Source organism: Streptomyces sp. NPDC090499, assembly GCF_044769305.1.
Taxonomy (GTDB): Bacteria; Actinomycetota; Actinomycetes; order Streptomycetales; family Streptomycetaceae; genus Streptomyces.
On record NZ_JBIVXP010000012.1, the window covers coordinates 110,967 to 297,197 of the forward strand.

The 186,231-nt window shown below is 71.6% G+C and carries 162 protein-coding genes and 2 tRNA genes (1 of these 164 cut by a window edge); 55 read left to right on the top strand and 109 right to left on the bottom strand.

Going from position 1 to position 186,231, the window contains the following annotated elements:
* On the top strand, positions 1–390 hold the final stretch of the coding sequence (locus tag ACIQVL_RS35365; RefSeq protein ID WP_403477364.1) for a ribonucleotide-diphosphate reductase subunit beta. The gene continues 618 nt to the left of window position 1, outside the view; only the last 390 of its 1,008 coding nucleotides appear in the window; its start codon lies beyond the left edge, outside the window; its stop codon occupies positions 388–390.
* Here ACIQVL_RS35365 and ACIQVL_RS35370 read toward each other — a convergent pair.
* Entirely contained in the window at positions 303–554 is a 252-nt protein-coding gene (locus ACIQVL_RS35370) for a hypothetical protein (protein WP_403439065.1), read from the bottom strand. The genes ACIQVL_RS35365 and ACIQVL_RS35370 overlap by 88 nt on opposite strands.
* Before the next feature lie 93 nt (positions 555–647).
* On the opposite strand from ACIQVL_RS35370, the gene ACIQVL_RS35375 reads away from it, so the two are divergent.
* Positions 648–1,613, top strand: coding sequence for a helix-turn-helix domain-containing protein (locus ACIQVL_RS35375; protein ID WP_403477365.1), 966 nt, complete (start codon positions 648–650; stop codon positions 1,611–1,613).
* Positions 1,614–1,652: 39 nt separating this feature from the next.
* Here the strand turns inward: ACIQVL_RS35375 and ACIQVL_RS35380 are convergent, their stop codons facing one another.
* From ACIQVL_RS35380 to ACIQVL_RS35425, 10 genes are all read right to left on the bottom strand, one after another.
* A complete protein-coding gene (locus ACIQVL_RS35380; protein ID WP_403477366.1) occupies positions 1,653–3,032 on the bottom strand; it encodes a cytochrome P450 in 1,380 nt (459 codons plus the stop codon).
* Positions 3,029–4,114 (bottom strand): epi-isozizaene synthase, encoded by a 1,086-nt coding sequence (cyc1, locus tag ACIQVL_RS35385; RefSeq protein ID WP_403439071.1) that lies wholly within the window; start codon positions 4,112–4,114, stop codon positions 3,029–3,031. The genes ACIQVL_RS35380 and cyc1 overlap by 4 nt, the downstream gene beginning before the upstream one ends.
* 295 nt (positions 4,115–4,409) lie before the next feature.
* A complete protein-coding gene (def, locus tag ACIQVL_RS35390) occupies positions 4,410–5,060 on the bottom strand; it encodes a peptide deformylase (RefSeq protein WP_093499178.1) in 651 nt (216 codons plus the stop codon).
* 142 nt (positions 5,061–5,202) lie between these two features.
* The gene (locus ACIQVL_RS35395; protein WP_361290439.1) at positions 5,203–6,183 is read right to left on the bottom strand and encodes a hypothetical protein; all 981 of its coding nucleotides are present in this window, start codon (positions 6,181–6,183) and stop codon (positions 5,203–5,205) included.
* A gap of 114 nt (positions 6,184–6,297) precedes the next feature.
* Positions 6,298–7,509, bottom strand: a complete 1,212-nt coding sequence (locus ACIQVL_RS35400; protein ID WP_403439209.1) for an HD-GYP domain-containing protein — start codon at positions 7,507–7,509, stop codon at positions 6,298–6,300.
* Positions 7,510–7,619: 110 nt separating this feature from the next.
* Positions 7,620–8,966: an HD-GYP domain-containing protein gene (locus ACIQVL_RS35405; protein ID WP_403477367.1), complete on the bottom strand. Its 1,347-nt coding sequence runs from the start codon at positions 8,964–8,966 to the stop codon at positions 7,620–7,622.
* Positions 8,967–9,130: 164 nt separating this feature from the next.
* Positions 9,131–9,457 (bottom strand): mycothiol system anti-sigma-R factor, encoded by a 327-nt coding sequence (gene rsrA, locus ACIQVL_RS35410; protein WP_403439075.1) that lies wholly within the window; start codon positions 9,455–9,457, stop codon positions 9,131–9,133.
* Positions 9,454–10,137, bottom strand: a complete 684-nt coding sequence (gene sigR, locus ACIQVL_RS35415; protein ID WP_189267612.1) for an RNA polymerase sigma factor SigR — start codon at positions 10,135–10,137, stop codon at positions 9,454–9,456. The genes rsrA and sigR overlap by 4 nt, the downstream gene beginning before the upstream one ends.
* Positions 10,138–10,393: 256 nt before the next feature.
* Positions 10,394–11,026 carry an alpha/beta family hydrolase gene (locus tag ACIQVL_RS35420; protein WP_403477368.1) on the bottom strand — a complete coding sequence of 211 codons (633 nt, stop codon included), beginning with the start codon at positions 11,024–11,026 and terminating at the stop codon, positions 10,394–10,396.
* Between the two features lie 59 nt (positions 11,027–11,085).
* Positions 11,086–11,901, bottom strand: coding sequence for an SOS response-associated peptidase (locus ACIQVL_RS35425; protein ID WP_403477369.1), 816 nt, complete (start codon positions 11,899–11,901; stop codon positions 11,086–11,088).
* A 51-nt stretch (positions 11,902–11,952) separates the two neighbouring features.
* Here ACIQVL_RS35425 and ACIQVL_RS35430 point away from each other — a divergent pair, with 51 nt between their 5' ends.
* The 4 genes from ACIQVL_RS35430 (at position 11,953) to ACIQVL_RS35445 (ending at position 15,597) form a co-directional block, all read left to right on the top strand.
* The gene (locus ACIQVL_RS35430; protein WP_403439081.1) at positions 11,953–12,675 is read left to right on the top strand and encodes a M50 family metallopeptidase; all 723 of its coding nucleotides are present in this window, start codon (positions 11,953–11,955) and stop codon (positions 12,673–12,675) included.
* Between the two features lie 171 nt (positions 12,676–12,846).
* Entirely contained in the window at positions 12,847–14,175 is a 1,329-nt protein-coding gene (gene aroA / locus ACIQVL_RS35435; RefSeq protein ID WP_403439083.1) for a 3-phosphoshikimate 1-carboxyvinyltransferase, read from the top strand.
* 11 nt (positions 14,176–14,186) lie between these two features.
* Positions 14,187–15,197 (top strand): ribosome small subunit-dependent GTPase A, encoded by a 1,011-nt coding sequence (gene rsgA, locus ACIQVL_RS35440; RefSeq protein ID WP_403439084.1) that lies wholly within the window; start codon positions 14,187–14,189, stop codon positions 15,195–15,197.
* A gap of 76 nt (positions 15,198–15,273) precedes the next feature.
* Positions 15,274–15,597 (top strand): multidrug efflux SMR transporter, encoded by a 324-nt coding sequence (locus tag ACIQVL_RS35445; RefSeq protein ID WP_093499187.1) that lies wholly within the window; start codon positions 15,274–15,276, stop codon positions 15,595–15,597.
* Between the two features lie 240 nt (positions 15,598–15,837).
* On the opposite strand, the gene ACIQVL_RS35450 is transcribed toward ACIQVL_RS35445, so the two are convergent.
* On the bottom strand, positions 15,838–16,449 hold the full coding sequence (locus tag ACIQVL_RS35450) for a TetR/AcrR family transcriptional regulator (protein WP_403439086.1): 612 nt from the start codon (positions 16,447–16,449) through the stop codon (positions 15,838–15,840).
* A 217-nt stretch (positions 16,450–16,666) separates the two neighbouring features.
* On the opposite strand from ACIQVL_RS35450, the gene hisN reads away from it, so the two are divergent.
* Together hisN and ACIQVL_RS35460 are read left to right on the top strand one after the other, a co-directional pair.
* Positions 16,667–17,467 carry a histidinol-phosphatase gene (gene hisN / locus ACIQVL_RS35455; protein WP_403439088.1) on the top strand — a complete coding sequence of 267 codons (801 nt, stop codon included), beginning with the start codon at positions 16,667–16,669 and terminating at the stop codon, positions 17,465–17,467.
* A 192-nt stretch (positions 17,468–17,659) separates the two neighbouring features.
* A complete protein-coding gene (locus ACIQVL_RS35460) occupies positions 17,660–18,052 on the top strand; it encodes a cyclic nucleotide-binding/CBS domain-containing protein (protein WP_093499189.1) in 393 nt (130 codons plus the stop codon).
* A 109-nt stretch (positions 18,053–18,161) separates the two neighbouring features.
* Here the strand turns inward: ACIQVL_RS35460 and ACIQVL_RS35465 are convergent, their stop codons facing one another.
* Complete coding sequence (locus tag ACIQVL_RS35465; protein ID WP_403477370.1) at positions 18,162–19,652, bottom strand: catalase; 1,491 nt, start codon at positions 19,650–19,652, stop codon at positions 18,162–18,164.
* Between the two features lie 126 nt (positions 19,653–19,778).
* Between ACIQVL_RS35465 and ACIQVL_RS35470 the strand changes: the two genes are divergently transcribed.
* Entirely contained in the window at positions 19,779–20,198 is a 420-nt protein-coding gene (locus ACIQVL_RS35470; RefSeq protein WP_403439092.1) for a Fur family transcriptional regulator, read from the top strand.
* Between the two features lie 135 nt (positions 20,199–20,333).
* Here the strand turns inward: ACIQVL_RS35470 and ACIQVL_RS35475 are convergent.
* The 4 genes from ACIQVL_RS35475 to ACIQVL_RS35490 form a co-directional block, all read right to left on the bottom strand.
* A tRNA-Met gene (locus tag ACIQVL_RS35475) sits at positions 20,334–20,407 on the bottom strand.
* An 84-nt stretch (positions 20,408–20,491) separates the two neighbouring features.
* On the bottom strand, positions 20,492–22,330 hold the full coding sequence (locus tag ACIQVL_RS35480; protein WP_403477371.1) for a sel1 repeat family protein: 1,839 nt from the start codon (positions 22,328–22,330) through the stop codon (positions 20,492–20,494).
* A gap of 270 nt (positions 22,331–22,600) precedes the next feature.
* A tRNA-Met gene (locus ACIQVL_RS35485) sits at positions 22,601–22,674 on the bottom strand.
* Between the two features lie 70 nt (positions 22,675–22,744).
* Positions 22,745–25,714 carry a UPF0182 family protein gene (locus ACIQVL_RS35490; protein WP_403477444.1) on the bottom strand — a complete coding sequence of 990 codons (2,970 nt, stop codon included), beginning with the start codon at positions 25,712–25,714 and terminating at the stop codon, positions 22,745–22,747.
* A gap of 187 nt (positions 25,715–25,901) precedes the next feature.
* On the opposite strand from ACIQVL_RS35490, the gene ACIQVL_RS35495 reads away from it, so the two are divergent.
* Positions 25,902–26,444 carry a PPA1309 family protein gene (locus tag ACIQVL_RS35495; protein WP_403439095.1) on the top strand — a complete coding sequence of 181 codons (543 nt, stop codon included), beginning with the start codon at positions 25,902–25,904 and terminating at the stop codon, positions 26,442–26,444.
* Between the two features lie 93 nt (positions 26,445–26,537).
* On the opposite strand, the gene ACIQVL_RS35500 is transcribed toward ACIQVL_RS35495, so the two are convergent.
* The 4 genes from ACIQVL_RS35500 to ACIQVL_RS35515 form a co-directional block, all read right to left on the bottom strand.
* On the bottom strand, positions 26,538–27,635 hold the full coding sequence (locus ACIQVL_RS35500) for a PDZ domain-containing protein (RefSeq protein WP_403477372.1): 1,098 nt from the start codon (positions 27,633–27,635) through the stop codon (positions 26,538–26,540).
* A 90-nt stretch (positions 27,636–27,725) separates the two neighbouring features.
* A complete protein-coding gene (locus ACIQVL_RS35505) occupies positions 27,726–27,890 on the bottom strand; it encodes a hypothetical protein (RefSeq protein ID WP_177232951.1) in 165 nt (54 codons plus the stop codon).
* Positions 27,891–28,006: 116 nt separating this feature from the next.
* Positions 28,007–28,468, bottom strand: coding sequence for a molybdenum cofactor biosynthesis protein MoaE (locus tag ACIQVL_RS35510; RefSeq protein ID WP_403477373.1), 462 nt, complete (start codon positions 28,466–28,468; stop codon positions 28,007–28,009).
* Between the two features lie 321 nt (positions 28,469–28,789).
* Complete coding sequence (locus ACIQVL_RS35515; protein WP_403477374.1) at positions 28,790–29,902, bottom strand: SDR family oxidoreductase; 1,113 nt, start codon at positions 29,900–29,902, stop codon at positions 28,790–28,792.
* A gap of 192 nt (positions 29,903–30,094) precedes the next feature.
* On the opposite strand from ACIQVL_RS35515, the gene ACIQVL_RS35520 reads away from it, so the two are divergent.
* Together ACIQVL_RS35520 and ACIQVL_RS35525 are read left to right on the top strand one after the other, a co-directional pair.
* The gene (locus ACIQVL_RS35520; RefSeq protein ID WP_403439100.1) at positions 30,095–31,537 is read left to right on the top strand and encodes a zinc-dependent metalloprotease; all 1,443 of its coding nucleotides are present in this window, start codon (positions 30,095–30,097) and stop codon (positions 31,535–31,537) included.
* Positions 31,534–32,055 (top strand): NUDIX hydrolase, encoded by a 522-nt coding sequence (locus ACIQVL_RS35525; protein ID WP_403477375.1) that lies wholly within the window; start codon positions 31,534–31,536, stop codon positions 32,053–32,055. Before ACIQVL_RS35520 ends, ACIQVL_RS35525 begins: the two co-directional genes overlap by 4 nt.
* 55 nt (positions 32,056–32,110) lie before the next feature.
* Here the strand turns inward: ACIQVL_RS35525 and ACIQVL_RS35530 are convergent, their stop codons facing one another.
* The 4 genes from ACIQVL_RS35530 to ACIQVL_RS35545 form a co-directional block, all read right to left on the bottom strand.
* The gene (locus ACIQVL_RS35530) at positions 32,111–32,866 is read right to left on the bottom strand and encodes an AIM24 family protein (protein WP_403439103.1); all 756 of its coding nucleotides are present in this window, start codon (positions 32,864–32,866) and stop codon (positions 32,111–32,113) included.
* Between the two features lie 17 nt (positions 32,867–32,883).
* Positions 32,884–33,564: an AIM24 family protein gene (locus tag ACIQVL_RS35535; protein WP_350784597.1), complete on the bottom strand. Its 681-nt coding sequence runs from the start codon at positions 33,562–33,564 to the stop codon at positions 32,884–32,886.
* Between the two features lie 11 nt (positions 33,565–33,575).
* Positions 33,576–35,222 carry a TerD family protein gene (locus ACIQVL_RS35540; RefSeq protein WP_403477376.1) on the bottom strand — a complete coding sequence of 549 codons (1,647 nt, stop codon included), beginning with the start codon at positions 35,220–35,222 and terminating at the stop codon, positions 33,576–33,578.
* Between the two features lie 137 nt (positions 35,223–35,359).
* Entirely contained in the window at positions 35,360–35,956 is a 597-nt protein-coding gene (locus ACIQVL_RS35545; protein ID WP_403439107.1) for a M48 family metallopeptidase, read from the bottom strand.
* A gap of 226 nt (positions 35,957–36,182) precedes the next feature.
* Between ACIQVL_RS35545 and ACIQVL_RS35550 the strand changes: the two genes are divergently transcribed.
* Positions 36,183–37,388: a TOMM precursor leader peptide-binding protein gene (locus ACIQVL_RS35550; protein ID WP_403439109.1), complete on the top strand. Its 1,206-nt coding sequence runs from the start codon at positions 36,183–36,185 to the stop codon at positions 37,386–37,388.
* The gene (locus tag ACIQVL_RS35555; RefSeq protein ID WP_403477377.1) at positions 37,381–38,811 is read left to right on the top strand and encodes an ABC1 kinase family protein; all 1,431 of its coding nucleotides are present in this window, start codon (positions 37,381–37,383) and stop codon (positions 38,809–38,811) included. The genes ACIQVL_RS35550 and ACIQVL_RS35555 overlap by 8 nt, the downstream gene beginning before the upstream one ends.
* 10 nt (positions 38,812–38,821) lie before the next feature.
* On the opposite strand, the gene ACIQVL_RS35560 is transcribed toward ACIQVL_RS35555, so the two are convergent.
* From ACIQVL_RS35560 to ACIQVL_RS35580, 5 genes are all read right to left on the bottom strand, one after another.
* On the bottom strand, positions 38,822–39,034 hold the full coding sequence (locus tag ACIQVL_RS35560) for a hypothetical protein (RefSeq protein ID WP_403439113.1): 213 nt from the start codon (positions 39,032–39,034) through the stop codon (positions 38,822–38,824).
* A gap of 136 nt (positions 39,035–39,170) precedes the next feature.
* Entirely contained in the window at positions 39,171–39,497 is a 327-nt protein-coding gene (locus tag ACIQVL_RS35565; RefSeq protein WP_393809782.1) for a hypothetical protein, read from the bottom strand.
* Entirely contained in the window at positions 39,494–39,862 is a 369-nt protein-coding gene (locus ACIQVL_RS35570) for a WhiB family transcriptional regulator (RefSeq protein ID WP_010984500.1), read from the bottom strand. The genes ACIQVL_RS35565 and ACIQVL_RS35570 overlap by 4 nt, the downstream gene beginning before the upstream one ends.
* 172 nt (positions 39,863–40,034) lie before the next feature.
* Entirely contained in the window at positions 40,035–40,352 is a 318-nt protein-coding gene (locus ACIQVL_RS35575) for a hypothetical protein (RefSeq protein ID WP_403439115.1), read from the bottom strand.
* A 164-nt stretch (positions 40,353–40,516) separates the two neighbouring features.
* Positions 40,517–42,712, bottom strand: coding sequence for an ATP-dependent DNA helicase UvrD2 (locus tag ACIQVL_RS35580; protein WP_403439117.1), 2,196 nt, complete (start codon positions 42,710–42,712; stop codon positions 40,517–40,519).
* A 238-nt stretch (positions 42,713–42,950) separates the two neighbouring features.
* Here ACIQVL_RS35580 and ACIQVL_RS35585 point away from each other — a divergent pair, with 238 nt between their 5' ends.
* The gene (locus tag ACIQVL_RS35585; RefSeq protein WP_403477378.1) at positions 42,951–43,208 is read left to right on the top strand and encodes a mycoredoxin; all 258 of its coding nucleotides are present in this window, start codon (positions 42,951–42,953) and stop codon (positions 43,206–43,208) included.
* Positions 43,209–43,331: 123 nt separating this feature from the next.
* On the opposite strand, the gene ACIQVL_RS35590 is transcribed toward ACIQVL_RS35585, so the two are convergent.
* From ACIQVL_RS35590 to ACIQVL_RS35615, 6 genes are all read right to left on the bottom strand, one after another.
* Positions 43,332–43,955: a class I SAM-dependent methyltransferase gene (locus tag ACIQVL_RS35590; protein ID WP_403439120.1), complete on the bottom strand. Its 624-nt coding sequence runs from the start codon at positions 43,953–43,955 to the stop codon at positions 43,332–43,334.
* A 10-nt stretch (positions 43,956–43,965) separates the two neighbouring features.
* On the bottom strand, positions 43,966–44,910 hold the full coding sequence (gene nudC, locus ACIQVL_RS35595; protein ID WP_393809786.1) for an NAD(+) diphosphatase: 945 nt from the start codon (positions 44,908–44,910) through the stop codon (positions 43,966–43,968).
* Positions 44,911–45,059: 149 nt separating this feature from the next.
* Positions 45,060–46,463: a dipeptidase gene (locus ACIQVL_RS35600; RefSeq protein ID WP_403477379.1), complete on the bottom strand. Its 1,404-nt coding sequence runs from the start codon at positions 46,461–46,463 to the stop codon at positions 45,060–45,062.
* A 10-nt stretch (positions 46,464–46,473) separates the two neighbouring features.
* Entirely contained in the window at positions 46,474–50,091 is a 3,618-nt protein-coding gene (locus ACIQVL_RS35605) for a UvrD-helicase domain-containing protein (RefSeq protein WP_403477380.1), read from the bottom strand.
* Positions 50,092–50,157: 66 nt separating this feature from the next.
* Positions 50,158–53,463 (bottom strand): ATP-dependent helicase, encoded by a 3,306-nt coding sequence (locus ACIQVL_RS35610; RefSeq protein ID WP_403477381.1) that lies wholly within the window; start codon positions 53,461–53,463, stop codon positions 50,158–50,160.
* A 258-nt stretch (positions 53,464–53,721) separates the two neighbouring features.
* Positions 53,722–54,162 carry an MGMT family protein gene (locus tag ACIQVL_RS35615; RefSeq protein ID WP_403477382.1) on the bottom strand — a complete coding sequence of 147 codons (441 nt, stop codon included), beginning with the start codon at positions 54,160–54,162 and terminating at the stop codon, positions 53,722–53,724.
* A 161-nt stretch (positions 54,163–54,323) separates the two neighbouring features.
* On the opposite strand from ACIQVL_RS35615, the gene ACIQVL_RS35620 reads away from it, so the two are divergent.
* The 3 genes from ACIQVL_RS35620 (at position 54,324) to ACIQVL_RS35630 (ending at position 60,468) form a co-directional block, all read left to right on the top strand.
* Positions 54,324–57,086: a lysylphosphatidylglycerol synthase domain-containing protein gene (locus ACIQVL_RS35620; protein ID WP_403477383.1), complete on the top strand. Its 2,763-nt coding sequence runs from the start codon at positions 54,324–54,326 to the stop codon at positions 57,084–57,086.
* Between the two features lie 97 nt (positions 57,087–57,183).
* Positions 57,184–58,725, top strand: coding sequence for an alpha/beta hydrolase (locus ACIQVL_RS35625; RefSeq protein ID WP_403477384.1), 1,542 nt, complete (start codon positions 57,184–57,186; stop codon positions 58,723–58,725).
* A 177-nt stretch (positions 58,726–58,902) separates the two neighbouring features.
* On the top strand, positions 58,903–60,468 hold the full coding sequence (locus tag ACIQVL_RS35630; RefSeq protein WP_403477385.1) for an alpha/beta hydrolase: 1,566 nt from the start codon (positions 58,903–58,905) through the stop codon (positions 60,466–60,468).
* 77 nt (positions 60,469–60,545) lie between these two features.
* Here ACIQVL_RS35630 and moeZ read toward each other — a convergent pair whose 3' ends face one another.
* The 12 genes from moeZ to ACIQVL_RS35690 form a co-directional block, all read right to left on the bottom strand.
* Entirely contained in the window at positions 60,546–61,724 is a 1,179-nt protein-coding gene (moeZ, locus tag ACIQVL_RS35635) for an adenylyltransferase/sulfurtransferase MoeZ (RefSeq protein ID WP_403477386.1), read from the bottom strand.
* A gap of 63 nt (positions 61,725–61,787) precedes the next feature.
* The gene (locus ACIQVL_RS35640; protein WP_403439138.1) at positions 61,788–62,537 is read right to left on the bottom strand and encodes a spherulation-specific family 4 protein; all 750 of its coding nucleotides are present in this window, start codon (positions 62,535–62,537) and stop codon (positions 61,788–61,790) included.
* Entirely contained in the window at positions 62,525–63,484 is a 960-nt protein-coding gene (locus ACIQVL_RS35645) for an NAD-dependent epimerase/dehydratase family protein (RefSeq protein ID WP_403439140.1), read from the bottom strand. The genes ACIQVL_RS35640 and ACIQVL_RS35645 overlap by 13 nt, the downstream gene beginning before the upstream one ends.
* Before the next feature lie 199 nt (positions 63,485–63,683).
* Positions 63,684–64,757, bottom strand: coding sequence for a hypothetical protein (locus ACIQVL_RS35650; RefSeq protein WP_403477445.1), 1,074 nt, complete (start codon positions 64,755–64,757; stop codon positions 63,684–63,686).
* Positions 64,758–65,008: 251 nt separating this feature from the next.
* Positions 65,009–66,781 carry a glycosyltransferase gene (locus ACIQVL_RS35655; protein ID WP_403477387.1) on the bottom strand — a complete coding sequence of 591 codons (1,773 nt, stop codon included), beginning with the start codon at positions 66,779–66,781 and terminating at the stop codon, positions 65,009–65,011.
* A 291-nt stretch (positions 66,782–67,072) separates the two neighbouring features.
* A complete protein-coding gene (locus tag ACIQVL_RS35660; protein ID WP_403477388.1) occupies positions 67,073–68,665 on the bottom strand; it encodes a dipeptide ABC transporter ATP-binding protein in 1,593 nt (530 codons plus the stop codon).
* Positions 68,662–69,660, bottom strand: a complete 999-nt coding sequence (locus ACIQVL_RS35665) for an ABC transporter permease (RefSeq protein WP_403477389.1) — start codon at positions 69,658–69,660, stop codon at positions 68,662–68,664. Before ACIQVL_RS35665 ends, ACIQVL_RS35660 begins: the two co-directional genes overlap by 4 nt.
* Positions 69,657–70,709 carry an ABC transporter permease gene (locus tag ACIQVL_RS35670; protein WP_403477390.1) on the bottom strand — a complete coding sequence of 351 codons (1,053 nt, stop codon included), beginning with the start codon at positions 70,707–70,709 and terminating at the stop codon, positions 69,657–69,659. The genes ACIQVL_RS35665 and ACIQVL_RS35670 overlap by 4 nt, the downstream gene beginning before the upstream one ends.
* 4 nt (positions 70,710–70,713) lie before the next feature.
* Positions 70,714–72,432, bottom strand: coding sequence for an ABC transporter substrate-binding protein (locus tag ACIQVL_RS35675; RefSeq protein WP_403477391.1), 1,719 nt, complete (start codon positions 72,430–72,432; stop codon positions 70,714–70,716).
* 165 nt (positions 72,433–72,597) lie between these two features.
* A complete protein-coding gene (locus ACIQVL_RS35680) occupies positions 72,598–72,690 on the bottom strand; it encodes an Ms4533A family Cys-rich leader peptide (RefSeq protein ID WP_351321593.1) in 93 nt (30 codons plus the stop codon).
* Positions 72,691–72,746: 56 nt separating this feature from the next.
* Positions 72,747–74,342, bottom strand: a complete 1,596-nt coding sequence (locus ACIQVL_RS35685; RefSeq protein WP_403477392.1) for a DUF3152 domain-containing protein — start codon at positions 74,340–74,342, stop codon at positions 72,747–72,749.
* 7 nt (positions 74,343–74,349) lie between these two features.
* On the bottom strand, positions 74,350–75,369 hold the full coding sequence (locus ACIQVL_RS35690; protein WP_403477393.1) for an alpha/beta fold hydrolase: 1,020 nt from the start codon (positions 75,367–75,369) through the stop codon (positions 74,350–74,352).
* A 245-nt stretch (positions 75,370–75,614) separates the two neighbouring features.
* Between ACIQVL_RS35690 and ACIQVL_RS35695 the strand changes: the two genes are divergently transcribed.
* The 4 genes from ACIQVL_RS35695 (at position 75,615) to ACIQVL_RS35710 (ending at position 77,504) form a co-directional block, all read left to right on the top strand.
* On the top strand, positions 75,615–75,839 hold the full coding sequence (locus ACIQVL_RS35695; protein ID WP_403439156.1) for a hypothetical protein: 225 nt from the start codon (positions 75,615–75,617) through the stop codon (positions 75,837–75,839).
* A gap of 191 nt (positions 75,840–76,030) precedes the next feature.
* On the top strand, positions 76,031–76,675 hold the full coding sequence (locus ACIQVL_RS35700; protein ID WP_403439158.1) for a TetR/AcrR family transcriptional regulator: 645 nt from the start codon (positions 76,031–76,033) through the stop codon (positions 76,673–76,675).
* Between the two features lie 154 nt (positions 76,676–76,829).
* The gene (locus ACIQVL_RS35705; protein WP_352367019.1) at positions 76,830–77,057 is read left to right on the top strand and encodes a DUF3107 domain-containing protein; all 228 of its coding nucleotides are present in this window, start codon (positions 76,830–76,832) and stop codon (positions 77,055–77,057) included.
* Positions 77,058–77,231: 174 nt separating this feature from the next.
* The gene (locus ACIQVL_RS35710) at positions 77,232–77,504 is read left to right on the top strand and encodes a hypothetical protein (protein ID WP_403477394.1); all 273 of its coding nucleotides are present in this window, start codon (positions 77,232–77,234) and stop codon (positions 77,502–77,504) included.
* A 131-nt stretch (positions 77,505–77,635) separates the two neighbouring features.
* Here the strand turns inward: ACIQVL_RS35710 and ACIQVL_RS35715 are convergent, their stop codons facing one another.
* Positions 77,636–78,382, bottom strand: a complete 747-nt coding sequence (locus ACIQVL_RS35715) for a ferritin-like fold-containing protein (RefSeq protein WP_403439162.1) — start codon at positions 78,380–78,382, stop codon at positions 77,636–77,638.
* Between the two features lie 563 nt (positions 78,383–78,945).
* Between ACIQVL_RS35715 and ACIQVL_RS35720 the strand changes: the two genes are divergently transcribed.
* Together ACIQVL_RS35720 and ACIQVL_RS35725 are read left to right on the top strand one after the other, a co-directional pair.
* A complete protein-coding gene (locus tag ACIQVL_RS35720; RefSeq protein ID WP_403477395.1) occupies positions 78,946–81,579 on the top strand; it encodes a DEAD/DEAH box helicase in 2,634 nt (877 codons plus the stop codon).
* A gap of 137 nt (positions 81,580–81,716) precedes the next feature.
* Complete coding sequence (locus ACIQVL_RS35725; RefSeq protein WP_403477396.1) at positions 81,717–82,619, top strand: alpha/beta fold hydrolase; 903 nt, start codon at positions 81,717–81,719, stop codon at positions 82,617–82,619.
* Here ACIQVL_RS35725 and ACIQVL_RS35730 read toward each other — a convergent pair.
* Positions 82,616–83,518, bottom strand: a complete 903-nt coding sequence (locus tag ACIQVL_RS35730; RefSeq protein WP_403477446.1) for an NYN domain-containing protein — start codon at positions 83,516–83,518, stop codon at positions 82,616–82,618. The two genes, ACIQVL_RS35725 and ACIQVL_RS35730, sit on opposite strands and share 4 nt — an antisense overlap.
* A 161-nt stretch (positions 83,519–83,679) precedes the next feature.
* On the opposite strand from ACIQVL_RS35730, the gene ACIQVL_RS35735 reads away from it, so the two are divergent.
* Positions 83,680–83,832, top strand: a complete 153-nt coding sequence (locus tag ACIQVL_RS35735) for a hypothetical protein (RefSeq protein ID WP_089098921.1) — start codon at positions 83,680–83,682, stop codon at positions 83,830–83,832.
* Positions 83,833–83,968: 136 nt separating this feature from the next.
* On the opposite strand, the gene ACIQVL_RS35740 is transcribed toward ACIQVL_RS35735, so the two are convergent.
* From ACIQVL_RS35740 to ACIQVL_RS35755, 4 genes are all read right to left on the bottom strand, one after another.
* Positions 83,969–84,574 carry a MarC family protein gene (locus tag ACIQVL_RS35740; protein WP_403477397.1) on the bottom strand — a complete coding sequence of 202 codons (606 nt, stop codon included), beginning with the start codon at positions 84,572–84,574 and terminating at the stop codon, positions 83,969–83,971.
* 54 nt (positions 84,575–84,628) lie between these two features.
* Complete coding sequence (locus ACIQVL_RS35745) at positions 84,629–85,486, bottom strand: PHP domain-containing protein (protein WP_403477398.1); 858 nt, start codon at positions 85,484–85,486, stop codon at positions 84,629–84,631.
* A 205-nt stretch (positions 85,487–85,691) separates the two neighbouring features.
* The gene (locus ACIQVL_RS35750; RefSeq protein ID WP_403439174.1) at positions 85,692–86,333 is read right to left on the bottom strand and encodes a DUF6758 family protein; all 642 of its coding nucleotides are present in this window, start codon (positions 86,331–86,333) and stop codon (positions 85,692–85,694) included.
* Positions 86,334–86,519: 186 nt separating this feature from the next.
* On the bottom strand, positions 86,520–87,116 hold the full coding sequence (locus ACIQVL_RS35755) for a suppressor of fused domain protein (RefSeq protein ID WP_403439176.1): 597 nt from the start codon (positions 87,114–87,116) through the stop codon (positions 86,520–86,522).
* 487 nt (positions 87,117–87,603) lie between these two features.
* On the opposite strand from ACIQVL_RS35755, the gene ACIQVL_RS35760 reads away from it, so the two are divergent.
* Both ACIQVL_RS35760 and ACIQVL_RS35765 read left to right on the top strand, forming a co-directional pair.
* Positions 87,604–88,734 carry a magnesium and cobalt transport protein CorA gene (locus ACIQVL_RS35760; RefSeq protein ID WP_403375005.1) on the top strand — a complete coding sequence of 377 codons (1,131 nt, stop codon included), beginning with the start codon at positions 87,604–87,606 and terminating at the stop codon, positions 88,732–88,734.
* Between the two features lie 24 nt (positions 88,735–88,758).
* Positions 88,759–89,271 carry a hypothetical protein gene (locus ACIQVL_RS35765; protein WP_403477399.1) on the top strand — a complete coding sequence of 171 codons (513 nt, stop codon included), beginning with the start codon at positions 88,759–88,761 and terminating at the stop codon, positions 89,269–89,271.
* Between the two features lie 61 nt (positions 89,272–89,332).
* Here the strand turns inward: ACIQVL_RS35765 and ACIQVL_RS35770 are convergent, their stop codons facing one another.
* Positions 89,333–90,058 (bottom strand): hypothetical protein, encoded by a 726-nt coding sequence (locus ACIQVL_RS35770; protein WP_403439179.1) that lies wholly within the window; start codon positions 90,056–90,058, stop codon positions 89,333–89,335.
* Between the two features lie 199 nt (positions 90,059–90,257).
* Between ACIQVL_RS35770 and ACIQVL_RS35775 the strand changes: the two genes are divergently transcribed.
* The 3 genes from ACIQVL_RS35775 to ACIQVL_RS35785 are packed head-to-tail and all read left to right on the top strand — an operon-like array spanning position 90,258 to position 93,349.
* Positions 90,258–91,586 (top strand): magnesium transporter MgtE N-terminal domain-containing protein, encoded by a 1,329-nt coding sequence (locus tag ACIQVL_RS35775; protein ID WP_403477400.1) that lies wholly within the window; start codon positions 90,258–90,260, stop codon positions 91,584–91,586.
* Positions 91,576–92,172, top strand: coding sequence for a DUF1003 domain-containing protein (locus ACIQVL_RS35780; protein WP_403439187.1), 597 nt, complete (start codon positions 91,576–91,578; stop codon positions 92,170–92,172). The genes ACIQVL_RS35775 and ACIQVL_RS35780 overlap by 11 nt, the downstream gene beginning before the upstream one ends.
* Before the next feature lie 43 nt (positions 92,173–92,215).
* Positions 92,216–93,349, top strand: a complete 1,134-nt coding sequence (locus tag ACIQVL_RS35785) for an Mrp/NBP35 family ATP-binding protein (RefSeq protein WP_403477401.1) — start codon at positions 92,216–92,218, stop codon at positions 93,347–93,349.
* Positions 93,350–93,477: 128 nt separating this feature from the next.
* On the opposite strand, the gene ACIQVL_RS35790 is transcribed toward ACIQVL_RS35785, so the two are convergent.
* From ACIQVL_RS35790 to sigE, 5 genes are all read right to left on the bottom strand, one after another.
* Positions 93,478–94,149: a hypothetical protein gene (locus tag ACIQVL_RS35790; protein WP_403439191.1), complete on the bottom strand. Its 672-nt coding sequence runs from the start codon at positions 94,147–94,149 to the stop codon at positions 93,478–93,480.
* A 238-nt stretch (positions 94,150–94,387) separates the two neighbouring features.
* On the bottom strand, positions 94,388–94,834 hold the full coding sequence (locus ACIQVL_RS35795; protein WP_403439193.1) for a sec-independent translocase: 447 nt from the start codon (positions 94,832–94,834) through the stop codon (positions 94,388–94,390).
* A gap of 199 nt (positions 94,835–95,033) precedes the next feature.
* Positions 95,034–95,591 (bottom strand): trypsin-like peptidase domain-containing protein, encoded by a 558-nt coding sequence (locus ACIQVL_RS35800; protein WP_403439195.1) that lies wholly within the window; start codon positions 95,589–95,591, stop codon positions 95,034–95,036.
* Between the two features lie 130 nt (positions 95,592–95,721).
* Positions 95,722–96,693 (bottom strand): zf-HC2 domain-containing protein, encoded by a 972-nt coding sequence (locus ACIQVL_RS35805; protein ID WP_403439197.1) that lies wholly within the window; start codon positions 96,691–96,693, stop codon positions 95,722–95,724.
* The gene (gene sigE, locus ACIQVL_RS35810; protein WP_089098938.1) at positions 96,690–97,406 is read right to left on the bottom strand and encodes an RNA polymerase sigma factor SigE; all 717 of its coding nucleotides are present in this window, start codon (positions 97,404–97,406) and stop codon (positions 96,690–96,692) included. The genes ACIQVL_RS35805 and sigE overlap by 4 nt, the downstream gene beginning before the upstream one ends.
* A 235-nt stretch (positions 97,407–97,641) precedes the next feature.
* Here sigE and ACIQVL_RS35815 point away from each other — a divergent pair, with 235 nt between their 5' ends.
* Complete coding sequence (locus tag ACIQVL_RS35815) at positions 97,642–98,340, top strand: O-methyltransferase (protein ID WP_403439215.1); 699 nt, start codon at positions 97,642–97,644, stop codon at positions 98,338–98,340.
* A gap of 112 nt (positions 98,341–98,452) precedes the next feature.
* Here ACIQVL_RS35815 and ACIQVL_RS35820 read toward each other — a convergent pair whose 3' ends face one another.
* On the bottom strand, positions 98,453–98,620 hold the full coding sequence (locus ACIQVL_RS35820; protein ID WP_004950282.1) for a DUF3117 domain-containing protein: 168 nt from the start codon (positions 98,618–98,620) through the stop codon (positions 98,453–98,455).
* Between the two features lie 430 nt (positions 98,621–99,050).
* Here ACIQVL_RS35820 and ACIQVL_RS35825 point away from each other — a divergent pair, with 430 nt between their 5' ends.
* Entirely contained in the window at positions 99,051–99,854 is an 804-nt protein-coding gene (locus ACIQVL_RS35825) for an enoyl-CoA hydratase/isomerase family protein (protein ID WP_403439199.1), read from the top strand.
* 82 nt (positions 99,855–99,936) lie between these two features.
* On the opposite strand, the gene ACIQVL_RS35830 is transcribed toward ACIQVL_RS35825, so the two are convergent.
* The gene (locus ACIQVL_RS35830; protein ID WP_403441212.1) at positions 99,937–100,524 is read right to left on the bottom strand and encodes a DNA-3-methyladenine glycosylase I; all 588 of its coding nucleotides are present in this window, start codon (positions 100,522–100,524) and stop codon (positions 99,937–99,939) included.
* A gap of 14 nt (positions 100,525–100,538) precedes the next feature.
* A complete protein-coding gene (locus ACIQVL_RS35835; protein WP_403440910.1) occupies positions 100,539–100,907 on the bottom strand; it encodes a DivIVA domain-containing protein in 369 nt (122 codons plus the stop codon).
* Between the two features lie 170 nt (positions 100,908–101,077).
* Between ACIQVL_RS35835 and folP the strand changes: the two genes are divergently transcribed.
* Positions 101,078–101,938, top strand: coding sequence for a dihydropteroate synthase (folP, locus tag ACIQVL_RS35840; RefSeq protein ID WP_403477402.1), 861 nt, complete (start codon positions 101,078–101,080; stop codon positions 101,936–101,938).
* A 147-nt stretch (positions 101,939–102,085) separates the two neighbouring features.
* Here the strand turns inward: folP and ACIQVL_RS35845 are convergent, their stop codons facing one another.
* The gene (locus ACIQVL_RS35845; protein ID WP_403440915.1) at positions 102,086–102,844 is read right to left on the bottom strand and encodes a TIGR00730 family Rossman fold protein; all 759 of its coding nucleotides are present in this window, start codon (positions 102,842–102,844) and stop codon (positions 102,086–102,088) included.
* A gap of 104 nt (positions 102,845–102,948) precedes the next feature.
* Positions 102,949–104,028: a succinyl-diaminopimelate desuccinylase gene (dapE, locus tag ACIQVL_RS35850; RefSeq protein WP_403440918.1), complete on the bottom strand. Its 1,080-nt coding sequence runs from the start codon at positions 104,026–104,028 to the stop codon at positions 102,949–102,951.
* 93 nt (positions 104,029–104,121) lie between these two features.
* On the opposite strand from dapE, the gene ACIQVL_RS35855 reads away from it, so the two are divergent.
* Both ACIQVL_RS35855 and ACIQVL_RS35860 read left to right on the top strand, forming a co-directional pair.
* Positions 104,122–105,123 (top strand): heavy metal transporter, encoded by a 1,002-nt coding sequence (locus ACIQVL_RS35855; protein ID WP_403440920.1) that lies wholly within the window; start codon positions 104,122–104,124, stop codon positions 105,121–105,123.
* A 271-nt stretch (positions 105,124–105,394) separates the two neighbouring features.
* Complete coding sequence (locus tag ACIQVL_RS35860) at positions 105,395–105,814, top strand: ATP-binding protein (RefSeq protein ID WP_403440923.1); 420 nt, start codon at positions 105,395–105,397, stop codon at positions 105,812–105,814.
* 182 nt (positions 105,815–105,996) lie between these two features.
* On the opposite strand, the gene ACIQVL_RS35865 is transcribed toward ACIQVL_RS35860, so the two are convergent.
* Together ACIQVL_RS35865 and fdxA are read right to left on the bottom strand one after the other, a co-directional pair.
* Positions 105,997–107,091 (bottom strand): bifunctional succinyldiaminopimelate transaminase/glutamate-prephenate aminotransferase, encoded by a 1,095-nt coding sequence (locus ACIQVL_RS35865; RefSeq protein ID WP_403477403.1) that lies wholly within the window; start codon positions 107,089–107,091, stop codon positions 105,997–105,999.
* A 157-nt stretch (positions 107,092–107,248) separates the two neighbouring features.
* Complete coding sequence (gene fdxA / locus ACIQVL_RS35870) at positions 107,249–107,569, bottom strand: ferredoxin (protein WP_089098949.1); 321 nt, start codon at positions 107,567–107,569, stop codon at positions 107,249–107,251.
* 140 nt (positions 107,570–107,709) lie between these two features.
* On the opposite strand from fdxA, the gene ACIQVL_RS35875 reads away from it, so the two are divergent.
* Both ACIQVL_RS35875 and ACIQVL_RS35880 read left to right on the top strand, forming a co-directional pair.
* Positions 107,710–108,720, top strand: a complete 1,011-nt coding sequence (locus tag ACIQVL_RS35875) for a GNAT family N-acetyltransferase (RefSeq protein ID WP_403477404.1) — start codon at positions 107,710–107,712, stop codon at positions 108,718–108,720.
* A 50-nt stretch (positions 108,721–108,770) separates the two neighbouring features.
* A complete protein-coding gene (locus ACIQVL_RS35880; RefSeq protein WP_403440929.1) occupies positions 108,771–109,634 on the top strand; it encodes a transglutaminase-like domain-containing protein in 864 nt (287 codons plus the stop codon).
* Between the two features lie 274 nt (positions 109,635–109,908).
* On the opposite strand, the gene ACIQVL_RS35885 is transcribed toward ACIQVL_RS35880, so the two are convergent.
* The 8 genes from ACIQVL_RS35885 to ACIQVL_RS35920 all read right to left on the bottom strand — a co-directional run bounded on the left by ACIQVL_RS35885 (position 109,909) and on the right by ACIQVL_RS35920 (position 117,589).
* Positions 109,909–110,523: a response regulator transcription factor gene (locus ACIQVL_RS35885; RefSeq protein ID WP_403477405.1), complete on the bottom strand. Its 615-nt coding sequence runs from the start codon at positions 110,521–110,523 to the stop codon at positions 109,909–109,911.
* Positions 110,520–111,719 (bottom strand): sensor histidine kinase, encoded by a 1,200-nt coding sequence (locus ACIQVL_RS35890; protein WP_403441214.1) that lies wholly within the window; start codon positions 111,717–111,719, stop codon positions 110,520–110,522. Before ACIQVL_RS35890 ends, ACIQVL_RS35885 begins: the two co-directional genes overlap by 4 nt.
* A gap of 5 nt (positions 111,720–111,724) precedes the next feature.
* Entirely contained in the window at positions 111,725–112,465 is a 741-nt protein-coding gene (locus ACIQVL_RS35895; protein WP_403440935.1) for an ABC transporter permease, read from the bottom strand.
* A complete protein-coding gene (locus ACIQVL_RS35900; RefSeq protein ID WP_403440938.1) occupies positions 112,462–113,406 on the bottom strand; it encodes an ABC transporter ATP-binding protein in 945 nt (314 codons plus the stop codon). The genes ACIQVL_RS35895 and ACIQVL_RS35900 overlap by 4 nt, the downstream gene beginning before the upstream one ends.
* Before the next feature lie 135 nt (positions 113,407–113,541).
* A complete protein-coding gene (locus ACIQVL_RS35905) occupies positions 113,542–115,887 on the bottom strand; it encodes a hypothetical protein (RefSeq protein ID WP_403477406.1) in 2,346 nt (781 codons plus the stop codon).
* A gap of 156 nt (positions 115,888–116,043) precedes the next feature.
* The gene (locus ACIQVL_RS35910) at positions 116,044–116,460 is read right to left on the bottom strand and encodes a DUF6113 family protein (RefSeq protein WP_403440944.1); all 417 of its coding nucleotides are present in this window, start codon (positions 116,458–116,460) and stop codon (positions 116,044–116,046) included.
* The gene (mshB, locus tag ACIQVL_RS35915) at positions 116,457–117,323 is read right to left on the bottom strand and encodes an N-acetyl-1-D-myo-inositol-2-amino-2-deoxy-alpha-D-glucopyranoside deacetylase (protein WP_403477407.1); all 867 of its coding nucleotides are present in this window, start codon (positions 117,321–117,323) and stop codon (positions 116,457–116,459) included. The genes ACIQVL_RS35910 and mshB overlap by 4 nt, the downstream gene beginning before the upstream one ends.
* A 71-nt stretch (positions 117,324–117,394) precedes the next feature.
* Positions 117,395–117,589, bottom strand: a complete 195-nt coding sequence (locus ACIQVL_RS35920) for a hypothetical protein (protein ID WP_089098958.1) — start codon at positions 117,587–117,589, stop codon at positions 117,395–117,397.
* Between the two features lie 190 nt (positions 117,590–117,779).
* Here ACIQVL_RS35920 and ACIQVL_RS35925 point away from each other — a divergent pair, with 190 nt between their 5' ends.
* On the top strand, positions 117,780–119,900 hold the full coding sequence (locus ACIQVL_RS35925; RefSeq protein ID WP_403477408.1) for a prolyl oligopeptidase family serine peptidase: 2,121 nt from the start codon (positions 117,780–117,782) through the stop codon (positions 119,898–119,900).
* A 201-nt stretch (positions 119,901–120,101) separates the two neighbouring features.
* Here ACIQVL_RS35925 and ACIQVL_RS35930 read toward each other — a convergent pair whose 3' ends face one another.
* The 5 genes from ACIQVL_RS35930 to ACIQVL_RS35950 are packed head-to-tail and all read right to left on the bottom strand — an operon-like array spanning position 120,102 to position 125,673.
* Entirely contained in the window at positions 120,102–121,163 is a 1,062-nt protein-coding gene (locus ACIQVL_RS35930) for an ABC transporter ATP-binding protein (protein WP_403477409.1), read from the bottom strand.
* Entirely contained in the window at positions 121,156–122,130 is a 975-nt protein-coding gene (locus tag ACIQVL_RS35935) for an ABC transporter ATP-binding protein (protein ID WP_403440955.1), read from the bottom strand. Before ACIQVL_RS35935 ends, ACIQVL_RS35930 begins: the two co-directional genes overlap by 8 nt.
* An 8-nt stretch (positions 122,131–122,138) precedes the next feature.
* Complete coding sequence (locus tag ACIQVL_RS35940; RefSeq protein WP_403477410.1) at positions 122,139–123,119, bottom strand: ABC transporter permease; 981 nt, start codon at positions 123,117–123,119, stop codon at positions 122,139–122,141.
* On the bottom strand, positions 123,112–124,035 hold the full coding sequence (locus tag ACIQVL_RS35945) for an ABC transporter permease (protein WP_362595550.1): 924 nt from the start codon (positions 124,033–124,035) through the stop codon (positions 123,112–123,114). The genes ACIQVL_RS35940 and ACIQVL_RS35945 overlap by 8 nt, the downstream gene beginning before the upstream one ends.
* Positions 124,036–124,041: 6 nt before the next feature.
* Entirely contained in the window at positions 124,042–125,673 is a 1,632-nt protein-coding gene (locus ACIQVL_RS35950) for an ABC transporter substrate-binding protein (RefSeq protein WP_403477411.1), read from the bottom strand.
* Positions 125,674–126,196: 523 nt separating this feature from the next.
* Here ACIQVL_RS35950 and ACIQVL_RS35955 point away from each other — a divergent pair.
* The 5 genes from ACIQVL_RS35955 to ACIQVL_RS35975 all read left to right on the top strand — a co-directional run bounded on the left by ACIQVL_RS35955 (position 126,197) and on the right by ACIQVL_RS35975 (position 132,300).
* Positions 126,197–127,225, top strand: coding sequence for an ABC transporter permease (locus tag ACIQVL_RS35955; protein ID WP_403440966.1), 1,029 nt, complete (start codon positions 126,197–126,199; stop codon positions 127,223–127,225).
* Between the two features lie 84 nt (positions 127,226–127,309).
* Positions 127,310–129,067 (top strand): ABC transporter substrate-binding protein, encoded by a 1,758-nt coding sequence (locus tag ACIQVL_RS35960; protein WP_403477412.1) that lies wholly within the window; start codon positions 127,310–127,312, stop codon positions 129,065–129,067.
* 95 nt (positions 129,068–129,162) lie between these two features.
* Positions 129,163–130,143, top strand: a complete 981-nt coding sequence (locus ACIQVL_RS35965) for an ABC transporter permease (RefSeq protein WP_403477413.1) — start codon at positions 129,163–129,165, stop codon at positions 130,141–130,143.
* Between the two features lie 46 nt (positions 130,144–130,189).
* The gene (locus ACIQVL_RS35970; protein ID WP_403477414.1) at positions 130,190–131,230 is read left to right on the top strand and encodes an ABC transporter ATP-binding protein; all 1,041 of its coding nucleotides are present in this window, start codon (positions 130,190–130,192) and stop codon (positions 131,228–131,230) included.
* 26 nt (positions 131,231–131,256) lie between these two features.
* The gene (locus ACIQVL_RS35975) at positions 131,257–132,300 is read left to right on the top strand and encodes an ABC transporter ATP-binding protein (protein WP_403477415.1); all 1,044 of its coding nucleotides are present in this window, start codon (positions 131,257–131,259) and stop codon (positions 132,298–132,300) included.
* 140 nt (positions 132,301–132,440) lie between these two features.
* Here the strand turns inward: ACIQVL_RS35975 and ACIQVL_RS35980 are convergent, their stop codons facing one another.
* The 3 genes from ACIQVL_RS35980 to ACIQVL_RS35990 form a co-directional block, all read right to left on the bottom strand.
* Positions 132,441–133,697, bottom strand: a complete 1,257-nt coding sequence (locus tag ACIQVL_RS35980; RefSeq protein ID WP_403477416.1) for an MFS transporter — start codon at positions 133,695–133,697, stop codon at positions 132,441–132,443.
* A gap of 99 nt (positions 133,698–133,796) precedes the next feature.
* Positions 133,797–134,705: a hypothetical protein gene (locus tag ACIQVL_RS35985; protein ID WP_403477417.1), complete on the bottom strand. Its 909-nt coding sequence runs from the start codon at positions 134,703–134,705 to the stop codon at positions 133,797–133,799.
* Complete coding sequence (locus ACIQVL_RS35990; protein WP_403477418.1) at positions 134,705–135,112, bottom strand: ATP-binding protein; 408 nt, start codon at positions 135,110–135,112, stop codon at positions 134,705–134,707. The genes ACIQVL_RS35985 and ACIQVL_RS35990 overlap by 1 nt, the downstream gene beginning before the upstream one ends.
* Before the next feature lie 198 nt (positions 135,113–135,310).
* Between ACIQVL_RS35990 and ACIQVL_RS35995 the strand changes: the two genes are divergently transcribed.
* Both ACIQVL_RS35995 and ACIQVL_RS36000 read left to right on the top strand, forming a co-directional pair.
* On the top strand, positions 135,311–136,162 hold the full coding sequence (locus tag ACIQVL_RS35995) for a helix-turn-helix domain-containing protein (RefSeq protein ID WP_403477419.1): 852 nt from the start codon (positions 135,311–135,313) through the stop codon (positions 136,160–136,162).
* A gap of 8 nt (positions 136,163–136,170) precedes the next feature.
* Positions 136,171–136,410 (top strand): DUF397 domain-containing protein, encoded by a 240-nt coding sequence (locus ACIQVL_RS36000; RefSeq protein ID WP_403477420.1) that lies wholly within the window; start codon positions 136,171–136,173, stop codon positions 136,408–136,410.
* On the opposite strand, the gene ACIQVL_RS36005 is transcribed toward ACIQVL_RS36000, so the two are convergent.
* Positions 136,350–136,739 (bottom strand): VOC family protein, encoded by a 390-nt coding sequence (locus tag ACIQVL_RS36005; RefSeq protein ID WP_403477421.1) that lies wholly within the window; start codon positions 136,737–136,739, stop codon positions 136,350–136,352. The genes ACIQVL_RS36000 and ACIQVL_RS36005 overlap by 61 nt on opposite strands.
* A gap of 84 nt (positions 136,740–136,823) precedes the next feature.
* On the opposite strand from ACIQVL_RS36005, the gene ACIQVL_RS36010 reads away from it, so the two are divergent.
* Complete coding sequence (locus ACIQVL_RS36010; RefSeq protein ID WP_403477422.1) at positions 136,824–137,564, top strand: class I SAM-dependent methyltransferase; 741 nt, start codon at positions 136,824–136,826, stop codon at positions 137,562–137,564.
* Between the two features lie 221 nt (positions 137,565–137,785).
* Here ACIQVL_RS36010 and ACIQVL_RS36015 read toward each other — a convergent pair whose 3' ends face one another.
* From ACIQVL_RS36015 to ACIQVL_RS36045, 7 genes are all read right to left on the bottom strand, one after another.
* Entirely contained in the window at positions 137,786–138,892 is a 1,107-nt protein-coding gene (locus ACIQVL_RS36015; RefSeq protein ID WP_403477423.1) for an ABC transporter ATP-binding protein, read from the bottom strand.
* 13 nt (positions 138,893–138,905) lie between these two features.
* Positions 138,906–139,967, bottom strand: a complete 1,062-nt coding sequence (locus tag ACIQVL_RS36020) for an ABC transporter ATP-binding protein (RefSeq protein WP_403441009.1) — start codon at positions 139,965–139,967, stop codon at positions 138,906–138,908.
* 22 nt (positions 139,968–139,989) lie between these two features.
* Complete coding sequence (locus ACIQVL_RS36025) at positions 139,990–140,970, bottom strand: ABC transporter permease (protein WP_403441012.1); 981 nt, start codon at positions 140,968–140,970, stop codon at positions 139,990–139,992.
* Positions 140,971–141,069: 99 nt separating this feature from the next.
* Complete coding sequence (locus ACIQVL_RS36030; RefSeq protein ID WP_403441015.1) at positions 141,070–142,881, bottom strand: ABC transporter substrate-binding protein; 1,812 nt, start codon at positions 142,879–142,881, stop codon at positions 141,070–141,072.
* An 87-nt stretch (positions 142,882–142,968) separates the two neighbouring features.
* Entirely contained in the window at positions 142,969–144,003 is a 1,035-nt protein-coding gene (locus tag ACIQVL_RS36035; protein WP_403441018.1) for an ABC transporter permease, read from the bottom strand.
* Between the two features lie 689 nt (positions 144,004–144,692).
* Positions 144,693–146,600, bottom strand: coding sequence for a translational GTPase TypA (gene typA, locus ACIQVL_RS36040; RefSeq protein ID WP_393809867.1), 1,908 nt, complete (start codon positions 146,598–146,600; stop codon positions 144,693–144,695).
* Positions 146,601–146,823: 223 nt separating this feature from the next.
* A complete protein-coding gene (locus tag ACIQVL_RS36045; RefSeq protein ID WP_403477424.1) occupies positions 146,824–149,061 on the bottom strand; it encodes an ABC transporter family substrate-binding protein in 2,238 nt (745 codons plus the stop codon).
* A 331-nt stretch (positions 149,062–149,392) separates the two neighbouring features.
* Between ACIQVL_RS36045 and ACIQVL_RS36050 the strand changes: the two genes are divergently transcribed.
* From ACIQVL_RS36050 to ACIQVL_RS36065, 4 genes are read left to right on the top strand one after another with little or no spacing between them, the layout of a single operon-like run.
* A complete protein-coding gene (locus tag ACIQVL_RS36050; protein ID WP_093499289.1) occupies positions 149,393–149,683 on the top strand; it encodes a hypothetical protein in 291 nt (96 codons plus the stop codon).
* Positions 149,684–149,732: 49 nt separating this feature from the next.
* Positions 149,733–150,554 carry a hypothetical protein gene (locus tag ACIQVL_RS36055; RefSeq protein ID WP_403441023.1) on the top strand — a complete coding sequence of 274 codons (822 nt, stop codon included), beginning with the start codon at positions 149,733–149,735 and terminating at the stop codon, positions 150,552–150,554.
* 15 nt (positions 150,555–150,569) lie between these two features.
* A complete protein-coding gene (locus ACIQVL_RS36060) occupies positions 150,570–152,501 on the top strand; it encodes a fumarate reductase/succinate dehydrogenase flavoprotein subunit (RefSeq protein WP_403441026.1) in 1,932 nt (643 codons plus the stop codon).
* Positions 152,498–153,274, top strand: a complete 777-nt coding sequence (locus tag ACIQVL_RS36065; RefSeq protein WP_403441029.1) for a succinate dehydrogenase/fumarate reductase iron-sulfur subunit — start codon at positions 152,498–152,500, stop codon at positions 153,272–153,274. The genes ACIQVL_RS36060 and ACIQVL_RS36065 overlap by 4 nt, the downstream gene beginning before the upstream one ends.
* Here the strand turns inward: ACIQVL_RS36065 and ACIQVL_RS36070 are convergent.
* Together ACIQVL_RS36070 and ACIQVL_RS36075 are read right to left on the bottom strand one after the other, a co-directional pair.
* Positions 153,249–154,238 carry a phosphotransferase family protein gene (locus ACIQVL_RS36070; RefSeq protein ID WP_403441032.1) on the bottom strand — a complete coding sequence of 330 codons (990 nt, stop codon included), beginning with the start codon at positions 154,236–154,238 and terminating at the stop codon, positions 153,249–153,251. The two genes, ACIQVL_RS36065 and ACIQVL_RS36070, sit on opposite strands and share 26 nt — an antisense overlap.
* Positions 154,235–155,401, bottom strand: a complete 1,167-nt coding sequence (locus ACIQVL_RS36075; protein ID WP_403477425.1) for a hypothetical protein — start codon at positions 155,399–155,401, stop codon at positions 154,235–154,237. Before ACIQVL_RS36075 ends, ACIQVL_RS36070 begins: the two co-directional genes overlap by 4 nt.
* An 82-nt stretch (positions 155,402–155,483) precedes the next feature.
* Between ACIQVL_RS36075 and ACIQVL_RS36080 the strand changes: the two genes are divergently transcribed.
* Positions 155,484–156,965: a hypothetical protein gene (locus ACIQVL_RS36080; protein WP_403477426.1), complete on the top strand. Its 1,482-nt coding sequence runs from the start codon at positions 155,484–155,486 to the stop codon at positions 156,963–156,965.
* Between the two features lie 212 nt (positions 156,966–157,177).
* Here ACIQVL_RS36080 and ACIQVL_RS36085 read toward each other — a convergent pair whose 3' ends face one another.
* The 6 genes from ACIQVL_RS36085 to ACIQVL_RS36110 form a co-directional block, all read right to left on the bottom strand.
* Positions 157,178–159,772: a SpoIIE family protein phosphatase gene (locus tag ACIQVL_RS36085; RefSeq protein WP_403477427.1), complete on the bottom strand. Its 2,595-nt coding sequence runs from the start codon at positions 159,770–159,772 to the stop codon at positions 157,178–157,180.
* A 259-nt stretch (positions 159,773–160,031) separates the two neighbouring features.
* Complete coding sequence (locus ACIQVL_RS36090) at positions 160,032–160,445, bottom strand: ATP-binding protein (RefSeq protein WP_403477428.1); 414 nt, start codon at positions 160,443–160,445, stop codon at positions 160,032–160,034.
* A 214-nt stretch (positions 160,446–160,659) separates the two neighbouring features.
* Positions 160,660–161,091: a (deoxy)nucleoside triphosphate pyrophosphohydrolase gene (locus ACIQVL_RS36095; RefSeq protein WP_403477429.1), complete on the bottom strand. Its 432-nt coding sequence runs from the start codon at positions 161,089–161,091 to the stop codon at positions 160,660–160,662.
* Between the two features lie 21 nt (positions 161,092–161,112).
* Entirely contained in the window at positions 161,113–161,310 is a 198-nt protein-coding gene (locus tag ACIQVL_RS36100) for an SPOR domain-containing protein (RefSeq protein ID WP_403441047.1), read from the bottom strand.
* Positions 161,311–161,637: 327 nt separating this feature from the next.
* Positions 161,638–162,390 carry a GntR family transcriptional regulator gene (locus tag ACIQVL_RS36105; RefSeq protein ID WP_403441050.1) on the bottom strand — a complete coding sequence of 251 codons (753 nt, stop codon included), beginning with the start codon at positions 162,388–162,390 and terminating at the stop codon, positions 161,638–161,640.
* A gap of 147 nt (positions 162,391–162,537) precedes the next feature.
* Positions 162,538–163,746 carry a DUF4190 domain-containing protein gene (locus tag ACIQVL_RS36110; protein WP_403477430.1) on the bottom strand — a complete coding sequence of 403 codons (1,209 nt, stop codon included), beginning with the start codon at positions 163,744–163,746 and terminating at the stop codon, positions 162,538–162,540.
* A gap of 100 nt (positions 163,747–163,846) precedes the next feature.
* Between ACIQVL_RS36110 and ACIQVL_RS36115 the strand changes: the two genes are divergently transcribed.
* Positions 163,847–165,052 (top strand): serpin family protein, encoded by a 1,206-nt coding sequence (locus tag ACIQVL_RS36115; protein WP_403477431.1) that lies wholly within the window; start codon positions 163,847–163,849, stop codon positions 165,050–165,052.
* Positions 165,049–166,221, top strand: a complete 1,173-nt coding sequence (locus tag ACIQVL_RS36120; RefSeq protein WP_403477432.1) for a serpin family protein — start codon at positions 165,049–165,051, stop codon at positions 166,219–166,221. The genes ACIQVL_RS36115 and ACIQVL_RS36120 overlap by 4 nt, the downstream gene beginning before the upstream one ends.
* Before the next feature lie 106 nt (positions 166,222–166,327).
* Here ACIQVL_RS36120 and ACIQVL_RS36125 read toward each other — a convergent pair whose 3' ends face one another.
* From ACIQVL_RS36125 to ACIQVL_RS36160, 8 genes are all read right to left on the bottom strand, one after another.
* The gene (locus ACIQVL_RS36125) at positions 166,328–167,155 is read right to left on the bottom strand and encodes an oxidoreductase (RefSeq protein WP_403441061.1); all 828 of its coding nucleotides are present in this window, start codon (positions 167,153–167,155) and stop codon (positions 166,328–166,330) included.
* 56 nt (positions 167,156–167,211) lie between these two features.
* Positions 167,212–168,687, bottom strand: coding sequence for a sensor histidine kinase (locus ACIQVL_RS36130; protein ID WP_403477433.1), 1,476 nt, complete (start codon positions 168,685–168,687; stop codon positions 167,212–167,214).
* Positions 168,688–168,725: 38 nt separating this feature from the next.
* Positions 168,726–169,433, bottom strand: a complete 708-nt coding sequence (locus ACIQVL_RS36135) for a response regulator transcription factor (protein ID WP_403441066.1) — start codon at positions 169,431–169,433, stop codon at positions 168,726–168,728.
* A gap of 74 nt (positions 169,434–169,507) precedes the next feature.
* Positions 169,508–172,486: a glycoside hydrolase family 2 TIM barrel-domain containing protein gene (locus ACIQVL_RS36140; protein WP_403477434.1), complete on the bottom strand. Its 2,979-nt coding sequence runs from the start codon at positions 172,484–172,486 to the stop codon at positions 169,508–169,510.
* Positions 172,487–172,639: 153 nt separating this feature from the next.
* Complete coding sequence (locus tag ACIQVL_RS36145) at positions 172,640–175,363, bottom strand: alpha-mannosidase (RefSeq protein WP_403477435.1); 2,724 nt, start codon at positions 175,361–175,363, stop codon at positions 172,640–172,642.
* 29 nt (positions 175,364–175,392) lie between these two features.
* Entirely contained in the window at positions 175,393–176,250 is an 858-nt protein-coding gene (locus ACIQVL_RS36150) for a carbohydrate ABC transporter permease (protein WP_403441073.1), read from the bottom strand.
* Positions 176,247–177,194, bottom strand: a complete 948-nt coding sequence (locus ACIQVL_RS36155; protein WP_403477436.1) for a carbohydrate ABC transporter permease — start codon at positions 177,192–177,194, stop codon at positions 176,247–176,249. Before ACIQVL_RS36155 ends, ACIQVL_RS36150 begins: the two co-directional genes overlap by 4 nt.
* A 7-nt stretch (positions 177,195–177,201) precedes the next feature.
* Positions 177,202–178,536: an ABC transporter substrate-binding protein gene (locus tag ACIQVL_RS36160; protein WP_403477437.1), complete on the bottom strand. Its 1,335-nt coding sequence runs from the start codon at positions 178,534–178,536 to the stop codon at positions 177,202–177,204.
* Between the two features lie 243 nt (positions 178,537–178,779).
* On the opposite strand from ACIQVL_RS36160, the gene ACIQVL_RS36165 reads away from it, so the two are divergent.
* A complete protein-coding gene (locus ACIQVL_RS36165) occupies positions 178,780–179,781 on the top strand; it encodes a LacI family DNA-binding transcriptional regulator (RefSeq protein WP_403441081.1) in 1,002 nt (333 codons plus the stop codon).
* Between the two features lie 5 nt (positions 179,782–179,786).
* On the opposite strand, the gene ACIQVL_RS36170 is transcribed toward ACIQVL_RS36165, so the two are convergent.
* Positions 179,787–180,239 (bottom strand): hypothetical protein, encoded by a 453-nt coding sequence (locus ACIQVL_RS36170; protein WP_403477438.1) that lies wholly within the window; start codon positions 180,237–180,239, stop codon positions 179,787–179,789.
* A 3-nt stretch (positions 180,240–180,242) separates the two neighbouring features.
* Positions 180,243–182,417: a DEAD/DEAH box helicase gene (locus ACIQVL_RS36175; RefSeq protein ID WP_403477439.1), complete on the bottom strand. Its 2,175-nt coding sequence runs from the start codon at positions 182,415–182,417 to the stop codon at positions 180,243–180,245.
* Positions 182,418–182,762: 345 nt separating this feature from the next.
* Between ACIQVL_RS36175 and ACIQVL_RS36180 the strand changes: the two genes are divergently transcribed.
* Positions 182,763–186,080, top strand: coding sequence for a choice-of-anchor D domain-containing protein (locus ACIQVL_RS36180; protein WP_403477440.1), 3,318 nt, complete (start codon positions 182,763–182,765; stop codon positions 186,078–186,080).
* The last annotated feature ends 151 nt before the right edge of the window (positions 186,081–186,231 follow it).

Consider the following 186,231-nt stretch of genomic DNA (forward strand, 5'->3'; position numbering starts at 1 on the left):
GTGTTCCGGGACGAGACGATGCACATGAGCTTCGCGTTCGACGTGGTCGACACGGTCCGCAAGGAGGAGCCGGAGCTCTTCGACGACGAGCTCCGGCAGCAGGTCACCGACATGCTCCGGGAGGCCGTCGAGGCGGAGCTGCAGTTCGCCCGTGACCTGTGCGGTGACGGCCTGCCCGGCATGAACACCGACTCGATGCGCCAGTACCTGGAGTGCGTCGCCGACCAGCGGCTCGGCCGCCTGGGCTTCGCCCCGGTGTACGGCTCGGAGAACCCGTTCTCCTTCATGGAGCTGCAGGGCGTTCAGGAGCTGACGAACTTCTTCGAGCGGCGCCCGTCCGCGTACCAGGTGGCGGTGGAGGGCACCGTCGACCTGGACGAGGACTTCTGAGCCTGCTGGGTCTCCCGCTCCCCGCGGTCCTCGTGGGCCTCCCTGATCTGCCGGTCGATGCGCCTGTCGCGCAGGACGCCGAGCACGGACGGGAGGGCCATGAGGACCAGGATGCCGAGGACCAGGACCATTCCGACGAGACCTTCGATCTGGTTTCCGTTCATGGACACCACTCTCGCGCCGGATGCTCCTTACCGTCAGTGGCAGCACTGCCACACACCCTCGAATTACTGCCGCCGACGAGGCACACTGGCAGCATGCTGAAGAACGTGGCGACGGTGCTCCTCGACGGTGTGCACCCCTTCGAGCTCGGGGTGGTCTGCGAGGTCTTCGGACTCGACCGCTCCGACGAGGGGCTGCCGGTGTACGACTTCGCGGTGGTCTCCGCGGAGGGACCCGCGCTCGGCACCCACGTGCCCGGGCTCACCGTCTCCACCCCCTACGGCCTCGACCGCCTCGACGAGGCCGACCTGATCGCGGTGCCGGCCTCGGACTCCAACGTCGCCCGGGACTACCCGCCCGAGCTGCTGGACGCGCTGCGCCGGGCGGTGGACCGGGGGGCCAGGGTGCTCAGCGTCTGCTCCGGCGTGTTCGTGCTCGGCGCGGCCGGGCTGCTGGACGGGCGCCGGTGTGCCGTGCACTGGCGGCACGCGGAGCTGCTCGCCCGCCGGTTCCCGCGCACCCGGGTCGAGCCGGACGTGCTGTACGTGGACGAGGATCCGGTGTTCACCTCGGCGGGCACCGCGGCCGGGATCGACGCCTGTCTGCACATCGTGCGCAAGGAGCAGGGCCCGGAGGTCGCCAGGAAGATCGCCCGGCGGATGGTGGTGCCCCCGCACCGGGACGGCGGCCAGGCCCAGTACATCGAGCGCCCGCTGCCGGAGGGCCCCTGCGACACGGTCGGCGAGGTGCTGGCCTGGATGACGGAGCACCTCGACGAGGAGGTCACCGTCGAGCAGCTGGCCGCCCGCGCCCTGATGGCACCGCGCACCTTCGCCCGCCGCTTCCAGCAGGAGACCGGGACCACGCCGTACCGCTGGATCCTGCGGCAACGGGTGCTGCTGGCACAGGAGTTGCTGGAGGGGACGGACGAGACGATGGACGCGATCGCGGGCCGGACCGGGTTCGGGACGGCGGCCGCGCTGCGGCACCAGTTCGTGAAGTCGCTGGGCACCACGCCGAACGCCTACCGGCGCGCGTTCCGGGGCCCGCAGGCCGCCTGAGCGCGCGCCGGTATCAGGCGTGATCCGCCGGTCGGCAGGTCACCAGGGCACGGGTGCGAGCAGCAGCCGGTGCGGGCGCAGGGTGATGCCCACCCGGGTGGTGTCGTTCGACCCGGCGACCTGTTCGAAGCGGTACCTGGCGCACAGCGCCGCCGTGATCAGGCTGAGCTGGGTCATGGAGAAGTGGTCGCTGGGGCACTTGCGGTTGCCGACGCTGAAGGGGCTCATGGCGTACTTGGGCACGTCCCCCGCCCGCTCCGGCAGCCAGCGGTCCGGGTCGAAGTCGAGGTGCCCGGGGTACGAGTGCGGGTCGCGCTGGACGGCGTACGGGCTGTAGACGATGTCGGCCCCGGCCGGAATGCGATAGCCGCCCAGCTCGGAGTCGGCCTTGGCCCGCCGCGTCAATATCCATACGGCCGGCCGCAAACGCATCGCCTCGACGACGACATTGTTGGTGTGCGTGAGCCGGCGCACGTGCTCAAAACCGACCGGCTGGCCGCCCGTCACGGATTCGACCTCGGTCCGTACCTTCTCGGCGTGTTCCGGGTGTTCGGCGAGGACCTGGAGCAGCCACATGATCGTGGAGGCGACTGTTTCGCTTCCGGGGGTGAGTATCGCGACCACCTGGTCGTGGATCTCCTGTTCCCCGATGGGATCGCCATTCTCGTCCTTCGCCGCGAGCAATGCCGTCAGCAAATCGTCCGGCTTTTGACCAGATGCCCGGCGCTCGGCGACGATCTCGTCGACGAGGAGATGCAAATCGGCCAGCGCCCGGTTGAATTCGCGGTTGGCCGGCAACGGCAGCTTGTACAGCGGGCCGAGTGGTACGACCATCCGCCGGTACATACCGCGGAAGACGCTCGCGAGGTCGACGCTGAGCCGCTCGGCGCGCTCGTCCATGTACTCGCCGCGCAGCAGGCAGCGGGCGGCGATGCGGACGGCGACCCGGAAGGACTCCGAGGTGCAGTCGACGGTGGCGCCGGGCTGCCAGCGTTCGGTCAGCGCGTGCGCCTCCTCCTCCATGACCGGCCCGTAGGAGGGGATCGCGGAGAGGTTGAACGCGGGCTGGATGGTGCGGCGCTGGCGCCGGTGGCGCGGGCCGTTGGCGGTGGCGACGCCCTCCTTGCCGAGCAGTCCCTCCAGGGACTCCCACAGCGGCCCCGCGATGATGAAGTCGGGGTTCAGGGCGAGGGCGCCGGTGAGTTCGGGGGTGGTGACGGCGTAGACCTCCTTGGGTCCGAGCCTGAGGCGCACCATGTCGCCGTGGGCGCGCAGCCGGGTCATGAAGGCCAGCGGGTCGCGGACCAGCCGCCAGCCGTGCCCGAGTACCGGCACACCGCCGCCGGCCAGGGGCGGTTCGCGCAGTTCAGTGTGTTCGGAAGCCTCCGCGGGCGCGGGCTTCACGGACTCGACGGTCATTTCTCACCTGCCGCTTCGTTGTTGACGTACGGGGGCGTGGACCGGTCGTCCCAGCTGTCGACCATGTATCGGCCGGATTCGTGGTGGAACCAGTAGACGGAACTGAACCAGTTGCGCATGTTGCCGACGCAGGCGGTGACGGCGGCGCCGGTTTCCTTTCCGTGCACCGTGCCGTCGTCGAGTTCCTCGGCGAACCGCAGTGCGGCCTGCTCGGCCACCAGGAATTCGCTAATGCATTCCTCGACGCGTCGCCTGATTTCCTCCACCGCCTGTTCCAGGCTCATCCCCTCATGGGTGACGAGGCTGATTCCGAGATTGTGCACCTCGTCGCCCGCTATTTCCTTCGGCAGCGAGCAGAGGTCGTTGTACCAGGCGGCGAATTCCTGGCTGAGCAGCGCAGGCCGCCGGTACGCGGGGTTTTTCCGTACGGCGTCCGGGAGTTCGGTCCCGGCGCTCGGCTCCAGCAGGTCCGTCCATATCCAGTGGGCGAAGGTGAGGCGCCGCAGGGCCAGGTATTCCTCGACCCCGGGGACGTATCCCGAGGTGCGGTTGCGGAACTCGCGGTCGTACGCCTCGATCACCTCGTGGAAGTGCCGGGCGAACCGCTGGTTCCAGGTCCCGGGCAGGAACGTGTACAACCGCGCGATGCTGTCGGCGAACCCGGCGACCAGGGTGTCCGGGTGGTGCAGATGGTGCAGGGGCGCGTCGAGTGCCGCGTGCAGTCGGAACCGCAGCCGCCGCCAGTCGGCCGACCTGCCGTGCACGACGTCGCGGTCGTGCCGGTCGTCCCAGACGAAGAACCAGGCGCTGTAGTCGCATATCGCCTGGACGACCTCGTCGGACGCGCCCAGGTAGTACCCCGCCATGAGGTCGGTGTAGCAAAGACCGTCGGCATATTCCCGCACCTTGTCGGCCGGCATCAGCCGCTTTTCCAGCAGCCAGAGGCGGGTCTTCTCCTGTAGCTGTGGCCAATACGGATGCAGTTGCCGGGGAAACTCGGCCTCGATCACCGGGAGGGCGAGTTGCGGTGGAACCGCGACCGCCGTCGGCGTCGATGTGGTGCTGTGTGAGAAAGCATGCACGAACAAACCCCTCTCAGCCGAGCCAGGTGCGCACGCCCCTCCCGCTGTGCCGGGCGTGCGCCGTTGCGTATCCCCGCAGTTACTATTCAGCACCACAACTGACCGGTCTGGGAACGGATTTGCTTCACTCACTACCCCACAGTGCCGAGAATCTCCCCTTGTGTGACTGATTAGGGTTCGCTAGGGGTGTACAAAGGATCGAATGTACGACGCACAGGCGAGCGAGTCTGACCGAACATGACGAACGCCTGGTCGGAACGGGTCCGACCAGGCGTCACAACTGTCCTTCTGGGTCTCAGTCGTTGGCGACCACGGGGTAGCGGGGCTCGTTCTCGGCCATCTGCCGCAGCGCGTCCTTGCGCTCGCGCTTGGAGAGCCGGTCGATGTACAGGTAGCCGTACAGGTGGTCGGTCTCGTGCTGCAAACACCGAGCGAAGTAGCCGGTGCCGCGCACCTTGATCGGGTTGCCCTTCTCGTCCTGCCCGGTGACCTCGGCGTAGTCGGGCCGGGCGAGCGGGGCGTAGGCGGTGGGCACCGACAGGCACCCCTCGTTGCTGTCGTCCAGCCGCCGCTTGTCGGCGGGCAGGTCGACCAGCTTCGGGTTGCACACCACACCGACGTGCCGGGCGCCCTCGTCGTCCTGGCAGTCGTAGACGAAGACCTTCAGGTCGACGCCGATCTGGTTGGCGGCGAGGCCGACGCCCTCGGCGGTCCGCTGGCTGGCGAACATGTCGGCGACGAGCTGGTCCAGCTCCGCACCGAACTCGGTGACGTCCTTGCACTCCTTGTGCAGCACCGGGTTCCCGACGACGGTGATGGGCCGCGACGTCCCCCGCTCACGCCAGGCGTTCTCGCGCTCCTCGGTCCCCTCGGTGTCGACGACGAACCCCTCGTCATCCACGGGGAGCACGCCCGCGTGCTGCTGATCGGTGTCCTGCTGGGCCATGACCGACGATGCCTTCCTCAAACAAACCGGGGGTGATATTGCGAATACAGGGTACGTGGCAGCCTGCGCCCAGGGACGCGCCCCAAAGGGGCGCGGGGAACTGCGCGACCAGCCACAACGAGGCGGCGGCTGAACGACGGCCTCAGCAAACCTCTTCCAAATCCCGCCAATCCCTGGAATCGGGGCTGTCCGCAACCCACCCGTCCAGCAACCCCCGCACCAGCGAGGCCGGCGCAGCCACCCCGCACTCCCGCTCCGGCACCCACAGCTGCCCGTCCGTCCGGTGCCCCAGCGGCCCCGGATGCCCCGGCTCACTGTGGTCGTGGGGATCGAGATGCACCCCGTCCCCCTCGTCCGACGGCATCCGTGACTCCGAGCACATCCGGCACAGCAGCCGCACCGAGGAGGACCAGTCCTCCGCCGCGAACCCGGCGTCCCCCGCCAGCTGCTCCAGCGCGTCCCGGTCCGCCTCGGTCGCCGCCTCCAGCAGCACCACCCAGGTCGGCACCGGCGACGGCGCCCACAGCTCGATCTCGTCGAAGACGGGGTACGCGTGCCCGGTCGCCGTGGTCCGCTCGCCGTGCGGCACCCCGTCGTGCAGGACCACCTCGCCCCAGCGCCGCCCGGACGAGGGCAGCGGAATGGACTGCACCTCGATACGGGCGGGGTCCAGCCGCCGCCCCCACACCACCTCGGCCTCCCCTTCCGGGGACAGCCGCACGGCGGCACTGCCCAGGTCCATGCCGTCCGGCTCACCGGAGGCGGTGGCGCCTCCCGGCACCCGCAGCCCGTACGCCTGCCAGGCCCGCCGGGCCAGCGGCCAGTCCTGCAGCGCGGTCGCCGCGATGCCCACGTTCCACCAGTCGGGCGCCCCGGTCTCCCGGTCGAGCAGGGCCACCGCCCGCAGCCCGGCGGCCCGCGCCTGCTCCCAGTCGTGCCGGAACTTGTGCAGCAGGGCGAGGTTGAACCAGGACTCCGACAGCCAGGGTTCCAGGTCGGCAGCGCGTGTCAGCAGCTCGCCCGCGTCCTCGTACCGGCCGTCGCCGATCAGCGTGAACGCGCGGTCGGTGGCCTGCCGCCAGGAGGCGGAGGGCCGGTGCCGTCCCTTGCCGAAGATCCTCACGATTCCCGCCTGCCAGTTCCAGTTCCGCACAGTGGGCTGGCTTGTGCCCCCGGACATCACCCTCTCCCTCGCATCCAACCACGTACGACGGGAGGGCCGCTCATTACCCATGGGTTACCCAGCCGCGCGCAAGGTCAGACAGTCTCTGGAGAGCACGCGGGCCAGGGACTCCACAACCTCCGGAGCGTAGTCCCCGGCGGTCGCCAGCCGTAACTCCTCCAGTGCCGTCAGCGGGCCGCCGGGCCCGGAGTCCCGCGCCTTCTCCTCGTACGCGTTGACGGCCCGCACGATCCGCGCGGCGACCGGCTGCTCCCGGTACGGGTCGGCCTGCCGCTCCACCACCACGGCGACCGCCGCGGCCACCCCGGTCTGCCGGACGACGGCCCCGCCGAGCAGGGCTATCCGCCGCTGTTCCGCCGCCGGCAGCCCGGCGGTGGCCCCCGCGGGCACCGGGTCGACGAGACTGAGCTGGCCGATGTCGTGCATGAGCGCCGCGTATTCCAGCACGGTGAGCTCCGCTCCGGACAGCCCCAGGTCCCGCCCGACGGCCTGGCTCAGCGTGGCGACCCGGCGGGCGTGCCCGGCCGGGGTGTACCCCGCTATCTCGGTGGCGCGGGCAAGAGAGGCGATGGTCTGCCGGTAGGTGGCCCGGACGGCCGCGTACCGGCGCAGGGAGAGCTGGGTCAGGAGCAGGGGCAGGCAGAACACGGGCAGTGCCCACAGCCCGACGACGGCGACGGCCAGCGCGATCACGGCCCCGGTGGCACAGACGGCGGACCCGATGCCGAGCAGCCCGCGCAGCTCGTCCCGCAGCAGCGGCCCGAACGGCCACCCCGTCCGCGCGTGGGCCTGCGCGGCGGCGAGCACGGCGTCGCACAGCGCGGTGAGCACCAGGAGCGCGACGAGCAGGAGGGCGTACGCCGGTCCGCCCCAGTGCTCCAACGCGCCCCTGCTGTAAAGGGGTTGGAAGCAGACGGCGGCAAAGCCGACGGTGAGGACGCGGCGGGTGAGGTGGTCGAGGGTGGGGCGCCGCCCGTCGGCTATGTGCGGGACGTTGCCGAGCAGCGAGGCCGCGCAGACGACGGTGACGACCTGGAAGGCCCCGTCGTGCGTGGCGGCCCCGGCGTCGGCGCCGAGCAGGGCGTAGGCGAGCCCGCCGGCGGCGCCGAGCGGCGCGGCCTCCCGTACCTCGGCGCCCGTCCAGCGGGCCCACTCTCCGATGCCGACGAGAAGGCCGAAGGCGAGGGCGATGCCCCGGTCGTCGAGGCCTTCCCAGAGGGTGCCGGCGAGACAGCCGAGGGCGAGGAGCAGGGCGGCGAGCCGGATGCCCCCGAGCGCGGCGGGCCGGCCGGAGCGAAGGGCCGCGGCCGGCCCGGCGAGACCGCTGCCGCTGCCGCCGCCCGCCGGTCCCGCAGCGAACGCCGGGGCCCCGGACGTCACGGGGCACCTCGCCCGACGCCCGCACGGTCGCCGCCCGGCGGACCGGAGAGGGCCGGGCCGGGCGGGTCCGCCGGGTCTGCCTGGTCCGGTGGCTGTACGTCGGCGGTGACCGCCGGGTGCCAGCCGTGTCTGGCCAGCGCTCGCGCCAGGGCGTCGACGATCCCGGCGTCGAAGTGCCGTCCCGCGCACCGCCGTAACTCCGCCACGGCGGCCGCCACCGGCCGGGCCCGGCTGTAGGAGCGGGTCGACGTCATCGCGTCGAAGGCGTCGGCGACGGCCACCACACGGGCGGACTCCGGGATCTGGCCGCCCGCGAGTCCGTAGGGGTAGCCGCTGCCGTCGATGCGCTCGTGGTGGTGGAGGATCGCCGCGCGTGCCTCGCCGAGGAAGGAGATCCCGCGCACCATCTCGTGGCCGTACTCGGGGTGCAGTTCGATGATCCGGCGCTCCTCCGGGGTGAGCGGCCCGTTCTTGCGGAGCAGCCGGGTGGGGACGCCCAGCTTCCCCACGTCGTGGAGGATGCCGGCGAAGCGGAGCACCTCCACCCGGTCGTCGGCCATGCCCAGTTCGCGCGCGATCATCACGGAGGCCTGTCCGACTCGCTCGCTGTGCCCGCGGGTGTACCCGTCCTTGATGTCGACGGCCTGGACGAGTGCGCGGATGGTGGCCTGGTGGGCGGCGCGCTCCCGGTGGTACTGGGCGAACACCCACCAGGACACGCACATCGGCAGCAGGACCAGCAGCGCGGCGACGGGACCGTAGGGGCTGCGCCAGAGCACGGCCATCATCAGCCCGGCCAGCCCGTGTACCCCGACCGGGGCGAGCGAGCGGGAGAGCAGACCGCGCCAGGCCCGGCGGACCGGGACTCTCTCGGCGACCGCGAGGATCCCGCCGTCCAGGAGCGCGAGAACGGCGCAGAAGGCCAGTACGGCCGCGGCGCAGGGCAGCAGCGCGTACGGGAAGTCGCAGCCCACCACCGAGTCCCGGCCGCCGAGCGCCCAGTGCACGCGCCCCGCGCCCCACACGGCGAGCGCCAGCTCGGCGGCCCGCCAGATCCGGCGCAGCGCCTGCGGCCGCTGCTCGGCACGGGAGAGCAGCGCGCCCGGCAGCGGCACGAGGGCGGCGGCCGGCGGTGGCAGCAGGAAGGCACCGGCGAGCAGCACCGGGTAGAAGGTGCCGCCGAGGCGGCGCCGTACGGCGTGCTCGCAGGACGCGTAGAGCGCGGCGAGGAGGGCGACGGCCCACCAGGGCGTACGCAGGCCGGGCAGCGGCAGCAGACAGAGCAGGGCGGCGAGGGCGACGGAGGTCACGTACGCGCGTACCCGTACCGGGACCGCCTCCATCTCGCCCCTCCCCGACCATGCCCGTCCAGGCTCCGGAGCCTAGGCCGGGAGTCGGCGGGTCCGGGGGCTTATGACCGGAGGATTAGCACGTTCGGGTGATGGGACACCGGGGCGGGAACCGCCCGGCGCCGCCTGCGGGCGGCGCGGCCGCGGTCGGCGTCCGGTCAGCTCTCCGGTGTGACCGGTGCGGGCTCGGCGGTACGGGCAGCCGTGACGTCGTGGTCCGGGACGGTCTGGCCGGAGCGGATCAGGTCCAGCCGCCCCAGCACCTTGGCCCGCAGGTCGGTGGGCACGTCGTCATGCCCGCAGCACCGCTTGACCAGCTTCTTCACGGCCTCCTCCAGCCCGTACTTCTCCAGGCAGGGGGAGCACTCGTCGAAGTGCTGCTTGAACTTGACGCGATCGATGTCCGGCATCTCACTGTCGAGGAACTCGTAGAGATGATCGAGTACCTCACTGCAGTCCGTCTCGTGCGGCTCTCCGCAGCTCATGAGCCCGAGCCTTTCGCTTCGTTCGACTCTCCGGCGCCCGCCGGGACGAGCCCGCGCTCACGCGCGTAGTCCTCCAGCATGCCGCGCAGTTGGCGGCGGCCCCGGTGCAGCCGGGACATCACCGTACCGATGGGTGTCCCCATGATGTCCGCGATCTCCTTGTAGGCAAAGCCCTCTACGTCGGCAAGGTAGACGGCGATGCGGAATTCCTCGGGGATCGCCTGCAGCGCTTCCTTCACATCCGAGTCCGGCAGGTGGTCGAGCGCCTGCGACTCCGCGGAGCGCAAGCCCGTCGACATGTGCGACTCGGCTCGGGCGAGCTGCCAGTCCTCGATCTCCTCGGCCGCGGAGCGCTGGGGTTCGCGCTGCTTCTTGCGGTACGAGTTGATGAAGGTGTTGGTGAGAATGCGGTACAGCCAGGCCTTGAGGTTGGTGCCCTCACGGAACTGGTGGAAGGACGCGTACGCCTTGGCGTAGGTCTCCTGCACCAGGTCCTCGGCGTCGGCCGGGTTGCGCGTCATGCGGAGCGCGGCCGAGTACATCTGGTCGAGGAATTCGAGCGCGTCCCGCTCGAAGCGCGCGGTGCGCTCCGACGTCGACTCCGCGCTGACGCCCTGGCCCTCGGGCAGCTCCGCCTGGCCGTTGTCGGTCCCTGCGTCGGTACCGGTGACCGGACCCACCTCCTCAAGATCCCGGGCAGGACCAAAACCGATCCCACTCGTCTCGGAGGATAGAACACGACCCGTGCCTGCCGCCGCTCGAATAGGAGCGGTCTTGGCCGCATGCAGCACCGTCCAGTCCAGGTCAGCGCTGCTGCTACGGCTCGGGCAGATGGTCGAACCCATGCGGCGGACTTCCTCTCGTTCGGCGTCGGCGCTGGTGTCCCAGCACTTCTGTCCGCCTCAACAGTGGTCCGTCGCGCAACATTCCCGGGCGTCACCCGAGGGACGCGGTCCATGCGACGACCGCGTCCGTGATGACGGTCACTGCCTGTTCCGGCCCGATATCCGCCCTTTTGGGCACCGCGAACCCGTGATCCCCGTACGGCACCTCGACGAGTTCGTACTCCCCCTCCGGGAACTCGGCCGGCTTCCCGAACGGGTCGTTGCCGCCCTGCACGACGAGCGTGGGCACCCCGGCCCCGAGCAGCTCTCCGGCCCGCGACTTCTCCGGCTTCCCCGGCGGGTGCAGCGGAAAGCTGAGGGCGAGGACGGCGGCCGCCCCCAGCTCGGTCGCGGTACGGCAGGCGACCCGGGCCCCTGCGCTGCGCCCGCCGGACACCACCGGCAGCCCCGGCGCCGCGAGCGCGGGCCACAGCCCCCGCCAGCCGGCGTCGAGCGTCTTCGGGGCGGGCGCCAGCTTCTTCCCGGCGACCCGCCAGGGCTGCTCGACGAGTGCGACGGTCACGCCGTGCTCCGGCAGGACCGCGGCGATCGCCTGGAGGTCCCGCGCCCCGATGCCCCCGCCCGCCCCGTGGCCGACGGCGAGCACCAGCCGCGCCCGCGCCGCCTCGTGCCAGGTGATGCGGGCGTCGCCCGCCTCGGTACCGACGATCTTCGCTGTGGTCACGCGAGAAGGCTAGATGGCAGCGCCCCGAAGGCGGCGCGGGGAGCGCGGGGAGGGAGCGCTCAGAAGAGCGTGCCCTCCTCCGGCCCCTCCAGCTCCTTCAGCAGCTCCGGGCTGTTGTTGCGGACGTTGCTGACCGCCGTGGAGACCGGGTAGGCACGCATCAGGCCCTCCGGTGGCGGGGCGAGCAGCGCGCGCAGGTCCTCGACGTCGGTGCGCGCCGGGTCGAGCCAGGCGTCCCAGCGGTCCGGGGTCAGCATCAGCGGCATCCGGGGGTGGATGTCGTGCAGCGACCGCGGCCCCTCGGCGGGCGCCACGGCCAGCGGCGAGGTCTCCGCCTCCGTGGTGATCACCGAGCAGGTCACCCACCAGGCCAGCGGGTGCTCGTCGGGCAGCGTCCGGTCCCGCCAGAACTCGTACAGCCCTGCCATCGCGAACACCGAGCCGTCGGCGGGGAGCACGAAGTACGGCTGCTTGCGCGGCCGCTTCTTCTTCCCCTCGACCTCCAGGTCCCGCTCCTCCGGGGCGGTGACCCACTCGTAGTAGCCGTCGGCGGGCAGGATGCAGCGGCGGGTGGCGAAGGCGCGGCGGTACGACGGCTTCTCGTGCACGGTCTCGGCGCGCGCGTTGATCATCCGGGCGCCGCCCTCGGGCGTCTTGGCCCAGGACGGCACGAGCCCCCACTTCAGCTTGCGCAGCTGGCGAACCGGACGGGAGTCGCCGGCGTCTTTCACCGGACGGTCGAGGACGGCGTAGACCTCCTTGGTCGGCGCCACGTTGTAGTCGGGCTCCAGGGTCTCCTCGGGCTCCCACTTCTCTATTTCAAAGACTCCTGCGAGATCCTCGGGCCCACGACTGGATGCATACCGTCCGCACATACGTGCAACACTGCCAGACTCCACATGCCCGTAGGGAGCAACCACCGGACCATGGACAGCACCGCCGCCCTCGCGCTGCCCGACCTCTGGGACCGTCTGACGGGGACCCAGACCGATCCCGACCTCTGGGTGGTCCTCGCGACCCTGGCCGCCGCGCTCGCGGTGGTCGTCCCGCACAACCTGTGGCGGATATCCCGCAACGCCATCACCATCGCCCACGAGGGCGGCCACGGCCTGACCGCCCTGCTCACCGGCCGCCAGCTGACCGGCATCCGGCTGCACTCGGACACCAGCGGCCTCACGCTCAGCCGGGGCAAGCCGCACGGCATCGGCATGATCCTCACGGCGGCGGCCGGCTACACCGCTCCCCCGCTGCTCGGCCTCGGCGGCGCGGCCCTCCTCGGCGCCGGCCGCATCACCCTGCTGCTCTGGCTCGCCACGGCCCTGCTGGTCGTGATGCTGGTGATGATCCGCAACGCGTACGGCGTCCTGACGGTCTTCCTCACGGGCGGCACCTTCCTGCTGGTGTCCTGGCTGGCCGGACCGCAGGTGCAGGCGGCGTTCGCGTACGCCGTGGTCTGGTTCCTGCTGCTGGGCGGAGTCCGCCCGGCCTTCGAACTCCAGGCGAAGCGCTCCCGCGGCGGCGCGGGCGACTCGGACGCGGACCAGCTGTCGAGGCTGACCCATCTCCCGGCCGGCGTATGGCTGTTCCTCTTCCACACGGTGTCCCTGTGCTCGCTGATCGGCGGAGGGCGCTGGCTTCTGGGCATGTGACAGGCCCCGAAGGGGCGATGCCACAGGGGCGCGGGGCAGTATCCGATATGCGGCTCCGCCGCGCGGGCGCGACCAGCCCCCACGGCGCCGTACCCGCCCACCGGCCTCCCCGCGAAGCGGCGCCGCACCCGCCCACCGGCTGACGGCTCCCCCTGGCACTAAAGTGACCCCATGGCCGCAAACCCCACCGCACCAACCGCCCTCTGGCCCGCCCCGCACGCACGCGGAGCCGTCGACGCCACGGTTCACGTGCCGGGGTCCAAGTCGGTCACCAACCGCGCCCTCGTCCTCGCCGCCCTCGCCTCCGAACCCGGCTGGCTGCGCCGCCCCCTCCGCTCCCGCGACACCCTGCTGATGGCCGGCGCCCTGCGCGCGATGGGCGTCGGCATCGACGAGGGCGTCGGCCCCGACGGCTCCGGCGAGGCCTGGCGGGTGCTCCCCGCGGGTCTCCGCGGTCCCGCCACCGTCGACGTCGGCAACGCCGGCACGGTGATGCGCTTCCTGCCCCCGGTCGCCACCCTCGCCGCAGGCGACATCCGTTTCGACGGCGACCCCCGTTCGTACGAGCGTCCCCTGCACGGCGTGATCGACGCCCTGCGCTCCCTCGGCGCCCGGATCGACGACGACGGCCGCGGCGCGCTCCCCCTCACCGTCCACGGCAGCGGCGCCCTGGACGGCGGCCCGGTCGCCATCGACGCCTCGTCCTCCTCCCAGTTCGTGTCGGCCCTGCTGCTCTCCGGCCCGCGCTTCAACCAGGGGGTCGAGGTCCGCCACACCGGCCGCAGCCTCCCCTCCCTCCCGCACATCCGGATGACCGTCGACATGCTGCGCGCGGTCGGCGCCCAGGTGGACACCCCCGAGTCGGGCGGCGAGCCGAACGTCTGGCGGGTCACGCCGGGCGCCCTGCTGGGCCGCGACCTGACCGTCGAGCCGGACCTGTCGAACGCCCAGCCCTTCCTCGCCGCGGCCCTGGTGACGGGCGGCCGGGTCGTGATCCCGGACTGGCCGTCCCGGACCACCCAGCCGGGCGACCGGCTGCGCGAGATCTTCACCGAGATGGGCGGTTCCTGCGAACTGACCGAGTACGGCCTGGAGTTCACCGGCTCGGGCCGGATCCACGGCATCGACGTCGACCTGGGCGACGTCGGCGAGCTGACCCCCGGCATCGCGGCGGTCGCCGCCCTCGCGGACACCCCTTCCACCCTGCGCGGGGTCGCCCACCTGCGGCTGCACGAGACGGACCGGCTGGCCGCGCTCACCAAGGAGATCAACGAACTCGGCGGCGACGTCACCGAGACCGCCGACGGCCTGCGCATCCGCCCGCGCCGCATGCACGGCGGCGTCTTCCACACCTACGAGGACCACCGCATGGCGACGGCCGGTGCGATCATCGGCCTGGCCGTGGCCGACGTACAGATCGAGAACGTGGCGACGACGGCGAAGACCCTGCCGGACTTCCCCGACCTGTGGACCGGGATGCTCGGGAGCGACGGGGCTTAGGGGCGTACGACATGCGCCGCTACGGCAAGCACACCGACGAGGACGACATCCGCGCCCGTCCCAACCGCAAGGGCAACCGGCCGCGGACCAACATCCGCCCCAAGCACGAGGACGCGGCCGAGGGGATGGTCCTCACCGTCGACCGGGGCCGTCTGACCTGCCTGGTCGAGGACCGGACGATCCTCGCGATGAAGGCCCGCGAGCTGGGCCGCAAGGCCGCGGTGGTGGGCGACCGGGTGGCCCTGGTCGGCGACCTGTCCGGCAAGAAGGACACCCTCGCCCGGATCGTGCGCATCGAGGACCGCTCGTCCGTGCTGCGGCGGACCGCCGACGACGACGACCCGTTCGAGCGGGTGGTCGTCGCCAACGCCGACCAGCTGGCGATCGTCACCGCCCTGGCCGACCCCGAGCCCCGCCCCCGCCTGATCGACCGCTGCCTGGTGGCGGCCTTCGACGGCGGCCTCACCCCCCTGCTGGTGATGACCAAGTCGGACCTGGCCCCGCCGGACAAGCTCCTGGAGCTGTACGGCGACCTGGAGATCCCCTACGTGGTCACGAGCCGCGAGGAGCTGGCGGCGGGGGAGGCCGCCCGCCGGGTCCAGGACCATCTCGACGGCAAGATCACGGCGTTCGTCGGCCACTCGGGCGTCGGCAAGACCACGCTGGTGAACGCGCTGGTCCCGAAGGACCGCCGCCGTTCGACCGGTCATGTCAACGCGGTGACCGGCCGGGGCCGCCACACCACGACGTCGGCGCTGGCCCTCCCCCTGCCCGACGACGAGGGCTGGGTCATCGACACCCCGGGCGTCCGTTCCTTCGGCCTGGCCCACGTCGACCCGTCCCGCGTGATCCACGCGTTCCCCGACCTGGAGCCCGGCACCGCGAACTGCCCGCGCGCGTGCAGTCACGACGAGCCGGACTGCGCGCTGGACGAGTGGGTCGCGGAAGGTCACGCGGACCCGGCCCGCCTCTACTCGCTGCGGCGGCTGCTGGCGACCCGGGACCGCAAGGAAGGCGACTGACCACCGGGGTGTTTGTCATGACCGGAGTTCGGTAAGTGCATAATCGCACCGAGCTGGACATACGGGAGGACAGCACATGGCGTGGCTGCTGGTGATCGTGGCCGGGATCCTGGAGACCGGCTTCGCCGTGTGCCTCAAACTCTCCCACGGCTTCACCCGACTATGGCCGACGATAGCCTTCGCCTCCTTCGCCCTGGGCAGCTTCGGCCTCCTGACCCTGTCCCTGAAGAAACTCGACGTGGGCCCGGCCTACGCGGTCTGGACCGGCATCGGCGCGGCGGGCACCGCCATCTACGGCATGGTCTTCCTGGGCGACCTCGTCTCCACCCTCAAGATCATCTCCATCAGCCTGGTGATCGCGGGAGTGATCGGCCTCCAGCTCTCGGGCTCCGCCCACTGAAACACGCCCCGACCGGCCTCCGGCTCTGGGGCCCGGCCCACTGAAACACGCCCCGAAGGGGCGCGGGGCCGTATCTGATGTGCGGCTCCGCCGCGCGGGCGCGACCAGCACTTCACAGCCCACAGCACAACAGCCCACCTGAGGGGCGCTGGGGGTCCCCCCAGCCGAAGGCTGGGGGAGGAACTGCGCGACAAGCCCCCACCGGCCCGCAGCCGACCCACAACCCGCACCGCCCCTCGATCACACCGGTTGCCGGTAGAGCGCCCCGCGCACCAGCTCCGCCACCCCACCCGCCCCCTCCCCCGGCGGCGCCGCGACACACGACAGCGCGAGCCGCACCACCAGCTCGCACGACCGGGCCAGCTCCCCGTTCCCCTTCCCGGCCCCCGCAACGGACAGCACCGCCACCGCCCGGTCCCGCACGATCTGCACGAAGTCCCCGGGAGAGGGCAACGGCCCGTCCGCCCTCCGCTGCGCCGGCACCGCCGACGACGACGGCACCGCGGACAGCGTCGGCGACGGCAGCCGCTCGCTCCAGCACCCCGTGAGCATCGCCCGTACCAGCACGTTCTCCCGAGCCGCCACCGCCATCCACTCGGCGGTCGCCGTCAGCCGCTCCCGCGCCTCGGCGTGGCTCCCCAACGCCCGTTCCACCCCGGCGAGATACCCGTCGGCCTCCCTGCGCACCAGCGCCCGCGCCAGGCCCTCCTTGCTGCCGAACTCGTTGTACAGCGTCTGCCGGGACACCCCGGCCGCCGCCGCCACGTCGACCATCCGCACGGCAGCCCACGGCCGGCGCGTGAGCGCCGCGTACGCGGCGTCCAGAAGGGATTCCCGGGCTGCAGGCATCATCGCCTCCCTGGGGCGAGCGGCTCTGCGCCCAGATTTGACGCGCACGAATCGACTGTCAAGGGTTCGCGACGGCACCGGGGGGCGCCCTTCGGCCAACACGCGCGGGCGCGCCGCAGGCGTACCGGAGGCCAACAGAGGTCACCGCCCGATCACTTGCCCGCATCACCGGGCCTCCCCTGGTAGCCCCGCGCCCACCCCGGCAGATACCGTTCGTCACATGCCGGACTACCTCGATGACCTGCGTCTCGCCCACGTGCTCGCGGACGCGGCCGACGCCGTGACCATGGACCGCTTCAAGGCGCTCGACCTCAAGGTCGAGACCAAGCCGGACATGACCCCGGTGAGCGAGGCGGACAAGGCCGCCGAGGAACTGATCCGCGGCCAGTTGCAGCGCGCCCGGCCACGGGACGCGATCCTCGGCGAGGAGTACGGCATCGAGGGCACCGGGCCGCGCCGCTGGGTGGTCGACCCGATCGACGGCACCAAGAACTACGTGCGCGGCGTCCCGGTCTGGGCGACCCTGATCTCCCTGACGGAGGCGGCCGAGGGCGGCTACCAGCCGGTCGTCGGCCTGGTCTCCGCCCCCGCGCTGGGCCGCCGCTGGTGGGCCGCGAAGGGCCACGGCGCGTTCTCGGGTCGCAGTCTGTCCTCGGCGACCCGTCTGCACGTCTCCAAGGTCGCGAAGCTGGCCGACGCCTCCTTCGCGTACTCCTCGCTCGGCGGCTGGGAGGAGCGCGGGCAGCTGAACGGCTTCCTGGACCTCACCCGCGACGTGTGGCGCACGCGCGCGTACGGCGACTTCTGGCCCTACATGATGGTCGCCGAGGGGTCCCTGGACATCTGTGCCGAGCCGGAGCTGTCCCTGTGGGACATGGCGGCCAACGCGATCGTGGTGACGGAGGCCGGGGGCACCTTCACCGGCCTCGACGGCCGGCCGGGCCCGCACAGCGGCAACGCGGCGGCGTCCAACGGTCTGCTCCACGACGAGCTGCTGTCGTACCTCACCCAGCGTTACTGAAACGGCCTTCTGGGGCACAACGGGCCCAATCGGGCTCACTGCCCACCTCACATATGAGCGCGTGCGCCCTCAATTGGCTGCACGCACCCCCTTGTTGACCCGCGCTTTACCTGCCACCCTGAGAGAACCCTCACTTGTGCATTTGTGAATCGCTGCACTATCCCGGCGATTTCTCCAGGAGGTGGCACTTTCATGCTCGTCCGTGACGCCATGAGCACGGTGGTCCTCACCGTCGGCCCCGCCCACACCCTCCGCCAGGCAGCCGCCCTGATGTCCGCGCGCCGCGTGGGCGCGGCGATCGTCCACGACCCGGACGCCGGCGGCATCGGGATTCTCACCGAACGCGACATCCTCAACTCCGTGGGCCTCGGCCAGAACCCCGACACGGAGCCCATCCACGCCCACACCACGAACGACGTCGTGTTCGCCACCCCGACCTGGACGCTGGAGGAGGCGGCTCGGGCGATGGCCCACGGCGGCTTCCGCCATCTGATCGTCCTGGACGGCGGCGAACCGGCCGGCATCGTCTCGGTCCGCGACATCATCCGCTGCTGGGCCCCGGCCCGGCAGCCCGTCTCCGCATGATCAAGGCGGCACCTCACGGGCGACGCCCGCACAGGTGCCGCCCCGAACCGCGACCATCGATCGCGGAACCCGCACGGCGGGCAACCGCGTCCGCGCGAGCGGCGCCGGTTCAGTCGCGAGGGGGGCGCAGGGCCCGGACCGCGGCGTCCAGCCGCTTGCCGAAGTCCTCGTCGGCCCGGCGGAAGTTGCCGATGGCGCGCTCGGCGATGTCGTCGCGCGACACCTTGGCGATGAAGCCGGCCAGGTTCTCGATCAGCCGCTCCTGCTCGTCCGCCGACATCAGGCGGTAGAGGTTGCCTGCCTGCACGAAGTCGTCGTCCTCGGCGTGGACGGCGGCGGGGTGGTTGCCGGTGCCGCCGGCGAAGCCGTCGTACGCCGGCCACAGCGGGCGGTCCGTCTGCGCCGGTCCGCCGAAGCTGTTCGGCTCGTAGTTCTTGGCGCCGCCGTGCCGGCCGTCGTACAGGGAGCCGTCGCGGGAGTAGGTGCGCGCCTCGGCTGCGTGCGGGCGGTTGACCGGCAGGTGGTCGGCGTTGCTGCCGACGCGGTAGCGGTGCGCGTCGCCGTAGGCGAAGAGGCGGCCCTGGAGCATCTTGTCGGGGGACGGGCCGATGCCGGGCACGAAGTGCGCCGGGGAGAAGATCGACTGCTCGACCTCGGCGAAGACGTTGCGCGGGTTGCGGTTCAGCTCCAGCCGGCCGATCTCGACCGGCGGGTAGTCCGCGTGCGGCCACACCTTGGTGAGGTCGAACGGGTTGAACCGGTAGGCCGCCGCGTCCGCCGCCGGCATGATCTGCACCTGCACGGTCCAGGTCGGGAAGTCCCCGCGCTCGACGGCCTCGCGCAGGTCACGCTGGTGCGAGTCCGGGTCCGCGCCGGCGAGCACGTCCGCCTCCGCCTGCGTGAGGTTCCTGATCCCCTGGTCGGTCTTGAAGTGGTACTTGACCCAGAAGACCTCACCGGCCGCGTTGTTCCACTGGTAGGTGTGCGAGCCGTAGCCGTTCATGTGGCGGTACGACGCCGGGATGCCGCGGTCCCCGAAGAGCCAGGTCACCTGGTGCGTGGCCTCGGGGCTGAGCCCCCAGAAGTCCCAGACGTTGTCCGCCTCCTGGCTGCCCGTGTAGGGGTCGCGCTTCTGGGTGTGGATGAAGTCGGGGAACTTGATGGCGTCCTTGATGAAGAACACCGGGGTGTTGTTGCCGACGAGGTCGTAGTTGCCCTCCTCGGTGTAGAACTTCAGCGCCCAGCCGCGCGGGTCGCGCACGGCGTCGGCGGACCCGAGGTTGCCGGCCACGGTCGAGAAGCGCAGGAAGGTCTCGGTCTCCTTGCCGACCTCGGAGAGGAAGGCGGCGCGCGTGTACGGCGTGACGTCCGCGGTCACCGTGAAGGTGCCGTAGGCGCCCGCACCGCGCGCGTGCACCACGCGCTCCGGGATGCGCTCGCGGTTGAAGTGGGCGAGCTTCTCCAGCAGCAGCTGGTCCTGGACCAGGACGGGGCCTCCGATGCCCGCGGTCTCGCTGTTCTGGTTGTCGGCCACCGGCGCCCCGGCCTCCGTGGTCAGCGGCCCCTGCGTCACACCTGTGCCCTGCACGTCCTGCGCCATTTCACACCGTTCCTGTCGCTTTGCCAGCCCTGAAATCGATCCTACATTGGACTGAGTCCAAGTCAAGTAAGGTTCCAAAGTCACACCTGTTCGGAAAAAGGAGGCCCTGCTGTTAGGCTGAATGCCATGAGTGACCTTCTGGAACGGCTGCGTGGACGCGGATGGCGGATGACCGCGCAGCGACGCGTCGTGGCCGAGGTACTCGACGGCGAGCACGTCCATCTGACGGCCGACGAGGTCCACGCCAGGGCCGTGACCAAGCTCCCCGAGATCTCCCGGGCGACCGTCTACAACACGCTGGGTGAGCTGGTCTCGCTCGGCGAGGTCATCGAGGTCTCCACGGACAAGCGCGCCAAGCGGTACGACCCGAACGCGCACCGGCCGCACCACCACCTGGTCTGCGCCCGCTGCGGCTCGATCCGCGACGTCCACCCGACCGGCAACCCGATGGCCGACCTTCCCGCCTCGGAGCGGTTCGGCTTCACGGTCTCCGACGTCGAGGTGACGTACCGCGGCCTGTGCCCGGACTGCGCGACGGCCGTCTGACGGACGAACGCCCCCGAAGGCCCCGGTGCTCATGACGAGCGCCGGGGCCTTCGTCGCGCTCCGGCCCGGCAAACAGCGGTCCGGCAAACACCGAGGGCCGGAATCCGTTTCCGGACTCCGGCCCTCGGCCTTCAGTAGCGGGGACAGGATTTGAACCTGCGACCTCTGGGTTATGAGCCCAGCGAGCTACCGAGCTGCTCCACCCCGCGTCGATGAACAGAACACTACGTGAGGGACACGGCCAGAAGCAAATCAATACCCGTGACCCCGCCTGACCTGCGGGAGCGACCTGCCTACGCCGACAGCTCCTCCCGCAGGGCGTCCCGGAGCCGCCCCGCCCGCTCGGTCACCTCCGCCGGACCCAGCGCCACCGCCCGGTCGGCCCACTGCTGCCCGACCGCGAGCTCGCCACGACGCGCGTAGACCAGGGCGAGCCGCAACGCCGCCCGTCCGTGCCCCGCGTCGGCGGCCCGCTCCCACCACACGGCCGCCTCCGGCTCGCTGCCCTCCCGGGCCAGCAGCAGCCCGAGGTTGAACGCGCCGTTGCGCGACCCGGCCTCGGCCGCCGTCCGGTACCAGCGCGCCGCCTCCACCACGTCCCCGCGCGCGGCGGCCAGCATCCCGACCCGCACCTGGGCCCGCCGGTGCCCCTGTGTGGCGGCCCGCTCGTACCACTCCTCGCACTCGGTCTTCACGTTCAGGGACGACTCCCCGAGCTCGTGCTCGGACACCGCCGGCCGGCGTGCGTCGAGGACGGCGGCGAGCCGGTAGGCGGCCTCGGCGCTGCCGCCGCCCGCCGCGCACCGCAGATGGCGCTCGGCGGCCGCCTCGTCGCCCTCGCGGAGCCGGGCGATGCCGACCTGCAGGGCCGCCTCCGTGTGCCCGGCGGCGGCCGCCCGCTCGTAGCAGTGCAACGCGACCCGGTCCTCGCCGCGCCCGGCGTAGAGGATCCCGAGATTGAAGGCGGCGTCCACGCTCCCCGCCTCCGCGGCCTTGGAGAACCACGGCTCGGCGCCGCTCGTGTCGCCGACCTGGAGCAGCAGGACGGCGAGCGCGTTGGCGGCCTCGCGGTGCCCGGCGTACGCGGCCCGCCGGTACCACTGCTCGGCCTGCGCGGTCCGCCCCTGTTCGGCGCAGAGCAGGGCGAGGTTGTACGCCCCGTTGTCGTCGCCGGCGTCCATCGCCGCCCGGTACCAGCGCTCGGCGGTCTGCGTCTCGCCGCGCTCGGCGTGCAGCGCGCCGAGCGCGTTCGCCGCGTTGCCGTCGCCGTCCTGGGCGGCCCGCAGCCACCACACGGCGGCGCTCTCGGTGTCCCCGGCGTCGCGCAGCAGGAAGCCGAGCGCACAGGCGGCCCTGGCCTCGCCGTCCTTGGCGGAGGTCAGGTACCAGCGACCGGCCTCCTTGAGCGCGCCGCGCCTCTCCAGGATCGCGCCGAGGTGCAGCGCGGCCCGCCGGTGGCCGCGGGCGGCGGCCTGCCGGTACCACTGCTCGGCCTCGGCTGCCTCTGCGGTCGCGGCGGCGTCCGCGCCGGGACCGTCGCCGGCCCCGGTCCCGTCCTCGCCCGCGGCCGCCCTGCGGTCGAGCGCGCGCGCCAGCCGGTAGGCCGCCTCCCGGTGCCCCCGCTCCGCGGCGGCCCGCATCCACTGGCCGGCGTCCGTGTCCCCCCGGTGCTCCAGCAGGTCGGCCAGCGCGTAGGCGCCGAGCGCGTGGCCCTGTTCGGCGGACTGGCGCAGCCAGTACTCGGCGGCGGGTTCGTCGCCGCGTTCGCGGTGGTGGCGGCCCAGCGCGTGGGCGGCGGCCGCGGATCCGGCGACGGCCGCGATCCGCCACCAGCCGGCGGCCTCCTCCGGGTAGCCGCGCTGATGCAGCAGGACACCGAGGTTGTTGGCGGCGGCCCGGTCTCCGGCGGCGGTGGCCGCGCGCAGCCGCGGCTCGGCTCCGTCGAGGTCGCCACGGCGCAGCAGCATGGCGCCGAGCACACTCATCGACTCGACGTCACCGGCCTCGGCCTGGAGCCGGTGACGTGCCTCTTCAGCGGCCTCGGCGGCCTCGTCGCGGGTCGGCTCCTCGCCCGAAGACTGCACAAATCGCCCTGTCTCGAACAGAGTTGCCTTGTCCCCCATAACGTTCATCGTCGCACCACCTGCAACCTGGGTACACCACGTATACCGCAGACCGTGAGGTCACTTCAGCGTTTTGTCGACATGCCCACAGAACGACAAGTCAAACACATCTCCCTCAACTCCCCACAGCGGCGCGGCGACCCGGGACGTCGGTACATGCGTTCGCCGCCCGTCCGGACACCGGACGCCGTACGGCCGGGCACCGCGGGCGGTCCGGCGGCCGGCCGCGCGCACGCACGAAGGCCCGGATCCCAAGAGGATCCGGGCCTTCGACTTGAGTAGCGGGGACAGGATTTGAACCTGCGACCTCTGGGTTATGAGCCCAGCGAGCTACCGAGCTGCTCCACCCCGCGCCGTTGTGGTGAAACCGTACCACGGCGCGGGCGGGCTTGATCACCAGCCCGGGGCCACCCCCGCCCGGGATCATCCGCTCGGGCTGGAACTCCCGCTGGGACTCGGGCTGCTGCCGGCGCTCGGACTCGCGCTTGCGCCCGGACTCGGGCTGCTGCTCGCCGTCGCACCGCCACCGGCCTTGTCGGCCTTCGACTGCGCCTCCTCGGCCCGCTTCAGCGCGCCCTGCAGCTCGTCCTGCGCCTTGCCGTACGCCGTCCAGTCGCCCTTCTTCAGGGCCTCCTGGCCCGCCGCGAAGGCCTTCTGGGCGTCGTCCAGCGCGGCCTGGACCGTGGGGTTGCCGGACGACGTCGGCGGCGAGGTCGTCCCGGTGTCCGAGGACCCCGTATCGGAACCGTCCGTGCCGAACACCTTGTTGAGCGCCTCGTCGAGGGTGTTCTCGAAGACGGTCTTGCCCTCGTAGGTGACCAACACCTTGCGCAGCAGTGGGTACTTGACCCCGGCACCGCGGACGTAGACCGGCTCCGCGTACAGCAGGCCGCCGTCCAGTGGCACGGTCAGCAGATTGCCGTACTCGACCTCGGAGTCGCCGCCCTTGAGGAGTTTGATGGCGGCGGCGATCTCCTGTTCGGAGTTGAACTTGCTCTGGACCTGTTTGGGTCCGTCGACGGTCGTACTGGTCGGCAGTTTCAGGATTCTGATCTTGCCGTAGTCCTTCGAACCGGCCTCGGAGTCGACCGACATGAACGCGCTGAGGTTGTCCCGGCCGTTGGGCGTGAAGGTCGTCGACAGCGAGAACGTCTGCGCGCTCTGGTCCGGCATCTTCATGCTCAGGTAGTACGGCGGCACCGCGTCGCCCGACTTGTTGGTCGGGTCGTCGGGCACCTGCCACACCTCGCTGCCGGTCAGGAACGTCTGGGCGTCCGTCACGTGGTAGCGGGTGAGCAGTTCGCGCTGCACCTTGAACAGGTCCTGCGGGTACCGGAGATGGTCCATCAGGTCCTGCGAGATGGCGCTCTTGGGCTGCACCGTGCCCGGGAAGGCCTTCATCCAGGTCTTCAGCACCGGGTCCTCGGTGTCCCACTGGTAGAGCTTGACCTCGCCGGTGTACGCGTCGACGGTCGCCTTCACCGAGTTGCGGATGTAGTTGACCTGGTTCTGCTGGGCCACCACCGCGCGCGAGTTGTTGGTCGCGGTCAGCGAGTCGGCGGTGGTGTCGCCGAGGGTCGTACGGGAGGCGTAGGGATAGCCGTTCGACGTCGTGTAGGCGTCGACGATCCATTGGATGCGGTGGTCCACGATCGCCGGGTACGCGTCGCCGTCGATGGTCAGCCAGGGGGCGACCGCCTCGACGCGCTCCTTGGGCGTGCGGTTGTAGAGGATCCGCGAGCCCTTGCCGATCGCGCCCGAGTACAGGATCTGCGGCTCGTTGAACGCCACCGCGTACGCGGCACGGTTGATCGGGCTGGAGAGACTGACCCCGCTCTTGCCCGCGTAGCTGGTGAGCTTCTCACCGTCGTCGTCGGAGTAGTCGATCTCCTTCTGGGGACCGCCGACGATCGAGTACGTGTTGGTCTTCTCGCCGTAGTAGACGCGCTGCTGGTACGTGCCCAGGTCGCCCGTGGACGGCAGGTCGGACTCGGTGAAGACGGGCTGGCCCTGGTTGTCGGCCTCGGTGCCCTTGGCGGCGACCACGCCGTAGCCGTGGGTGTAGCGGAAGTGGTCGTTGATCCAGTTGTTCTTCGGGATGCCGGCCAGGTTCAGCTCACGCAGCCCGATGACGGTGTCCTGGATCTTGCCGTCCTTGGTGTACCGGTCCACGTCCAGGTTGGTCGGGAACGCGTAGTAGTTCCGCATCTGCTGGAGCTGCTGGAACGTGGGCGAGACGATGTTCGGGTCCATGATCCGGATGCTCGCCGTGGCGTCGACGTCGTCCCGGAGCTTGGTCTTGTCCGTGGTCGTGCTCGTGCCCTTGTACTCGGTGACCTTGGTGTCGTCGATGCCGTACGCCTCGCGGGTCGCCTTGAGGTTCTTCTGGACGTACGGGGCTTCCTTGGCCTGCTCGTTGGGCTGGACCTGGAACTTCTGGACGATCGCCGGGTAGAGGCCGCCGATGAGGATCGCCGAGAGGACCATCAGGCCGAAGCCGATGACGGGCAGTTGCCAGGTGCGCCGCCACAGGGTGGCGAAGAACAGCAGCGCGCAGATGACGGCGATGCAGAACAGGATCGTCTTGGCGGGCAGATAGGCGTTCGCGTCGACGTATCTCAGGCCCGTCCAGTTGCCGGTGGCCTTGAAGTCGCTGGACTTGACGGCCAGTCCGTAGCGGTCGAGCCAGTAGGCGACCGCCTTGAGAGCGACGAAGAGGCCGAGCAGCACGGACAGGTGGCCGGTCGCGGCACCGGTGGCGCGCGCGCCGGGGCTGGTGACGCGCAGCCCGCCGTAGAGGTAGTGCGTGAGCGCGGCGGCGATCAGGGAGAGGATCGCGGTGGCGAAGCCGAAGCCCAGCAGGAAGCGGTACCAGGGCAGGTCGAAGGCGTAGAAGGAGACGTCGAGGTGGAACTGCGGGTCCTTCTGGTGGAAGGGCACGCCGTTGACCCACATCAGCCAGGTACGCCACTGGCCGGCCGCGGACGCGCCGGCGATCAGCCCGACCAGCGCGGTGACCGCGAGCAGCAGCCACTTCTTGTACGGCGCGATGCCCATCCGGTAGCGGTCGAGGCTCTGCTGCTCCATGGACATGGCGCTCAGCGGGGGACGCAGCCGGTGCGCCAGCCAGATGTTGAAGCCCACCGCCGCCGCCATCAGCAGACCGAAGACGGAGAACAGCCCGATCTTGGTCCACAGGGTGGTGGTGAACACCGAGGAGTAGTGCACCGACCGGTACCAGAGCCAGTCCGTCCAGAAGCCCGCGAACATGGTGAACGCCATGCCCAGCGCGGCAAGGACGCCCAGTGTCAGGAGCAGGCTCCGCACCCGCCGGGACGGACGTCCGGTCGCTCTGATCCGTGGCCCCGTCGGGCCTCCGCCGCGGTCCGGCATCTGGAAAGCCAAGGTGCGCACCTCGAAGTTCGCTGTTTGATCCGCTGTTGATCGGTTGTTGTTGCGTCAGGCCCTCTTGTTCGCGGGCCGGACGTGTCCCCCCGTGATCGCGGGGCCACACCTATGCAACTTACTCAGGGCTTACTCGGTTCCCGATTCCGGCCATGAACGAGGCAGGATTGTGACCATGTCCAACACTCCCATGGCGGCGAACCCGCTCACCCGGGCCGTCCTAGAGATCGACGAGTACGCCTCCGGCCTCGGCTGGGACCAGCCCGCTCGTCTCTTCGCCCTCGTCGACACCGCGCGACTGCGCACCCAGGAACCGGCCCTCGCCGCCCAGCTCGGTCTGGAGGACGAGTCCGCGACCACCGGCCTCACCCCGATCGAGCAGGACGAAGTGCCAACGGACAAGGCGCTGGACGAGTTCCTCGGCACCATCGCCTGGCCGGACGCGGTGGTCGGCTGCGCGCTCACGGTGGAGCGGCTGATGCTGCCGCCGTCCGCCGAGTCCCAGGTCCCCGAGGGGCTGAGCGAGGCGAAGCTGGCCAAGTGGGTGGCGAGCCACCCCGAGCGCCAGGAGGTCCGGATGACGGTCGCGGTGCTGCGCGACGGCGGCCGCGACTCGGCGGTACGGCTGCGCGAGAAGGACTCGCCGACGGAGGTGCTCACCGGTCCCGACCTGGTTCCGGGTCTGGCGGACGCGCTGCGGGCGACCTTCGAGGACTGAGCCGGCCGCCGGACGGCAGCCGGGGACGCCCCTCGTCAGGAAGGGCGCCCCCGGCTGCGCGTACGGCTGCGTGTACGGCTTGTGCAGCCCGGCTCAGCCCTTGGCGGTGCACTTGGGCAGGGCGCCGGTGTCGCCGCTGCGGATGTCCTTGAGGGCACCGAGGGCGTCGCCGATGGTCTTCACCTTGACGAGGGTGAGCCCGCTCGGGGTGTCCTTGGCGGCCTCGGCGCAGTTGTCGGCCGGGGTCAGGAAGTACTGGGCGCCCTTGCTGCGCGCGCCGATGGTCTTCATCGAGATGCCGCCGATCGGGCCGACCGTGCCGTCGTCGTCGATCGTGCCGGTGCCGGCGACGAACTTTCCGCCGGTGAGGCTGCCCGGGGTGAGCTTGTCGTAGATCCCGAGCGAGAACATCAGCCCCGCGCTGGGTCCGCCGACGTCGGCGAGCTTGATGTCGACGGAGAACGGGAACGTGTGATCGGTCCCGGCGGAGATCCCGACGATGGCGCGCTTCGCGCCGGTGTCGTCGGAGGTGGTCGTGGTGACCGTGACCTTCTCGGTCTCGGTGGCCGTCTTGTTCGCCTTCTCGGCGGCGGCCTGCGCCTTGACCGGCACGACGGTGAAGACCACGTCCTGGCCGGGCTTGTGCTTGGTCACCAGGGTGGCGACGTCGGCCGGCTGCTTGACCACGGTGCCGTCGACGGCCTTGATCACGTCACCGGCGTGCAGCTTGCCCTCGGCCGGCGAGCCCTTGAGGACCGTGGAGACGATCACCCAGGACTTCACCGGGACGCCCAGCTCCTTGAGCGCGGCGACCTTGGCGCTCTCCTGGGACTCGCTGAATTCCTCGGCGTTCTCCTGGGTGGACTGCTGCTCCGTCTTGCCGTCCGGGTAGAGCGTGTCGTGCGGCACGACCTTGTTGTCGTGCGAGAGCCACCCGTAGACGGCCTCGACGAGGTTCATCTTGTAGTCGGCGCTGGTGACCCGCACCGTGGTCATGTTCAGATGCCCGGAGGTCGCGTAGGTCTTGTGGCCGGAGATCTGCAGCACCGGCTCGCCGTCGTGGTCCCCGAGCGTGTTCACGGTCGGGCCGGGAGACATCTCCGAGTACGGCACGTTGATGAGCACTCCGGCGCACAGGAGCGCGATCAGCATCAGAGTGGAGGCGAGCATCGTCGCGGTGCGGCGTGGCATGCGAAGACAGTACGGGACGGGTCTGTCAGCGCACCGTCAGGGCCACCCGTCACACGCGTCCCGGCCGCCCTCGGCCACGCTCAGCCACTCTCAGCCGCCGGAGCGGGACTTCTCCATGGCCTCGCGGAACCGCGCGTACCCGTCGAGCTCCGGCCCGTCGCTGCGCGCCCTCCTGGTCCGGTTGGCCCAGCTGCCCCACACACCGGCACCGACCGCCGCCACCAGCGGAATCAGCAACCAGACGAGCGCCGCCATGCCGACCTCCCAACCCCATGAGCGTCCGCGACCGACTGATCAGCAGATTAATCACCAGCACTGACAACGCTCACGCGAGGGGTACGGTTACGCAAGCGGAGGCCGGACAGAGCCCTTCAGCAGGCCCCGACCCATTCCTCCGTCCCATCCGAGAACTTCTGGTGCTTCCAGATGGGCACCTCGTGCTTGAGGTCGTCGATCAGCTTTCGACAAGCTTCGAAGGCGTCCCCCCGATGCGGACACGACACACCGACGACCACGGCGAGATCACCCACCCGCAGGTCCCCCACCCGATGCACGGCGGCCAGCGCCCGCACCGGGTACTCGGCGACGACCTTCTCGGCGATCCGCCGCATCTCGTCCTCGGCACTGGGGTGACACGAATACCCGAGCGCGTCCACGTCGGCGCCCCCGTCATGGTTCCGCACCGTCCCGACGAACAGCGCGATCCCACCGGCCGCGTGGTCCCCCACGGCCGCGAAGACCTCGTCCACGGAGAGCGCACTCTCCCGAATCCCGATCAGCTTCACGGGATCGTCGGCACCGCGCTCCCCAGGATGATCACTCACACCAGTCATACCCCCATCGTGCCGCAAGCCCACGACCACACGGAATACGACCAACACCAGGCACACGCGCGTGCGGCTTTGGAGACTTCTACAGCCCTGCCCCGCACACTGCTTTCGACAGCCCTCCGCATCCCCTCCAGCCCGTCCGGCGCTTGAGGACGAAAGCCGGTCCGCACTCCCACCAGCCCGTCCGGCGTTTGAGGACGAGGCCGAAGGCCGAAGCGGGGGTCCGGGGGCGGCAGCCCCCGAACCGGGCGGTCAGAGGGGGCCCACCCCCTGGAAGGACGGGACGGGTAGGGGCGGCGGGGGCGAGAAAACCCACGCCCGCCCTCAGATCCGCCGCCGAGCCTTCCGCGCCCGCCGCACCACAGCCGCCGCCCCCAGCAACGCGACCGTCGCTCCCGCCGCCCCCGCCGCCGTCGCGTCCTTCCGCCCCAGCCGCCGCCCCACCACCGTGTGCCGCCCGGCCACCTCCTCCAGCAACTCGGCCAGCACCTCCTCGTTCGTCCACCCCGGCCGCCACCCGGCGTCGTGCAGCCGGCTCCCGCTCACCACCCACGGATACATCGTGTACGCGAGGTCCCCGGCCGGCGACGGCGTGAGACCGATCCGGTGCAGCCGGGCCGCCGCCCCCAGCGCCACCGCCGACGGCAGCTCCATCCGCCTGGTCCCGCTGAGCTCCTCGACCTCCTCCTGCTCCAGCCACCCGTCGCACCCGACGGCGAGTTCCCCTTCGACCTTCTCCAGGACGGCGTACTCCAGCGCACTGCACAGGTCCTCGACGTGGCAGAACTGCCACGCGGGCCGCGACCCCGCGACGACGAGCAGGCGGGGCGACTCGAAGTACCGGGTCAGAGCGGTGTCGGTGCCCCCGACCAGCACCGCGGGGCGCACGACGGTGACGTTGAGCCCCGGATGCGCGCGGGGCGCCCGGCGCGCGAGCCGCTCGATCTCCAGCAGGTCGCCCACCCCGGTGGCCTCGGCCGTGGCACGCAGCTCCGCGTCCTCCGACAGCGGCAGCTCGTTGTCCGGCAGCGCGCCGTACACCATCGCGGAGGTGCACAGCACCACGCGGTGCACCCCGGCCGCGGCCGCCGCGGTCAGCACGGTCTGCGTCCCGCGCACGTTGTAGGCCGTACGAGCGGCCGGGTCGGTCTCCAGGTCCAGGTCGAGCGCGAGGTGCACCACCACGTCGGCCCCGCGCAGCTTGTCCGCGATGGCCGGATCCCGTACGTCGAGGATGTGCCACTGGGCGTCCGCGCACTCCCCGCGCCGCTCGTCGATGGCGATGACCTGCCTGATCTCCCCGGACGCGGCCAGCCGCTCGGTGAGCAGCGCGCCGACCCCGGTCGCGGCGCCGGTGACGGCGACTACGGGCCCGCGCACTGCGGGAGGGGTTGCGTGGTTTCGCGCTGCGCGAACCTGTGGATCTGGGGAACTCACCGGGCGTCTCCAGCGGTTGTCTTCAGTACGAGCGTGAGTGACGCGTACGTACCAGGTGGCATCCATCCTGCCGCAGGCCGACTGTCGGCGAAGCACCGAGGCCCGATCGGGTCGGGGTGTCTACGCTGGGTGGTGTTGTCGGGCAGCCGCGCCGCCGGAGAGAACCGGTGGCCTTACCAGCCGAGGATTCCCGTGAGTGACACCCCATTCGGTTTCGGCCTTCCGCCGGAGGAGCCGGAAGACGGCGACGAGGGCAAGAAGAGGGACCAGCAGAGCGGTGGTGGGCAGGGACCGGCCAACCCGTTCGGTTTCGGCACACCCGGAGCCGGCGGCTTCGGCGGCCCCGGCGCCGACAATCCGTTCGCTGCCATGTTCGGTTCGCTGAACCCCACCGACCTGGGCGCGGCCTTCCAGCAGCTGGGCCAGATGCTCTCGTACGAGGGCGGCCCGGTGAACTGGGACATGGCCAAGCAGATCGCCCGCCAGACGGTCTCCCAGGGCACCTCGGACGGCGTCAAGGACGCGAGCGTCGGTCCCGCCGAGCGCACCGCGGTCCAGGAGGCCGTCCGGCTGGCCGACCTGTGGCTGGACGACGCGACGTCGCTGCCGTCGGGTTCCGGTTCGGCCGTGGCGTGGTCGCGCGCGGAGTGGGTCGAGGCGACGCTGCCCGCCTGGCAGGAGCTGGTCGACCCGGTCGCCGAGCGGGTCGGCGCCGCGATGGGCGACGTCCTGCCGGAGGAGATGCAGGCCATGGCGGGCCCGCTGATCGGGATGATGCGCTCGATGGGCGGCGCCATGTTCGGCACCCAGATCGGGCAGGCCGTGGGCGTACTCGCGGGCGAGGTCGTCGGTTCGACCGACATCGGCCTGCCGCTCACCCCGGCCGGCAAGGCCGCGCTGCTCCCGGGGAACATCGAGGCGTTCGGCAAGGACCTCGGTGTGCCCAAGGAGGAGGTGCGGCTGTACCTCGCGCTGCGCGAGGCGGCCCACCAGCGCCTGTTCGCGCACGTGCCGTGGCTGCGCTCGCACCTGTTCGGCGCAGTCGACGGGTACGCGCGCGGCATCAAGGTCGACACCGCCAAGCTGGAGGACGTGGTCGGCCAGTTCGACCCGCAGAACCCCGAGCAGCTCCAGGACGCGCTCCAGCAGGGCATGTTCCAGCCGGAGGACACCCCCGAGCAGAAGGCCGCCCTGGCCCGTCTGGAGACGGCTCTGGCCCTCGTCGAGGGCTGGGTCGACGCGGTGGTCCACGCGGCCGCGAAGCCGCGTCTGTCGTCCGCCGACGCGCTGCGCGAGACCCTGCGCCGCCGCCGTGCCACGGGCGGCCCCGCGGAGCAGACCTTCGCCACCCTGATCGGCCTGGAGCTGCGCCCGCGCCGGCTGCGCGACGCCTCCCGCCTGTGGGCCTCGCTCACCGACGCGCGCGGTGTCGACGGCCGGGACGCCCTGTGGGCGCACCCGGACATGCTGCCGACGGCGTCCGACCTGGACGACCCGGACGGCTTCGTGCACCGCGAGCAGCTGGACTTCTCCGAGCTGGACAAGATGCTCGGCGAGGCCGCGCAGAAGCCCGACCTGCGCAAGAAGGACGCCCAGGACGAGGGCGAGCAGGACAAGGGCGACGACACCGAGTGAGCCTGTACGACGACGCGGTCCTCGTTCTCAAGGGGTACGAGGGCCAGGACGAGCTGCGCCAGGCCTACCTCGACCATCTCGCGGCACACCAGGACGGCATGTGGAAGGCCTGTCACGCCGGCCATGTCACGGCGAGTGCGCTGGTCGTCGACCCCGAGGACGGGCGGGTGCTGCTGACCCTGCACAGGAAACTGCGGATGTGGCTGCAGATGGGCGGCCACTGCGAGCCGGGCGACGCCACGCTGGCGGCCGCGGCGCTGCGGGAGGCGACCGAGGAGTCCGGCATCCCCGGACTGACACTGCTGCCGGGCGGCCCGGTGCGCCTGGACCGGCACCCGATCCCGGCGCCCTGCCACTGGCACTTCGACGTCCAGTACGCGGCCCTCGCCCCGCGGGGCGCCGCCCACGCGATCAGCGACGAGTCCCTCGACCTGCGCTGGTTCGCCTACGACGAGGTGCCGGAGGTCGCCGACGACTCGGTCGTCCGGCTGCTGGAGGCGACCCGCGCACGGCTCTGAGCCGAACGCAGGTAAGGGGCGCCGGCCAGTGCGGGCGCCCCTTACCTTTTGCCGGTCAGCTCCAGACGTTGCCCTGGTTCATCCCGCGCGCGCCCTGCTGGCCCATGCCGAACTGGGCGGCGACGCCCTGGCCGATCTGGGCGTGCTGCGGCGGCAGCAGTTCACTCGGCTGGACCAACGCGAAGCCACTTCCCATGAAGCTCAGCTCCCAGCCCTCCCCGGTGCTGCCGCGGCGTCGCCACACACCCGAGGAATGCGTCTGGGCCTGCATCTGGACGCGCAGCCCGGTGGACCAGGCGACGATCGCGTCGGCGTCGCAGTTCACGTACTTGTCGGGCGTGACCTGCATCAGCAGCGGCGCGCCCGAGGTCATCAGGGCGACCTGGCCGCGTCCGGTGATGTTGAGCTGGTACTTCCCGGACCCGGAGATGCCGTACAGGCTGTCGACGGCGACGACCTCGTGGTGCAGCGAGGAGTCCATGGCGAGGACGTAGCTGCTGTCCACGGTCAGGCCGTCCTGCTCGACGTCCAGGACGTGGATGTGCTGGGCGAGGTTGGCGAAGTAGACCGTGCCCTGCCCGTGGCAGCGCATCAGGTCCAGGCCCTCGCCGGTGTACGCACGCGCGCGTGCCTGGCTGTGGCCCTGGTACTCGGCGTCGAACTCGACGAGCCCCTGGTAGGCGACCATCGTGCCCTTGCGGGCGAGGATGTCGTCGTGGCCCTCCAGGACGACCCGCAGCATCTGCTTGTTCTGCAGGCTGTAGCGGTCGGGGGCCTGGGAGTCGTTGAAGGCGAAAAGCGGGCTCTGCATGGTTTCCTGACTCCCCCTCAGCCCCGGAACCGGAGGCGGTCGGTGCTGTCCTCGCTGGGCTGGACGACGACGATGCCCTGGCCGGAGAAGGCCATCTGGTAGGCCTCGCCGCTGCCCCGGCCGATCAGCGACTGCGCCTTGAAGCTGCGCTTGCCCTTCACCTTGAGGTTCGGGGACCAGGCGACCAGGGCGTCCGGGTCGACGTACGTCTCGTCCTCGCCGCCGCCGCAGTCGACGACGATCGGCTTGCCCCGGGAGGTCAGCGCGACCCAGCCCTGCCCGGAGATCTTGGTGTTCCACAGGCCCTGACCGGCGAACTTCGCGAGCCCCTTGACCCGCTCCACGCCCCACGTCAGATGCGCGTCGAAGGCGAGCAGGTTGGTGGCGTTGACGGAGATGCCGTCGCCGTTGAGGTTGATGACGACGACGTTCGCGCCGTAGTCGGCGAGGTAGAGCAGACCGTCGCCGGAGCACTTCATCAGGGGCGCGCCTTCGCCGGTCGCCCAGTCCCGGGCGATCTGGCGCACGGCCGGCGGGTTGGGCTCGTACTGGACGAAGCCCTCGTAGGCGACCATCGAGCCCACGCGCGCGAGAAGGTCGTTCCCGGTCTGCATGGCGACCTTCAGCATGTGGTCGCCATGGTTGTCCATGCGGGCGGTGACGGGTGCGGGGGCGTAGCCCGCGAGCGGCTGGTTCATGACGGGCTCCCTCAGACCTCGTACGGCTGGACGACGATGAAGTTGCCGGGCGCGCCCCGGAACTGCAGGTTGACGCTCTCGCCGGTGTCGCCCGGGTAGGCGTTGCGCCGCATCCGGACCTGGCTGGAGACGATCACCTGCGAGGCTGCCGACCAGGCGACGATCGCGTTGCAGTCGGCGAACGTCGTCGGCGTCACCGGCAGCACCACGGGCGTGCCGTGCGTCTTGACGACGATGGTGCCGGTGCCCTGGAACTGCATCGTGAACAGCGCGCCGCCGGGGATGCCGTGCCCCTCGATCCGGCGGACCTCGTACTGAAGGCTCTCGTCGAAGGCGAGGACGCTCTCGGCGGAGACGCAGATCGCGTCGCCCTGGAGCTCGATCGGGTGCAGGTTGGCGGAGTTCTCGGCGAGGAACACCTGGCCGTGGCCGGTGCAGCGCATCAGCTGCATCTCCTGGCCGGTGGCGTTGCCCACGATCCGGCCGGCGAACCCGGCGCCCTTGTAGCTGAAGTCGACCTTGCCCTGGTAGAGCACCATGCTGCCCTGCCGGGCCAGCACCGGCTGCCCGCCCATCCCGAGGTCGACACGGATGAGCTTGCTGTTCTGCGGCGTCCAGCGCTGCCCGGTGGGCGTCTCCTTGAACTTCTGGAGCGCGGCACCGACACCGGCACCGCCCTGGGGAGCGCCCTGCGGGACCGCGTAGCTCTGCTGCCCGGGGACCTGCCCGAACGGCGGCTGCTGGCCGTAGCCGGGAGGCGGGGTCGGGGCCTGGGGCGGCTGCGGGTATCCGGGCGGCGGGCCCGGGGTCTGCGGGGGCGCCGGGGGCTGACCGTAGCCGGGCGGGGCGGGCGGCTGGCCGTACGGCGTGGGCGCCGGGGACGGGGGCGGCACCATGCCGGGCGCCTGCGGGGTCAACGGGGCGATGACGGTGGGCGCATGGTGCACGTTCGAAGCCGGCGCCGGGCCGGGCGCCGGTGGCGGAGTGAAGCCCTGGGGGGCGGGCGCGGCTGGCGGGGCGGGCGCGGGAGCCGGCGCGGGCGCGGAGGGAGCGCCGAACGCCGGCGGCGCGAAGCCGGGCGCGGACCCGGTCTGCGGCTGCTGCGGTTCCGGCGCGGCGGGCGCCTCCTCCTCCAGCACCTCGCCGCCGAAGTTCTTCAGCAGCGCCTCCAGGCCACCGTCGAAGCCCTGGCCGACGGCTGCGAAGCGCCACACGTCCTTCAGGTAGAAGTCGCCGAGCATGACGGCGCGCTCGGTGGAGAACTCCGAGCCGTTGAAGGAGTACCGGGCCACCTCCTCGCCGCCCGCGACGATCCGGATGTATCCGGGCGCGACCTGCGACATCTGCCCGGCGCCGTCGAGGGTCGCCGTGAACGCCAGCTTCTGGATCTGCGGCGGGATCCGGTCCAGCGTGACCCGGAAGGATTCCGTGTCGCCCGCCTGCGTACCCAGCAGCTGGATGGACTCCTCGGGCGACTTCGGCTGGTTGAAGAAGACGAAGTAGCGGTCGTCCGACAGCCGTTCGTCGGCGTCGAGGCCGAAGCAGCTGATGTCGAAGGTCAGCCCGGGACCGGAGATCTGCACACCTACGTACAGATCGGTACCGGCCGTGAGATCACTGATCCTGGCCTTGTGGCCGCGTTGGAATTCCCTGGCCATGCGTTACGACCGTCCCCCATCCCGAATGCGAGTGCGTCGCGCCAGGCTAACGGCTAACTCGGACATCGGAAGAAGTCGGTACAGACCCGGTACACAACCGCGCTCAACGACCCCGAAGGGAGCGTTGCCAGGGTCTGTCACTCGTCGCGCGCGCCGGGCACGTGGGGCAGCCGGCCGGCCGCGACCACCCCTTCAAGGTAGCCGCGGGCCCGCTCGGTCCGCGGATACGCCTCCAGCAGCCGCCAGAACCCGGGCCCGTGCCCCGGCACCAGCAGATGCGCCAGTTCGTGGCAGAGCACGTAGTCGACGACGTACTCGGGCATCCCCTGGAGCCGGTGCGAGAGCCGGATGCTGCCCTCGGAGGGGGTGCACGAGCCCCAGCGGGTGTTCTGGTTGGTGACCCAGCGCACCGAGACGGGTCGGGCCCGGCCGCCGAAGTACTGGGCCGACAGCCACTCGGCACGCTCGGCCAGCTCGGTGTCGCCCAGCACTCGCTTGCTCTCCTGGGCGGCGAGTTTGTTGAGCATGACGGTCACCCAGCGTTTCTCCTCCGCCTCGGACATCCGGGCGGGGATCAGCACGACGGTGCGGTCGCCCTCGCGGTACGCGGAAACGGTCCGGCGGCGCCGGGCGCTCCTGCGAACCTCGATCGCGCTCGCCCCCAAGCCGCTGGGCGGCTGGCTCGTCGTGCTGCGCTGTGGCTTTCCGGCGCGGTGCAGTGGGTCGGCGGGCACGCCCCGACGTTACCCGCTGCACACGGGGGAAGTCCCGGGTCCGGGACGGTTCGGTGCCGATCCCCCACCATGCGTCTGATTTGTACGACGAATACCCACCGCCTGTGGACAACTTTCGGCGCCCGCCGGGCCGCCCGGGCATGCTGGCAGTCGTCGGCGGAGCGGGACCGGCTCCACCGGCACACGGGGACGTTCTGTGACCTTTCGACGGCTACGGGGGCCTGTCATGCATCCGTTGGTGAAGCCCGCGCTGCGGCGCGGCTGGCGCGACCTCAACACCGTGCAGTTCGGGATGACTCCCGCACACGCGATGACACTGGGGCCGATGGACACCGCGACCGGGAGCTTCCTGGACCTGCTCGACGGCGCCCGCGGGCTCGGGCTGCTACGGGAGGAGGGGCGCCGCATGGACCTGCCGGACGGCCATGTCGACGCGCTGGTGGAGCGGCTGTCCCGGGCCGGGCTCGTCGACGACGCACAGGGCGGCGGGACTGCGGCACAAGCGTTGCGGGAGAAGAAGGAGGTGCTGGAGCGGCTGCGCCCCGATCTCGCCTCGCTCTCCCTGATCACTCCGGAGCCGGGCGGCGCGATCGGCCGGCTGGCGGCCCGCCGGGCACTGCGGGTGCGGGTGCAGGGCGCGGGCCGGGTCGGTGTCACGCTGGCCGCACTGCTCGCGGGCGCGGGCGTCGGCGAGGTCGACGTACGGGACGTGGGCCGGGTCCAGCCGTGGGACGTGGCCCCGGGCGGGCTGCCGGCGGAGGCGGTCGGCGAGCGCCGTACCGAGGCCGCGCGCAGAGTCGTCCGCCGGGCGGCTCCGGACCGCCCGCCCGGCCGCCCGGACCCGGCCGTGGCGGAACCCGGCCTGACACTGGTGATCATCGCCCCGCGGGACGACGTCCTGGTGCACGCCCCGGACGCGCGCGCCGCCGAGCCGCTCATGGCCGCGGGGACGCCGCACCTCTACACGGGTGTCGTGGAGGGCACCGGCGTGGTCGGCCCTCTCGTCCTGCCCGGTGGGACCGGCTGCGCCCGCTGTCTGCACGAGCACCGCACGGACCGGGACCCGGCCTGGCCGCGCCTGGTCGCCCAGTGGCGGTCCGGGCAGGCCCGCCGGGTGGGCGCCTGCGATCAGACGCTGGCGGCGGCCGTGGCGGGGCTGGCCGCCGCGCATGCCCTGGCCTTCCTCGACGGCGAGTCGCCGGCCGTCGCGGGGGCGCGCTGGGAGGCGTCCGTGCCGGTTCTGCACTGGCACGCGCGGCCGGTCTGGCCGCACCCCGCATGCCCGTGCGGAGCTGTCGAGAAAGCCGAGGGGGAACACTCCTCAACCAACGGGGATCCACACGCGACAATGGTGGGGCAACGGCCGTCGGCGGAGCGACAAGAGCACGCGGACGCGGCGCGGCCGACTGGGACTTGGAGGGCGCATGTCTGATCTTCCCCGGAAGGCGGTCACCCGGACCGCCAAGCTCGCCGCGCTCCCGCTCGGCTTCGCAGGCCGGGCGACCTGGGGTCTGGGCAAGCGCATCGTGGGCGAGTCCGCGGAGATCGTCGGCCGGGAGCTCCAGCAGCGCACGGCGGAGCAGTTGTTCAAGGTCCTGGGCGAGTTGAAGGGAGGGGCGATGAAGTTCGGGCAGGCGCTGTCCGTCTTCGAGTCGGCCCTCCCGGAGGAGGTCGCCGGCCCCTACCGGGCGGCCCTCACCAAACTCCAGGACGCCGCGCCGCCGATGCCGACCCGCACCGTGCACGCGGTGCTCACCGAACGCCTCGGGGAGGACTGGCGGGAGCTGTTCCTGGAGTTCGAGGACAAGCCCTCGGCGGCGGCCTCGATCGGGCAGGTGCACCGGGCCGTGTGGCGGGACGGCCGGGCGGTGGCGGTCAAGGTGCAGTACCCGGGTGCCGGCGAGGCCCTGCTCTCCGACCTGGGGCAACTGAGCCGTTTCGCCCGCCTGTTGGGTCCGCTGATCCCGGGTATGGACATCAAGCCGCTGATCGCGGAGCTGCGCGACCGGGTCTCCGAGGAACTGGACTACTCCCTGGAGGCGCGGGCCCAGGCGGCGCACGCGGAGGAGTTCGAGGGCGACCCCGACGTGGTGGTGCCGGGGGTGGTCCACCAGTGCGACCAGGTGCTGGTCACGGAGTGGATCGACGGAATACCGCTCTCCGAGATCATCTCGCAGGGTACCCAGGAACAGCGCGACCGGGCCGGTCAGCTCCTGGCCCGCTTCCTGTTCTCGGGCCCGGCCCGCACCGGCCTGCTGCACGCCGACCCGCACCCCGGCAATTTCCGCCTGCTGCCCGGCGGGCCGGAGGACGAGGAGGAGTGGCGTCTCGGCGTGCTGGACTTCGGCACCGTCGACCGTCTCTCCGGCGGCCTGCCCAGCCCGATCGGCGACTCGCTGCGGATGACGCTGGACGGTGACGCCGAGGCGGTCTACGAGCTGCTGCGCACGGAGGGGTTCGTCAAGGAGTCCATAGAGCTGGACCCCGACGCGGTCCTGGACTATCTGCTGCCGATCATCGAACCGGCCCAGGTCGACGAGTTCACCTTCACCCGCAACTGGATGCGCAGCCAGGCGGCCCGCATCGCCGACCCCCGCAACCCCGCCCACCAGCTGGGCAAGCAGCTCAACCTGCCGCCGGCCTACCTCCTGATACACCGGGTGACCCTCAGCACCATCGGGGTGCTGTGCCAGCTGGGCGCTACGGTGCGGCTGCGGGAGGAACTGGAAGCCTGGCTTCCCGGGTTCGTGCCCGAGGAGCTCGAAGAGGCCGCGGAACTCGAAGAGGCCGAGGAACTGGAGGCCGTGGCAGCGGGGGACGTGGAAGTGGCCGAGGCAGCCGTGGAAGCGCAGTAGCGGGCCGGGCTCACCACCAGGTCGAGTCGAGCCGCCCCTCGATCGCCCGGAGGTTGTCCCTGGAGCAGGCCTCGCAGAAGAACTGGCGGACGCCGTTCTCCACGGAGCAGGTCCAGGTGACGGGCGGGGGGCCGTCGGCGGGGGTGCCGCAGCGGGCGCACGCGAGCGGGTGGGGCTCCGTGGCGGAGCCGCCGTGATCACTGCCTCCGGGAAGACTCGTCACCTGGTGACGATAACTCCGCCGCGGTTGGATCAGCGGGCACAACGCACCGCGGGGGCCGGTCCGTTCGGCCGGACCGGCCCCCGCGGGGAGCTTTCGCCTCCCGGGGTCGGGAGGCCACCGCTTCAGGTGTGCTGGGTTACTGCATCACGGCGATGGCGAGCGCACGGCGGGCACGCATCGAGGCGCGCTCGGCCCGGCGCTGCATCCGGCGAGCGGTCGCCAGGCGCACGGCCCGGCGTTCCCGCTCGGCCTCGTGCAGTCGCTCGTGCATATGCGCACGAGCCAGGGCTTCTGGGATGAGTTGCATCTCTCGGGTCCTGTTCTGACGCGAGCCGGTGTCGGTACCGGCGGTGGTGAAGTCTGGAATCGCGGAGCCTGCGGGCTCGCTGGTGGACGGCTTCATCGGGGCCTGCTTCTTGGGATCGTGCGTGAGGGGGCGGTCGATCGTTCCGAGGATGTTCATGCCGTGACCGGGTTCTTGCGCGGGCGGCCACGCGGCCGCTTCCGGGCGACGACGACGCCCTGGACGAACAGCTCGCCACCCCAGACGCCCCACGGCTCACGCCGCTCCTTGGCCCCCGCGAGGCAGGCCTCGATCAGCGGGCAGGTGCGGCAGAGGGACTTGGCGTACTCGACGTCCGCCGGCGACTCGGCGAAGAAGACCTCCGGGTCGTAGGAGCGGCAGGGGACGGGTACGCCGAGGTTCTCGATGGCGTCGTCGAGCGCGGTGAGCGCAGTGAGCGGGATCAAGGTGGAGTCCTCCGTGAGGCCGGGCGGGGGGATCGTTTCGGAAGGCGGTACGGACGGGGCGTGCGCTTCGAGTTGCACGGCTGTTCTTCCTCGTCTGGTCGTGCCGGTCGGGTTGGACCGGTTGGCGGCTGGTACCGGGTTCTGCTCGTGTCCCGAGGCCCCTTCGCTCCGCTCTCCCTGTTCAGGGAAAACAGAAGGGCCGCGGATCCCGGATGGGGTTCCGCGGCCCTGAAGGCGCCGGCCTGATCGATCAGGCTGGATCACTCCAGGGTTCTGGCCCACGGAAGGCCCACATCAGGTGGTGCTGCGTCGTCTGCTTCCGGCTACCGGCACCGGCTGCCGTAAAGGCATAGGCCTGTGCCTGTGCCAGTACTGCTTCCAGTGCCTTCGTCGGTCGCTCATTGCGCTCACGGACGGGAAGACCCGCGAGAGAAACGGAGGACGCCGGACGCACGGCAGGAATGCCGGACAGACCGGTGCCCAGGTTGGAGACGCCGAGCATGCACACGGAGACGGCCGAGAGATCGGTCATTTTGGCCGCGCTGATGTTGGTCTCGATGCTGATCACTGGACTCGCCTCCTCTCGGCGTCTAGGGGACCGGTGTTGAGCCGATCCGCTCGGGTATGCAAGTACAACACGGAACCGGGCCTTCGAGAAGGCCGCCGCTTCCGTGCCTAGAACCTATGGGGATTGCTGGGGCATGCGCAAACTATTTTTTCGACGAGTTCGCATCAGTCCCCCGCTTCTTCTCCCCCGGGCTCCTGGCCTGCACAGATGGCCAGAACATCGGCACCGTAACGGTTGAGCTTGCGCATGCCGACACCGGGGATGCGGGACAGCTCTCGGTCGTCGTCCGGAGCGCTCTCGGCGATGGCCATCAGCGTCCTGTCGGTGAAGACGCAGAAGGCCGGCTGGCCGCTGAGCCGGGCCTGGTCGGCACGCCATTCACGCAGCCGCTCGTAGAGTCCCTCGTCCATGTCGGACGGGCAGCCGTCGCAGCGCATCAGCTTCATCTCGCCGGCGTCGGTCAGCGTGCGTCCGCAGACCCGGCAGCGGGCGGGGCTGCGCTGGGTGCGCCGGGGCGCGGCCGCGGGGCCGCCGGTGAAGCCGCGTTCGACACCTCCGCCGCCCGCACCGCCACCGCGGCCGACGGTGCCGGTGGAGCCGGGGCGCAGGCCGTCCAGGAAGTGGCTGGGCCTGCGGCCGGCTCTGCCGCCGGGGGTGCGGGAGAGCGACCAGGAGACGTGCAGCCGTTCCCTGGCGCGGGTCACGCCGACGTAGAGGAGACGGCGTTCCTCCTCGATCTGTTCGTCGGTCTTCGCGTAGCTGATCGGCATCATGCCCTCGGCGACACCGACCAGGAAGACCACGTCCCACTCCAGGCCCTTCGCCGAGTGCAGCGAGGCGAGGGTCACGCCCTGGACGGTCGGGGCGTGCTGGGCGCCCGCCCGCTCGTCGAGTTCGGCGACGAAGTCGGCGAGGGTGGCGGCCGGGTGGCCGGCGGCGACGTCCTGGGCGAGGTTGACCAGGGCGGCCAGCGACTCCCAGCGCTCCCGGACCGCACCGGAACCTGCCGGGGGTTCGGTGGTCCAGCCCTCCCCGGAGAGGACGGCGCGCACCTGGGAGGGCAGGTCCACGGTGTCGTCGAGCAGCGCGTCGTTGCCGCCGAAGCGGGCCGCGGCGCGCAGGGCCACGCCCGCCTTGCGCACCTCCGGGCGGTCGAAGAACCGCTCGGCGCCGCGCAGCTGGTAGGGCACCCCGGCGTCGGCGAGGGCCTGCTCGTAGGTCTCGGACTGGGAGTTGGTCCGGAAGAGGATGGCGATCTCGGCGGCCGGGACCCCGGCGTCCACGAGTTCCCGGATGCGGCGGGCGGCGCCCTCGGCCTCGGCGGGCTCGTCGGTGTACTCGGTGTAGACGGGCTCGGGTCCGGCGGGGCGCTGGGAGACCAGCTCCAGGCGGTGGTCGGCGGCCCGGCCGTGGGCCTGGGCCAGCAGGCCGTTGGCGAGGTGGACGACCTGGGGTGTGGAGCGGTAGTCGCGGACCAGTTTGACCACGGTGGCCCCGGGGTGGCGGGTGCGGAAGTCGAGCAGGTGGTCGGGGGTTGCTCCAGTGAACGAGTAGATGGTCTGGCTGGCGTCGCCGACGACGCACAGGCTGTCGCGGTCGCCGAGCCACAGCTCCAGCAGCCGCTGCTGGAGCGGGCTGACGTCCTGGTACTCGTCGACGACGAAGTGCTGGTACTGGGCACGGACCTGGTCGGCGATGTCGTGCCGGTCCTGCAGGATGCCCACGGTCAGCAGCAGCACGTCCTCGAAGTCGATGACCGTGCGGTCGCGCTTGAGGTCCTCGTAGACCGAGTAGAGCTGAGCGATCTCGGCGGGGTCGCGGGGGGCCTCCCGGCCGGCCTTCACGGCTGCAAGGGGGTAGTCGGCGGGGACGGTCTGGGTGACCTTGGACCACTCGATCTCGGCGGTGACGTCCCGCAGCTCGCCCCGGTCGAGTCGGATACGGCAGGCGGCGGCCGCGTCGGCGACGAGCTGGATCTTGCGGTCGACGAGCCGGGGCAGGGAGCCGCCGATCGCTTTCGGCCAGAAGAACTGGAGCTGGCGCAGCGCGGCCGAGTGGAAGGTGCGGGCCTGCACCCCCTGGGCACCGAGCTGGCGGAGCCGGCCGCGCATCTCCCCGGCGGCGCGGTTGGTGAAGGTGACGGCGAGCACGCTGGACGGCTGGAGGATGCCGGCCCGCACCCCGTAGGCGATCCGGTGGGTGATCGCCCGGGTCTTGCCGGTACCGGCCCCGGCCAGCACGCACACCGGACCGTGCAGGGCGGTCGCCACCGCACGCTGCTCCGGGTCGAGCCCTTCGAGCACCGCGTCGGCAGAGTCCGGTACCGGCGGGAAGAGGGAGGAATGCGTTGCTGCTGTCACATGGCCATGCTGCCAGGTCGCCGGAGACGACTGTGCCGGTTGTCCACAGGCGACCCCGCGCAGTCGTACTAATGCGGCAGCCCACGCGAGGGGCAATGCGGGGGGGCAATGCGGGGGCCACTGCGGCAGGCCCAGGCGGCAGGTGTCCTCCGGCCCGTGCGGCGGGAATGGCCGGCGGGTCGCGTACGTTTCGAGTCTGGACGACCTTTCCCCGACCTGCCGAAGGAGTGCGAGCGAGATGCAGGGCACTGTGACGATGTACAGCACCACGTGGTGCGGCTACTGCCGCCGGCTGAAGAGCCAGCTGGACCGCGAGGGCATCGCGTACACCGAGATCAACATCGAGCAGGACCCCGACTCGACCGCGTTCGTGGAGAAGGCGAACGGCGGGAACCAGACGGTCCCGACCGTGCAGGTGGTTTCCTCCAACGGTGGTGCCGAGGTCGTCATGACGAACCCGAGCCTCGCCCAGGTGAAGCAGGCGCTCGGCGTCTGATTCCCGCGACGTGCGACCGCGACCCCCGACCACTCCGGTGACTGATCGGGGGTCGTTGTGTGCCCGGCTCAGGGCTGTTCCGGCTGTTCCGGGCAGCACGGCAGGGCAGTCCCCGATCCTGTTTCAGGGAGCGCCCTCGCGCGTTCCGCCCGGCTTGTCCCACACCACCGTGTAGCGCCACAGCAGCCGGCGCCGGTACCGGCGGCCGGGGAGCAGGTGTGCGGTGGCCTGCCGGACCTCTCCCCAGTTCATGATCGGGTCCTCGACGGGCATGTCGGACGGGGCCCGCTTGCCGCCGCGCAGGCGCGCGTTCAGCCGGCTCGCGGGGACTCCGCAGCCGCTGATCGTCCAGTCCAGGAGGGTGCGGTTGTACGCCAGGCCGACGACGACCAGCCGGCCGCCGGGCGCGAGCAGCCCCACCAGCCGGTCGATGGCGTCGTCGAAGGGGGCGTGGTGGATGACGGCGACCGCGCTGACGAAGTCGTAGCCCTCCTCGTCCAGGGCGGCCCCGTCGAGGTAGTCGCCCTCGACGAAGGTGACGTTCCCGGCGTCCCGCTTCTGCGCCAGTCTGATCATCTCCGCCGACCGGTCCACGCCGGTCACCGACTCCGCTCTGGTCGCGAGCTTGGCGGCGAGCAGGCCGTCGCCGCAGCCGACGTCCAGGGCGGCGCGGCAGCCGTCCGGCACCGCGTCCAGGACCACGGGGTGGTAGTGGACGTTGTGGTTCCAGTACTCCTCTGCGGTCATGACGGCCGTCTCAGACGAAGCTCCTCGTGGGCAGCGGCTTGCCGTACCACATCTCGATCAGGCGGGCCGCGATCGAGATCCCGTACGGCGGCAGGACGTCGCCGGAGTCGAAGGCCGCGCGGAGTTCGTCGCGGGAGAACCAGCGGGCCTCGTGGATCTCGTCGCCGTCGACGGTCACCTCGGTCGTGGTGGCGCGGGCCATGAAGCCGAGCATCAGACTGGACGGGAACGGCCAGGGCTGGCTGGCGACGTACTCGACCGGGCCGACGGTGATCCCGGCCTCCTCGAAGACCTCGCGGCGCACCGCCTGCTCGATGGACTCGCCGGGCTCCACGAAGCCGGCGAGCGTGGAGAAGCGGCCCTCGGGCCAGTGGACCTGGCGGCCCAGCAGGATGCGGTCGTCCTCGTCGGTGACGGCCATGATCACGGCGGGGTCGGTGCGCGGGTAGTGCTCGGCGCCGCAGGCGGGGCAGCGGCGGATGTGGCCGGCGGCGGCGATCACCGTGCGCTCGCCGCAGCGCGAGCAGAAGCGGTGGGTGCGCTGCCAGTTCTCCAGGCCGACCGCGTGCACCATCAGGCCGGTGTCCCGGGGGGACAGCAGCAGTCCGGCCTCGCGCAGGCCGGCCGGGCGCGCGGACTGGTCGATGCGGCCGGGCAGGGCGTCCTTCTGGAGGGCGAAGTAGCTGACGCCGTCCTCGTCGGTGCCCAGGAAGTAGCGGTGCGCCTCGGTGAGGGGGGCCTCGAAGGAGGGCGTCATGACGAGTTCGGTGCGGCCGTCGGGCGTCTCGTCGATGAGGACCTGGCCGCCGGAGACCACGAAACAGCGGGTGTCGGGGTGGCTCCACGCCGCCGCGAGCCAGGCTTCGTCGAGCCGGTGGTGGGCGGCGCGGTCGATGCCGCTCGGGGCGGTGAGCGAGATGGGTCGGTCGGCTGTGTGGTCGGTCCAGGTGGTCACGGGTGCTTCCAACTCCCCCAGTGCAACGGATGTTTCAGCGGGCGGTTCAGCGGGACGAAGGGCGGGAGGAGAACGGGTGGGGCGGGGCCGGCGGGGCGGCCCTTCCAGTGTGCCCCGCCCGCGGTGCCGCTCCGGACGGCGTAGGCGGCTCAGGGGGCATGGCGCCAGTTCTCGGCGAGGTCGCCCCACAGGTAGGCGCTGGTCTCGACGCCCTTGAGGAGGAGGTCCAGCTCGACCTTCTCGTTCGGGGCGTGCCAGCCGTCGGAGGGGACGGAGATGCCCAGGAAGAGAACGGGTGCGCCGAGGACGTCCTGGAGGTCCGCGGCGGGTCCCGAGCCACCCGATCGGGTGAACCGGATCGGTTGCCCGAAGGCCCGGCCCATGGCGCGGGCGAGCGACTGCAGGCCGGGATGGTCGAGCGGGGTCAGGCACGGGCGCGTGGCCGGCAGGAAGGCGATGTCGGCGCGGATCCCGGCGGGGATCCGCTCGGTGACCCAGGCCCGGACGATCTTCTCGATGTGCTCGGGCTCCTGCCCGGCGACCAGCCTGAACGACAGCTTCAGCAGGGCCGAGGACGGGATGATCGTCTTGCTGCCGAGGCCCTGGTAGCCGCCGCCGATGCCGTTGACCTCGGCGGTGGGACGGGCCCAGACCCGCTCCAGGGTGGTGTGCCCGGCCTCGCCCTCGGTGGCGTACGAGTGCGCTTCGCGCAGCCAGCTCTCCTCGTCGAACGGCAGCTCGGCCCAGAGCTGCCGTTCACGGTCGCTGAGCTCGACGATGCCGTCGTAGAAGCCGGGGATCGCCACGCGCGCGTGCTCGTCGTGCAGGGCGGCGACCAGGCGGGCCGCGACGGTGGCGGGGTTGGGGACGGCGCCGCCGAAGGCACCGGAGTGGATGTCCTGGTCGGGGCCGTGCAGGACGACCTGGCACTCGGCGAGCCCGCGCATACCCGTGCACACGGTGGGGGTGTCCTCGGACCACATACCGGTGTCGGAGACGATCACGGCGTCGGCGGCGAGCCGCTCGGCGTGCTGCTCGACCAGGGCCCGGAAGTGCGGCGAGCCGGACTCCTCCTCGCCCTCGATGAGCAGCTTGAGGTTGACGGCGGGTGCGGTGCGGCCGGTGGCGGCGAGGTGGGCGCGGACTCCGAGTGTGTGGAAGAACACCTGGCCCTTGTCGTCGGCCGCCCCGCGCGCGTGGAGCCGGCCGTCCCGGACGACCGGTTCGAAGGGGTCGCTGTCCCAGCCGTCCTCGCGGGCGGCGGGCTGGACGTCGTGATGGCCGTAGACCAGGACCGTGGGCGCGTCCGGGTCCCCGGCGGGCCACTCGGCGAAGACGGCCGGGGCGCCCGGTGTCTCCCAGACCTCGGCGGTCGGGAAGCCGGTCTCCGTCAGTCTGGCGGCGAGCCAGTCGGCGCTGCGGCGTACATCGGGGGCGTGGTCGGGCTGGGCCGACACGGAGGGGATGCGCAGCCATTCGGCGAGGTCGGCGAGGAAGGCGGCGCGGTGCTGCTCGATGTACGTACGGACAGCGCTGTCCGGGGTCTGGCTCATGGTCACGAGCCTATCGGCCCGGACCGACATCCTCGGCGGGCGGTTCGTCACACTCGGCTTGCCCGACAACCCGTCCGGCAGCTTGTCCGACGATCAGCCTTTCCAGCGCGGCCCGGTCCGGCAGACCGTCCAGTCGTTCGACCTCACCGGTGCGCACGTGCACGAACGCGGCCGTGACCGACTCGGGCGGCACGCCCTGCTGCTCGGCCCAGCCGATCCGGTAGATCGCCAACTGGAGCGGGTCGGCGGGGCGGACGCGGCTGGTCTTCCAGTCGACGATCTCGTACGTCGTCCGGTACGTCGCCCCGTCGCCGTGGTCCGTGCGGTAGACGGCGTCGATACGGCCTCGGACGACCCGGCCGGCGAGGGAGAGCTGGAAGGGGGCCTCGACGCGGTACGGCGTGCGGTGAGCGTACTCGGTGCGTTCGAAGGCCTCCTTGAGGGCTTCGAGGTCGCGTTCGTCGGCGATCTCGGCGTCGCTGCCGGGCAGCTCGTCGGGCTCCAGCATGGGCAGCGTGAGCTCCTCGAAGCGGGCCTCCACCCAGGCGTGGAAGCGGGTGCCCCGGCGTGCGGCCGGCTGCGGGGGGCGCGGCATGGGGCGCGCGAGTTCCTGTGCGAGCCCGTCCGGGTCCTCGGCCAGCCGCATCAGCTGGGTCGCGGAGAGCGCGGCGGGCAGGGGGACGTCGGTGACGGTCCGGCGGGCACGCAGCAGCTCTCCGGTGAGCGCGTCGAGGTCGCGGTCCCAGGAGGCGATGGTGCGGGCCTCCTCGGGGGTGAGGGGGGCTTCTTCGGGGACGGGGAGGATGGGCTCGGGTTCCCGAGCGCTTTCCCGGGCGCCTTCCCGGGCGCCTTCCCGGGCGCTGTCGCGATACGGCGTGCGCGGGGGCGTGCGCTCGGCGGGCATGGTCTCGGGCAGGGCCTGGTGCGGGACCACGGGCACGGCCTGGTGCGGGACCACGGGGCGGTCGGTGCTCCAGGAGTCCCAGTCGGCGGAGTCCGGGGCCGGGGGACCGTCCTCGTAGGGGTCGGGATCCTCGTCCTCGGGCGGCGGGGGCCAGTCCGGGTCCTCGACGGCGGCAGGGCCGTGGCCGTCGGGAGTGCCTGCGCCGGTTCCCGCCGTGAGGGCGTCCAGGTGGGCGAGGACGGTCTCGGCGGCCGCGCGGCGGCGGGTCAGGGCGGCCGTGTCCAGCGGCAGCGGCCAGACCTGGTCGGCGCCCGCCGTGTGCAGGGCCGGGTTCTCCTCGTCCTCCTCCGGTTCGTCGGCCCAGGCCTCGATCTCGCCGTGCCCGGCGGTGCAGTGCCCGTACAGGGCCTGGAGGAAGTCGGAGGGACCGCGCGGCTTCTTCTGGCTGGGGCCCCACCAGTGGCCGGAGCCGAGGAGCAGGGACCGGGGGCGGGTGAAGGTGACGTAGCCGAGGCGGAGTTCCTCGGTGTGCTGGTGGTCCTTCATGGCCTCGTGGAAGGCCTTCATGCCCCGCGAGTCCCAGGCCTCGACGTCGGGCAGGGTGGCGCTGTCGCCGCGCAGGGCGTGCGGGAGCACCTTGGCCTGGGCGGTCCACTTCTCGCGGCCCTGGCTGCTCGGAAAGGTGCCCCTGACCAGTCCGGGGACGGCGACGACGTCCCACTCCAGGCCCTTGGACTTGTGCGCGGTGAGCACCTTGACGGTGTTCTCGCCGCCGGGCAGGGCGTTGTCGAGGCCCTTCTCGTACTGGGCGGCGGTGCGCAGGAAGGCGAGGAAGGCGAGCAGGGTCGCCTCCTGGTCGCCGGCCGCGAAGGAGGCGGCGACGTCCAGGAAGTTCGACAGGGTCTCGCGGCGGCGGGCGGCCAGCGCGTGCGGGGACGCTGACAGCTCCACCTCCAGGCCGGTGACGGCGAGGACGCGGTGCAGGACGTCCATCAGCGGGTCGGACAGGGAGCGGCGCAGCTCGCGCAGCTCGGTGGCGAGGCGGGCGAAGCGCACGCGCGCGTCCGGCGAGAACGGCAGCCCGTCGTCCCCCTGGCCGGGCCGGTCGCCGTCGAACGGCAGCTCCAGGAACGTGTCCAGGGCGTCCGCGAGCGATATCACCTCGGCGGGGTCGACCCCCTCCACGGCCTCGGCGAGCCTGCGGTCCGGGTCGTCGGCCTCGCCCACGCGCGCGTGGGACACCAGCAGCCGCGCACGGCGGCCGAGGAGGGCGAGGTCGCGGGGGCCGATGCGCCAGCGCGGGCCGGTCAGCAGCCGGACCAGGGAGGCGTTGGCGCCCGGGTCCTGGAGCACCTCGCAGACGGCGACGAGGTCGGCGACCTCGGGCAGGTGCAGCAGTCCGGAGAGGCCGACCACCTCGACGGGGACGTCGCGGGCGACGAGCGCGCCCTGGATCTCCGCGAAGTCGGTCGCCGTGCGGCACAGGACCGCGATCTCGCCGGGTGCCGTGCCGGTGCGGACGAGGTGGGCGACCGAGTCGGCGATCCAGTCCATCTCCTCGGCGTGGGTGCGCAGCAGAGCGCAGCGGACCGTGCCGTCCCGCTCGGCGCCGGGGGCGGGGCGCAGTGCTTCCACGCCCGCGTGCAGGGCGCGCAGCGGCTCGGCGAGGCCGTTGGCGAGGTCGAGGAGGCGGCCGCCGCTGCGGCGGTTCTCGCTGAGCGCCTGGCGGGTGGCGGGGCGGCCGTCGGCGTGCGCGAAATGCTCGGGGAAGTCGTCCAGGTTGGCGACGGAGGCGCCGCGCCAGCCGTAGATGGCCTGGCAGGGGTCGCCGACCGCGGTCACGGGGTGGCCGGTGCCGGCGCCGAACAGGCCCGCGAGAAGCACGCGTTGGGCGACCGAGGTGTCCTGGTACTCGTCGAGGAGCACGACCCGGAACTCGTCGCGCAGCACCCTGCCCACCTCGGCGATGCCGGCCAGCGACGCGGACAGCGCGATCTGGTCACCGAAGTCGAGCAGGTCCCGCTCCCGCTTGGCGGCCCGGTAGCGGACGACCAGCTCGGCCAGTTCGCGGCGCGCGGCGGCCGCCTCGGGGACCTTGCGCAGGTCGGCATTGCCGAGCCTGACGCCCGCCAGGGTGTTCAGCAGCCCGGCGTCCCAGGCCCGCAGGTCCTCGGGGCGTACCAGGTGTTCGGCGAGCTCGGAGTCGAGGGTGAGCAGGTCGCTGACCAGGTCGGCGAAGGACCGGGTGAGCGCCGGGTAGGGGCCGGGGGCCTCGCGCAGCACGCGCGCGGCGAGCTGGTAGCGGGTGGCGTCGGCGAGCAGCCGGGAGGCCGGCTCCAGGCCGATGCGCAGGCCGTGGTCGGTCAGCAGCCGGCCCGCGAAGGCGTGGTACGTGGAGATGACGGGCTCGCCGGGCGGGTTGTCCGGGTCGATGACGTCGGGGTCGGTGACGCCGGCCCTGACGAGCGCCTTGCGGACGCGTTCGGCGAGTTCACCGGCCGCCTTGTTGGTGAAGGTCAGGCCGAGGACCTGCTCCGGGGCCACCTGCCCGGTGCCGACCAGCCAGACCACGCGGGCCGCCATCACCGTCGTCTTGCCCGACCCGGCCCCGGCCACGATCACCTGCGGGGCGGGCGGCGCGACGATGCAGCCCGTCTGCTCCGGGGTGAACGGGATGCCGAGGAGCTCCTTGAGCTGCTCGGGGTCGGTGATACGGGCGGGCATGAGGAAAGAGGCTAGCGGCGGCCACTGACAATCGATAAAACGGCGCTGCCGCTGACACGGCGGCGCTCACTCCACCACGTGCCGCCCCTCCGGCCGCGCGCTGCACGAGGCGCGGAAGGCGCAGTGGGTGCAGTGCTGGCCGGTGGTCGGCGCGAACCGTTCGTCGAGGACCTTGCCGGCGGCGGAGGCCAGCAGTTCTCCGACCCACTCCCCCTCCAGCGGTTCCTGCGCCTGCACCTTGGGCAGGGTCTCGCCGCCGTCCCGCTGGGCGGCGCCCTGCCGGAGATGGACCAGTTCGGCGCCGCCCGGCTCCGGCCGTACCCCGTCGAAGGCCTCGTCGACGGCGCCCTCGCGGACCGCGAGCTGGTAGACGGCGAGCTGGGGGTGCCGGGCCACCTCGGCCGCGCTGGGTGCCTGTTTGCCGGTCTTGAAGTCGACGACGTACGCGCGTCCCTCGCCGTCCGCCTCCACCCGGTCCATCTGACCGCGGATGCGTACCTCGTAGTCGCCCGCCTCCAGGGTGACGTCGAAGTCCTGCTCGCTGACGACCGGGGTGCGCGCGGTGCGGTCCAGGACGTGCCACTTCAGGAAGCGTTCGAGCGCCACGCGCGCGTTGTCCTTCTCCTGTGCCGACTTCCAGGGCGCGTCGAAGGCGAGCGCGTTCCACACCGAGTCCAGCCGTTCCATGAGGACGGCGAGGTCGGCGGGGGTGCGCCCGGAGGCGACCTCGTCGGCGAGGACGTGCACGACGTTGCCGAACCCCTGGGCGGTGGTGGCGGGCGCGTCGGCCTTCACCTCGCGGCCCAGGAACCACTGCAGGCTGCAGGTGTTGGCGAGCTGGTCGAGGGCGCTGCCGGAGAGCACCACGGGCTGGTCGCGGTCGCGCAGCGGCACCTTGCTCTCGGTCGGCTCGAACATGCCCCACCAGCGGTAGGGGTGGGCGGACGGCACCAGCGGGCGGCCGTCCTCGTCGGCGAGGGCGGCCAGCCGGGCCAGGCGGCGGGCGGCGGCCTCCCGCAGGGCGTCGGATACGCGCGGGTCGACGGTGGTAGCGCGCAGCTCGGCGACCAGGGCGGCCACGGCGAGCGGGCGGCGGGGGCGCCCGGTGACGTCCTGGGGTTCGGCGCCCAGTTCGGTGAGGAACCGGGAGGGCTGGTCGCCGTCGTCCGCGGGGGCCTTCACGGCGGTGACGACGAGACGTTCACGCGCGCGCGTGGCGGCGACGTAGAACAGGCGGCGCTCCTCGGCGAGCAGCGCGCCCGGGGTGAGCGGTTCGGCGAGTCCGTCGCGGCCGATGCGGTCGGCCTCCAGGAGCGAGCCGCGGCGGCGCAGGTCGGGCCACAGGCCCTCCTGGACCCCGGCCACCACGACCAGGCGCCACTCCAGGCCCTTGGCGCGGTGCGCGGTCATCAGGCGTACGGCGTCGGGGCGTACCGCGCGGCCGGCGAGGGTGTCGGCAGCGATGTCCTCGGCCTCGATCTCCGCGAGGAAGTTCAGCGCGCCCCGGCCGCCGCTGCGCTCCTCCGCGCGGGCGGCCGTGGCGAACAGCGCGCACACGGCGTCCAGGTCACGGTCGGCGTTGCGGCCGGCCGCGCCGCCGCGCCGGGCGGAGCGCTCCAGGCGGGAGGGCCAGGGCGTGCCGTTCCACAGGACCCACAGCGCCTCCTCGGCCGTACCGCCGCCCGCGAGGCGCTCCCTGGCCTTGCTGAGCAACGCGCCGAGCCGCTGCGCCCCGCGGGCGTACCCGGGGTCGTGCACGGCAAGGCGTTCGGGCTCGGCGAGCGCCCGCGCGAGCAGTTCGTCCGAGGGGGGCGGGAAGGCGTTGCCGGCGGCGCGCTCCTCGTCGCGCAGGGCACGGCCGAGGCGCCGCAGGTCGGCCGCGTCCATGCCGGCGAGGGGCGAGGTGAGCAGGGTGAGCGCGGTCTCGGTGCCGAGCCGGAAGCCGCCCTCTTCCGCATCGGGCACCGCATCGGGCACCGCATCGGCCTCCGCCACTGCCCGCAGCGCCGTCAGCAGCGGCGCCACCGCCGGTTCGTGGCGCAGCGGCACGTCGTCGCCGTCGATGTCCAGGGGCACGCCGGCCGCGGTGAGGGCGCGGCGGATCGTGGGGATGGTGTGCGCCCCGGCGCGCACCAGGACGGCCATGTCGCTCCAGCGGACGCCGTCCTCCAGGTGCGCCCGGCGCAGGATGTCGGCGATGTTGTCCAGCTCGGTGCCGGAGGTCGGGTACGTGTAGACCTCGACGCGGCCGCCGTCCTGCTCGGCGGCCAGCCCGCGGTGCGCGCGCACCTTGTCGGCGGGCAGCCGGGTCAGCGGCATCCGCTGGGTCAGCAGCCGGGTCGCGGCCAACAGGCCGGCCCCGGACCTGCGGGACGTGCGCAGCACCTGCACCGGGGCGGGACGGCCGTCCACGCGCGCGAAGGCGGACGGGAAGTCCAGGATGCCGTTCACGTCGGCGCCGCGGAACGTGTAGATCGACTGGTCCGGGTCGCCGAACGCGACCAGGGTGCGGCCGCCGCCGGCCAGGGCGTGCAGCAGGCGCACCTGGGCCGGGTCGGTGTCCTGGTACTCGTCGACGTACACCGCGTCGTAGCGGCCCGCGAGGTCGAGGGCGACCTCGGGGCGGTGGGCGAGCAGCACCGCGCGGTGGACGAGTTCGGCGTAGTCGAGGACGCCCTGGAGGTCGAGGACGTCGAGGTACTCGGCGAGGAAGGCGGCCGCCGCCCGCCAGTCGGGGCGCCCGATACGGCGGGCGAAGGCGTCCAGGGCGGCCGGGTCCAGGCCCAGTTCGCGGCTGCGGGCGAGGACCGCGCGGACCTCGTCGGCAAAACCCCGGGTGGTGAGGCAGGCGCGCAGCTCGTCGGGCCAGCGCACGTGGTTCAGCCCGAGCCGCTCCAGGTCGGGCTGGCCTGCCAGCAGCTCGCGGACGGCGACATCCTGCTCGGGACCGGACAGCAGCCGCAGCGGGTCCACGAACAGGCCGCTGTCCTGGTGGGCGCGGACCAGGGCGTAGCAGTACGAGTGGAAGGTGGTCGCCCGGGGCGCGCGGGCCGCGCCGACCCGCAGGGCCATGCGGTCGCGCAGCTCGACGGCCGCCTTCCGGCTGAAGGTCAGCACCAGGATCCGCTCGGGGTCCGCGCCGCGGGCGATGCGCGCGGCCACGGACTCCACCAGGGTGGTGGTCTTGCCGGTGCCGGGACCCGCGAGGACGAGCAGCGGGCCGGCTGCGTGGTCAACCACGGCGCGCTGCGCGGCGTCCAGACGAGGGGGATCCACGTCGGCCGGCGGGGTACGGACCAGTCGGTAAGCGCCACGGTTCCCCTGCCGCCCCTGTTGGTGCGGCAGGCGCCTGGTGGAGGAAGAGGAGCTCACGTGGTTCGCCGGTCCTGGTGGGTGTGCTGGTCGGTGCGCGGGCGCGGGGGTGGCCGCGGGGTGAGCGGGACACGCGCAGCCGACGCTACGCCGACGAACCGGACACAAGCAGAGCTTCTGCTTCTTCCCGTCCGCCTCCGCGGGCACGTGCGGCACGCGCGCCGCACATCCCACGAACGTACGTCATGCCACGGACGTCCCCGGTGTCCCTCGTACGGGCCACAGGTTCCCACCGAGGGCCTCCGATGGCGGAAGCTGTCAGATGTGAGCCCCTGCGTCCGCACCGCCGTCCCACCGCGCCCGCTTCATGTCGAGCCGCGGCAGATGGCCCTCCGCGGCCCTGCTCGCCTCCTTCAGCGGGGTCCCCTCGGCACGGTAGTTGTCCAGCGCGCCCAGCTCGTGGCCCGGGAGCAGGACTCCGTCGGCGCGCACCACCCGCCACCAGGGGACGGCACCGCCGTAGAGGGACATCACCCGCCCGACCTGGCGCGGCCCGCCCTCCCGTCGCCCACCACCGCCCTTGCCGGAGAGCGCTTCGCGCTCGCCCCTCTCGTCGTCCAGCCATTCCGCGACGTCGCCGTACGTCATCACGCGTCCGGGCGGGATCCGCTCGGCGACCTCCAGGACCCGCTCGGCGTACTCGGGCAGCTCGTCCGTGTACCCCTCTCGGGCGTCCTCGGGAAGGCTCTGCTCGCTCATTCGCCCCATCCTGCCGCACCCCACCGACAACCGGCGCGGTCCGCGGCGGGCCGCCGCCTCGCCCTCTCGCGGCGCTTGGGGCAGACTGTGCGCCCCCGCATCTGCACCCTGATGCCCCCGGGTGTCGGTGGAGCATGCCACCATCGTGCGGGCGGTGACTGGTGATACGAGATCAAGAAGAGACGACCGAGCAGCAGGGCGTGCACCCCGAGGGCGGGGCGAGCACCTCTGACGCTGCCGCACGCCCGGACGCCCCCGGATCCGGCACCGCGCACCCGGACGACGGGCAGCCGGACGCCGCGGACCCCGGCGCCGTCGAGGCGGAAGCCGAGGCGGAACACGGGTGCGACGAGGCGCACGCCGACGAGGTGGAGGGCGACGAACCGCTGCTCCCCGCGCGCGTGCACCGCCCCTCCGACCTCATGCGGCTCCTGGTCGGTGTGCTGGCCGTCGCCGTGCTGCTCGGCATCGCCGCGTTCGCGCACGGCACCACCTCCGGGCTGGAACAGGACATCAACAAGGGCACCGGACAGGCCCCGGACCTGCTGATCAGGTTCGCGGGGCTGGCCTCCAGCATCGCGATCCTGCTGGTACCGGTGGCGTTCGCGATCGAGCGACTGATCAAGCGGGACGGGCTGCGCATCGCCGACGGCGTGCTCGCGGCCGTCCTCGCGCACGGCGTGACCCTCGCCACCGACCTGTGGGTCGCGCGGGCCGCCCCGGGCTCGATCCAGGAGGCGCTGACCCAGCCCTCCCCCGGTGACATCCACGCCCTCACCGACCCGGTGCACGGCTATCTCGCACCCGTCATCGCCTACATGACGGCGGTCGGCATGTCCCGGCGGCCGAGATGGCGCTCGGTGCTGTGGATCGTGCTGCTGCTCGACGCGTTCTCCATGCTCGTCACCGGCTACACCACACCGTTCTCGATCATCCTCACGGTAATGATCGGCTGGACGGTCGCCTACGGCACGCTGTACGCCGTCGGCTCCCCGAACGTCCGTCCCACCGGACGGACCCTGCTGGCGGGCCTCAGGCACGTCGGCTTCCACCCGGTCGGCGCGGCCCGCGAGGAGGCCCTGGACACCGAGAACGGCGACCGGGGCCGGCGCTACTTCGTCACCCTGGAGGACGGCCCGCCGCTGGACGTCACGGTCGTCGACCGGGAACAGCAGGCCCAGGGCTTCTTCTACCGCGCGTGGCGCAACCTGACGCTGCGCGGCTTCGCCACCCGCTCCAGCCTGCAGTCCCTGCGCCAGGCCCTGGAGCAGGAGGCCCTGCTCGCGTACGCGGCGATCGCGGCCGGCGCCAACGCGCCCAAGCTGATCGCCACCTCCGAGCTGGGCCCCGACGCCGTGATGCTCGTCTACGAGCACACCGGCGGCCGCACCCTCGACTCGCTGGCCGACGAGGAGATCACCGACGAACTGCTGCGCCACACCTGGCACCAGGTACAGGCACTGCAGTCGCGCCGGATCGCGCACCGCAGGCTCGCGGGCGACGCCATCCTGGTGGATCGTTCCGGCACCGTGATCCTCACCGACCTGCGCGGCGGCGAGATCGCGGCCGGTGAACTGCTGCTGCGCATGGACGTCGCCCAGCTCGTCACCACGCTCGGGCTCAGGGTGGGCGCCGAGCGGGCGGTGGCCTCGGCGGTCGGCGTGCTCGGCCCGGACGCCGTCGCCGACTGCCTGCCGATGCTCCAGCCGATCGCGCTCACGCGCTCCACGCGCGCGACGCTGCGCAGACTGGCCAGGGAGCGCGCCCAGCGCGAACGGGACGCGGTCCTGGAGGCGTCCCGGCAGGCCAAGCAGGCCCGCGCCGAGGAGGCAGGGAAGCCCGACAAGAAGACGGTGCGCGCGGAGCAGCGGGCCGAGAAGCGGGCTCTGGACGACGCGCTGGAAGAGGCCCGCGAGGAGGACCTGCTCACCCAGATCCGGCACCAGGTGCTGAAGATCAGGCCGCAGGCGCCCGTGGAGCCGGCCCGCCTGGAGCGGGTGCGGCCGCGTACGCTGATCAGCGTCATCGCCGGCGCGATCGGCGGGTACTACCTGCTGACCCAGCTCACCCACATCGAGTTCGGCCCCCTGGTCGCGAACGCCCAGTGGGGCTGGGTGATCGCCGCGGTGCTGTTCTCGGCGATCAGCTACGTCGCCGCCGCGATGTCGCTGCTCGGGTTCGTGCCGGAGCGGGTGCCGTTCGTGCGGACCGTGGCCGCGCAGCTCGCGGGGTCGTTCGTGAAGATCGTCGCACCCGCCGCGGTCGGCGGTGTCGCCCTCAACACGCGCTTCCTGCAGCGCGCGGGCGTGCGCCCCGGGCTCGCGGTCGCGAGCGTGGGTGCCTCGCAGCTGTTCTCGCTCGGCTGTCACATCCTGATGCTGCTGTCCTTCGGCTATCTGACCGGCACCGAGAAGACCCCGTCGCTGTCCCCGTCCCGCACGGTCATCGCGGGCCTGCTGACCGTCGCGGTGCTGGTCCTCGTGGTGACCTCGGTGCCGTTCCTGCGGAAGTTCGTCAGCACGCGCGTGCGGTCGCTCTTCGCGGGTGTCGTGCCGCGCATGCTGGACGTGCTGCAGCGCCCGCAGAAGCTCGTCACCGGCATCGGCGGCATGCTGCTGCTGACCGCCTGCTTCGTGATGTGCCTGGACGCCTCCATCCGCGCGTTCGGCGACGAGTCGACCTCGCTGAGCATCGCCAGCGTCGCGGTCGTCTTCCTCGCCGGCAACGCGCTCGGCTCCGCGGCACCGACCCCGGGCGGTGTCGGCGCGGTGGAGGCGACCCTGACCGTCGGCCTGATCGCCGTCGGCCTGCCCAAGGAGGTCGCCGCGCCCGCCGTCCTGCTGTACCGGCTGCTGACCCTGTGGCTGCCGGTCCTGCCGGGCTGGCTGGCCTTCAACCACCTCTCCCGCAAGGGCGCGCTCTAGGGTCGTACTCCGCATCCCGCAAGGGCGCGCTCCGGGGTCGTACCTCGGACGGCTCGTGCCCCGCGCGCGTGGCTGTGCGCGACCCCAGGATGGGAGCATGCCGAACCCCTTCCGGATCCGTGTCGCCGCCCTGACCGCCGCCCTGGTGCTGGCCTCCTCGCTGACCGGGTGCAGCGACGGTGCCAAGGACGGGGATCTGGCGGCGCAGAAACTGGACTGGAAGAACTGCCCGGCGCCCGACGAGGCCGAGGGCGGCGGCGACGCGCCGTCACCGCTGCCCAGCGGCGGCACCTGGGAGTGCGCCACCATGAAGGCGCCCCTGGACTGGTCGAAACCGAAGGGCGCCACCATCGGCCTCGCCCTGATCCGGGCCAGGGCCAGCGGCGACGCGAGCAAGCGGATCGGCTCCCTGATCTTCAACTTCGGCGGACCCGGCGGCAGCGGCGTCACCACGCTCCCCGCGTTCGGCACGGACTACGCGGCCCTGCGCACCCGCTACGACCTCGTCAGTTTCGACCCGCGCGGAGTGGGCCGCAGCGACCCCGTCGAGTGCGAGAACGACACCCAGCTCGACAACTACTTCCAGCAGGACGCGACGCCCGACACCAGCGCCGAGCGCGCCCAGCTGATCAGCCGCACCAAGCAGTTCAACGCCGCCTGCGAGAAGAACTCCAAGGCGATCCTGCCGCACGTCCGCACCACCGACGCGGCCCGCGACATGGACCTGATGCGCCAGGTCCTCGGCGACGCGAAGATGCACTACTTCGGCATCTCCTACGGCACCGAACTCGGCGGCGTCTACGCCCACCTGTTCCCGAAGAACGTGGGCCGGGCCGTCTTCGACGGCGTCGTCGACCCCACCCAGGACCCGGAGCAGAGCTCGCTCGGGCAGGCGAACGGCTTCCAGCTCGCACTCGACAACTTCGCCGAGGACTGCACCTCGAAGACGACGGAATGCCCGATCGGCGACACCCCGCAGGACGTGAAGGACCGTATCGCGGGGCTCCTCGCGGACCTCGACAGGAAGCCGATCCCGGGCATCCTGCCCCGCCAGCTCACCCAGTCCGCCGCCACCAACGGCATCGCGCAGTCCCTGTACTCCAAGGACTTCTGGGAGTACCTCACCGAGGGGCTCGAAGAGGCGTACGACGGCGACGGGAAGATCCTGATGCTGCTGTCCGACTCGATGAACGGCCGCAGCGAGAACGGCGAGTACAGCAACATCACCGCGGCGAACATCGCCGTCAACTGCGCCGACGAGAAGCCCCGGTACACCGCCGACTACGTCCAGCAGAAGCTGCCCGAGTTCCGCGCCGCCTCCCCGCTGTTCGGCGACTACCTCGCCTGGGGCATGGTCAGCTGCACCGACTGGGCGGTGCCGGGGGCCGCCGACCACCCCGACGTCAGCGCGCCCGGGGCGGCGCCGATCCTGGTCGTGGGCAACACGGGGGATCCGGCGACGCCGTACGAGGGTGCGAAGAAGATGGTCGACGCGCTCGGGAAGGGCGTCGGGGTCGAACTGACCTACAAGGGGCAGGGACACGGGGCGTACGACAGCAAGAACAAGTGCGTGCAGGGGGCCGTGAACGGCTATCTGCTGGAGGGGACGGTGCCGAGGGCGGGCTCGGTCTGCACGTAGGTCCCCACGTCGGCGGGGGCTGGTCGCGTACTTCCCCGTGTCCCCAAGAGGCGCCGTAAACATGCAGGTCAAAAGGTTATCCACAGGCTGAAACGGCCCCCTCCCGATCCGCCTACTATGGCCTGACCGCTCTCCCGCAACGAATGTGCGGAGAGCCCGTGTGGGGGGTGTACGCGCATGTTGCGATATGTACGGTGGGCGGCGGCTGTTGCCGCGGGGCTGCTCGTGGCCGGGTGCAGCAGTGGGTCGTCGGGTGGGGGTGACGACGAGGGGAAGGCCTCGTCCGGGCAGCCGTCGGCCGCCACGGCGACCGCAACAGGCTCGACGGGCTCGACAGCCCTGCCCGCTTCCCTCACCTCCCAGAAGCTCGACTGGGGCCGCTGCAAGGCCACTTCGGACTCCGCAGCGCCCGGGGACACATGGCGGTGCGCGACGCTCAAGGTGCCGTTGGACTGGGCGAAGCCGGACGGGGAGACGATAGGGCTGGCGCTGATCCGGGAGCAGGCGAGCGGCGGGCAGGGGAAGCGGATCGGCTCGCTGCTCTTCAACTTCGGCGGGCCCGGCGGCTCCGGCGTCTCGACGATGCCGTACTTCGCCGGCACCGTCTCCGCGCTGCGCGAGCGGTACGACCTGGTGAGCTGGGACCCGCGCGGGGTGGGGGCCAGCGAGGGGATCCGCTGCCGCAGCGACAAGGACATCCAGCGCGCCGAGTCGGTCGATTCGACTCCGGACACCGCGGCCGAGGAGACGGCGTACTTCCAGGACGCCGCGGACTTCGGCAAGGGCTGCGAGAAGGCCGCCGGCAAGCTCATCGCACATGTCTCGACGACCGACACGGCCCGCGACATGGACCTCATGCGCCAGGTCCTCGGCGACACGAGGATGCACTACTTCGGCATCTCCTACGGCACCGAACTGGGCGGTGTGTACGCCCACCTGTTCCCGAAGAAGGTGGGACGGCTGATCCTGGACGCGGTGGTGGACCCGACGGCCGACTCGGTCGGCCAGGAGAAGAACCAGGCCGCCGGCTTCCAGCGGGCCCTGGACGACTACCTCAAGTCCACCGGCCAGGACCCGGAACAGGGCTCCCGGAAGATCGCCGATCTGCTGAAGCGACTGGACGCCACACCGCTGCCCGCGTCCTCCGGGCGGAAGCTGACGCAGAGCCTCGCGGTCACCGGCATCGTGCTGCCGCTGTACAGCAAGGACAGCTGGCCAACACTGACCAGCGCGCTCAGGGCGGCCGAGGAGGGCGACGGCTCGGAACTGCTGTCGCTCGCGGACCAGTACAACGAGCGTGACTCCTCGGGGCACTACGGCACCACCACGCACTCCCAACGGGTCATATCGTGCCTGGACGACAAGGAGCGGCCGACGCTCGCCGAGACGAAGCAGCGGCTGGCGGAGTTCGAGAAGGTCTCGCCCGTCTTCGGGGACTTCCTGGGCTGGGACTCGGCCGGCTGGTGCCACGACTGGCCGGTGGCCGGGCAGTGGGACACCCCGGACGTGAGCGCACCGGGCGCGGCACCGATCCTGCTGGTCGGCAACACCGGCGACCCGGCCACCCCCTACGAGGGCGCCCGGAGGATGGCCGACGAGCTGGGCAAGGGGGTCGGCGTCGAGCTGACCTGGAAGGGCGAGGGCCACGGCGCGTACGGCAGTGGCAGCGACTGCGTGGACTCGACGGTGAACGCCTACCTGGTCAGCGGCACGGTCCCGAAGGACGGCACGATCTGCTCATGACGAAGGCGGGGGCTTCGGGCACCTGTCGTGCCCGAAGCCCCCGCCCATCGCGGAGCCTGTGCTCAGTGGACCGGCGCTCAGTAGATCGGCTTCGACGGCTCGATCTGGTTGACCCAGCCGATCACGCCGCCGCCGACGTGGACGGCGTCCGCGAAGCCCGCGGACTTCAGGACGGCGAGGACCTCCGCACTGCGGACACCCGTCTTGCAGTGCAGGACGATCTTCTTGTCCTGGGGCAGGCCTTCCAGGGCGGTGCCGAGGAGGAACTCGTTCTTCGGGATCAACTTGGCGCCCGGGATGGAGACGATCTCGTACTCGTTCGGCTCGCGGACGTCGATGATCTCGATGTTCTCGCCGTCGTCGATCCACTCCTTGAGCTGCTTGGGAGTGATCGTCGAGCCGGCGGCCGCCTGCTGGGCCTCCTCGGAGACGACGCCGCAGAAGGCCTCGTAGTCGATGAGCTCGGTGACGGTGGGGTTCTCGCCGCAGACCGCGCAGTTCGGGTCCTTGCGGACCTTGACCTGGCGGTACTGCATCTCCAGGGCGTCGTAGATCATCAGACGGCCGACGAGGGGCTCACCGGTGCCGGTGAGGACCTTGATGGCCTCGGTGACCTGGATGGAGCCGATGGACGCGCACAGCACGCCCAGGACGCCGCCCTCGGCGCAGGAGGGGACCATGCCCGGCGGCGGGGGCTCCGGGTAGAGGCAGCGGTAGCAGGGGCCGTACTCGGACCAGAAGACCGAGGCCTGGCCGTCGAAACGGTAGATGGAGCCCCACACGTAGGGCTTGTTCAGCAGCACGCAGGCGTCGTTCACCAGGTAGCGGGTGGCGAAGTTGTCGGTGCCGTCGACGATCAGGTCGTACTGGCTGAAGATGTCCATCACGTTCTCGGCCTCGAGCCGCTCTTCGTGAAGGATCACGTCCACGTACGGGTTGATGCCCTTGACCGTGTCACGGGCGGACTCGGCCTTGGAACGGCCGATGTCGGCCTGGCTGTGGATGATCTGGCGCTGCAGGTTCGACTCGTCGACCTCGTCGAACTCCACGATGCCCAGGGTGCCGACGCCCGCGGCGGCCAGGTACATCAGCGCCGGCGAGCCCAGGCCGCCGGCGCCCACACAGAGCACCTTGGCGTTCTTCAGCCGCTTCTGCCCGTCCATCCCGACGTCGGGGATGATCAGGTGGCGGGAGTACCTGCGGACCTCGTCTACGGTGAGCTCAGAGGCTGGCTCGACCAGGGGTGGCAGCGACACGGGGACTCCGTTGGTCGGTCTATCACTACGGTTGTTCTCCCTGTAACACTGCCACGGGCTTCTTCATTCCGAGACACCTGTTCCGATCCGCGAGACGAATTCGTCCCAGTAGCCGGGCATCGCCTCCCAGGGATCCGCCCGGCCCCAGCGATCGGTGCGGTCGGTGAAGTAGATCGTGGCGGCACCCTGCCAGCGGGCGACGCGCAGCGCCTCGTCGAGGTGGCCGAGGGGTATGCCGTGCACGAAGTGGCAGAAGCGGTCGGGCGGGTAGTCGGCGGTCCACTCGGCGACCTGGGACCAGCGGTAGTCGCTCCAGGGCCCGGCGAAGGTCACCAGTTGGTCGGCGTTCTCGGCGTAACCCGGGTGGGGGTGAGTGCCGTGACCGAGGACTATGTGGAGTCCGTCACCGATGGCGCGGAGCGCCGCGACCGTGCGGCGGATCTCGGGGAGCGCGGAGCGCTCGGTGGGGCAGCGGTCGAGCAGGAAGCCGTCGACGCGGTACCAGTCGTGGAAGTGGCGGGCATCGGTCAGCAGGTCGCCGTGCGGGCGGGCGCCGTAGGCGGTGTCCAGGTGGCCGAGGACGCGGACGCCCGCGTTGCGGAGCCGGCCGGCCGCCTCCAGGCAGTGCGGGTCGGGGAGGCTGCCGGGGCCGTTCGCCACGTCGAGGACGACCCAGTGCAGGGGTGTGCCGGGGCGGGTGAGTTCGGCCCACTGGGCGGGGGCGAGCAGGGGGTGGGCGTAGCCGGGGACGCCGACGGCGGTGCGGACGCCGTTGGTCACGGCGCCCGCCCTGGTGCTGCTCAGATGCGGCACGCCGCCTCCATCCAGATGTCCGCGAGGGACTCCTCGAGGTTGATGCGGGGGCGCCAGCCGAGCCGGTCGCGGGCGCAGCGCACGTCGGCCTGCTGCCAGCTGCCGCAGCCGTCCGGGTACGGGTACGCGACCGGGCCCGCGTGCTCGCCGTCCATCCGGGGGTGGCCGATGGCGCCGCGCAGCGGCCCCGGCGGGCCGTCCAGTTCGTGCAGGGCGCCGCCGTATCCGGCGACCCGGGCGAGGACGGCGGCGGCGTCGCGGAGCCGGACGGCACGGCCGGAGCCGATGTTGATGACGCCCTGGGCGGCGGAGAGCGAAGCCGCGTGGACGGCACGGGCGACGTCGCGTACGTCGACGAAGTCGCGCTGGGCGCCGAGGCCGCCGAGTTTGAGCTCACCGTCCCCGGACTGCATGGCGCGGCGCATCGCCTCGGCGAGGCGGCCGAGCGGTGAGCCGGCCGGGGTGCCGGGACCGGCGGGCGAGAAGACGCGCAGGACGACGGCGTCGAGGCCGGAACCGAGGACGAGTTCGGTGGCGGCGAGCTTGCTGACGCCGTACGGGCCGCCTGGGCGGGGCACGGCGTCCTCGGCGGTGGAGGAGCCGGGCTGGCTCGGACCGTACTCGGCGCTGCAGCCGACCTGCACCAGGCGGGCGCCGCAGCCGCTGCGGCGCAGGGCCTCGCAGACGGTGGCTACGGCGACGGTGTTGTGCCGGGTGAGCTCCCGGGCGCCGCCGCGGGTGGCACCGGCGCAGTTCACGATGACGCCCGGGTGGACGGCGTCGAGGAAGCGGGTGAGCGCGCCGGGGCTGCCGGTGGCGAGGTCGAAGCGGACGTCGGCGTCGTCGCCGCGGCCGAGCGCGGTGAGCTGGACGGCCGGGTCGGCGAGCAGCCGGTCGGCGACGAAGCGGCCGAGGTATCCGTTGGCTCCGATCAGCAGAACCCTCATCGCGCGGCTCCCGGGGTGTGTGCTCCGGCGACTCCGGTGGTTCCGGCGCTTCCGGTGGTTCCGGACGCTCCGGGTCCGGGTCGGGAGGTGGTCATCTGGTGGTCTCCTTCAAGGGGTGGTGCGGTCGCCTCAGGCGGCGTGCCGGGGGCCCGCCGCCGGGACGGCTCGGCGAGGCGTGCGAGGTGGTCGGCGGCTCTGCTCACTCCGGGTCTCCCGTCGGCGCGTGGGCCGAGGCCCGGGTCAGGGTGCCGGTCGCCCGGACCAGCAGCGCGAGCGCGGCGGCGCCGCAGGCGAGGGCCGGGATGCCGCCCGCGCCCCAGGCGTCGACCAGGTGGTCGACAGGGGCGGCCAGGAAGGCGCAGCCGGGCAGCCGGCCGGCCAGGACGAGGGCCAGGGCCGCCGCTTCCGTGGCGGCCGCGGCGGCGAGGGCGGGGCCCTGCGGGACGTTGTGGACGGCGAGGAGGCGGGCGAGCAGCAGGAGGGCGCCGAGAGCGAGGGCCGCCGGGTAGCCCGCGGGTTCGCCCAGGGCGGCGCCGCACAGGGCGAGCAGGGCGGTGAGGGCGCCGAGGAAGAGGGCGAACGTGCCGAGCAGCAGCGGCTGTACGGCCCCGGTGAACTCCTCCAGGCCCCGGCTGGCCGCGAGCCTGCGGCGGGCGCCCGCGGTGAGGAGGTGGGCGCTCCAGGCAGCCGGTGCGCAGGCCAGGGTGAGGGCGAGGACGGGAGCCGTGGTCACGGGCCAGGGGCCGGTGGCCGCGCCGGTCGGGAGGCCGTCGGGGCCGCCGTCCACGACGGCCCGCAGCAGGCCGTCGCCGAGCAGGGCGTAGGCAAGGAGCCAGCAGGTCCACGCACGGGTGCCGGTAGTGGTGCGCCAGGCCGGGGTCCGGGCCGCTGCGGCCAGGGGGCCGCGGCGCAGGACCGGGCGTACGGCCAAGGCCACGGCGAGCACGCCGACGGCTGCCGCCAGGAGGCGGGGGCGGCCCTCGGTCAGCCGTACGGCGGTCACGGCCGCCGCGCACACGGCGCCCGGGAGGAGGGTGAGCAGCGCCCGGTCGGCGCGCACGCGGGGCGTGGGTGCCGGTCCGGGGTACGGGCGGGGGTCCTCGTCGCGGGGGACGCGCGCGTAGAGCTCTTCCGCGAGGGAGAAGACGTCACGGTGCCGGAAGCGGGAGGCGGTGCGGTCGGTGACGCCGTGTGCTTCGAGGCCGGCCGCGATCTCCAGCGGGTCCACGGCCCGTTCGCAGAGTGCGCGGTGCCGGTGCATCAGCGCCTTCACCGGGTCGGCGGCGCCTCGGCGGGGTGTGGTTCTGCGGCCGCCGACGGTGTCCCGCGCTGCGGCCGGGCCGCCCAGGGGGATCCCGTCGGACGCCGGTGCCGCGCCCGCGGGGAAGACGTGCCCCGGGCCGACCTCCTCGGCCTCCAGGAGCCACCCCTGCGATCGTGCGTCCCAGGCGTCGGCCGCGCCGGGCCGTCCGGGCCGGTCCAGCTCTCCCGGGCCGCCGTTCACCGTGCCGTCCTCGTCGCCGTTCACAGCGCCCCCTCGGTGGCCGTGCGCGGGGTGGCCCGTACGGGGGTGGGCCGCATGGCGGTGCCCAGGGCCCAGCCCGGTACGGCGCGATGGGCGACGCGGGCCGTGGGGCCGGTCCAGCGGCCCGGTACGCGGGCCTCGGCCGGGAAGGCGAACGGCAGGGGCTCGCCCGACCGGTCGAGAACGACCCGGCGTACCGGGCAGTGCGAGACGATCTCCAGGTAAATGCCGTGAAATGCCGCGATGTTCTGCTCGACGGTGAACAGTTCGAGCGCTCGGGCGCGCGCGGCGGCTCCGAGGCGCTCGCGGCGCTCGGGGTCGCGGAGCAGCGCCACGCACGCCTCCGCGAGCGCCCGGGGATTGCGCGGGGGCACGACGAGCCCGGTGCCGCCGATGGCCTCCACCACGGCACCGACGTCCGTGGAGACGGTCGCCCGGCCGCAGAACATCGCCTCGACGAGTCCCGCCGGGAAGCCCTCGACGACGCTGGACAGGACGACGATCGCGCCGGACGCGTAGGCGTCGGCGAGGGTCGGTGCCTCGGGTCCGCCCATCTCGTCGAAGGAGACCGGGTTGTCGCCGACGGCGTGCACGCCGTCGGCCTCGTCGGGGAAGAGCTGCGCGGCGAGCGCCCTGCAGTGCCCCAGATAGGCCTCGCCCTCCGGCCCCGCCGGGGCGCCCACGACCCGCAGCCGCGCCTTGGGTTCCTCCTTGCGGACCTCGGCGAAGGCGTGCAGCAGCGACACCAGGTCCTTGGCCGGCTCGATCCGGCCGACCCACACGAGCGTGTCCGGTTCCGCGCGGTCCGGGGCCTCGCCCACCTCGGTGAAGCGGGCGGCCTCCATGCCGGGATGCACGGTGCGGATGCGGGCGCGGTCGGCGCCGCAGCGCTCCTGCCAGCGCCGGGTGTGCGCATTGCCCGGCGTGATGATCACCGCGCGGCGGTAGACCTCGGCGGCGAGCCGGCCGTGGAAGGCGGCGAGCAGCGCGCGTACGGCGGGGGTGGCCGTGTCGGGGCCGGTGGCGAGGTAGTGCGAGCGCAGCTGCACGCCGTACTCGGTGACCAGCAGCGGTACACCGGAGAAGTGCTGGGCGAGCAGGCCGGCCAGGGCGGCCGGGCCGCCGGCGGTGGCATGGCAGAGGTCGGCCGCGCCGAGGCCGTCGTCGCCGTACCAGTCCAGGGAAAGGGGGCGCAGGGCGCGTTCGAGGTGTGCGGCGACGGTGAGCAGATCGGGCACGCGGGCCGCGCGCGCCGTACCGAGGGCGCCGGGTGCGCGACAGGCGCGCTCCAAGGTGCGCAGGGCGGTGTCGGAGCGGAGCGCGGCGGCCAGGCCGCCCTCGTCACGGGCGAGTTCGGCGAGTCCGTGGAGCGCATTGCCGAAACGGTCCGCCAGAGAACCGGGCACAGCACCCGCGCCGCCGGGCCCGTCCAAGCCGCCCGATCCGCCTGCGCCGCCCGGCCCGTTCAAGCCGCCTGCGCCGCCCATGCCGCCCGTGCTGTCCGTGTCGGCCGCGGCCGGACCGGCGCACAGCACCCCCACGAACTCGCCGTAGCTCTCGGCGAAGCGCCGGCGCGTGCGCCGTCCGTACGTGATGCCGTCCTCGTCGGCGGTCCACAGCGGAGCCGTCCGGACCCTGCTGACGTGCGGCGGCAGCGGCAGCCAGCCCTCGTCCTCCTGGCGCCGGGTGCGGCTGAGCGCGTAGAGGTCGAACTCGTGCTGCCCGAGCCCGCGCACGAGCCGGTCGCACCAGAGTCTGGCGTCACCGCTCACATACGGATAACCACCCTCCGTAAGCAGTCCGATGCGCACGTGTGCACCCCCGATCGATCTCCCGTATGGGGAGCCACCGTGGCTCGGTGGCTCGCAGCGGGACGAAGGTATGCGGACAAGACGGTGGCGCGACGGACGGTTGTCCATCGCGCCACCAAAAGGGGTGAACGGTCGTAACTTTCCCGTGCGGGTCGCGTTCTGTCGCGCTAGGCGACCATGCGACGGCGGAACGTCACGCCCGGATCCGTACGCGGGTCTCGCCGTGGACCCGCGTGCGGATCTGCGGAAACGTCACGCCGACGCCAGTTCCCGGCGCGCCGCCCGCCGCCGGGCCGCGGCCTCGGGGTCGAGCGCCGGCACGGCGGCCAGCAACTGTCGGGTGTACGGGTCCCGGGGATTGTCGTAGACCTCGTCGGCCGGCCCGGTCTCGACGATCCGGCCGCGCCGCATGACCGCGACCCGGTCGCTCACCTGGCGCACGACGGCGAGGTCGTGGGCGACGAAGACGAGCGCGAGCCCGAGTTCGCGCTGGAGTTCACCGAGCAGGGCGACGACCTGGGCCTGGGTGGTGACGTCCAGCGCGGAGACCGGCTCGTCGCAGACGATGACCCGCGGGTCGGCCGCGAGCGCCCGCGCGATGCCCACGCGCTGGCGCTGGCCGCCGCTGAACTCGTGCGGATAGCGCTGGTAGTGCGCCGCTTCGAGCCCCACGCGCACCAGCAGTTCGATCACGCGCCCCCGGATGCGCCCCTCGTCCCGTTCGCCCCGCGCGCGCAGCGGGTCGGCGATCGACTCGCCCACGCTGCGCCGCGGGTTGAGGGACGACACCGGGTCCTGGAACACCATCTGGACGGCCGGGTCCACGCCCACGCGTGCGTGGCCGTCGTGCCGGACCTCCCCCGCCGTCGGGTCCAACAGCCCGACCAGCATCCGGCCGAGGGTGGTCTTGCCGCTGCCGCTCTCGCCGACGACGCCCAGGGTCTCGCCCCGGCGCACGGCCAGCGACACGTCGTCCACGGCCGTGACCGCCCGCTTCCCGCGCCCGAACTCGCGGCGCAGGCCGGTCGCCTCCAGGACGACCTCCTCGGACACCTGTGAGGGCGCCCGCACTGCGTCCACGCGCGGCACGGCGGAGAGCAGTTCCCGGGTGTACGGCTCGGCGGGCGCGCCGAGCACAGCCGCGACCGGCCCGTCTTCCACCACGCGCCCGTGCCGCATGACGAGCACCCGGTCGACGCTCTCGGCGGCGACGCCCACGTCGTGGGTGACCAGCAGCAGGCCCATGCCGGTCTCCTCGCGCAGGGTGTGCAGCAGGTCGAGGATCTGGGCCTGCACGGTCACGTCGAGGGCGGTGGTGGGCTCGTCCGCGATGAGCAGTTCGGGCTCGCAGGCGAGCGCCATGGCGATCAGCGCGCGCTGCCGCATGCCGCCGCTGAACTCGTGCGGGCGGGACCGGGACCGGCGCCGGGCGTCCGGGATGCCGACCCGGTCGAGCACCTCCACGGCACGCGCGCGTGCGGCGCGCCGTGACACGCGGGTGTGCACGCGGTACACCTCGGCGATCTGGTCGCCGATCGCGTAGTACGGGTCGAGGGACGACAGCGGGTCCTGGAAGACCATCGCCGCCTTCGTGCCGCGCAGCCTGCGCAGTTCGCCGTCGGAGGCGGCCTGTACGTCGGTACCTGCGACCTCGACCGAACCGCCGAGCCGCGCCCCCGTACCGTGATGCAGGCCCAGCAGGGCCGCGGCGACCGTGGACTTGCCGGAGCCGGACTCGCCGACCAGGGCGAGGGCGGCGCCGCCCTCCAGGGTGAACGACAGCCCGTCCACGGCGCGCAGGTCGCCGAAGTCGACGGTCAGATCGCTGACTCGGACGAGACTCACGTCAGTACCACCCGTCGGTCGGCCACCGCGTACAGCACGTCCGCGACGGCGTTGGCCAGCACCACGAAGAAGCCGACGACCAGGACCATGCCGACGACGACGGGCAGGTCGACCACGCTGACGGCGTGGACGAGCTCCTGGCCGAGGCCGGGCAGGCCGAACAGTGTCTCCGTGAGCACGGCTCCGCCGACGGCCGAGCCGAAGTTGTTGGCGTTCAGCGCGATGACCGGCGCGAGCGCCCCGCGCAGGGCGTGCCGGCCGACGATCGAGCGCTCGCCGACGCCGTACGCGCGGAAGGTCCGGATGTGGTCCTCGGCCAGGGTCTCCAGCATCGACGCCCGGGTCATCCGGGCGAACGCCGCGGACTCGATGAGGGCGAGGGAGAACCAGGGCAGCAGCAGGTTCCACGCCCACTGCTCGGGATCGTCGGTGAACTTCACGTACTGCGGGAAGGGCAGCAGTTGCAGTTCGCCGCAGACGACGATCATCAGGACCAGGCCGATGACGAAGACCGGCGTGGCCCAGCCCGCGAGCGTCAGGCCGGTCAGCACCCGCTCGGTGAGCCGGCCGCGCCGCCAGACGGAGAGCACGCCCGTGCCGACGCCCAGGGCCAGCCACAGCACCATCGCGCCGCACACCAGCGAGAGGCTGACCGGGAGCCGGGTCAGGATGATGCTCAGGACCTGCTGGTCGGTCTGGTAGGACAGGCCGAGGCAGGGTGCGGAGCAGTGCGCCACGGAGGTGCCGGTGGAGTAGTCCTGGCCGACGACCAGGCCTTCCAGGAAGTGCCAGTAACGCACGTACAGGGGGTCGTCGAGGTGCAGTTGCTGGGCGACCTGGTGCACCTGTTCCGGGGAGCAGCGCGGGCCGCAGGTGATCTGGGCGACGTTGCCGGGGGTGACGTAGAAGACGACGTAGACGAGCACCGAGATGGCGAGCAGGGTCGCCACGGTGCCGATGGTGCGGCGAAGTAGGAAGCCACCGAAGCCGTTCACGCGGATTCCCCCTTCGTCTTCGCCGTCCCCGTCCCCGTCGCCGTCGTCTGCGTCGCTGCCGTCGCCGTCACGGCCGCGCGCCTGCGGCCGGTGCCGACGCCGAGCCGGGAGGCGGCGCGCGGGTCCAGGGCGGTGCGGACGCCGTCGCCCAGGACGGTCAGCGCGAGGACGGTCACGAACAGCGAGCCGGCCGGCAGGAGCAGGTACTGCGGGGCCGCCTGGTACCAGACGTCGGCGGCGGTGAGCATCTGGCCCCAGGAGGGTGTCGGCGGCTTCACTCCGACGCCGAGGAAGGACAGGGCCGCCTCGGTGCTGATGTTGACCGGGATGAGGATCGAGGCGTATGTGATGACCGGCGCGGCCAGGCCGGGCAGTAGTTCGCGGCGGGCGATGCGCCAGGCACCCCAGCCGCTGAGCCGTGCGGCGGCGACGTAGTCGAGCCCCTTCAGGGTGAGTGTCTGGGCGCGCACGATCTTCGCGATCGTGCCCCAGGCGATGAACCCGATGACGAGGGTGACCAGGACGGGCCGGGGGAAGCTCTGCGGCACGATCGCGAGGAGTGCCAGCGACATGATCATCAGGGGCAGCGCGACGATGATGTCCGTGACCCGGCTCAACACTTGATCAATCCATCCACCGCCGAGCGCGGCCGCCACGCCGACGACCAGCCCGAGGAGGACCTGGATCACGGTCGCCGAGAACGCAACGCCCAGGGACACCCGCGCCCCGTACACCAGCCGTGCGAACAGGTCCCGCCCGGTCTGCGGCTCGACGCCCAGCCAGTGGTCGGCGGAGACGCCGCCGAGGGAGCCGACCGGCACACCGCCGCGCGCGGAGTCGATGAGGGCGGGGTGGTAGGTGAACGGGTCCTGGCCCTCCAGCGCGGTGAGCAGCGGCGCGGCGAGCGCGACCAGGACGAGCAGCGCGACGACGCCGGCCGCGACCGCGGCGGCCCGCTGCGCGCGCAGCCGCCGCCAGAACTGACGAGCCCCCGAAGCCCCCGAGGCGAGCGCCTCGGGGGCCTGGGTGGCGACAAATGCCTCGCTCACGGTGCTACTTCACCGCGACCTGGGAGATGTCCAGGACGCCGGTCCAGTCGCTGATCACGACGTTCTTGATGTCCTTGCCGACCAGTCGCTTGTAGACCGGGTGGAACAGCGGCACGGTCAGGGCCTGTGCGCCGATCTTCTTGTCCAGTGCACCCCACCGCTTGGCGGCCGCGTCAAGATCGGTCAACTTGTTGATCGCGTCAATCTCTGCGTTGACCGAAGCATCGTTGAGCTGGGAGGCGTTGAAGTTCGCACCGTCCTTGACGATCTGCCGGCCGTCGAAGATCGGAGCGAGGAAGGGACCGCCGGAGGGCCAGTCGGCACCCCACGCGGCGAGGAAGAAGCCCGGCTCGGTCTTCACACTGTGGACCGTGTCGGAGTAGTTGTTGTCCTCCAGGCCCTGGAGCTTGACCGTGATGCCGGCCTTCTTGAGGGCGTCCTGGATCGCGGTCGCGATCTCGGGGCTCGTCTTGAAGTTGTCGGCGTTGTCGTGGGTCAGCGTGACGGTGAGCCCGTTCGGGTAACCGGCTTCCTTCAGCAGTTCCTTGGCCTTGGCCGCGTTGCCGGTGTCACCCGCCGGGAAGTTGTCGTACGGCGTGTAGCCGAAGGACTTCTGGTTCGGCAGGAAGGTGGTCGCGGGCTCGGCGAGGGCGCTGCCGCCCGCCGCGTTGATCACGGACGACCGGTCGACGGCGTACGAGATGGCCTGCCGCACCTTGGGGTTGTCGAACGGCTTGACCTTCGGGTTGAACGCTATGTAGTTCGTGTATCCGAAGTGGCCGGTGCCGACGCGCGCGGCGAGTTCCTTGTCGCCGGTGACCTTGGCGAGTTCGGCCGGGCCGAGGTTGGTGTCCGTCGTCACGGCGGCCGCGTCCGTCCCCTGGGACGCCGACAGCCGCTGGTTGATCACGGACGAGTCCAGCCCGGACTGCACGTCGATCTTGTCGGGGTACGCCTTGCGCTGGTCGTCGACGGAGGCGGACCAGTACTTGTTGCGCTCCAGGACCAGGTGCTCGCCGTCGTTCTCGTTCTTGACGACCTTGTACGGGCCGGACGAGACCGGGTGCTCCTCGTACTTGGTACCGGTGTCCTTCGCCTTCGGGACCGGCGTGAACTGCGTCTGCGTGGCCAGGAACGGGAACTCGCCCTCGGGCTTGTTCAGGTGGAAGACGATCGTGCGGTCGTCCGGCGTCTCGATCGCCGAGAGCCCCTTCTTGTCCTTGTACGGCCCCTGGTAGTCGGCGGCGCCGGCCAGCCAGTCCCGCAGGTAGGGCGCGCCGCCGGAGAGCTCGGGGGCGAAGGAGCGCTCGATGCCGTACTTGATGTCGGCGGACGTGATCGGGGTGCCGTCCTCGTACTTGAGGCCCGCCTTCAGGGTGTACGTCCACACGGTCGCGTTCTTGCTGGGGCGCCCGGTGTCGGTGGCCAGGTCGGGGACGACCTTGGTGCCGGCGGCGCCGTCCGCGCGGTTGCGGGTGGTGAGCGTGCGGAAGACCAGGGAGGGCACGTTGCCGCCGCCGGAGGTGTACAGGCGGGCCGGGTCGAAGTCCGACTGGGGGTCGGAGTTCAGGACGGTGAGCGTGCCGCCCTGGTGCGGCGTGGAGTCGCCACCGGAGCCGTTGGCATCGTTGTCCTTCGGCCCGCAGGCGGCGGCGCCCGCTGCCACGACAAGGGCAAGCGAAACGTACGCCGCGCGGGCGTTGGTCACGGACGGGTGACGCATCGGAATGACGACCTCTCGGAAGGCGAGTCTCGATTGGCGAGACAGATTGACGAGGAGTGAGACGGAAGTGAGCAGACGTCTGCCCGGCGTCAGGTCGTCGAAAGAGCCGTGACCCAGGTCACGGCAGCAGAGAGAAGTCGCGACGCGAACGCCTGAAGGCGGGCGTCAGCGACAGTGGATGTCGGCCACGCAGAGCGCGGTCACGCCGATGAGCGCCAGCTCGATGGCGGCGCGCGCGGAGGCGTGAAGAGACGACATGCCCAGAAATATGTACGACCTTTCTGCGCATGTCAATGTGATGTATGAGCCACCTGTCAACTCTTGGGATACGGCCAGGGATTGGGCAGACAGTGGATTCCGTCGTGGTCGAGGAACTTGGTCTGCTGCTGCATGACCGGCGCCAGCTCGCCGTCCTTGTCGCAGGTCACATGGCCGTAGCCGAGCCGGTGGCCGACCTCGTGGTTGATCAGCATCTGCCGGTAGGCGTGGATCTTGTCGCCGTACGTCTTGCTGCCCTGGGCCCACCTGTACGCGTTGATCATGACGCGTTGGGTGGACGCCGAGTCGCAGGACACGTTGTCCTCGGTCGTGTCGAGGCCGGACTTGGCGCACCACTTCGCGGTGGTGCCGGGACTGGCGAGCGTGATCACGAAGTCGGGTTTGCCGGTGGACACGCGCGCGAAGGTACGGGCACCGTCGTGGGCCCAGCTGCGCTCGTCGTTGAGCGTCTTCTGCACGGCCTCGGCGAACAGCTTCCCGTCCAGGCCGAGCCCCTGCTCCACGTCCACGCGGTAGGTGTACTTCCGCCCCTTGCCCGGCGCCTTCGCGCTCCCCGGCACGGTGCTGAACTTCCCGGACCCGGCCAGCTCGGCGCTGAGCGGGTACTTCTCGCCCATCGCCTGCTCGTACGACAGCGTCACCACGCCCGGCGAGGCGGAAGCCGACGCGGACGGCGTCGTACGGCTGTCCCCGCGCGAGGCGGCGCCGTCGGTGGCCCGCGTCCCGTCCGCGGCCGACCGCGACCGTGCGGCGTCGCCGTCGCGGCCGTCGACCACCTGCCCGGCGACGATCACCGCGAGCACGGTGGTGACGGCGGCGGCCGCGACGCCCGCGAAGGCCCGGCCCTTGCCGCCCCTGGGCTGCGCGGGCCCGCCGGCGGGCGGCGCGTCGACGGCATCGCCCGCTCCGCCGTCCAGGCCGGACGGGAGCGGGGACGTGGACGTGGACGTGTGCGGGCCCGAGCCGGGCGGATACGTTTCCGTGCGCTGGCCACCGATGCCGGGGCGGGGCGCGAAGACGTCGACGTCCTCACCGAAGGCGTCGACGTAGTCCTGCCGCGGACCGCCGGGCCCGCTCTGCCGCTGCCGCGGTATCGACACACCGGTCGCCCCGAAGGCGGCACCGGCAGACCCGGAAGCGGCACCGCCGGGTCCGGAAGGAGCGCCACCGGGTCCGGAGGGCACACCGGCCGCACCGCCCAACCGGCCCCAGCCACCGCCCTCTTCACGCTGCTGCGGGTGGCCGCCACGCACTCGCGGGACACCGTGCGCCGGGGTCCCGTCGGGGAAGCGCGGGACACCGTGCGCCGGAGTCCCGTCGGCAAACCGCGGGACACCGCCGGCCGGGGTCCCGTCGGGAAGGCGGGGCACACCGCCGGCCGGCGAACCGTCGGCGAACCGCGGCACCCCCCGGGCGGGCGTGCCGTCGGTCGGCCGCGGGACGCCCTGGGCGGGTGTACCGCCCGCGGACCGCGGCGCCCCGCCGACAGGCGCCCCGGCGGGGCGCGGCACTGTGGGTCCCGCCGGGCCGCGCTCGGCGTCCCCCGGGCCCTGCTTCCGGGACGCGCGCGTGTTCGCTATGTCCGCCGTGTCGTCCTTGGGTGCCGGCCCGCGGCGGCTGTGGCGTCCCACTCGCCCCTCAGCTCCCCGCGCCCGGCGCGACCGGACCGCCGCCGACGGTCCCGGCAGCCGGTCCGCCGGCCAGCCGGTCGGCGGAGGCGAGGAGTTCACGGAACGCACCGGCCACCGCCGCCGGGTACTCCATCATCGCCACGTGCCCGGCGTCCGGCATGGACAGCAGCCGGGAGTAGCGGAAGCTGCGGGCGGCCTTGCGGGCCATGCGGTAGCCGACGAGCTGGTCGCGGCCGCCGTAGATCAGCAGGGTCGGGGCGAGGACGCGCTCGGCCTGGCGCCAGAGCCCGTGCTGGCCGCCCAGCGTGTACGCGTTGACGATCCCGCGCGCGGACCGCGCCATCGCGTCCCAGAAGTACGGCAGCCGCAGCCGCCGTTCCAGCTCCTCCACCGCGTGCTCGAACGCCTCGGGCGTCACCCGGCCGGGATCGCCGTAGCAGAGGGCCAGCACGCCCCGTACCCGCTGTTCGGCGGTCCACTTCCCGGTCGTGCGGGTGAGGAGCCCGGCGACGCCGGGGAGGCCGAGCAGGACCGTCGGCACGGCGCTGCGCTGTACGCGGAGCTCGGGCAGGGCCGGCGAGACGAGCGTGAGGGTGCGGACGAGGTCCGGGCGGACGGCGGCGACGCGGGTGGCGACGGCGCCGCCGAGGGAGTTGCCGAAGAGGTGGACCGGACCGCGGCCGGCCGTGTCGAGATAGCGGATGACCGCGCGCGCGTGCCCGGTGACGGAGTAGTCGCCGTCGTCCGGCGGCGGCGAGTCGCCGAAGCCCGGCAGGTCGACCGCCTCGCCGTCCACGACGTCTTCGAGCTGCTCCATCAGCTGCGACCAGTTCTGCGAGGAGCCGCCGAGCCCGTGGATGTAGAGCGCGGGCGGCAGCCCTTCGCGCGCGGGCGGCCGCGAACGGACCGAGAGGGTGACGCCGGGCAGTCCCACCGACCGCAGCCGCTCGCCCTCCGCGACCCTGACTGCCGCCGCCTCGGGGAGCACGCTGGTGGGCGGCACGGAGGGCAGCTCGGTCGAAGACATGGGCCAATGTTACGAGACGATCACACCGTGATTCATGTGTTCGCCGTCACAGAACCACCCCGGCGAGCCGCGCACGCGCCCCGTACGCCCCGTGTGCCGCCCGGAGTGAGAGCCGGGGCCGCCACCCGGGGAACGGCCGTGGATGACATAGCGTCCGCAACCGCTGTCTCCTACGCTCGTAGACAGGGCACCCGATTGTGACCCCCTGCTGCAGCCAGGGATCTTCGAAGGAAGGGAGCCCCACCATGGTCCATGACCCCACCGACCCCGACGTGCTCGGCGATCTGGAGGCGGAGGACGCCCGGGAGATCGACGTCGAGGCCCCTGAGGGCGACGCAGCCGAGCAGCACACGGACGTCACGCCGTCCCAGGACGACCCGCTCACCGCTGTCGACGCGGACCGCGCGAACGAGGCCGATCTCATCGAGCAGGCACGGGTGGTCACCCTCGACGAGGACGACTACCGCTGACCTCGGCCCGGTCTCCGGGGAACCCGCCGGCCTGTTCGCATGTCCCGGTATTTCCCGGTGCGGCTTTCGCCGTCGTCCGGTACGTGAAATTCTGCGCTCGCACCGCGCACAGCAGGGTTACCGAAAAGTACGATGGCCGCGCGGAGCGATCCGCATGTGGACGACTCATGTGGACGACTTTGGGAGGCGGCGTGACAGCCATCGAGCAGACAGAGGCAGCACGCCCGCGGGGCACGCGCCTGCCGCGCCGTGCCCGACGGAACCAGCTGCTGGGCGCCGCCCAGGAAGTATTCGTCGCGCAGGGGTACCACGCGGCTGCGATGGACGACATCGCCGAACGGGCCGGCGTCAGCAAGCCGGTGCTCTACCAGCACTTCCCGGGCAAGCTCGACCTCTACCTGGCCCTGCTGGACCAGCACTGCGAGGCCCTGATCCAGGCGGTGCGCGGCGCGCTCGCGTCGACGACCGACAACAAGCAGCGGGTCCGGGCGACCATGGACGCCTATTTCGCGTACGTCGAGGACGACGGCGGGGCCTTCCGCCTGGTCTTCGAGTCCGACCTGACGAACGAGCCCGCGGTTCGCGAGCGCGTCGACAAGGTCACCAACGAGTGCGCCGAGGCGATCTGCGAGGTCATCGCGGAGGACACCGGTCTGCCGCGTGCCGAGTCGATCCTGCTGGCCTCCGGTCTCGGCGGTCTCGCCCAGGTGGTGGCCCGTTCCTGGCTGCACAGCGACCGCTCCGTCCCGCGCGACCAGGCGGTCCAGCTGCTGACCTCGCTGGCCTGGCGGGGCATCGCGGGATTCCCGTTGCACGGCCTCGACGCGCACCACTGACACCGCCGCCGACGGCGCTGCCGGAGGGAATTCCCGTCCGCTGTTCGCTCCTGGCGTGCTCGTGCGCAGCGTGTACGTCCCCTCACCGGGCTAATGTGTGCTGCGTACGGCGCGGAAGGTCGCGCACTTCACTGACCGTCGGAGGGACATAGCCGTGGAGGTCAAGATCGGCGTGCAGCACGCGCCCCGCGAGATCGTTCTGGAGAGCGGTCTGAACGCCGAGGAGGTCGAGCGCATCGTCGCCGACGCGCTGGCCGGCAAGTCACAGGTGCTGTCCCTGGAGGACGAGCGCGGCCGCAAGGTCCTCGTTCCGACGGACCGCCTGGCGTACATCGAGCTCGGCGAGCCGACGGTGCGCAAGGTCGGCTTCAGCGCGGTCTGACCACAGCAGCACGGAGGGGCCGGGGGGACGTGTGTCCGCCCGGCCCCTCCGTCGTGTCCGCCTTCCACATGTGGCGCACAAGTCGTCCACAGAGGAGGATTGCATTCCGCAGGTCACGGGTATGACGGCCTACGACCGCGAAGCACGGGCCGGCCGTGGGAGGGAACCCTCGTGATGCTCCTGGAAGTCCTTGGATCAGCCCTGCTCGGCCTGGCCCTGTCGTGGGCCGCGACCAGTCGGCTGTCCCACCGGCTCCCGGCCCGTCCCCTGGTGTTCTCCACGGGGGTCGCAGGGGCGCTCTTCGGCGACTTCGTCACCCACAGCGCGCTCGGCCCCGGCACGATCCTGGTCACTCTTCTGGGTGCGGCGATCGTCTCGGCGGCGTCCCTGTCGCTGCTGCTCCGCCCGGCGGGCCGCCACCTGCGCCGACGATCGATCCCGGCGTAGCGTCCGCACGCACGCCGAGCACTCTCCGAGCGCCCGAGCCGAAGCGCCCCGAAAGGGGCGCGGGGAACTGCGCGACCAGCCACAACGCACCCGCAGCCGCGCAACTCCCCGCAACCACCTCCCACAGAGCGCTACGCCGCCAGCCCCAGCGCAGCCATCCGCTTCGTGTGCGCCTCGGTGATCCGCGAGAACATCCGCCCCACCTCGGCGAGGTCGAACCCGTCGGCCACTCCCCCGACCAGCATGGTCGACAGCGCGTCCCGGTCGGCGACCACCCGCTGGGACTGCGACAGCGCCTCGCCCATCAACCGCCGCGCCCACAGGGCCAGTCGGCCCCCCACACGCGGGTCGGCGTCGATGGCCGCGCGCACCTTCTCCACCGCGAACCCGGCGTGCCCGGTGTCGTCGAGGACGGCCAGCACCAGTTCGCGGGTGTCGGCGTCGAGGCGGGCCGCGACCTCCCGGTAGAAGTCACTGGCGATCGAGTCGCCGACGTAGGCCTTGACCAGGCCCTCCAGCCAGTCGGACGGCGCCGTCTGCCGGTGGAAGCCGTCGAGGGCCGCGACGAACGGCTCCATCGCCTGCGTGGCGTCCTCGCCGATCTCCGTCAGCCGGTTCCGCAGCCGCTCGAAGTGGTGGAACTCGGCCGACGCCATCTTCGCCAGCTCGGCCTTGTCCACCAGCGAGGGCGCCAGCTTGGCGTCCTCCGCGAGCCGCTCGAACGCCGCGAGCTCGCCGTACGCGAGGGCGCCGAGCAGGTCCACGACCGCGGCACGGTAGTGCGGGTCGGCGGCCGCCTGCGCCCAGTCCTGGGCGGCGACACCGGTCGGTTCGGCGGAGGCGGTCTCAGGCTTGTCAGAGCTCGTCATGAAGCGCACAATAGCCCGCCCTCGGCCCCGCGGAAGCCCTGGGGAAGCTCCGGGCCGACCCTGAAGAAGTCTCCGGGGAACCCGGAGAAGTCCGGGGGAAGCCCCTGGTCAACCACTGTGACTACCACGACGTGACCAAATCGGCCATCGCATGTGCACGATTCCGGGGTATGGTGGTAATGCGCCTGCTGGTACGCCGTCGATTCTGGACGTATCTCGACAGGCCGCACGTATGAGGATGCCCGGTCGGTGGCCCGATCGGCTCCGACCCGACAGCCCTCCCGGCTCGTACGGCACTGTGCGTACGACGACCGGAGGGACACACCCTCAGCGGTACGAGCGCTAGAGCGTCGGCAGAGGTCCCGTGCACTACGGCGTGCCCCCCACGGCCCGCCCGTAAGGCAGCCGACGTCCCCGGCACGGTCCGTCAAAGACCCCCGCGCTCGCCTCGCGCCGCGACACACAGAAGAGGCAGCACCCTGACTACGACGTTTCGTGAACTCGGAATCCTTCCCGAGACCGCCGAGGCCCTGGAAGCCGTCGGCATCATCAACCCCTTCCCCATCCAGGAGATGACGCTCCCGGTCGCCCTGTCCGGCACCGACGTCATCGGCCAGGCCAAGACCGGCACCGGCAAGACCCTCGGTTTCGGTCTGCCGCTCCTGGAGCGCGTCACCGTCCCCGCCGACGTGGAGGCCGGCCGCGCCGCCCCCGAGGCGCTCACCGACGCCCCGCAGGCGCTCGTCGTCGTCCCCACGCGCGAGCTCTGCACCCAGGTCACCAACGACCTGCTGACGGCCGGCAAGGTCCGTAACGTACGCGTTCTCGCCATCTACGGCGGCCGCGCCTACGAGCCGCAGGTAGAGGCCCTGAAGAAGGGCGTCGACGTGGTCGTCGGCACCCCGGGCCGGCTGCTCGACCTCGCGGGCCAGAAGAAGCTCAACCTGAAGCACATCAAGTCGCTCGTCCTCGACGAGGCCGACGAGATGCTCGACCTGGGCTTCCTGCCGGACGTCGAGAAGATCATCGGCATGCTTCCGGCGAAGCGCCAGACCATGCTGTTCTCGGCGACCATGCCGGGCGCGGTCATCGGCCTCGCGCGCCGGTACATGAGCCAGCCCACCCACATCCGCGCCACCGCGCCGGACGACGAGGGCGCGACCGTCGCGAACATCGCGCAGTTCGTCTACCGCGCGCACTCCATGGACAAGCCGGAGATGATCGCGCGCATACTGCAGGCCGACGGCCGCGGGCTCGCGATGATCTTCTGCCGCACCAAGCGCACCGCCGCCGACATCGCCGAGCAGCTCCAGCGCCGCGGTTTCGCCTCCGGCGCCGTCCACGGCGACCTCGGCCAGGGCGCCCGCGAGCAGGCGCTGCGCGCGTTCCGCAACGGCAAGGTGGACGTCCTCGTCTGCACCGACGTCGCCGCGCGCGGCATCGACGTCGAGGGCGTGACGCACGTCATCAACTACCAGTCCCCGGAGGACGAGAAGACGTACCTGCACCGGGTCGGCCGTACCGGCCGCGCGGGCGCGTCGGGTACGGCGATCACGTTCGTCGACTGGGACGACATCCCGCGCTGGCAGCTCATCAACAAGGCGCTGGACCTGAAGTTCCCCGACCCGGTGGAGACGTACTCGACCTCCCCGCACTTCTTCGAGGACCTCAAGATCCCCGCGGGCATCAAGGGTGTCCTGCCGCGCTCGGAGCGCACCCGCGCCGGGCTCGACGCGGAGGAGCTGGAGGACCTCGGCGAGACCGGCGGCCGCGGTGGCCGCGGTCGCGGTGGCCGGGGCGGTCGGGGCGAGGCGCGCAACGAGGTTCGCACCGAGGAGCGCGAGCGCCCGGCCCGCACCCCGCGCCGCCGCCGTCGCACGCGCAACGGTTCGACCCTGGACCAGGCGTCCGGTACGGCAGCCACGGCACCGGCCGCCGAGGCCGCGCCGCCCGCCTCCGCCGGCGACGCGCTCGCGGCGTCGGAGCCGGCGGCCGCGCGGACCCCGCGCCGCCGTCGCCGTACCCGCAACGGGGCGTCCCAGGAGCCGGTGACGGCCGCCGCCCCGGCGACCGTGACGCCGGAGGCCGTCGTCGAGACGGCCGAGTCCGTCATGGAGCCGACCGCGGCGGAGAAGCCGCGCCGCCGTCGCACCCGCAGGTCCGCGGAGGCCGAGCCGGTGGCCGAGGCGCCGACGGTGGTGGCCGAGGCGCCGGTGGCCGAAGAGGCACCGGTGGCCCCCGCGCGCCGTCGCACCCGCAAGACGGCCGAGGCTCCCGAGACGGCAGCTGTCGAGGCCGTCGTCGAGGCTGTCGAAGCCGTGGCGGCGGAGCTGAAGCCGCGCCGCACCCGCAAGACGGCAGCTGCCGCCGCCGAGGCCGCGGTGGACACCGCCGAGGCCGTCGAGGCCAAGCCGCGTCGTCGTGTCCGCAAGGCCGCCGAGCCGGTGGCGGAGGTCGCGCAGGCTCCGGCCGAGGCTGTCGAGGCGCCGGTGGCCCCGGCCCGCCGCCGCACCCGCAAGGCCGCCGAGCCGAGCGAGCCGGTGGTGGCCGCGCCGCAGCCGGTGACCGTCGAGGCGGAGGCCGAGGCCGCGCCCAAGCCGCGCCGGACGCGGAAGGCGGCCGAGGCCGCCGTCGACACCGCCGAGGGCACGGAGGCCAAGCCGCGCCGCACCCGCAAGACGGCGGCAGCCGCGCCGGAGGCAGCCGAGGAGACGGAGGTGGCACCCAAGCCGCGCCGCACCCGCAAGACGGCAGCAGCCGCCGCCGAAGCCGCGGTGGACACCGCCGAGGGCACGGAGGCCAAGCCCCGCCGTACCCGCAAGGTGGCGGCGGCCGCCCCCGAGGCGGAGACGGCCGAGGTGAAGCCCCGCCGCACCCGCAAGACGGCGGCAGCCGCGCCGGAGGCAGCCGAGGAGGCGGAGGCGGCGCCCAAGCCGCGCCGTACCCGGAAGGCGGCCGAGGCCGCCGTCGACACCGCGGAAGCCACCGAGGCCAAGCCCCGCCGTACCCGCAAGACGGCCGCAGCCGCCTCCGCGGAGATCCCGGCGCAGGCCACCGAGGAGCCGGAGGCGAAGCCGAGGCGTCGCACCACCCGCAAGGCTGCCGAGTCCGCCGAGACCGCCGGATCCGTCGAGGTGGCCGACGCGGAGGCGAAGCCGAAGGCCCGCCGGACCCGGAAGGCGGCCGCCGCGGCCCCGGAGGCCTGAGCGCACGCGTGACGACGGCCCGGACCACCTCGAGTGGTCCGGGCCGTCGGCGTCTGCGCAGCGCCCGGCGGTCCCCGGTGCCGGGGTTCACCGACCGGCCCCCGGTCGGTCACCCCGGTCCGGATACCCTCTCCCCCATGAGCAGGCCCCGTACCTTCGTCCCGCCCCCCGATGCCCGTGCGTACGCGCTCGCCACCGACCGGGGCGGGTTCGCCGTCGTCGACGCGCCCGTGGCCGCCGGGGTCGAGCCCAGAGGGGTGGCGCTGTTGCTGCCGGGGTTCACCGGGAGCAAGGAGGACTTCAACCGGCTGCACGAGGCACTGGGCCGGCGCGGGTACCGGACGGTCGCCGTGGACGGGCGCGGGCAGTTCGAGTCGGACGGGCCCGCGGACGACGAATCGGCGTACGCCCAGGAGGAACTGGCGCGGGACGTGCTCGCGCAGGCGGCTGTGGTCGGCGCGGGCCGGCCGGTGCATCTGCTGGGGCACTCCCTCGGCGGCCAGATCGCCCGCGCCGCCGTACTCCTCGACCGCACGCCGTTCCGCTCGCTGACGCTGATGGCCTCGGGTCCGGCGCAGATCTCCTCCTCCCAGCAGCAGCGCGTGAAGCTGCTGCGGGACGCGCTCGCCGTCATGTCGATGGCCGAGGTGTGGGAGGCGATGCAGGCCCTGGAGGCGCCGGAGGAGCTGGAGGAACCGGACGGGCCGGAGGAGGGCCTGGAGGACGGCGAGGATCTGCGGCGCCGCTGGCTGGGCAACAAGCCGGCCCAACTCCTCGCCACCGGGCGTCAGTTGTGCACCGAGCCGGATCGCGTCGCGGAACTGGCCGCCCTGCCGCTGCCCTTCCACGTCCTGTCGGGCGCGCGGGACGACACCTGGCCGGTACCGCTGCTGGACGAGATGGCACTGCGGCTGCGGGCACGCCGGACGGTGATCGAGGGAGCCGAGCACTCGCCCAACACCGACCGGCCCGCCGCCACCGCCGAGGCGATCGCGGACTTCTGGGACAGCACCGGCCCCGCGGACCGGGACCTGGGCTAGTACTGCGTCTGGAGGTGCTCCCAGAAGCCGTCCCGCAGGGCGCGGCGCAGGTCGGCCTGGCCGCGCAGGGAGTACTGGAGCATCCCCTCGGCCTCGACCAGGAGGTCCTGGTCGACGGGGCCCGGCAGGTAGGGGTGGCCGGGCAGCAGTTCGACGAGGGCCTCGCGGCCGCGCGAGGAGAGCCACTTCGCGGCGATCTGCGCGCCGACGAACCGGACGTCCTCGCGGGTGGGTCTGGTGGCGCCGGCCTCGTAGGCGGGGGCTGCGCGTCTGGAGACGTAGGGCTTGAAGAACTCCAGGTCGAGGGTGCGCTGGCTGTCGACCTCCCAGAGCAGCGGCTCGGCCTGGTTGCGGCCCTCGGGGGCCTCGATGCCCCACAGGTGGACGCGGGCGCCGTAGCCCTGGGCGGCCTCGACCGCCGAGACCAGGTCCTCGTCGCCGCCGAGCAGGGCCGCGTCGCTGATGGCGCGGTGCCTGGCGAGTGACTCCAGGTCCGTGCGGATCAGGGAGTCGACGCCCTTCTGCTGGTTGTTGGCGTTGAGGTTGCCGAGGCGGACCTTGACGTCGGGGAGTTCGGCGATGGCCTGCTGCTCGGCGGTGTGGATGCGACGGCGGGCGCCGTCGTACCAGTAGACGCGCAGCAGCCGGCTGTCGGCGAAGATCTGGCGCGCCTTGTCGATGAGCGCTTCGATCAGCCCCTCTGCGTCGAGGTCGAAGGCGCGGCGGTCCTCCGTCCCGGCGACGAGCCGGCCCGTGGCCGCGTAGAGGTAGCCCGCGTCCACGAAGATGGCGTGCGTCGAGGGCGTCTTGGCCACTTCGGCGAGCATGCGGGTGAGCAGCTCGTTCGTGCGGTCGATACGGGCCTGAAGGGCGGAGAGGTCGTCGTTCATCGCCTCCATTGTCCCGGCGGTCACGCTGCGAACACAACCGGTCCCGGTCAGTCTCCTGCAGACTCTTACCGGTCGGTAATTAGGCGTTCGAAAAATTTCTTTAGCGTAGGGAATGTTTGTAACACGCAAGCCGTTGACTCCTACGGAACAGGACGACGAAGGGAGAGGCCATGCGCTTCGAAATCATGCGACTCGACGAGGTCGACGGCACCACCGTGGACAGCACTGTCGTGGACGCCGCCTCCGTCAGCAGGATCGTGCAGCAGGCCGCCGCCGTGGGGCAGCGCCTGTGGATCCGACCGGCCGAGACCCAGGCTTCGTAACAGGACGACGCGACAACGACAGAAGACGACAACAGCCACACCGACGACGCGCGGAGCACCGCACAGTCTTCAGAGCCCCCGTACGGCACCCAGGCCGTGCGGGGGCTCTGCGTTCACCGGCCTCCTGCGCCGCGCGCTACCCGCCCTTGATCACCTGGGTGACACCGTTGATGATCTGCTGCACGGCGATCGCGGAGAGCATCATGCCCGCGAGCCGCGTCACCAGGACCACACCGCCGTCCTTGATGACCCGGATGATCAGCAGCGAGTAGCGCATCACCAGCCAGAGCACGGCATGGATCGCGAGGATCGCGGACCACACGGACACCTGCATGGCCACGCTGTCGGCCTTCTGCACGGCGAGGATGACCGACACGATCGCACCGGGGCCGGCCAGCAGCGGCATGCCCAGCGGCACCAGCGCCACGTTGACGTCCTTGGTCTGCTTCGGCTCGTCGTTCTTGCCGGTGAGCAGGTCCAGGGCGATGAGCAGGAGCAGCAGCCCGCCCGCGATCATCAGTGCGGGCACGGAGACGTGCAGGTAGTCCAGGATCTGGTGGCCCAGCAGCCCGAAGACCGTGATCACACCGCCCGCCACGCACACGGCCTGGAAGGCCATCCGCTTCTGTACCTTGCCGGGCCGGCCGGCGGTGAGGGCGAGGAAGATCGGGGTGATCCCCGGGGGATCCATGATGACGAAGAGGGTCAGGAAGAGGGAGCCGAAGACGGCGAGATCGAACATGGGGGTGCCACAGGCCTTGCGGGAGGAGGGTCTTGGACGGGCGAGGGCCGAGCCTCAGGCTCCGCCGGTCCCCGGCACCGGGAACGCCCCGGTCGCCCGGCGGGTGATCTCGCCGTACACGTCGGGGTGGGTGGTGTACTCGCCCAGCGTCACCGTCTTGCGGCTGCCGTGGTAGTCGGACGAGCCCGTGGCCAGCAGCCCCAGCTCGTAGGCGAGCCCGCGCAGCCGGGCACGGGTGTCCTCGTCGTGGTCCATGTGGTCGACCTCGATGCCGTCGAGACCGGCAGCGGCCAGCTCGGCGATCGCCGACTCGGGGACCGTGCGCCCGCGCTTCGCGGCGGCGGGGTGCGCGAACACGCACACGCCGCCGGCGCCCTTGACCAGCCGGATCGCCTCGAAGGGGTCGGTCTCGTGCTTCTCCACGAAGGCCCGGCCGCCGTCGGCCAGCCACTCCTCGGTGAAGGCGTCGCTCACGGTCGGTACGACACCGAGCTCGACGAGCGCGGTGGCGACGTGCGGCCGCCCGACCGAACCGTCCCCGGCGATCCGCCGCACCTGCTCCCAGGTGACCGGCACCCCCAGCGCGTTCAGCCTGGCGACCATGGCCTGCGCGCGCGGCACCCGGTCGTCCCGGACCAGCTCGCGCTCGGCGAGCAGGGCGGGCTCCTCGGGGTCGAAGAGGTAGGCCAGCATGTGCATGGAGACGCCGTCGAGACGGCAGGACAGCTCGGCCCCGGTCACCAGGGTGAGCCCCGCGGGCAGCGCGGCGAGGGCCTCGGCGTAGCCGCGGGTGGTGTCGTGGTCGGTCAGCGCGACGACGTCGAGACCGGCAGCGGCGGCGTTGCGCACCAGCTCGGCCGGGGTGTCCGTGCCGTCGGACGCGGTGGAGTGGCAGTGCAGATCGATGCGCACGACACAGACTCCAGCGGGACGGGACGGAAGGAACGCGACAAGGATAACGGCCCCCGGAGGGTGCCCCCGTCACACCCGAAAGCCAGGGGCGCCCCGTACAGCCGACGCACAGGACAACGCGCCCCGAAGGGGCGCGGGGAACTGCGCGACCAGCCCCCACGGGCCTGCGGACGACAATCGCACCGGCTCCACGGCGCCTACGGCGCTACGGCTCCAGCAACCGCGGCGACAACGCCCCGCACGGCACCAGGTCCACCTCGGCCCCCGCGTCCCGCAGATCGGTCAGCACCAGCTCGTCGTACATCAGCAGACCCGTCTGCTCGGGCCACACCACGACCCACAGCCACAGCCCGCGCGCCTCGCCCGCGAAGACGGCCCGGTCGTCCGGCGCGCCGGAGACGTGCCACAGCGGCGTCGGCCGCCCGGCCGCCAGCACCTTCGCCTGGGGCGGCTTCTCCACGTTCATGGACGGCCCGGGGTCCGGCCCGTCGATCCCCGCGTACCGGGCCCCGAGGCCGACTCCCAGCTCCTCGGCGACCAGGATCATCTCCCCTATGCCGCCGAGCGGCGCGGGTCCGGAGCAGGCGACGGCGGTCGCACGGCCCCCGCTGCGGTCGTCACCGGCACAGGCCACACCCGTGAACAGCCAGCCGACCGGCAGCGGCCAGGGCATCCACACCGGAACCTGGGTGCGGTGCACCACCACACCGAGGGCCTCGACGCTGGGCGGGATCACGGGCTGTACCGGATGCACGGTCCCGTGGACATCGCACTGCCAGGTGTCGGCGAAGAGTCCGGGAGCCCTGACCCGGCCACCACACTTCGGGCAACTGGGTTCGCCCCTCATAGAGCCCCACGGTCCTACCCAGGACCCCCCACGTCAAGGACGATCACCCGTCCAGCGCACGCGACCGCGCGGACGGACGGCTCCCGCCGTGCGGCACGCCGCCGGCGACGGCGGCACCGCGCTTGCCGACCGACCGGCCAACTGGCCGACGGGGAATGCCGCTTGGTGAGCTTGCTCACCCCCGGGTCAGTCCAGCGGGACGGATCTGCGGTGCGGGTCCCGGAGGTCGGCCCCGTTCGCGAGCCAGCGCTCCTGGAGGGCGCCGGCGCCGTGCACGCGCTTCCAGGCGGCCTCGTTCGGCGTCATCGGCAGCAGCGGCAGGAACCGTACGGGGTCGAGGGGCCCGTCCAGCTCCAGATCCTCGACGAGACCGCCCGGCTCGCCGACCAGCACGGAGGTGAACGGCGCGCCGGGCCACAGCGGGTCGCCGACGTCCAGCGATGCGCCCGGCGTCACGACCAGGCCCTCCACCTGCGGGGACGCGGCGAGCACGGCGAGCGCGCGGAGCACCTTGTCGGTCTCGGCGAGCCCCGCGCGGACCGACAGGACCAGTTCGGCACGCGGCCCCTTGACGGGGTCCGCGATCACCGCGGTGGGGTCGGTCATGGGGTGTGCGGACATGCCGAGCGTGGCGTAGCGGACGACGTTCTCGCCCTGGAGGTCCTCGTGGAAACGGAGCACCTCGATGCGGTCCGTACCGAGGAAGGTGACCGCCGCGCGCGCGTCCGGTTCGCCCAGTGCGGTGGTCAACCGGGCCTCGACCAGAGGAAGAACTTCAACCATGTCGCGAGCATAGAACTCGTCAGTACCGGGCAAAGCGGCGCCTTGACACTGAGGGCTGCTGCTACTCTGACCGCGGTGGTTCGGGGCAGCACGCAGCGCGTCGCAGTCAGTCCCCGACACCAACAGGACTCCCTTACGAGGGACCGGCTGGAGGAGGTGGGGCTGCCATGGATCGAAGTCACCCGTGCAGTACCACTCGCTCTTCCGGCCTCTGAATCTCTTTCTCTGGCTGGCTGCCGCCTTTTCGTGCGCGTTGTCGTTCGGAAGAGCACTTCGTTTCGCTTGCCTGATCCATCTGACCGGTCCGCTCCGGATCTGTCTGGATCCGTTCGTCTGATCTGAACCAGTAGCGAAGTCGCCACCGCAACGGTGCGGTGCTCCCCGCTTTGTGGACGTGCCAAACATCCGAAGCCAGGACGTCCCCATTCCGGGTAGTTCCACCCGTTCCTCGGCGGTCTTCCGCTGCCTGTCGCGAAGGAGCCTGCCCATGTCGATGATCCGCGACCTCCGAGCCGTGGTCCGTCCTTCCCGCCCCTCGCTGCGCAAGAGCCTGCGCCCGGAGAGCGGCGCGTACGACACCACCCGCGACCCCGGCACACCCTCGGCCGTCGTCGACTGCGCCGTCTACCGCGACGGCGCCCGCGTCGAGACCGGCAAGCCGCTGACCCCGCACGAGGCGATGCGGCTGGTGCGCCGCGACGGCGGGTTCGTCTGGATCGGCCTGCACGAGCCGACCGAGGCCGAATTCGCCGGTATCGCAAGCGAGTTCGGACTCCACCCGCTGGCGGTGGAGGACGCCGTCCAGGCCCACCAGCGCCCGAAGCTGGAGCGGTACGACGACTCCCTCTTCACCGTCTTCAAGACCATCCACTACGTCGAGCACGACCAGCTCACCGCCAACAGCGAGGTCGTCGAGACCGGCGAGGTCATGTGCTTCACCGGCCGGGACTTCTTCATCACCGTCCGGCACGGCGGGCAGGGCTCGCTGCGGGCGCTGCGGCACCGGCTCCAGGACGACCCCGAGCTGCTCGCCAAGGGCCCCTCGGCCGTGCTGCACGCCATCGCCGACCACGTCGTGGACGGTTACGTCGCGGTCGCCGACGCGGTGCAGGACGACATCGACGAGGTGGAGACCGAGGTCTTCACGCCGGGCCGCAGGGGCGGTGTCTCCCGCGGTGTGGACTCGGCGCGGATCTACCAACTCAAGCGAGAGGTCCTGGAGTTCAAGCGCGCGGTCTCGCCCCTGCTGCGTCCCATGCAGCTGCTGAGCGAGCGGCCGATGCGGCTGGTCGACCCCGACATCCAGAAGTACTTCCGGGACGTCGCCGACCACCTCGCCCGCGTCCAGGAGCAGGTCGTCGGCTTCGACGAGCTCCTCAACTCGATCCTCCAGGCCAACCTCGCGCAGGCGTCCGTCGCGCAGAACGAGGACATGCGCAAGATCACGTCCTGGGCCGCGATCATCGCCGTACCGACGATGGTGTGCGGTGTATACGGCATGAACTTCAAGTACATGCCGGAGCTGCACTGGCGCTACGGCTATCCGGTGATCATGGCCATCACCGGGGTGATCTGCCTCGGCATCCACCGGACACTGAAGCGCAACGGCTGGCTGTGATCCGGCCTGGATAGGCTGGTCGCCATGACAAGCGAGCTGCTCGACCAGGCCCTCGTCGAGGAGGCCACGAAGAAGTCCGGCCTCGTCTGGGTGCGGGGCGCCGGGGCGGCGACGGCGCGTGCGGTGTGGCACGCGTGGGCCGACGGCGGCATGTGCCTGGTCGGCGACGGCGCCGAGCAGCCGCTGGGCGAACTGGCCGACGGCGGGTCGGCGGAGGTGACCGTCCGCAGCAAGGACAAGGGCGGCCGGCTGGTCACCTGGATGGCGACGGTCACCGAGCTGCCCGCCGGCACCCCCGGGTGGGACGCGGCGGTGGCGGAACTGAAGGGCAAACGCCTCAACGCCCCCGACGGCGAGGCCATGACCGACCGCTGGGCGAGGGAGTGCAGGGTGCTGCGCCTGACCCCGAAGGGGACGCTCTCGCCCCTGCCGGAGGAGAACCTGGCAGCGCCCCCGCTCCCGTCCCCGGCGACGACCCGGCGCCCGGCCCCGGCCGCCCTGCCCCGGCTGCTCTCACGGCGCCGGAAACCCAGGTAGCCGACAACCGGGCCGAGTCCGGCACCGCCGGACAGGACCGCGGCTGCGCTCGGGGGACCCGCTACGACGTCGGGAGTTGCTTCCCGTAGTCGACCGTCTCACCCTTCTCCGGTTCGACCACGCTGAAGTCCTTACCCCAGTCGGAGAAGGTGAGGGTGCCCGCGCCGCCGCCGCGTTCCAGGCGGAGGGGATACGGCTTGCCCTCCAGGGAGACGTCGAGGCTGCCGCCCGAGCCGCCGTCGCCGGTGATGCGGATCGTGCGGGTGCCCGACTGCTCGTGGTGACCGTCCGTCGCGAGCGAGCCGTGCAGGGTCAGCAGGCCCGAGAGGAGGACGTCCTTGTCCGTGAAGCCGCTGAACTTCTTGTACGCGGGATCCGTCCGCGGCACCTTGACGTACTTGCCGTCGAGCTTGCTCGCCGCGGTCGTGTCACTGCCGTCGGCGTGGTTCCAGAACCCCGCGTCGGCCTGCAGATACAGCGTGTCGCCCACCCGTAGGAGCTGGAACGTCGAGCCCTTCGAGGTGACCGACCCGGTCCCGCCGTCCTCGTTCAGGCGCATGTCCAACTCGTACGTACGCCCGCTCGTGACCACCGTCCCCGCCATCCGCACCGTCGCCACCGACGCGGCCGCCGTCCGCGTCTTCGACTGGATGACGTCCGGCGCCAGCTTCCCCACCCCGTTCGTGCCCGCGTCCGGATCCCCGCCGCACCCGGTGAGGACGGCCAGTGCGCACACGGCGGTGACCAGTGCGGCGCGGCGGGTACGGCCCGGAGCGATGACGGTCACGGACGGGGCCACCTTTCTGAGCGGTCCGGCAGGGCGTACCGCAGCGTACCGGTGCCCCACCCGCCCGGCGGAGCCGGTCCGTCCGGACCGCCCACCAGGGCGTATCCGATCGGTACGGGCTAGCCTGAAGCCCACCGAGCGGGCAGAAGGGACCGAAAGCCACGCAAGCAGTACTCCGGTAGGTAAAGGAAGCAACCCCATGGCAGCCGGCGCTCCCCGCATCTTCGTCTCGCACCTCGCCGGCGTCCCCGCCTTCGATCCCGCCGGCGACCAGGTGGGCCGCGTCCGGGACCTCGTCGTCATGCTGCGCGTCGGCCGCCGCCCGCCCCGGCTGCTCGGCCTGGTCGTCGAACTGTCCACCCGGCGCCGCGTCTTCCTGCCCATGACCCGCGTGACCGGCGTCGAGTCCGGCCAGGTCATCACCACCGGTGTGGTCAACGTCCGCCGCTTCGAACAGCGCCCCACCGAACGCCTGGTCTTCGGCGAGCTCCTCGACCGCCGCGTCCGGCTGGCCGAGACCGGCGAGGAGGTCACCGTCCTCGACCTGGCCGTCCACCAGCTGCCGGCCCGCCGGGACTGGGAGATCGACCGGGTCTTCGTCCGCAAGGGCCGCACCGGCACCTTCCGGCGGACCAGGGGAGAGACGCTCACCGTCGAGTGGTCGCAGGTCACCGGGTTCTCCCTGGAGGAGCACGGGCAGGGCGCCGAGAGCCTGCTCGCCACCTTCGAGCAGCTGCGCCCCGCCGACCTCGCCAACGTGCTGCACCACCTCTCCGCCAAGCGCCGCGCCGAGGTGGCCGCGGCCCTCGACGACGACCGCCTGGCCGACGTCCTCGAAGAGCTCCCCGAGGACGACCAGATCGAGATCCTCGGCAAGCTGAAGGAGGAGCGGGCCGCGGACATCCTGGAGGCCATGGACCCGGACGACGCGGCCGACCTGCTCGCCGAACTCCCCGAACAGGACAAGGAACGGCTGCTGAGCCTGATGCAGCCGGCGGACGCGGCCGAGATGCGGCGCCTGATGTCGTACGAGGAGCACACGGCGGGCGGTCTGATGACCACCGAGCCGATCGTCCTGCGGCCCGACGCGACCGTGGCCGACGCCCTCGCCCGGGTCCGCAACCCCGACCTCTCCCCGGCCCTCGCCGCCCAGGTCTACGTCTGCCGGCCGCCCGACGAGACCCCGACCGGCAAGTACCTGGGCACCGTGCACTTCCAGCGGCTGCTGCGCGACCCCCCGTACACGCTGGTCAGTTCGCTGGTCGCCGACGACGACCTGCAACCCCTCGACCCCGACGCCACGCTCCCGGTCATCGCCGGGTTCTTCGCCACGTACGACATGGTCGCGGCGCCCGTGGTCGACGAGGCGGGGTCGCTGCTCGGCGCGGTGACCGTGGACGACGTCCTCGACCACATGCTGCCGGAGGACTGGCGGGAGACCGAGTTCCACCTGGACGAAGGGGACCAGGGGGACCAGGAGGAGAAGGAGCAGACGGCGGGGAAGGGGGCGGGGATCCATGGCGCCTGAGCGCGAGAGCACCCGTGAGCGGACGCCGTCCGGCGCCACCGCCGCCGGCCGGTCGCGCGGTCACCGCCTGGACCAGCCGCGCGCACCGCGGCGCAGACTGCTGCCCGAGTGGGACCCGGAGGCCTTCGGACGGCTCTCCGAGCGCATCGCCCGCTTCCTGGGCACCGGGCGGTTCATCGTCTGGATGACGTTCGTGATCATCCTCTGGGTGCTGTGGAACATCGCGGCACCCGGCCGGCTCCGCTTCGACGAGTACCCGTTCATCTTCCTGACCCTGGCGCTGTCCCTGCAGGCCTCCTACGCGGCCCCGCTGATCCTGCTCGCGCAGAACAGGCAGGACGACCGCGACCGGGTCAACCTCGAACAGGACCGCAAGCAGAACGAGCGGTCCATCGCCGACACCGAGTACCTCACCCGGGAGATCGCCGCCCTGCGCATGGGCCTGGGCGAGGTGGCGACCCGGGACTGGATCCGCTCCGAACTCCAGGACCTGCTGAAGGACCTGGACGAGCGGCGGGACGGGCACCACGAACATGCCGTATTCCCGGCAGAACGGTCGGCCAGGCGTGACGTAGACGACCGCTGAGGGGCGTTATAGGGGCCCGGCGCCGCGCCGTACCATCGGGGGTATGGCTAGCGAAGACGCGGTGCGCGAGGCACTGGCGACGGTGAACGACCCCGAGATCAACCGACCCATCACCGAACTGGGGATGGTCAAATCGGTCGCCGTCGGGGAGGACGGCGCGGTCGCGGTCACCGTGTACCTGACGGTCTCCGGCTGCCCCATGCGGGACACCATCACCCAGCGCGTCACCGAGGCGGTCTCCCGGGTCGAGGGCGTCACCCGCGTCGACGTCACCCTGGACGTGATGAGCGACGAGCAGCGCAAGGAGCTGGCCACCGCCCTGCGCGGCGGCCAGGCCGAGCGCGAGGTCCCCTTCGCCAAGCCCGGCAGCCTCACCCGTGTCTACGCGGTCGCCTCCGGCAAGGGCGGTGTCGGCAAGTCGTCGGTCACGGTCAACCTGGCCGCCGCGATGGCCGCCGACGGCCTCAAGGTGGGTGTGGTCGACGCGGACATCTACGGCCACTCCGTCCCGCGCATGCTCGGCGCGGACGGCCGCCCGACCCAGGTCGAGAACATGATCATGCCGCCGTCCGCCAACGGCGTGAAGGTCATCTCCATCGGCATGTTCACCCCGGGCAACGCCCCGGTCGTCTGGCGCGGCCCGATGCTGCACCGCGCCCTCCAGCAGTTCCTCGCGGACGTCTACTGGGGCGACCTGGACGTCCTCCTCCTCGACCTCCCGCCCGGCACCGGCGACATCGCCATCTCGGTCGCCCAGCTGGTCCCGAACGCCGAGATCCTGGTCGTGACGACGCCTCAGCAGGCGGCGGCCGAGGTCGCCGAGCGGGCCGGCTCGATCGCGGTCCAGACCCACCAGAAGATCGTCGGTGTCGTCGAGAACATGTCCGGCCTGCCGTGCCCGCACTGCGGCGAGATGGTCGACGTCTTCGGCACGGGCGGCGGTCAGACCGTCGCCGACGGCCTGACCCGCACGACGGGTGCGACGGTCCCGGTCCTCGGCTCCATCCCCATCGACGTCCGCCTCCGCGAAGGCGGCGACGAGGGCAAGCCGGTCGTCCTGACCGACCCGGACTCTCCGGCGGGCGCGGCCCTGCGCGGTATCGCCGGCAAGCTCGGAGGCAGGCAGCGCGGCCTCTCGGGCATGTCCCTGGGCATCACGCCGCGCAACAAGTTCTGAGAGGGGCGCGGCAACGCGCCCCTTCAGGGGCGAGGAGAACTGCGCGAGCAACCACCGCTCATCCGCAGTCGCGAACGCACCGCACCCCCTACGGCGAAGGGGCGCCAAAACCACCGGCGCCCCTTTTCTCATGCGTACGCGGCAACGTCCTTGATCACCGCGAACCCCAGCCCGTACGCGGACATCCCCCGCCCGTACGCCCCGAGGTGCACCCCCTCCTCCGTGGACCCGGCGAGCACCCACCCGAACTCCGACTCCCGGTAGTGGAACGGCGTCGCCACCCCGTCCACCGGCAGCGACAGCGTCGACCACTCCGGCCCGGCCAGCTCGTCGGCCAGCTCCCACGCCGTCTCGGTCTGCTGCTCCAGCCAGTCGTCCCGCAGGCTGTGGTCCATCTGCCCCGGCCAGGTGAAGGACAGCAGCCCGACCCCGGCCAGCCACGCCGCGGACGACACCGACGTGGCCTCCAGCAGCCCCGTCCCGTCGGCACTGCGCCGGGACGGACTCGCCGCGACGGTCACGACCACCGCGAACTTCTCCCGCGGCTCGCCCACGGCCGCGGCGAGATGCTCGTTGCGCACCGACGGCTCGTCGCCGTGCCCGATCGACCCGTGCTCCACCGCACCGTCGGCCGCCGTACCCACCTGCATCAGCCAACGCGGCCCCGTGAACGCCTCGTCGAGGCCGTACCAGGGGAAGGGCGCCTCCAGGTAGCCGTCGACCGTGCGGCGGGCGGAGGGGGCCTGCTGTGCGCCCTCCGCGACCGGCGCCTGTCCGTCCACCCGACTTGTCGTCTCCATCTGCCCGGACGCCTCCTAGCTCTCGTCGGTCCGGGGCGGCCCGCCCCCCTTCGGGCGCACTCGTCCGGTCCGCACAACAACTCGGCAGCATATCGACCCCACCGGGACCAGCCGCGAAACCGCCCGGTGCGTGGGTCGCACGGGCGGCTGGTTCGGGCCGTAAGAGACGAATGAGCGGCGCACACGCGGTATGAAACGCGTCACGTGCGCCGCTCATGCGCGGGTCGGTGATCCGGACTCAGGTGGCGTCCGCGTCGTAGGGCGGACGGTCGTCCGTGCCCGGGTCCTCCGGCTTCTTCGTCATGTCGATCCGGCCGCTCCCCGACGAACCGCTCCCGGAGGACGACGGCGAGGCGTCGCTGTCGCGGCTGTGCACCGCGTCCGTGACCTCGGCCATCTCCTTCTTCAGGTCGAAGCCGTTGCGGATCTCCTTCAACCCCAGCTCGTCGCTGTCCAGGTGCTTGCGGATGAAGGTCTTCGGGTTGAGGTCCTCCAGCTCGAAGTCCTTGAACTCCGGGCCGAGTTCCTGCCGGATGTCTTCCTTGGCGCTCTCCGAGAACTCCCGGATCTTGCGGATGGTCCGCATGACGTCCTGGATGACCTTCGGGAGCTTGTCCGGACCGAAGACGAGCACGGCGAGCACAATGATCGTCACCAGCTCGAGTGGTCCTATGTCATTGAACACCTGAAGCTCCTTGCGATGTCCTCGGTCTCGGCCCTCCGGTCGCTGTTGCGGCTGTTCCGTGGTCCGGGCCGGGTCCACGGTACCCGGCGGACCTGTCCGACCGGTACTGCCCGAGGTGTCCGACTGCGTGTGTACGACCGGTTTTCCGGGTTGTTTGCCTAGTCGGGGCAGGAGCGGGGCCCCGCCTGTGACGTTTCTGTCAGTTCCTGTCCGGGAAGCCGGGACGGTCGCGGTGGCTGTCGAGCGACAGCGGGGTGAGGTCCTGCACGCCGTGCACCTGGACGACGGCGAGGTCGTTGCCGGTGTCCCGGCCGACGACGGTCGCCCGCGCGGTGGCTCCGCTGCTGAACGTCACGGTGATCCGGTCACCCGCCGAGGCCGCGGGGGCGACGACATGGTTGCTGGTGAGGATGTGCCCGCGGGTGTCGAGGACGAAGCCGGTACCGGTGGCCTGCTCGCCGGTACCGGCGCCGGTGACGTGCACGGTGACGACGCTGGGCAGCGCCCGCGCGGCGATCCCCGCGGCGTCGCCCGGCGACCGTCCGGGCGGCGGGGGCGGCGGGCCCGACTGGGGCGGGCCGGGCCGGGACGGATCCGGCTGGGACAGCTGTACGACCTCCAGGCCGCCGGTGCGCTCCAGGCTGCTGCCGATCAGCCCGCCGGCCGCGGCGGAGAGCACGGAGAGCACCAGTGCCCCCACGGCGAACGTGCGCCGGTTCCGTGACCGCCGCCGTGCCGTCGGTATCCACTCGTCCATGTTCTCCTCACGGGCTCACGGAAGCTCGGCTCCGTGCCCGCGGCGGTAGCGCGGGCATGGCTGGTTCACAGGATTCAACCAGGTTCGCGAGTCGCCGCGCGGGGCCGTTCAGCAGGTGGGCAGCGGCCGGTCAGCGGGCCGCGCGGGAGGAGCGGGACGGGGCCGGGGAGGGTGCGGAGGTGGTGTCGGGGACGGGTGCGGCGAGCAGGCTGGTGCTGTTCGCCTCGGGGACGGTGGTCCACGAGGTGAGGGCGAACGGCGGGTTGGTGCTCAGCGGTCGTATCAACGGGGAGACCGCGGCCGCGCCGGCCATCACCGGTGCGGTCAGTTCCCGCAGCCGCTGCTGCGCGACGGCCGGGGAGGGCACCCCGGGCAGCAGTGGCGCGGACACCGAGGTGGGCATGGCGGGGGCGCCGCCGAGCAGCGTGCCGGAGGACAGCAGCGGGGTGAGCAGGCGGCGGCGCTGCGAGTCGGCGGCTCCGGTCGTGCCCGAGCCCGCAGTGCCGGCCGGGGCGACGCTGCCGCCGCCGGCGCCGGTGCGGGCGTCGGCGGCCGGGGTGCCGGGAAGGCCCGCGGTGACGCCGCCGAGGGCGACGGCGGCGAGCGAGACCGCGCCGGCGGCCACGAACGCGAACCGCATGCCGCGCGAGGCGGAGCGGTCGCCGTCCGGGCGGCCGACGGGGTGGATCCGGAAGCCCCGGCCGACGGCCGCGGCCGGGTCGTGCGGGCGGGCCGGGACGTAGCCGAACTCGAAGCGGTCGTCCCGGCTCAGCCCGAAGACCCCGCCGTCGGATCCGCGCCCCGAGGGGTCTGCCCCGCCGAACGGCGAACCGCCGCCGCCCGGGTCGCCGCCCGCGGGCAGCCCCTGGAGACGGGCGAGGAAGCTCTCGGAGGGCGGCGGCGGGGCGGCCGCCGCGAAGACGTTCTTCAGGGCGCGCTGGGCGTCCGCCTCGGCCTTGCACCGGGCGCAGGTCGCCAGGTGGGCCAGGACACGCTCGCGCGTCTCATGACCGAGCTCTCCGTCCACCAGGGCGGAGAGTCGGTCTCCCAGGTGCTGCTCGGCGAGCTGCCGCTCGGCCGGTTTCGGTCGTGATCCACTCACGCGGTCGCGCCCCCTCCTCCCAGTGCGGGAACTCGGGGCACGAAGGAGCGGCGCTCGGCCTTGCGGGCCTCCGGGGAGCGGTGCGCGAGAGCCTTGCGCAGCTGGGAGCGGCCGCGGTGGATACGGGAGCGGACCGTGCCGAGCTTGACGCCGAGGGTCGCGGCGATCTCCTCGTACGACAGGCCCTCGATGTCGCAGAGCACGACGGCGGCGCGGAACTCGGGCGCGAGGGTGTCCAGGGCCTGCTGCACGTCGGCGTCGAAGTGCGCGTCGTTGAAGGCCTGCGAGGGGGTGGGCTCGCGGCTGGGCAGGCGCTCGGCCGCGTCCTCGCCGAGGGCGTCGAAGCGGATGCGCTGCTTGCGGCGGACCATGTCGAGGAACAGGTTGGTGGTGATGCGGTGCAGCCAGCCCTCGAAGGTGCCCGGGGAGTAGGTCGACAGGGAGCGGAAGACGCGGACGAAGACCTCCTGGGTGAGGTCCTCGGCGTCGTGCTGGTTACCGGTCAGGCGGTAGGCCAGGCGGTAGACGCGGCCGCTGTGCGTGCTGACGATCTCCTCCCACGTGGGCGGAGTCCATGCCTGCCCGTCCGCGTCGGTGGAGAAGGTCGCGGTCCGGTCCTCGCCCATGGCGAGCGCGGCGGCGTGGCTGGGGTCAGCAGCGGTGTCGTTCACGGATTTCGGCCTGCCTGCCGATCCGAGAAAGCGCCGCAGCACTCCTCCCCGATCCCCAGGCGCAGCCGCACCTCCCCTGTCGGCTCTGGTGGTGTCCAGTGGAGCCCCTACCATAGCCACCTCGCCCGTTAGCACCGGATAAGCGGTTTTACAAGAATTTGATCTGCGCTGGTACGGCTCGTCCAGCCACGACAGCGGGTGGTCGGCCGCCGTCTCGTCGCCGTGATCCATTCGTGTCCCCCCGCCTTCTCTTCCACCCCTCTAAACGCCCGGTCCCATCAGCGGGTTCCCGACGCCAACGGATACAGTCACGCCCAGGCAACCACGGGGACAGGAGAGGGTCATTACCGGCAACCGGCAGACGAGCTGGGCGTTCGCCGACGCCTTTGTCGCCGAGGACGAAGCACTGCGGTGGGCCCGTGACCGGGCCCGCGAGGCAGGGCTGCGCTCGGTGTCGCCCGGCACGGGCGCCGCGCTGCGCATGCTCGCCGCCTCCGTGGACGCCAAGGCGGTCGCCGAGATCGGTACGGGGTGCGGGGTCTCCGGGATGTACCTGCTGCACGGCATGCGTCCGGACGGCGTACTGACCACCGTGGATCCGGAGCCGGAGCACCAGCAGTTCGCCCGGCAGGCCTTCCGCGCCTGCGGCTTCGCCAGCAACCGGGCCCGCTTCATCCCCGGCCGCGCCCTCGACGTGCTGCCCCGCCTCGCGGACGCCGGCTACGACCTCGTCTTCTGCGACGGCGACCGCCAGGAGTACTCCGACTACCTCGCTGAATCGTTGCGCCTGCTGCGCCCGGGTGGGCTGGTGGTCTTCGAGGGCATATTCGCCAACGGCCGCACCGTCGACTCCGGGCCGCAGCCGACCGAGGTACTGCGGCTGCGCGAGCTGCTGCGCACGGTCCGGGAGAGCCCGGAGCTGGTGCCGTCGCTGCTGCCGGTGGGCGACGGGCTGCTGTGCGCGGTGAAGCGGTAGACCTCGCCGGCCGGGAGCAGGTCCGGGCCGACACAGAAGGTCCGCATGAACGGCAGCGCCCCGGCACCGCTCAGGATGCCGGGGCGACCGAAAGGGTATGGTCGCTGACGCCTCAGACGACGACGTTCTTGAGGGCGTCGGCAAGCGCCGCGGCCTCGTCAGGGGTCAGCTCGACGACGAGCCGACCGCCGCCTTCGAGCGGAACGCGCATGACGATGCCCCGCCCCTCCTTGGTCACCTCGAGCGGGCCATCACCCGTCCGCGGCTTCATGGCCGCCATGCTGGTTCCCCTTCCTGAAAACAGCTCATCGTCTGCCGACGGCCCCCGAGGGCACGCGCGGTCTCTGGCGGGACACGCGACTCCGGCATCGAACACATTGCTTCCAAGCCATTATCCCGCATCTCAGGACCCGATGACCAACATCAGTCGGCATCGCTTGGGCAACGCACGCGAGCAAAACCACCCAATTCGGCGATGTGACTGCGATACTTCGCCGCCTCGTGTCCTTACGCCGACCGAGTCGGCTCCGGAATTCTTTGACGCAGGTCACACGCCCGCTCCGGTCCCCCGCCGACGATCTCCGCCATGCTGTCCTTCGGACACGGACGTACTGAGCGGTACGTCAGCCGCGGCGACGCGGACGAACCAAGACCGACGAACACTGAAGAAGACCGACGAAGACCGACAAAGACGACGGAGGGGAAGCACCATGACCGACACCGTGCTCTACGAGGTGGGCGACGGACTCGCGACGATCACGCTGAACCGCCCCGAGGCGATGAACGCGCTGAACATCGCGACGAAGGTGGCCCTTCGGGAGGCCGCGCAGGAGGCGGCCGCCGACACGGCCGTCCGGGCGATCCTGCTGACCGCCGCCGGGGACCGGGCGTTCTGCGTGGGCCAGGACCTCAAGGAGCACATCACGCTGCTCGCGTCCGACCGGGAGACCGGGGCGGGGCACACGATGACGACGGTACGGGAGCACTACAACCCGATCGTGCGGGCGCTGGTGTCGGCGCCGAAGCCGGTCGTGGCCGCCGTGAACGGGGTGGCCGCCGGCGCCGGTTTCGGGTTCGCCCTCGCGGCGGACTACCGGGTGGTCGCCGACACGGCCGCTTTCAACACGTCGTTCGCGGGGGTGGCGCTGACCGCGGACTCCGGCGTCTCGTGGACGCTGCCGCGGGTCGTGGGACCGGGCCGCGCCGCCGACCTGCTGCTCTTTCCCCGGAGCATCAGTGCCCAGGACGCGTACGAGCTGGGCATCGCGAACAAGGTGGTGCCTTCGGCCGAGCTGCGGGCCGAGGCCGAGAAGGTGGCCCGGAAACTGGCCGAAGGGCCGACCGTGGCGTACGCGGCGCTGAAGGAGGCCGTCGCCTTCGGGCTCTCGCACTCCCTCGACGAGACGCTGGACAAGGAGGACGAGCTGCAGGCTCGGGCCGGGGCGTCCGAGGATCACGGGATCGCCGTGCAGGCGTTCGTGAACAAGGAGAAGCCCAAGTACCTGGGGCGGTGACGGTGGTGGGGGAACTGCGGGCGGGTGGGGGTTGAGCGCGCAGTTCCTCCCCCAGCCTCCGGCCGGGGGACCCCCAGCGCCCCTAGAGGGTGTTCCTCGCCACGCATGTCTCCAGGTGGTCGTTGACCAGGCCGCATGCCTGCATGAGGGCGTACGCCGTCGTCGGGCCGATGAAGCGCAGGCCGCGCTTCTTGAGGGCCTTGGACAGGGCCGTCGACTCCGGGGTCACAGGGGGGACGTCGGCGATGGTCTTCGGAGCCGGGTAGGTGCCCGGCTCCGGGGCGTGCGACCAGATCAGCTCGTCCAGCTCGCCCGGCCCCCACTCCGCCAGGATCTTCGCGTTGGCCATCGTCGCGTCGATCTTCGCCCTGTTGCGGATGATGCCGGGGTCGGCCAGCAGGCGTTCGCGGTCCTCGTCGGTGAACGCGGCCACCTTCTCGATGCGGAAGTCCGCGAAGGCGGCCCGGAAGCCGGGGCGGCGGCGCAGGATCGTGATCCAGGAGAGGCCGGACTGGAAGGCCTCCAGGCTGAGGCGTTCGTAAAGGGCCTCGTCGCCGTGGACCGGGCGGCCCCACTCCTCGTCGTGGTACGTCACGTAGTCCGCGGTGGACAGGGCCCAGGGGCAGCGCAGCCTGCCGTCCGGCCCGGGAACCGCCGTGCCTTCGGGCATGTCGGTCGGCTCGCTCACGGCCGGTCCTCCGGCTCGGGCTTGTCCAGCGACGTGTGCGGGCCGTGCGCGGCGTGCGGGCCGGCCTGGGCGCCGGCCAGCGCGGACTGCAGGTCGGCGATCCGCGCGTCGCGCTCCGCGAGCTCGGCGCCGAGGCGGCTGAGCGCGTCGTCGACGTCCGCCATGCGGTAGCCGCGCGGGACGAGCGGGAAGCGGATGCTCTCCACGTCCGCGCGGTTCACCGGGCGGTCCGGGGGCAGCGGGTCCTCGAACCGCTCGGGCGCCACCTCGGGCAGCGGTCCGCTCTCGCCGCCGCTCACCACGGAGAGGGTGACCGCGGCGACCACGACCGCGAGCGCGACGACGAGGAACAGGAACATAACCATCGCGGTGGGCCCCCAGGCTCGGTGAAGCTCGGTGCAGCAGAGCTCGTGGTGCTCAGTGTGCTCAGCGTGCTCGGTGTCGAATGTGTCTGTGTCCGATCGTGCCATGCGAGTCTGACAGTTAGGGTCGCAGGCGGTCGCACCGAGGGAATTACTACGGGAGGTCACAGGCGATGCTCAGGCTGGGCAGGCGGGAATTCGCGCCGAACGAACCGGTGATCATGGCCATCGTGAACCGGACGCCGGATTCCTTCTACGACCAGGGGGCGACCTTCCGCGACGAGCCGGCCCTCGCGCGCGTGGAGCAGGCGGTGGCCGAGGGGGCCGCGATCATCGACATCGGCGGGGTGAAAGCCGGGCCGGGCGAGGAGGTCGGCGCCGCGGAGGAGGCGCGCCGCATCGTCGGGTTCGTCGCGGAGGTGCGCAGCCGTTTCCCGGATGTCGTGATCAGTGTGGACACCTGGCGGGCGTCGGTCGCGGAGGCCGTCTGCGAGGCCGGGGCGGATCTGCTGAACGACGCGTGGGGCGGGGTCGACCCGGGTCTGGCGGAGGTCGCGGCGCGGTACCGGGTGGGGCTGGTGTGCACGCATGCGGGCGGGGCCGAGCCGCGGACGCGGCCGCACCGGGTGACGTACGACGACGTCGTGGCCGACATCCTGCGGGTGACCCTCGGGCTGGCCGAGCGGGCCGTCGCGCTGGGGGTGCCGCGGGAGTCGGTGCTGATCGATCCCGGGCACGACTTCGGCAAGAACACCCGGCACAGCCTGGAGGCGACGCGGCGGCTGGGCGAGATGGTGGAGACGGGGTGGCCGGTGCTGGTCTCCCTGTCCAACAAGGACTTCGTGGGCGAGACCCTGGACCGGCCGCTGAAGGAGCGGCTGATCGGGACGCTGGCGACGACGGCGGTGTCGGCGTGGCTGGGGGCGCAGGTGTACCGGGTGCACGAGGTGGCCGAGACGCGCCAGGTACTGGACATGGTCGCGTCGATCGCGGGCCACCGCCCTCCGGCGGTGGCCCGCCGAGGCCTGGCGTAGCCACCGGCCGCCCCACCGTCTCCTGGGGGCTCCGCCCTCAGACTCCCGGTCCCTTCGCCCACCCACCACCCGACTCGGCTGGTCGAGAGGTGCACCACCCCAGTGCCCGGCTTCCCGGCAGAGCGAGTCGGGTGGGCGGGCGGCGTCCTAGCGGGCCGCCTCCTTGGAGACGAGGCCGACCGCCTCGTCCACGTCGTCCGTGACGTGGAAGAGCAGGAGGTCCTTCTCGGCCGCCTTGCCCTGGGCGACCAGCGTGTTCTTGAGCCAGTCGACCAGGCCGCCCCAGTAGCCGCTGCCGAACAGGACGATCGGGAAGCGGGTGACCTTCTGGGTCTGTACGAGCGTGAGGGCCTCGAAGAGCTCGTCGAGGGTGCCGAGGCCGCCGGGCAGGACCACGAAGCCCTGCGCGTACTTGACGAACATCATCTTCCGCACGAAGAAGTAGCGGAAGTTGAGGCCGATGTCGACGTACGGGTTGAGGCCCTGCTCGAAGGGGAGCTCGATGCCGAGGCCGACCGAGACGCCCCCCGCTTCGAGGGCACCCTTGTTCGCCGCCTCCATGGCGCCGGGCCCGCCGCCGGTGATGACCGCCCAGCCCGCCTCGACCAGGCCGCGGCCCAGCTTCACGCCCGCGTCGTACTCCGCCGAGTCGACCGGGGTCCGCGCCGAGCCGAACACGCTGATCGCTGGCGGCAGTTCGGCGAGCGTGCCGAAGCCCTCGATGAACTCCGACTGGATGCGCAGCACCCGCCAGGGGTCCGTGTGGACCCAGTCGGAGGGGCCGCCCGCGTCCAGCAGCCGCTGGTCCGTCGTGCTCGCGGTCACCTGACCGCGCCGTCGGAGGACCGGTCCCAGGCGCTGCTCGTCCGGCGGCACCTTCTTCCCCTCGGGGTTCCCGGTAGGCATATGCGCGCTCCCTCCGCTTGCAGGTGTATCCGCCCCAGCGTAGATCCGCCCGGGTTACAGGCGCGGGACGTCGGCATGTCGGGCGCGCAGCGCCGTCGTGTGGCTCAGCCGGTCAGCCAGGCGCGCAGCCGCTCCTCGCCCGCCAGGATCTTGCTGGTTTGCACCCTTTCGTCCCGCTTGTGGGCCAAGTGCGGATTGCCGGGGCCGTAGTTGACCGCGGGCACGCCGAGGGACGAGAAGCGGGAGACGTCGGTCCAGCCGTACTTGGGCATCGGCGTACCGCCGACCGCCTCGATGAAGGCGGCCGCGGCCGGGTGGGAGAGGCCGGGCAGCGCGCCGGGGCTGTGGTCGTCGACCACGAACTCCTCGACCCCGCAGCCGTCGAAGACCTCGCGGACGTGGGCGATGGCCTCGGCCTCGGAACGGTCCGGGGCGTACCGGAAGTTGACGGTGACCACGCACGCGTCGGGGATGACGTTGCCCGCGACCCCGCCCGAGATGCCGACCGCGTTCAGGCCCTCGCGGTACTCCAGGCCGTCGATGACCGGGTGGCGCGGCTCGTAGGCGGCCAGGCGGGCCAGGATCGGGGCGGCCGCGTGGATCGCGTTGGAGCCCATCCAGGAGCGCGCCGAGTGGGCCCGTTCACCCGAGGTCTTCAGCAGGACGCGCAGGGTGCCCTGGCAGCCGCCCTCGACCTCGCCGTCCGAGGGTTCCAGCAGCACCGCGAAGTCGCCCGCCAGCCACTCGGGGTGGGCCTCGGCGACGTGCTTGAGGCCGTTGAGGTCGGCGGCGACCTCCTCGTTGTCGTAGAAGACGAAGGTCAGGTCGCGGTTGGGGGCCGGGACGGTGGCCGCGATGCGCAGCTGGACCGCGACACCCGACTTCATGTCGCAGGTGCCGCAGCCCCACAGCACGCCGTCCGCGTCGAGGCGGGAGGGCACGTTCTCCGCGATCGGGACGGTGTCGATGTGGCCGGCCAGGATCACGCGTTCGGTGCGGCCGAGGCCGGTCCGGGCGATCACGTTGTTGCCGTACCGGTCGACCGTCAGGTGCGGCAGGGCACGCAGCGCGCTCTCGATCGCGTCCGCGAGCGGCTTCTCGGTGCCGCTCTCGGACGGGAGGTCGACGAGCTGCGCGGTGAGCGCGGCGGCGTCCAGCGTGAGGTCAAGCGAGGTGTCGGCCATGGCCCCGACCCTAGCGCGCACGATTCCGCGGCCGGGTTCACAGGCTTGTGGACCCGGGGGTGTGCGGCTCGTACTCTCCAGTATGTTGTACGGGTGCCAGAGCCGTCCCCCATCCGTCCCAAGCGTCGCGGCCGTGTCCTGCGTTTCGTGTCGGGCTTGCTCATCCTGTGCGCCGTCGGCGCCTATCTGGTCGTCCAGTACGTCACCGGCGGCGGTGGCGCCGAGGGCTGCAAGGTCGTCTCGGGCCGAAGCGACGACGAGTCGTACCAGTTCACGCCCGAGCAGGCGGTGAACGCGGCGACGATCGCCGCCGTCGGCACCGGCCGCGGCATGCCCGAGCGGGCCGTGGCCATCGCCCTGGCGACCGCGATCCAGGAGTCGGGGCTGCTCAACATCGAGCACGGCGACCGGGATTCGCTGGGCCTGTTCCAGCAGCGGTCCTCGCAGGGCTGGGGCACCCCCAAGCAGATCATGGACCCGGCGTACGCGGCGGGCATGTTCTACACCCACCTGGCCAAGGTGCGCGACTACGAGACCCTGCCGCTGACGGTGGCCGCGCAGCGCGTGCAGCGCAGCGGCTACCCGGAGGCGTACGCCAAGCACGAGAACGACGCCACGCTGCTCGCGGCGGCCCTGACCGGGCAGGCCGCGGCCACCCTGACCTGCGACGGACGCCCGGCGGCCGGTACCGCGGCGGCAGCGGCGGCGACGGGTCCGGACGCGGTGCGGACCGCGCTCGTACGGGACTTCGGGCGGGACGCGGTCCAGGAGGCCGGCGCCGAGGTGAACGAGTCGGCCACGCCGACCCCCTCTCCCACCGTGACGGCCACGGCGCACGGGCGGACCGTGACCGTGCCGGTGCCGGAGGGGACGAAGACCGACAGGTCGGGGCGCACCGAGAGCCAGCGGGGCTGGCAGCTGGCGCAGTGGGCGGTGGCCAACTCGTCGGCGCTGCACATCGAGCGGGTGTCGTACGCGGGCCGGGAGTGGGCCGCCGGAAGCACGGACAGCCGGTGGCAGCCGGTCTCCGGTTCGCAGAGCACGGGCGGTGCGGAGAAGTCCGCGGGCTCGGTGCGGATCGTGACCGGGCAGTAGTTCGGGGGGTCCCTCCGGCGGGTCAGCCGGGACACGCCGCACGCGTGGTGTGCTCACGTTTTCGCACGGTCACTCGCGCATGCGTGGAATCCCTTGGGGGCGTTGGACTGTAAGGATTCTGCGGGAGTACCGGCAGTGCGCCGTTTGCCCGTTTTTCCCCACACCCGATAATGCGATGCGTTATCAATTCTTTACCTTGCGTCTCCGCAACCTTCGCGGGCTTCGAGCGGTAGTCACGGCGATCACGTTCCCTCCCGTCGAATGGAGCATCATGTCCCTCCCTCTGACCCGCCGGATCGCCCGTGCCGCGCTGCTCGTCGCAGCGGGAGCGGCTGCCGGGGTCGGTGCGGCCGGCTCCGCCGGCGCGGCCCCGAGCCTGCCGGCCGGCACCCCGAACCTCGGCGGTCTGACCGCCCTGGACGGAGCGAGCGTCGGCAACACCGCCGACGCTGCGGCGCAGACCGTCACCGGGACCGTCGGCCGCACCGGTGGCGCGGCGATCGAGTCGGCGGTGCCCGCCGCCGGACAGACCGGCGGCAAGGCCGTCAAGAAGGCGGCGCCGGTGGTGCAGCACACCGCGGGCGACGCGGCGGGCTCCGCCGGTGGGCTGCTGGGTGAGACGGCGTCCACCGCGACCAAGGGCGGACTGCCGACGGGTGGGCTGCCGGTGAAGGGGCTGCCGATCGGCTGAGTGGCTCAGCCGCCTCTCGCGAAGGGGCCCGGGGATTTCCCCGGGCCCCTTCGCGTTGTGCTTCGGCTGCGGGCCGGTGGGGGTTGTTCGCGCAGTTCCTCCCCCAGCCTTCGGCCGGGGGACCCCCAGCGCCCCTGAAGGGGCGCTCCGCCCGGGGCGGGTTTCAGAGAAGCCGCGCCCGGTCAGGCCAGTCGTGCCACCGCTGCCCGTACGCGTTCGTCCGTTGCCGTCAGGGCCACGCGGACGAACGTGTCGCCCGCCTCGCCGTAGAAGTCGCCCGGTGCGACGAGGATGCCCAGGCCGGCCAGGTGGGACACGGTCTGCCAGCAGGACTCGTCGCGGGTCGCCCACAGGTAGAGGCTCGCCTCGCTGTGCTCGATGCGGAAGCCGTGGGCGAGAAGGGCCGCCCGCAGGGCCGTACGGCGCGCCGTGTACCGCTCCCGCTGCTCCTGGACGTGGGTGTCGTCGGAGAGGGCCGCCACCACCGCCGCCTGCGTCGGGGCCGAGGTCATCATGCCGCCGTGCTTGCGGATCTCCAGGAGGGGGCCGAGGACCGCCGGGTCGCCGGCCAGGAAGGCCGCGCGGTAGCCGGCGAGGTTGGAGCGCTTGGAGAGGGAGTGGACGGCCACGATGCCGTCGTAGGAGCCGCCGTTGACGTCGGGGTGCAGGACCGAGACCGGGTCGGCCTCCCAGCCCAGTTCGAGGTAGCACTCGTCGGAGAAGAGCAGGACGCCGTGGGTGCGGGCCCACGCGACGATCTCCGTCAGTTCCTGCTGGGACAGCACCTTGCCCGTCGGGTTGGACGGGGAGTTCAGCCAGAGGAGCTTCAGGTTCGTCGGGTCGAGGTCGCGCGGGTCGTCGTAGACCTCGTGGTCGGCGCGGGCGAGGCGGGCGCCGACCTCGTAGGTGGGGTACGCGAGGCGCGGGTACGCCACCCGGTCACCGGGGCCGAGTCCCAGCTGGGTGGGGAGCCAGGCGACGAGTTCCTTGGAGCCGACGATCGGGAGGACGTGGCGGTGGGTGACGTCCCGGGCGCCGAGGCGGCGGGCGACCCAGCCGGTGATCGCGTCGCGGAGCGCCGGGGTGCCCCAGACCGTGGGGTAGCCGGGCGAGTCGGCCGCGTCGATCAGGGCCTTCTGGATCAGGTCGGGGACCGGGTCCACCGGGGTGCCGACCGACAGGTCGACGATGCCGTCCGGGTGCGCCGCCGCCGTCTTCTTGTACGGTTCCAGCTTGTCCCAGGGGAAGGTGGGCAGACGGTCGGAGACTGCGGACACGGTTGCTTGCTCACTTTCTTCGGTACGACCGGTACGGCCGGTGCGGCCGACCACGGCCGGTACGGCAAACGCCTCGGCCCCGTACGGCCACGATCGGGCGTGATCAGGCCGTACGGGACCGAGGCGGCACGGTGTTGCGGCGGGCCGCCGGTGCGGACTACTCGGCCTGCGGGGGCAGCGCGGCGATGAACGGGTGATCGCGCTCGATCAGGCCCAGCTTGCTGGCGCCGCCCGGGGAGCCGAGGTCGTCGAAGAACTCGACGTTGGCCTTGTAGTAGTCCTTCCACTCCTCCGGGGTGTCGTCCTCGTAGAAGATCGCCTCGACCGGGCAGACCGGCTCACAGGCACCACAGTCGACGCATTCGTCCGGGTGGATGTACAAGGACCGCTGGCCCTCGTAGATGCAGTCGACCGGGCACTCCTCGATGCACGCCTTGTCCTTCACGTCGACACAAGGCTGCGCGATGACGTAGGTCACGCTGTCGTTCCTCCTCGAATGGGCGCTGGCGGGCCTCCGTAGGCTCCGCCGCCTGGCGCGCGGGAGCGCGGCGTCGTCGATGCCCGCCCCTAGTATCTCCGTTCCTGGGCATGATCCGAACAGGAGGGGTGAACTGACCAGTGGAAATCTCTGCCGCAGGACGCTTCGAGGTCCGTATCACCGCTGCTGACGTGGGCAAACGGGTGTCGGTGCGCCGTTTGGCCGGAAATGGTGCCACCGGGGAGAAGTTCACCGACACGGTGGGTGTTCTCACATCATGGGACGACGACGGCATGCTGACGATCACACGAAGGGACGGGGAAACCGTCCGGATACCGGAGTCCGCGCTGGTGGCGGCGAAGGTGGTGCCGGCCGCTCCGGCGCGCCGGAGGGGGCCCGCGGCCACGTACGGGGAGCTCGCGCGTGTCGCCTCGCGCGGCTGGCGGCCGGTGGAGAGCGAGCGGCTCGGCGAGTGGGAGCTGCGGGCGGCCGCGGGGTTCACCCGGCGGGCGAACAGCGTGCTGCCGCTCGGTGATCCCGGGCTGCCGCTGGACGCGGCGCTGGCGGCCGTACGGCGGTGGTACGAGGAGCGGGGGCTGCCCGCGTACGTGCAGACCGCGACCGGCGCCGAGGGCACCCAGGAGCTGCTCTGCGCGGAGCTGGAGCGGCGCGGGTGGCTGCGTGAGGTCAGCGCCGAGCTGTGGACCGGGGGGCTGGCGCCGGTGGCGGACCGGGCGGAGGGAACCGGGGTGGTCCTCTCCCGGGCGGCCGACGAGGAGTGGCTGGCGCGGTACCAGCGCAAGGGCGTGAGCGAGGTTGCGCTGAAGGTGCTGGCGGGCGGGCCGTCGGTGTGGTTCGCGACCGTGCCGGGGGCGGGGGGAGGCGCGCCCGCGGCGATCGGGCGGCTGGTGGTGGACGGCCGGTGGGCCGGGTTCGCCGCCGTCGAGGTGGATCCGGGGCTGCGGCGGCGGGGGCTGGCCACCGAGGTCATGGCGGCGCTCGCGCACCGGGCGCTCGCGGAGGGCGCGTCGGCGGCCTGGCTGCAGGTGGAGACGGACAACGCGGGGGCGCGGGCGCTGTACGGGCGGCTGGGCTTCGCGGCGCACCACGCGTACCACCACTACCGGGCGCCGGGGGCGGACGGCTCCTGAATCCGGGAGGCGAGGCGGTACCGATCATTCCGAAGGGGCACGAATCAGCTATGGCTTCCGGTCAGCCACATCCCCGTCCGCCGTCGCCGGCCCGGGCCGCCGAGGTACGGCAGCGGTTCGCCGAGGAGGCGCGGTCCGAGCGGCCCGATCTGGCGGCGCTGTGCCTGCTGACGGGCGCGGCGGCCGACGGTTCGCTGGACGAGGACGGGATCGACGCGGCGCAGCTGGAACTGGACCGGCTGGCGGGGCAGCTGCCGTACCGGCCGGGCGGGCCGCACGCGTGGGCCGCGGCGGCGCAGCGGGTGCTGGGCGAACGGTTCGGTTTCCGGGGCACCGACGGGGACTACCAGCGGCTGGAGTCCTCGCTGCTGCACGAGGTGCTGCGGCGGCGGCGCGGGCTGCCGATCCTGCTGTCCGTGGTGTGGCTGGAGGTCACGCGGCGGGCCGGGGCGCCGGTGTACGGGGTCGCGCTGCCGGGGCACTTCGTGGTCGGGTTCGGGGCGGCGGAGGAGCAGGTGCTGGCCGATCCGTTCGACGGGGGGCGGGTGCTGACCGGGGCGGACGCGGAGCTGCTGGTGGTGGGGGCGGCGGGGGTGCCGCTGGAACCGGCGATGCTGGAGCCGGCCGATCCGCTGGACGTCGTACGGCGGATCCTGAACAACGTACGGGCGTGGGCGGCGGCCCGCCCCGAACGGTCGGACGTCGGCCTGTGGTCGGTCGACCTCTCCCTGCTGCTGCCGTCGCATCCGGCACGGCTGCGGTACGAGCGGGCGCGGCTGCTGGTGGAACGGGGCGACTTCGTCGACGGGGCCGAGGAGTTGGAGAAGTACGCCGGGTTGATCGACGTGGTCGACGAGGGGGCGGCGGAGAAGGTGAGGGGGGAGGCGCGGGCGGCTCGGGCTCGTCTCAACTGAGGGGGGTTTGGGGCGTGTTCACCATAGGGGTGCGTGTGGCGCGTGCGGGTGCGGGTGGTGTGGCGCGTGCGGGTGCGTTGTGGCTGGTCGCGCAGTTCCCCGCGCCCCTTGGTTAGCTGTACTGCCGGCGCCGACACGTCACCGCCGCCGCCACTCGCCAACCCCCACTCCCCCGCCGACTCCCCTCCGCCGGTCTCTTTGATCCGACGCAACGGTGATCGGCCGAGACGGCGTGGTCCGGCGGTGCCCAGCCGGCCGCATCCCCTGGACCGGCCTACAGCCAGCCCTTCTCCCGCGCGATGCGGACCGCTTCCGCCCTGTTGCGGACCGCCAGTTTCTGGATCGCGGTCGAGAGATAGTTCCGTACCGTCCCCTGGGAGAGGTGCAGCGCCGCTGCGAGTTCCGCGTTGGTGGAGCCGTCGGCGGCGGCGCGGAGGACCTCGCGCTCGCGGTCGGTCAGGGGGTTGGCGCCCCCGGCGAGGGCCGCTGCCGCGAGGGTGGGGTCGATGACGCGTTCACCGGCGAGGACCTTGCGGACGGCTTCGGCGAGCTGGGCGGCGGGGGCGTCCTTGACGAGGAACGCGTCGGCGCCCGCCTCCATGGCGCTGCGGAGGTAGCCGGGGCGGCCGAAGGTGGTGAGCACGACCAGTTTCACCGCCGGCAGCGCCCTGCTGAGCTGGGCCGCCGCCTCGATGCCCGTGCAGCCCGGCATCTCGATGTCGAGCAGGGCGACGTCGATGTCGTGCTGCCGGGCCGTGGGCAGCACCTCGTCGCCGCGGGCGACCTGGGCCACGACCTCGATGTCGTCCTCCAGGCCCAGCAGGGCGGCCAGCGCCTCGCGGACCATCGACTGGTCCTCGGCGAGGAGGACCTTGATCGTGCTGCTCATGCACCGGATCCTACGGCCATGCCGGAGCCCAGCGGGACCCGGGCGACCAGCCGGAACCCGCGCTTCAGACGGCCTGCCTCCAGGGTGCCGCCCGCCTTCTCCAGACGTTCGGTGAGGCCGGTGAGCCCGTTGCCGGGGCCCTTGCCCGAACCGCCCGAACCGTTGTCCTCGACGGCGAGTTCGAGGACCGGGCCGTCCAGGGTCTGGCGGCGCAGCAGCTCCACCGTGCAGGCACTCGCGCCGCTGTGCCGTACGACGTTGGTGATCGCCTCGCGCAGCGCCCACGCGAGGGCCGCCTCACCCTCCTCGGGCACGCCCGTGAGGTCGGGGTCGGCCGGGACATCGGCGGTGACCGCGGCGGCGGTCAGGGCGACCTGGGCGCCGGCCAGTTCGGCGGCGAGCCGGGGCCGCCGGTAGCCGGTGACCGCCTCGCGGACGTCCACCAGGGCCTGGCGGCTGACCTGTTCGATGTCGGTGACCTGCTGGGCCGCCTTGTCGGGGTGGTCGGGGAGCATCCGGCCGGCCAGCTCGCTCTTCAGGGTGATCAGGGAGAGCGAGTGGCCCAGCAGGTCGTGCAGGTCGCGGGCGAGCCGCAGCCGTTCCTCGTTCGCGGCGAGTTGGGCGACGGTGGCGCGGGCCTTGCGCAACTCGATCGTGGTGGCCACGAGTTGCCGTACGCCGGTCATGGAGAAGCCGACCAGGAGCACCACGAGGAACAGGCCCCAGGCCTCGTCCATGTCGTGGACGTACCAGCCCGCCAGCATCATGGCGGCGGTGGTCAGCGGGATCGTCCAGTAGGCGATCCGCAGCGGGAAGGTCACCCCGCACATCACGGAGACGTACACGAACAGGCCGAACCAGGAGCCGCCGAGGCTGAAGGCCAGGGTGACCGCGAGCGTCGCCTCCACGGCGATCGCGGCGGTGACGACCCAGCCGCGGAAGGGCCGGCCCATCTGGCGGAAGACGATGGCCAGGTAGATCCCGACGAAGGCGGTCAGGCCCGCCCAGCCGGCCGCCGTGGTCCCGGTGGTGTGGTGGCCGGAGGCCAGGTCCTGCGCCGGGGAGGCCAGGAAGACCAGCCAGGGCAGGACCCACACCAGCTTGCGGATCGCCTCGCTCCGGCTGCGGGGCGGCCGGCCGATCCGTACCAGCCGGTCCGCCCGTGCCTCGTCCTCGGACCGCAGGTCTTCCGTCATCGTGCTCACGCCTTCAGCGTGTCCTTCCGGTACAGCCAGGCCGCGCCGCCGACGAAGAGGGCGAAGAAGACGACGAGGATGGCGATGTCCTGGGCGTGCGGGGCCCGGCTCTGCTCGATGGCCCGTCCCAGTGCAGCGTACGCGTGCGTGGGCAGCCACTTCGCGATGTCCTGGAGCCAGGTCGGGAAGGAGGAGGAGGGCCACCACAGGCCGCCGAGGATCGACAGGCCGAAGTAGGTGATCATCGTGATCGGGCGGACCGCGTCGCCGCTCGCCAGGTACCCGATGGCGACACCGAGCGCGGCGAAGACCAGGCTGCCGGCCCAGATCGCACCGGTGAGGGCGAGCCACTGCCAGGCGTCGAGGCGTACGTGCTTCACGGAGGCGGCGACCAGGAAGACGACCACGATGGAGGGGAGGCTGACCACGGCCGCGCTCGCCGTCTTGGCCAGCACGTAGCCGCGGCCGGGCAGGGTGGTCAGGCGCAGCTGCCGTACCCAGCCGCTCTCGCGCTCCTTGGCGATGCGTTCGCTGTTGCCCATCAGGACGGCGGTGAGGGCGCCGAAGGAGGCCATGGAGACCATGACGTAGGCGGCGACGGACAGGCCGGAGTTGTCGACGGTCGCGCCGGTGCCGCCCTGGCCGGCGACCAGCAGGAAGATGATCGAGGGGTAGATCACCGAGAAGAACAGGAACTTGCGGTTGCGCAGGGCGCGGGCGAGCTCCAGCTTGATCAGGGCGTTCACGACTGTGTGGCCTCCTTGGCCTCTTCGGCCTCCGTGATGGCGACGAAGGCCTGCTCCAGGCCGAGCCCGGCGACTTCGAGGTTGCGGGGGTAGACACCGAGGCCGTACAGGGCGTGGACGGTGGCGTCGGCGTCGGACGACTGCATGCGGATGGTCTGGCCGCTCACGTCGACGGCGGTGAGGAAGGGCAGCGCCCGCAGCGGGGCCTCGTCGATCTCGCCCTCCAGGTCGAAGGAGATCCGCCGGGCGCCCGCCTTGGCCTTGATCTCGGCGGCCGTGCCGTCGGCGAGCAGCCGGCCCCGGTGCAGCACCAGCACCCGGTCGGCGATGGCGTCGGCCTCTTCGAGGTAGTGGGTGGCGAACAGGACGGTACGGCCCTGGTCGGCCTGTTCGCGCATGGTGGCCCAGAACGCCTGGCGGGCGGAGACGTCCATGCCGGTGGTGGGCTCGTCCAGGACGATCAGGTCGCTGTCACCCGCGGTGGCGAGGGCGAAGCGGACGCGCTGCGACTGGCCGCCGGAGAGCTTGTTGACCTTGCGGTCGGCGATCTGCGAGATGCCCGCGCGGGCGAGGACGTCGGTGACCTTGTAGGGCTTGGGGTGCAGCTGGCAGGCGAGCCGGACGAGTTCGGCGACCGTGACCTCGTCCATCAGGCCGCCGCTCTGCAGCATCGCGCCCACGCGTCCGGCGACGATGGCCTCGCGCGGGCTCAGGCCGAACACGCTGACCTTGCCGGCGTCGGCCTGCTTGAGGCCGAGCAGCAGGTCGAGCGTGGTCGACTTGCCCGCGCCGTTGGGCCCGAGCAGGGCCACGGTCTCCCCCGGGTGCAGCCGCAGCGAGAGCCCGTCGACGGCCCGCACGTTCCCGTAGGTCTTGCTCACTTGGTCGAACCCGACCACCACCGGGGTTCCGGTGGCCGTCGTCGCCGCTGTCGTTGTCATGCCTCCATGCTGGCGGCGAGCCGGGGGCCGGGGGCAGTGCCGGACGTCCGGAGAGCCGCATGACAGATGTCATGGGCGGCGCCCGACATGCGCGAAGGGGCGCCCGGTGAGCACCGGGCGCCCCTTCGTCACGCGTCAGCTGGGGTTGGTGTCGATGACGCCCACCCGGTTGGTCTTGCTCAGCAGGGCCTGGCGCAGGGCGACGTAGACGTCCTGCGGGGTGACGGCCGTCTTGCCGCCGGTGGCGCGGGTGATCTTGACGCTGTCGAAGGTGTTGCCGTACAGCCCCTTGAGCGCGTTCAGGTCAGGGCTGTCGACGAGTTTGCCGTCGACGACCTTGACCCGGAGGAACTTCCACAGGGAGTTCTGGGGGCTGAACTGCAGCTGGACGCCGGTGTCCGTCTTCACCGTGACAAACGCCGACATCGCCGGCTCCGCGAACGCCTTCATCTCGCGGTCGACCTCGGCGTTGGTGATCGTCGGCTGCTGGGTGGTCGTCGGCACGGCCACCGCGGCGGCGTTGCCGGTCTCGACCATCTGCTCGTACGCCTGCTCGACCGCCTTCGTGGAGCCGGCCGCGTCGATGCCCTTGCCCGCCTTGCCGTAGACCGCGACGGCCTTGCCGGAGGTGAACTTGATCGTGCCCTCGGTGACCGAGCCCGAACTGCCGCCGAGGTCCTTGAGGGCGGCCTGGAGCTTCTCCTCGTCGACCGGCATGTCGGGGTCGACGACCCGCTTCTGGCCGAACAGGGAGCCGATCACGGAGACCGGGTTGTAGTCGCTCTTGGCGGCCGCCTCGACGGTGCTCTGGATGTCGAACTGCAGGCCCGCCTGGTCCGGCGGCAGCGAGACCGTTTTGCCGGCGACGGACAGCTTCAGCGGCTTGTTCACATTCTTGCCGAACGCGTCGTCTAGCTTCTTGACCGCGTCGTCGCGGGTGCCGCCGCCGATGTCGACGCCGAGCACGGTGGTGCCCTTGGGCACGTCGGAGTGGTTCATGAGCAGCCCGGCGCCGTAGACGCCGAGGCCGGCGACCACCACGACGCCGCCGAGCAGCGGCAGCTTGCCGCGCTTCTTCTTTGCCTTCGCCTTGCCCTTGCTCTTGGCCTCGGCCGGGGGCGGCGAGACCGGCTCGGGCAGCTTCGGGGGCGTGTGCGGCTGCGGCCCGGTGCCGGGGGCGCCCGGCGCGAACGGGGAGTTGGCGCCCGGCGGCACGACCGGGACGCCGCTGGTGACGGTATGTCCGGAGACGTTGGCCGGCGGGGTGCCGTAGCCGGGCATGCCCGGCTCGGGGGCGGGCTTCTGCGGGGTGAGGATCGCGGTGTCGTCGCTCAGGCCGCCACCGGGGACCGCGAGTCCGGGACCGGCGGGGGCGGTGCGCGCGCCGGGCCGGGGCTGGGCGCCGGGCCGGGGCTGGGCGCCGGGCCGGGGCTGGGCGCCGCGGGGACCGCCGGGGCCGGCGGGACCGCCGCCGGGGCCCGCGAGACCGTTCGGGGCGCCGAAGGGCTCGCCGCCGTTGACCGGCGGGACGAACGGGCCGTCGCCGGTGACCGGGCCGCCGGTGGGGCCTGCCGGGCCCTGCGGGCCGCCGAGGCCGCCGGGACCGCCGGGACCGCTGAAGCCGCTGGGGCCGCCGGGACCGGCCGGGCCGCCGCCGGGCACGCCGGGGCCGCCCTGGGCGCCGTTCGGGCTGCCGTTGTCGGAGAAGTACGGCAGGTCGTCGCGGCGGGCGTCACCGCCCGGCGCGCCGCCCCGGGCGCCGCCGAGCGGGCCCGCGGCGAGCGCCTCGGTGACGTCGAAGGAGCCGGTGCCGCCGCCGTGGCCGGGGGCCACCGGGCCGCCGGTCGCGCCCGCGGGGAGCCCCGCGCCGTTGGTCCCGCCGGGCCGGGACGCACCCGGCACGCTCATGGAGCCGACGACACCGCCGGGGCGGCCGCCGTTCGCGGCGCCGGAGCGGGGGGCGCCGCCGCCGTTCGGACGCGCCGCACCCGCAGTGTTCGGCGAGGCAGCGGGCGAACCGCCGGGTGTACCCGCCCCATTGGCGGCGCCGGCGCGCTGTCCGCCCTTGGCGGGGCCGGACTTGCGTGGCGCGAACCAGTCGGTGGTGGGCGCGGGCGCCGGCTCGGCGGCGGGCGGCTCGGCGTTGCCGGTGGGCGTGGCGGCGCCCGACGGCCGCGCGTGGGAGCCCGTCTCCTCGCCCGTGCCGCCCTTGCCGCCCACGACGGCCGTGCCGCCCTCGACGTCCGCGACAGGGGTACGGACGACCACGGGCGGAATCGGCCGGGAACCGGGGATGTTGATCCGGATCCGGGTCGTCAGCGTGGTCTCGGTCTTGCGCTCCTCCGGCTGCGCGGCCGAACGGGCCGCGTCCGTGCCGTCGTCGGAAGCCATGGGGGTCCCGTACGGCGGCGTGCCCGAGGGGTATGCGGATCCACCGCGCCCGTCGGGCCCGGAGGACGGAGTGTCAGTTTCACGACTCAAGGCAGGTTCTCCCGGTTGGCTCCACCGCCCGTGACGACCTCGCTGGGACGGCTCGGCGGCGCGCACCACCATACTGGCCACTTCTGACGCTTATCCCATGACCGCTGGGGAAACCCACACCGGACTCCCACGGGCGCCCCACGGCGAAGTGGTACGTCACTTGCCAAGTCGGGCGTCGCCCGCTTCGGGTTGCCGCCCCAAACCTATTGTGGCGCAGATCACAGCCAGCGCCATGCCGCCGAGCAGGAAGAGGTACGAGCCGCCTCCCGCGCCGAACAGGAAGTCGCCCTCCGGTCTGCTGGCGGTGAGGAAGATGACGGCGACGACCCAGCCGAACGCCGGTGCGACGGCTCCCGATCGGCTCGCCAGGGCGCGGGCCCCGCCGAGGAAGAGCCCCGCGGCGCCGGCCAGGGCGAGCAGCAGTCCGCCCGGGAACCAGCCGGCCTGGACGAGGGCGCCCGCGGCGCCGACCACGGCCCCGAGCACGACCAGCCCGACGAGGGCCGCGACCCGCCCCGCGGAGGGCGCCTGCAACGGCTGCGCCAGCATCGACCCGCGTCCGCCGGAACTCATGACGCCTCCCCGAGGCCGGCGAAGAGATCGGTCTCGCGCGCCGCGCCCGGCTCCCCGCCCACCAATTCGTAGAACTCCGTGGTGAACAACGGCTGCGCCAGCTCGTTGGAGAGCGCGAAGTAGCGGGCGCCGTGCGGTGCCACCTCGACCTGGGTGGCGTGGGCGGCCATCGCGGCGGCCTTCGCGGCGGCGTACGGGGTGCCGTCGATCTCGGTGGTGACCCGGCGGTCGTCGACCACACCGGGTACGTCGTCGACGGCGGCGGACTTGGCGAAGGGCAGCTCCGGCAGGTCGTCCCGGAGCCTGGCGAAGGCGGCGTCGGCGACCGTGCGCGGGACGCGGTTCCAGTAGACCTTGGGGATGCGGTGCCCGGCCTCGGCGGCCAGCTCGACGGCCCTCATGGCGACGCGGTGGGCCTGGATGTGGTCCGGGTGGCCGTACCCGCCGTTGTCGTCGTACGTGACGAGGACCTGGGGGCGGGTCGCCAGGACGACCTCGGCCAGGTGTCCGGCGGCCTCGTCGATGTCGGCCTGCCAGAAGCAGTCGGGCGCGTCGTTGTCGGGCACGCCCATCATGCCGGAGTCGCGGTAGCGGCCGGGACCGCCGAGCAGCCGGACGTCGGCCACGCCGACCTCGCGCATGGCCGCGGTCAGCTCGCCGAGCCGGTACTCGCCCAGCGCGGGACCGGTGAGATGCCGCAGCCCGGGCGGGATGACCTCGCCACCCTCGCCCAGGGTGCAGGTGACCAGCGTCACATGGGCACCTTGGGCCGCATAGCGGGCCATGGTGGCGCCGTTGTTGATCGACTCGTCGTCCGGGTGCGCGTGCACGAGCAACAGACGCCGGGAGGGCAGTTCCGTCATGTGCCCACCCTACGAAACGACACCGACAGTGCCGCGCAGCCCGGGTCGACCGATGCGAGAAGTGGCCGGGGTCAGAACTTGATGCTGCCGATCATGCTGGCGACGTTCGTCGTCAGATCGCTGATCGTCGGTGCGATGGTCGAGGAGGCGAGATAGAACCCGAGCAGCATGCACACCACGGCATGACCGCCCTTCAGACCCGACTTCTTGATCAACAAGAAGACGATGATCGCCAGCAGCACCACCGCCGAAATCGAGAGTGCCACGGCGGCTCACCTCCAAAGATCCCAGGGACGCGGGGGGTTCGGACTATGGGGGTTGTAGATCGGTACAGCAATTCCATGCGCACGCCAGCAGGTTCATACCCACCCAGCGGTAGTGATCATAACTATGCGTGCTCGCGCATCGCTCGGCGCACGGCCGCACAAGGGGGCGCATGGCCAATATGGTCGGGGGATGACGACCGAGGCTGTCTCATTCCCCCGCCGGCACGCCCGCACCCAGCGTTTCACGCTCGGCGCGCCGCGCGCGTTCACCGTGGCCCCCGACGGCTCCCGCGTGGCGTTTCTGCGCTCCGGCTCCGGCACCGACCGCGCCAACTCCCTCTGGGTCCTTGACGTACCGAGCGGCGAGGAGCACCTCGCGGCCGACCCGCGCACCCTGCTCGGCGGTGCCGAGGAGCACCTCTCGCCCCAGGAGCGGGCCCGGCGCGAACGCAGCCGGGAGGGCGGTGCCGGCATCGTCGGCTACGCCACCGACTCGGCTGTGGAGTTGGCGTCTTTCGCCTTGTCAGGACGGCTTTTCACGGCCGAGCTCAGGGCCGGTACGGCACGCGAACTCAGCGTCCCCGGGCCGGTGATCGACCCGCGCCCGTCCCCCGACGGACGCCATGTCGCGTACGTCGCGGCGGGCGCCCTGCGCGTGGTCGGCGCCGAGGGCGAGGGCGACCGGGCGCTCGCCGAGCCGGAGTCGGAACAGGTCACCTACGGATTGGCCGAGTTCATCGCGGCCGAGGAGATGGGGCGTTCGCGCGGCTTCTGGTGGTCGCCGCAGTCCGACCGGCTGCTCGTGGCGCGCGTGGACGACACGCCGGTGCAGCGGTGGTGGATCGCCGACCCCGCCCATCCGGAGCGTGAGCCACATCATGTCGCCTACCCGGCGGCGGGCACCCCGAACGCCGACGTACACCTGTTCGTCCACGGCCTCGACGGGTCGCGCACGGAGATCTCCTGGGACCGGGCACGCTATCCGTACGTGGCGCATGTGCACTGGTCAGAGGCGGGTGCCCCGCTGCTGCTCGTACAGGCGCGCGACCAGCGCAGCCAGCTGTTCCTGGCCGTGGACCCGGTGTCGGGGGCGACCCGGATGGTGCACGCGGACGAAGATCCAACATGGCTTGAACTGTTCGGTGGAGTGCCCTGCTGGAGCCCCTCCGGACAGCTGGTCCGGATCGCCGACGAGGGTGGCGCCCGCGTGCTCGCGGTGGGTGAACGCCCGCTCACGGGACCCCAGTTGCACATCCGTGCGGTGCTCGACGTGACCGCCGACGACGTGCTGGTTTCGGCGTCCGCGGGCGAGGAGGCCGAGTCCCCCGAGATCGGCGAGGTACACGTCTACCGCGTCAACGAACTCGGCGTGGAGCGCATGTCGCAAGAACCCGGCGTGCACACGGCCGTGCGCGCCGGGGGCGTGACCGTACTGGTCTCCGCCACTCCCGACAGCCCCGGCACCCGCGTCCAGGTGCTGCATGACGGAAAGCACCTGTCGACCGTCACCTCATACGCCGAAGGCCCCGGTTTGTCCCCGCGCGTGACGCTCACCGAGGGGGGCGCACGCCGAATTCCGTGCGCCGTGCTTATGCCACGGGACTACCACGGGGACACTCCCCTTCCGGTTTTGCTGGACCCGTACGGGGGTCCGCACGGCCAGCGGGTGGTCGCCGCGCACAACGCCCACCTGACCTCCCAGTGGTTCGCCGACCAGGGCTTCGCGGTGATCGTCGCCGACGGCCGGGGCACCCCGGGCCGCTCTCCCGCCTGGGAGAAGTCCATCAAGGACGAGGTCGCGGCGACCGTCCTCCAGGACCAGGTCGACGCCCTCCAGGCGCTCGCCGCCGACTTCCCCCTCGACCTGACCAGGGTGGCGATCCGCGGCTGGTCCTTCGGCGGCTACCTCGCCGCCCTCGCGGCCCTGCGCCGCCCGGACGTCTTCCACGCGGCGGTGGTCGGCGCCCCGGTGACCGACCTGCGCCTGTACGACACCCACTACCAGGAGCGCTACCTCGGCCACCCCGGCGAACAGCCGGAGGTCTACCGCCGCAACTCGGTGATCGACGACGACGGACTGACCGAGGCCGCCGAACCGCACCGGCCCATGATGATCATCCACGGTCTCGCCGACGACAACGTGGTAGTGGCCCACTCGCTGCGGTTGTCCTCGGCCCTGCTGGCCGCGGGCCGCCCGCACGAGGTCCTGCCCCTGTCGGGCGTCACGCACATGACCCCGCAGGAACAGGTGGCGGAGAACCTGCTGCTGCTCCAGCTGGACTTCCTGAAGAGGTCACTGGGCCTGGCGTAACGCGCCCCAAAGGGGCGCGGGGAACTGCGCGACCAGCCCCCACGCACCCGCACACGGCAACGGGCCGGAGCGACATGGCGCGCTCCGGCCCGTTTACGGCACCCGCACGGCCGTACGCTCATTAGAGTGGCCCGTCCGTATATCGAGACCGGGTCGGCGAAGTTGCCTGCGTGTTAACGCGATTGACCCGCATACGCCCCGTTATGCACCCCCGTTACCAAGATCGTCCGGCGGCACGACCTGCTTCTCCTCCGCGAAGTGGCAGGCGGAGTCATGCGCCGCCGGCCCCGACGCGAGCCGGAAGACCGCGGGCACCGCAAGCAACGGCACCTCCACCGCGCACCGCTCCTCCGCCTTCCAGCACCGCGTGCGGAACCGGCACCCCGACGGAATGTCCGTCGGCGACGGCACGTCCCCGCTCAGGATGATCCGCTCCCGGTGCTCCCGCGCCTCCGGGTCCGGTACCGGCACCGCGGAGAGCAGGGCCTGGGTGTAGGGGTGGGTCGGATGGTCGTAGATCTCCTCGTCCTTGCCGATCTCCACGATCCGCCCGAGGTACATCACCCCGACCCGGTCCGAGATGTGCCGCACGATCGACAGGTCGTGGGCGATGAAGACGTACGACAGGTCGAAGTCGTTCTGCAGCCGGTCGAGCAGGTTGATCACCTGGGCCTGCACGGAGACGTCGAGCGCGGACACCGGCTCGTCGGCGACGATCACCTCGGGCCGCAGCGCCAGCCCGCGCGCGATGCCGATGCGCTGCCGCTGGCCGCCGGAGAACTGGTGCGGATAGCGGTTGATGTACTCGGGGTTGAGCCCCACGACGTCCAGCAGCTCCTGGACCCGCCTGCGCCGGTCGCCCTTGGGGGCCGCCTCCGGATGGATCTCGTAGGGCTCCCCGATGATGTCGCCGACGGTCATCCTGGGGTTGAGCGAGGTGTACGGGTCCTGGAAGACCATCTGGATGTTGCGGCGGACGGCTTTGAGCGCCCGCCCGCTCAACCTGGTGATGTCGTCGCCCTTGTACTTGATCGACCCCGCCGTCGGCCGCTCTAGGTTGACGAGCATCTTGGCGACCGTCGACTTGCCGCAGCCGGACTCCCCGACGATGCCGAGCGTCTCTCCTTTGTTGAGCGTGAAGTCAACACCGTCAACGGCCTTGACGGCACCGATCTGCTTCTTGATCAAGATGCCTTGGGTCAAGGGGTAGTACTTGACCAGTCCACTCACTTCCAGGATCGGCTCAACCACCCTCTCAACCATTGAGGCACTCCCTCCAGAAGTGGCAGGCGCTGCCCCGGTGTTGATCCACCTGGTACAGCGGCGGCTCGTCGGTGCGGCACACGTCCTGGGCCATCGGGCAGCGCGGGTTGAAGGCGCACCCCGGAGGGATGTCCATCAGGTTGGGCGGCAGGCCCTTGATGGCGTAGAGCTCCTGGCCCTTCTGGTCGAGGCGCGGGATGGAGTCGAGCAGCCCGCGCGTGTAGGGGTGGGCCGGCGCCTTGTAGATGTCGTGCACCGGCGCCGACTCGACGATCCGCCCCGCGTACATCACGGCGATCCGGTCGGCGACGTCCGCGACCACGCCCAGGTCGTGGGTGATGAGGATCAGTCCCATGCGGTACTCGCGCTGCAACTCCGCGAGCAGGTCCATGACCTGGGCCTGGACGGTGACGTCCAGGGCGGTGGTGGGTTCGTCGGCGATGACGAGCGCCGGTTCCAGGGCCAGCGCCATGGCGATCATGATGCGCTGGCGCATGCCCCCGGAGAACTGGTGCGGATAGTCCCGCACCCGCTGGGCGGCGCCCGGGATCCGCACCCGGTCCATCAGCTCCACGGCCCTGGCCCGCGCGTCCTTCCTGGACATCCCCCGGTGCACGACGAACATCTCGCCCAGCTGGTCGCCCACGCTCAGCACCGGGTTGAGCGCCGACAGCGCGTCCTGGAAGATCATCGCCATCTCGGCGCCCCGGACCTTCCGCCTTTCCTCCTCCTTCAGCTTCAGCAGGTCGCGGCCCCGGAAGAGGATCTCGCCCCCGCCGATCCGACCCGGCGGCACGTCCAGGATTCCCATCACGGCCTGGGCGGTCACCGACTTCCCGGATCCCGACTCGCCCAGCACGGCCAGCGTCTCCCCCTCGTCGACGGCGTACGAGACGCCGTTGACCGCCTTCGCGACCCCGTCTCGCGTCCGGAACTCCACGTGCAGGTCACGCACTTCGAGCAGCACGGCGACGCTCACCTCAGCTTCGGGTCGAGGGCGTCGCGCACCGCGTCGCCGAGCATGATGAAGGCCAGGACGGTGAGCGCGAGGGCCCCGGAGGGCCACAGCAGCGCGTGCGGGGCGTTGCGGATGTAGGGCGAGGCGGCGGAGATGTCGATGCCCCAGGAGACGCTGGGCGGCTTCAGACCGACGCCGAGGTACGACAGGGTCGCCTCCAGGGCGATGTAGGTGCCGAGGGCGATGGTCGCGACGACGATCACGGGGGCCACCGCGTTGGGTGCGATGTGCCGCAGCAGGATCCGGGAGTTGGAGGCGCCGAGGGCGCGGGCGGCCTGGACGTAGTCGTTCTGCTTGACGGTGATCACCGAGCCGCGGGCGATCCGGGAGATCTGGGGCCAGCCGAGCAGCACCATGAACCCGATGACCGGCCAGACCGTATTGCTCGTCACCACCGAGAGGAGGACGAGACCGCCGAGGACGACCGGGATCGCGAAGAAGACGTCGGTGATCCGGGACAGCACCGAGTCCCAGACCCCGCCGAAGAACCCGGCGAGCCCGCCGAGCACCGACCCGAGCAGCGCGACCCCGAGCGTGGCGCAGACGCCCACCGTGACGGACGTACGGGCGCCGTACACGGTCCGCGTGTAGACGTTGCAGCCCTGTCCGTCGTAGCCGAACGGGGCGCCCGGCCGGGAGCCCTCCTGGGCCAGGGCGAGGTCGCACTTGAGGGGCGAGCCGGAGGCGATCAGGGACGGCCACAGGGAGATGACGACGAGGAAGAGGATGACGAGGGCGGAGACGATGAAGACGGGGTTGCGCCGCAGGTCCCGCCACGCATCGGACCACAGGGAGCGGGGCTTGGCGGCCGGGCCGGTGCCGAGCGGCCCGCCCGGTGTCCGCTCCAGCGTCTGCGCCTCGCTCGCCGCCAGGTCCATCGCCCCGCCCGCCCCGGTCCCCGCGATCGCCCGGTCCTGCTCGAACGGCTGCTCAGGCATAGCGGATCCTCGGGTCGAGTACGGCGTAGAGCAGGTCCACCAGGAGGTTGGCCACCAGGAACACCAGGACCAGCACGGTCACGAACCCCACCACCGTCTGGGTGTTCTGCCGCAGGATGCCCTGGTAGAGCTGGTAGCCGACGCCGTGGATGTTGAAGATCCGCTCGGTGACGATCGCGCCGCCCATCAGCGCGCCGATGTCGGTGCCGATGAAGGTGACGACGGGGATGAGCGAGTTGCGCAGCAGGTGCCTGGTGACGACTCGGCGGCGGGGCAGCCCTTTGGCGACGGCCGTACGGACGTAGTCGCTCCGCTTGTTCTCGGCGATGGAGGTGCGGGTCAGCCGGGTGACATAGGCGAGCGACACGGAGGCGAGCACCAGTCCCGGCACGATCAGCTCGCCGAAGGTGGCCTCCGGGGAGACGGAGGGTTTGATCCATCCCCACTCCACGCCCAGCAGCAGCTGGAGCAGCAGACCGGTGACGAAGGTCGGTACGGAGATGACGACCAGGGTGGCCAGCAGCACTCCGGTGTCGACGGGGCGTCCGCGCCGCAGTCCGGTCACCACGCCCAGCGTGATGCCGATGACGATCTCCAGGACGATGGCCACGATCGTCAGCCGGATGGTGACGGGGAACGCGGTGGACATCAGCTCGGTGACCGGCTGCCCGTTGAACGCCGTACCAAAGTCGCCGGTGAAGACGTTCCCCATGTAGGTGAGGTATTGCTGCCACACCGGCTTGTCGAGTCCGAACTCCTTCTTCAGCTGGGCGGCCGTCGCCGGGTCGCAGGCGCGCTCACCGCACAGCCCGGCGATCGGGTCGCCCATGACGTTGACCATGAGGAAGATCAGCAGCGTGGCCCCGACGAACACCGGGATCATCTGGAGCAGCCGCCGGACGACGTAGCGTCCCATGCCGGTTCAGCTGACCTTGATCTCGTTGTAGACGGGGACGCTGAACGGGTTGAGGGCGACGTTCGACAGCCGCTCGGAGTAGCCGGCGCTGCCGTTCTGGTACCAGAGCGGAATGGCGGCCATGTTGTCGCGGACGACCCCCTCGGCCTGCTGGAAGGTGGACACGGCCTTGGCGGTGTCGGTCTCGGCGTTGGCCTGGTCGACGAGCTTGTCGAAGTCCTTGTTGGACCACTTGCCGTCGTTGGAGGAGGCGTTGGTGTAGTAGAGCGGCTGGAGGAAGTTCTGGATGAGCGGGTAGTCCATCTGCCAGCCCGCGCGGAACGGACCGGTCATCTTGTGCTGCCCGATCTGGTTCCGGAAGTCGGCGAAAGTGCCCACCGGATTCCCGACGCACGCCTTGTCGTTGCCGAGTGCGTTGTTGATGGAGTTGCACACGGCGTCCACCCACATCCTGTGCGAGCCGGTGTCGGCGTTGTACGTGATCTTGAGCTGGCCGCCGGGCAGCCCCCCGCCCTCCTGGATGAGCTTCTTGGCCTGGGCCGGGTCGTAGTCGCAGGCGCTCCCGCACAGCCCTTCCTTGAAGCCGCCGTCCGCGCCGAGCACCGGCGAGGTCCAGTCGGTGGCCGGGGTTCGGGTGTTCTGGAAGATGGTGTCGGTGATCTGCTTCCGGTTGATCGCCATGGAGAGGCCGGTGCGGACCTTCTCCGCCCCGCTCCTGTTCCAGGCGCTGTCGTAGTAGGGGAAGGCGAGCGTCTGGATGATGCCGGCCGGCGTGTTGATGTAGCGGTCGCCGAGATCGCTCTTGACGTTCTTCAGCTGCGACGCGGGAACGTCGTCGACGAGGTCGAGGTTGCCGGCGATGAGGTCGGTGTAGGCGGTGTCGCTGTCCGTGTAGACCTTGAGGGTGACCCCGGCGTTCTGCGCCTTGTCGGCGCCGGGATAGCCGTCCCACTTCTTGAGGGACATCTGCGAGCCCTTGGTGTAGGACTCGATGCGGTACGGCCCGTCGCCGACCGGTTGTGCCAGCCAGCCGGCGTGGTCGGTGAAGAAGGTCTGCGGCAGCGGGGCGAAGGCCGCGTAGCCGAGGGTGTCGGGGAAGCTGGAGAACTTCTGGTTGAGCGCGACCGTGAACGTCTTGTCGTCGACGACCTTCAGTCCGGAGAGCGTGTCGGCGCTCTGTGAGCCGCCGGCCGGGTGGACCTTGTCGTAGCCCTGGATGTAGCCGAAGAAGTAGGCGTTCTTCTGGTTGTTCTTGAGGCTCGCCCCGTAGTTCCAGGCGTCGACGAACGACTTGGCGGTCACCTTCTCGCCGTTGCTGAACGTCCAGCCGTCCTTGAGTGTGACCGTGAAGTTCTGCGAGTCGCTCGTGTCGATCTTCTGGGCGAGCATGTCCTCGGCCTTGCCGGTCTTCGGGTCGTACTTCTTCAGACCCCGGAAGATCATGTCCAGGACCTTGCCGCCCTGGACCTCGTTGGTGTTGGCCGGCTCCAGGGGGTTCTGCGGGTCGCCCCAGGAGGAGCTGAGCACGCCGCTCTCGCCTCCGCCGCCCCCGCTGCCGCCGCCGCCCCCGCAGGCCGTGGCGGCGAGCGCCACCAGGACCGCGCAGGCCGCCCCTCGGGCGTGCGTGGCTGAACGCATGGCGTGCCTCCTCCGTGAAGGGTGATCGGTGGACCGGCGGATCCACAGATGACCCGCTATCGGTCAATATCGACCGAACAGGTCGATATCGCTCACCCACTGCCCCGAACGGAGGGTCCCCGAAGACCCCATGCCGACCTTTAGGGGGACACGTCACCCGATTGCAGACGCCCCTCCGGGGCCCTCTTGAGGATCTTGCGACGGCGGCGCAATGGATCTCCGTACAACGATGCCGAAACGTTGGATTGCGACCCACTGATGTACGCATTTCGGCACCCTCGCGTCCGCATAACGAACTCATTGACCGTTTTGTGCAATTAGTCCGAACTAAAGCACGGTGCGATTACGAGGCGCTACCCGCGTAGCTACGGAACGGTCAAGCCCAGGTAAAAAAGGTAAAGAGAAACCCAAGCCGACCCAGAATTTATTGACCTTGAATGAATTGCGTTGAAAAAGTCCGGCGTAGCCCGTAGGGGAGCGTGCCCTGCGGAGTCATCAGACCCTCCCTTGGGCCAGGAGCACCATGACCCCCCCAACTCCATCAACGGCTGCCCCGCTTGAGGTGACCGACGAGACCGAGAAGAAGTCGACCACTTCGGACGGTTCGAAGGGCACCGAGAGCAGGTCGCCGGGCCGCCTGGCCTGGAAGCGCTTCAAGCGCGACCGTACGGGCGTTATATCCGCTTACGTCGTGATCTTCTTCTTCGTGATCGGCGCCGGAGCACCGCTCATCGCGAAGCTGTACGGGAAGAACCCGTACACCACCTACACCACCCAGCACCCCGAGCTGCTCAACGCCTTCTCGTACCCCGCAGGGCCCAACGGAGGTATGAGCTCGGAGTTCTGGTTCGGCATCGAACCCCAGCTCGGCCGGGACGTCTTCACGTTCCTGCTGTACGCCATCCGCAACTCGCTCGGCATCGCGACAGCCGCCGCATTGCTCACCACGGTCCTCGGCGTCGTGATCGGTGTCACAGCCGGCTACCTGGGCGGCAAGACGGACTACCTCGTCGGCCGGATCATCGACATCCTGCTGTCGTTCCCGTCCACGCTGTTCTTCATCGCGTTCATGCCTGTCGTCTTCGGATTCTTCGTCGCCCCCGACGACAACATCCCGACCTGGCTGCGCGCCACCGCGTTGATCCTCGTCCTTTCCGCCTTCGGCTGGGCCTCCATCGCCCGACTGCTGCGTGGCCAGGTCCTCGGCCTGCGCGAGCGGGAGTTCGTCGAGGCAGCGAAGGTCACGGGCGCGTCACCGATGCGCGTCGTGTTCAAGGAACTGCTGCCCAACCTGTGGACTCCGATCATCATCCAGTCCACGCTGCTCCTGCCCGCCTACGTGACTGCGGAAGCGGGTCTGGCCTTCCTCGGCGTGGGCATGATCGACCCCACCCCCGACTGGGGCGTGATGATCGGTCGCGGTGCACAGTTCTACACCGAGGACATCACCTTCATGCTCTTCCCGGGCATCTCCATGGTGGTCTTCGTCCTCGCCTTCAACCTGCTCGGCGACTCCGTGCGCGACGCGCTCGACCCGAAGTCCAAGCGGTAGCGCTCTCCCTGCACCATCCGGCCCGGTTCGATGACGTCCGGCTGGTTCCGACCATCCGAATTGACCCCTATAGGCAGGCTCAGCATGTCCTTTTCTCGCAGAAACTTCCTGATCGCCACCGGTGTGGCCGCGGCGTCCACGACCGTGCTGAGCGCGTGCAGCAGCGGTGACGACAGCAAGGGCTCGTCCAAGGTCCCGTCCGTCTCCGACGCGAAGACCATGAACATCCCGGTCGGCACCAAGGCGGACTCCACGGGCCCGGCGCCCGAGGTCACGGGCGCGGTCAAGGGCGGCACGGTCTACTCGCTCGACCAGTTCGACATGGACCACCTGGACCCGGCGCAGATCTACGTCTCCACCGAGGGCGCCATCACCCGCCCGATCCTGCGTGGTCTGACCGGTTACAAGGTCGACGACAAGGGTGGCGCCACGCTCGTCGGCGACGTGGCGACCGACGCCGGCACCATGAAGGACGGCGGCAAGACCTGGTCGTTCACGATCAAGGACGGCATCAAGTGGGAGGACGGCACCGACCTCTCCATGGACGACGTCCGCCACACCTTCGAGCGCCTCTTCGCCTCGTTCGTCACCGAGGGTCCGCGCTACGTCCAGCAGTGGCTGGTCGGTGGCGACAAGTACAAGGGCCCCTACGACGGCAAGAGCCTCTCCTCGATCGAGATCTCCGGCAAGACGATCACGTTCACGCTCACCGAGGCCCGCACCGACTTCAACTACACGCTGGGCATGCCCGGCTACGGTCTTGTCAACAAGAAGAAGGACACCAAGGAGAAGTACGACAAGCGTCCGTACTCCCTTGGCCCCTACAAGATCGACAGCCGCAGCATCGGCAAGTCGATGACCTACGTGCGCAACGAGCACTGGGACGCCGCCACGGACTCGATCCGCAACGCGTACCCGGACAAGTACATCTTCCAGTTCGGCTTCCAGCCGGTTGCCTCCACCGACCGCTACATCGCGGACAAGGGCAACGACCAGTACGCGATGTCGATCTTCAACGAGGTGGCGGCCGAGCGCACCGCGCAGGTCCTCACCAACGCCTCGCTGAAGAAGCGTGTCCTGACCCAGGTCGACACGGTCACCTACTACTGGCCGATCAACATGACCCGGATCAAGGACCTGAAGGTCCGCCAGGCGATCAACTGGGCGTGGCCGCACCAGCAGCTGCAGACCATCCGCGGTGGTGCCTCCACCAGCGAGCTGGCCAGCACCATCCTCAGCCCGGTGACCCCCGGCTACGAAAAGTTCGACCTGTACGGCGTGACCACCAAGCCCGGCGGTGACCCGGTCAAGGCCAAGGCGCTGCTGAAGGAGGCCGGCAAGGTCGGCCAGAAGCTGGTCATCGCCTACCAGCAGTCGGACAACGCGGTGAAGCAGGCCGTGGCCATCAAGAACGCTCTGGAGGCGGCCGGCTTCCAGGTCGTCAACCAGCAGGTCGACAAGACGACCTTCTACACCCAGATCGGCAAGATCGACAACGGCTACGACCTGTTCGCGGCCGGCTGGAGCCCGGACTGGCCGAACGGCTACTCCGTCTTCTTCCCCTGCTGGAGCGGCAAGAACATCGGCGACGGCCGCAGCAACTACGCCCAGCTGAACGACCCGAGTGTGAACAAGGCGATCGACGCGGCTGCCAAGATCGCCGACGTGGACGAGGCCAACAAGGCCTGGGGCGCCATCGACAAGCAGATCATGGAGCTGGCGCCGGTCGTTCCGGACTACCACTCCATCCGTAACTGGATGTACGGATCCAAGGTCGGCAACGTCGTCTACGACGCCGGTAACACCTGCGTCGCGCTCTGCAAGCTGTACGTCAAGAAGTAAGCGCGAAAGACCCTCCGGGGGCGGCCACGACCTGGCCGCCCCCTCCGGCCCCCCTCACCCCCGGCGACGGCGCCCCGTCCGGAAAGTCACGCCCCATGTTCCGCTTCCTTGTCCGCCGAGTCTTCGGCGCGCTGGTCATCCTCCTGATCATCAGCGCCGTCACCTTCTGGCTCTTCTACGCCATCCCGCGTGACCCCGCCACAATGTCCTGCGGCAAGAACTGCACGCCCGACATGCTCAAGCAGGTCCGGCACAACCTGGGCATCGACCACCCCGTTCCGGTGCAGTACTGGTACTGGCTCAAGGGCATCTTCGTCGGGCGCAGCTACGGCGACTTCGGCAACTGCAACGCGCCGTGCCTCGGTTACTCGTTCGCCAACCGCGAGCCCGTCCTCGGCACGATCATGGACCGGCTCCCGCTGACCCTGTCGCTCGCCTTCGGCTCGGCCGCCGTCTTCCTCGTCTTCGGTATCGGCGCCGGCATGCTCGCCGCCGTCAAGCAGGGCAAGTGGCAGGACAAGGTCGCCAGCTCGGCGTCGCTGGTCGCCTCATCGATGCAGATCTACTTCGTCGGCTACATCGCGATGTACTTCTTCGTCGCGAAGCTCGGCATCCTGGACAACCCGTCGTACACCCCCCTCACCCAGAACCCGGTCGAGTGGGCCTCCGGTCTCCTGCTGCCATGGCTGGTGCTGGCCCTGATCTGGACCGCCAACTACACCCGTATGACGCGCTCCCAGCTGGTCGAGACGCTGAGCGAGGACTACGTCCGCACGGCCCGGGCCAAGGGCCTCTCCCGTCGGAACGTCTTCTTCCGGTTCGCCTGGCGCGGCGCGATGGGTCCGATCGTCACGATCTTCGGCATCGACCTCGCCACGCTCATCGGCGGCGCGATCATCACCGAAACCGTCTTCAGCCTCCAGGGCGTGGGCCAGCTCGCACTGAAGTCCGTGGACCAGAGCGACCTGCCCATGGTGCTCGGTGTGACCTTGCTTTCCGCCGGCGCGATCGTGATCTTCAACATCATCGTGGACGCCGTCTACGCCCTCATCGACCCGCGGATCCGGCTCGCCTGACCTCCGCCCCACCCCCAACCTCGCATCACCCCCCAGGAGCGTCCCCGTGACGAGCACCGATCAGCAGCCGTTCCTCTCCGTCAAGGACCTCAAGGTCCACTTCTCCACCGAGGACGGCATCGTCAAGGCCGTCGACGGGCTCAGCTTCGACATCGCCAAGGGCCAGACACTCGGCATCGTCGGTGAGTCGGGCTCCGGCAAGTCAGTGACCAACCTGACGATCCTGGGCCTGCACGACCCCGCCCGCACCCAGATCGACGGCGAGATCCTGCTCGACGGCCAGGAACTCCTCTCGGCGTCCGAGCGGGAGCTGGAGAAGCTCCGCGGCAACAAGATGTCGATGATCTTCCAGGACGCGCTGGCCTCGCTGTCGCCGTACCACACCATCGGCGCCCAGATCTCCGAGGTGTACCGCAAGCACACCGGTGCCTCCAAGAAAGAGGCGCGGGCGCGGGCGATCGAGATGCTGAAGCGGGTCGGGATCCCGCAGCCGGACGTCCGGGTCGACGACTACCCGCACCAGTTCTCCGGCGGTATGCGCCAGCGCGCGATGATCGCGATGGCCCTGGTCTGCGACCCCGAGCTGCTGATCGCCGACGAGCCGACCACCGCGCTCGACGTGACGGTCCAGGCGCAGATCATGGACCTGCTCAAGGACCTCCAGCAGGAGTTCGGCACGGCGATCATCTTCATCACCCACGACCTCGGAGTCATCGCCGACATCGCCGACGACGTCCTGGTGATGTACGGCGGCCGGTGCGTGGAGCGGGGGACCAAGAAGCAGGTGCTGGGCAATCCGCAGCACCCGTACACGCTGGGCCTGCTCAACTCCATGCCGGCTCTGGACGGGCCGGTCGATGTGCCGTTGTCGCCGATTCCCGGCTCCCCGCCGTCGCTGCTCAACCCGCCGTCCGGCTGCCGCTTCCACCCGCGCTGCGCGTTCGTGGAGAAGGTCGCGGGCGGCAAGTGCTCCAGCGTGCAGCCGCCGCTCGAACTGATCGAGGGCCGGGGCTCCGCCTGCCACCTGGAACTGAGCCAGCGAGACGAACTCTTCGCCGACTACGCGGCCATCGCCGGCCACAACTGACGGACACGAGACGGGACTTCACGACCATGAGCAACACCAACCCCCTCCTGGACGTCTCCGGGCTGGCCAAACACTTCCCGATCAAGGGTGGTTTCCCCATCCGGCGGACGGTCGGCGCGGTGCAGGCGGTGGACGGCCTCGACTTCCAGGTCGCCGAGGGCGAGAGCCTGGGCCTGGTCGGCGAGTCCGGCTGCGGCAAGTCCACGACCGGCCGCCTCATCACCCGCCTGCTGGAGCCGACCGGCGGCAAGATCACCTACCGCGGCCAGGACATCACGCACGCCAACCGCCGGCAGCTGGCGCCGATCCGGTCCGAGATCCAGATGATCTTCCAGGACCCGTACGCCTCGCTGAACCCCCGCCAGACGGTCGGCAAGATCGTCGCCGGTCCGATGGAGATCAACGACATCAACCCGGCGGGCGGCCGCGAGGCCCGGGTCCGCGAACTCCTGGAGATCGTCGGCCTGAACCCGGAGCACTTCAACCGCTTCCCGCACGAGTTCTCCGGCGGCCAGCGCCAGCGCATCGGCGTGGCCCGCGCCCTGGCCCTGGAACCGAAGCTGATCGTCGCCGACGAACCGGTCTCCGCCCTGGACGTCTCCATCCAGGCCCAGGTCGTCAACCTCCTCCAGAAGGTCCAGCAGGAACTGGGCATCGCCTTCGTCTTCATCGCCCACGACCTCGCGATCGTGCGGCACTTCTCGCAGCGCGTCGCGGTCATGTACCTCGGCAAGATCGTGGAGATCGCCGACCGCGACGACCTGTACAACAACCCGCGCCACCCCTACACGCGGGCCCTGCTGTCCGCCGTTCCCGAGGCGACGGTGGACGTGGAGCCGCGCGAGCGGATCCGCCTGGTCGGTGACGTCCCGTCCCCGATCAACCCGCCGTCCGGCTGCCGCTTCCGCACCCGCTGCTGGAAGGCGACGGACAAGTGCGCCACGGAGGCTCCGCCGCTGGTCCAGGCCGACGGCAACAAGCCCGGCCACCTCACCGCGTGCCACTATCCTGAGGCGCAGGACACGATTCCCGCCCCGCGTCTCTCCAAGGACCCCGAGGCAGCGGCCTGACACACCCCTTTTTCCGTCAGCCGCCGCCTGCGGAACGGACTTTCACCGGCCCATTGACCCGAGCCCTGAACGTCCGCTCCAGGGGAGCAAGGGCCCGCACCTCCCCAGGTGCGGGCCCTTCTCATTGCCACGCGGCGCCCTCAGGAAGCGGTACCGGCTTCGACGCGCTCGGGTTCGGCCGTATCAGCCGTCCGCAGTGACCGCACCCCGGGCGACAGGAGCGCGGCGAGGCTGGCCGCGATGATCAGGGCGGCGCAGACGATGAGCATCCGGTCGGTGCCGAAGGCGTCGGCGGCGGGTCCTGCCAGGGCGAGGCCGAGTGGCGCGAGGGTGAGCGAGCCGAACCAGTCGTAGGAGCTGACCCGGGACAGGGCTTCCTCGGGGACTTCGCGCTGCACGGTGGTGGACCACAGCACGCCGAAGAAGTCCAGGCTGACGCCGGCGGTGAAGGCGCCCGCGGCGACGGCCCACAGCGGTGCGCCGGCCCCGAGGAGGGCCGGCGGCAGGGCGGCCGGGAGGGTGAACAGGACCGCCGCCAGGATCGGCCGGGTCACGCGCGCACGGGCCGCGATGCCGGCGCCCGTCACGGCCCCCAGCGCCTGCGCGGCCACCACCAGCGACCATGCGCGGGCCCCGCCGAAGTGAGCGCTCGCCGCCAGCGGCCCCAGCACACCGGCGTTGGCGTTCATGGCGGCCACCACCAGGGAGAACTGGACGACGACCACCCACAGCCACTGCCGGGAGGCGAACTCCCGCCAGCCCTCGCGCAGATCGGCCCAGCCCGAGGCGGACTTCCGTGGCCGACGCGGCAGCCGCAGGGACGAGGTGAGCGCGGCGCTGACCACGAAGGAGAGGCCGTTGACGGCCAGCGCCCAGCCTGCGCCGACCCATGCCACGGTCACGCCGGACAGGGCCAGTCCCAGCAGGAGGGAGGTGTTGGTGCCGACCCGCAACAGACCGTTGGCCCGCTGGAGGATCCCGGACGGCACCAGCTGCGGGACGACCCCGTCCATCGCGGGCGCGAAGAGAGCGGTCGCGGTGCCCGCCGTGACGGCGAGTGCGCAGAGCGCGGCGACGGGGGCGTGTCCGCTGAGCACCATGGCCGCGAGTCCGCCGTAGGAGAGGGCACCCAGCACGTCCGACACGGCCATCAGCGCGGAGCGGGACACCCGGTCCGCGATCACTCCGCCGACCAGGACCAGCGCGAGCTGCGGGACCGCCTGGCAGGCGACGACGAGCGAGAGGTCGCCCGGGGTCGCGCCGGGCAGCGAGAGCACCGCGAAGGCCAGCGCGATCCGGGCGAACCCGTTGCCGAGGACGGAAATGATCCGGGCGAACGCGAGACGCACGAAGCCGGGGTTGCGCAGCAAGGACGGGGGGTGTTCAGCGGCGGACATGGACGGGCACCCTACGCCTGTGCCGCCACGCGCAAGCCGCCGTCACGCTCGATTCCCGCCAAGTACGGACAGAGGTCGGCCTCCCCCGGCCCCCGCCGTTCAGGACTCGACGAACAGCTCGGCAGCATCCGTGACGTGCACCGCCCGCTGAGCCCAGATTTCGAGCTGCTCCAAATCCACGCAGGCATCCACCCGCTCACGGACCGCATCACTCACCGCAATGCCACGCCACTCCAGGACCCGCAGGACCATCTCCGCGCGCTCCTGAACACGCCCCTGCTCCCGGCCTTCCTCGCGCCCTTCTTCCCGGCCTTCCTCGCGCACCTGCTCCGCCAGCGGGTGCCGCCAGAAGTACTGCATCGCCGTCATCAGTTCCCTCCACATCTGCTTCGCCCGGGGATCGACCAGGCACGAGTCGACGAACTGCACGAACACCGCGGCACTGTCGCGGTCGATGGTCTTCAGGGCGGCTGCCAGCGATTCCAGTATGGCCGCAGCATTCCGGCCCCGCCCGTGTGTCATGGCCGAAAGCACCGCAAGAGGTACATCCCGCACCGCCTCCCGCTCGTCCGCGATCACCGGCACGTTGTCCGGCCCCAGCACCAACGGACGCACGATCAACGACTCCCACCCCGGAAAGCCGAGCTGGGTCGGCTGCGAGGCCCACCGCGCCGTGGTCCTGCTCTGCGTGGTCACGATCAGCACCGGCTCACACCGGTACTTCTCGTACAGATACGAGAGGTAGTACGGCCAACTGCCCCGCTTCCGCTCGTCCGGCCGCCCCTGCGACTCCACGACCAGGAGATACGTCCCCGTGTCCGTCTCCGCCCGCAACAACGTGTCCACCCGACGCTCGACCGGCTCGATCTCCGTCAGGTCCACGTTCATCGCCGCGATCTCCCGCGGCTCCGGAAACGGCACCCCCAGCACCCGTTGCAACGCATGCGTCAGCAACCCAGGATCCTTCTGGAAGATCCGGTGCAACGCCTCATGCGTCGACCCCACCATCACGCCACCCCCAACTCGCACCACACGTACTTGCCCCGCTCCCCGAACCGGGCGGACGGCTGCCAGCCCCAGCAGTCGGCACACGCCACCACCAGACGCAGCCCCCGCCCCGCCTCATCAAGGTCCTTCACCGCCTCCAACGACCCCGGTGGCTTGGGAGGTACGGGATCTGCATCCCACGCCCCGATCCACACGACGCCCTCCGAGGAGCGCCGGACCCTGAGCGCGGCCGGCCCCTTCGTGTGCCGCACGGCATTGGCGACCAGCTCGGCGGCCAGCAGTTCCGCGGTGTCCGCGAGGCCGATCAACCCGTGCATGGTCAGGATCAGGCGCAGGGTGCGGCGGCAGATGGTGACCGCTCTCAAGTCGTTGGGAACGTGGAGCGTGTAGTCCCAGGTCTCGGGCATGCGTCATCAACTCCGGTCGGATGAAGGGGATTTCACGCACGGTGGCATCGCCGCACGACAGAGGCGCGGTGCACTTCCGCAGCGTGTCCGTTACGTCACCGACGGTAGAGTCACAATTTGGGACGGCGCAAGTCGCTGCCGTAATCTTCCCCTCGAACGAGGTCCTGCCTCACGGCAGTTCCTGGCGAGGAGGAAGACATGACGCGCAGGAAACAACCCACTGCACGCCAGGCGCGTCTGGGCTCCGAGCTGCGCAAACTCCGAGAGGCCGCAGGGCTCAAGGGGTTGGAGGCCGCCGCGCTGCTCGGGACGGACTCGGCGCAGATCAGCCAGATCGAATTCGGCACGGCAGGCGTGAGCGAGGACCGGGTACGGCGGCTCGCCGCCCATTATTCCTGCACGGACGCAGAGTTGATCGAGGCGCTGGTGGCGGTCGCTACGGACCGGACCCAGGGGTGGTGGGAGGAGTACCGGGGGCTGCTGCCGACGTCGTTCCTGGATCTCGCCGAGCTGGAATACCACTCCTCGTACCGGCTCGACGTGGAGTTCCTGCACATCCCCGGCCTGTTCCAGACGGAGGACTACGCCCGCGCCATCTTCTCCTACCGGGTGCCCGAACTCCCGACGAGCGATCTTGAGCTGCGCGTACGCCACCGCATGGACCGCAAGGCGGTCTTGGATGTGCCGACCCCCGTTCCTTACGAGGCCGTGATCCACGAGGGGGCCCTGCGCATCAGGGTGGGTGACCGCGCCGCCGCACGTGCTCAGCTCGGCCGTCTCCTGGACTTCTCCGAGGCGGAGCACATCACCGTACGGGTCATCCCGTTCGACCTGGACGGCTTCGCCGGGGCGACGAACGCCATGATGTACGCGGGCGGTGCCGTGCCCAAGCTGGACACGGCGGTACGCGATGCCCCGCAGGGCGCGGGGTTCATCGACTCCGAGGCTCAACTCGGTGCATTTCGAACGCTCTTCCGTAAGGTGGAGTCCGCGTCCCTCGACCCCGAGCGGTCGCGCGACTTCATCCACAACCTGACGAAAGAGCTGTGAGGCACACCGTGGCCCCTGACAAGTGGCGCAGGTCGTCCTACTCGGGAAGCGGCGACGGCAACAACTGCGTCGAGGTAGCCCCCCGCCCCGCCCACATATCCGTCCGCGACTCCAAGGCCCCCACCAGAGCCACCCTCACCTTCCGCCCCCGCGCCTTCGCCGTCTTCCTCGACGCCCTGCAGGCTGCTCAGCCCCGAGCCACCAGTTCCACCTCGAACCCGTCCTCGTTCTCCAGGTACGCCGCGTAGTGGTCCGGCCCGCCGGCGTGCGGGTGGCGGTCCGGGAACAGCAGGGTCCACCCGTGTGCCGGGGCCGCTTCCGTCAGCGCGTCGACCGTCGTCCGGTCCGGTGCGTGGAACGCCAGGTGGTTCAGGCCCGGCCGCATGCGGTCGTACCCGGCGCCACCGCCCCGCATCGCCGGGGATCGTTCGACCACCACGTACGTCTCCCCCAGCCGCCAGCTCCGCCCGTCCGGCCAGTTCTGGTACGGCGTCCAGCCCAGGCTTCCCAGCAGCCAGCCCCAGGACGCCGTCGCCCGGTCCAGGTCCGGCACCCACAGCTCTATGTGATCAAGCACCCGCAGTCCAATGGAAGTTGATAGAAGCTCAAGAAGAACGCCGTTCCTGACCCTGCGTTCAACATCATGTGGCACACTGCCGCGGTGGTCGATCATTCGTACGCGGATCTCTCGCTCGCCGCGCTCTACGACAGCCTCAACCCGTGGGGGCCGGGTGACGACTTCTACCTGGAGCAGGTGATGGCCGCCGGGTCCGTGCTCGATGTCGGCTGCGGTACCGGGCGGTTGCTGCGCGGAGCGCGGGCCGAAGGGCACGCGGGGCGGCTGACGGGGCTGGAACCAGCCGCGGCGATGCTCGTGCAGGCCCGCCGGGCCGAACCCGGTGTCGAGTGGGTGCTCGGCGATCTGCGGGCCCGCCGGTGGGAGGGGCACGGCTTCGAGCTGGCCGTGATGACCGGGCACGCCTTCCAGGAACTGGTCGGCGACGAGGAGTTGCGGGTCGCGCTGGCCGCCGTACGCGCCGCCCTCTCCCCCACCGGCCGGTTCGTGTTCGAGACCCGTAATCCCGGCGCGCGGGCCTGGGAGAGCTGGACCCCGGACCGTGTGCACCATGCCACCGACCCGGACGGCCGTCGGGTCCGTGTCTGGCACGAGGTCGACGGTTCCCCGGTCGGGGACCGGGTGACCTTCACGGAGACGTACGAGGGCGGCGCCTTCGCGCGCCCCCGGGTGAACCGCTCCACCCTCCGCTTCCTCGCCCCCGACGCCCTCGCCGGCTTCCTGGACGCCGCCGGTCTGGAGGTCGTCGAACAATACGGCGACTGGGCACGCGGGCCGGTCACCTCCACAAGTCCGGAGATCATCACCGTCGCGCAGCAGGGGTAGGCCGGACGCCGCGGACCTCGGCAGGGCCGCCCGGCGGGAGCTGTCGGCCGCCGCGATCCCGGTACCCGCGGGCGTGTCCAGGGACGTGGTGCGGCCGGCCGGGGAACGGCGAGTTCACGCCCGCGCAGGCACAGGAGTGGATCGGGAACGGCGACGTCCCGGATCCTGGCCGCGGCGGCAGGCACGGTCCGACCGGTCCGCCGCCGTCGGGCAGGAGAGGGCTACTCCTCCTCCAGTGCCGCCAGCGCCGGATCCAGCACGATGTCCTCGTCGCGGGCCTCGGTCGTCGGGTCCTCCGGGAAGTGGCAGGCCGTGAGGTGGCCCTCGTGGTTGCCGGAGATCCGGACCAGCGGGGGTTCCTCCGTCGCGCACTTGTCCTGCGCCTTCCAGCAGCGGGTGCGGAAGCGGCAGCCGGAGGGCGGGTTGATCGGGGACGGGACGTCGCCGGCCAGGCGGATGCGTTCGCGGCCGACCGCGTCCGGCTCGTCCGTGAGGCTGACCTCGGGGACGGCGGACAGCAGGGCGTGGGTGTAGGGGTGGCGGGGGCGGTTGTAGATCGCCTCCCGGTCGCCGACCTCGATGATCTTGCCGAGGTACATGACCGCGACGCGCTGCGAGAAGTGCCGCACGATCGCGAGGTCGTGGGCGATGAACAGGAACGCGATGCCCAGTTCCTGCTGGACCTGCTGGAGGAGGTTGACCACCTGGGCCTGGATGGAGACGTCCAGGGCGGAGACCGGTTCGTCGGCGACGATCAGCTTCGGTTCCAGGGCCAGGGCGCGGGCCACGCCGATGCGCTGGCGCTGGCCGCCGGAGAACTCGTGCGGGAAGCGGTTGAAGTGCTCCGGGTTCAGGCCGACGATTTCGAGGAGTTCGCGTACGCGCTTCTCGCGGCCGCCCTCCGGTTCTATCCCGTTGATCTCCATCGGGCCCGAGATGATCTTGCCGACCGTCTGGCGGGGGTTCAGCGACGAGTACGGGTCCTGGAAGATCATCTGGATCTCGGACCGGATCGGAGCCAGCTGCCTGCGGGAGGCGTGGCCGATCTCCCGGCCGCGGTAGGTGATCGTGCCGTCCGTCGGTTCCAGCAGGCGGGTGATGAGGCGGCCGGTCGTGGACTTGCCGCAGCCGGACTCGCCGACCAGGCCGAAGCTCTCCCCCACGTGTACGGTCAGGTCGATGCCGTCCACGGCCTGGACGTGCCCGACCGTGCGCCGGATCGGGAAACCGCCCTTGACCGGGAAGTACTTGGTGAGGCCGGAGACTTCGAGGAGGGGTTCTCCGGCGGTCGCCTCTCGGGGGGCGGGAAGGACCGTGTCCTGGGTCATGACGTGTCGTCTCCTAGCCCAGACGGGGCTTGATCTCTTCGAGGAAGATGGTGCGTTTCTGGTCGGCCGTGAGATGGCAGGCCGAGGCGCGGTCGGGGGCCAGCAGGGGGCGTTCGGTGACGCAGCGGGCACCGCCGACCCGGTCCTGGAAGGTGCAGCGGGGGTGGAAGCGGCAGCCGGAGGGCGGGTTCAGCAGGGACGGCGGGGTGCCGGGGATCGGGTTCAGCGGCATGCCCAGGTCGGAGTCGAGGCGTGGCATCGAGTTCAGCAGGCCCCAGGTGTAAGGGTGTTGGGGCGCACGCAGGACCTCGTCCGTCGAGCCGCGCTCCACCGCGCTGCCCGCGTACATCACCATGATGTCGTCGGCCATGTCGGCGATCACCCCCAGGTCGTGGGTGATGAAGATGATGCCCGATCCGAACTCCTGTTGCAGGTCCTTGAGCAGGTCCAGGATCTGCGCCTGCACGGTCACGTCCAGGGCGGTGGTCGGTTCGTCGGCGATGAGCAGGTCGGGGTCGCAGACCAGGGCCATGGCGATCATCGCGCGCTGGCGCATGCCGCCGGAGAACTGGTGCGGGTAGTCCTTCGCCCGCTCCTTCGGGTTGGGGATGCCGACCTTGGCGAGCATCTCCACGGCCCGGTCCCAGGCCGCCTTCTTCGACGCACCCTTGTGCTTCATGAACGGTTCGGCGATCTGCCGGCCGACCGTGTAGTACGGCGACAGCGCGGTCAGCGGGTCCTGGAAGATCATGGCGGCCTTGTTGCCGCGCACCTTCTCCAGTTCGGACTCGCGGGCGGTGATCAACTCCTGGCCGTCCAGGAGGATCTCGCCCTCGACCGTGGTGAACTGGGGGTTGTGCAGGCCGAGGATGGTCAGGTTGGTGACCGACTTCCCGGAGCCCGACTCGCCGACGATGCCGAGTGTCCTGCCTCGCGCCACGTCGAACGACAGCCCGTCCACGGCTCGTACCACGCCGTCCTCGGTCCTGAAGCTGACGTGCAGGTCCCGCACCGAGAGGAAGGCACCCGAGTCGGCCGGTGCGGGGGTGCCGGCGTCCTTGGTCAGAGTGGTCACGACGGTTCTCCTCCTGCCCGGCCTAGGACAGCCGGACGCGCGGGTCGATGAACGCGTAGGCCGCGTCGACGATGATGTTGAACAGCAGGATCATGGAGGCGGAGAACAGCATGACGCCCAGCAGCAGCGGCAGGTCGCTGAACTGCACGGATTCCACCGCGAGGCGCCCAAGGCCGGGCAGTCCGAAGGTGTACTCCGTGATGATGGCACCGCCGAGCAGCGAGCCGAGGTCGATGCCGAAGATGGTGACGATCGGGATGAGCGAGCCGCGCCACGCGTAGCGGAAGAAGACGTATCTGCGGGACATGCCCTTGGCGCGGGCGGTGCGGACGTGTTCCTCCTGGAGCTGCTCGATCATCGACGAGCGCGCCATACGGGTGTACTGCGAGGCGAAGATCGTGGACAGTACCACCCAGGGGATGACCAGTCCGGTGAACCAGGTGGCCGGGTTCGCGGTGAAGTCGTTGTAGGCGGGCTTGGCGAAGATGTGCGACTGGTAGACCAGTACGGCGAGCGCCAGCGGGCCGAGGAAGTAGATCTGCATCGAACTGAGCACCATCGAGCCGGCGGTGACCGTCTTGTCGAGCAGGGTGCCGCGTTTCCACGCGGCGAACATGCCGGTGCCGAGCCCCACGCCCAGGAAGACCACCGCGGCGCCCAGGGTGAGCGAGAGGGTGGTGGGCAGCCGGTCCATCATGGTCGCCCAGACCAGGTCGTTGGTGTGGTACGAGTACCCGAAGCAGGGGGCGGGGCAGGGGCCCTGGGCGAACTTGTCGCTGCCCAGGACGAGGTTGTGCAGGAAGATCCAGTACTGCTCGGGGATCGGCTTGTCGAGTCCGAGCACGTGGTGGATGTTGGCGAGACTCGTCGGATTGCACGTCTTGCCGCACATCAGCAGCGCCGGGTCGCGCGGCATCCCGAAGAACAGCAAGAACGTCACGATGCTCAACAAGAAGAGGATGACGACGGCACCGAGGATCCGGCGGACGAGGAAGCGCAGCATGCGAGGGGCTTTCTGACGTCGGCGGGCCGGGCGGTACCCGGTGCGGTGTCGCCCCGAGGGGGCTCACGCACCGGGTACCGGGCGGGCAGGTGGGTGGGGTTACTTGACGTAGAGGCGACGCGGGTCGATGCCGCCGATCACGTCGTCGTAGACGAGGCCGCCGACCTTGGAACCGGCGATCTGGACCTGCTTGTAGTAGATGGTCGGGACGGCGTTGATGACGTCCTTGGCCAGGTACTGGTCGATCTTCTCCCACGCGGCCGCCGACTTGACCGGGTCGGTGATCTGGTTCGCCGCGTCGATGTCGGCGTTGACCTTGGCGTCGTTGATGTGCGAGTAGTTCGGCGAGCCGTCGGCGATCGCGCGGCCGTCGAACAGCGGCGGGATCACGGTCGAGGCGGACGGCCAGTCGGCGCCCCAGGCGGAGTGGTAGATGTCGTAGTTGTTGTCGACCTTGCCGATCTGGTCGTAGAAGGTCTCGGCCGGGATGTCCTGGCGCTGGACGTTGAAGCCGGCCTTGTCCAGCGCGGCGGCGATGGCGGCGGAGTACTGCTGGCCCTCGGGGGTGTTGATGTAGCCGTAGGTCAGCTTCATGCCGACCTTGCCGGCCTTCGTCAGCAGCTCCTTGGCCTTGGCCGCGTCACCGCCGGGGTTCTTCCGCTTGCCCCACGGGTCGAAGGACGCGTCGTAGCCGCTGACGGTCGGGCTGATGAAGCCGCCGGCGACCTCCGCGGCGGAACTGCCGCCGAAGGCACGGATCATCGGAGTGATCGGCAGGGCGTAGGCGATGGCCTCGCGGACCGTCTTGTCCTGCAGCGCCTTGTGCGACTGGTTGATGTTGACCTGGCCGACGTAGGGCTGGTAGCCGGCGACCGTGCGGGCCTTGACGGCCGCGTCACCGCCGAGGACCTGGGAGATGTTGCCCGCGTCCACCGAGTTGTTGAAGCTGATGCCGGCCTGGTCGGCGCCGCTGTTCGCGAGCAGCGCCTTCGTGGAGTCCTCGTACTGGACGTTGAACGTGAAGTCCATCTGGTCGACGTACTGGTTGCGGATCGGGTCCGTCTTCGGGTCCCAGTTGGTGTTCTTGACCAGCACCATCGACTTGCCGGACTTGAACGACTGGATCTTGTACGGGCCGGTCGTCACCGGGGCCTTGTCGTACTTCTCCTTCGTGTCGCCCTTCTTGGAGACGACCGCGTAGCCCGCCATGGCGAGCGCGTACGGCAGGTCCGGGTGCGCGGTCTTGAAGTGGAAGACGACGGTCTTGCTGTCCGGGGTCTCCAGGATGCTGTCCGGCAGGTGCTTGCCCTTGTAGGGGCCGTCCGGGAGCAGCTTGCGGTAGTCGGCGCCGTTGGTGTCGGCCAGCCACTGCTGGAGGTACGTCGGGCCCTGGTTGATGAAGGACGCGAAGAGCCGCTCGTAGGTCTGGCGGAAGTCCGCGGACGTGATCGGCGTCCCGTCCGAGAACTTGATGCCGTCCTTGAGCGTGTACTTCCAGGTCTTGCCGCCGTCCGTGGTGGTACCGGAGTCGGTGGCCAGGTCGCCGACGACCTCGTGCTTGCTGCCGTCGTTGCCGGTGGCCTTGTAGCCCGTGAGGCCTCTGTGGATCAGCGTGGCGAGGGAGCCCTCGTCGGAGACGTAGATCTGCGCCGGGTCGAGGTGCGCGTACGAGTCGCGCTGCAGCACTTCGAGGGTGCCGCCGGTCTTCGCGCCCGGCACGGCGGTCGCGGGCCCTGTCGAGTCCGCCGCGTCGCCGAACTTGATCGAGGCCTGCTGCCTCTTGGCGTTCTGCTGGTCCTTCTTCTCGTTGTCGCCCGCGCTGCTGCCGCCCTTGCTGCAGCCGCTGAGCACGAGTGCCCCGGCCGCGAATATCGACAAAGCGGCGTATGCATGGCGTCCGCCCCTACTCATCACTGAAGTCTCCACCCATCTGTGTGTACGCCGGTGCGAAGGAAATGGCCGTGCGGTATCGGGGCGAGGACGCCCACAAGCTCTCGGTCAGCGCGCCGTCTTGGGATCGAAGGCGTCCCGGACCGAGTCCCCGAGCAGGTTGAAGGCGACGACGAAGACGACCATCGAGACGCCGGGGAAGAACATGTACGTGATGTCGTTCTGCAGGACGAGCTCGGTCGAGGCCTTGGAGAACATCTGGCCCCAGTCGGGGGTGGGCTCGACGATGCCGACGCCGAGGAACGAGAGGCCGGCCTCGATCGTCACGAAGCTGGGGAGGATGTACGTGGCCTGCACCAGCAGCGGTGTCACCACGTTCGGCAGGATCTCCTTGCTGATGATCCGCCAGGGCGAGGCGCCGCTCACCTTGGCCGCTTCGATGAACTCCCGTTCCCGAAGGGCGAGTGTGGTGCCGCGCAGGATGCGGGCGAGGCTCATCCAGCCGAGCACCCACTGGACGACGATCAGTGCGACGACGCGCACGTAGGTCGGCGTCTCGTCGCGCGGGCTCACGAACAGCGAGACCACGACCGGCATGCTGGCGATGAAGAACAGCTGCGAGGGGAAGGCGAGCAGGAAGTCGATGAGCCGGCCGATGAAGAAGTCGGTCCTGCCGCCGAGGTAGCCCGCGCTGACGCCGAGGAGGATTCCGGTGAGGACGACCGCGACGGTGACCGCCAGGGAGATCAGCAGCGAGGTCCGGATGCCGAAGATCAGCTTGGTGAACACGTCGTAGCCGTTGCCCGGTTCGAGACCGAACCAGAACTCGCTGCTGATGCCGCCGTTGGGCTGCACCGGCACGCCCGCGCTGTCGAAGAGTTCCGGGCGTTCGTCGGCGTAGATGGTGTACGGGTTCTTGCCGTACAGCTTCGAGATCAGCGGGGCCGCCGCCGCGACGACGAAGTAGAAGGCCACGACGAACGCCGAGATGACGCCGGTGCGGTCGCGCTTGAAGCGTATCCACATCAGCCGGCCCGGCGACCGGCCTTCGACCGTCACCGTTCCGGTCTTCGTGTCGGGCTCCGGTCCGCCGTCCACGACGACCGACCTTCCGCCGCCCTCAATGTCCGTGGGACTGGTCACAGTTCGTCCAATTCACAGGTGTGGGTGTGCCGAACCGGCGGCCGGCACGGGGGCACGACCGCTGTGGCATGATCCGATGAGGTGTCGGGCGTCCCCGAGATGACCGGGAACGCCGCAGCCGGACGCGCGTAGGCGAGCGAGCGCGCTACCCGGCCGGCCCTTGTTTCAGGACCAACCGCCGGACGAACAAGGACAGTCGGACAGAGCGGACCGAACGGCCGTCGTCGGCGACGGAACCCACCTGGTGCCTGTGACACTGCACATGGGACTTCTCCTCATGACTTCACGTGTTCACCAACAGGAGGCTTCCGTCCATACCCTCCGACACCCCTGACGGAGGGTCAGACACCCCCTGGTGCTCGTGAGTCGGGCGCTGTCCCCACAGCGCGAGACCCATTGACCCGAGCGCTACGCGGCTAACTATCTGCCATGAGCCAGGTGCCGACCACTGTCTTTAAATCTCAATTCAGTCACAGCTGGCGCGTAGTTCTTCCGAAAAATGGACAAAGCGTTCGACGGGAGAAGGGCGCGAAACGGACTTGTTACATGGGTATCGGGCGAGGATCTCCGCATTTCGGACACCGGCCCGGGATTGGCCGAGTCTCGCCCACCCGAAAACGGGTTGCAAAAAACCCGGGCACCCCCATCATGGGGGCACCCGGGCTCGGACGTCCGGCGATCAGTCGCGGTCAGCCGTGCTTAGCGCGGCTCGCGGCGCGGGCCCGCTCGCGGGCGTCCAGGTTCACCTTGCGGATGCGAACGGCCTCCGGGGTCACCTCGACGCACTCGTCGTCACGGCAGAACTCCAGCGACTGCTCCAGCGACAGCTTGCGCGGCGGCACGATCGCCTCGAACGAGTCGGCCGAGGACGACCGCATGTTCGTGAGCTTCTTCTCCTTGGTGATGTTGACGTCCATGTCGTCGGAGCGGGAGTTCTCGCCGACGATCATGCCCTCGTACACCTCGGTGCCCGGGTCGGTGAACAGCACACCGCGCTCCTGGAGGTTCGTCATCGCGAACGCGGTGACGGCACCGGAGCGGTCGGCGACGAGCGAGCCGTTGTTACGGGTCGTCAGGGTGCCGAACCAGGGCTCGTGGCCCTCGTGGATGGAGTGCCCGATACCCGTGCCGCGGGTCTGCGTCAGGAACTCGGTACGGAAGCCGATGAGACCGCGGGACGGCACCACGAACTCCATGCGGACCCAGCCGGAGCCGTGGTTGGACATGTTGTCCATCCGGCCCTTGCGGACGCCCATGAGCTGCGTGACCGCGCCCATGTGCTCCTCGGGCACGTCGATCGTCATGCGCTCGACCGGCTCGTAGGTCTTGCCGTCGACCTGCTTCGTGACGACCTGCGGCTTGCCGATGGTCAGCTCGAAGCCCTCGCGGCGCATCTGCTCGACCAGGATGGCGAGCGCCAGCTCACCACGGCCCTGGACCTCCCAGGCGTCCGGGCGCTCGGTGTCGAGCACGCGGAGGGAGACGTTACCGACCAGCTCGCGGTCGAGGCGGTCCTTGACCTGGCGGGCGGTGACCTTGCGGTCCTTGACCGCGGCCTTGTTGTCGGCGCCCTTGCCGGTGCCGCCACGGCCGACCAGCGGCGAGGTGTTGGTGCCGATGGTCATCGAGATCGCCGGCTCGTCGACCGTGATCAGCGGCAGCGGGATCGGGTTCTCGGTGTCGGCGAGGGTCTCGCCGATCATGATGTCCGCGATACCGGCGACGGCACAGATGTCACCCGGTCCTGCCATCTCGGCGGGCTTGCGGGTGAGCGCCTCGGTCATCAGCAGCTCGGTGATCCGCACGTTGGACATCGTGCCGTCGCGCTTGATCCACGTGACGGTCTGGCCCTTGCGCAGCTCGCCCTGCTCGACCCGGAGCAGGGCGATACGGCCGAGGAAGTTGTCGGCGTCCAGGTTGGTGACGTGCGCCTGGAGGGGGGCCTCCGCGTCGTACTCCGGAGCCGGGACGTGGGCCAGGATCGTGGAGAAGAACGGCTCCAGGCTGTCGCTGTCGGCCGGGACGGTGCCGTCCTCCGGCTTGGTCAGCGAGGCCACGCCGTCACGCGCACACGCGTAGACGATCGGGAACTCGATCTGGTCCTCGTCGGCGTCCAGGTCGAGGAAGAGGTCGTAGGTCTCGTTGACCACCTCGTCGATCCGGGAGTCCGGGCGGTCCGTCTTGTTGATGCACAGGATGACGGGCAGGCGCTGCTGGAGGGCCTTGCGCAGCACGAAGCGGGTCTGCGGCAGCGGGCCCTCGGAGGCGTCGACCAGCAGGACCACCGCGTCCACCATCGACAGACCGCGCTCGACCTCGCCACCGAAGTCGGCGTGGCCCGGGGTGTCGATGATGTTGATGGTGATGACGTCGCCGCCATCCTTGGGGTGGTACTTCACGGCTGTGTTCTTCGCCAGGATCGTGATGCCCTTCTCACGTTCCAGGTCGTTGGAGTCCATCATGCGGTCGTCGAGCGACTCGGCGGCGTGCGCAGCGAAGGCACCGGCCTGCTTCAGCATGGCGTCGACGAGGGTCGTCTTGCCGTGGTCGACGTGGGCGACGATGGCGACGTTGCGGATGTCGTGGCGCGTGGCCATGGTGCGGCGTACTCCCGGGGTATTGAGAAGGCCCTGTGCGTACGTCCGTGTGACGCGGGCCTGCCGGGCTTGACACGCCACGGCCTCACCCCATGTTACGTGGCCTTTGTAACTGAGGCTCGCCGGGCCGACCCGAAGGGGCGCGGGCGGTATCGATGTGCGGCTCCGCCACGCGGCGCGACCAGCCACGATCCACCCGCGCCCGACCACGAAACCGTGCCCCCTACCCCTTGCTGGGGCTCGGCGACGTCTTCGCGCCCTTCTTCAGGAAGCCCATGTCCTGGTACACCGGCGTCTGGAAGCCGAAGGCGCCCACGTTCACCAGGTCCTTCCGCGCGCCCACGAGCTGCGGCCGCTGGTACAGCGGGAGCGACCCGGCGGACGCCCAGATCCTGGAGTCCGCCTTGCGCAGCAGCCCGTCCGCCTCGTCCTCGTCCAGCGTGCCCAGCGCCTGGTCGAAGAGCTGGTCCACCTGGTCGGTGCCGACCCGCGTGTAGTTCTGCTCGACGTTCAGCGAGCCGTCGGCCGCGACCACCGGCTTCGCGTAGATCGGCCGCGCGTCCGTCGCCGGGAACGCGGAGGACGGCCACGAGTACAGCGCGAGGTCGTACTGCCCGGCCGCGATGTGGTCCTTGAAGTAGCTGTCGTCGGAGACCTTCTGGATCTCGGTCGCGATGCCCACCCGGTCCAGCATCTGCGAGATCTGGCCGGCGACCGCCTGGAGGGTCTCCGAGCCCGGCCCCGACGGCAGCACGAACCGCAGCGAGAGGGCCTTGCCGTCCTTGGCCAGCGGCCCGGCCGGCGCCCCCGCTCCCCCGGGTGCCGCCGTGCCCTTCGGCGCGTACGCCCCGGGCGCCCCGTGGGCGTGGTCCTTCTGGTGGTCGCGGGTGTCCTTGTCGTAGGCCTTGTCGTCCTCGCCGACGATGTACTGCCCGTCGTGCCCGCCGTCCGACTCGTCGCCCTGCTCGCTGTCGTCCTTCTTCTTGCCGGCCTTCTTCTCGTCCTCGGCGCCGGCCGCCTTGCCGCCGGCCTTGACCGGCCCGCCGGCCACCCAGCCCGCGTCGGCGAGCAGGGCCTGCGCCTCGTGGGTGTCGAGGCCGCCGATCGCGCCGCTGCCGTCCGTGTAGGCGGCCTGCCCGGACAGGGCGACGTGGCTGCCGACCGGCACCGCGGGCAGCCCCAGCGGGGTGAGGACCAGCCTGGCGAGCGACTGGCGGTCCAGGGCGCGGGCGACGGCCCGGCGCACCCGCTCGTCGGCGAGCGGGCCCTCGGAGCCGTTGAGGGCGAGCTGGGTGTAGGCGGGCTCCAGCGACTTGCGGACACCGAAGTCGCGCAGCTCGTGCTGCTGCTCCAGCCACTTCGCGATGCTCCTGCGGAGCTTCTTCGGCCCCTTGGGCAGCTTCTCCTCGTCCATGCCGAGGGTCAGCGCCCAGGACCGCAGCTTCTTGGCCGAGGTCTTGCCGGCGCCCTGCAACGGCAGGCCGGTGCCCTTCTCGCGGCCGGCGACGGTGATCCGGTCGGCGTCGGCGGCGTCGATGTCGGCGACGTCCACGGTGCCGTCGGCGAGCGCGGCGGCCCGCTTCGCGCGGTCCACGGCGTGCAGGTCGATCTCGTCGAGCTTGGCCGGGTGTCCCCACCAGCGCGGGTTGCGGGTGAGGACCACGTCCTTCCTGGCGGTGTCGACCTTGTCGACCCGGAAGGGGCCCGCGGTGACGGTGAGCTTGCGGCGGGCGCCGTCGTTGAAGGCGTCCGGGGTGCCCATGACGTCCTTCGGGTACAGCGGCGAGAACAGCGACCTCCAGTCGGCGTAGGGCCGGTCGAAGGTGACCCGGACCTCCAGGTCGTTGGCGCCGCGCTCGATCTCGGCGATACGGTCGTAGCCGGCGTTGCGGGCGGTCCAGTAGGCGGAGTCCTTGCCGGACAGGGCGCGCCACTGGGCGGCGAAGTCGGCGGCGCCGATCTCCCGGCCGTCGCTCCAGACGGCCTGCTGGTCGAGCTTGTAGAGGACGACCTGGCGGGGCTCGGTCTCGATGACCTTCGCGGACTCCAGGTAGTCCGGGTTGCGGACCGGCTTCCCGGTGGCGTCGATGGTGAACATCGACGGCAGGACGGCCTGGGCGACCCGGGAGGTGCCGGCGTCGGCGTCGGCCTGGAAGGTGTTGAGGGTCTCCGGTACGGCGTCCACGGCCATCTTCAGGGTGCCGCCCTCGGCGACCGCGTCCCTGGCGACCGGCACGATGTCCTGGCCGGCCAGTGGCTTGCTGGCCTCGTCGTCGGAGCCGCAGCCGGCCAGGAGGGGCACGGCCAGCGCGCCTGCGGCGAGAAGGGCGACGGCATGGGTGACGGTCCGCTGGTGGCGCCGGGAGGTGCCGCTGTCGTTCGGCTGCGGCGCCGTTGTGGCTGATCGCGCAGTTCCCCGCGCCCCTGAAGGGGCGCTATGGCCGACGCCGTGGTGAGACATCTCTGCGTTACCTCCGGAGGCCCCGTGACTCGGGTGCGGTCTGTTCACATTTGGGGGTATTTTGGAGTTGATCACATGTACTCAGAAGTACGGACCCCACTGAAATGGACGGGGTCCGTCGGCCGGGGACGACACGGCGGCGGGGGCCGTCAAACCCCACCCGTGCGGCGCAATCCCGGCGCGAACAGAGCGCGTGCGGGCGTGCGACGGAGGCGCGCAATCCGCCAATCGCTGCACATGGCTTCACATCGGCAGGTGTGACGCGCAACACTCGCAGGCGCATGAACGTTGCCGCCTTGGACACCGAAGTCCGTGGAAGTGAGGTCACGTCATGTCCGTGCACGACGACCTGACGTCAGTCCAGCGTTGCCTAGAGGACCTGAACCGGTCCGTCGGCCGCCTGGAGCAGCAGCTCGGGAGCGGCGGACTGGAGATGCGCCGTGTCCGCGCCGACGCCGATCACCTGCGCGAGAGCGTGGCACTGCTGCGGGAGGCGGCCCACACCGGCGCCCCGGGCAAGCGCCCCGAGCTCGTGACCATCTCCGACGACCCGTACGACATCAACCTGTGGACGGACACGGACGACGAGGGTCTCGGCGCCCGCGACCGGCGCGCCCCCTAGGAGCGCCCGCCCGCAGGCCCCGACCCCCGAACCGACCGGAGTCATCCCCTTGGCCACTGGTACGGAACCACATCCGAACAGCGGCGGCGTACACACCGGTACGCGCGCCGCGATCTCCGCCCCGCACCTGCGGACCGACCGCTGGTGGCTGGCGCCCGCCGTCACCGCGGCCGGTCTGTTCGCGTTCGTCGTCTACTCGACGTGGCGGGCCTTCTCGAACGCGCACTACTACTCGGCGCCGTACGTCTCGCCGTTCTACTCGCCGTGTCTGGCGGAGAACTGCAAGACCATGCCGTCCGGCCCGAACGCCGACCTCTTCGGCAGCTGGTGGGCGATCTCCCCGGCGATCATCATCCTGATCTTCCCGCTGGGCTTCCGCCTGACCTGCTACTACTACCGCAAGGCGTACTACCGCAGCTTCTGGGCCTCCCCGCCCGCCTGCGCGGTGGCCGAACCGCATGCGAAGTACACCGGTGAGACCCGCTTCCCGCTGATCCTGCAGAACGTCCACCGGTACTTCTTCTACTTCGCCCTGCTGGTCGCCGGCGTGCTGACCTACGACACGGTGCTCTCGTTCCGGGACACCCACGAGCACTGGGGCCACATGGGCCTCGGCACCCTCGTCTTCCTGGTCAACATCGTGCTGATCTGGGCGTACACGCTCTCCTGCCACTCCTGCCGGCACATCGTCGGCGGCAAGCTGAAGCACTTCTCCAAACACCCCGTGCGCTACAAGGCATGGCAGTTCGTCGGCCGGCTCAACAACCGGCACATGCAGCTCGCCTGGGCGTCGTTGGTGAGCGTGGCGCTCGCCGACTTCTACGTCTACCTGCTCGCGTCCGGTGTCTTCGACGATCCGCGATTCTTTTAGGGACTGGGGCTTCTGATGGCAGCGGTGGAGCGGCAGCAGTGGGACGTCGTGGTCGTCGGCGCCGGCGGGGCCGGACTGCGCGCCGCGATCGAGGCGCGCGAGCGGGGCGCCCGTACGGCGGTGATCTGCAAGTCGCTGTTCGGCAAGGCGCACACGGTGATGGCCGAGGGCGGCATCGCGGCGGCCATGGCCAACGTCAACGAGCACGACAACTGGCAGGTGCACTTCCGCGACACCCTGCGCGGCGGCAAGTTCCTCAACCAGTGGCGGATGGCCGAACTGCACGCCAAGGAGGCCCCGGACCGGGTCTGGGAGCTGGAGACCTGGGGCGCCCTCTTCGACCGCACGAAGGACGGGAAGATCTCCCAGCGCAACTTCGGCGGCCACGAGTACCCACGCCTCGCCCACGTCGGCGACCGCACCGGCCTTGAGCTGATCCGGACCCTCCAGCAGAAGATCGTCTCGCTCCAGCAGGAGGACAAGAAGGAGACCGGTGACTACGAGTCCCGGCTCAAGGTCTTCCAGGAGTGCACGGTCACCCGGATCCTGAAGGACGGCACCCGGGTCTCCGGGGTCTTCGCGTACGAGCGGGAGACCGGGCGCTTCTTCGTCCTCGAAGCGCCCTCCGTCGTCGTCGCGACCGGCGGCATCGGCAAGTCCTTCAAGGTGACGTCGAACTCGTGGGAGTACACGGGTGACGGGCACGCGCTCGCCCTGCTGGCCGGGGCGCCGCTGCTCAACATGGAGTTCGTGCAGTTCCACCCGACCGGCATGGTCTGGCCGCCGTCGGTGAAGGGCATCCTGGTCACCGAGTCGGTGCGCGGCGACGGCGGGGTGCTGCGCAACTCCGAGGGCAAGCGGTTCATGTTCGACTACGTCCCGGACGTCTTCAAGGAGAAGTACGCCGAGTCCGAGGAGGAGGGCGACCGCTGGTACGAGGACCCGGACCACAACCGGCGTCCCCCGGAGCTGCTCCCCCGCGACGAGGTCGCCCGCGCCATCAACTCCGAGGTGAAGGCGGGCCGCGGCTCCCCGCACGGCGGGGTCTTCCTGGACGTGTCGACGCGGATGCCGGCCGAGGTGATCCGGCGCCGGCTGCCGTCCATGTACCACCAGTTCAAGGAGCTCGCGGACGTCGACATCACCGCGGAGGCGATGGAGGTCGGGCCGACCTGCCACTACGTGATGGGCGGGGTCGCGGTGGACTCCGACACCGCCGCCGCCCGCGGGGTACCGGGGCTGTTCGCGGCCGGTGAGGTGGCCGGCGGGATGCACGGCTCCAACCGGCTCGGCGGCAACTCGCTCTCCGACCTGCTGGTGTTCGGGCGCCGGGCCGGCTGGCACGCGGCCGACCACGCGGCGGACCTCGACGAGCGGCCGGCGGTGGACGACGAGCAGATCGACGCGGCGGCCGCCGAGGCGCTGCGGCCGTTCTCCGCCGAGGGCCAGGAACCGGACTCCGGCCCGCCGGAGAACCCGTACACCCTGCACCAGGCGCTCCAGCAGTCCATGAACGACCTTGTCGGCATCATCCGCCGGGAGGGCGAGATGGAGCAGGCCCTGGAGCGGCTCGCCGAGCTGCGGGTGCGGGCGCGCCGGGCCGGGGTGGAGGGGCACCGGCAGTTCAACCCCGGCTGGCACCTCGCCCTGGACCTCAGGAACATGCTGCTGGTCAGCGAGTGCGTGGCCCGCGCCGCCCTGGAGCGCACCGAGTCGCGCGGCGGGCACACCCGCGAGGACCACCCGGCGATGGACCGCCGCTGGCGCCCCGTCAACCTGCTCTGCCGGCTGGCCGACCCCACCGGCGGGCTCGCCGCCACCGACCCGGAACGCGGCCAGATCGACCTCACCCGCGAGACCACCGACCCCATCCGAGCCGACCTGCTCGCCCTCTTCGAGAAGGAGGAGCTGGTCAAGTACCTCGCCGAAGAGGAGCTGTACGAATGAGCGGCTACACGGCCCACTTCCGGGTGTGGCGGGGCGACGTCGAGGGCGGCGGCCTGGAGGACTTCAAGGTCGAGGTGAACGACGGCGAGGTGGTCCTCGACATCATCCACCGCATCCAGGCCACCCAGGCCGCCGACCTGGCCGTCCGCTGGAACTGCAAGGCGGGCAAGTGCGGTTCGTGCTCGGCGGAGATCAACGGCCGTCCGCGCCTGATGTGCATGACCCGGATGTCCGTCTTCGAGCCGGAGGAGACCGTCACGGTCACCCCGCTGCGCGCCTTCCCGGTCATCCGCGACCTGGTCACGGACGTCGGCTTCAACTACCAGAAGGCCAGGGAGGTCCCGTCCTTCGTGCCGCCCGCCGGGGTCGCCCCCGGCGAGTACCGGATGTTCCAGGAGGACGTGGACCGCTCGCAGGAGTTCCGCAAGTGCATCGAGTGCTTCCTGTGCCAGGACACCTGTCACGTGGTGCGCGACCACGAGGAGAACAAGCCGGCCTTCGCCGGCCCGCGTTTCCTGATGCGCGTCGCCGAACTGGACATGCACCCGCTGGACGCGGCGGAGGCCTCCGGCCTGGACCGCAAGCGCACGGCCCAGGACGAACACGGCCTCGGCTACTGCAACATCACCAAGTGCTGCACGGAGGTCTGCCCGGAGGGCATCCACATCACCGACAACGCGCTGATCCCCCTGAAGGAGCGGGCGGTGGACCGCAAGTACGACCCGCTCGTCTGGCTCGGCTCGAAGATCAGGAGGCGCCCCGCAGGAGGCTGAGCACCTGCCGCAGGTTGGACTCGGCGATGTCCCGCATCGGTTCGCGCTCGGGGAAGTCGCCGTCCAGCAGCCGGAGCGGCCCGGCGACGAGGTTGAGGTGCATCGCGAGCCGGTACAGCGCCATCCGGTCCTCGTCGAGGTCGGCGGTGCGCAGCACGTCGTAGGCGGGCCCGAAGCGGAGCTGGAGGAAGACGTGCTCCCATTCGGCGTCGAAGTACATCAGGCCTTCGATGTCGATGAGCGCGGGATCGCCCTCCTCGGTCACCAGGACGTGGTCCGGGCCGAGTTCACCGTGCACGAGGGAGGCGTGGTCGCGCGGTTCGACCTGGTCGTAGAGGTCGTGCACGCGCTCGGTCAGCGCCTGCCGCACCTCGCGCAGCCGGGGGTCCCGCTCGGCCACCTCCGCGATGTCGCGCATCGCGCGGTCCGCGACGACCTGTTCGCAGGAGCTGCCGAGCGGCTTCCCGCCCTCCTCCACCAGGGCCGCCTTCCCGTACCCGGCGGAGAGGTGCGCGCGGAGCACGCCGAGCGTCCCCGCCAGCCGGGCCAGCGGCACCCGGGCGGCACCCGGGTCGCTGCGCAGCAGCACCTCCAGGCTGCCGCCGCGGACGTCCTCGACGACCGCGGCGTAGGCGGGCAGGTGGTGGGCGTCCTCGTCGGCGAAGAGCAGGCGCGGGGTGCGCACGCCGAGTTCGGTCAGCAGGTCGTGGGCGGCCAGGAAGAGCCCGAGACCGGAGGCGTGCGCGAAGGGGTCGCGGATGTCGGCGTCGACGGGCCCCCAGTAGTCCTCCTCCGGGGACCAGACGTACGCGATCGCGCTCCGGCCGTTGTCGAGGGCGAGCCGGTAGACGCCTTTCTTGCTCCCTCCGCGCAGCCGGGTGACGGCTGCGGGGGCACGGCCGAGGGCCTCGCGGGAGAGCGACGCGAGGTCGTCACGGGTGAGGTGGGCACGAGCGGTTGTCATGACGTACGAACCCAGTCCTTCCGATAAGAGGTCCAGTCATCCTCGGTGGCGGCGAAGTCGACGTACAGGGCGACGCCGAAGGTAGCGCGATCCGGGGCCGTCCGTGACAGTCCCAGCCGAACCCCGCGCACGGCGGCCGGCACGGTCTCCGCGTGCGCCCAGTGCCCGAACCGGTTCTCGTGGTAGAAGGGCAGCCCCATGAGCAGATCGGTGTCCGCCGGTGTGACCTCCAGTGCGAGGCTCGTCTGCTGCGCGACGTACCCGCCGTACAGGCTCTGCAGCGGCTGCATGGTGTCGTACGACATGACCGCGATCTGGTCCACCCGACGGGCGACCTGTCCGAAATATTCCTGCGACCACCATTTCGGATGACCGGTGACGGTACCCCAGAAGGAGTGAAAGGCCGGGAGCGGATCGATCTGGTGTGCGGCGACGGAGAGCAGCGGGGTGGCGGGGCGCAGGGCGTCCAGGAGGGCGAGGTAGTTCCGGTCGCCGGAGTGCAGGGGCTCCAGGTCGAAGTGGACCCCGTCGAACCCGGCACCGACGACCTGCCGGGCGGATTCGACCACGGCGTCCCGCGTCGCCTTCTTCTCCAGGTGCATGGCGTCCGGCTTCTCGGGCGCGACCTCGTCGCCGAGCCAGGCCTGCACCCGTACGCCGGGGAGTTTTCGATGCACGGCCGTTATCAGCCAACGGGCCTTGGGATAGGCCGATGTGGGCAGCGTGCCGTTGTGTTCCAGTGGTCCGGCATGGACGTAGAGGTCGCGAATGCCGGTGTCCGCGAGCCGGGCGGCGAGGGCGGTGACGTCGGCGTCGGTCCTACGACCGTCGACCCACGCGTGACCGAGCCAGAGGGCGTCCCGGTTCCGGCTGTACGTACCGGCCTTCGGGTCGCCGGTGTAGTTGATGCGGAGGGCGGTCTCGGCGATGAGGAGGGGGAGCAGCAGGAGGGCGAGGACGCGCAGCGTCCATCTGACGGCTTTCGCCTTCCCGCCTGCCCGGCCCGAGCGGCTCTCGTCGTCGGGTGCGGGTGACTCCGGTGCGGGTGCGGGCACGTCGGCGGGTACGGGTACGGGTGCGGGTGCGGGAGCAGGCGGCGCGGGGGCCGGGGCGTCGGTGCGGGCGGGTTGCGGGTTCTGCTCCTGGTTCGGGCTCCGTTCCATGTTCTGTCCGCCTTTTCTCGTCGTCCCCCGGCTGTCGCCGCCCCGGTCGCGGAGCCGACCTGCTGCCCATACGCTCCGAAATGTGACGTCATCCTTGATCCGGGGTCGGCCGAGGCATGCCACGGGGCACATAGCCGTGCGGGTGGGGCATGCGGTGCTGGGCGGGGTGGCCGGGGCGGTCTGGCTGGTGTTGCCGGTGATGACGAGCGTCACTCAAGATCCGGTTCCCGTGGCGGGCGGCGTGACGGCTTCCGCGGCCCAGGCGGCGGACGGGGCGTCGGCGACCGACTACGTCCTGCCGCTCGTCGCCGTGGCGGCGGCCGGCGCGCTGGGCGGCTACGGCTACGTACGCCGGATACGACGGGCCCGCTCGCGCACCACGCCGGGGGTCCTCTCCCCCGCCCCGCCGAAGCCGACGCCCGCCGATGCCGAGCGGCAGACCCGGGCCGCCCTGGTCCTCGCCGACGACTGCGTCCGCACCAGCCGGGAGGCCCTCGGGTACGTCGGGGCGGCCGCGGCCGCGGAACGGGCCCTGCGGGCGGCCGGGACCGAGCTGACGGCCGCGTTCGCGATATGGCGGCGGTACGAGGAGGGGGTGCCGGCGGACGACGCCGGGCGGCGCCAGGCGCTGGCGGGCGTGGTCGGGCGGTGCGCGGAGGCGGGGCGGCAACTGGACGCGGAGGCACCGGGGTTCGACGCCGAGTGGGACGCGGGGGACGCGCTGGCCGCGGCCGAGGGGCGGTTCCGGCAGCTGGCCGGGCGGACCGGCGGGGTGGCGGCGGCGCTGGCCGGGGCGGGCGAGCGGTACGGTGCGGCCGCGGTCGCCTCCGTCGTCGGCTACGTCGAACAGGCCAAGGACCGGCTGGTGTTCGCGACCTCGCGGCTCAACCAGGCCCGTCAGGCCGCCGATTCGGGCGACGGCGACGGGTTCCGGCGGGACGTGCGGGCCGCCGAGGGGGCCGTGGCGCAGGCCGGGCTGCTGCTGGGCGGGGTGGAACGGCTGGCGGCGGAACTGCGGACGGCGGCGGCGCTGGTACCGGCCGCCCTCACCGGCGCCGAGGCGGAGCTGGCGGGCCTGCGGGGGACCGCGTTGCCGCCGCGGCTGGCCCATGCCGACGCCGTGCTGGCCGGTGTGCGGGGCGAGCTGACCGGTGGCCCGTACGACACGGTGGACGCCCTGCGCCGGATCGTGCGGGCGGTGGAGGGGACGGGGGGCGGGCGGTCCGGGGTGATCGCGGCGGGGGCGGAGCTGGTGGCGCGCAGTGCAGTGGGGGCGGCGGACGACTTCGTGGGGACGCATCGGGCGGCGGTGGGGGCGGAGGCGCGGGCGCTGCTGGCCGCTGCGGGGCGGGCTGCGCCCGCGGACGCCGACAGGCTGGCACGGCGGGCGCGGGAGCTGGCGGAGCGGGATGTACGAGCGCACGGGAACCCGTTCGCCGGGGAGTCCGCGCACGGGAGCGGGGTGGCGGGGGTGGTGCTCGGGGGTGTGCTGCTGGGTGAGGAGGGGGACGGGGGGCCGGTGGTGGCCTTCGGGGGGCCGGAGAGCCGGGGGCGGTTGGGCTGACGCCCGCGGGGGTGCCGCGACCGGCCGTCGGGCGGCTGCGGGCGCGTGGGGGCTTGTCGCGCAGTTCCCCGCGCCCCTGAAAGCAGGGCGTTGCGCGAACACCCCTTCAGAAGCGCGGGACCGTATCGGTATGCGCTCACCAGAGCGCCCCGAAGGGGCGCGGGGAACTGCGCGACCAGCCCCCGCGGACCCGCGTCATGGCCACGGCCTCCTCAGAACAGGCTGAGGAGCGCCTCCGCGGGGTCGGTCAGGCCCGTTTCGCCGTCCGGGAGCGGGAGTTCGAACCACACCGTCTTGCCGCGCGGCGTCCGGCGTGAGCCCCACGCCGCGCTGAGCAGGCCGACCAGTTGGAGGCCGCGGCCGCCCTCGTCGGTGTCCCGCGCCCTACGGCGCCTCGGCTGGACCAGGCCGGAGTCCCAGACCTCGCAGACCAGGGTCCGGTCGAGGAGGAGGCGGAGCCTTATCTCGCCCTCGCCGTACCGCAGCGCGTTGGTGACGAGTTCGCTGACCAGGAGTTCCGTGGTGTCGACCAGCGGCTCCAGGCCCCAGGTGAGGAGCCGGCCGCGCGCGTACTCGCGGGCGCGCCCCACGCTGCGGGGCTCGCGCGGGAGCGTCCAGTCGCCGACGGAGTCGGCCGGCAGTCCCTGTACACGTGCCATCAGCAACGCGATGTCGTCCTCGCCGTGATGCGTGTCGAGGGTGCTGAGGACGTGGTCGCAGACGTCCTCCAGCGGCTGGGCGGGGTCCGTGAGGGCCCCTACGAACGCCTGGAGGCCCTCGTCGAGGGGATGGTCGCGGGACTCGACCAGGCCGTCGGTGTACAGCGCCAGCAACGCACCCTCGGGGAGTTCGACCTCGACCTCCTCGAAGGGCTCGCCGCCGACGCCGAGCGGCATGCCGGGCGGCACGTCGAGCATCAGGGCGGCCTCGCCGGGTTCCACGAGGACGGGCGGCAGGTGGCCGGCGTTGGCGAAGGTGCAGCGCCTGGTGACGGAGTCGTAGACGGCGTACACGCACGTGGCGAGGTAGACCTCGGAGAGGTCGGCGTCGCGGGGCTGGCGGGCCGTGCGGGTGGCCTGCTGGACCCCGCCGGGGGTGCCGAGGCCGCGGGCGATCTCGTCCAGCGCCGAGAGTACCTCGGCCGGTTCGAGGTCGAGCAGGGCCAGCGTACGGACCGCGGTGCGGAGTTCACCCATCGCGACCGCCGCGCGTAGACCCCGGCCCATCACGTCGCCCACCACCAGCGCCGTGCGGTGGCCGGGGAGTTCTATGACGTCGAACCAGTCGCCGCCGACCTCGGTGGCCGCGTTGCCGGGCAGGTAGCGGCAGGCGATGTCCAGGCCCGAGGCCTCGGGGTCGCCGGGCGGCAGCAGGGACCGTTGCAGTATCAACGCGCGTTCGTGCTCGCGCCGGTAGAGGCGGGCGTTGTCGATGCAGACGGCGGCGCGGGCGGCCAGTTCCACGGCGAGTTCCCGGTCGCGGTCGCCGAACGGCTCGCTGCCCTTGGTGCGGGCGAACTGGGCGAGGCCGACGACCGTGTCGTGGGCGACCATCGGGACGGCGAGGGTGGACTGGACGAGGCCGCCGTCCGCCGCCGGCACGTGCTGCGGGCGGGCGGTGCGCAGGGCGTCCGCGCACGGGGAGTTGAAGGGGTAGTGGTGGACCGCGCCGACGGCCACCGGGACGCCGCCGCCCACGAACGGGGCGTCGGAGACCGCGCTGGCGAAGGCGACCCGGCGCAGTTCGGCGCTGCCGTCGGCGAGTCCGGGCGGGGTCTCGTCACCGGCCAGCAGTCCCTGGTAGAGGTCGACGGTGGCGAGGTCGCAGAAGCCCGGGACGACCACGTCGAGGAGTTCGCGGGCGGTGGTCTCCAGGTCCAGGGAGTTGCCGATGCGGGCGCCGGCCTCGTTGAGCAGGGCGAGGTTGCGCCGGGCGGCGGCGGCCTCGCGGGCGGCGGCGCGGCGGGCGGTGATGTCGAGGCCGAGCCAGGCGATGCCGATGGGCCGGCCGGTGCCGCTGTGCACCCGGTAGAGGTTGATGGACCAGTGCCGGCGCTCCTCGGAGCCCGGGACGAAGCCCGTGACGTGCATGTCGGTGATGGAGTTGCCGGTCTCCAGGACCCGGCGCAGGGTGGCCGCGACCCGCTCGGCCTCGGAGCGCGGGAGGTAGTCGTGGACGCCCTTGCCGCGGTGGTCGTCGGGGGTGCCGCCGAAGATGGAGGAGAACCGTACGTTGGCGCGGCGGATCCTGAGGTCGGTGTCGATCAGCAGGAAACCGAACGGAGATTGACCGAATATCGACTGCGAGGCCGCGAGGTCGGTCTCGATGCTTCGCAGGGTGCGGACGTCGACGACGATGCACACGGCCGCGTTCTCGCCCTCGGCGGTGCGGGTGGGCATGACGTAGACCTCGGCGATGCCCTCCTCGCCGCGCCCGCCGTCCGCCTTGTCGGGCATCCGGAACGGGACGACGCCGGTCCACTCCCGGCCGTCCAGGATCTCCGCCATCTTCCGCTGGCCGCGCTCGCGCAGGTCCGGGTCGACGAACGCCTCGATGGGGTCCATGCCGACGGCGCGCTCGGCGGGGATGCCGAAGATCTGCTCGGCGCGCAGGCTCCACTGGTCGACCAGGCCGCCTGCGCCGATGGAGAACGAGGCGACCTTGATGTAGTCGTAGATCGAGCCGGGCGGGCTGCTCTGCCATACGGCGTCGCCAGGGGCCGCGGCCGCGGCTGTCTCCGCGGTCCCCGCCCTCGCGCCGTCCGACGGGTCCTCGGACTCCGTGGCCTTAGCTGGTATCTCGCTCACGCGAACCGTCCCCTCCAGCTCACCGCGTCCGGCACCGGTCACCGGGTGCGGCTGCCCGCAGTATCCAGCACTACGGTGCCGCCTGACACGGTGTTCACGATCACAGCACGGTCCCGACGATTTCCGGACCGGACCGTGACAACACTTCCAGTCTTCTAACCAGGGAACACGCCGTCGAATCACGTACTCCGGCACACGTTGATCGGCCACTCCCGCGGGTGGACGCGGTAGCACTGCGTGTACACCCCGTTCACCCCGTTCACCCTGGTACGGCCAGCTCGAACCAGACCGTCTTGCCGTTGTCCCCCGGACGGGTACCCCAGCGCCGCGAGGAACCCGCGACCAGCTGGAGGCCGCGGCCGCTCTCGTCGTCGGGGCCGGCGGCGCGTTCGCGCGGCGGGTCCGGGAGCGGGTCGGAGACCTCGACGCGCAGGGTGTCGCCGAGCCCTGGGGGGCGTGGGCGGACGAGGCGGACGCCGATGGGACCGGTGGCGTGCCGCAGCGAGTTGGTGACCAGCTCGCTGACCAGCAGGGCGGCCAGATCGGCGAGGCCGTCCAGGCCCCAGCCGCGCAGTTTGTCGCGGACCGCGGTCCGGGCGGTGCGCACGGCGCCCGGTTCCGCGGGAAAGGTCCACTCGACGGTGTCACCTTCGGTGTCGATCACACCGATCACTTCCCGGTTGCTTCCCCGGCTGCGAGCCCGGCACTGTCCGGTTTCATGGGGTTAATGGGCACATACCCGGTTACCGGGAGGCAGTACCGCGGGAGAGGGCGCACTGTGGTGCGAACGGCTTACGCCGGGGAGGCCGTGCGCCCAGGGGCTCGGGGGGTGCGCTTGCCGGGCGGGTGCGGCGCCGTGGGGGCTTGTCGCGCAGTTCCCCGCGCCCCTAGCGGGGACGGGGCTTCACCCCCGCCCCCGCTCCGTCCGCCATCGCCGCCACCTCGCGTACCGCCGGGACGTCCTGGTCCAGCCAGTTCACGTCCCAGATCTCGGCCGGGGTCAGCCAGCGCAGCTCGTCGTGGTCCTGGAGGGGCTCGGGGTCCGGGGAGCCGGGGTGGAGGCGGGCGGTCCACACCTGGAGGACGTACGGCTCCCGCAGTGGCCACTCCCCCGGCACCCGCGCCAGCGCCTCCGCCTCGACGCCCAACTCCTCGTGCAGTTCGCGCACGAGGGCGTGCTCGGCGCTCTCGCCGGGCTCGACCTTGCCGCCGGGCAGCTCCCAGCGGCCGGCCAGCTCGGGGGGCGCGCTGCGGCGGGCCGCGAGGAGGCGGCCGCTGTCGAGCAGAGCGGCTCCGACCACCACGATCCGTTCACTCATGGGCCGGAGCCTACGGGAGGGTCAGTTCCGGGTGGCCCCGTCCCCGTTGGCGTGGCCGATGCGCTCGACCCAGTAGAGCTGCTTGTGCCCGCGGTCGTCGAGACTGTCGGCGATCTTCTGCGCCTCGGCCCGGGTCGCGTACCGGCCGACCCGGTAGCGATTGCCGTTGTCGTCCTGCCGTATGACGAGCCAGGGGAGAGAGACCGTGCCTTCCGTCATCGCGCCCCTCCGCATCTCCCGGCTCCCGTCCATCCCCGCCCCGCTAAGGAAACCGCACTCCGCATATGCCCGAGCGTACGCCTAACCTTTACGCAGCGAATACGCCTTTTCACAAAGAGGTACGCAACCAGCCAGAACGGTGGGGGCGCACGACAACGAATGCGCCGTCCGCGCGCCCCGCACTTCGGGTCGCGGGCATGCCGAGGGCAGCCGGGCCACCTGGGAGAACGGCCGGATTCCAGCGGCGGGCACCGGTCCGGTCCCGGATCGTGAAGGCGTCAACCATCGTGAGGGTGTGCGCTACTTCACGGCGAGGTGGTACGGCCGCTACCGCACCGGCAGATGGTAGGAGGCCCGGTAGCGGTCGGCGGGGATGACGACGTCCGCGGTCTCCACCGGGCGGCCGGAAGCGTAGTACGTCCGCTGGATCACCAGGACGACATGGCCGGGGACCCCGCCCAGGGTGAGCAGTTCCTCGGCGAGGCCGGGGCGGGCGCCGACCTCCTCGGTGACGTTGTCCACGACGACGTCGATCGCGCGCATCCGCTCGACCACGCCCATCCCGCCGAGCGGGCCCTCCTCGGGCAGCATCACGGGGGTGCGGCCGGTGACGGCGAGCGGCTCCCAGGAGGTGGAGAGCATCATCGGCTCGCCCGCGTCCCGGAACAGGTACCGGGTGCGCATCACGCGGTCGCCCAGGTGGATGCCGAGCCGGTCGGCGATCGCGGCGCCCGCCCCGGTCTGCTCGCTGCTGGACTCCCAGGTGCCGCGCGCCGTCGCGTCGGACTGCTCCTGCCGGAACGGGGTGGCGCCGCCGGCCGGGCGGTACCCGGAGCGGGCCACCCGCCGGGGCACCGGCCGCTCGCGCACATACGTCCCGGAGCCGGACCGGCCCTCGACCAGCCCCTCGGCCATCAGCACCTTGCGGGCCTCCAGGGCCACCGTGTCCGAGACGCCGTACTCCTCGCGGATGCGGGCCTGCGAGGGCAGCCGGGTGTGGGGCGGCAGCGAACCGTCGACGATCTTCTTGCGGAGATCACCCGCGACACGCAGATACGCCGGCTGCTCACCGAAAGTCACTGGCCGCTCCCATCAGGTTGTACAGACAGCAACAGCGTGGCAACCGTGGGTTGAGCCATGCAAGCAAAGGCCAGAGAATCACTCGATGTGATGACATGTGGCCCGGGGATGCATTACGCAGGCACTTTCTCCCCGTTATAGCCGCGATCACACCTCCATGCCGGAGCCGCTTCCTCCGCTGCCGGCGCCGCCGCCTCCGTCGTCGTACGAGGGCGGGGTCGTGGCGAGGCCCAGAGCCTTGCGGGCGGTGACGGTCCGCTTCGGGTCGAGGAGCGCCGAACCCTTGTCGTAACGGGTGTAGTAGGTGTCCGCGTCCGTGGCCCTGGCCGCCTTCGCCCACTCCGCCTTCGCCCGGTCGAGGTCCGCGACCAGGGCGTCCACCGGCTGCTTCGCGTCCGGGCCCCAGTCGTGCGCGCGCAGCATCGCGGTCTGCGTGCCGAGGGCCGTGGTCACCTGCTGCGCCCACTGCCGGTAGCCGGGCAGGTCGTCCTCGACGTACTCGGCCTCGGGGGCGCCGGCGAGGGCGGTGTTGAGGACGTGCGCGGCGCCGAGGTAGGCGACCTGGTCGTCGTCCAGCACGCTCTCGTCGTTGCGCAGCGAGCCGGACAGGGTGCGGCCCTCGGTGGTGTTGCCGAAGACGCAGGCGACCTCCCGGTCGCCGTACGCCCAGCTGTCCTCGCTGGGCGTGAAGTAGTACACGTCGACGTCTCCGGGGATCGCCCAGCCGTCCATCGCGTAGCCGTCCTCCAGGCCGTAGCAGCGCCGGTCGGCGGAGTCGCCGACGCTGTCGTCGCCCGGATAGTCCGAGCCCTTGAGCCGGTAGGTGGCGAAGACCTCGCCGTCGTGCGCCTTGCCGCAGTCCACGACGGAGACGTCGGAGACCAGGTCGCCGGTGAGCGTGCCGTCGGGGGTGTCGAAGCAGTCGCCGGTGGACAGCGAGAGGCTGGAGCTGTCGTTCGCGCCCTCCTTGACGCCCTGCCAGAACTCCGCCGCCCCGCCGGTGGACAGCGTCAGCACCCACACGGCCAGCCCGAGCACGGAGAGCACCGACCCGATGACCGCCATCGCCCTGCCGCGCTCACCCCGCTTGCGGATCTGCCCCAGCCCGATCAGCCCCAGCACCAGCCCCACCCCCGGCAGGCAGCACAGCAGCCCGAGCACGAGGGAGGCGATGGCGAGCCCGTTGACGGGCGGCTGCGGGGCGTAGGGGCCGTACCCCTGCCCCCACGGCTGGTACGGCCCCGGGTACGGCGGCTGCTGCCCGTACGGCGCCTGCGGGTACTGCGGCAGGCCCGACTGGGGCGGTGGGTAGGGCCCTTGTGGCTGGTGGGGGCCGGGGGGCGGAGGTATGGACACCGGTACCGTGCTCCTGAGGGGGCGTCGGGCCGCACGGAAACGGACGGCCGGACTGACGTACGACTGCGCGCATCGTAAGCGCGCCGTGGACGGGGGCGGAATGAGGGTGGGGAAGGCGACCGCGCGCGCGGTGAACGGGCTGACCGCGCGCTGGGCGGCCACGGCGGAGGGCGGCACGGTGTTCTCCGCGGCCGGGGTGTGGCCGCTGCTGGCCTTCCTCGCGGACGGCGCGGACGGCGGGGCGCGCGCCGAGCTGGCGGACGCGCTGGGCCTGCCGGCGGACGAAGCGGCCGCAGCGGCACGGGAGTTGCTCGGCGGGATGGCGGCCATGCGCGGCCTGGACACCGCGGTGGGCCTGTGGACCAGGCGGACCCTGGAGCTGCGGGAGGCCTGGGCGGCGGGGCTGCCCGCCGGCACGCGCGGGGTGCTGACCGGGGACGTGGCGGCGGACCGCGCGGCGCTGGACGCCTGGGTCGTGGACCGCACCGGCGGGCTGGTCGACCGGATGCCGGTCGGCCTGGACAAGGACCCGGAGCTGGTCCTGGCGGGCGCGCTGGCGATGCGCACGCGCTGGCTCGCGCCCTTCGAGGAGTGGCCGCTGGAGACGGCGTACGCGCCCTGGGCGGCCGTCGAACGGCTCGGTCTGCACCGCTCCGGCGCGCAACTGGACCGGATAGGCCTGGCGGACACCCCGGACGGCTTCGTCACCGAGCTGAAGGTGCTGGGTGACAACGCCCTGGACGTCCATCTGCTGCTGGGCGAGGAGCGGATGGCCCCGGGGCAGGTGCTGGCGGCCGGTGTCGGCATCCTGGACGGCGCGCACCGGGTGGTGCCGGGCGGGCTGCTCCCCTACGGCGAGCCCGGACCGGGGCTGAGCGTGGCGAAGGTGCGGTGCGAGACACCGCAGCCGCCGCGGCTCGACGTGACGACCGCGGCCTACGCCGTGACGGCCGACCACGACCTGCTGGCACTGCACCGGCTGTTCGGACTCACGACGGCGACGGACCTCCGCCGCGGCCACTTCCCCGGCATCAGCGCCTTCCCGCTGGCCGTCGGGTCCGCCGAGCAGACCACCATGGCGAAGTTCGGCGCACTGGGCTTCGAGGCCGCGGCGGTGACCGCGTTCGGAATGGCCGCGGCGGGCCTCCCGCCCGAGCGGCGTCACGTCACCACCGTGATCGACGCCTCCTTCGACCGCCCCTTCGGCTTCCTCGCCCTGCACCGGCACTCCCGGCTCGTCCTCGCGGCGGGCTGGGTCACGGATCCCCTGCCCTTCCCCGACTACCCCTGGGAGGACGACGAATGAACGAGACCGTCGGCGCCGTCAACGCACTCACCGCACGCTGGGCGCGGCAGACCAGACAGGGCACGGTCTTCTCGGCCGCCGGTGTCTGGCCGCTGCTGGCGTTCCTCGCCGACGGCGCCGGCGGCCCGGCCCGGGACGAACTGACCCGGGCCGTGGGCAGGCAAGCGGATCAGGCTGCCGCAGGCGCGCGGGAGTTACTCAGCGGGCTCGACTCGATGCCGGGCGTCGGGTCGGCTCTGGGGCTGTGGACCGACGGGGCGCTGGAGCTGCGCGAGCCGTGGGCGGCGGGGCTGCCCGCCGACGCGCACGGGGTGCTCGGCGCCGATCCCGCGGCCTCCCGGGCGGCGCTGGACGCCTGGGCGGCGAAGCGCACCGAGGGGCTGGTCGAGCGGCTGCCGGTGCGGTTGGCCGAGGGCGCCCGGCTGGTGCTGGCGACCGCGCTGGCGCTGCGCACGGACTGGCAGCACCCGTTCCGGGAGACGGTGCTGCGGCCCGGCGCCGGGCCCTGGCAGGGGCGGGACCTGGCCGGTCTGCACCGCAGCAGTGTCCGGCCCGACCGGATCGGGGTGGCCACCGGTCCGGACGGGCCCGTCACCTCGGTGAAGGTCCTCGGCGACAACGGCCTCGACGTGCACCTGGTGCTCGGCGCGGAGGGGATGGCGCCGGGGCAGGTGCTGCACACCGGCATCGGCGTCCTGGAGCGGGCCCTGCCGGTGACGACCGGCGGGCAGCTCCCCTACGGGCCCGCGGGGCCCGGCGTGGTCGTGGAGCGGCAGCCGTCGGTCGCGCCGGACCCGATCCGGCTCGACGTGACCACCCCGGGCTTCACGGTCCGCGCCGACCACGATCTGCTCCAGCTGCACGGGCTGTTCGGGCTCTCCACGGCCGCGGACGCCCGCGAGGGGCACTTCCCCGGGATCAGCGCCGCGCCGCTGGCCATCGGGGCGGCCGGGCAGTCCGCGGTCGCGGAGTTCGGGCCGCTGGGCTTCCGGGCCGCCGCGGTCACCGCCGTGGCGGCGGCGCCGGGCGGCGGGCCGCCGCGGTACCAGTACGAGTCCACGGTGGTGCGGGCCGCCTTCGACCGCCCGTTCGGGTTCCTCGCCGTGCACCGGGAGAGCAGGCTGGTGCTGGCGGCGGGGTGGGTGACGGAGCCGACGGTGGTGGGCTGAGCGCTCTGCCGCAAGGGCAGCGATGTGCCGTCGTCCGGCTGCGGCGCCATCGTGGCCGGTCGCGCAGTGCCCCGCGCCCCTGAAGGGGCGCTGCCACCCGGCCTGCTCATGCGAAACCCGTGGCCCGGGTCCGCTTCTCCCAGGCGGCGATGTCCCCTCGTACGGTGTCCAGTTGGGTCAGTACGGCGGTCACCGCGTCGTCGCCGAGGGGCAGGTGCAGCGGGGTCTCCTCGGCGGCCAGGGCGGCCAGGATCAGGGCGGCGGCCCTGGCCGGGTCGCCGGGCTGGCTGCCGTGGCCGCCCTCGACGGCGGCGCGGGTCTCGGCGACCCTGGCGTAGACGCCGGAGTCGTCGCTGGCTCCGGCCCTGGCGGTGTCGAAGAGGGCGGTACGGAAGGCGCCCGGCTCCACGATCAGCACCTTGATCCCGAACTCCCGCACCTCGTCGGCGAGCCCCTCGGACATGCCCTCCAGCGCGAACTTCGTGCCGCTGTAGGCGGAGAAGCCGGCAAAGGACATCTGCCCGCCCATGCTGCTCATCTGGACGATCGCCCCCGAACGCTGTGCGCGCAGGTGCGGCAGGACCGCCCGGACCAGCGCGGCCGGACCGAAGACGTGCACCTCGAACAGGTCGCGCAGTTCGGCGTCGGTGGTCTCCTCGAAGGCGCCGACGTGGGTGCGGCCCGCGTTGTTGACGAGGACGTCGATCCGGCCGTGCCGGGCGATCACGTCCCGTACGGCGGGTTCGATCGACGCCGTGTCCGTGACGTCCAGGCGGACCGGGTCCACCCGGCCGGGGTGGGCGGCGGCCAGCTCCGCCAGTGCCTCGGGGCGCCGGGCCGCGCCGACGACCGTGTCGCCCGCGGCGAGCGCCGCCTCGGCGAGCGCCCGGCCGAAGCCGCTGCTCGCGCCGGTGATGAGCCAGACCCTGGTCATGTCCCGTCTCCCTGTCGCTTCCTGGTGCTCTCCGCTGCCGGTACAGCCGACCAGCCTCACCCGTGGGGGACTTCGCGTCCAACGGGTTTCCGGGGCGGGTCCACCTCGCCGGCGTACGCCGGGCACAGCGGCAGTCGTACGGTGAACACCGTGCGGCCCGGTTCGCTGGTGGCCTCGGCGGAGCCGCCGTGGGCGGTGGAGACGGCGGCGACGATGGCAAGGCCGAGGCCGCTGCTGCCGGTGGTCCGGGAGCGGGCGGCGTCGCCGCGGGCGAAGCGTTCGAAGACGCGGGGCAGCAGGTCGGGCGGGATGCCGGGGCCGTCGTCGGCGACGCGGATCAGCGCCTGGCCGTCGGCGGTCCGGACGGTGACGGCGACCCTGGTGCCGGGCGGGGTGTGGGTGCGGGCGTTGGCGAGGAGGTTGGCGACCACCTGGTGGAGGCGGTCCGGGTCGCCCTGGACCAGGACCAGGTCGCCGGGCATGACGAACTCCCAGTGGTGGCCGGGGCCTGCCGCGCGGGCGTCGGCCACCGCCTCGGCGAGCAGCGGGCCGAGCCCGACCTCCTCGTGGGCCAGCGGGCGCCCGGTGTCCAGGCGGGCGAGGAGCAGCAGGTCCTCGACGAGGGTGCGCATCCGGCCGATGCCGGACTCCATGCGGCCCAGCGCGTACTCGGCCTGCGGGGCCGCCGGCTTCGGGGCGCGGCGCACCAGTTGGAGGTGGCCGGCGACGGAGGCGAGCGGGGTGCGCAGTTCGTGGCCGGCGTCGGCGAGGAAGTCCCGCATGCGCAGTTCGGTGGCGTAGCGGTCGGCGAGGGCGTTCTCGACGTGGCCGAGCAGCCGGTTGACGGCTTCGGCGAGCCGGCCCGTCTCGGTGCCGCGCCCGGTCTCCGGGACGCGTTCCAGGGCGCGTACCGCGCCGTGTCCGAGGGGTTCGCGGGAGATGCGGGCGGCGGTGGCGGCGACGCGTTGCAGGGGCCGTAGCTGGCGGCCGATCACGGTGGCCCCGATCAGCGCGGCCACGAGGAGGGCGGCGGCCGCGCTGGCCGACTCGACGGCCAGCAGGCGGCCGAGCATCCGGTCCACCGGCCGCACCGACACGGCGGTGACGATGGTGATCTCGGTGTTCCGGGTGTCGGCGCGCACGGCCTTGACCCGGTAGGTGCCGCGGCCGGGCAGGTCCAGGGTGTGGCGGTGGCCGTCGGCCTCGACCCCGGCGAGGATCCGGCGCTGGCCCGCGGTCGGGGCGGCCAGCCTCCCGGTGCCGTCCACGACCGCCGCGTGCCGGACCGTGGCCGTGGCGTGCCGGCCGGCCACGGAGACGCCGATGGTGCCCGCCGGGACCCCGAACGCCCTGAGGTAGGGCAGGCCGGCGGTCGGGGCGCCGATCTGGCCGCGGGCGGCCGAGGAGTGTTCGGCGAGGGCGTCGAGGCGCTCGTCCAGGCCGGCCATCAGGTAGGTGCGCATGGCCAGCCCGGAGATCGCGATGATCACGACGGAGAGCGCGGCCAGCAGCAGGCTGCTGGAGAGGATCATCCGGGAGCGCAGGCTGCGCGGCCGGTGCGGGCGGCGCCTCATCGCTTCGCCGCGGCGGGCTTCATGAGGTAGCCGACGCCGCGCACGGTGTGGATGAGGACGGGACGGCCGCGTTCGATCTTGCGGCGCAGGTAGCTGACGTAGCTCTCGACGATGGTCAGGTGCCGGTCGGTCTCCTCCGCCCACACGTTGTCGAGGAGTTCCGCCCGGCCGAGGACCCGGCCGGTGTGCCGCATCAGGTAGCGCAGCAGCTCGAACTCCCGGGCGGTGAGCCGGACCGGGACGCCGGCCCGGTGCACCTGCCGGGTCTCCTCGTCGAGGGTCAGGTCGTCGACGACGAGCAGCGAGGCGTCCGGACGTAACGCGTCGCAGCGGCGCAGCAGGGCGCGCAGCCGGACCACGACCTCGTCGAGGTCGAACGGCTTGGGCACGTAGTCGTCGGCGCCCGCGCACAGGCCGGCGACCCGGTCCTCGGCGCTCTCCCGGGCGGTCAGGAACAGCACGGGCAGGTCCGGCCGCCAGGCCCGGAGGCGCCGCAGCACCTCCAGGCCCTCCAGGTCGGGCAGCCCGCGGTCCAGGACGACCGCGTCGGGCCGGAAGCCGCGGGCCGCCCGCAGCGCCGTCGTGCCGTCCGGCGCCGGCTGGGTCCGCCAGCCCTCGGCCCGCAGCACCGTCACCAGCAGGTCGGTCAGGTCCTTCTCGTCGTCCACGACCAGAATCCGTGGGGTACCGGTGGATGACTTCATGGCCGGTGACCGTCCACCGCCGGGCCGTGACACGCGTGGGTGCGGACTGTGAAAGAGCTGTCGGGTCGCGCTGCTCAGGCGCCTGCCGTGAAGCGGAGCCTGAGGGTGCGGGCCTCGGGGCGCAGGGCGAACTCCGGCCACACGTCCGGCCCGCAGGCACGGGAGCCGAGGCCGTGCTGGGCCGCGTCGATGATGAGGTGGCTGGTGGCGGACTCCGGGAGCTGGTAGGGGTGGGCGGCCCGGTCGAGCTGCTGCGGGGTGTGACGGGCCAGGGTGAAGCCGGGGCGCCGCCCGCGACTGTCGGGGACGGCCGTCAGGCGCAGTACCTCGGTGTCGCCGCTGGTCAGCGTGAGCGTGCGCAGCTGCGAGCGGTGGCCGGTCTCCTGGGGGCGTGCGTAGTCGACCGACAGGTCCCGGACGGTGGCCGAGAACCGGCCGGTGCGGGCCGCCCGGAGGCTGTCGGGGTAGGACTCCAGCGGGCCGAGGCCGAACCACTCGGCGCCGTCCACCGGGGCGGTGCCGTCGGGCAGTTCGAAGCGGACCCCGATCCGTGGCCACACCGTCGTCCAGCCGCGCGAGGGCTGGATCTCGACGCGCAGTTCCAGTTCGCCGTCCTCGACCGACCAGACCGACTCGACGGTCACCGAGAGCGCGGAGTCGGCGGCGGAGACCCGGTCGACGGTGCGCAGGGCGTCCGTGGCGTGCTCGACGCCGATCCGGCGGGTGGTGAGGCGGTCGAGGCCGTCGCGGCGCCACAGTTCGGCGCTGGACACCCCGGCGGCGCTGGCGTCGCTGCCCTCCAGCCGGTCGGCGGTGCCCTCGTCGTTGTCGGTCGGGGCGCGGAACAGTTCCAGCCGCGGCCCGGCGACGGGGCGGCCGGCGAGCCGGGTGAGGGAGCCGCCGGTGAACTCGGCGATGCCGAGGGTGCGCGTGCCCTCGCCGGGACGCCAGCCGGTGCGGGGCCGGACGGCGGGCACCGGCCGCCGTACCGAGCAGTCCAGCTGGGCGGTGGCGACCTCGTGCCCGGCCGGGGCCCAGTCGGTGTCCGTCGCCAGCACCGCCTCGACGGTCAGCCAGGTCTCGGCGTCCGCGGCCACCGCGAGCGCGGGCAGCGGCACCCGGCCGGACTCGCCCGCGGCGAGCAGCGGGGTGTCCAGCTCGCCCGCCTCGACGGGGATGCCGTCGAACTCGACGCGCCAGCGGAACCGCAGGTCGGAGGTGTCGGCCGAGTGCCGCAGGTTGGTGATGTCGAGCTTGTCGCCGTCGAAGGCGAACCGGATCGGCTGGACGACCGCCTTGAACTCGTGGAGGCCGGGCGTCGGCACGTCGTCGCTGAGCACCATGCCGTCCATCACGAAGTTCCCGTCGTGCACGACCTCCCCGAAGTCGCCGCCGTAGGCGTAGTACGGGGTCCCGTCGGGGGCGGTGGCCAGGATGCCGTGGTCGCGCCACTCCCAGACGAAGCCGCCGTGCAGCCGCGGGTGGCGGTGCACCAGCTCCTCGTACTGGTCGAGGGCGCCAGGTCCGTTGCCCATCGCGTGGGCGTACTCGCAGAGCAGGAACGGCCTGGTGCGCTGCCGGGCGCCCTGGGCGGGGGTGCAGCCCAGCAGCGGGGCGGTGGAGCCGTCGGTGCCGATCTGCTCGGTCTCCGGCACGGTCGCGTACATCCGGGAGTAGACGTCGGTGTAGTCCCCGGTGTAGTCGCCCTCGTAGTGGACGGGGCGCTCGGGGTCGCGGGCGTGCACCCAGGCGGCCATGGCGGCGAGGTTGGCTCCGGTGCCGGCCTCGTTGCCGAGCGACCACATGACGACGCCGGGGTGGTTCTTGTCCCGTTCGACGGTGCGCTCGATGCGGTCCAGGCAGGCCGCGCGCCAGGCGGGGTCGTCGGTCGGGTTGCCGGTCCAGCCGGCCTTCTCGAAGCCGTGGGTCTCCAGGTCGCACTCGAGGACGACCCAGAAGCCGAGTTCGTCGGCGAGGTCGAGCAGCCGGGGGTGCGGCGGGTAGTGGCTGGTGCGGATGGCGTTCACGTTGAACCGCTTCATCCGGGCCAGGTCGGCGCGGGCGTGCGCCTCGTCGAAGACCCGGCCGCGGGCGGGGTGGGCCTCGTGCCGGTTCATGCCGTGGAAGACGACCTTGCGGCCGTTGACCAGGAACCGGTCGCCGCGGATCTCGACCGTGCGGAAACCGGCCCGCAGCGCGATGCTCTCGGCGGCCGAGGAGACGGTCACGTCGTACAGCCGGGGCACCTCGGCCGACCAGGGTTCCACCTCCGGGACGTCGACGGGCGCCACGTCGGCCGCCGTCTCCCAGACCTGCTCCACGCCCAGTTCGGGGATGCGCAGGGTGACCGGGAACGCGGAGGCGTCCGCGGTGAGCTCCGCCTCGAAGCGTCCGCGTCCGTTGTCGTACCCGGTGCGCAGCCAGACGTCCTCGATGCCCCCGGCCGGGCGGGCGAGCAGGGTGACGTCCCGGAAGATGCCCGGCAGCCACCACTGGTCCTGGTCCTCCAGGTAGCTGGCGGCCGACCACTGGTGGACGCGGACCGCGACGACGTTGTCGCCGGGACGCACGGCGGAGGTCACGTCGAACTCGTGGGCGAGCCGGCTGCCGCTCGCGCTGCCGATCTCGACGCCGTTGACCCACACCTTGAACAGCGACTCGACGCCGTCGAAACGCAGGACGACCCGTTCGGCGTCCGTCCATCCGGTGGGCAGGTCGAAGTGGCGGCGGTGGTCGCCGGTGGGGTTCTCGTCCGGGACGTGCGGGGGGTCGATCGGGAACGGGAACTGGATGTTCGTGTACGCCGGCCGGCCGTGGGCGCCGTCGCCCTCCAGTACCCAGTGCGCGGGCACCGGGATGCTGTCCCAGTCCCGGTCGTCGAAGCCCTCGGCGGCGAAGTCCGACGCCACCTCCGCCGTGGGCGACAGCCGGAAGCGCCAGTCGCCGTTCAGCGACAGGGACGGTGCGTCGGAGTGCAGCCAGGACCGGGCCGGGCGCAGGGCGCCGTGCCAGGGGGTGGGGTCCGATACGTACGCGGTGAGGTCGGAGGCCAAGGCGTCACAACTTTCTTGAAGACGGGGTGGAGCTGTCAGCGCCCCGAAGGAGCGCGGGGCTGGGTCGATACGCGGCTCCGCCGCGTGGGCGCGACCGGCCACGACGGCGCCGCAGCCGGACGGCGGCGTATCGCGGCAGGTCCCGCGGAGCGCTCAGCGCAGGACGACCGTGCGGATCTCCCAGGGGCCGAGGTCGAGTTCGAGCCCGTCCCGGACCGGTTCGGGGGCGAGCGGCCGGCCGAGCAGGTCGACGGTGGTGGCCTCGGTGAACGCGCCGGTCACGCGGACGGCCGTCGCGGTGTCCCGCATCGCGGTCAGCCGGAGCTCGGTGCCGGGTCCGTGCTCGGGGTCGGTGATCCGGCGGATGCCCGACACGTGCACGTCCCGGCCGTCGACGTGCAGACCGGCCGTGTCCGGGGGCAGCGGGGCGCCGCCGGGCGCGGTGCCGCGGGTGACCAGGCAGTCGCCCCGGAACTCCTCGGCGAGGGCGACCGCGTTGGCACCCTGCCAGCCGGATGCCCAGGGCAGCACGGCGAACCGGTTCTCGATGCGCATGCCCAGGTCCTGGGCGCCGGGTGCCGGGATCTCGCTCGCCGCGGGTTCGTCGCGCAGGGGGTGGATGTTGACGCTGATGGAGCCGATGGCGCGCAGCAGGGTGACGGCCAGGGCGGAGCCGTCGTCGACGAGTTCGTACTCGGCGGAGTGGTCGAGCAGGACGGTGGCCGGGCCCGCCGCCACGAAGGTGCTCGCGGGGAAGGTCGGCAGGGGGTACTCGCCCCAGCCGCCCTCGGCGGTCAGGCCGCGCTCGGTGACCGCGAACTGCCCGGCCGACGCGGACGTGGTGACGGGCAGCGGCAGCGGGACGTGCAGGCGCAGCCGGTGGTCGGCGGACCGGTTCAGGAACGAGGTGGAGACCCGCACGAAGGGTTCGCCCGCGCGGACCTCCACCAGCATGTCCACGGGGGTGGGGACGGTGCGTCCGCCGCGCCGGTCGCGGTCGCCGTCGGCGAGCGCCTCCGGCCACTCGTAGACGCGGGTGACGCGCAGCCGGGCCCGCAGCGGGCCGGTTTCGAGGAGTTCGACCGCGACCCTGGCCGGCTCGGAGACGAGCACGTCGTGGGCGGGCGGGGCGTAGTTGTAGCTGTCGCCGCGGTCGCCGCCGTCCACCAGGCGGCCGACGCCCGACAGGACGGTGCCGTCGACGCCGGTCACGTCCAGGGTGCCGTCGGCGGCGACGGCCACCTCGACCAGGCCGTTGGAGAGGCTGTCCGCCGTCGCCGTCGCGCCCCGCAGCGCGGGGGCCGCGGGCATGTCGCCGGTGCCGACCCGGAAGGCGGCCAGCCCGGCGGCGGGGACGGGGACGGCCACCAGCGCGGTGGCCCGCGCCTGGGCGAGGGTCCGCACCTGCCACTCCCCCGGGTGCGCGGCGGCCGCGGCGGCGACCTCGCCGCGCAGGGTCATCAGGTCGAAGGAGCCTTCCGGAACCTCGGCGAGGTGGAAGACCAGGGAGTTCGGGGTGAGTTCGTAACCGTTGATCAGCAGGCCGAACAGCTCGCGGCGGTGGATGCGGCGCAGTACGCGTTCCAGCTGGGAGGCGTCGAGCCGCTCGTCGCTGAGGACGGTCGGGGCCTGGGAGACCAGCTGTACGGGGTGTGCCGCGCCGTCGGCGGTGGTCGCGACCAGGGTGCCGCCGTCCGGGGCGGCGACCACGTCGACCTCGACCAGTGCGGTACGGGGCGACGGCAGCGGGTTGGCGACCAGGTAGGCGTCGCCGGGCACCCCGGCGGCGGGCTCGGCGAGGGCGGCGTCCCGGACGGCGCGGGCGGTCTGCGCGGCCTCGGCGAGGCGGGCGGCGACCTGGTCGCAGGTCTCGTCGGTGCCGGAGCCGACCACCGAGTCGTGCGCGGTGGACTCGATGATCTTGTGCCAGGCGAGGGCGAGGAAGTTGGCGTCGTCGCGGCCGGACCACAGGGCGTTCATCCGCTCGGCGTGGTCGACGGTCCGCTCGGCGGCGGCCATCCGCTGCTTGAGCCCGAGCCGCACGGAGAGCACGCCGGGCAGGATGTTGCCCCGTACGTGGCTGCGCAGTTCACCGGTGACGACGGCCGTGACGTCGTCCCGTACGTGCTTGCGGACGTACTCGTCGAGGGTGGCGACGGTGATCGGCCGCTCCTCGCCGGAGGCCTTGCGCAGCCAGTCCGCGAGCCGCGGGTCGGGTGCGTTGTGGTCGGTGCCGGACATGGCGAGCACCGGGTCGCCACCCCAGCGCCCCGCCGTCATCTCGGCGTACTCGGCGAGCGCGCTGCGGATGCGGTCCGGCACCAGCAGGACGTCGAGGCCGTTGTCGTACCCGTCGAAGAGGAACTCGGTGCGCACCTCGGAGCCGTCGGGAGCGCGCCAGCGGAAGGCGTGCCCGTCGACCGTGCCGGGCACCCCGCGCCACAGCGCCGCGTGCTCGATGCCGGCGCGGGCGAGGATCTGCGGCATCTGCGCGACGTGGCCGAACATGTCCGGGAGGTAGCCGATCGGCATGGCCCCGCCGAGCCGTTCGGCGGCCGCCCAGCCCATCTGGAGGTTGCGCACGATGGTCTCGCCGGAGCAGAGGAACTCGTCGAGCAGGATCAGCCACGGCCCGACGGCCAGCCGGCCCTCCCGGACCAGGGCGGCGACCCGGTCGCGGTTCTCGGGCCGCATCTCCAGGTAGTCCTCGACGGCGGCCATCTGACCGTCGACGGTGAACCGGAAGTCCGGGTCGGTCTCGGCCGTCTCCAGCACGGTGTCGAGGGCGGTGACGAGGCGGTGCCGGAACACCTGGAACGGCTCGTACCACTCCCGGTCCCAGTGGAAGTGGGGCACGAAGACAGCCGGGTTGGGCATGGTGGGGAGCACCTTCTGTGCGTGGGGGGTCACTTGAGGGAGCCGGCGGCGAGGCCGGTGCGCCAGAACCGCTGGAGGAGGATGAACACGACGATCACCGGCAGGATCGACACCAGTGAGCCGGTGATGATGGACTCCTGGAGCAGCGGGGAGCGGGCGGTCTGGCCGTTCCACTCGTACAGGCCGAGGGTGATCGGGAAGAGCGACTCCTTCTGGAGCATGACCATCGGCAGGAAGAAGTTGTTCCAGATGGCCACGAACTGGAACAGGAAGATGGTCACCAGGGCCGGGGTCATCAGCCGGAACGCCACCGAGAAGAACGTGCGGAACTCCCCGGCGCCGTCCAGCCGCGCCGACTCGATCAGCTCCTGCGGCACGGAGGCGTTGGCGAAGATCCGCGCGAGGTAGACGCCGAACGGGCTGACGATGCTGGGCAGGAACACCGCGAGGTAGGTGTTGACGAGCCCGGTCGCCGAGAACAGCAGGAACAGCGGCAGGGCGAGCGCGGTGGTGGGCACCAGGACGCCGCCGAGGATGACGGAGAACAGGAACTCCCGGCCGCGGAAGTCGAACTTGGCGAGGGCGTAGCCGCACAGCGCGGAGATCAGGGTGCCCACGGCCGCGCCCAGCACCGCGTAGAGGACGGTGTTGAGGGCCCAGCGGCCGAAGATGCCGTCGCTGCGGGTGAACAGGGTGTGCAGGTTGTCGAACAGGTTGAAGTGCGAGAAGGCCAGGCCGTTGGTGGCGGCGAGGTCGCCCTGCGGCTTGGTCGCCGCGACGACCAGGAAGTACACGGGCAGCAGGAAGTAGACGGCGAGGAGCAGCATCAGCCCCATGGCGGCCGTCCGGCTGATCCGGCTTTCGCGGTCCATGGTCGGTTTGCTCATAGTCCGGCCTTCTTCGAGGTCAGTCGCATGAACCCGAAGCTCAAGACGAAGGTGATGACGGCGATGACCACCGAGATGGCCGCGGCCTGCTGGTAGTTGTTCCCGGAGGCCACCGTGTAGGCGAGCATGTTCGGCGTGAACGTGCTGGAGATGTTCGAGGAGATCTGCCGCAGCACGGCCGGCTCCGCGTACAGCTGGAGCGTGCCGATGATCGAGAAGACGGTGGTCAGCACGATCGACGGCGCGATGATGGGCACCTTGACCCGCCAGGCGATCGTCCAGTTGGAAGCGCCGTCGAGCTTGGCGGCCTCGTACAGCTCCTGCGGGATCGACTGCAGCGCCGAGAACATGATCAGCATGTTGTAGCCGGTCCACAGCCAGGTGGAGACGTTCGCCGCCGACCAGAGCACGGCGCCGGGGCCGAGGAAGTCGGGGTGCAGCCCGATGCCGTTCAGCAGGTCGACGACCGGGCTGAGCTGGGGCGAGTAGAGGTACGACCACATGATGGCGGCGATCACGCCGGGTACCGCGTACGGCATGAACGCGACGATGCGGAAGAACCCCTTGGCCCGCAGCAGGGGCGTGTCGAGGAGCAGCGCGATGATCAGGGCCACGAAGAGCATGACCGGCACCTGCACGACGCCGAACAGCCCGATGCGGCCGATGCTGGACCAGAACTCGTGGTTCTGGAGCACCTGCCCGTACTGCTCGAAGCCGCCGAAGGTCGTGTACGACGTGCCGTACTGGCCGCCGGAGCGGCGCACGACGCGGAAGCTCTGCCAGAGGGCGTAGCCGACCGGCACCAGGTAGAACAGCAGGAAGGGCAGGAAGAACGGGGTCACGAAGGCGGCGACGGTGGCCGCCCGGGGGCCGCCGCCGTTCGGGCGACGGCGGCCTCCGGGCGTGGTTCGCACGCCGGCCGAGCGGGTTGCGAGGTCGGTCATGCCGTGGTCACTTGCCCGCCGTCGCCGGGATCGCCTGGTCCTTCATCGACTTCAGCGCGGCCGCCTGCGCGGTCGCGAGCGCGTCGCTGAGGGTGCCGCTGCCGGCCGCCGCCTTGGCCATCGCGTCCTGGAGGGCCAGGTTCACGGTCTTCTGCGTGGGGCCCCAGGCGAAGCTGGTGTCGATCTTCTTGGAGGCGTCGGCGAAGACGTCGAAGATCTTCTCGTTGTTGTAGTACGGCACGCCCTGCTTCAGCGCGGGCAGGTCGAGACCGGCGCTGGCGGCCGGGTAGAGCCCGCCGAGCTTGTTCTCCATCGCCAGCGCGTCCGGGTCGGTGTTCAGCCAGGTGTTGAACTCGACCGACTCGTAGAGGTGCGCGCTGCCCTTCATGAACGCGACGGTCGAGCCGCCCCAGTCACCGGAGGAGGGGTTCGAACCCCACGTCGGCATCGGGACGATCGACCACTTCCCGGCCTGCTTGGGCAGGTTGTCGCGGAACATGCTGTAGCCCCAGGCGGCGCCGACGTAGGTGGCGAGCTGGTCCTTCTGGTACGCCGCGTACATCTGGGTCGAACCGTGGGCGAGGTCGGTGCGCACGACCTTCTCGGAGATCAGCTTCTGCCAGTAGTCCGCGACCTGCTTGCTCTGCGCCGAGTCGACGGAGACCTGCCACTTGTCGCCGGAGTAGCCGTACATCTTGGCGTCGTTCTGCCACAGGAGCCCGTTGAACCACTCGGCGTTGTTCGGGTCGAAGAACGTCATGTCGAGGTTCGGGTCCGCCTTGTGCAGCTTCTCGGCGGCCGTCGCGTACTCGTCCCAGGTGGTGGGAACGGCAACGTTGTACTTCTTGAAGAGGTCGCTGCGGACGTAGAGCGCCATCGGGCCGGTGTCCTGCGGGATCGCGAACACGCCGGTGCCGCCGAAGCTGGTCTGCGACCAGGTCCACGGTACGAACTTCGACTTCGCCGCGGTGGCCGCCTTGCAGGCGGAGGCGTCCACGAAGGCGCTCTGGGTGCGCAGGTTGGGCAGTTCGTCGTAGCCGACCTGGGCGAGGTCCGGGGCCTTGTCCGCCTTGAGGGCGTTGCCGAGGGTGCCGTACTGGTCGTTGGAGATGTTCTTCGTCTCGACCTGGATGTCCGGGTGCTGCTTGTTCCACAGGTCGACGACCTGGTCCATGCCCGGAACGGTGTTCCAGTACTGGAGGGTGACCTTGCCCTTCGCGGGCTCGCAGGAGGCGGCGGACGCCTTGTCCGACGAACCGGACGAGGAACACCCGGCGAGTACGACGATGCCCGCGGTCGCGGCTGCTGCGGCGAGGCGGGTGCGCGTGGCTGTGCTTCTCATATCTTCCGTTCCAGAGAACGCCTGGTTACGGGCCCAGGCGGGTCGACGTTGACACCTGGAGGCGGATGCCTTCTGGTTGGAATTGGGTTCCGTGAGCGGTAACGTGAGCGCTCACGGGAGCGGTAACGGGAAGTGATTGGGAGTGTGGGCTTCCGAACGCCAGAGTGTCAAGGTTTCTACGCACCGGGGCATACTCGGTGTCCCTGCGACGCTGGCGCGTCGGCAATTACGCGGAGGTGAGTGATGGCGTCGTCGGGGACCGGACCCCGCAGGGTCACGATCGACGATGTGGCCGAGGCTGCGGGCGTGTCCCGGCAGACCGTGTCACGGGCGCTCAACGACAAGGGCGAGATCGGCGCCTCCACCAAGCAGCGCGTGCTCGACACCGCCCTGGCGCTCGGCTACCGGCCGAGCCGGTTCGCCCGGGGGCTCGTCCGGCAGGACACCATAAGTGTCGGCCTCGTGATCCCGGACCTGCTCAACCCGTTCTTCACCGAGGTCGCCGCGGCCGCGCTGGAGGCGGCCCGGGACCGCGGCTGGCACGTCGTCGTGTACGACACCGGCGACCGGACCGAGGAGGAACGGGGCACGCTGGAGGTGATCGCCTCCCAGGTCGACGCCGTCGTGGGCTATCTCAGCCTGCCCGAGGACGAGATCGACAGGCTGACCCTGGGCCTCCCCGTGGTGCTCATCGACCGCGAGCACCGCACCCAGCGGTTCAGCTCGATCCGGATCGACGGCGAGAGCGGCGTGCACGCGGCGATCAGGCACCTGACCGCCGCGGGACACCGGCACATCGGCATGCTCGACCACGCCGAACGGTCCGAACCGAGCATCCGGCACCGGTGGTTCGACGCCGCGATGTCCGCGTGCGGACTGGACTCGGGCTCCGTGGCCCGCGCCGACCAGAGCGTCGAGGGCGGGGAGAGCGCGCTCCAGGAACTCCTCGCCGGGCATCCGGACCTGACGGCCGTGTTCACCTTCAACGACATCGTCGCCATAGGGGCGCTGCGCGCCGCCCGCCGACTCGGCCGGCAGGTCCCCCGGGACCTCGCCGTGATCGGCTTCGACGGTCTGCAGCTGGGCACGCTCGTCGACCCCCCGCTGACCACGGTGGCCCTGGACACCCGCCGTCTCGGCGCCCTCACCGTCGAACAGGCGGCCCGGCTCCTCACCGGCAGCGACCCGCTGCCCGCCGACCAGCTCAAGGTGGGGGCGGAGCTGCGGGTGCGGGAGTCGGGGTAACGGGTTCACTGCTCGACGGACTCGTCGGACTCGTCGGACTCGTCGGAGAAGTAGGTGAAGAATCCGTCGCACCACGTTCTCTCGTCCAAGGTGACCGGGGAGACCTCCAACCCGGCCTCCGGTGGGCCTTCCCGGTAGGCCGAAGCCGCCTCGTTGCCCTCTTCCTCCGAGAGGTAGGCCCCCAGGACGACGACTTCTTCGCCCCGGACGGGATCCTCCAGGGTCCGGAAGAGCAGGTACAGGTCCTCGGGCAGGCTTCCCCGGTCCGCTCGCGCCCCGTCCACCTGGAGCAGGACGACCAGGAAGCCGTCGGGGAAGTCCCTGAACCCGGGGAGTTGCGCGCAGGCGGCTCGGGCCTGCTCCGCCCTGTCCGGCGACGTGAAGACCCCGATCAGTTTGAAGTCGGCGCTTCCGTCGTCGAAGTCGTGAAGATGGATCAGCGCGTGGACCGCGGTCATGTGTCAGACATCCGCTCTCTCGACGTGGTTCCGCTCCGCCATGCCCAGCCGCGCCTGCTCCTCCTCGACGATCCGGCGGGCCAGTTCGGTGTCCGACACGTCCACCGCGTCCGGGGTGGCTTCGGCCACGGCGCTGCGGCGGGCGTAGGCGTCGAACAGGCGGGTCTTCCGCTCCAGCATCTTCACCAGGCGCTCGTCCACTCCCCCGGTGGCGAGCAGGCGGTGCACCCGGACCGGTCTGACCTGGCCCATGCGGTGGGCCCGGGCCACCGCCTGGTGCTCGATGGTCGGCTTGATCTGGGGTTCGCAGAGGACGACGACGGAGGCGGCCTGCATGTTGAGGCCGACGCCCGCCGCCTGGATCTGCGCCAGGAGCACCGCGGCGCCCGGGGCGGCGGCGAAGTCGTCGACGACCTGCTGCCGGCGGGCGGCGGGGACGGCGCCGGTGAGCGGGCCGAAGACCGTGGTGCCGGCGGCGAGCGCCTCCCCGGCCACGCGCAGGACGTCCTTGAAGTAGGAGAAGACCACCGTCTTCTGCCCGTTCTCGGCGGCCTCCTCGACGATCTCCCGGAGCCGCTCCAGCTTGGCCGACTTCTCGGGGCGCAGGTAGGCGGCCCTGCGCATCGCCATGAAGTTGCCTGCGCGTACGGCGTCGCGGTACGCCTCCTCGTCCGACGCGCTCAGCTCCTCCCACTCGTCGGTGTGCTGGAGGCTGGGGAGTTCGGTCAGCACGTCCTGCTGGTTGCGCCGCAGGTAGACGGGGGCGACGGCCCTGCGGAAGGCGACCGATCCGGCCAGGGCGTCGCCGTCCTCCAGGGACCTGGCGACACCGTGGTCGAGCATCCCGACCAGGTTGCGGAACTCCGCGACCCGGTTCTCCATCGGGGTGCCGGTCATGAAGAGGGTGCGCTCGCAGTGCTCCGCCCACCGGGCGACCGCCTGGGACCGCTTGGCCTTCGGGTTCTTCACCGAGTGCGCCTCGTCGACCACGAACAGGCCGACCTCGCCGCCGTCCGGTGCGGGAAAGCCGCGCAGGGCGTCGAACGTGGTCACCCCGACCCCGCCCCGCCCCTTCCAGTCGGCGAACGCGTCGCGCCGGTCGGGGCCGTGCAGCAGCAGCACGCGCAGGACACTGCGGGCCTCGATCTCCCGCGTCCAGTTCACGAGGACGCTCGCCGGGCACACCACCATGAAGTGGCTCTGCCCCTCGGCGGCCAGGTGGGCCAGTACGGCGATCGCCTGGATGGTCTTCCCGAGCCCCATCTCGTCGCCGAGGATGACGTTGCGCTGCGCGAGGGCGAACCGTGCGCCGAACGCCTGGTAGCCGCGTAGCGAGACCCGCCGGTGCGAGTCGTCGAGGCGCTGGGCCCGGACCCGCTCGGCGATCTCGTCGGGCAGGAAGCCCTCGGCGGCGGCCGCGTCGGGCGCCGCGCCGGAGATCTCGGCGAGCAGGCCGTAGTAGTCGGCGGAGCGCAGTTCGAAGTCCGCCCAGGCGGCGAGGTCGGACGACGGTCCCCGGAGCAGGTCGACGGAGGCCTGGGCGAAGAGTTCGAGCAGCCGTCCCCGGTCCGCCTCGTCGACCAGCGGCCGGAGTCCGGCCACGGCCGCCAGCGCGCGGGCTTTCCGCTCCCGGCCGGCCAGGAGCATCCGGAACCGCCCGGCGGCGGGGCGGGCCTCGGCCAGCAGCGGCTCCAGCCGTCGCGACAGGGCGTCGGCACGGTCGACGGCGCGGCGCGCCTGAGGCCCCGCCTCCACCAGCACGTGCAGCGCCACGACGAGCGCGGTGGTGCCCGGCTCCGGCCGGTCCACGTCGATGTGGACGGCCACGGTCTCGCGCACGGCCTCGGAGAGCCGGCGGGCCGCGGCGATCATCTGGTCGACGGTGCGCCGCCCCACACCGGGTATCTGCAGCAACCGGTACGCACCCGCGTCGAGCACGGCGCCCACCGTCCCCAGCCCGCTCTGCTCGACGCCGCCCAGCCGCAGCCGGCCCTCGGTGACGTCCTGGAGCCGCGCGACCGGGATGGCGTCGAGCTCCCGCCGTACCGCCGCGTCCTGGATCGGCGTGAGTGCCGCCCGTACGGCCTCGACCGCCCTGCCGTGATCGCCGGTCACGTTCCGGGCCGCCTCGGCCAGTCGCGCTCCCCGCGCGACCACGTCCCGCTCTTCCCGCCCCACGCGCCCCGCCCCTCACTCCTCACGCACCGGCCGTCCCGGCATCTTCCCACCCGGCACCGACATCACCGGCGGTGCCGGGGCGCCCACCGCCACAGGTGAACCACGGATGGCCGCGCACGGTACGGGAGTTGTCAGGACCCGCGTCGCAAGACGCCGCGCGCGAGAGAAGGGACAACCAGGTCACGTGGGGTGGATTGTGTGGTTTGATGCGCGGGCTGCGACCGTGCGCCGCGTCCCTCCTCATCAGGAGGCCGCCCGAGGCGCCGGCCGGCTCGGGGAAGGGCGGTCGCGCGGGGAGCGCGGTCGCGGGGGCTTCAGGGACCGGCATCGGAGGGGGTTTTCGTCGTGGGTGCTGACAGACGCGGCGGCATACGGAGGACAGGCGCCGGGTGGCGCGGGCTGGTGCTCGCGGTGACGGGCGCGCTCACGGCGGGGCTGCTCGGCGTGGGGGTCCCGCAGGCGCGGGCCAGCGAGACCACCGGGTCGGTGGACTCGCTGCGGACCGGCTGGGATCAGGGGGAGGGAGGCCTGAGCGCGGCGGACGTGCAGTCGTCGTCGTTCGGGCAGTTGTGGAAGACCCCGGCCCAACTGGACGGGCAGATCTACGCGCAGCCGATCGTGGTCGGCGCCACGGTGGTGGCGGTCACCGAGAACAACAGGGCCTACGGCCTGGACCGGACCACCGGCGCCGTGCTGTGGCAGCGGAACTTCGGGCCCGCGTGGCCGGCCGCGACGCTCAGCTGCGGCGACCTGGCGCCGAACGTCGGCAGCACCGGCACACCGGTGTACGACCCGGCGACCGGCGCGGTCTACCTGACGACCAAGGTCGACGACGGCCCGAACGCGCTCAACCCGCACTGGTACATGCACGCCCTCGACCCGGTCACCGGCGTGGAGAAGCAGGGCTTCCCGGTGACGATCCAGGGCTCGGCGTCCAACGACCCGAGCCAGTCGTTCCTGCCCGCGTACGAGATGCAGCGGCCGGGGCTGCTGCTGCTCGACGGGGTCGTGTACGCGGGCTTCGGCGGGCACTGCGACGCCAAGCCGTACCGCGGCTACGTGGTCGGCGTCAGCACCACGTCGCCCTCGGTGACGTCGATGTGGGCGGCGGAGACCGGCGCCAGCAACAGCGGCGCCGGCATCTGGCACTCCGGGGGCGGTCTGGTCTCCGACGGTCCCGGCCGGATCTTCGTGGCCACCGGCAACGGCGTCAGCCCGGCGCCCGGTCCGGGCACCTCGCCGCCCGGCACGCTCGCGGAGTCCGTGGTCCGGCTCCAGGTGCAGCCCGACCAGAGCCTGAAGACCGCGGACTTCTTCAGCCCCTCCGACGCGCCGACGCTCGACCAGCAGGACACCGACCTGGCCTCCGGCGGCCCGGTGGGCCTCCCCGACAGCTTCGGCACCGCCTCCCACCCGCACCTGATGGTGCAACAGGGCAAGGACGGCCGGGTGTTCCTGCTGGACCGCGACCACCTCGGCGGACGCTCGCAGGGCCCCGGCGGAACGGACGCGGTCGTCGGCGTCACCGGACCGCTGAAGGGCCAGTGGGGCCACCCCGCGGTCTGGGGCGGCGACGGCGGCTACGTGTACGTCGTCGGCAACGGCGGCTCGCTGACGGCGCTGCACCGCGGCGTGACCAGCAAGGGCGACCCGGCGCTGAGCGTCGCGGGCGCGAGCCAGGACTCCTTCCCCTACACCAGCGGCTCGCCGGTGGTCACCTCCGACGGGACGCGCTCGGGCAGCGCCCTGGTGTGGGTCGTGTGGTCGGGCGGTCCGACGGGCGTGGGCGCCCAGCTGCGCGCCTACAACCCGGTGCCGGACGCGAACGGCGTCCTGAAGCTGGTGTGGTCCGCGCCGATCGGCACCGCGCCGAAGTTCGCCGTCCCGGCGACCGACGGCAACCAGGTCTTCGTCGGCACCCGGGACGGCAAGGTCTACGCGTACGGCAACCCGGTGGGCAGCCCCCTCAAGGGCGGACCGGTCGACTTCGGGACGACGCAGGTCGGTGAGACGGCGAGCACCGACGTCGTCCTGACGGAGAATCAGAACCCGTCCAGGGCGCTGACGATCAGGTCGGTGAGTGTCGAGGGCCCGTTCAGCGCGGACACCTCGTCGCTGCCGGCCTCGATCCCGGCCGGCGGACAGCTCACCGTGCCGGTGACGTTCCGGCCGACCGCGGTCCTGGGGGCGAGCGGCACGCTCACCGTCGTCACGGGTGCAGGCACGTTCGCGCTGAGCCTGCACGGCGTCGGGACCAGGGCCGGGCTGGCCGCGTTCCCGGGCACGGTGTCCTTCGACAACCAGCCGACGGGGACCGCGGCCACCGCGAACGTCCAGGTGGCCAACACCGGCACCGAGCCGGAGACCATCACCTCCGTCACCCCGCCCACCGGGCCGTTCAGCGCGGACAACCTGCCGAGCGCCGACCCGGCGGACCCGACGGTCGTCCCGGCCCAGGGCTCGGTCGTGCTCCGCGTCGGCTACGCGCCCACGGCCACCGGCCGGCACTCCTCGTCGCTCACGCTGACGAGCACCAGCGGCACGCTGACCATCCCGGTCGAGGGCAACGCGATCAGCGGCAAGGGGCACCTGCTGCTCACTCCCCCGTCGCTGGCGTTCGGCGGGGTCACCCGCGGCACGTCGGTCACCAAGGCGTTCACCATCACCAACTCCGGGAACGTGCCGGTCACGATCACCAAGGCGAAGGCGCCGGCCGGCGTGTTCACCAGCGCCGACCCGCTGCCCGAGGGCCTGGTCATCGGCCCCGAGCAGAGCGTGCGGCAGACCGTGACCTTCTCGCCGACCGTCGTCGGCGCCCGGTCGGCGTCGTACGAGATCACCGGCGACGCCGGGCAGGGCGCGATGCTGGAGGCGGTCAGCGGCACGGGCACCCCGCCGCCGGCACAGCTCGGCACGCTGCTGGCGCGGGACACCTCCGGCACGCTGTGGCAGTACCACGGCACGGGCGTGCCGGCGGCGCCGCTCGCGAAGCGCCTCTCTGTCGGCCCCGGCTGGAACACGTACAACCTGATCACCAGCGTCTCGCGGGTGATGTCGGACGGCAGCGGCTCGGTCGTGGCCCGCGACGCCTCGGGCACGCTGTGGCTGTACCAGGGGACCGGAAAGGCGGCGGCTCCGCTCGCGGCCCGGAAGAAGGTCGGGCCGGGCTGGGGCGGCTACACCTCGCTGACCGGAACCGGTGACCTGACCGGCGACGGCAAGGCCGACCTGGTCGCCCGCGACACCACGGGCAGGCTCTGGCTCTACCGCGGCACCGGCAACACCACCGCCCCCTTTGCCGCCCGCACCCTGATCGGCGGAGGCTGGCAGACCTACTCCGCGCTGACCGGCGCGGGCGACGTCACGGGGGACGGCAGGGCCGACCTGGTCGCCCGCGACACCGGGGGTGGCCTGTGGCTGTACCGGGGCACCGGCAAGGCCACCGCCCCCTTCGCCGCCCGCACCAGGATCGGCACGGGCTGGAACACCTACAACGCGTTCGCCGGACCGCGCGACGTCACCGGCGACGGCAGGGCCGACCTGCTGGCCCGCGACACCACGGGCACGCTGTGGCTCTACCGGGGCACCGGCAACGCCTCGGCACCGTACGCGGCGCGTGTCGGCGTCGGACCCGGCTGGAAGATCTACAACTCCCTCATCTGATCCCACGTCCCACGGAACGACGGGCGGGGGGGGGGCCCCGGGGGGGGGGGGGGCCCCCCCGGGTTATATTTGAAAAAAAAAGATGTAACGGGTTGTCGGAAAACAGGAGGGGGACCCCACCCGGGTAAAAACAAACAGGACCACCGGGTGG

What these genes read in the sequence shown, in the direction of transcription:
- ACIQVL_RS35955 (WP_403440966.1), top strand. Translation starts at nt 126,197, where the DNA reads ATGACCCCCCCAACTCCATCAACGGCTGCCCCGCTTGAGGTGACCGAC.
- aroA (WP_403439083.1), top strand. Translation starts at nt 12,847, where the DNA reads ATGGCCGCAAACCCCACCGCACCAACCGCCCTCTGGCCCGCCCCGCAC.
- ACIQVL_RS35500 (WP_403477372.1), bottom strand. Translation starts at nt 27,635, where the DNA reads ATGCCACGCCGCACCGCGACGATGCTCGCCTCCACTCTGATGCTGATC.
- hisN (WP_403439088.1), top strand. Translation starts at nt 16,667, where the DNA reads ATGCCGGACTACCTCGATGACCTGCGTCTCGCCCACGTGCTCGCGGAC.
- ACIQVL_RS35370 (WP_403439065.1), bottom strand. Translation starts at nt 554, where the DNA reads ATGAACGGAAACCAGATCGAAGGTCTCGTCGGAATGGTCCTGGTCCTC.
- ACIQVL_RS36025 (WP_403441012.1), bottom strand. Translation starts at nt 140,970, where the DNA reads ATGCTGCGCTTCCTCGTCCGCCGGATCCTCGGTGCCGTCGTCATCCTC.
- ACIQVL_RS36160 (WP_403477437.1), bottom strand. Translation starts at nt 178,536, where the DNA reads ATGAGAAGCACAGCCACGCGCACCCGCCTCGCCGCAGCAGCCGCGACC.
- ACIQVL_RS35585 (WP_403477378.1), top strand. Translation starts at nt 42,951, where the DNA reads ATGCAGGGCACTGTGACGATGTACAGCACCACGTGGTGCGGCTACTGC.
- ACIQVL_RS35505 (WP_177232951.1), bottom strand. Translation starts at nt 27,890, where the DNA reads ATGGCGGCGCTCGTCTGGTTGCTGATTCCGCTGGTGGCGGCGGTCGGT.
- ACIQVL_RS35765 (WP_403477399.1), top strand. Translation starts at nt 88,759, where the DNA reads ATGACAAGCGAGCTGCTCGACCAGGCCCTCGTCGAGGAGGCCACGAAG.
- folP (WP_403477402.1), top strand. Translation starts at nt 101,078, where the DNA reads ATGCTCAGGCTGGGCAGGCGGGAATTCGCGCCGAACGAACCGGTGATC.
- ACIQVL_RS36165 (WP_403441081.1), top strand. Translation starts at nt 178,780, where the DNA reads ATGGCGTCGTCGGGGACCGGACCCCGCAGGGTCACGATCGACGATGTG.
- ACIQVL_RS35625 (WP_403477384.1), top strand. Translation starts at nt 57,184, where the DNA reads ATGCCGAACCCCTTCCGGATCCGTGTCGCCGCCCTGACCGCCGCCCTG.
- rsrA (WP_403439075.1), bottom strand. Translation starts at nt 9,457, where the DNA reads ATGAGCTGCGGAGAGCCGCACGAGACGGACTGCAGTGAGGTACTCGAT.
- ACIQVL_RS35965 (WP_403477413.1), top strand. Translation starts at nt 129,163, where the DNA reads ATGTTCCGCTTCCTTGTCCGCCGAGTCTTCGGCGCGCTGGTCATCCTC.
- ACIQVL_RS35600 (WP_403477379.1), bottom strand. Translation starts at nt 46,463, where the DNA reads ATGAGCCAGACCCCGGACAGCGCTGTCCGTACGTACATCGAGCAGCAC.
- ACIQVL_RS35945 (WP_362595550.1), bottom strand. Translation starts at nt 124,035, where the DNA reads ATGGGACGCTACGTCGTCCGGCGGCTGCTCCAGATGATCCCGGTGTTC.
- ACIQVL_RS35990 (WP_403477418.1), bottom strand. Translation starts at nt 135,112, where the DNA reads ATGCCCGAGACCTGGGACTACACGCTCCACGTTCCCAACGACTTGAGA.
- ACIQVL_RS35725 (WP_403477396.1), top strand. Translation starts at nt 81,717, where the DNA reads ATGAGCAGGCCCCGTACCTTCGTCCCGCCCCCCGATGCCCGTGCGTAC.
- ACIQVL_RS35530 (WP_403439103.1), bottom strand. Translation starts at nt 32,866, where the DNA reads ATGCAGAGCCCGCTTTTCGCCTTCAACGACTCCCAGGCCCCCGACCGC.
- ACIQVL_RS35785 (WP_403477401.1), top strand. Translation starts at nt 92,216, where the DNA reads ATGGCTAGCGAAGACGCGGTGCGCGAGGCACTGGCGACGGTGAACGAC.
- ACIQVL_RS35900 (WP_403440938.1), bottom strand. Translation starts at nt 113,406, where the DNA reads ATGACAACGACAGCGGCGACGACGGCCACCGGAACCCCGGTGGTGGTC.
- ACIQVL_RS35495 (WP_403439095.1), top strand. Translation starts at nt 25,902, where the DNA reads ATGTCCAACACTCCCATGGCGGCGAACCCGCTCACCCGGGCCGTCCTA.
- ACIQVL_RS36130 (WP_403477433.1), bottom strand. Translation starts at nt 168,687, where the DNA reads ATGATCCTCTCCAGCAGCCTGCTGCTGGCCGCGCTCTCCGTCGTGATC.
- ACIQVL_RS35910 (WP_403440944.1), bottom strand. Translation starts at nt 116,460, where the DNA reads ATGAGTTCCGGCGGACGCGGGTCGATGCTGGCGCAGCCGTTGCAGGCG.
- mshB (WP_403477407.1), bottom strand. Translation starts at nt 117,323, where the DNA reads ATGACGGAACTGCCCTCCCGGCGTCTGTTGCTCGTGCACGCGCACCCG.
- ACIQVL_RS36070 (WP_403441032.1), bottom strand. Translation starts at nt 154,238, where the DNA reads ATGACAACCGCTCGTGCCCACCTCACCCGTGACGACCTCGCGTCGCTC.
- ACIQVL_RS35835 (WP_403440910.1), bottom strand. Translation starts at nt 100,907, where the DNA reads ATGGTTATGTTCCTGTTCCTCGTCGTCGCGCTCGCGGTCGTGGTCGCC.
- ACIQVL_RS35375 (WP_403477365.1), top strand. Translation starts at nt 648, where the DNA reads ATGCTGAAGAACGTGGCGACGGTGCTCCTCGACGGTGTGCACCCCTTC.
- ACIQVL_RS36075 (WP_403477425.1), bottom strand. Translation starts at nt 155,401, where the DNA reads ATGGAACGGAGCCCGAACCAGGAGCAGAACCCGCAACCCGCCCGCACC.
- typA (WP_393809867.1), bottom strand. Translation starts at nt 146,600, where the DNA reads ATGGCCACGCGCCACGACATCCGCAACGTCGCCATCGTCGCCCACGTC.
- ACIQVL_RS35975 (WP_403477415.1), top strand. Translation starts at nt 131,257, where the DNA reads ATGAGCAACACCAACCCCCTCCTGGACGTCTCCGGGCTGGCCAAACAC.
- ACIQVL_RS35450 (WP_403439086.1), bottom strand. Translation starts at nt 16,449, where the DNA reads ATGATGCCTGCAGCCCGGGAATCCCTTCTGGACGCCGCGTACGCGGCG.
- ACIQVL_RS36170 (WP_403477438.1), bottom strand. Translation starts at nt 180,239, where the DNA reads ATGACCGCGGTCCACGCGCTGATCCATCTTCACGACTTCGACGACGGA.
- ACIQVL_RS35860 (WP_403440923.1), top strand. Translation starts at nt 105,395, where the DNA reads ATGTCCCTCCCTCTGACCCGCCGGATCGCCCGTGCCGCGCTGCTCGTC.
- ACIQVL_RS36030 (WP_403441015.1), bottom strand. Translation starts at nt 142,881, where the DNA reads ATGAGTAGGGGCGGACGCCATGCATACGCCGCTTTGTCGATATTCGCG.
- ACIQVL_RS35550 (WP_403439109.1), top strand. Translation starts at nt 36,183, where the DNA reads ATGCATCCGTTGGTGAAGCCCGCGCTGCGGCGCGGCTGGCGCGACCTC.
- ACIQVL_RS35430 (WP_403439081.1), top strand. Translation starts at nt 11,953, where the DNA reads ATGGACAGCACCGCCGCCCTCGCGCTGCCCGACCTCTGGGACCGTCTG.
- ACIQVL_RS36095 (WP_403477429.1), bottom strand. Translation starts at nt 161,091, where the DNA reads ATGAGTGAACGGATCGTGGTGGTCGGAGCCGCTCTGCTCGACAGCGGC.
- ACIQVL_RS35540 (WP_403477376.1), bottom strand. Translation starts at nt 35,222, where the DNA reads ATGGCCAGGGAATTCCAACGCGGCCACAAGGCCAGGATCAGTGATCTC.
- ACIQVL_RS35775 (WP_403477400.1), top strand. Translation starts at nt 90,258, where the DNA reads ATGGCAGCCGGCGCTCCCCGCATCTTCGTCTCGCACCTCGCCGGCGTC.
- ACIQVL_RS35820 (WP_004950282.1), bottom strand. Translation starts at nt 98,620, where the DNA reads ATGGCGGCCATGAAGCCGCGGACGGGTGATGGCCCGCTCGAGGTGACC.
- ACIQVL_RS36050 (WP_093499289.1), top strand. Translation starts at nt 149,393, where the DNA reads ATGTCCGTGCACGACGACCTGACGTCAGTCCAGCGTTGCCTAGAGGAC.
- ACIQVL_RS35790 (WP_403439191.1), bottom strand. Translation starts at nt 94,149, where the DNA reads ATGGAGACGACAAGTCGGGTGGACGGACAGGCGCCGGTCGCGGAGGGC.
- ACIQVL_RS35590 (WP_403439120.1), bottom strand. Translation starts at nt 43,955, where the DNA reads ATGACCGCAGAGGAGTACTGGAACCACAACGTCCACTACCACCCCGTG.
- ACIQVL_RS35925 (WP_403477408.1), top strand. Translation starts at nt 117,780, where the DNA reads ATGACGACCGAGGCTGTCTCATTCCCCCGCCGGCACGCCCGCACCCAG.
- rsgA (WP_403439084.1), top strand. Translation starts at nt 14,187, where the DNA reads ATGCGCCGCTACGGCAAGCACACCGACGAGGACGACATCCGCGCCCGT.
- ACIQVL_RS35980 (WP_403477416.1), bottom strand. Translation starts at nt 133,697, where the DNA reads ATGTCCGCCGCTGAACACCCCCCGTCCTTGCTGCGCAACCCCGGCTTC.
- ACIQVL_RS35950 (WP_403477411.1), bottom strand. Translation starts at nt 125,673, where the DNA reads ATGCGTTCAGCCACGCACGCCCGAGGGGCGGCCTGCGCGGTCCTGGTG.
- dapE (WP_403440918.1), bottom strand. Translation starts at nt 104,028, where the DNA reads ATGGCCGACACCTCGCTTGACCTCACGCTGGACGCCGCCGCGCTCACC.
- ACIQVL_RS35465 (WP_403477370.1), bottom strand. Translation starts at nt 19,652, where the DNA reads ATGGCGCAGGACGTGCAGGGCACAGGTGTGACGCAGGGGCCGCTGACC.
- ACIQVL_RS36045 (WP_403477424.1), bottom strand. Translation starts at nt 149,061, where the DNA reads ATGTCTCACCACGGCGTCGGCCATAGCGCCCCTTCAGGGGCGCGGGGA.
- ACIQVL_RS35830 (WP_403441212.1), bottom strand. Translation starts at nt 100,524, where the DNA reads ATGCCCGAAGGCACGGCGGTTCCCGGGCCGGACGGCAGGCTGCGCTGC.
- ACIQVL_RS35800 (WP_403439195.1), bottom strand. Translation starts at nt 95,591, where the DNA reads ATGGACGAGTGGATACCGACGGCACGGCGGCGGTCACGGAACCGGCGC.
- ACIQVL_RS35470 (WP_403439092.1), top strand. Translation starts at nt 19,779, where the DNA reads ATGAGTGACCTTCTGGAACGGCTGCGTGGACGCGGATGGCGGATGACC.
- ACIQVL_RS36015 (WP_403477423.1), bottom strand. Translation starts at nt 138,892, where the DNA reads ATGACCCAGGACACGGTCCTTCCCGCCCCCCGAGAGGCGACCGCCGGA.
- ACIQVL_RS35995 (WP_403477419.1), top strand. Translation starts at nt 135,311, where the DNA reads ATGACGCGCAGGAAACAACCCACTGCACGCCAGGCGCGTCTGGGCTCC.
- ACIQVL_RS35380 (WP_403477366.1), bottom strand. Translation starts at nt 3,032, where the DNA reads ATGACCGTCGAGTCCGTGAAGCCCGCGCCCGCGGAGGCTTCCGAACAC.
- ACIQVL_RS35890 (WP_403441214.1), bottom strand. Translation starts at nt 111,719, where the DNA reads ATGACGGAAGACCTGCGGTCCGAGGACGAGGCACGGGCGGACCGGCTG.
- ACIQVL_RS35940 (WP_403477410.1), bottom strand. Translation starts at nt 123,119, where the DNA reads ATGCCTGAGCAGCCGTTCGAGCAGGACCGGGCGATCGCGGGGACCGGG.
- ACIQVL_RS35710 (WP_403477394.1), top strand. Translation starts at nt 77,232, where the DNA reads ATGCTCCTGGAAGTCCTTGGATCAGCCCTGCTCGGCCTGGCCCTGTCG.
- ACIQVL_RS35645 (WP_403439140.1), bottom strand. Translation starts at nt 63,484, where the DNA reads ATGAGGGTTCTGCTGATCGGAGCCAACGGATACCTCGGCCGCTTCGTC.
- ACIQVL_RS36135 (WP_403441066.1), bottom strand. Translation starts at nt 169,433, where the DNA reads ATGAAGTCATCCACCGGTACCCCACGGATTCTGGTCGTGGACGACGAG.
- ACIQVL_RS35880 (WP_403440929.1), top strand. Translation starts at nt 108,771, where the DNA reads ATGGCTTCCGGTCAGCCACATCCCCGTCCGCCGTCGCCGGCCCGGGCC.
- ACIQVL_RS35535 (WP_350784597.1), bottom strand. Translation starts at nt 33,564, where the DNA reads ATGAACCAGCCGCTCGCGGGCTACGCCCCCGCACCCGTCACCGCCCGC.
- ACIQVL_RS36115 (WP_403477431.1), top strand. Translation starts at nt 163,847, where the DNA reads ATGAGGGTGGGGAAGGCGACCGCGCGCGCGGTGAACGGGCTGACCGCG.
- ACIQVL_RS35755 (WP_403439176.1), bottom strand. Translation starts at nt 87,116, where the DNA reads ATGGTTGAAGTTCTTCCTCTGGTCGAGGCCCGGTTGACCACCGCACTG.
- ACIQVL_RS35615 (WP_403477382.1), bottom strand. Translation starts at nt 54,162, where the DNA reads ATGAGCGAGCAGAGCCTTCCCGAGGACGCCCGAGAGGGGTACACGGAC.
- ACIQVL_RS35605 (WP_403477380.1), bottom strand. Translation starts at nt 50,091, where the DNA reads ATGCCCGCCCGTATCACCGACCCCGAGCAGCTCAAGGAGCTCCTCGGC.
- ACIQVL_RS35675 (WP_403477391.1), bottom strand. Translation starts at nt 72,432, where the DNA reads ATGCGTCACCCGTCCGTGACCAACGCCCGCGCGGCGTACGTTTCGCTT.
- ACIQVL_RS35510 (WP_403477373.1), bottom strand. Translation starts at nt 28,468, where the DNA reads ATGACTGGTGTGAGTGATCATCCTGGGGAGCGCGGTGCCGACGATCCC.
- ACIQVL_RS35565 (WP_393809782.1), bottom strand. Translation starts at nt 39,497, where the DNA reads ATGAACATCCTCGGAACGATCGACCGCCCCCTCACGCACGATCCCAAG.
- ACIQVL_RS36155 (WP_403477436.1), bottom strand. Translation starts at nt 177,194, where the DNA reads ATGACCGACCTCGCAACCCGCTCGGCCGGCGTGCGAACCACGCCCGGA.
- ACIQVL_RS35885 (WP_403477405.1), bottom strand. Translation starts at nt 110,523, where the DNA reads ATGAGCAGCACGATCAAGGTCCTCCTCGCCGAGGACCAGTCGATGGTC.
- ACIQVL_RS35750 (WP_403439174.1), bottom strand. Translation starts at nt 86,333, where the DNA reads ATGAGGGGCGAACCCAGTTGCCCGAAGTGTGGTGGCCGGGTCAGGGCT.
- ACIQVL_RS36100 (WP_403441047.1), bottom strand. Translation starts at nt 161,310, where the DNA reads ATGACGGAAGGCACGGTCTCTCTCCCCTGGCTCGTCATACGGCAGGAC.
- ACIQVL_RS35740 (WP_403477397.1), bottom strand. Translation starts at nt 84,574, where the DNA reads ATGTTCGATCTCGCCGTCTTCGGCTCCCTCTTCCTGACCCTCTTCGTC.
- ACIQVL_RS35695 (WP_403439156.1), top strand. Translation starts at nt 75,615, where the DNA reads ATGGTCCATGACCCCACCGACCCCGACGTGCTCGGCGATCTGGAGGCG.
- ACIQVL_RS35680 (WP_351321593.1), bottom strand. Translation starts at nt 72,690, where the DNA reads ATGTCGTCTCTTCACGCCTCCGCGCGCGCCGCCATCGAGCTGGCGCTC.
- ACIQVL_RS35480 (WP_403477371.1), bottom strand. Translation starts at nt 22,330, where the DNA reads ATGAACGTTATGGGGGACAAGGCAACTCTGTTCGAGACAGGGCGATTT.
- ACIQVL_RS35730 (WP_403477446.1), bottom strand. Translation starts at nt 83,518, where the DNA reads ATGGAGGCGATGAACGACGACCTCTCCGCCCTTCAGGCCCGTATCGAC.
- def (WP_093499178.1), bottom strand. Translation starts at nt 5,060, where the DNA reads ATGGCCCAGCAGGACACCGATCAGCAGCACGCGGGCGTGCTCCCCGTG.
- ACIQVL_RS35490 (WP_403477444.1), bottom strand. Translation starts at nt 25,714, where the DNA reads ATGCCGGACCGCGGCGGAGGCCCGACGGGGCCACGGATCAGAGCGACC.
- ACIQVL_RS35720 (WP_403477395.1), top strand. Translation starts at nt 78,946, where the DNA reads ATGACGCTCCCGGTCGCCCTGTCCGGCACCGACGTCATCGGCCAGGCC.
- ACIQVL_RS35825 (WP_403439199.1), top strand. Translation starts at nt 99,051, where the DNA reads ATGACCGACACCGTGCTCTACGAGGTGGGCGACGGACTCGCGACGATC.
- ACIQVL_RS35960 (WP_403477412.1), top strand. Translation starts at nt 127,310, where the DNA reads ATGTCCTTTTCTCGCAGAAACTTCCTGATCGCCACCGGTGTGGCCGCG.
- ACIQVL_RS35930 (WP_403477409.1), bottom strand. Translation starts at nt 121,163, where the DNA reads ATGGTTGAGAGGGTGGTTGAGCCGATCCTGGAAGTGAGTGGACTGGTC.
- ACIQVL_RS36125 (WP_403441061.1), bottom strand. Translation starts at nt 167,155, where the DNA reads ATGACCAGGGTCTGGCTCATCACCGGCGCGAGCAGCGGCTTCGGCCGG.
- ACIQVL_RS35845 (WP_403440915.1), bottom strand. Translation starts at nt 102,844, where the DNA reads ATGCCTACCGGGAACCCCGAGGGGAAGAAGGTGCCGCCGGACGAGCAG.
- ACIQVL_RS35555 (WP_403477377.1), top strand. Translation starts at nt 37,381, where the DNA reads ATGTCTGATCTTCCCCGGAAGGCGGTCACCCGGACCGCCAAGCTCGCC.
- ACIQVL_RS35630 (WP_403477385.1), top strand. Translation starts at nt 58,903, where the DNA reads ATGTTGCGATATGTACGGTGGGCGGCGGCTGTTGCCGCGGGGCTGCTC.
- ACIQVL_RS35780 (WP_403439187.1), top strand. Translation starts at nt 91,576, where the DNA reads ATGGCGCCTGAGCGCGAGAGCACCCGTGAGCGGACGCCGTCCGGCGCC.
- ACIQVL_RS36065 (WP_403441029.1), top strand. Translation starts at nt 152,498, where the DNA reads ATGAGCGGCTACACGGCCCACTTCCGGGTGTGGCGGGGCGACGTCGAG.
- ACIQVL_RS35735 (WP_089098921.1), top strand. Translation starts at nt 83,680, where the DNA reads ATGCGCTTCGAAATCATGCGACTCGACGAGGTCGACGGCACCACCGTG.
- ACIQVL_RS36150 (WP_403441073.1), bottom strand. Translation starts at nt 176,250, where the DNA reads ATGAGCAAACCGACCATGGACCGCGAAAGCCGGATCAGCCGGACGGCC.
- ACIQVL_RS35690 (WP_403477393.1), bottom strand. Translation starts at nt 75,369, where the DNA reads ATGTCTTCGACCGAGCTGCCCTCCGTGCCGCCCACCAGCGTGCTCCCC.
- ACIQVL_RS35405 (WP_403477367.1), bottom strand. Translation starts at nt 8,966, where the DNA reads ATGGAGGCGGTCCCGGTACGGGTACGCGCGTACGTGACCTCCGTCGCC.
- ACIQVL_RS35425 (WP_403477369.1), bottom strand. Translation starts at nt 11,901, where the DNA reads ATGTGCGGACGGTATGCATCCAGTCGTGGGCCCGAGGATCTCGCAGGA.
- ACIQVL_RS35460 (WP_093499189.1), top strand. Translation starts at nt 17,660, where the DNA reads ATGCTCGTCCGTGACGCCATGAGCACGGTGGTCCTCACCGTCGGCCCC.
- ACIQVL_RS36120 (WP_403477432.1), top strand. Translation starts at nt 165,049, where the DNA reads ATGAACGAGACCGTCGGCGCCGTCAACGCACTCACCGCACGCTGGGCG.
- ACIQVL_RS35760 (WP_403375005.1), top strand. Translation starts at nt 87,604, where the DNA reads ATGTCGATGATCCGCGACCTCCGAGCCGTGGTCCGTCCTTCCCGCCCC.
- ACIQVL_RS35985 (WP_403477417.1), bottom strand. Translation starts at nt 134,705, where the DNA reads ATGGTGGGGTCGACGCATGAGGCGTTGCACCGGATCTTCCAGAAGGAT.
- ACIQVL_RS36145 (WP_403477435.1), bottom strand. Translation starts at nt 175,363, where the DNA reads ATGCCCAACCCGGCTGTCTTCGTGCCCCACTTCCACTGGGACCGGGAG.
- ACIQVL_RS35445 (WP_093499187.1), top strand. Translation starts at nt 15,274, where the DNA reads ATGGCGTGGCTGCTGGTGATCGTGGCCGGGATCCTGGAGACCGGCTTC.
- ACIQVL_RS36060 (WP_403441026.1), top strand. Translation starts at nt 150,570, where the DNA reads ATGGCAGCGGTGGAGCGGCAGCAGTGGGACGTCGTGGTCGTCGGCGCC.